The following is a 230686-nucleotide window of genomic DNA, read 5'->3' as shown; positions in this document are numbered from 1 at the left end:
ACCCGTACTGCATCCACAAATAAGCGGCCACGTAGGAATGAGGAGGTGCGACATCCGTCCCGTGTACAATCTGGAAAGCATTATCCCCACCTCCGGCTGCCGGCTGTGGCATAATGACCACGTTCCCGAACTGTATGCGGGATACCCCTAACTTACCATCGGCAGTACTCATGTATTCCCCGGGAAACTCCCCGAAAGCAGCTACCACCTCGGCATATTTTTCCGGCCGTAAAGCCTGTTTCACCCAACTCTCGTACTCCTCTTTTGAAATCAGCAGCGGGTGACTCTCTTTCAGAAAACGATCCATCACCCCGTTCGCGTAAGTACCGAACACGGCTCCTTCCGCCATGATCATCTTCTCCAATTCCTTGGAATTTGCCGGAAGATTCTCGACCCTATATCCCTCTTCCTTCATCTTTTTCAAAAGATTATACAACGAGGGGACCACTTCCATTCCGGCAGCACTCATGGCACTTTGTCCCGGACCTTTATAATAGTAAATAACAACTCGTTTCTCGCTATTCGGCTTTTCCTTCAAAGCCAACGTCTTCTGAATATTTTCCACGTATGTCTTCAACCGTGAAGGAACTGCAAAAGAATGACGCAATCCCTCTTTATCCTCGTACTGGGCAAAGAGTGCCGACGTCCGGATGGCCCCGTCAATTTCAGGGGTAACGATACTCTGTGACATAAATCCCCCGGACATCCCCATCGGATCTTGTTCCCATTCTTCTACCAGACTATTTACGGTCAACGGGGCAAACAACAGGATATTACGTTCCTCCAGATATTTCACGACCTCATCTCCCAGCCTGCCATGAGCCATATTGATAATAGCATCCGGGCTAATTTCACGCACAAAATCAAGCAGACGCCGTAAAGACAAAACCGGGTAAACATTATACCCCACTCGCTCCAATGTATCAATCAATCCCGTAGCATCTGCCATCTGCCCGGTCACCACGATCTTTTTCGCCCCCTCCTTATATAATTGCTTACTCTTCAAATACTTCTCGTACTCTTCCACGGAAATAAAATCAAGCTCGTCTCCCGGCTTATCCATATCGACATGATATAACACATCCGAAGACCTCTCGATCGGGACTCCCGGTTCTTCCACGGAAATCAACTTCTTATCCATATTCTTCCGGATATAGTTCAGCATATTCTTGTAATTCCGTCTTCCACCGCTTCCCAGATAACCCCGCAAAGCGACTTGGTCAACAGAATCAATCGTGCATATATTATTCGCCGGATTCGTCGCCATTGTCGTGTACACGAGTACACCTTTATCTGCCGCTTTCTGTATCTGCTGCCGCTGTTCCTCCACGACACGCAGCCCCATGCCATTCACAAACACCATATCAAAACCGGACAACCGATCCAGTTCCTCCACGGGTACCTCCTGCAATTTAATAAATGAATTGTCATTCGCCTTCGCGATACCTCCCATCGTAATCGTCTGGAAATTCACGAAAGCAATCTTGGTGGTTCCGAACCAGACGTTGTACGCCCAGATCCCCAACAAGACGATAATTAAAAGACACCCCAACGCAAGCCACTTTTTTCTCATCAGTATTCTCTTTTATGGATTATAATTTTAATAAATCTGCTATATTCACCGACAACGTCCCGATAAAACCGATCCCCCTCTGCGGGGTCACCGATTGATCGGCTGTCACATTTTTATCCTTGAAATCAAACAGGTTATCAATACCTGCCGTAAAACGGAAACCTCTTGGGAAACGGGCGCCGAGATTCAAAGAACAGAAAGTCCGGCTCTCATATTCATTTTTCACGTAACCACCCGCACTATTCTTGTACCATGTCTCCACCGAAGACATCCACCGCCCGTTCAAGGCTGCCGACAAAGCAACCTTCCCGAACGTCTTGGAATAATTTGCCGTAAAAGTCAAACTATGCGGACGATCACTCGCCATATTATACCCATCCACTTCGGAATGTACATCAATATAAGCATAAGCACCTTTTAGGGTCAATCCATTTTTAAAACGGAACTGCGCCATCACGTCAACACCCGTTCTTGTTGCATCATCTGCATTATAATATTGCTGATCTTTCCCGTCCGAGGTCAAGCCCAAAGCGATCTCGTCAAAAAATCTCGTATAATAACCGGAGACGGAACCATTAAAAATTCCTTTCGTCACCTCGGCCGAAAACGTTCCTTGATGACTGATCTCAGGCTCCAAATCTTCGTTACCGTATATCATGAAAAATCCCTGCCCGCCCATATCATATTCACTATGCAATTCTTTCAAAGATGGTATACGAAATCCCATCCCGTAGCCACCGCGCAGCGTCAAAACACCATATTTATACATCAACGAAATTTTCGGGCTGGCGTGGAAACCGTATTTTGAATGACAATCCGAACGAACCCCAGCCAACACGCTAAACGAATCACTCACCTCATAATCTTCCTGCAAATACAAAACATACGTCTGGGCATCAAATTTCTTCCCCGAACCGTTATCAAACCAATAATGTTGCAATTTCTGCGTATTCACTTCTATCCCGGCCGTCAAGGTATGTTTTTCATGGATATACCCGGTATAATTCAACCGAACGGTATTGGTTAAATCTCCAAAAACCTTTTTAGAAGGCAATGAAGTGGTATAAACGTAACGCTTTTCGTAATTCTCAAACACATACGAGAAATCCAGTATATGAGAATCATTAATAGCATAATAAACCCGAGGATTTATACTGTAATTGGAAAAGCGATCCTTCTCTTTCTGCTCCACGTACTCCAACACGTCATTATTATAATATGTCCCATTCAATGAGATCCGAAAATTCTCGTTAAACGTGTAACTCAACTTCTGATTTGCTTGCCAAATCTCGAAACCATTTACACTGGACATCCCTTTCTCCGAAGTATCCGCAACCACGGAATCTCTCCCGTATATATCCTTATAATACGAATACTCGATTTGCCCTTCTTCATCTTTTAAAGCATAAGCATCCCGTTTACGGTAGGAAAGAGATGTCAATGCAGAAAAACGTCCTTGTTTAGTCCCCAAAGACAGGGAATATTTACTCTCATCATTATTTCCATAACGCACAGAAACGTTTCCCGTAAAAGGACGATTCGCATCTTTCGTAATAATATTCACCACTCCCCCCATTGCCTGAGAACCGTAAAGAGTAGACATCGGTCCCTTGACAATCTCAATACGTTCCACATTATCCATATCAATCAAACTATAATCAATATTATTACTGGACCCCTCTCCGGCAACACGTTCTCCATCAATCATAAATAACACGTATCCTCCGGCAGATCCTTGGAATTTCAACTCCGGCAATCCGGAACCATGGGCCAGCCCGAACTGCAAACCCGGCATTTCATATTCCAGTAAACTTTGCAAATCCAATGGATTCACCTGTGCTATATCTTCCGATGAAATCACGCGGGTAAGCACCGGAACATCCTTCAACGGTTTCAGCGTACGGGTTCCCGTGATCACTACCTCATTCAACGCGTTATTACTCGACTCCAACACGAAACGATACAAACTGTCAACCCCGGGGGTCACTTCCCGCTCTTGCGGTTCATAGCCCGTGAAACTCACCCGTAACACACACTTATTCTTCGATGACAACTTAAAAGAAAACTCCCCTTTAGCATTTGTCCCGGCCCCGACCACCGTTCCTTTTACCCACACGGATGCTCCCGGCAATCCCTCGCCCTTCTCATCGGTAACAATTCCCTGCACTTTAAAAGAAGGAGCCTCATTGGTACGCTCATCAGCCATCAATGCTGATGACAAAAGAATAAAAAACAATATCAACAAATCACGCCTCATAAAATTCTTTTTTTACGGAAAAAACCGTAAGAGAAAGACTGTTCCTCTTACGGTTGATAAATCATGAACAAAAATTATTTTAGAGGAAACTCGTAATCAAATGTAGCCGCCTCATTCTTACCCGTGGCATCAGACATATCCGTGAAACGCAATTTTGCATATTCGCCGCCGGCAGTCTTCACAACAAACACTTTACCATTAATTTCATAAGAATACGGGGGCATTGATCCGGTAGGAGTTGCCGTTACCCATTTAGCCAGCACTTCGTTAACCTTCGTGGGTTGATACCCAACAAAACCACTCATCATTCCCGACATATCCACCATGACTTCCCCATCCACATCTGAAGTGAAACTTTCTCCGGTAACACTGGCAGAAGTAACACTTTCCAAATCCGTGGTCTGTAACATGACGGCTGCCCCACCATTCGTTTTTATATCATACCGATGGAAAGCAATATCCCAATCGAAAGAAGTTTCATCACCATCCACTCCATAAGTCTTTCCGGTAGATTCCCCTGCAAAGGTTCCTCCCATATTCATCTGCATACCTCCATCTTCCATGGCCTTTACATTCATATACAGAGCAAGACTAAAGTCTGCATCTTTCGTCGTACCGATTGTTCCGTTTATCGACATATAATAATCCGTCGTGGTTTCATCTTCCTTTTCCATCGTAACAACCGACTTCTCACTTGAGATATTCCATACATTCCCCTCTTTCTTTGCAATGGCTTTTAAAGAAAAACTAGCACCCGTTGTTTCTGTTCCACTCATTCCACCAATTTCACAAGCCGGGAAGGAAATAACCACGGTATCACCAACGCCTTCATTAATCACCATCAACAAAGAATCGGTATTCTTTATAAGAGTACTAGAACTCAAATCTCCGTAATACACTCCCGTCACAGCCCCTTCCATACTCTTCACTTTCAACGTTTTCACCGTCTTCCCCTCTTTGAAACTAAAATATGACCAAGCATCATATGGATCACAATCTACGGTAACGGACTCTCCATCCCAAGAACCACCGTTATCATCATCATCCGTACAAGCCGCAAAACACGCACCGAACAACATGATAACCACAAGAAACCAATTCATCTTTTTCATTATATTTAAAAATTTAGTTTAACAACGATTTAATGTCGCAAAAATAAAGTAGCCCACTCCCCCTCACAATCCCTTAAAATGGGTAAAAAACGCCCTTTACATACTTGATTATAGGGATAAGATCAAGACTTGTTTCTTTGGTTCTTACCGACAAAATTTAAAATTAGCATCGTACATTATTCTCCAACATTAATATCGTATGATTTTTATTACCTTTGCGATTCATTACGAGAACTAAAAAAGGATTAACATGGAATACAATTTCAAGGAAGTCGAAAAAAAGTGGCAAAGCTACTGGCAAGAAAACAAAACTTACCGGGTGGAAGTCGATCCTTCTAAGCCCAAATATTACGTGTTGGATATGTTTCCTTACCCATCCGGGGCAGGGTTGCACGTGGGACACCCGCTAGGCTACATCGCTTCCGACATCTATTCCCGTTACAAACATCTGAAAGGATTCAATGTCCTGCATCCCATGGGATATGACGCGTATGGTCTGCCCGCGGAGCAATATGCCATCCAAACCGGACAACATCCGGCCATCACCACGGAGAAAAACATCCGTCGCTACCGGGAACAAATGGATAAAATCGGATTCTCCTTCGACTGGGACCGTGAAATCCGGACCTGCGACCCGGAATACTACAAATGGACCCAATGGACTTTTATCCAGATGTTCAACAGTTTTTATTGCTACGACGAGCAAAAAGCCATGCCAATTACCGAACTGGTAAAAGCATTCGAGGCCGTCGGAACCCAAGGATTAAACGTCGCTTGCGGTGAGGAGATGGACTTTACCGCCGAGGAATGGAAAAACAAGAGTACGAAAGAACAACAAGAAATATTACTGAACTACCGTCTTGCCTACTTGGCTGACACCATGGTAAACTGGTGTCCCCAACTGGGAACTGTGCTGGCAAATGACGAGGTAAAGGAAGGATTATCTCTTCGCGGAGGTTATCCCGTGGTACAAAAGAAAATGCGTCAATGGTCATTGCGGGTTTCCGCGTACGCCCAAAGATTGCTTGACGGGCTTGACAACATTGATTGGTCCGACTCCTTGAAAGACATCCAACGTAACTGGATCGGTCGTTCACAAGGAGCAGATGTGAGGTTCGACGTGAAAGACTCCGATCTGAAATTAGAGATTTTCACCACCCGCCCCGACACCATCTTCGGGGTTAGTTTCATGGTTTTGGCTCCCGAATCAGACTACGTAAAACCGTTAACAACTCCCGAACAGGCTGACGCCGTTGCCGAATATTTGGATTACGTGTCCAAACGCACGGAACGGGAACGCCAGACCGAAGTGAAAAAGGTTACGGGAGTCTTCACCGGATCTTATGCCATCAACCCGTTCACCAACGAGGCTATACCCATCTGGATCAGTGAATACGTCCTTTCCGGCTACGGAACCGGAGCCATCATGGCTGTACCGGGACACGATAGCCGTGACTACGCCTTCGCCAAACACTTCAACCTGCCCATCGTACCCGTTGTCGATGACGGGGAAGGACACGATATGTCGGAAGGCTCCTACGATGCAAAAGCAGGTAAAATGATCAATAGCGGCATTATCAACGGCATGGAAGTCAAAGAGGCCATCGCCTACATTGCCGGAGAAGTAGAAAAAAGAGGCATCGGTAAAAGCAAAATCAACTACCGCCTGCGTGATGCCATCTTCAGCCGCCAACGTTACTGGGGAGAACCGTTCCCCGTGTATTACAAGGACGACCTTCCTTACATGCTGGACGAATCCAAACTTCCGCTGGAACTGCCGGAAGTCGATAAATACCTGCCCACCGAGAGCGGGGAACCACCCCTCGGACGGGCTAAAAACTGGAAAACAGAAGACGGTTATCCATTAGAATTAAACACGATGCCCGGTTTCGCCGGTTCATCCGCTTATTTCTTACGTTACATGGATCCCCACAACAATAAGGCATTAGTTGATCACGAAATATGCAACTATTGGAAAAATGTTGATCTTTACCTCGGTGGTTCCGAACATGCCACAGGTCACTTGATCTACGCCCGTTTCTGGAATATGTTTCTGTATGACCTCGGCGTGGCTTGTGAAGAAGAACCCTTCAAAAAACTGATCAATCAAGGAATGATCCAAGGACGTTCAAACTTCGTGTACAGAATACAAGGCACAAACACCTTTGTTTCCGTCGGACTGAAAGATCAATATAAAACCACGGAAATCCACGTGGATGTCAACATCGTCAAGAACGACGTGCTGGATCAAGACGCCTTCCGGGCTTGGATGCCAGAGTACGCCAATGCCGAGTTCATCTTGGAAAACGGGAAATACATCTGTGGATGGGCTATTGAAAAGATGTCAAAATCCATGTTCAACGTGGTAAATCCCGACACGATCATCGAAGAATACGGGGCCGACACGTTACGCCTGTACGAGATGTTCCTCGGACCGCTGGAATTCAGCAAACCTTGGGACACGCAAGGGATTGACGGGGTGTACAAATTCTTACGCAAATTCTGGCGCCTGTTCCAAGTCGGTGAAGACTTCAGCGTAAGCGACGAAACTCCTTCCAGAGAAGAGTTAAAAGTGCTGCACAAAACCATCAAAAAAGTGGAATACGACATCGAGAACTTCTCTTTCAACACGTCCATTCCGGCATTCATGATTTGCACGAACGAATTGACCGCCTTGAAATGTAACAAACGGGCCGTCCTAGAACCCCTCGTAATCGCTCTCGCACCTTTCGCCCCACACATGGCGGAAGAACTATGGAGCTTGTTGGGACACACTCAAAGTATCACGAAAGAGTCATTCCCCAAATGGGAAGAAAAATTTCTAGTGGAGGACGCTTTTGAATACCCGGTATCTTTCAACGGCAAAGTTCGTTTCAAACTATCCATGCCCTTAACGGCAACCAATGCTGATATTGAGGCCGCAGTCAAAGCCGCACCCGAATCAACGAAATGGTTAGAAGGAAAAGAGATCAAAAAAATGATTATCGTCCCGAAGAAAATCGTGAACATCGTTATCGGATAAATTAAAGTAAAAAGAGGAGAAATCTCCTCTTTTTTACTTTAATTATTTTTAGCATTAGGGACAATGAATAACACGCTACACGTCCCGATCACCCCCAAACCCAAAAGCAACAAACGCACATGCCAGTTCTCGAAAACCACGAAAGCCGAAATAGAAATCATCGTCCACATACACACTATCGACACCGCTTTTGTCTTCCACCCGACACCCTTACGTTCTTGAAAACGCCTTAAGTAAGGCCCCAACCATTTCGAACGGTGTAAAGCATTATGTAATCGTTTCGAACTATTATAGAACAACCACGAACTCAACAACAAAAAGGGTGTAGTCGGTAACCCGGGAACAAAAATGCCAATAATCCCCAAAACCACGGAAATACAACCGATGATGATATATATCGTTCTCTTCATTCGCACTTACTCTTCCTCGTCACCCGGCATAAAAGCCTTTACCACCGCCTCGTTATACTGCGTCAACTTATTGCTCTTGTGAATTTTCTTCAAAACCTTCCGGTCCGTTGAAGGCATGAAATACTCCCAGAACGTTTTCATCTTCATCAACAACTGATGATCCCCCTGCAATCGTTCGGCATACCCCGCAAGTAATTCGGCATGAAATGCCTTGAACTTCCTCAATCGTTCCTCCCCAGCAAGCACCCTTCCCTCCACGTACTCTTGTGCCAAGGCCGGGTTCGCCAACAAACCTCTCCCGATCATCACTCCCTCCAAACGAGGGAAACGCTCCGTCACGGCTTGAATATCCTCCAAGGTCAAAATGTCCCCGTTATAATACAACGGATGTTCACACCCCTCGTAAAACGCCTCGAAAGCCTCCTTATCCGTCTCCCCCTTGTATTCCTGCACGCCAACCCGGGCATGAAGAAATATAGCTGCCAACGGGGCCGCGTTCAACAAGGGCAATAATTTCAAACATTCCCCCGGATCTTCCCACCCTAACCGCATCTTCACGGAACATTGTATCTCCGGAAAATCCTTCACCACCTCCAGCAAGGCCTCCACCCTCTCCGGGTGAGGTAACAATCCGGCACCCTTTCCCCGTCGAGAAATCATCGTGAACGGGCATCCCATGTTAATATCCACCTGCTTGTATCCCCGTCCTTCCAACATCTGCAAGCAAACATCCAACTCCGCAGGCTCTCCTCCCAACACTTGGGGAACTAGCAACTCCACGCTATTCAACTCCGGATCGCAATCCTTCATATCCCTTGAACGAAACGAATCCTCCTTCTCCACCCGGATAAACGGCGTGTAGTAAGCATCCACTCCCCCGAAAAACTTCGCATGTATATTCCGGAACGTCCAATCGGTAAGCCCCTGTACCGGGGCAAAATGTATCTTATACTTTTTCATACTTAATCATTCATTAAAAGAAAACGCCGCACGGGAATTTGCCGGATTCCTTGGAAAGAGGCCCCCTCAAGCGGGTCTAAAGTAACTACAATTTTCGGATAATTATCTCTAATCTCCAGTAAATTTCCATATTCACGCTCCCAAGTCTTTTGTTCCATCACGGAAGCGGCGACTTGAATATACAACTTTTCACCATCACGCTCCGCCACGAAATCGACCTCCCGGTCCCCGTCGCGCCCGACATGAACCGTGTATCCACGAACCATCAAATGATGATGGACAACATTTTCCAACACTTGACCAATATCATCCGGACGGAAAGGTCGAATCACGTGGCGGATACCCAAATCTTCAAAATAATATTTCTCCCCTACCCGAAATTGTTTCTTACCTTGAATATCCACGGGACGCACCCGACGAACAAAAAAAGCATTCTCCAGATACCCTAAATACTCCAAAATCATCTTAGGGGTCAAATCAATCCTTTGAGACTTCAGATATTCACTAATACTACTCGCCGAAAACATATTGCCGATCGTGTCAGCCAAATACACGGTAAGATCCTGTAATTGTCTAACATTACGAATACCATGCCTATCAACAATATCTTTCAGAAGAATCGTGTTATAGATACCTCTTAAATATTCCGACACGATCCCCTCGTCAAAAGGTAAGTTTACCAAATAAGGAAGTCCCCCAAATTTATAATACCGGGAAAATGTTTCATCACTATCCTCCAACTGGTGGAATTGCATAAATTCCGAATAATTCAACCCCCAAATTCTAAATTCCACGTAACGTCCACTCAAAAAAGTGGCTAATTCCCCCGATAGCATCCGGGCATTACTTCCCGTGCAGTAAATATCATACCCCCCATCAGCCAACAATCCCCGCAAGGCCTTTTCAAATGACATTATATCCTGCACCTCATCAATAAAAAGATAGCATTTCCCTGTCTTTCCTTCCCTGTGTTTCTGTATATAATACATTAAATCCGTGTAATCCCGGAGAGAATCAAATTCAAATAATTCCTTATTAATATATAGTATATCAGCGTTCGCATTTTTCCCCCGGATGTAATCCATTAACTGAAAAAGCATAAAACTTTTCCCGACACGCCTTTGCCCCACTAAAACTTTTATAATCTGCGTGTCAATAAATGGTTTTATTCGATCCAGATAGATCATTCTAGCATAATAATGCGGTATTTCCATGTTTCATAATTAATTGTTATCCAAAATTACAAATTTCTTTTCTCATACGAAAAGAAATGGTTTCTTTTGTCTCATTTTTTTCGTACACGAAAAAATGCCAACCTTTTGGAACATATTTATTCCAAACTCACGTACAACTATCAAGAATAATCATTAACTATGCCTCAAAATTTGTGATATGAAATTTTTACTCTGCCCCAAATGCGGAATACGCCGCTTTTACGTGAAAGACGAGAAGGGAAATAATTGTCTCGTACAAGTCACGACCGACTACGTTGTTGTCCCCGTCCACGAGGGAGATTCCCTAGAAGGATTCGACACGGAAACCCTTTATTGTCTCGGATGCTCGTGGAGTGGTAGTCCTAAAAGCTTGAAACGTTATTAATACAAATACATCATCCTATGAAACATCTGACATTTATACTATTACTGGTCATGACCTGTTCGCTAACAAAGGCCCAGCAAGACGACAGGGGGTATATCGTGAAAGTAGGCGAAAAAGCCCCGAACATCGAGTTACTGTTTCCCGACGGAACCAAGAAACAACTAAAAGACTTGACAGGAAAAGTCATCATGATACAATTCACCGCCAGTTGGTGCGGTGTATGCCGTAAGGAAATGCCTTTTATCGAAAAAGACATCTGGCTGAAATACAAGAACAACCCAGAGTTCGCACTCTTCGGCATCGACTTCAAGGAGAGCAAAGAAACCACCGAAAAGTTCGCCAAGGACATCAAGATCACCTATCCTCTACTCCTTGACCCGGAAGGTAAAGCATTCTACACCTACGCCGCACAGGGAGCCGGAGTCACCCGTAACATCATCATCGACAAGAAAGGCAACATCGCCTTCCTCACCCGTCTCTACGACCCGAAAGAATTCGAGGAAATGGTGAAAGTCATTGATAAACTTTTAAAAGAGAAATAAGCCGATTGGCTTATTTCTTTTTCTTTGCCGGTTTGCGTGCCGGTTTCTTTTTCTTCTTCTTACCTCCACGGTGTTTTATCAAGAAATGCACAACAAGAAAGATCACAACTACGGCGACAACCGCTATCACCTGTTGATTTCTTGTCGGACGATACGAACCTCCCGAAGCCTGTCCCCCATCCCGTGACACGTGCGAAAGCGTGTCCGCCTCCAACTCCCGCTCCAAATCATCGGGTAATTGAGAAAAGAAATCAATCCCCGTCATCTTCTCCACCTTATCTACGGAAACGGCAAAACTATTCAAGGGACGCTTGCTCTCCTCGTTAGGCAACACGTAAGCGATCATTTGCTGCTTGGCAGGCGAATAAAACAACTTGTAGTAATATCCCGGAACTGCCACTTTCCCCTTGCCGATCGCACCTTTATTACTCTTGAAAATCGGTCCCGTCACCACGTACAGCTTCTCCTTCCGGGCCCGGTTACGCACGTGTTCCTCCAGCTCTTTCCAGATTCCCCGGTTAAACATCGGCACTTGGGGAGACATATTCGACATGTAGAACGTCTCGCTCATCGCCTTCGCGTTAAACGACATATCGGCCGCGGGACACAAATGCCCCCGGTCGTAACCGCTCCGCTTGTAATCGTCGGGCGTGGCGCTCCAGCGACTGATCTTCGGATCCACCCGGAAATCATTCTTCCGGCTCGCTTTCCCTGTCAAGTTTGCGGAACCCAACTCATAGTACACCCAATTCGCTTGTTTATGCTCCTTGTTGAATCCCAAGCAATAATGCTTGTAATCCACCCGTATCCCGTCATCATAAACCGGAATATAGCGCCCGTCGGCAAAACTACCTAAGGCAAGAAACAGAAACAGGAGGCCAAAAATCAGCCTCCCGTGTAATATACTCTTCATCAATTATTGTTTAATCGCTTCTTGCAACGTGTTATCAATCTGACCAAGAATCGGGTAGAATCCCTCGTCATCTATCGTGTGACGGGCAATATACGCCTCGATCCGAGTACGCAAAACTTGGTAGGACTCCTTGATTCCCTTCTCGTCCCGTTTCAATCCGCGACGGGCAGCATAATTCGCCATCTCGTTCACTAGGTCAAATGATTTCAGGTAATTCTGAATCTGCTTGTAATCCTTCAGATTCGTCATTTCCGGACGATGCCGATCCATGAAATCAAACGTGTACTCGTACAAGAACTGGGTTCTCGTCACGTCGCTCAAATAACGGGAAACCCCGGTCGTGTCCGCCGGCACGAAAACATCCGGCATGATACCGCCACCACCATACACGGTACGCCCGCCCACGGTCTGGTATTTCAAATTCTCGTCAAAAACAATACTGTCTTTCTGTGAGAACTCCCCGTGAACCAAACGATTGTAAAGGTCATTATAATACTTCTCTTTCCCCTCGTTATACGGTTTCTGGATAGAACGTCCCGAAGGCGTGTAATAACGGGCCACCGTCAAACGCAAGGCCGAACCGTCAGGCAACATCCGCTGTTCCTGAACCAATCCCTTACCAAACGAACGACGCCCGATAATCAACCCACGGTCATTATCCTGTATCGCCCCGGCAAAAATCTCGCTGGCTGACGCGCTAAACTCGCTGATCAGCACATCCACGCGCAAATCCTTAAATTGCCCTTTGCCGTTAGACTTATAATCTGCACGAGGTTGCGCCTGTCCCTGCGTGTAAAGAATCAAACGGTCGGCATCCAAGAACTCGTTAATCATTTGTATCGCAATCGGTAACACCCCTCCTTCATTCTCCCGCAAATCGATAATAATTTTCCTCATTCCCTCTGCCTTCAACTTCACCAACGCTTGCATGAACTCGGCATACGTGTGCATACCGAAAGTATTCGTTTTCAAATAACCCGTCGTGTCATTCAGCATATACGCCACGTCCACGCTCTTCACCGGAATACTTCCGCGAACCACCTCTTTCGTGATTAACTTCGGCTCCCCTCTTCTAGCGATCGTCAACTCCACTTTCGTTCCCAGTTCCCCCCTCATCAACTCCTGAATCTTATCCTGCCCCATCTTTACCCCAGCAACCAAAGAATCGTTCACCCGCACAATCCGGTCCCCGTCCTTTATCCCGGCTTTCTCCGAAGGTCCACCCGGAACCACCTTCACGACGGTCACCGTATCTAGGTACTTGTAAAACTGGATTCCAACACCCCCGAAGTTTCCCACGATCCCCTCATTTGCCCGTTGCATATCCTTCGCGGGAATATATACCGTGTGTGGGTCCAGATCCTTCAATAAGACCGGAATTGTATTCTCCACGATCTGCCTCGTGTCCACGGTATCCACGTACGAATTTTGTATCATACTGATAATCAAATCCAGCTTACTTCCCGTCACGGGCAAAAACATTTCCGAGGACGCTGACACCTGTGTACGGTCCGGCAAGAACCGGTTCAACATCATCCCGAACACGATGGCCAAAGCCAGCACGATCGGAGTCAACAAAGCCCTCAAATTACTCTTATTCATTCTCTTCCAATTTAATCTTTATTTTCCTGATTCTCGTTCAACTCGATAAACGCCACGTCAATCCCGGCTTTCTGCAACAACTCGATCCCATCAACACTCCGGTAATTCTCGGAATACACCACCCGCCGGATTCCGGCCTGAATGATTAACTTGGCACACTCGATGCAAGGGGAGGCTGTCACGTACAACGTTGCCCCCAAACTGCTGTTATTTGACTTCGCGACCTTCGTGATCGCGTTCGCCTCGGCATGCAGCACGTAAGGTTTCGTCTTATTATTCTCGTCCTCACAGATATTTTCGAACCCGGAAGGCGTCCCGTTATACCCGTCGGATATAATGGCATCCCCCCGCACAATCAACGCACCAACCTGCCGACGTTCGCAATACGAATTCTCCGCCCATATCCGGGCCATTCTCAAATAACGCTCATCCAGTAACTGTTGCTTCGATTTACTCATTTATCCTTTCATTTTATTTTTTCCGATTCCCGATCGCATCCAGTGTCTCGTAGAAATCAATTTTTCTTTCTCTCGGGACATCAATCTTATCCAAAATATCCCGGCTCATCTTCAAATATTTATCAATCGCCGCGAAAGCAAGTTCTTTAATACCCAAACGATCGTAGATTCGAGTCACCGCCTTGATCTTCTCCTCGTGGTCAAACTCTTTTCGTTCGATCCATCCCCACAACTCTTCTTTCGTCTCCGGATCGGCCAGTTCCAACGCCTTGATCAACATATATGTCTTTTTATTGGCAACAATATCACCTCCGATATTCTTCCCGAATTCCGCCACGTCACCATACACGTCCAAGTAATCATCCTGCAACTGGAATGCCAGCCCTAAGTATCCCCCGAATTCATACAAAGCGTTATACTCATGCTCCGGCGCATCAGCCAACAAAGCTCCATGCCGTAAACTCCCGGCAAGCAACACCGAAGTCTTCAAATAAATCATCTCGATATATTCTTTCTCCGAAACATCATTCCGGGTCTCGAACAACATATCGTATTGCTGACCCCGGCACACGTCCATCGCCACTTGGTTAAAGAAATCAATCGCCCGGCGCAAATACTTGTCCTCGCAATGCTCGATGCACTGGTAGGCCGTGATCGCCGCCGCATCGCCACTCAGGATGGCCACGTTACTATTCCACTTTTTATGAACAGTCAGCCGTCCCCGCCGCAACTCCGCATCATCCATCACGTCATCATGTAAAAGCGTGTAATTATGGAAGATCTCGATTCCGATAGCGGATTTCAGCACCCTATCAATATCCTCCCGATAAAGATTATATGCCATCAACGTTAAAAGAGGCCGCAAGCGTTTTCCCCCGTCTTCCAGAATATACAGAATCGGTTCGAACAAGGAATACGGCTTCTGTATATACTCTTTCTTGTCTAACTCTTCTTTGATAATCGCTCTAAGTTCATCTATGGTATACATATCCGTCACATTTTCAAATTAGTTCGGCTAAAGTATAAAAAAAGCGCCAACAACCCATCATCTATGCAAAGAAATATCTTTTTCCCACACAGATCCCTTTTTTCTCTCAGCGTGAAAAATAAACCGATTTTCAAACCTTCACCCAATCGCAGAAAAACAGGTCTAATTTCAAATTATTGATTCTTAATGCCGTAATCGTCATGATGAACTCCCGGATAACACTCTTAATTGATAAACAATAGCTGAATAGTTCCGGATGACTTTCGTGTAAAGCGCTATTAGAACGCTATTAAATCCCTATTAAAACGCTATATATAATAGCGTTCTATTAATATTTTAATTGCTTATTAAAATAACTTTATCCGTGAGTGATCATGACTTGATCACAAAATAAAGATAAAATATCGGATAACAAAGAGATGACAACGAGCTTTCCTCTTACAGACCTCCCTTAGTCATAAAAATATCCCGGCCTCTATTTCAGAGAACCGGGATACTCAACGATTCGATTTCGAAAGCCTCTTTTAATATTCTCGGCCATTAATGACCTTTACCTTCCAATTGCATCAATTGTTGGGCTACAAACACAATCATCGTCGCATCCATATTCAGAAATGAATGACGTATAAATTTTGCCGCACGTTTTTTCACCGCCTCGTCTGCATTCACGAACAAATTAGCAAAATTATACATGAGAAAAGACTGAAAATCCTCATTCAACTTATCATACTCCTTCTCGCATAGCGTCATAAAAGCGTCTAAATCACCTTTACTATAAGACTCAATAAAACGAAATGCTGTCGTATAACGACCGTCTTTATTCAATCCCAAATCCGTGATTCCCTTCTTCATGATATCGTATTGCTCTTGATCAAAAGGAACTTGCGCGGATAGATAATTCAAAACGTCCATCCTGTACAATTCTCTTATTCGATCAGAAATATCACTCTTAATTGCAGGAACAAATCTATCTCGGTTCGCAATCATATATTGTGCAATAGCATCCGTGGTATTCCCCGTGTAAGTCGTGTAGATAAACAGGTTTTCTTCTGCCAGACGCTCCTTATCTTGTAAACCGTTAAAATAATCTTGCACTATCTTGAAAGCCTCATCCTTTTTGGCCATGTCCGGTTGACGATTTTTATAAACTTCTTCCATTTTCATCCCGGCATAGGCGGAAATCAAGGCGGCAGTACGCTCCCCGCTTTCATAGCGTTGGCGCATACGTTCTGGTGTTTTGTTCGGATCGATCAAACGGTCGATACTACCGATAAAAGCATTTCCGTCCATCGTCCCGCCCACCTTGGTCATTAAAATCTTTTCATCGGGAGTTATCGCGATAAAAGTCGGATAAGCTTTTACCTGATAGCGTTTTGCCAGTTCTGGCCCTTCGCCCTTCTCAGCATCAATTTTTATACAAACGAATTTGGCATTCAAGTAATCTCCCACGTTTTTCATCGGGAAAACGTTGTTCATCATCATCTTGCAGGGACCACACCAAGAGGTGTAGAAATCAATGAATACTAGCTTTTTCTCGGTTTTAGCGGCAGCAAGCGCTTCCTTGTAAGCGAGATTCCGAAAATTCGTCTGGGCCATTAACGAAAAAGTAAACAAGGAAACGGACAAGAATAGAATAATTTTTTTCATCGTATTAAATTTTTAGTAAAGTATCATTTATCAATAAGGGAAACATGGACCATATCCATACATCGGTCCAAGCATGGCGGTCTGATCCACGACTAGCTGGCAAACATAACGGACGCTTTTCAATTTTCCTTCCCCGGAGAATTTATCAACGGGATCTCCATATGGCTGTCCTCCGCGGATGTTATACAAGTACACGGTATAGGTGTTTTCTTTCTGCGTCCCAATCACGATATTGTCAAAGTTCAAGGAGGTGTCCCCAAATGGACCCATATTCCAATACAGATTAAAAATATAGGAAATCGTTTCTCCTGCCGGAAGGCCCGTGACGGGGATCTCGATTTCCGTTTCCGCATCAAAATTATAGGCATACAGTTTATTGTTGTGTACGCTGTAAATAAATGTCCCGGTCATCCCATTCCCGGCTATAATGCCTCCTTGCGCCAAATGCAAAGCCGAACTCAACGGCCGGATTTCCACGATCTTACCACCGGAAAGCAAGTACAGGTAACGGGTACCGGAAACTTTATCCTGACACAGGAAATAGATGGTTTCGACACCACCCACGTAGTTAAGGCCGCTCGATAGGCATTCTAGGTTATCTTGATTGATCTCCGTGTTGTACTCGACTTCAGATGCCGCAATACAACTGTAATCCACGGTCATAACGCGATGTTTCGTGTTATTCCAATACACATGCCCCCCGAATCCCCCGTTTACAAGCTGAACGTGTTTACTTCCCCCGTTATCCAGCGGGAATCCCATTTTTCCACTATTTTCACTGGTTGAAGAAGAGCGGATTCCCTTGTTCGAGAAATAGAATATACTGGCAAGACTACGAACCAGACAATAGGGTTCCTCGTCCGCCTCCATTTCCTCGAAAAGTAGATTCGAATTATCAAACGCTTTCAGCATGTCCACGGTGCGAAGGCAAATAAGTTTATTCTGTTCCGTGGTGATACAGACGGTATTGGCGTTCACCATTTTGTTCTCCTCGGTGTCGATAAAGGCTTGGCTGTAACCCACGGAGAGATCACGAGGAGAACCGGATAAGGCTTCCCCTTGGGTCGAGGCTAAAAGATCGGAGACTAGCCCGTTCTGCGTGTACACGTCCAGTTCCGTGTTCCAGTCTACCGTCTCTTTCAAGATATAGAATCCCTGCGAAAACGTGGTGGAAACGGCAAGTTTCATCTCTGCCGTCGCAGCGTAGCCATTCGCGGTTGCCGTGGCTTCAAAAATAATCGTGTAACTTCCTGCCGGCAAATTTACCTCGTACGACAGGTTCTTGACCGAATCGATTTTATTCGTCCGGAATCCTTTGTCTTGATCTTCCTTGTAAATGTACCACGCGTAGGTTAATTGATCGTCCGGGTAAGTCGTCTCGATTTCCGGCTCACGAATTAATTTATTCCCACTATAAGAAATAATCGACGCGTCTTCCAAGGTTCCGATCGTTATGTCCCCGATGTTCTTGGTTCCCAAGCTACTATCATCATCATAACAGGATACCAATCCGAACAACGTGAATAACACGGATAATATGATATATTTTTTCATATCTTCTTACTTTTAAAATTAACTCCAACTTTTAGGCTCAAAACTAACTGGCGTTCCATCTTCTTCCTTGTAGGGTTCCTCTCCGGCCTCTTCCCGTTTCGCGTTCTCTTCTTCCAACTTCCGGGCAAACCAACCGGCCAAGTAGTTAACATAGGCCGAATCCCCGTCCATCAATTCCTTGATATACTCGTCATCCCACTTTTCTCCAGTCCACTCGATCATCAAGCGATGTTTTTCCGGCCCGTAAAGACCAAACGTATAGTCACAATAGGATTCCTCCCATACCGATGGTTTTGTTAACTTCGAAGAAATAGATAACGTGCGGGTTGTCAACCCGTCATATCCCGGTTTGAAATAACCGTTATCCTTGAAAGTAAACTGCAGAATCACGTCTCCACTGTTCAATGAAGGATCTTTCTTCACAACAATGGGAATTTTAGTTCCCGTTTTACGGGCGGGAATCATGTAATATTTCGCCTTCAGTTCTTCATTGGTAAAAGCGACATAATGCACATCGGCCTTCGCGTCATTTTTCCCGGTCTGAATTTGTTCCAGTTCTAACGGCCGGTCCTCATCCGACACGAATCCCATGGTTGAAATTTCAAACCAAACCGTGTCGATCTCCACTTCGTCCCCGGCATACACGAACGAATAGGAAGCATATCGTATCTCGTCGGTAACTTTTTCCGTCTCCAGTATGGAACCGTCATAATTGTAGTACACGAAATTCAACCAACAATCCGGGGTTTCGTACACTGGCAAATCTTTCTCGCAAGAACTCATTCCGAAAAGGAACAGGCACCCGATCAGTATATTTATTAACTGTTTCATAACCATTTACTTTATTTGAGAGTTAGGATTATATTCTGTTTCCGGGAGAGGAACGATGTACACGTTCTCGTCGACATTCCCGTTCCCCCAAAGTATTGTCGTCGCCCCGGTTCTTTTATACGTGTAGAACATTTGTCCCTCACCGTAAAACTCTCGACGGTACTCGTTAACCATCTCCCCGGGGACCTCGCTCAAGGCGGAGAAACCCGCTTCGTTCAACACAACGGAGTGAGCCAGCATATAATCGTGGTACCATTCGTTTATTTCGTCCAGATCGGAAGAGGTTTCCATCGCGATCAAATAAATCTCGGACATCCGTAACAACGGGATAATCTGGTAATATAACATCTGGTTTTCAGCGTCATCTGCAAAATAATATTTTGTAAGGGCTCCATACAGGTTAGCCGACGCATCTTTCACGTTCCGGTTCCAACAATTCAGATACCTGTTGTGCGAACCCGTGTTTTGTCCCGCGTAGAGGTCACTCAGCATGGAGCTGGAAATCACGAGGTGTCCGGCTCCAGCCTGTTGGTCTACCTTGTTGCCGATCAGGAAAACGGACGAGTATGTTTTCACGTCATATTTACTGAGATAGAGCAAACATTCCGACGGGCAAGCTTTATATCCCTTGGCAATATCAGTTTCGCCGCTCATAGTCATTACCAGTTCCCCGTCAGCACCTTTGGCTTCTATAATTTCTTTGGCCAGCATGTACGCCTTGTCTTTCTTTCCCAAGTAAAGGTACATACGGGCTTGGATGGCTTTCACCGCCCAATAATTCATCCGGGACTGACGATAGTACATGTAGCTATCGCTTAATTCATTCCTGTTCGCTGAATTCAACTCGGAAAAAGTATATTGGAACAAGGGATCATTGTCTTTCAACAAAGATTCCGCTTTCGACAAGTCGCTTTCCAATTTCACGACGTAATCATCAAAACTATAATAAGCGGGCATCTCGTCAATCGAGGTCGTTTCGGAATAAGGTAATTCCACTTGCCGGGAGGCACCTTGCGGCATTTGCCCGAACAAACGCAGCACGTCCAACTGGCAAAAAGCACGAATAGCGTATGCCTCTCCCGTGATAACGGCACGAGCCGCGGGATCCTCGATAACCTCCCCGTTCTTCTCGGCATATTTAATAATCATGTTCGCTTGGGCGATCACGTTGAACAATCCCGCGTAAATGGTCTTCACGGCAGTCTTGGAGTAGTCGCCCGTGTAGTCATGGTTCATGAGGTCGTTGTCCTCGTAACGTGTCGAATTACGGAACTGGTACCAGAGATTGGCTAAAGATTCAATATTCGACATCGTTAATCTTTCACCGTAAATGTCCTGACTAGCTAAACTCATGTAACAACCGGAGAGGGCATCTTGGAATCCTTTGTACGTGGTAAACAAATCTTTGTCTTTCTGTTCCGTGTCCGGCCGGACATCCAGCCAGTCATTACAGGAAACGGACAACAAAGCCACGAGTACCGTTATGATATATAATCTTTTCATAAATACAGTTTTTAGTTACGTGTTAGAATAAAAACTTGATATATCCCTGTATGTTACGAGCATACGGGTAGCTGGTTCCCCGTTCCATTTTAATGGATGATAAATGCAGGATGTCAGACATATTCACACCGAACGTGATCGACGTGGCACGAGTATATTTCTGAATCCAAGGGGTATCCCATCGATATTGCACGCCGATAGACGAGATCTCGAACACGTTGTCATCCATCACGAAACGAGAGGTTGCACGGGTCTGGGTGTTACTCAATTGCTTGAAAAATGTCACGTCACCCGCTTGGAACCAACGGGATTTCAGCACACGGGCATCCACGTTTTGGGAGGATAACGTATTCTTTGTTACCTCTACCTTGTTCAACAAAGTCTCGTTGTACACCTTTCCTCCCCAGTAATAGGAACAGGCCACGTTGACCGTCAGTCCTTTCCACATAAACATGATGCTGCCATTTCCCCTGTATTTCTGATCTTTTGATCCTAAATATACTTTATCGGAGGGTTTCCAAGTATCGGTGATTTTCCCGTTTTTATCCAAGAAGATCTCGTTTCCCGTACTCGGATCAATACCTAAAGAGCGGACGGCATAAATGGCATTCTGCGGACGTCCCTCGTAGAACAGATTGCTCACATCTACATCCTCCTGCAAGTACAATTCATTCTGGGCCTTGATCGCATCGGAAAGTTTGGTGATTTTATTCTTGTTGTAAACCAATTGCCCGCTAAACATCAAGTTCATCCTACGTTCCGAGTTCCGAATGGCATAACCGCTAAAAGAGGCTTCCCAACCTTTATTCTCGACTTCCCCTACGTTCGCGATATAGGAAGAAAATCCCATTGACAGGGGTAGGTCCATGTTGGAAAGAAGGTTTGCCGTCTTTTTCGTGTACACGTTGATTTCTCCTTTTACACGTCCTGTCCACAAACCGAACTCCATCCCGACATTAAATTCGTCCGTCTTTTGCCAAGTCAGTTTGGGGTTTCCCCATCCTTGCAAGATCGTCCCGTTCCAGTTCATGTATTTATTGTCTGTGGAATACTTGTAAGTTGTCGATGCCCCAGTAGAGGAACCCTGTTGTGAACCGGTTTCTCCGTAAGAGGCTTTCAACCGTAAGGTCGTAAGCACGGGATGGCCTTGCAGGAATTGCTCGTTATGCAAGTTCCAACCGATACCGGTACTCCAGAAAGGGGCGTATTTTTTGTCACTCCCAAACGTGGAGCTACCATCAACACGGTAAGCCAAGTCCACGTAGTAACGCCCGTCATAGATGTAGTTCACGTTCCCGGTTAAACCAAAGCGACGGGTGCTTGTCTTCGTCCCGGTGGGAATCCCATCCTTCATGTACTGACGGGCATTTCCTAAAAAATTCATATCCTCGCTCGAAAATCCTTCCAACTCGAAACTATATGAACGGGATTTTGTTTCGGCCAATGACCAGTCAACACCCACGGATAAAAGATGTTTCTCTGCAAAAGTTTTATTATAGGTCACCGTAACATTCCCGCTGTAACTATATTCTTTCCCGGTTCCGTAACGATACAAGCCACGACGGAAGAATCCCTCGTCCGTGGCATATTCCGCTTTTTTATCCCCGGAGGTAAAATAAGAATGTTCTGCCGGCAAGAAATAATCACTGCTGTTGTCCGTGCTGGAGATTCCCAGCTGTCCTCTTAATTTCAATCCTTCGATAATATCCCATTCAATCGAAAAGTTGTTGGTCAACGATTGGTATCCCGATTTATCGAAAGAGTTTAGTGAAGCATCATATAACGGATTCTGCTTATCAGGATTGATATACTGGAAACCGTCGAAATAACGCACGAGATTACCCTTCTCGTCATACGGGGCATCATAAGGTTGTTGCTGCGCATACGTGCTAAATTCCCCATACCGACTTTCACGTCCCCGGTTCATCCCGTAAGAGGTGTAATTCTTGAATGTCAACTTATCCATCATGTACATCAAAACGATGGAACCGTTAAAATTGCGCCGGGAAGAACCTTTCATGGCTCCAACCACGTTTTTGTAAGCCAAAGCACCACTCCAACGAAATTGCTCACTTCCTCCTTCTAAACGCAAATTATAATGGGTACCGACACCCGTGTGCAAAGGTTTACTCAACCAATCCGTGTCCACCCCGGAGAGTACGGCTTTCAAACGTTTATTATATCTTTCGGAATATTTCACGTCATTCCCCGGCAGATCGGAATCATATAGCCCGGCCATCTTTTCCAATTGCAGTTTTTCTGCCGCATTCAGCAAATCATAGGAACTCAAGTCCGGAGCCTCAATATCCATTCCTATTTCGGCATTAACCCTCAACTTGCCCGCTTCCGGTTGTCTCGTGACGACCACGATCACACCATTGGACCCGCGAGAACCGTAAATGGCCGTGGCTGCCGCATCTTTCAATATATTGATGGACTCGATCTCGTCGTCATTGTAGTCCATTAACTTTTCCAACGTGATTTCGAAACCATCCATGATGATCAAAGGAGAGTTCACATCATTTTTGATACTTTCGTTATATTCCTGCACGCTCATGGGTAAAGAAGAATTACCTCGAATGTTTATTTGAGGTACATTATTCGGGTTACTACCCATGGCATTGTTTACCATGAAATTCAAGGATGCGTCAATGTTTTTCAAGGTTTGCAGAACATTCTGCCCCTTGTACATTTTTAATTGTTCGGAAGAGATGCTGGAAACAGCCCCCGTGTAACTTTCCTTGGCCTTTTTGAAAATACCGGTAACCACCACGTCTTCCAACACGGTATTATCTTCTTCCATCACAACACGGACTTCGGCTTTGTCTTTGATGGATACCAGTTGTGTCTTCATCCCGACAAAACCGACTTCAAGTGTCATCACGTCTTCCGGAACACGCAAAGTGAAATTACCGTCAACGTCCGTGGCCGTCCCGATCGTGGCATTCACCACCCGAACAGTGGCCCCGATAACCGTTTCCCCTTTACTATCCACGACTTTTCCCTTGATCTCTTTCGTGGTATCGGATTTTTTCTTGGGTTGATATACAACCGAGATATACTTCCCGCTAGCCACATCCGAGAAAACAAAAGGCTTCCCATCAAGCACTTTTTGCAAGGCCTCGGTGATCGTCGCGTCCTTCAAAGAGGCCGTGACTTTGTAGGACTGCACGTCGTCATAAGTAAAGAGAATCTTGTAGGTAGAAAGTTTTTCCAGTTGTTTTAACACGTTGGATAAGGGTGTATCCTTGAATTCCGCCGTGATTTTCTTCTCTTGCGCCTGTGTCAAACCCGCCGATAACAGGCAACACATCAAGAACACAACTCGGAGTAACCCGGCCAGTCGAAAACTGCCCGAATTGAATTGGAGTTTCTGGTGTTTCATAAATTTGTTCATTTAATTTATTTTTACATGACTCAAATACGTATTCTTTATTCTGATTTCGTTTTGAGATGTAAATCGGGTACCAGAAACGATAAAAATTTTTTATTTTACCGAAATTTTATTGTTTTCGTAAGTCGCTTGTACTTTACCAAGCATGTTCAATAATTGTAGTACTTCTTCTATTTTCTGATCGCGTTCGGCAAGGAAATGCAAGCGGTAATTCATCGCTCGCAGGTTCTCGAATTCGACCCGTATATTATACCACCGCCCTAATTCACGCATGATCTCAACCACGGATTCATTATCAAAATAGAAATATCCTTCCGTCCATAAATAGTAATTGTCCGTGTCAACTTCCCGCACGTCAAAAGTCCCGTCTCCTTGTAAATGAGCGTCTTCCCCGGGTTGTATTACCACTTCCGAGGATGAATCCGTGTTCTTCACTTTCACGCTTCCTTTTAACAAGGTCACGTGTGAATCATCGGGGACGTAAGTCCTGACATTAAACTCGGTTCCCAAAACTTCCGTCGTGATATTGCCGGATTTCACGATAAAAGGTCTCTGGGAATCGGGCGTTACCTTGAAATAACCTTCTCCCTCTAGCTCGACTACCCGCTGTTCCCCGGTAAAACGACTGGGATATTTCAGGCGGCTCTCGGCATTTAACCATACTTGAGTACCATCTGCCAAGCGAAGTTGATAGGCTCCGCATCTAGGGGTTGTCAAGGTATGTATCTCTGTTTCCCGGATCGTTTGCTGGTAATCCAACTCCTCTTCTCCCCGGGTGATTCCCGTCTCTCGCAATAGGCTGTCGGCCTGAGGTGCGGACAGTGATACCATACGCCCGTCACCCGTGGACAATAGGACTTCTTGAGATTGCGAGCTGGCGGTAAAAGCCACGATCGGTTGGTTAACCGGGACAGGGGCTGTCCGATCGAACATCTGCCAACTGAAAAATAAAAGCACAGAGGCTGCCACACCTATCGAGATACCGATCCACAATTGTTTTCCTTTATTTTTACCGGAGATTCTACTCTGCCGGAAGTTATTCCATTCTTTATTCACATCAGGTTTCAAGGACGCATGACAACGTACAAACGCCTGCCTATAATCCCCTAGCAAGCGAGCATCTTCCAGTTCTTTCGGATCATCCAGAATTGCATCAAGCTCCTCCTGACTCAACGAGCCGGGATCATCCAAAGCATCCAGCAAATCCTTTTTATTTTTCATATCCTGATCATCCATGTTTATTAACGACCTAATTTATATTAATACGTTTAGACCTCATTTTCGGGCACCCCCTCCGAGCCATTATTTATATGAAATTCTTCCCGCAATAAACGCAAGGCTTTCATAACGTGCTTTTTTACCGCACTAGGACTGATGTTTAGCATCTCCGCAACCTCTGCATATTTTTTCCGGTTAAAATAACATTCTTCCATGATATGCCTTGTCTGCGGGGTTAAACTATCTAATACTTTATATATCCGTTCAATCTTCTCGTTTTCCTCATCCAGCCCCGCATCCTCTTCCGAAAGCATACGGGAATACAATGCCACGTAATTCTCTTCCACCTTATTGTGACGGAACGTGTCTATACTTTTATTCCGCACGCTCTGGAAAAGAATCGCCACCACATTCATCTTCCGAAAGTTCTCGTAGTTTTTCCACACGTACTCGAACGCATCATTCACCACATCCCGACTGACCTCCGCATCATTCAAAAACTGATAAGCATAGTAGTACAGACGGGAATAGTTTCCCGTGTACAGTTCTTCGAACTCTTTTCCATACCTCAAGCTTTTCAGCATATTCAATCCTGTTTATCCGCCTGCTAAGTTAATAGAAATTCATGGAACACGTACTCTTGATTTGCATATTCTTTAACTTTGTAACTATATAGCAACGATTTATATTTACTTTTATTACATTTGTCCTACTAAATAATATCACCGTGATGGACCTGCAAATCATTCAAGATAAAATTCATGAAATCCGAGGACAAAAGGTCATGCTTGACTTCGATCTGGCTGAAATGTATCAAGTTGAAACCCGGGTATTGAACCAAGCAGTAAAACGTAACGCAGAACGTTTCCCCGAAGATTTCATGTTTCAACTCTCAATTACAGAATGGGAAAACATGTCATCACAATTTGTGATGACATCTCGAAATAAACGCCCAAAGTCAGCTCTACCACTTGCGTTCACCGAGCATGGTGTGGTAATGCTATCCAGAGTACTACGAAGTGGCATCGCTATACAAACAAGTGTTCTAATAACACGTGCTTTCGTGGCGATGCGACAACTATTGCTAAATCATCCTATGGATAGAGTTTCACTCCTCCAGCAGGAAATGAAAGAACTCAAAGAGTACCTTGAAGAAGTTTTTACCGACTATAATGATATTAACGATGATACCCGGATGCAACTCGAATTAATAAACCAAACCCTAGCAGAGTTACAAGCAAAAGACCGGGGCTTTAAGGAAAGAAGAAGAATCGGGTATGAGTTACCGGGATGTGAAAATGAAAAATTATAAAGCTCAAACTCTTTTCTATACCTCAAGCTTTTCAGCATATTTAATCCTGTTTATCCGCCTGCGAAGTTAATAGAATTTCATGGAACACGTACTCCTGATTTGCATATTCTTTAACTTTGTGGCTATATAGTGATGATTTATATCTATTTTTACTACATTTATCCTACTAAATAATATAACCGTGATGGACCTGCAAATCATTCAAGATAAAATTTATGAAATCCGAGGACAAAGGGTCATGCTTGATTTTGATCTGGCTGAATTATATGGAACAGAAACAAAATATTTGAAACGTTCCGTGAAGAATAATTTAAAACGATTCCCGTCGGATTTCATGTTCGAGTTGACAAAAGAAGAGTACGATAGTTTGAGGTGCAGAAATTGCACCTCAAACCAAAGAGGTGGTAATAGATATATGCCTTTTGCTTTCACGGAATTAGGTGTCGCCATGCTAAGTAGCGTCCTTAATTCAGAAATCGCTATCGAGGTAAACATGGGCATCATGCGAGCTTTTGTCGCCGTTCGACAGTTAATAGCCAACTCTCCAACAGATAAAATAGGGGAAATTAAAAACGAATTGAAAGAACTGAAAGAGTATATCAAGGAAATGTTTGCCGACCAAAACGATATAAACGAGGACACCCGAATGCAACTCGAACTAATCAACCAAACACTTGCCGAATTACAAGTAAAAAATCGAGGGACTAACGAACGAAAACGAATCGGTTATCAGCTACCAGAATGTGATAATGAATAAAAGTGCCATACACTCGAGTAAAACTTATCTCCATAAAAAAAAGCTAGAAGTAACCGGAATACCTTAACTTTTAGCTTTTAATTTTTAACTTTTATCTTTCTGTACCCCCGGGCAGAATCGAACTGCCATTTAAAGTTTAGGAAACTTCCGTTCTATCCGTTGAACTACAAGGGCCCTTATTTGGACTGCAAAACTAATCGAAAAAAACGTTTATTCCAAATCAATCTTATCAACTAATCATGAATATCACGCAAATATCTATCCACAATCGATTATTCCTCATCAGAAAGGGCCGCAACCTTCTGTTGGAAATACGCCTGCAACTGCGGGTCTTGTGATTGCAAAGACATCATAAATGCCTGATTGAAACACTCTTTAGCTTTCTGTTTATTCTCCAAAGTCAGATAACAATCCCCCATGGATGCGACAAATACGGCCTTTTCACTTACCTCCATGGGAAAAGAAATCAGTTTATCCAACCAAAGTAAAGCTTGGGTGGCCGACTCACGTGTTAATTTATTTTGCATTTTCACCAATAAGTTCATCGCTGCATTTTGGTAATCCTCTTTCCCGGCCAAGTCCCCCATTTTCTCCAAATAATCACGTTGAAGTTGGATGTATTTCTCCTGATCTTTTTCACGAAACAAGGTGTACAAGGCATCCGCCTTGGCGGTCATCAGATATTCCACCGGTAAACTTTTTGTCTGCACGACATCGAAAATCGGTTTCAAATCCCCCTGCAAACGAGCCAATACTTGTTTGTATGCCAAGTCTCCAGCCATAGCTAAATTATTGACCAAAGTGTTCACGTATGAAGCCAAATAAGAAATCAACATCTGAGCCGGAATAATTTTCGCATACTCTTCGTAGTGTTTGATCACGAATTCCACTGGGTCGTTTTTCTCCTCCCACTTTTGACAATAAAGCACGATGATTCCAAAGTCTTTCTCGTTGATCATCTCTTCTCGAGGTTTCGCGTTCCAATAGGTTTGAAATAACTTTTCCACGCGATCTTGCCACTTTTCCGCATCCGCTCGAGAGGTTAATCCCAAGGAATAAATCGGCATCTCCCGCAATATTTGCCCCATGAGCGCAAGATTGTCTTTATCCTGTCGATATTGCTCCCACAGCATATCAACGGAAGGTTTCTCACCTGTCAGGACTTGCGCCCAATAGATAATGTGCTCGGGGGTTACGCCACCTAACAACCGCTTGATCTCTTTTCCCCGGGAATCAAGGAAAAGCAAGGTTGGTAATCCTTGGATTTGGTATTGTCGAGCAACCTGCTGATCTTTGGAAATATCCACTAACACACTAACAAAACGAGATTCGAAATATTGGGCCAATTCCTGAGATTCACCGATTTGCCGTGCAAATTGAACGCTTGGCGCAAGTCCTTCTGCCACGAAATTGACGAAAACAAGTTTATTTTCGGATTTCGCTTTCTCAACTGCCTTTTTTAGGTTCGTTTCCCACGAGACAGAGGTCTGTCCCCGGGAAACAAAATAGAAACTACACAAAATGATCGCAATCACGCATTTTATTCTGTTCATAAAAACCTCCGTTTCTTTCTATTCCAAAATGAACGTGAACGCTTCTTCCACGACTTGGCTGTATCCAGGATTAGTCAATCTCACGGAAACCACGTACCTACCCGGTCCCGCTTTATGTTCCAATGGATACTCCAAAGCTCCTCCACCTCCACGAATCTGCAGTTCGTCTTTAAATTTTTGCGCTTCAACCTCCCCTGCAGTTGAGGTCACGGATTCCACGCTAAACATGATTTGCTCTGTACCTTGATATCCTTGCATGGCGTATGACACCCACGGGGACTGGTTTTTGATGCGAATGGCATCCTTCACGGGACCCAATTCCCGGGGTACGACTAATGTGTCCGGTTCGTAACTGGCATTCTCCGAGATCAAGTATCCAACTGTTTTTTCATGACAAGCATTCAGGCAACAAACAAATATTACTGCCCCGATAAATATAATTTTCCTCATAAACCTTTCCTTTAATTTATAAATCTCTATTCAACGTAAAATTATACCCCAAGGAGTGTACCACACAATGATTGGGTTCGATGTTACTGGAAGCAATATCAATATCCACATTCGTCCCCTTCACCACGCAATAGATCCGAACGGCTCCGGCTTCCTGCACGGTACCGTAACTTCCACGCATCGTGAAGAGGTAGATCCCTTTTCCTCCTAATGACAGGCATTCCATACCCCCCTCGATAATACCTCCGGCTTTCTTGCCCCTCGGAATGTCATCCCGATAAAGTTTTCTGTCCAACACGTGACGCAGCAACACTTCCTCGCACCAAAGCGGATCCATGTCTGCCACCCGTTCTATGTTATTCTCCAACATGTAACGACGAATCGAATGATTGGTCGGTCCTAAAAAGGTGATCTCCGGGTGATCCGGGTCCTGCCCCTCAAACAAACGTACCATTTTTTCACCCGCATGACGTACCATTAATGCCGTTGAATCCCAGTCATAAGAATGTCCCGGCGCTTCCATGTATTCTAACAGGCTCCCGTCGAAACGCCCATTACTTAAACCGCTCTTGATAAATTGGTCTTTCGTACACCCACCTGCCACAAAAACAAATAGGGCTAACAATCCAAATAAATATCTTGTTTTCATACTCTTTATTTTTGTAAGAATTTATTCCAATACACATTATGACGCATTAAATCGTTATTTGTCATCGCTTTAAGGGCTATATCCATATATAGAGCTCCATCCTTAATATCTTGATCTGTCAGTTTCCCGAAAGCTTCCGGTAGCTCTCTCCGCACGTAGTCAATGCCGTTACGCCGAATATCATAAAAACGGTGATCTTCAAATAACAACTCTTTTTCCCTTTCTCTGAAGATAGCCAATTGTAAATCGCCTTCCGCAGCCGTATACTTGTGTTCATCGTTCCCATACGCCCTTTTCCGAATCTCGTTCAAATCGATTACCGCATCCGGGTTATTCTGACGAGCGCGACACTCTGCCCGAAGCAACATGATATCTGCCAATCGCCAAATGACTTTATTCATATCCATCCCGAGATAACGCTGTGTTCCCCAATACGGATCGGTCTCGATGATACCATAACGGAATTTATTTATGTACGTTTCTTTACGTTCTTTTATTCTAAATTTCCCTACCACGTGATCATTCGTACCATACGATAACACGCATTTCAATATCTTATCGGCAGTCTGTACCGTGAATAAAGAATCCGCTTCAACTCCCCAAAAATAAGCCTCTCGACGTCGGTCTTCCGGATCGAACATTTCCCGTACATGACTTTTGAAAAGCATCAAGTTGTAGTATTGATTGATATTGGTATAATAGGTAGGAATGCCCACGTAAACTTCCGAGGCATACGCGGAAGAATAAGAGTCAATCGCATCATCCTCCAATGTTCTGTGAACTTCCCAGATCGATTCGCGACTGCCACGTTTCATGACTTCTGTGCAAACGGCTTCCGGTGAAGCTGCCAAGGCATAATTCCCCGCTTGATTCTCAATGATCATCGTGCAGTATCTTTCGGCTTCAACCAAATATTCCGGTTGTTCCTCGATCGTGGCCCGCCATGCGTAAAGATGAGCCAACAAGGCCGCAGCCGCTCCTTTACTTCCATATTGTTTGGTTGTCCGGCTCTTCCCCTCATCATCTACCAACTCCTCATAAACAGGCAATTCCAAGGCTTTTAACGCCCATTTAGTCGCTTCTTCTAATACATCATGCACGGAACTTCTCGCAAGTTTACCAAAATAGGTCGTACCTTTCGTGATAGGAACCTCACCCCAACGTTGTGCTAAAAGGAAGTAAGCCACACCTTTAGCAAAACAAGCCTGTAATTCCCAAGGTTTCAACTCCTCTTCGGTCAAGGGGAAACGATGCAGGTTGTCCAAAATCAAATCAGCCGAATTGATCACCCTGTAAAATTTCTCCCATGATTTATTCACGTAATACGTGTAATCCAATGTACGAGGCCCGCTAATGTACCTACTCACGGCTGAATCGATCATCTCTCCTGCAAATAAATGCGGGTTTTGTTCTCCTGTCTCGCACATCATGCTTCGTATATCCAACTGCAGGGAAGTCAACAAAGCCTCCGCATCTTTCGTTGTCTTAAAATAATTGGTAAAGGTTGTATCGTTCTCCGGTTCCACGTTGATCACATCCGCACACCCGAATAACAAAACCATGCTTAATATACAAATATATATGCTCCTCATCACTTAGAAATTTAAAGTTAAACCAACCGTCATCTTACGAGGTAACGGGTACTCGATACCAAAGTCCACTCCCTTGTACACGTCAATCACTTCCGGATTCGCCCCCGAATAATTACTCAAATAGAACAAGTTTTCTACCGTAAAGAACATACGAGCTCCTTTCAGACTGATTTTTTTAGCCCATTTGGCAGGCAAATCACATCCCAAAGTAATCTGCTTCAAACTGATCGCATGCACGTTCTCGATATTACTATCCATCATCACGTCTGTTGCCGTACCCATACGAGCCAATTTTGCATGATCACCCGGCTTTTCCCAATAAGACAAATTGGCAATATCCACGAACTTAGGACCGGTAGATATGGTATACTCCCGGGCATTGATCATCTTACGCCCCAACTCGTAGTTGAACAACATACTCAAATCGAAGTTTTTCCAACGGATCTCGTTAACCCATCCCCCATGCGCTTTCGGTTGCGGTGTTCCGGCATAGTACATATCACTACCATTAATCATGTTGTCACCATTCAAATCTTTAATCTTGTAGGTTCCAACCTTACCACTCATCGGTGAAGCACAAGAGACGCCTCCAAAATATTTCTTATTCCCCCAAATATCATAATAGACCGGCACTTCATCTTCTGAGTTGTAGAATCCTTCAGCATCGTACACGTATATCCCGAATAAAGGACGCCCGATGACCATACCGCCTTCATCTCTTTTGCTGTATGATTTTTCAAAGCGATTCCAGTTTCGTGAAGCATTGAATTTCATTCGCCAGCTTATAGGGCCTTCTCGCAAAATATCTGCTTCTAATTCTAACTCTATTCCCTCGTTCGATACTTCCATTGCATTTTCCGTACGCTTGTTCACCAACAAAATAGTTTCCGGAAGTGGAACGCTGTAAATCAAGGACGAGGTCAATTTATAGTAATAGTCCAACTTGACTTTCAAACGATAATTCAACATATCCAAATCCAACCCGATATTGTATTGCTCCGATTTTTCCCAAGTTAAATCCGGACTAATGGCCGAACCTGCCGTAATTCCACTTTCGCCTTGGAAAGGTCCCTTAACAACACGCATCAAACCATGAGCCATGTAAGGATCGTTAAACACTTGTCCTGAAGTCCCGTAACTGGCACGTAGTTTTCCCCAATCCAAGAAGTTAGCCCATTTCATAAAGCTTTCTTGCGAGAATGCCCAACCTAATCCAAGCGAAGGGAAGTTCGCCCACTTGTTAGCCTCCCCGAAAGTAGACGACCCGTCACGACGGAAGGTGAATTCCATCAAATAGCGTTGTTTCCAGTTGTAACTGAAACGACCGAAATAGCTGACCATCGCCTTTTCCGTGAAAGAAGAACTATACGAACGAGTGGCTCGCCAGTCCTCTACCAACATACCATAATCTCTCACATCCACACTCAAATCCGGATTGTAGTAATACACGTAGTCACTGGCTCCTCCTTTACCCCAACCACCAATCGTGTAAGTTTGGTTTCTTTCCACGTTGAATCCCAACAACAACTCGAAATTGTGTTGTTCATTTAAAGTCAATTTGTAGCGTAACAACTCTTCATTTGACATAGCGATAGAACGCATGATATTGCCTTCTGATTTATTCTCGTGGTTAATCTTATCCAAATCGCTTGGAGTAAACGTGTTCCTATTTCCCTGTGAATAATCGACACTTCCTTTAGCCGAAAAGGTCAATCCTTTGAATAATTTGTATTCCAAGTAAATGCTTCCCATCCCACGCAAGTCATCACTCTTGTCAACAGTCTTGTTCATATCATCCAACCAAGCATCTACTCCCTCTCGCGAGGCTGGATAAAGTGTACTCTGTTTGGTTGGCTGCACGGTCATGTGTTCGAAACGATTGTGATTTAGCGCATGACGGGTATTCCTACTACGATCCACGTACGCACCATACAACTGCATATCCATACGTAGCTTTTCACTCGGTGTCGCAGACAAGTTAGCCATCACGTTGATACGTTGATATGAACTTGAGTTCATAATCCCCGTTTCCGCAAACCAACCGGCACCCATCATGTAGGTAAAACGTTTTGAACCACCACTTGCCTGAAGATTAGCATTGGTAATCTCTCCTTTTCGAAAAGCGTAATCCCACCAATTCGTTTGGTTATTAAAGAAGGGGTTCAAGCTATCCTGCAAATAATCAATCACGTTGACTTTTCCATGTCCGTTACCCCAGAATTTATCATACTCCCCGAATTTTTTATACGCCTCGGAATGTGACATGGGATAAACTAAGCCGGGAATCGTATTATCATTGCCCGGAGCCGAATAGTGACGCATATTTTGAATTTCCCACCACCTCTCTAAGCGCCCTCCTGTTTGCAGGGGAGAAGCCATTAATCGAGAAGCAGTATAAGAGACGTTCGCCGAGAATTTAGTTTCTCCCACACGTCCCTTTTTCGTGGTAATTAAGATTACCCCGTTACCCGCACGGGAACCGTAAATGGATGCGGCAGAGGCATCTTTCAGCACTTCAACCGATTCGATCATCGACGGGTCTATGTCAGCCATCGTGTTCGTTCCCGTCACCGGGGATACAAAAGAATGCATGGGCACACCATCAACCACGTACAAAGGGGAACCGTCACTCGCCCCATCCGTTAACAAGGAGTTGAATCCCCGAATCGCTACAACCGAAGCACTTCCCGGCGCTCCCGACTGGTTAATGATATTTAATCCCGCAACACGCCCTTGCAACATGTTCATCAAGTTAGCTGTTGGAAGTTCCTTCATGTCCTCGGCCTTGATTGAAGATATGGCACTCACGACTTCTTTCCGATTTTGAGTACCATAGGCCCGTACAACGACTTCATCGACACCCACGACTTCCTCTTGCAGGGTAACCCGAATCGTGTCCTTTGCCGTTTTCTCCGTGAATTCAACAATTTGTTTTTTGTAACCCACGAAAGAAAATTCTAATTTTCCTTTCAACATAGGAATTTTCACGGCAAATTTACCATGCGCATCCGTAGCCGTTCCGACAGCCGTTCCTGCCAATTGGATTGTCACACCCGGCATGGGTTGATTTTTCTCATCCTGCACGAACCCTCGCAACGTGATAGATTTTACTTGTACCGAATCTCTCGCAAATACCGGTTTAATGATCACCATACCCTCAAGAAGCTCGAATTGATATTCCCGACCAAGAAGTCGCGACAACACTTCCATTAAATCCGTTTTTTGAACTTGTATGGTCACCTTGCTGTTCATATCCAATTCTCGATTGCTAAAAAAGAAATCCAAATCAGTTTGCCTTTTTAACTCGTCAAAAACATGCCTTAACGTCATATCTTTCACGTCCAAGTTTACAACTTTTACTTGGCCTATTGCAGAAGCATGTACTTCCAACAATCCTATGACTAAAAAGAAAAATGTTAATTTCATAACTAAAAATAATTTTGACCGGGGAGCTAAAAATAGCCCACGATACATCTCTCGATTTTTTTTCATACTTTTGTAATTAGAGATTAAACTTTATTCTAACAAGCTACTGTAATAGCTGGTTAGAAAATTTGATTTTAACTATTCCGGTATTTGCTGTAACAAATACCGGTTTTTCTTTATTTATGATTTACTGTTACACATTTACCTCGAACATTGAACTTCACCCGTGTTGTTTTTTCTATGATTTCGAATATCTGTCCTGCCGTAAAATCACGCCGAATCACTCCCGTGAAGGGGTAAGATTTCAACTCCTCATCGACAAAAAATACTTCTATATCATACCACCGCTGTAACTGTGACATGATATTTTCCAACGTCATATCATTAAAATAAAATTTACCATCAATCCATGACACGAATCTCGTAATATCCACCTCTTGCACGCTACTAATTTTCCCATGCCGAAAATCGACCTGTTGATTCGGGCTCATCACAACTAGACTTTTCCCCGACATATCTTGAATATCGACTTTCCCAGATACCAATGTTGTCAGAATATTACCTCGATCTTTATAGGCATTAATATTAAAAGAAGTTCCTAGCACCTTGACTATCATATCATCCACGACCACTCGAAAAGGTTTTTCCGGATTCTTACTTACCTCAAAATAACCTTCACCTTTCAACCAAACGTCACGCTGACTTCCAGCAAATTTTACAGGATAACGTAGTTCCGAATCCGAGTTTAACCACACAAGCGTCCCATCAGCTAACTCCAACTTATATTCTCCCCCTCTAGGAACAACAATGGTGTTATACACAATTTCTTGCTTTAGTATGCTACCCGAATCACCCGGAATATAAGAAATTTTTCCTGAAGAACCTACTCGAACCTGCATACCTTTCTCCATAATCATCGTGTCATGTTCTGTTGTAGTTAAGTCCATACGCTGTCCACTAGAAAACAAGATATAAGCTTTCGGAGTTCCCGGTGAAAGCATGGAAGTTTCCGATAATTCGACAGAAATAATCTCTTCAGGATTCTCCTTCACCATCCACCATGTCCCCCCGGCTAAAACGAACGCAACAATAATAGCTGCATATTTTAAATATCGTTTCACTCGATAACGAGAATTCTTATTCATCCGAGATTGCACCTGTTTCCACATTTTTGCTTTATCAGCCTCAAGGACTGTCAATCGTCGTACACGCTCGAATTCTTCCCGCAAATCTTCATTATCAGGGGAACGCATCATTTCACAAAAAGCCTCGTAATCGAAATCTTCCTCCCGATCAACAAATGCTTTCAGCCATTGTTCCTGATTATTTTGCTTCTCTTTTTCCATTATTTATCCCTATTACATCTTAAAAGCAGGATGAAATGAAAAAAGGGTGAAACAGAAATTAAAAAAATCACCTTTTTAACATTAAAACCTACTTCATTCAAATTCCACGAGCTTATTGTTGCTACCACTTCATTATTACCTCGTCATAGGCCGCGTATACCTATACAGTCAAACACGTATACCTTTCCAGTTAGCCAATATACAACACGACATACCCGAACTGCAAGTATATGCCTATCAAAAATCAATTTAATCGAAGGTGAATGCAGGATGTATGCATGTTGAATGCTCCGTGGTCTAAATGAACTATCAGGAAACAATCAAGGGAATCACAAGTGAACATAGCCTAACACCAAGAGAAGCCCGGCCTTTTTCTAAAGTAACAACAAGATGATAAATATCGATAATTCTTCCCCGGAAATATTTATATCCTCCCGCAATTTCTTGTATGCCAATTTTATTTGTGTTTTCACCGTATTCTCGGAAATATCCATTCGTGACGCGATCTCCCGGTATTTCAAACCATCAACGCAACTCATCATGAAAATCTGTCGGCATTTTTCCGGCAAACGGTCAATCGCGTCCAATAGTTTCTGTCGCATTTCCTTGACGGATTCCACCTCTTGCCAATCGAATGCCTCTTCTTCGGTATGGAGGATCTCCTGTTCATAACGATGCTCGACCTTCTCATGCTCCCGGTAGTTAATACAAGCATTCCGGACAGACGTTTGCAAATAAGCATACACGGATCCCGTGTACCGAATCCGCTCCCGATTATTCCAAAAATAGACAAATGTATCTTGAATAATATCTTCCGCAGGTTCCCGTTCTTTCACGAAACCCAAGGCATAAGCATACAACAAGTCGGTATACTCCTTGAAAAAATATTCAAAGGAACGTATGTCTCCTTGTTGCAACCGCTTAAAATACTCCTCTTCTTTTTGTCTATCTAAACTCACCACAAATAAGTTTTACCACAAACTTACGCAAAAACTCCGAAATATGAACAGAATGAATTAAAATTTCATTCCTATCCGGTTCATAAAGCGACTTTTAACATTCATCAGACGGTCACACGCTACCCGTGCCGGGCCTCAAACATCAAATTATTACTAAAAAAGCTCGAAAACATACAAAATGAAAGTACCGCAATCGATTTTAATAAAAAACTGATATGAAAAATTTTATTTCAAAAACTTATTATTAACTTCGCAACACAAATACTTAACAGCGTATATTCACTTTAAATAAGAATAAACATGGTTAGCGACTACAAAGAAATTCTATCAGACAGCGCCAAAGGGATGAAGCGCTCTGCTATCAGAGAGTTGTTGAAATTAACTCAAAAGCCGGAAATTATTTCTTTCGCCGGGGGTCTTCCTGCTAAAGAATCTTTCCCGTTAGAACAATTACAAGAAATTTGCGCGGAAGTAATCGCCACGGATGGAGCTGCTGCTTGCCAGTACGGTTCAACCGAGGGAGTTCCTGAATTATTGGAAATCCTTGCTCAACGCTACCGGGATCAAGGCTTGAGCTATGTTACAAAAGAAAATATCACGATCATCACTTCTTCTCAACAAGGTTTGGACACTGTGGGTAAGATTTTCTTGAACCGTGGAGACAAATATATTTGCGAGTTACCTTCTTATCTTGGAGCCCTTGGTGCGTTCAACTCTTACGGTGGTGTAGGTGTTGGTATTCCACAGGACGAACAAGGTATGAGTGCCGTGGAATTGGAAAAGACTTTGGCTGAAATGAAGGCTAAAGGGGAAAAACCGAAATTCATCTATTTAATTCCGGACTTCCAAAACCCCGCAGGTATGACCATGCCGGAAGCCAGAAGAATCGAAATTCTGAATATTGCCAAGAAATACGAGATCATGGTTGTTGAGGATAGCCCTTACCGTGAACTACGTTTCTCCGGAAAGCCGCAACGTATGTTGTACGACTTGGATAATGGAGAAGGTAACGTGATCACGTTAGGAACTTTCTCTAAAATCTTCATGCCGGGATTCCGCATGGGCTGGGTTCTTGCTCATCCGATGGTGATCGACAACTTCGTGAAAGCAAAACAAAGTACAGACCTTTGTACCTCTGCGTTCTTACAGAAAATCACGGTTAAATTCTTCCAGAAAAACTATTTCGATGCCAACGTGAAGAAAATCGTTGATATGTATCGTAGTAAACTGGAAGCCATGTTAGGCGCTTTCGAGAAATACATGCCGGAAGGTGTTACTTGGACTCGCCCGGAAGGTGGTTTGTTCTTGTTCTTGACACTACCGGAAGGATATGATGCAGAGGAATTATTCCAAATCGCTATCGAAAAGAACGTGGCATTCGTACTCGGAACCGTGTTCTTCGTTAACGGTGGAGGTAAAAACACCATGCGTATCAATTTCTCTTACATGAGCGAGGAAATGAACATCGAAGGCGTTAAGAGATTGGCCGACGCAATCAAAGAACTATACGCTAGAAAAAAATAATCTAGAATGTAGATTTAAAATTTAGAGTTTGGAGTGGAGTATATGAATAAAATTCATATATTTCACTCTAAATTTTAAGACTAAGTTCAAAATGAAAGTAGTTATTCAACGAGTTACACGTGCCAGTGTTACCATCGAGCAACAATTGTTTTCTTCAATAAGTAAAGGGATGCTCGTATTAGTAGGAATCCAAGCCGATGACACGGATGAAGACATCAACTGGCTAGCCTCCAAAATTGTTAATCTCCGTATATTCGATGACGAGAATGGAGTTATGAACAAATCAATCTTGGAATCAGGTGGTGAAATTCTCGCTGTCAGTCAATTTACCCTCATGGCTCGAACCAAAAAAGGCAACCGTCCCTCATATATTGATGCCGCCCCTCCCGCCATCTCTATCCCGCTATATGAAAAATTTGTCGCAACCCTAAGCCAAGAACTTCACAAAGAAGTTCAAACCGGACAATTCGGGGCAAATATGCAAGTGGAGTTGCTGAATGATGGGCCAGTTACCATTATAATTGACTCGAAGAATAAATTGTGATGGTTGTAGATAAAAGTTGGTAATCATAGCATTATTTCGTATTTCCAAACCTGACAAACAACAAGTTACAAAACGAATATCCATGATGATTAAAACTATATTATCGATATTTTTGCATTATTGACGAGCTTAGAAATAGTTGTAAAAGCTTTTTATTTTAAGAATTTGCACTTTTGAGTACCCTGAAATTGGGATTAGGAACCTACTTTTGTCACATCAAACGTTAGAGGAAAAACGATATGGTGACAGATCAAGAAACAAACAAGGTGTATTTCTCCACCTGGCTGACCAAATTGAAATGTTGGCAAGATATCCGGATGACATTGGAACAAGCAAGAGTTCCCTATGGATTGTTGGAGGGGACACAAGACTATTGGGTGAGGGATTTTATGCCGATACAAGTAACACGCAACTCTTATGTACAGTACGTTTACAATCCCGACTATCTGCACACTTCTCCTGACTATCGGACAGACGGAGTTGCTTGTCTTGAGAGATTGTGCTTTCCGGACAGCAAAGTCGTCAAGACGGATATTGTCTTGGACGGAGGCAATGTCATCAAATGTGACGATTCAGTTATCATGACGAACAAGGTGTTCCTTGAAAACCGGCAATGGAGCAAAGCAAAGGTAATGGATGAATTGGAGCGGGTTTTCGGAGCAGAAGTAATCATCATTCCATGGGACCACCACGAGCGTTACGGACATGTGGACGGAATGGTGCGTTATCTTGGTGACGGGCGGGTCCTATTGACAAATTATGGTGATTTTGCTCCTGAATTTGCAAAAGAGTTGGTGAAAACATTATCGCACAAATATGATGTGACAGAATTGAGTTATCCTTTGCAAAAGCCTTCCTCGTACAACTGGGCATATATCAATTATTTGCAGGTAGGCAAAGTCGTTCTGATGCCCAAATTGGACGATCCAGAAAATGACATGGCGTATGAGCAGTTACACAACCTTTTCCCAGATGCTTCCATTTGCCGGGTGGGAGGAATAAAACCATTACTCCGCCGGGGAGGAGGCTTGAATTGTGTGTCTTGGAATGTGTGTAACTGATTAAAAATAAAGCTATGGTTATTGATCCTCAAAGAGTAAAACGAGCGGTGTATAACCGCATTGATTTTGAGCTTCCGGAAGAGACCTGGAAAGAAATCAATGATGCTTTCTGTACTTGCTGGAACGAGGTCATCGGTTTTGGTAATGAGGTTGATTCGATTGAGGTGAAAAATTATATTGCCGATTGGTTGCGGAAACGGCAGATTTTACTCTTAGAAAATCGCCTTGTCCACATCTTGGATATTATGTTTGACTATATCAAAATGGTAGGAGGTTTTTTGAATGAATCGAGACCTTTCTTGCCTAAACGAATGACGCACCAAAAAGGAGAAAATAAAAGAGAAAATCAATACTTAAACACGCAAAAAACTATACTCACAGAAAAACAATTAGAGGTGATAAGGAAGATTGAATCACAACCTTGCCAAACATTGTCGCAAAAGAAATTGTCATTGAAAGAAATGAGAAAACAGTTTCAAGAAAACAATCCTAAAGGATTCAGAGGGTTTAATCAGGCTGAACCTGAGAATATAAAAGGACAGGAAACCAAACAGTCCAAGCCCTAATCCTCTTGGAAGGCATGAAATTTTTCTCTTACTTTATTGTATTAAAAATTAAAAGATATGGAAAAAATAAAAGAATTACAAGAATTGCTCCAAATGGAGAATGTGAAAGATGCAAAAGAACGTTTTAAAGAAATTGCAAAAATGCTGTTTCAAGATTTCCATATTGAAAAGGGTGGGGTGTGTTATGATTTTCTGGAGATAGAATTCTATTTTTTCAGTGACAATCATCCGGATACTACAACTTATCCACGAAATACAGAAGCCGGAGAGTGGTTTTTCCACCTAAGCGGGCTTGATATTGCATTTAAGAGCAAGAAGAAACACGAAAAGGGTAAGGATGTCAATGTTTTCGGTGGTGGGATTTTAATTCGCAGCATTTTAAAGCGAGAAGAAGGGAAGGAAGCAGAAGTTATAGCCGGACCGTTGAGATGCTTGTGTGAATTGTGTAAAGGAATAATGAATATAATAGGGCAACCTATTTCCCTACAATTAGTAGCAAATGAAAATCAAGAAAAGGATGTTGATATTAAGGATATTAAATGGACAATAAGACAGGGAATAGCCGTAGATAAAAACGGAGAAATTAAAGAAGAAGCGTGTTATTGTGCTTATGTTAGAAATCGTTACAATTGCGATTCAGAGTGGAAAAATGGGGGGAAAACCTATAGTGCGAAACCATGGGAGAGAGTGTCGAAGGAATGCAAGAAGTAGAGGATATGTTACAACATCCTTTATCGGAAGAAGAATTAAAAAAGGCAATAGAGAAACATCTAGGTTTTGAAATGCCTGATAAAAATTGGGATGAAATCAAGGGTGCTTTTTATAATTGTTCGTTGGAGAGGGTAGTACATAAATATTTTGTTGATTAAGAAAAAATCGTAGATTCTATTATAGCCTCTTTGAAAGATCAAGGCATTATGTTAGATTCTAAAAAGATTTACAGCCTTGCAAATATATCGAGAGGACTATAGATTATCTGAATAGCTTCCGGACACAAGCTCATTGCTAGACCGACTATTTGATGACAGGCACCATTTCTGTTGTATCCCAGATCCCCAAACAGCACACAAGAGCTTTTTAAAATCATTACTTGAGCTAGACGATATAAAACGGATGGAAGGTCTGGTAAATTATGGAGCACTTAGATGTCTCTTTTGAAAATCTCGCAAAAATGCTGTTTCAAGATTTTCATATTGAAAAGGATGGGGTACGTTATGATTTTCTTGAAGTAAAATTTTATTTCTTTAAAATAGATGATATAGAAGAAGCTGGTAAATGTTTTTTCCACATGAATGGGCTTTATATTTCTTTTGGAAGCAAATTTGTATACTGGGGGAAAGGTAAATTCATAGCTTATAGTGGTAGAATCTGGATACGTAGTATATTGAAGAAAGAAAAGGAAAAAGAAGCAAAAGTAATAACCGGATCTCATAAATGTGCAGATGAATTATTAGGAGGTTTTTATGCAGTTAGTGAAGAATACCAACATAACTTTCCCATGTTACATGTTCATGATCATGAGAATATCAAAATTGAATCATGTGTTCATCGCTTGCCTTTTTGTAACAAAAAGTCCGATGCAATAAAGGAGAAACGGGAAATACAAAATCCAGTGGACCTATATGAATATAAGAACAAGATATGGGAAGAATGCATATTACGTAGATATCACTATTACAGACCTAACTATGTAAAACTACCGGGTAACAATCGGTAGCCACACCTCCGTTAACAATTCCTCTTCAGGAGCAACCGCCGGACTATTCAGATAACGTTCAAGAATAAAACCTTCCCCTAATAAATATTCTTGGGGAAGGTTTTTAAGTATGGCATCATAGAATGTGTCCAACAGGGTATAGCTCCCTTTATGACAGAATACAGCATAAAGCTGTCGGGGAAGAATCATGCTCTTTATGCGGCTTTTCAACCGGGATTCAACAGGCGTATTGACAGTCATACAAGCATAAAAACGACATTTATCAGGCTGGGTGATACCGGTGTCATCATAACAAATTCCCCAATACTCTTCCTCTTCCGGCAACAGATTATGGCAATTGGCATATTCATACAAAGCATCCCATGTTGTAGTCTCAAAAGCGGAGGTGTTGGTAAATTTGTAATCTCCGATATGAGAAAGAAATAAAAGCGGTTTTTCATGAATTTCCCTAATAGAATAGGCAAGATTGAACGCATGCATCAAGACAGCAGGTGTTGCACCAAAAGCCAATGTTCCCCTCTTGGCTCGGGCAGGAGTCACTCCGAAATACTTCTTGAAAGCATTATAGAACGCCGTCACGTTAGCAAAACCGATATATCCCGCTATCCGCTCATTAGTATAATAACCGGATTGGAGCATCCCGACCGCACGCTCCAAACGGAGACGATTAATATATTGATGCAAGTGTTCCCCGGTATATGCCTTGAAAACAATATGGAGATTACGCACAGACATGGCAGAGAGCCTGGCAAGTTCATTTACACTGACTTGTCGGTTAAACACATCAGGCGACTCAAAACTCCAGTCTTGTTCCACTATCAAATTAATACGATGCAGGACGGCATCAATTTGCGGACGGTATGGTTCATTCTTGGCAGCCATATTAATGTTTATTTGCCTTTCTTGCAAATTTTGTTAGAGTTTTCTGCTCTACAAAAAGGTTGTACCGTTATAACCTTTTTCAAACTATTACATTTTAATATCATACTGAAACTCTTGCAGCATTTGCAATAATGCGTCATATTCTTTTTTATATCTTTCCACTCTTTTCAAGTCTTTCTCTGTAGGATAGGGAAGACGAGAAATATCCATATTATTGCGTAAATCGTTGAGTTTTACATTAATTGCCAATTGATGTCCTCTAAAACGCTCAATATAGACTTCTCGGCTAGCAGCTGTATGAGAGTTTATCAGATTCAATGCTTCTTCTATTTCATCCCATTCTGCTTTAGTCAACTTGTGATGCTTATCATTAGGAAAAGAGATTATAATATCTGTGAAATCATAAATCCAGTCATCATTATAATCGTTCTTCCAATTGACCATAACTTTTTTAAGCATGCGGATTATTTCCTTGACAGAGTAATCCGTGTCTTCGGCTGCATCATGAAGGAACCCCACCGTTTTTTCTTTCCATGAAAATCCGTGACCTCCTACATAGGAAAGATGTCCTTCAAAATAGTCTTTCCCAGCCTTATCTACTTGACCTTTGTGTAATTCTTTGGCTAAACGAGCAGCGGCATAAGCAATATGTACTTTGTAGTCCAACGAGTCCTCATAATCATCTTTTCTTCTTTGGGCGGCGATAGGGTCAAATGTTTCAAGGTATTTTATAAATTTAAGATAGATGCACTCTCCCTTACCGGATAATCCAAGCATCGTGTCGAACAACCTATCAGCGATGTAATCCAAAGTCTCGATGTCTTGGATATTATTTTTTATGGCATCATCCAATTCCTTTGCGGTCTGCTTGTAAATTCCCTGTTCTAAAGCAGTACAATTGCTGCATAATGTGATTAACTCAGAATTTGTTTTCATTTTGCTATAAAGTGGCTATTAAATTCATGAGGATGGGTTTATAAAGCGATTACAATTACAAAAGTATCACAATTACACGAAAGTACAATATTTTCTAGAATTGTTTTCTCTCTTTGATACACGGCTTTTTCATTCAAAAACTCTGAAAAATATAAGAAAACGCTTGTTTTATAGCGAAAATCCATAATTTTGCGCACAGCGACACCGAAGCATCACCTATGGTGTTTCTTTTTCATAGTTATAGTATTCTTTTAACTTTTAACTTGGTAACAATGGATATCGCAGAATTACAAACCGCAGTAGATGCATGGATCAAGACCCATGGGGTAAGATATTTTAACGAATTGACGAACATGACCATCCTCGTGGAAGAGGTCGGAGAACTAGCCCGGGTGATGGCTCGAAAATATGGCGAACAGTCGTACAAGGAAGGAGAGAAGGATAATTTGGCAGAAGAGTTGAGTGATGTTCTTTGGGTATTAGTATGCTTGGCAAACCAAACAGGAGTTGATTTGAACGAGGCAGTAAACAATAATTTTGCCAAAAAAACGGCAAGAGATGCTAATCGCCATAAAAAAAATCCGAAACTCTTAAAAGATTAAGCACTTTTATCCTACTTTTGCCAACAAATGCGCAAATAAAAAAATATCATGTGGATTAAGATTGCAGGGATTCTTCTTCGTAACCGGGTGGCCTTTATTATTGGGGTCTTGCTTATTACCGTTTTCATGGGATTTCAAATCCCTAAAGTGGAAATGTCATACGAATATTCGAACCTGTTACCAGCCACTGATAGCGCATACCTTGACTACCTCGATTTTCACGAGAAATTCGGGCAGGAAGGAAACGTGATGGTCTTTGCCATACAGGACAAAGACTTTTACCAGCTCGACAAAATGAATGACTGGATCAGCATGTGCGATAGCCTGAAAGCTCTTCATGGCATCGTGGCTCTCGTGGATATTACCCATTCATTCAATCTTCACAAGGACACGCTGAATAAAAAATTTGACATCCAACCCATCTTTCCCAATCATATCAAGGATCAACGGGAACTGGATAGCTTGGTGAACATCATTGAGAATCTTCCATTCTACGACGGAACGCTGTTCAACAAAAAGAAAGACATCTATGGAATGATGGTTTCCGTCTCAGCTGATGTGATGAACTCTCCTGCACGGGTAGGATTAGTAAAAGATATTTTAGAGATTACCGAACATTTCTCGGAAAAACATAACCTCCAGATGCACTATTCGGGACTTCCCTACATCCGGGTGGTCAACGCGGAAAACATCAAGGGAGAGATGTACATGTTCATCATCCTGTCATTATTGATCACGACATTCATCCTCTACCTGTTTTTCCGTTCCTTCCGCATCATCGGTTTTTGTTTGTTGATCGTGCTGATTTGTGTCAGTTGGACAGTCGGTGTTATGGCCATGCTAGGCATTAAAATCACGCTACTCACCGCCATGCTACCACCCCTGTTGATCGTGATATGTATTCCGAACTTGGTATTCATGATCAACAAATTTCACGCGGAATACGATCGTCACGGGAATAAAATCAAGGCCTTGCAACGCATGATTCAAAAGATCGGAAACGCCTCATTCCTAAGCAACTTGACCACGGCTGCCGGTTTTGCAACTTTCATCGTGACCTCTAGTCAAATCCTCGTGGAATTTGGAATAACCGCTTCCATCGGTATCACATTCGTGTACCTTGTGTGTTTGGTCATGATTCCTTGCGGATTCAGTTTCATGCCGGAGCCGGATAGCAAACAAATTAAACACTTGCACAATAAAACGGTGACCGGAACGCTGGAGCGTGTCATTCAACTTATCTTAAATCGTCGGAATGTCGTGTACGGAGTTGCCATTTCCGTCGTCATCCTTGGAATTATCGGACTTACCCTCATGAAATCCACAGGTTACATGGTAGATGACTTGAAAGAAACAGACCCGATTCGACAAGACCTGAGTTTCTTTGAAGAGAACTTTGATGGGTTAATGCCCCTAGAGGTAACCGTTGACTTCGGAAAACCCAAGCAAGTGCTGAACTTACCCAACCTCCAAAAACTGGATAAACTTTCTGAAGAATTATCAAAAGACGAAGATATTTCCAAACCTATTTCCCTTATCGAAGTCATTAAATTTGCCAATCAGGCGTTCTATAACGGGAAACCCTCTTATTACAAGCTCCCGACAAACATGACGAAAAATTTCATCTTGAAATATGCCTCCCAATCCACGGGAGAGATTGGCGGACAAGCAAACTCTTTCGTTGACTCCACCCTCCAACGGGTGCGCCTCAGTTTCCGAGTAAAAGACATCGGGACCAAGAAAATGCAGGAAAAGGAAGACAAGTTATACAATATCGTTGAACAATACTTTCCGAATGACCGCTACACGGTGAAAGTTACCGGTTCAAGTATTATTTTCTTTAAAGGGACTCAATATCTTGTATTTAATCTCTTTACCTCACTCGCATTAGCTATTGTTCTCATCGCTTTCTTTATGGCTTGGATGTTCAAGAGTAAGCGTATGGTACTAGTTGCCTTAATTCCCAATATCATACCACAGATCATCACGGCTGCCATCATGGGATACTTCGGTATCCCGATCAAAGCATCCACGATTCTGGTATTCAGCATCGCCTTCGGTATTTCCGTTGATGGAACGATCCATTATCTCGCTAAATACCGTCAAGAGTTACAGGGAACAAACTGGAGCATACGATCTTCTGCCGTACTGGCCCTACAAGAAACAGGACAAAGTATGATCTACAATGCTATCATCCTGTTCTTCGGATTCGGTATCTTTGCCCTTTCCGATTTCGGTGGTACGGTTGCATTGGGTATTTTGGTCTCCATCACGTTATTGGCAGCCATGCTATCTAACCTAATACTTCTACCGTCATTATTACTAACGCTGGACAAACACACGACAAACAAGACATTCCAGAATCCCAAAATCCTCAGTGAAGAAGAAAATAAAAAGGACTAGAAAATATACTGAAAGAGCGGCAGTTTTAAATCAACTTTCGCTCTTTCAAGTTTAAATAACTATTGATACTATTCACCGTCAGAGATTCCGGCTTGGAAAGAATCACCCGGATACCCAATTGACTTAATTCCCGAACCATCTGTCGTTTCTCCGTGGCAAATCCCGCCGCAATGGTTTCGAAATATGCATCCTTTAGATTGTGTACGGGACGCTCCAAAGCCTTGTTTAATTCGGAGTTCTCGAATAAAATGACCAACACGAGATGCCGTGCCGCCAAGCGCTGTAATGCAGGCAAATGACGTCGTAATCCAGATACAGTATCAAAATTGGTAAACAAAATCAGTAAACTCCGGGTCGGGATTTGTCGATTCACCGACACGTATAATTTCTCGAAATCAGTCTCTTGATAATGTGTTTCCAAACGATACAAAGCCTCACTTATCCGATTTAACTGGCCCACCCGGTTATCGGCCTTCACGCAATTCCGAGAATTATTCGAGAACGTGATCAACCCGGCCCGATCCCCTTTTTTCAATATAATATTCGACAAAGTTAAGACCGTATTTATCGCATGATCCAGCATCGTCATATTATTAAAAGGCGATTGCATCGTGCGTCCCTTATCCACCAGACAATAAATCTGTTGAGACCGCTCTTCTGTGTAGGTATTCACCATCAAATGATTATATTTCGCCGTGGCCTTCCAGTTTACAGTGCGGGGATCATCGCCCGTCACGTAAGGCTTAATCTGTTCGAAGGCCATGTTTCCCCCGAGAGCCCGGGTACGGATGCCTCCATTCTCCGGATGGTAATTCCCGTAAGCCATCAACTCGTAACGGTGCATCATCATAAACGAGGGATAAACAGCCACATCCTGATCCGCACGAAAAGAATAACGCCTTTCGACCAACCCAAAACGCACGGACACGAATACCAGAATCTTCCCGAAATTATAAGAACCTCGTTTTGTAGGACGTAACGTGTAATGGATCTCCCGCTGTTCTCCGGCATTCACCTTCAACCGGAACAAGACATTCCGGTTCTGGAATTCCACCGGAATCTCGTCAATCACGCGAAGACAAGTACTCACCGGATAACGATTTCTTAGTACTAGGCAAACCGGATTTTCTTCCCCGTTAGACAATTTATCCGCCACCACCCGTAAGGCATCAATCCCATCCACTCGCTTGTACAATTCGAATAACTCCACGAATAACAGCAACAGTACAGTCAGCAAAGTCCCCGCAACCCAGATAAAAAGTAACGGGAAAACGTAAGCCATCACGAAAGCGAATATTCCCAACATCAATATCAGGAAAAAACGGCGGGATAAATATGTATCTTTAAGTATTCGCACTATCTTGGAACTTCTATTTTAGACACTATCTGTTGCACTACCTGATCAACAGTCACGCCTTCCAACTCCTTCTCGGAAGAAAGCTGCACCCGGTGTCGCAATACCGGATTTACCAAATACAAAACATCGTCCGGAACGACAAAATCCCGTCCTTGAATAGCCGCGAAAGCCTTAGCCCCGTTCATTAAAGCGATCGACGCACGGGGAGACGCACCCAAGTAAAGCCAACCGCTTTTACGAGTAGCATCCACGATATTCACGATAAAAGATTTTATTTTCGGGTCCACACGTACTTGAGCAACCTGCGCCCTCAACTTCTTCAATGCCTCCACGCTCAACACGGGTTCCAGTTCCTGCCAGTGGGCGATAGCCCCGTGATCATGCAACTCAAGCACCTCGATCTCTTCCGCCACGGAAGGATAAGTCACGTTAATCTTAAATAGGAAACGGTCCAGCTGAGCCTCGGGCAAACGATAAGTACCTTCATGTTCTATCGGGTTCTGCGTCCCCACCACCACGAAAGGATAATCCATCCGGTATTCCACCCCGTCATTCGTGATTTGCCTTTCCTCCATCACTTCAAACAAAGCCGCCTGTGTCTTTGCCGGAGCCCGGTTGATCTCGTCCACCAACACGATATTCGAGAAAATAGGTCCTTTCCGATATTCAAAACGTCCAGCTGCCGGAAGAAAAACAGAGGTCCCCAAAATATCGCTCGGCATCAAGTCCGGCGTAAACTGAATCCGGTTAAAAGTAACATCCAGCATCCGGGCCATAACCTTTGCCATCAACGTCTTGGCAATTCCCGGAACACCCTCAATCAAGATATGCCCGTCAGCCAGCATCGCCGTCAGCAACAAATCGGCCACTTCCCTTTGACCGATAATCACCATACCCATCCGTTCCCGTATCCGGGTGATCTTCTCGTTTAAATCCGTGAAGTCTATTCTGGACTCAAAATTTATCTGATCTTCCATAATCTATTTAGCTTTTAGTTTTAAACAGTTCTATATATCTCACCAGCTCACGTAACTGGTCTTCATCCACATGCTCGGTCTTCCGAATCCGGATAATTAAAAAAATCAAGCCTTCCACGCTACCCCGTGCAACTCCCGATCGTTCCGACAACAAATCTATAAAAGAACTATCCAGTTCCTCCGTACGCAATTTATAATTATAACGTACCTCTTCCAGAAAACTATTGATCCGTTTATTCGCGATAGCAACATGATCCCGCTGCTTGTAGTACAGAGAACTCACAACCGACACGAATTCCAATGTCCGGTTTTCCAAAGGACGAATTTCCGGAATCGGACGCTGTTCCCGTTTCGTCCGGAACAAAACGTATAGTATCGCCCCCAATATCAACAAAATATACGCCCACTTCAATGCGGGATACCTGAATATCACCCGAAAAAGAGTTTGTTGCCCCTCTGCCCCGGATTTTAGGTATTCATCCCACACCACGTTCGCATCCGGGGGAAGAAACGAGAGAGCCTTCTGGTAATAATCCCCATTCACCGAATCCAACAAGAAGAAATTCGTGAATGCCATCGGGTTCGAATGCAGATAGATAACCCCCTCCCCGTAATTCATCCGGATAAAATTGGGATTCTTGATCGTGTCAACATATCCTAAAACCTCCCCGTCAAAAGATTCCTTTAATTCAAAATAACGGTGAGTTGCCCTGAAAGGATAACCTTTATCTTCAAAGCCTCGCAAATAATCCTTCCCGTTCTGAATCCTTTTCATTCCTGAAACACCCACGTAAGAATACAATGTATCGGGAATAAATTCTGCCGACACGAAAAGCGCACCTCCGCCTTCCACCTCTTCCAACACGGCCTCCAGATCTCCCGGAACAATCTTAAAAAAGGGACTCACGAAAAAGTAGGTCTTCAAGAAAGGCGTTCTACCCACACGCAATTGTTCCCGTACAGACATCCGGGCAAAAGACACCTCCCCTTCCGGAAATAGATAAGGCAAAGCATCTTTAATAATATACGTCCCGTAAGGACTCTTCTTGCTGATAGAAAAATTAGGACTCCAATCTATCGGTTGCGGTTTATTGGCCTCATACCCCGTGTAAACAGCCATAATGGCGATCACGAAAAGAACAATCAATACATTTTGGCGCCGTTTCATCCTTCCACCTCCTTCCTGAACTCCGTGAAATATCGTTTGATATTCCGATAAGCGGTTTCATCCACGGGAAACTCGCCATAACAAACACAATCAAATATACGGCTTATCTCCTCAAAATGACGACTCCACATTTCATTCTTTATCTCGTAAATATAATGCTGATTCGTTTTAGAAACATCCCAACGAATCACCTCTTTTTTATCCAACATTTGCAACAAGGCAGAATAACTCACCCGTATTGCCAGCACGTAATCATTCTCCTGCTCCGCTTTCGCCAGTAACCGCACGAAAGAATCCGCTTCCTGTTCCCCGGTGTACTCCACGGAATCCTCCGGGAAAAAATCGGTCTCCCGCCTGCGGAAAAGAAATTTATCCCTATTCCTCACGAGCAGGTAAACGATACCCAAGGCAAAAAGACCTAATACAATTTTTAAAATAATATCCATCGTCTGCATTGACCCCTCCGAAACCTTGATCCGAAACAAACGCTCCAGAATCCAACGTTTTATCCAGTCCCAAATACTAGGCGAATCTTCAATATTCGTCGTATAATCAAAAGCCGCATCTTTCCTGTATTTCTCCAAGAAATCAGCTTTCGGACCCCGCAAAACATAAGAAGAATCCGGAAAGAGCGAAGACTCCCGCTCCCCTTCTTCCGCCCATGTCACGTTCCCGACACAAACAAACACGAATAGAATAATATATTTAATTAGCCTCTTCATCCGCCTTTTTCTCGGGTTGAACCCCCAACTGGTCAATCTGGCTTAATAAAGTCGTGTGTTCCATCTCTTCCGAACGGGAAAAGAAAAGCATCCCGACCCCGACAAACAAAACCGTGTATAACGTGTATTGTCCCAAGTAAGAGAGTAGCAGCGAGAAAGTAATCTCGTAAATATTGGGAATCGCCCCCGTGAAAGCCGACGACATCATCACGAACATATAAGGAATACCAAACAGATAAGCTACAACACCTACCAATAGGTACATCACGAGAATAAACCCGAAAGTCTTCCACCAATTTCCCTTCACCATAGCCATTGATTCCGAGATAATTTTTCCGAGTCCGTTATCCCTTAATATCAGCAAATATGATCCGAAAGTAAACGAAATTCCGATATATATTCCGGGAACAAACAAGAACAAGAAACCGATAAAAACAACCAAACCACAGAAAACAGACCACACAAGATACACCCCGAATTTCTTCAACATAACTCTAAAAACCTCGATAATCGTGATCCGTTCCTCAATCCCCGCCTGATAATGATCCCAGTAAACCCGCAAATAAGAAATAGCAAACAACTGCACCCACAGCATCATCAGCACCCCGAACAGTGACGTGAACAGGGTTCGTAACATCGTATCTCCAAAATTATTCACGTCATAATAAGCCTCCGGGTGTAGAGACATATCAAAAACCCCCATCAACAGATCCTTCATGAAAAAAAGCATTAGCAAAATCATGGGAAACCCGATCACGGCAAAAGCCCGGATAAAAGGAACAAACTCCTGTTTCATGAAATTAATCGTCACGGTAATCAAATCCGAAAAAGAACGCTGCACGCTCAAATTAATCTTTTCCATTAGTCTCTGTTTTATGTAAATAATAAGGATAAACAACAAAATACCCGATAACGCCTCCCAGCGAAAGGATGATTGCCACGGCCCCTACCACCGGGTAAGTATCGGCATAACGCGTGATGAAACTTTCAATCCACCCCGCGATAATAAAAAACGGAATCAGCCCGGTAACAATCTTTATGCCCCGCAAGGCCCCATTCCGAAACGAGTACGAGCGCTTGTACGTCCCCGGAAACAAGAAACTATTTCCCATCACCAGCCCCGCTCCCCCAGCTATAATAATAGACGTTATCTCGAAAGTCCCATGCGCCCACACGGACATCACCGAATGCAACAAAAGCCCGTGCTGGAAAAAGAAGTATTGGAAAGCCCCCAGCATAACCCCGTTCGAGAAAAGAATCCATAACGTTCCCGCGGAAAAAAAGATACCGAAAACAAACGCCACGAAAGCCACTTTAATATTGTTCGCGGTAATCATAAAAAACATATCCACCTCGTTCGAGGACGAATAAATCCCCATAGGTGTCCCGTTTTCAATGTTTTCCAAGGTCTTGTCCACGTAAGCATCCCCCAGAATCAAACGTACGAAAGTATCGTCTTTTGCCGTGGAGAAAATCCCAATCAATGCCGCAAACAGAAGAAAAAGAAAAGCAAACAACAACGTCCGCCTCTCTCGATAGAGCAACAGCGGAAACTCCCGCACCCAAAAGGAAAGAATCCCCTTTTTCTCCGATCTCTCCTGCCCGTAAATATTGATCTGGTAGACAGAAATCAACTGATTCAAATACTTCACCACATCACTGCCCGGGTAAAACGTTTTGGCATAGGAGAGATCATCGGAAAGAATCACGTAATTAGAGGCAATAGTATCTGTATCCAAATGGCTTACATTTTCCATTTTTCCCCATTTTTCCTTGTTCTGACTTACAAATCTAGCCTCTTTCATTCTAAATACCACACTTTTTTCTTGTGATAAAAATAATGCATTTATTCAAAAAAAATGTATGTTTGTGGAAATATTTATACTTATCATGAACATTTCTATCAGTACAGCTCACAACGTTGACATTGATTATATTCCCGCGGGCGTTCTAGACCGCATCTTGGCAACCTTGATTGATGGCGCCTTTCAGTTCGGACTACTCATGTTGGGTCTCATGTTTATCGGCCTTTTCAGCATGGTAGCCTCCCCGACTTGGTTTTTCGTCATTCTTGCGGTGATCATCGCTTCCTATCATCTATTCTGCGAGGCCGTCTTTAATGGCCGTAGCCTTGGCAAATACACCATGCGTATCCAAGTCGTGAAACTAAACGGCAAAAAACTCACCTTCTGGGATTGTATGCTCCGCTGGGTCTTCCGTTTGATAGATATTTCCATCTCAAGCGGTGCCGTCGCCGTCATCTCGATCATCGCCTCCAAACGAATGCAAAGACTCGGCGACATGGCGGCAGGAACCACGGTAATAAAACTCGAAAAAGCAGTCACGTTAAAACAAATCAGTGAATTCGAGGCCCCGGAAGAATATCAAGTCGTCTTTCAGCAAGCCGCTCTTTTGTCCGACAAAGACATCAAGATCATCAAGGATGTGCTACGGGAAGTACACAAAAACAACAATTACGCCCTACTGGCCCCTCTCACGAAAAAGATTAAAGAAGTAACAGGAATTGAGACATCCATGATTCCGTTGGAATTCGTGGAAACCATCTTAAAAGATCACTCACACTTGGCAAATAATTAGCTGAAAGCTTTCACTTTCAGCCATTAATTTTTACCGTTTTCATCTCTTTCAGAACATCTTCCAGTAATTGGGAAGTTCCTATTCTGAAATAAGCAGGCGTAAGCCATTGCTCGCCTAAAATATGTTTCACGATTGTCAAGTAACGAATCGCGTTCTGAATCTTGGTAATACCACCGGCCACCTTAATCCCGACCATCTTCCCGGTCTGTGCATGGAACTGACGCAAGGCCTCACAAATCACGTAAACCGTCTCCGGTGTAGCATTTACCGGAACCTTCCCGGTAGATGTCTTAATAAAATCAGCTCCCGCGTAAGCCCCGATCAATGAAGCATTGAACACGCTCTCGATCGTCTTCAGCTCGCCCGTTTCCAAGATCACCTTCAAAATAACCCCGGCACAAGCCTCACGAATAGCAACCAACTCTTTATACACCTTCTCGTAATTACGCTCCAAGACATCCCCCACGGAAATCACGACGTCCACCTCATCCGCTCCCGCCGCGATAGCAGCCTTGCATTCAGCCAACTTCACGTCCAAAAACGTCTGTGCAGCCGGGAAACAAGCTCCCACGACCGTCGTTTTAATCGGTGTCCCAACCAGATTTTCCTTCACGAGAGAAGTAAACCGGGGAAACACACATACTGATGCCACATCCGGCAACGTGTTTTTCTTCAATTTCTTCAATAATTCAGAAACGAAAGTCATGATTGATTTCTCCGTATCCGTCACTTTCAGCGAAGTATAATCCATACATGAAACACACAATTCAAAATTCTCATTACAATAAGCCGGAGCAATTTCCTTCTCGATCACCCCATCCAGCTCAAATTCGATCCGATCCTCTAAATTTGAATACCCGTAAATTGCCAATGCATCCAATATATTTTCCATATACACTATTTTATTAATCGGCTATCCCCCTACCCGTCTCCATATTCAATACGAAAAAAATACACGACAGGTTATTCTTCTACACTCACTAAATTTCGTCATTCCCCTTTTTAGCCTAGGCAAAATTACACAATGTTTGCGAAGTTTTAAAGCAAATCTCGATCAAAATATTTACTTTTGGGAGGCGAAAACACGTAATTAAAATTTAATAACAGACAATAAATACAACATAATGGCAACAAAGTCAGAAGAACAGACGCCGCTTATGCAACAATATTATTCGGCAAAAGCTAAATATCCCGATGCGATTTTATTATATAGGATGGGTGACTTTTACGAAACCTTCGGCGAAGATGCCATCTTAACTTCCAAGATATTAGGGATCACGCTTACCAAACGCTCCCACGGCTCTCCCGGGGACGTGGAACTTGCCGGCTTCCCCCATCATGCCATCGACACGTATCTGCCCAAACTGGTGCGAGCCGGACAACGAGTTGCCATCTGTGAACAACTGGAAGACCCGAAAAAGACCAAGAAACTGGTAAAAAGAGGGGTTATCGAACTCGTCACCCCCGGTGTTTCCTATAACGAAAACACCATCGACAACAAAAACAACGTCTTTCTGGCTGCCGTGTATTTCACGAAAACCAAAGCCGGGCTATCCCTTTTAGACCTTTCCACGGGAGAATTCCTAACCACAGAAGGAAGTCCCGCCACCATGGATAAAATATTAAATAGTTTTCAACCCAAAGAAGTTCTATACCCTAAAGGCTCGGAAGCCCGGTTTAACGAACTCTTCGGGACAAAATACTACACTTACCCGATTGAAGAATGGTTCTTTGAAACAGAGTCCGCGGCAGATCGCCTCAAAAAGCATTTCGAAGTATCGTCATTAAAAGGATTCGGAATTGATAAAATGGACTGCGGCATTTCCGCCGCGGGAGCCGTTTTGTACTACCTCGACATGACAAAACACGAGCTTGTAGGACACATCACCTCGATCTCCCGTATCGACGAATCGACCTGTGTCCTACTGGATCGCTTCACACTACGTAACCTTGAAATCTTGGATACCCTTCACGAGGGAGGACGCTCCTTGGCAGACATCATCGACCGCACCATCACCCCGATGGGCGCACGCGCTTTGCGTCGCTGGCTGTGTATGCCCTTGAAGAAACCGGCAGACATAAATGAACGCTTGGACATCGTGGAATGTTTCGTGCATCACGAAACGGAACGTTTGGAACTGGAACAAATTCTCCGCACCATTGGAGACCTAGAACGCCTTGCTTCCAAGATCGCCGTCGGCCGTATCTCTCCGAGAGAAATGGTTCAACTAAAAATTGCGTTACAAGCCATCAAACCGTTGAAAGAACAATGTTTATCTACCGGTAACGAAGTTCTTACCAAATGGACGCAACAACTGGATGATTGCGAGACATTAAGCCAAAGAATAGACCACGAGATCAGGGAAGATGCCCCCTCGATGCTTAACAAAGGGAATGTAATCGCCCCCGGAGTTAACACTGAACTGGATGAATTACGGGAAATCTCCTCTCACGGGAAAGAACTTCTACTAAAGATGCAACAACGTGAAATAGAGAATACAGGAATTCCTACATTGAAGATCAGCTTTAACAATGTTTTCGGCTATTACATCGAAGTGACCAAAACTCACGTGAACAAGGTTCCCGACACATGGATTCGTAAACAAACCCTTGTCAACGCAGAACGTTACATCACTCCCGAACTAAAAGAATACGAGGAAAAGATTCTCGGAGCCGAAGACCGGATTCAAGAATTGGAAAGCGATATATACAATACCTTGCTGGCAGCTGCAGCCTCCTATATCAAACCGATACAGTTGGATGCCCGCGTCATCTCCTATATCGACACGTTAATCTCGTTCGCCAACATAGCGATCACCAATGATTACCATCGACCGGAGATCAACGAATCCTTCGTGATCGACATAAAAGGGGGACGTCACCCAGTCATTGAACGCCAATTACCTCCGGGAGAAAACTATATCGACAATGATCTCTACCTCGATAATGATAAGCAACAAATTATCATTATCACAGGACCCAACATGGCAGGTAAATCAGCACTTTTACGCCAAACCGCACTCATCGTGATCATGGCACAGGCCGGATGTTTTGTTCCCGCCATATCGGCAAAGATCGGGTATGTCGACAAGGTTTTCACCCGCGTCGGGGCATCCGACAACATCTCTTTGGGGGAATCCACCTTCATGGTCGAGATGAACGAGGCTGCCAACATTCTGAACAACATCTCCGATCGCAGCCTTGTACTATTCGACGAACTTGGACGAGGTACCTCCACGTATGACGGTATTTCCATCGCTTGGGCCATTGTCGAGTTTTTACACGAGAATCCGAAAAGCAGGGCAAAGACCCTTTTTGCTACCCACTACCACGAACTGAATGAAATGGAACGCTCTTACACGAAAATCAAGAACTTCAACGTATCGGTAAAAGAAGTCAACAACAAGGTCGTATTCCTCCGGAAACTGGTAAAAGGAGGTTCCAACCACTCGTTTGGTATACAGGTCGGTAAAATGGCAGGCTTGCCACAATCCGTCATCAAACGTTCGTCCGAGATACTGAAACAACTCGAAAACGACCGTAATTCAAGCGGTGCGATACAAAAGAACGTCGCTAAAATAGGAAACGAAAGAGAAGGCATTCAACTCAGTTTCTTCCAACTGGAAGACCCCGTGTTATTACAGATTCGAGATGAAATAGCCGGACTGGACATCAACAGCCTGACCCCGCTTGAAGCCTTGAACAAACTGAATGAGATAAAAAAGATAACGGGAATTTAATCTATAAAAAATTCCTTTTATTTAACTACCTCCCCTAACCCCTCCTTACACAGGAGGGGAAACCACTTGGTAATCAACTGGGGTTGTCTCAAAAGTCATTTTTCAAACTCCCTCCCCCCTTCGGGGTACTCCCTCTATAAACAGAGGGAGAGCTGAAATACTCCCTTTCTTCGGGAAGAGTCACCAACTCCTCCTCTGTTTATAGAGGAGGTGGCACGAAGTGACGGAGGAGTTTTTTGAGGATAAAATACCTTTATTTATCTTCTAATTTTTTCAATCACAACATCTTTCACCGGCCTATCGAAAGAATTTGTTTTAACCGCAGCAATCTTATCCAGCACGTCCAACCCTTCAATCACCTCCCCGAACACCGTGTACTGCCCGTCCAAATGGGGCGTCCCGCCAACCGTGGTATAAGCCTGTTTTTGCGCCTCCGTCAGCACGAACTCTTCATTCACGAACAAACTATCACACTCCCGGGTCAATTTCTCCGACAACTCATCCAAAGCCTCCAAATCATTCGCCTCCTGCAAACGAGTGAATTCATCCTTGTACTGATTCTTCAATCGCCCATATAACGCCATCTTACGCCTTTCATTGATACTCTTCACGGTAGCCTCTAACTGTTCCGGAGAATACACCTTTCCTTGAACAATATAAAACTGCGCCCCGCTAGACTTACGTTCCGGATTGGTATCATCCCCTTCTCGCGCAGCCGCAAGCACTCCTTTCTTGTGGAAATACTCCGGCACGAACTCCGCTTCGATCCGGTAATCCACGTCTCCCTCACCCAACATCACGTCCGGCCCCGCATTCTTCGACGTCGGGTCTCCACCCTGTATCATAAAATGATTAATCACCCGGTGAAACAGCAAACCGTCATAAAACTTTTCATCCACCAACTTCAAAAAATTATCCCGATGCTTGGGTGTTTTGTCATACAAACGAATCTTTATATCCCCGAACTCCGTGGTAATTTTCACGATAGATTCTGTTTCATTCTTACACGAAGCGGCAAGAACCAAAATCAACAATAATCCGATAAATTTATTCATAATAACTCTTTTACTGGTTACAATTCGACACTTTCACCACAAAAATAGAAGAAAATACTTTACTAACAATAAATTTGTTTGTATCTTGGCATGATTAACCAAAACGTTGTCAAACATGAAAACGATTCTACTATTTACACTTGTCATCCTAGCGGTTGCAATCTCCGGATGTCAGGACAAAAAGAAGGTAAGAAACACGAATACGCAAAAAGAAGCGGTTAAAGTAGAGACCAAGGCTGTTCTTATAAAAGACACCATCCAAGTAACGGAAACAAAAACGGTAACCGAGACCACCGTGGTAAAAGAAGCCCCGGAATATCTCCTTGTCGGCGGTTGTTTCCGCATCAAAGACAATGCCGACCGCATGTACGAGAAGTTGCACAAAGAAGGCTATGCAAACGCCATGATCATGCCTTATAGCAGAGATCTTTACCTCGTGGCTTACGAAGGGTACAAGACCGAGAAAGAGGCTATCGCTGCCGTGAGAAAAATTCACAAAATCCCCGGTAAAGAAGAGACTTGGATCTATCAAATAAAATAAACACAAGCAACATGAAACTCGTATTGTTCCTGTCATTCGTCCTGATGTTGCCGTTCGCTGGCTGTCAACGGGATAAAATGAATTCCAAGAACCTGACCACTGTCAACGTGAAAAGAAGCCTTCCGGCCTCTCTTTCGGGAAACACCGTCTCCCTTGACACCATCAGGCAAAACCCCTCGCGAGATAACAATAACACAACGATTGCATCAAACGTGAAGATTTCCCCATCCCGGCAGGAAACAGGAAAGCAACAAGGAACGGAACAAAACATCAAGAAAACAAATACAAGAAGTTATCATATCATCGTGGCCAGCCATCCCCGGGAAAATCTAGCAGAAAAAGACGTGACACAACTAAAAGCCAAAGGTTTCCAAAACGCACAGATCATTACCAAAGACCAGCGTTATCGTGTCAGTATTGCGAATTACACGGATAAACAGGAAGCCACGAAACAGAGGGATCTACTCGCCACCCAACTGGGACAAAGCGATATATGGATCATGCTTTATTAATACATGATAGCCACCACGGCCGCGGCGCCATAAATATACCCGACATACACTTGGGCAGGGGTATGCTGTTTTAAATACAAGCGGGCAGAGGCCACAAGGCCAGAAACCAGAATCAGCAAAGGCAACAAGTTAATCACGTCACCCAAATACTTCATTCCCAAAATAAAAACAAAGCCACACAAAGCCCCAATAGCCGTCATATGCATACTGATTTTCCAGCGAATCGTCACGATCATAAAGCCGGAGAGCATGATTACCATAATCAGGTAAAACTGTCTCACGATATTTGAATAAGGCAAATTACGGGAAAAATAAAACACGATAAAAGCCCCCACGATCGTCACCAGCACCGGGAACACCCGATCTTGCTTCTGCACCAGACGATACCCCTCAATCAACCCCAACCACTTCAACAACGGCAAGCAAAGCAATGGTATTAACGTCACCCCTAGCAGGGTCAACAAATAAGACATATTCTGCGTGTATGCCGGAATATAAGTAAAAACGGTTCCCGTATTAAATGTGATAAACAACACGTACAAAGGCAACAACAAAGGATGAAACAGCATGGATACTGCAAAAGCAAGTACTTTCATATTTTAAAATTATGGCTTTTAAACTTCCCTACGAAGTCGGGCCACCGGAATATCCAGCAACTGACGATACTTTGCAATCGTCCGGCGGGCAATCTGGTAACCTTTTTTATTCATTAATTCCACCAACTCATCATCCGTGTAAGGTTTGCGTTTATCCTCGCCGTCCACGATCTCCTTCAACACATTCTTCAACTCACCCGTGCTAACTTCCTCTCCACTACTTGTCGGCATACTTCCCGAAAAGAATTGTTTTAAAGAGTAAATACCGAACCAAGTCTGTATATACTTAGAATTAGAAACCCTCGAAATAGTAGAAACATCCAATCCCGTAATATCAGCAATATCCCGGAGAATCATCGGTTTCAACTTGCTCTCGTCCCCCGTCTGGAAAAATGGTTTCTGGAACTGCACGATAGCTGTCATCGTCAGCATCAGCGTGTTATTCCGCTGTTGCACGGCATCAATAAACGAACGGGCAGAACTCAACTTATATTTTACGAAAGACACCACATCCTTCTTCTCACGGGAATTCGAATTCTTCTGGTAATCCTCCAACATATTGACGTACGATTTGTTCAACCTCAACTCGGGAATATCCCCCGTGTTCAAGCTCAACTGCAACTCCCCGTCAACAATATCCAAGTTAAAGTCAGGAATAATCTTCTCGGCTCCCGGAACTGAAGAATCGGAAATTTGTCCGCCCGGCTTGGGATTCAATTTCAGAATTTCGTCCACCGCCTCTTTCAACTCCTCCTCTGAAATCCTCATCCGCTTGGAAATCTTCTCGTAATGTTTCTTCGAGAACTCCTCGAAATAACACTCCAATATGATCCGGGCATTTATCAAAGCCGGCGTGGAAGTCTCCGCCAAGCGTCGTTTCACCTGCAGCAACAGGCATTCCCTCAAATCTCTCGCTCCCACTCCTGCCGGATCGAAACGCTGCACGACACGCAACAAGGATTCAATCTTCTCATCGTCCACCTCGATCCCCGCCCCAAAAGCGAGATCATCCACGATATTCTCCACGTCCCGACGCAGATAACCATCATCATCTATATTACCAATGATATACTCGCAGATCTTACGATCCATCTCTCCCAAGTGCTGCGTCCCCAACTGTTCCACCAGATTCTCCCGGAAAGAAATCCCCCCGGAAAGCACGAACTCCCGTGCATCATCATCCTTCGAGGCATTCGATGCTGTCAACTTATAGTCCGGAATATCATCCTCATCACTGATATAATCATCTAAAGAAAACTCATCCTCCGAAGACTCGTAATTATCTTCCTCCTGTGAATTTTCATCATAATCCACCTCATCCCCGTCCTCCTTGATATCAACTTCCGGCTCCGGCCTCTCCTCTCCCTCTTCCAAAAGCGGGTTTGACTCCAGTTCCTCCTTAATCCTCTGTTCAAGTTGATAGGTAGGAAGCTCAAGCAGCTTGATCAGCTGTATCTGCAACGGATTGATTTTTAACCCTAATTTCTGTTGTAAATTTTGCTTGAGCATCCTTCTATTTATTTCAAATTATTCTTAAAACTCCGCATTTTTCGGTGTCCGCGGGAACGGGATCACGTCACGGATATTCCCCATTCCGGTCACGAACAACAACAAACGTTCAAACCCAAGTCCGAATCCGCTATGCTCCGCGGAACCGAACCTTCTCGTGTCCAGATACCAAGACATCGAGGAAACCGGAATCCCAACTTCTTGCATACGAGTCACCAGCTTGTTGTAGTCTTCCTCGCGCTGTGATCCCCCGATAATCTCTCCGATTTGCGGGAAAAGCACGTCCATCGCGGCAACCGTCTTTCCGTCCGGGTTCTGTTTCATGTAGAAAGCCTTGATTTCCTTCGGGTAACCCGTCAAAATCACCGGTTTCTTGAAATGTTTCTCTACCAAGTAACGCTCGTGTTCACTCTGTAAATCCACACCCCAACCTGTCACCGGATACTGGAACTTACCGTTCTTATTTTGCTTGCTGTTTTTCAATATATCAATAGCCTCCGTGTAAGTAACCCGTTCGAATTCATGATTCAACACGAATTGTAACTTCTCGATCAACTCCATGGAACGTTCCTCGGCTTTCTTATCCTTCTCCTCTTCCTGCAAGCGCTTGCTCAAGAACAACAAATCGTCCATGCAATGCTCCAAAGCATAACGGATCAGGTATTTCAAAAAGTCCTCCGCCAAATCCATGTTATCTTCCAAATCATTGAAAGCAACTTCCGGCTCGATCATCCAAAACTCTGACAAATGGCGCGTGGTATTTGAATTCTCCGCCCGGAAGGTTGGCCCGAACGTGTAAATCTTACCCAGCGACATGGCACCCAGCTCACCTTCCAACTGACCGCTCACCGTCAAGTTGGTTGATTTTCCGAAAAAATCCTGTCTGAAATCAACACTTCCGTCCTCCAACAAGGGTGGATTCTTCGGATCAAGCGTCGTCACCCGGAACATCTCTCCTGCCCCCTCGCAATCCGAGGCCGTGATCAACGGGGTATGCAAATAATAGAAACCATGATCGTTAAAATATTGATGAATGGCAAAAGCCATCGCGTGACGAATACGGAAAACAGCCCCGAAAATATTCGTGCGGAATCTCAAATGAGCCACCTCACGCAAAAATTCCAAGCTATGCTTCTTCGGTTGAATCGGGAACTTTTCCGGATCAGCCTCTCCCATCACGATCACCTCGTTCGCTTGAATCTCGCGAGCCTGTCCGCTCCCGGCACTCTCCACGAGCAAACCTTTCACGTGAATAGCCGCCCCGGTCGTTACTTTCTTCATCACCTCCTCGGCCACCTTCTCCATATCAACCACCACCTGTATATTATTAATCGTAGAGCCGTCATTCAACGCGATAAAATTCACCTGTTTATTACCGCGTTTGGTTCTTACCCAACCTTTAACCTCAACCTCTTTACCGCAATCTCCTGATTGCAACAGTTCTTTGACTGACATTCTACTCGTTTTCATCTGAAAAACATTTAAATATTAAACTTACAACCGCAAAAATAGTATTTTTTCATGTAAAAAACTAGACCACGAATAAATCACTCAAAATCGCGTCTGAAATTACCCACCCGGTCTCACTGATTTTCCACCTTCCACCTTCCTCCACCAAATCCCCGGAACGCTCGTATTTCCGGACTTGTTCCTGCACCTGTTCCCAAAACATGGCGTAATCTCCCTCCAATTTTTGTTTCTCCATGCCCCACATTGTCCGCAAGCTCGTCATCACGTATTCATTATACAAATCAACAGGTTTTAATTCCTCTTTCTCAAATGAAAGCGCTCCTTCATTTAAATGATCTATATAAGTTTTCAAATTCGCCGTGTTCCATTGTCTGGAATACAGGTCATAAGAATGAGCCGAAGGGCCGAAACCGATGTATGGCTTTTGTTGCCAGTAAGATGTATTGTGCCGGGAGTACTTCCCGTTCCGGGCAAAATTGGAAATTTCATAATGTTCAAAGTCCAACTCTTTCAACCGTTCACACACCCGCTGATAACGCCCGGCCATCACCTCTTCATCCTCCAACCGGAACTCGCCTCTTCTCACCATGTGTTCAAACACCGTATTTGAATCAATACTTAACATGTACACGGACAAATGAGCTATTGGTAAACTACTTGCCTTCTCCACATCTCCCAACAACCCCTCATCCGTCTGCCCCGGCAAACCAATAATCAGATCCATGCTTATATTATCAAATCCCATGCCAGCAGCAAGCGCGATTCCATCCATCGCCTGACGGGCCGAATGCGTCCGATTGATTCGTTTCAATTGTTCATCCGAAAAAGATTGCACCCCGATACTTAACCGGTTAAACCCCAAATCCTTTATTCCCTGCAATTTTCCCGGCACCAGATCTTCGGGATTCAACTCGATGGTTCGCTCCATCCCGGTAGCAAACAAATAATTTTCCTCCAACTTCCGAATAATTCGTTCCAGATCCCCGTGTTCCAAGTAAGAAGGCGTGCCTCCCCCGAAATACAAGGTCTTCATTTCCTGCCGCGGCAAATACCCCCTCCTTAAAACGATTTCCCGTTCGACAGCCTCCAGATATGCCTCCTTCAAGGTCAACGAAGCTACCGAATAAAACCCGCAATAAAAACATTTGCTCCGGCAAAAAGGTACATGCACGTATATTCCCATGATCAAATTTTAATAGATACCCTGCAAAATAACAACAATTATTCACATGAACCATAAGGCATAAAGGGATTTGTTTACTACATTTGTAAAATTTCGAACTCACAACGCGTGTATATGGGTAAATTGGTTGCAATCTTATTTATATTCATCTCCATATCACTTGACGCCCAAACGGTCATCGTGGGGAAAGTTATAGCCCACTCCGGCGAACCGGTCAACGGGGTACACATCTATTGCGTCGAGAGCGAAAAAGGCTCCACGACAGACTCTCTAGGTCTCTTCCGGTTAGAATGTCCCATCCCTTGCACGTTGGAATTTTCACACGTCAACTATAAAAAAGAAACTTACAAACTCAACAAAAGCGACGCACCCTTCGTCATTACCTTGCGTAACAAACAGAACAACCTGAAAGAAGTCGTCGTCACGGCCCTTCCGGCCAGCGGGCGAATCCTCTCCTCCATCAAGGGGATCGAACGGATTCCGGCCATTCTCGGCGAACAGGATGTACTGAAATACCTCGCCACCATGCCCGGCATCGTGACGACAAACGCGCTCAATTCCGGCATCTACGTCCGAGGTGGAAACAGCAACGAAAACGGATTTCTCATCAACAATATGCCCATCGCCTACCCGGACCACCTCACGGGAATCCTGTCCACGTTCGACCCCTACATACTGAACAACTCCACCCTTTTCAAAAGCGGTTTCCCCGCCCGGTACAACAGTTTTTTATCCTCCTACATCAATATGCGCCCCGAACCGGGAAACAAGCACGAACACGAGGGAGAACTGACTCTCGGACTTGTCTCTTCCGCCCTGAAAGCCAAAGGCCCGATTATCAAAAATCATACGTCCTTTGCCGCCTCTGTCCGGACCTCTTATTTACAACATATCTCCCGGTTATACAACCGGTCCATGGACGACAAGACGAATCCTAACTACATGCCGGAGTACTCCTTCAGTGATATTACCGCAACCATTGATTCACGTCTTTCCGACAAATGGAGAATGACCGCCTTCGGACTATTCTCCCTCGACCACATGAAAATGAAGATCAGCGAACACGTGCAATACATTTTCGACTGGCACACCTTTTCCGGCAACGTGAATGTCTCCTACACGCCCAATGCCAACGAGCAATGGGATTTCCAATTCGGCGGGAAAAACACGTACAGCGAGGGTGACGCCTTCGGCAGTGTTCCCATGGGAGGCGGAAATCGCAACTACGCCCTTCTCGGACAAGCAACCTATTCCCGTAGACTCTCGGATAAATTGAACCTGAACAGCGGGGCAAAATTTGAATACTCCCGGTTCGAAACAGCCAACAAAAGCGATGACAGTCAAAACCTTCTGATCAAAAGTTCGGACAAAGACTTCAATCTATATGAATTATACCTGGATATAAACTACCAATTGAATCAAAACTTCTCCTTAAACGTGGGAGGAAATTATCAATTTTACGCGGGAGAGACCCGGGAACACACCTTTTCGCCCCGGGCAAAAATCAGTTACTCGGTCAACAAATTCACCATCTGGGCCGATTACGCCAAGACGGTTCAATATTTAAGCCTCTACCCCTATTTCACGGTTAAAACCCCGATCGACATTTGGTATCCCCTTGCAAAAGGAACCCAGCCCGCCACCTGTCACCAGTATTCCATCGGTATTAATCAAGAGATCGGACAACTATTATCCTTCTACGCGGGCATTTTTTACAAGGACATGCGTAACGTGAAAGATTTTGCCTCGGACATCCAAACCGAATATTCCGCCCTAAGCAATCGCCAAATTCAAGGAAAAGGCCATGCCAAAGGTCTCGAATTCGACCTAACGCTCAACCATCACGCCCTCTACATGCGGGCCAACTACACGCTCTCCGAATCCAAACGCAAATTCGCGGAAATCAATAACGGGAAAGCCTTTAATCCCCCGTATGACGTGAAACACAATGTTGTGATCAACTTTTCCTACCAGATTTCGCCCCGGCTCCTGTTGAACACCCTTTGGACCTTTTCGTCCGGGGTTTACACGACCTTCCCCAAGGGGATGGTTATCGCCCAGAACATCACGGAATTCAACGATGACAGACCCATTCTTATCCCCGTGTACACGGATCGCTATAACTACAAATTACCCAACAATCACCGGCTGGATGCCAGCCTCGACTATAAATTCGGCGGCAAGAACCTCTTGTTCAAACTCAGCGTCGGAGCCTACAACGTCTATAATCAATCGAACCCTTCGTTCGTTTATTTTCAAGCAGAAAGCACGGACAACCTGACCAAGATTATCCCGAAATCCAAGGTCATGCTCCCCTTTATCCCGTATGTTTCACTTCGAATAAACTGGTAATCACATGAAAAATGGAATCTTAACCCTCTTGTTTCTCTCGCTCCTCTCCTGCATGCCGGAAGAGGAACTTCCCATGAAAGACATGGGTGAGATCTCCGGTTATTTCATCGAATGTTACTGCAAACCGGGTGAATTTTACACGTTGAACGCGGCCAAAGTCTCCCCAATCCACGAGATCATCGACCTGAGCGATCCGGTCAATCTGGATGTTTCCATAAAGGCTGACTCCATCATCAAACTTATCCCCACGTTCAGCCCCTCATTCCTCGGAAATTTCAGGCACGACACCAAGTTCAATCAATTCGGGCTAGACTCGCTTTACCTGAGCATCTACACGCCTGAAAAAGAACACATCACGGCCAAAACCGCCATACCGGACCCCATCGCCATCTCTTCCTATTCCGTTTCCAAGGTGACAAACTCCGTCACGATCAGCTTCCCAACCTCATCCAATCCCATGCAGAATTACTATATATATAGCGTGCAGGCAAGAAAAGAAGGAGCCGGGGACGACAACCTGTTGAAAAAAGAAACCAGTTATCTTGACTTATCCCACCATACCGGGGGTGTCACGATTGAACGCACCATCAAATGCCAAGAAATCGCAGAAGCAGAAGCCGTCGTCATTCTTCTTTTACGTATCACCGAAGAGTGTTACAACTATCAAGTTTCTCTCTACGAGGCCAACAGCGCCAACCAAGGCAGCATCACCTCTCCCGTCCCGCTTATCGGGAACATACAGGGTGCGCTAGGGATATTCACCTGTTACACGGAAGATTACAAATTCGTTTCCCGCGAAAATTTTCAATAACATATCCCATCTCACAAGATTCTTTAAACCCGATAAATCCGGATGTGAAGCCGATTTAAGTAATCATTTGATTATCAAACCATGATCACTACAGGACAAAATGCGGAAAAATTATTTAAAGTGTATTTTTAAAATCCTTATAAAACGCTATTCTTAGTATAGCGCTTTAATAGAGCTTTAATAGCGTTCTAATAGCGCTTTACACGAAAGAGATCCGGAATAGATCAGCTAGAATTAATTGATTATCCGACTATTACCTTAGCTCGTCGGCATAAACAGGGTACGTCCCTCCATACGAACGAAAAATACCCCCCGACCATTTACCCCCAAATAAATAATTCCGAAGTCAATCAAAATGCTCTGGAACAAATCTTTTCGCAGAATGTTTTGGAATTCACGTATTAATGTGTAATTTTGCCCCTCATTTTGGAGTGGAGTACTCGCTAAATTGTAAGGGATACCTTAGCCATGCTCTTTACAATGCACCTGTCTCCGTTGAAAATTATATCAGTTTGCCCGATAAACCTCGTTATTTTCAACCGGATAGAATGCCCAGAGTCCCCACAAAGAAATACAAACAGAAGTTTAATTTTTAATTAAAAAAAAAAGTGGATCAGATTAGTTACAAAACAACTTATGTCAACAAAGCCACTGCACAGAAAGAATGGGTTTTGATTGACGCAGAGAATCAAGTTGTGGGACGTCTTGCCGCTAAAGTTGCGAAACTATTGAGAGGCAAGTACAAACCCAGTTACACTCCCCACGTGGATTGTGGAGACAATGTAATCATTATCAACGTAGAAAAAGTTATCTTCACAGGTAACAAATTAACAGACAAACAGTATCGTAGACACACCCAGTACCCCGGTGGTCAACGGATTTCTACCCCGGCAGAAGAAATGAAAAGATTCCCGGAAAGAATTCTGGAACATGCTGTTAGAGGTATGCTTCCTAAAAATCGCCTTGGAAGAGCTGTATTCAAGAACATGCACCTGTTCGTAGGACCGGAGCATAACCACGAATCACAACAGCCTAAAGTAATTGATATAAACGCACTTAAATAACAAGGTATGGAAGTAGTAAATGCAGTAGGTAGAAGAAAAACAGCGGTAGCCCGCGTTTATCTTAACGAAGGAAAAGGCAATATTACGATCAACAAGAAAAGCCTAGAAGAATATTTCACATTGCCTACCCTCCAATATATTGTAAAACAACCGCTTGAACTATTAGGTGTGTTGGGACAATATGACATCAAGGTAAACCTTGTAGGTGGAGGTTTCAACGGACAAGCTGAAGCTTTACGTTTGGGAATTGCCAGAGCATTGGTGAAAGTAAACGCAGAGGATAAATCAAAACTAAGAGCAGCAGGATTCATGACCAGAGATCCGCGTGAAGTGGAACGTAAGAAACCGGGACGTCCTGGCGCTCGTAAGAGATTCCAATTCTCTAAACGTTAATAGGAGTTTAGTATCTAAATTGGCGGGACTTCTGTGGAGAACTACCCGACAATTGATTAAATTTAAGAAAGTAAACTTTAAAGGAGACACAAAATGTCAAATACAAATTTCGACGAATTATTAAATGCAGGTTGTCACTTTGGACACCTTACCCGTAAATGGAATCCTAAAATGGCTCCGTATATTTTCATGGAGCGTAATGATATCCACATTATTGACCTGAACAAAACAGCCATCATGTTGGACAAGGCAAGTGCAGCTTTGAAACAGATCGCTAAATCAGGTAGAAGAATTCTGTTTGTTGCAACAAAGAAACAGGCTAAGGACATTGTTGCTGAAAAAATTTCTAATATCAACATGCCGTTCGTGACTGAAAGATGGCCGGGTGGTATGTTGACCAACTTCCCGACAATTCGTAAAGCCGTGAAGAAAATGACTACCATCGACAAGATGGAAAAAGACGGTACTTTCTCTCACCTTTCAAAACGGGAAAAACTTCAGATCTCTCGTCAAAGAGCAAAATTGGAAAAGAACTTGGGTAGCATCGCTGACCTGACTCGTCTTCCGGCAGCTCTTTTCGTGGTTGACGTGATGAAGGAGTACATCGCTGTAAAAGAAGCTAACACGTTGGGAATTCCAGTATTCGCTATCGTGGACACGAACTCAAACCCGGAAGGAATTGACTTCGTAATCCCAGCTAACGACGACGCATCAACTTCTATTTCTTTAATTATCGACAAGGTAGCCGGAGCCATCAAAGAGGGTCTGACGGAAAGAAAAGCCGAAAGAGAGAAAGAAGGAGACAAGAAAGGTGCCGAAAAAGTTGAGGCTCAGGATGAAGTAGCTGAAGTAAGCGAAACCGCTTCTGAAGAATAGATTAATTTTTGACTTTAGATTTCAGATTTTAGATTGAATGATCTAACTTCTGAAATTGAATTAACATGGAGGTTTAAAGAATATGGAAATAAAAGCAGCAGACGTGATGAAGTTGCGTAAAGCAACAAACGCCGGAATGATGGACTGCAAACATGCATTACAAGAAGCTGAGGGAGATTTCGACAAAGCCGTTGATATCATCCGTAAGAAAGGTCTTGTTGTTGCAAGCAAACGTGCAGACAGAGAAGCAAAAGAAGGATGCGTTTTAGCCAAAACCGATGGAAAGAATGCAGTTATGGTTTCCTTAAACTGCGAAACTGACTTCGTGGCTAAAAACGAGGGATTCATTGCTTTCACGACCAAAATTCTTGACGCCGCTTTAGCTAATATGCCTGCAACTACCGAAGATTTGTTGGCTATCCAACTGGACGGTAGAAGTATCGCTGACCAGATTTCAGAACAAACCGGTGTTATCGGTGAGAAACTGGAATTAAGCTATTACGGCTCTGTAAAAGCAGAAGATTGCGTGATCTACATTCACCCGGGAAACATGTTGGCAACCGTTGTTGGCTTCAACAAAGCAGCTGACCCCCAAGTGAAGAAAAATATCGCCATGCAAGTGGCAGCCATGGCTCCTGTTGCCGTGGATAAAGACGGTATTCCTCAAAACGTTATCGATCACGAATTCGAGATCGGTCGCGAAAAAGCTCGTGAAGAAGGTAAACCGGAAAATATGCTGGATAAAATTGCTCAAGGTCGCTTGAACAAATTCTTCCAAGAGTCTACCTTGTTAAACCAAGTTTTCGAGCAAGACGGTAAAATGTCTGTAAAAGAGTACTTGAAGAGCGTAGATAAAGATTTAACTGTTACCGCTTTCTTACGTTTCACGTTGAACGCCTAATACAGGAAACAAATCTTTGAAATATAGAAACAGGCTTAGCAATAGGCCTGTTTTTTTATCCACTCACACCCACGATATGCAGCAAGAATATACCTACATCCTGTTAGACCTCGACGGTACGGTCACCGATTCCATGGAAGGAATCACCAAATCAATCCGGTACGCCTTGAAACACTTTGGAATAGAAGTGAATGATTTGAACGAACTACGTAAATTCGTGGGTCCCCCGTTGAAAGAATCCTTGATGGAATTCTGCCATTTCAGCGCGGATCAGGCCGAGGAAGGCATCCGGAAGTACCGGGAAAGATTCGCCGACACGGGCATATACGAAAACGCCGTTTATCCCGGCATGGAACGTCTTCTGCAAGAATTAAACGAGGCCGGAAAGCAAGTGATGCTCGCTACCGGAAAACCGGCTTATTACGCCAAAAAGATACTTGATCATTTCCACTTGAGCGATTACTTCAAATTCGTCGGGGGAAGCGGGCTTGACGGCTCGTTGTCTCACAAAGACGAGGTGATCCGTCACGTGCTGGAAAATAATGACATCCGGGACTTGAGCAAGGTGGTCATGGTGGGGGACCGGAAGCACGACATCATCGGGGCCCGGAAGACCGGAATTGACTGTATCGGGGTTTTATACGGTTACGGGGATCGGGAAGAATTAACCCAAGCCGGAGCCAAACGGATCGTCGCGTCGGTAGAGGAATTAAAACAGGCGTTATTACCCAAAAACCACCTACATAATCAGTAAACAGTCTTGTACAGATCGAGTTATTGTACTATATTTGTTTACTCGATTAATAATTTTTATTGATGAATACATTTAAGCCGGAAATACAAGAATTATTAAAAGCCGTTGAAAAGAAGTACTCTCAAAATTTAAGGACAACCACTGATTTTGATGTATTTTCTCTTCACTTAAAGCTTCAACTCGATGTATCCATATCCACTTCGACCCTAAAGCGGTTGTGGGGTTATGTCAAAGACAAGCACAAACCGAGGAATCAGACACTTGATTCTCTCGCACAATACATCGGCTTTTTCAACTTCAACGAGTTCTGCGCTTACCTGAAAGACAACAGTTTGTGCAATTCATCCTTCTTTGTCACGAAACAGATTCAAACCAGAAATCTCTCGGCAGGAGAAGAAATTGAAATCGGATGGTCGCCCAATCGCTACCTTCACCTGCAATACCAAGGGGATTCGTGGTTTGAAGTGGTAGAGGCCCAACACTCCAAGCTCGTACAAGGAGATCGTTTCGAGGCAGTCAGCTTTTTGATGGGACAACCGTTATCCCTCGGCTATGTTTTAAGAGACAACCAGAAAACGCCGCCATTTATCGCAGGGCGTAACGGGGGATTGACTTTAATTAATCGCATCCATGCCAAATAAGGATTCATTGTCATCGGGATTCGTGGGAGAAGATATTCCAAGTCAAGAGAGTATGTTCAGCAATATTTCCGAATTCTATCGTTCGGAATCGGGTTATAGTTGCCTGCATCTGTGTCGACGGTACGGGAAATTACATATCCTCAAAAGCCTACAACCCCTATTTAAACAAGAAGAGTTCTACAAACAGTTATTACATAAGGAATTCAATATCGGCTACCAGTTGGATCACCCGAATATCCGCCACACGATCGACTGGGAACAACAAGAGGACTTGGGGTTATGTATCGTGATGGAATACGTTGACGGGATTTCCCTGAAAGAGTTTATGATACAGGGAAAATTAACGCAACCTCTCGCATATAAGTTTATCCGGGAACTTTGTGAAGCATTGCACTATATCCATAGTAAGCAACTTGTTCATAAAGACTTAAAGCCGGAGAATATCATCATTACCCACAACGGGAATAACGTCAAATTAATCGACTTCGGTCTCTCGGATCGGGATGATTATGACACACTGAAAATTCCTGCCGGAACAAAAAAATATCTCGCCCCGGAGCAATTACTTCCTCACGCATCGCTTGATTGCCGCACGGATATTTACTCGCTGGGAGTTATCATCCAAGACATCACAAGCGTGATAAAGGATCGAAGATTGGTTCGAATCGCGCAGAAATGTACGCAGAAAAATCCTGACAAGAGATTTCATTCCGCCCAAGAGGTACTGGAAGCACTCAACGTTAGAAAACATAGCAAGAGCATTCTTTATATTTCTGCGGTCGCGCTACTCTCGTTCCTGACAACCTTTTACTTGAAGAACTTGTCGTCCCAACCGGATAAAAGTAGCATAAACCGGGTGTACAGCAATTCGGTGATCGCACCGACCTGCCAAAAGTTCCTTTTACAGAAAAAGAATAACTTGAATCGGCACGTGATTGCTTACAAAAAGAACGAACGATCCCTTGTGCAAGATAGTACAAACACGCAAAAGGCGCTCAAGCAAATCATTAAAACAGAATTCGCAGACGCCACGCAGCAAGAGTCCCGTTTGTTCAAACATCAAGTGAATGAATTAGAATCTGAAATCGGACAAATCTTTGAAGCCATCCGAAAAGAGGTCCAATAAAGCCATCACTGTTCATTAATCCGCAGGAAGTTTCCCCATCCTTTCGCCTGCCGGTAAATCGGTTTACGTCCGGAAGGCACGTAAAGAGTACATACATTGAAAATATCCCCTGCCCCGGTAAACGTCGACGAGTAACAAACAGGCGGGTAAGTTGCCATTAGGTAAAGCTCCTGCAAATTACAACCATCAAGACAATAGTCAAACAATGCCGAAATCTCTTTTCCCAGCACCAGCTCTTTCAATTCGGCACACTCTTTAAAAGCTGCCTCCGGAATAGTATAAACTCCATCGGAAATAACGATCTTTTTTAATCTCGAACCCCGGAATACCTGTTCGCCCAGTTCCTCCACCGATACGGGGATAATGATGGAATCCAACAAACAATTCTGGAAAGCCGCCACCCCGATCTTCCGAACGGAAGAGGGGAACGTGAATTCCTCGGCCGTTTTTCCTTCCGGGTAATGGATCAAGATACTCGCATCTTTATTGTATAACACGCCATCAATACTTGAAAAAACTGTATTCAAAGGAGAAACGGACAATTCCTGCAAAGCACTGCAACCACTTGAAGTTTTGTAAACGACTAGACTATCGGGTATTGTCATGGAGATCAAACCGGAACATCCTTTGAATGCATCTTTCTCGATTACTTTCAAGCTGTGCGGCAAGACGATTCGCTGCAATTTACTGCAATGAAGAAACATCCCGTAGTCCAGCGTGTCTCGACGAGTATATCGGGATCCGTAATAGCTACTTCCACCCTCCACGATCTTTGCCTCGGAGAGATCCATTTCCACCAATTGGCCCGGAGTTTCATGTCCCTCAATGTCCCATCCCAGCATTTCACGCAACAAACGAATATCCGTTCCGTTCAAGAAACCGGAAAGGGTTAAGGAGGCAAGGTTGTACTTTTGATTCCCCATGATTTCCGGCAACATACCGGGAACGGAATTGTAAACGGCCTCGCTAGTCGTAAATTCCACGGGCGTAGAGTAAGTTTCCCCGATCGAATTCACGGCGTATGCACTCACGATATAAGTGGTACCCATCTCCAATCCTTGCAGTTTTCCCGTGAAAGCACCCTCATCACCCAATGGTACCTCGACCAATTTCCCGTTTTCCGTACTCTTCTCCCGATACGTAAACGCCAGAGTTGTCAAGGCTTCCCCACCATCATCCACCAAGGTACATTGGAATGCCGCGCTAAAAGGCCCCTTGTATATCATGACCAGATCGCCCAGAACGGGTAACGTGTTGGGTAAGGTCTGAAAATGTCCAATGTCACTTCGCACGATGCTATGACCATTTGATATTTCCAAGCAATAATAATACGATGTCCCAGCTTGTAAACCCGTGAGGCAAGTCTCCACGTTTCCCTCTACCCCTTCAGCCTCCTGTTGAAGCGCTTCCGCCATATCCTCGGATGTCCCGTACAGGAATTTACACGAGGTAACCGTTCCCTCTCCCCGTAATTCAATCTCCGCGGAGATTCTCGCTGTGTTACGAGTAATCTCTGTCACCTCATTTAAAGAGATACGGGGAGCCAGCACAGAAGGTTCCTCTTCCTTTTTACAAGCAAGTAACAGTAAACAGCACGCAATGATCCATTTGTACATATCCCTAAAAATTTATTCCGACTCCAACCGTGGGTTCCCAGTATTCCCCCTTTATCGTGATCACTCCAAGCGAGAGGGCCATTTTGCGAACCTTGACAAGCAAGCCAAGTTCCGCGGCAATTCCCTTGTAGGAATAATCTTTATTTCTCAGTTTCAACCCCTCGATGGTTTCCCACACCACTTGCCGTTTCCCGTAACCCAACCCCTCGTATAGATAGCATAACGACGCGATCGAATGAATTCCCCCGGCCAGAAACGCGTACCGGGAATACTTCTCGGAACCCGTGTAATAAGGTGTGTCCCCGGTAGAAGGTATGCTCCCGTCCTTCCGACATTCCCCATCCACGGACAAAGACTTGAAATCAGCCTGCCCATGCACGTATAACCCATGTTTTTTCATGCACGCCAGCATGACCCCGAAAGCGGGACGTTCGTGATCCCATCCAATCGTGAACAAACTTGTAAAAGCAGGTCTTTGGGATTTCAATTTGCCCGTCGGCATAGCCCGTAAGCTCTCATCCAGCGGGGTATTGGGTAACGGGCGGTGAACTTTCCGTACTCTCGGGTATTCTTCCTCGACCTTCAAAAGCGGTTCTTCTATCACCAACTCGTAGGTTAATCTCGATTCAAGGATAACGGGAAATTTATAGTCCCGCAAAACACCCCATCGAGGATGCTTTATCGTTATTTTCCGGGTTCCATTCGGCACGTACAACCAGATTTCACCCACTTCATTCTTACGCTGCACGATTCCCAAAGGAGTAGAAAAGGCGAAATCACGATTCCCGACCACTTTGATTAACGCACACGCCTCGTCATTCAAGTCTCTCACGGGATTCACCCAAGCTGTTATATCGTTGGGTAACAACCGAAACGAAGCAACCTTAAACTCTTGAGCCCATCCCGGCACAAGTAGCCATAAGAGTATGATCGTGCATAAGATTTTTTTCATCATTCAAAATTAAAACTTCCCAAGTGAATAATATCCCGTTCCGGCAACAACGTCTGATCATCTATTCTCCGGGGCTGCCACGTACGCACGTGAATTTTAGGTGCCGTCTCGTCAGAAAAATCCCATAACAGGAATAAATACCCCTCGTCCGAGTACAAATCCGAAGAGTAAGCCTGACGAACGGAGACGCCATAAATTCCCGGTCGGGTGGGATGTCTCCGGATCAGAAAATCAGAATAACGAACCTCTATTTTCTTATTTGCCTTGAATATCCGACGCAAACGATCCAGATATTGTTGTTTCGTTTTTATATTGTACCGGATCTGATCGGCTGGAAGATAATGTCCTTCCTGTGGCAGTTGTTTCACCACGGTACCAACAATGATTAACGCTTTCTCGCTAAAAAGTTGCTCTAGGAAGTCAATATCTTTCGTCTCGTACGACATCCGGAAATGTTCCATATAGTTTAGGATTACTCTCCGATTTTCCGAATCTGTCTCTGAGAATCCGTTTTTCAGGACCTTTTGTGCCTCTTGATAAAACGGGCTGGTAGTATCTATCGCCTGAATCCTTTCTTTCCGGGGTAAAGAGGGTTTCTTTACTGACAGTATCGTGTTTTCCGATTCCGGCACTTCAACCGTCTCCGGGAGCGGGTAACGGTAAAAGACCTGTACAATGGGAGAAGTTGTTTCCAAAGATTGCCAGTCCAGTTCAAAAGGATATGCCGTGCTGACGGTCTTTCCAGTCTCGTCAATCAAGAGGTCCATGCTGTCTTGATGAACAAAAACACGGTTCGCATGACTCCACGGATATATTTTATCATAGATAAAGGGAGTCACACGGTTCCCTTTAAAATCAAACAGGGCCCATTTCCCTTTACTCTTTAATGCCAGTCGTTCCGAATTTATAAATTCTCCATCATCGTAATCGGCAGGAACGATCATTTTCCCGGCCTTATCAACCACCCCGATTCCATTTCGAGTTAAACAGAAAGCCACGTCGTGACGGAATTCTGTCATTTCCTGTATCTCGGCGGGAAGATACAACACGGTTTTCCCTTTTTTATCCAAACAGGCACAATAGTGTTGCCGCAAATCTTTGTACACGAGTAAACCACAAGAAAATACCCCCTGTAAGCGACAATTCGTTAACATCACGGGAAAAACGTTCTGTCCCTCCCTGTCAATGACCTCGTAGGCGATTCGTCCCTCCCTGTCTGCCATCCCGACCAAAGCCATCCCCTCGGAAAAATCACAAGCAAAATCATACTCAGGGGCAATAACCCATTCCCCACGAGTATTCACGTAGCCATATTTTTGATTTTCAGTATAAGCCAGAGCAAGTCCATCTCTAAAATTATGCATCACCCGAACGGGTACTCCCCGGTAGGAATCTATTACCGCGATGTTTTCACTCGATTTATTGATTAAAATGAAAGGCCCTTCCTTTTCTCCTTGGGCAATGGTTACGTCCTCTATAAAGTTTCCCACTTGGATAAAACGCCGGGAACTTGTTGCCATCGGAACTTTTGAAATATCACACAACCGGAACATTCCATTCCCACAGGGAAGAACGCACACTTGATTTACAACAATGGAAGGTTTACCAGAAAATAAAGAATCTATCAGCACGTTCCCATCGGGCGTAATGATCCCGAAAGAAGAGCCTCCATGAAGAATTTTCACGGGAAAACCATTTATTTCCACCCGCTTTTTCTCACAGGAGACACACACGTATATTAGTGCAAATAGAAAAATAATATTTCTCATAAACACACGTTCCTATTTTTTGAAATATCCTCCCGTTTTACGCGAACCTCTATATTCAATTAATTCTTTCTCTTGCAATGACTTCAAATAGCGGGCTATTGTCGCTCTTCCTTTTTGAAGGAATAACATAATTTCTCTTCCTTTTGCCCCCGGATTCCTTTCTAAAAAAGCAAGGATTAAAGTTTCAGCCTCGTTTATTTCCTCATCAACATTTATCTTATCATTTATCTTATCATTTGCACCCTCGTCAACGTTTATCTTATCATTTATCTTATCATTTACACCCTCATCAACGTTTATCTTATCATTTATCTTATCATTTATTCCCTCATCAACATTTATCTTATCATTTATATGATCATTTGCACCCTCATCAACGTTTATCTTATCATCATAAACACGATTTATAACAGAAGTAAATTGCATTCTTTCGGGATCATTCATAAATTCCAAATCCGGTTCTTCTTTTAACGCTCGAATAATCCCCGAACCAAGTCCGCGATAAGGCATGATTTTAGCACAGAAACTAGCGATGAACGGATTACGCACGACAGCGGTTCCCAATTTAATACTTTCTACCGTCAATCCATCCGGAAGACAACCCGGACTGATTATTTCAACACGATTATCAAATATGAGTAACCGCACCGGAGCGTTTCTGGTATAATCACGATGAACAAGAGCATTCTGAAGTAATTCCTCTAATGCGATCTCCGAGATCTCAAGTTGCCCGATTGAATTAAATCCTTGTCCGGCTTGAACACTATGAAGATTTGCTTTCAAGAAAGACATCCCTTTTTCAAATAGTTCAGGCAAGGTTCCGGTTATATCCTTACTATCTCTATAATTAACCCCCGCGATATTGTTACCAAAGAAAGAAACCGCTTTTATCATAAAAGTCGGACGAAATTGTTGAGGATTTTTACCAAAAAACAATAATCCGGCTAAAGTTATCTTATCTCCTCTCAGAATATTTAGATTCTGCAAAAGCTCCGTATAAGGAACACCAAAAGACTCTTTCTCACGTCCATATTCTTTACGGATAAACTCATCCAATATACTCCCGTTTACATCTTTTTCGGAAGTGAAAGGAATCGGTTGCTCGTCAGCATAAAGCATCCCGGAACATTGAAACAATCGAATGATTTCACTATTCTCCATGACCTTACGCTTATCAGCCCCCTGTTTTGTCCAAATTACCCCATGCAAATCCTTGTAAGGTTTATTATCTCCCTCTGCAATACGAACAACAAGAACGGAATGCCCGTCAATAATGACCGTTTCCGTTTGTATGTAAATAACCGGACGCAACAGATTAGTAGCAATATTTGCCAACATCGAATTAATTTGCTGAATTTCCGGGTAAGGCAAACCCGTGATTTCTCCCGTCTTGTCTTTTATTCCAAATAAAATCATTCCCCCACAAGCATTAGACATGGCCACCATTTCAGCAGCAATACTGTCTTGATTAGAAAAATGTTCCTTAAATTGGACCGTACTCGTTTCCCCACATGCTACTATCTGTTGTAATTCCTTGCTATCCATCTCTTTTGCCAGTTAATTATCTTACAAAAGTAAGAAAAATAGCCAATCTAATCCTCCCAATCCTCGATTTCTCCACCAATTTCGATTTTCACCTGTTCTGGATTCTTCGAGATCGTGACGGATAACGTATGCTGGATGCCGGGTTTAAAGACAAACTTGCTTTCCACCATGTAGGACACTCCTTTCATCACCACTTCAACCAAAGGAACTTGATTGGTTAATCGTTGAGGCACCACGATAGCCGTATATTGTGTCTTGTTGACTTTTTTCGCCTTAATCGTCTGTGCAGTTCCGTGAGTGTTTCGGGTAACAATTCCCACGCTCAAGTCGATCGTGGCAGAAGGTACCGTGTTATGGATGTACACCTCGGCATCTTCCGGAATATCACCATCATAATCTTTACCTTTCATCAGACGCACAACCATTTTACTCATCCGGTGCTTGAATGACAAGGAGACCGGAGAATCGCTTGCCGTGACGTTCTGATCCGTGGCCCAAAGAAAATCACTCGCCTCGTAGCCATCCAAGCCGGAATCAGTTGAAGTAACCGACTGGTCCAATGCCACGGAAAAGGGCAGATCGTCGACTCCCGAAGGAGAAGGGATGTACGGGTAATAAGCGAAAACATCAAAAGAACCCTCATCCCAATATAACTTTCTAGCGGGATTCCACTTTGTCCCGTCAAAGGTCAGTCGTTCATTATTCAGAAAATTTCCGGCAACCTCTAAAGGAATCCCGTGTCCGGTCATGTATACTCCAATCTGATCCTGTTTTTCAAAAGCACTTGTCGTTGCCCTCGCCAACGCCGGATGTTGCATATCAAACGTGATCAACATTTCATCCGATTCTTGCACTTGGTCGGTCTCACTACACCCGCACGGAATCAGTAGAATGTATAAAAGAATTACACAGCAAGTTATTTTTATGTATTTCATATCTTCTCTAATTTAGTCAAACCATCATTTCAAAATTGAAGGACGTCCCTTGTGAATCACGGGTGGATATTGATTTCCACGAGCTTTCGTACCAAAGTCCATGTCCCGGGTGGAACGTGATAAATTATCCGAACCCCGCTTATCATTCTTCACAAACTCATCGAAAGAATACGTTTCTCCGGCGTAAAGCATGATACGTTTCACGATGGCCTCCCGGCTAATGGCACTATGATACTGGATATTGTTATTCATACAACTATTTTGTTCCGACCGAAAAACACCTCGGGTATGCGTAAATCCCCCTTCATAAATATCCACCACGTCACTATAACGATCATCAAATATAAAATGAGCCCAAGGCACTTCATGCATTTTCCCGGTAAGAGAAAGGTTCTCGTACCATCCTAATGCTTTTCCCCACTTAAATGTACCCAAACAAAGACAATCATCAATAAAACTATTGTAATAAATATATTCGTCCCCCAATTTTCCAAAACCATGTCCTCCCGCCTCATGTTGTACGATTCCCCTAGCATCGTAAGGATAATTGTCTCCACTTAAAGGACAAAAAGCAATTGCACTTCCATCTTCCCACATTTGTGTAATACCCCCATAATCTGTTGTATTAGGAGTTATTACAATCAGCGACTGACTCAAATTACTTTCATTCACGGAAGGAATCTTCATCACATAGGCAAAAATTTCATCGTATTCACCTAATAATCCGACATCATTTGTAAAAGTTGTTCCAAATTTTGTATCTCGAATAGTATTTACACCTCCTATCCCATTTTCCGGAGAAACTGCAATAGCCGTATAAACATCGAAATAATCACGATACGTCCGATAAGGCTCGATAGCGAAAAAACGTTCCATTTGTTCATTCATTACCTGCAAATAATCACCTCTTGAGATATCTTCCGCATCGTAACCATCACCCAAAAAGATTAAATTAATCCCTTGTCCCACTTTATGGTTTTGTAAAACAAGCACTTCATCATCAGCATACTCAAAGTCATATTGATAAACACGACAAGATGTTGTGTAATCATAATCCTTTAGCCTAAAAATAATCTCCCCCTCCCGATAATTTGTCCCGGACTCTAACGTAAGGGTCAATTCCGTTTTCTTATTCCCACTCATCGCAGATAAAGTACACCATTCCGGTTTACTTTCTACTTCCCATTCTCCTTCTGCATCCAAAATTAATTTACGCTCAGACTTCCCATTCAAAGCTTTCACCATAGTCGGACGACATGTTAATTCTCTATGTGCAGCTATTCTCTTAAATTCTCGCCACCCGGGCGCAGCACGATATTGTTCAACAACAATTTCTGGAACTTCAAGCGTAAAATTATCCTTCGGAACACCTTCAAATGCTCTAGAATCCACCACATCAGCAGGAATCGTCCCCTTGCAAACAATACGCCCCACGTTGAAACAATTAGCGAAAGCCCCTCCTATATAGGAGTCTATATATCCTATATTTTCTAAATTTTCAGGAAATATAATTTCTTCAAATCCACATCTAGCAAATGCACCTGCGCTAATACTTGTAACACTCGGGGGAAATTCTAGTGTACCACTTAATCTCTCATTGTTTTCAAAAGCTCTCATACCAACACTCCGCAAATTCTGTGGTAATTTTATTTCACCCGAAAAATTACAATTACTAAAAATATCATCCTCAAGTATCAACAATTTTGAAGGAAGATTTAATTCTCCTTTAAATTTGCAGCTCTCAAAAGCCCGCTGTCCAATCATCGTAATTCCATCATGTAGTATCAATACCCCATCAAAGCCACAACTAGAAAAAGCTTGTAATGGAATTTCTGTTATTCCTTGAGGTATTTTTAAACTTCCTGTTATTCCACTACAATGAGCAAACGCTGAAGAACCTAAATACTGAAGATTTTCCGGTAATACTAAATTTCCTGTAAGATTTATACACAAATAAAAAGTTTGACTTCCAATATATTTCAACTTATCTGGTAGTTTCAACTCACCAATAATACCACATTGATTAAAAGCATTATCACCAATATATCCCAAAGTAGAAGGTAAAGACAAAATTCCTCGCATCCCAGAACACCAACTAAATGCCCCATTCCCAATCCTTATAACGCCTTCTGGTATTGTCAATGATCCCATCAATGATTTACATTCATAAAAAGCATCATCATCTATTTCCCATAATTGATCTGGTAAAATAATACTTTGTAATGAATTTTTTCCAAAAAAAGCCATAGAAGGTATTACATCGTCTTTTGTAGGTCTTCCATAACCATCTGCTCCACCCTTCACTATCTTCACCTCCTTCAAATTCAACGCCTGCAACCGATCCATTGAATCCCTCATGAAATAAAAATCCAAAGCATTAATCTCGCCCGTTATTTTCAAGTTCTGCAAATTCCTAAAATCTTTTTTGGCAGCCGTGATACACTCCTTCAATTTACCTGCCTCGGACTCAATCACAATATACTCCCTAGCTGTCGCATCATGTGATGCCAGATCATCTTCCCAAGCCCTAATAGATTCACTGACCAATACAAACTCATATTTCCCCTCATTGGCCTTTTTATCTACCCGAATCGTGAAATTATGCATTTTAGAAGGCACGTAAGTAAACGTTTCATTCTTTGAGAACGAATACGCGACCCCATCAACAGTTATACTAAATAATTTCACCCCGGCAGCCACCTCCTGCGGCACGACGATCGCCCGGAATTCATCCCCATGCTTATAAGGAATCGTCCCTGTTGCCGCCACTTCGCCTGTAACGGTTACAATACCCGTGGCCAAATCGACCCGCGCACCACGTTTCGTGTTCGTGACCAACACTTGTTTTTCCAACTTGGTCCATTCCCCTTCACTAAAACCTGTTCCCTCCTGCAATGTCACCCGGGCATTACTCATTTTATGACGGAACGAGAGCCGCACGGCAACAGGTGAAGGAGCCACGTTCTCCGCCTTCCCCCAAAGAAAATCACTCGCCTCGTATCCTCCCATCTCCCCGTTCTCGGATAACTTGGACTGGTCCTTTCGAACTTCAAAGGCATAGGCATTCACGCTTTCCGGAGTCCCTACCGGATAATACCCATACACGTCAATGGGAGTCTTACTATCCTTCCAGAACACATCGTATGCCGAATTCCATTTATTATTGGCTTCATCAAACGTGAATTGAAGATTTGTTGCCCGGTTCCCTTCATCCAACAAAGTCCCGGGAGAGCCTCCCTCGTAGTCCACGATATAAACTCCCATCACATCATTATGACAAAAACCACCATCATTCACCCGGGATAAAGCCACTTGATCAATCTCCCCGGAAAGTGAAATTAAGCAGGCCTGACCGGCATCAGGACCCGCTATTTCGTTATCGTAACATGCCCAGCACACACACGATAACGCTATTGCAACCAGAAGAATTATTTTTCTCATAAATATTGTTTTAGATTATTCTGCCACCCCGCCATAATCCACCCCGTCATCGTCCCATTGGCCGATATTGACGTTAATACCACTACTCGTTTTATTCACCTTCACGGTAAAAGTGTATCTTTTATTTCTCTCGAAATGATGTCCTTTCTTCAACGTATAATCTTTCCCATTCACATTGATCACCAGTAAATCGGTCTCACTAATATTTTGTGGAACAACAAGCGCCCTGTATAACCCGTCATTCTTCCCCAAAATAACGCTTTGCTCTTCATTTACAGCCTCAACTTCTCCCGTGGCTAGATTGATGGATGCCGCAAGCCGGACATGATTAAACTTTACCTGTATTGCAGCCTCATCCAATGCCGCTTGCGTGAAACCATTTCCCGGCTCCACCTTTACCTGCGCACAACTAAAAACATGATTCAACGTGATATTAACGGCCTGTTCCGTCGGGCTTACCCCCGAGGTCTTTCCCCAAAGGAAATCGCTCGCCTTGTAATTATCCACGGATGCCTGATCCGCTTTCACGTTAAAAACATGGCCAGACACGTTTGCCGATGCAGAATAAGGGTAATAGGCGTAAAAATCCGCTTTCGTTTCATCATCTTTCCAATATATGGTCTGATCCGGTGTCCAAGAAGAATTGTAAACAAACCGCATGTTGTTCACGTGATTCCCTGTATTTTGCAAATTACCCGCTTGTTGCCCGTCATAATTCACAACATACAATCCAATCTTGTCACCAGCCTCGAAAGTGGCATCTGTTGCCCTCGCAATATCCTGTACGCCAAAAAGCATTTTAATTTCTTTCCGTACCGGTTCCGGTGTTGGCTCTGGCATTAGCTCCGGATCCTCACTACCGGATCCTCCAGAACATGCATACAGCAAAGCTATTAGTATAAACCCGATCTTCTTTCTACCTGACATGATGTTCATTTTAATAAAACTTGTAATTTTTATACAAAGGTAGGGGCATATCATTCAAAAATCAAGTTCATAATGGTTCATTTGCAGAAAAACAACTTTCCCTTAACATTCCCATACAAAAGCAGGGGCTGTCCCCAAAAGTCTTATCCAGCATCTACAAGCTACCCCCTCCAACTCCCTTTACACAGGGGGAGTTAGTGGGGTAGTTATTTAAAATGCTCTTTTACTTTATTTCTTTTCCAAGATCGTCACGTAACGAACAAATTTAGGAGAATAGCGTTTTTTATCTGATTTCGGACGATTATTATTGTCGTAGACATCTATCAAACGAAGATTTACTTTCTCCTGTATCCCCACAGGCAGAACTTCCGTTGCCGGCTTACCGGAAACCAACACGACAGGCAAAGAATTTAAAAGTGTTGTATCGCTTTTTATATCCCAAGGCAATATGCGGCGACCAGCCTCATATACCAGCTCGATTCTCAATTCCTCATCCGCCGGATAATAGAAAGGTACGTGTTGTAACTCTTCAATCTGACGGACGGCCTTGATACTCTTGATCTCCGTGTTATTGAACATATTGGCAACACGAGACATCAACAGGGTTTCCACAAGGATCAATAATAGCACGACTCCCGTGAATACTTTCATGGATTTTATCCTCACCCCACCCGCGAAAATTGAATAGGCGGCAACAAGGAACAGGATCGAAACAATAATCAAAAGGGTCAACCCGACTTCTCCTTCCCGGTAAAATAGAAGATAGACGGCAACCGGCATTCCTAAAGCGATCAATGCCGGGATAAAAGCATTCACACGAAATACGACACGATCACTCGTCGTGAGCGTTTTTTCCTTCGCAGCGGTGAATATATAAACGATATAATGTGCCACAACCATCGCGGCCGGAATCAGTAACGGCAACAAGTACCGAGTTTTTTTCTCCGGGAAAAGAGAAAGTAACACCAAGGTAACCACGGTCCACAAAACGGCAAACGTGTACTCCTTACGCATCTTGATTTTCTTTTTTAACCACGGCCAACATAACCCGGTCAAGAGGAACAAAGCCCAAATTCCCGATTCTGCAAAGAACAGCCAGTAGTAGTACCAAGGACGTACATTTCTCTCGATCCAAGCCGTTGATTCTTTCGCCAGCACGAACAAGGCTGTATCCCGATGGAACACATACAGGTAAAGCGGCCACCAAAAGCTAATCACTATAAATAACAGCAACATGACCACGATAGGCCAGCCTTTTCTCTTGAGAGAAGGACGATAGATCCATATATAAGAGATCAAGAAAGGAAATAATAACGCATAGAAAGCCACAGGCCCTTTACCCAAGAAAGACAAGCCCAAGAATATCCCGGCCCAAACAAAATTAGCCCAACTCGTTCGCACGCTCTTTATCCCTTTATAGAAGAAAAATATGGCTCCCAGCATAAAACTATGGCAATAAATATCCCACGTCGCCACCCGTCCTGCCATAATGACATTAAAGCTGGTTGCCAGTACCAACGCGGAAAGCAAACCCAATAACCTGTTGCCACTTAAAGCCGAAGCAAAGAAATAGAGAAAAAAAGCCATCAACGTAGCCATAATCCCGGCGGCTGCACGCTGTAAAGATATATTATCCGGTTGCAAATACTCGATTCCCGCGGCTACCCACGTTGGAAGAGGCGGTTTCTCCAAACGTAGTTCCCCGTTCATGGTAGGCACCAACCAATTGTCATATTCAATCATTTCGTGTGCCGTCACTAAATTACGAGACTCCATAATATCCTCATAAACAGAACCATTATTCACGAAAAAGGCGAACCAACAAACGATAAGAATAAAAAGATAATGAATATAGTTTTTCTGCATAATCTCATGTACACGTTTAGATTAGAGTGCAAATTTATAATAATAAAACTATTTTCAAGGGCATATCCTTCAAATAATGCAGGAAGAATTTTTTTACCCGGGTGTAACAAAAAGGAAATGTTTTTGGTATACTTTTTGGTGGTGTTTTTGCGCGAAAAGGATTTGGCATACTCACAATCATGAAAATAGAACGGTATCTTATATTGCTCATTTTAGTGATTCCCGTGTTGATCCTACGGGATTTCACTCCAAACAACGAACTGAAATACCTCAGCATCGTTGATGAGGCCCTGCGAGACGGGCATTTCTTTACTTTCTTCCATCAAGGAGAACTTTATGCGGATAAACCGCCCCTTTATTTCTGGTTACTCATGTTGAGCAAATGGATTTGGGGTGAATATAATATGTTTGGCCTTTCACTTTTTTCTATCATTCCCGCACTGATTTCCATTTATATCATGAATAAATGGGTGGAAGAAGAAACCACCACATCCTTGAGATGGAACGGTTCGCTGATGCTCTTCACAAGCGCTTTCTTTATCGGTTCAGGCCTTGTCCTGCGCATGGATATGCTGATGTGTATGTTTATTCTTCTTGCCCTGTACACGTTTTATAAACGCTATTCGGGCAAGGGACAGCCGAGAGACCGTTTCTTGCTGCCTTTCTATATTTTCATGGCCATCTTCTCGAAAGGACCTATCGGGTTTATCGTTCCCTTGATAACCATACTCGTCTTTCTACTGGTGAAAAGAGACATCCGTTCCTTCTGCCGGTATTTCGGCTGGCGGGAATGGGGTATTTTATCGGGATTCTGTGCCATATGGTTTCTCGGTATTTATCTCGAAGGTGGATCAACTTACTTGAACAATCTTCTTTTCCATCAAACTATAAACCGGGCGATTGATTCGTTCGACCACAAAAAAGCATTCTGGTATTACGGGGTGACGTTCTGGTACTCCGTGGCTCCATGGTCTATCCTGTACATCACGACAATCGTTATCGCGGTAAAAAAGAAACTACTCACGACAGATAAAGAAAAACTTTTCCTCTCGGCAATTGTCTCGACTTTCGTCATTCTTTCCCTGTTCAGCGGAAAACTGGACATTTATATGCTACCCCTGTTCCCGTTCTTCACGTACTTGACAATCCTGTTGCTCCCAAAAATCAAGGAGAAATGGATCGCATTTTCCGTGTATATTCCCGTGATAGCCCTTACCATTGCTCCCATCGTGGCATTTTTCATCCGCAACAAATTTAATGTTCCCGACTCGCCATTTATTTATGTCGCCATCATAACATTGTTTATCTTCAGTTTAACAGCCTGTTATTTACTATATCGCAAACAAATGTACCGGGCCATCAATTGTGCCGCATTGGGAATCCTAGCCACCCTGTTCACGGGAGCCTTTGCCTTACCCCGGATTAATCCATACATCGGTTTTACCACTATGGCGAAAGAAGCATATCATATATGCGAGGAAGAGAATATCGATCATTATTACTATTACAAATTCCGCAGCGGGGAAAACATGGACGTTTATTTAAAAGAAGAGGCCATAAAGGTCACGAATGAGGATTCTTTATTTAATATCTACCAGAAAGGCGACTGCATGATTTTCGTCAAAGAAAAGAACGTTACGCGTTCCCCGGCACTCGCCAACTGGATTCAACAAACCCATCACGAGAAGATCGGAAACTTTTATCTTATCTACTCGGACACCAATTAGTTTCCGGCTCTTCTAGACAAATAAATATTCCGACTATAAGCAATTAACCCGGTTGACTGCCCTAAAATTAACACGGGATCACGCCGATAGATAGCATATGAAACGATGATCAAAGAACCAAAGAGGCTGATCACCCAAAAGCCTATCGGCAAAAGTGATTCATCTTTTCGCTTGGAGTAGATCCACTGGTAAACAAAACGCAGGGTGAAAATAATCTGTCCCATAGACCCGTAGATCAAAAGCCACAAAGGTATCTTTTCGTTCCGGAAGAACTGATCGACAAAAGCGCTTGCGTCTTTAAGCATGTATAAAATTGCCGCCACCGGGGTCAAAAGCAATAACGTCCGGATGATAAACGGTAATTTCTTCCATTGATGCTTTTTGTCCAAATTCCAGATATAGATATAGTAAGATATGATTTGTCCCAGAATAATCGCAAAGTCATCCCTCAACCACCCATATACAAATAACAGGTAGGAACCCACGATACTCAACTGCCAGAAAATAGCCGGAGAGATCACTTTTTTAGCCCGTTCCGACAAAATCCATTGTAAAAGAATCCGGGCAGAAAAAAACACCTGAGCAAGAAATCCTATAACATAAATCATTTTGTAAACTAAAAGTTTAAAGATAAAAACTAAAAGCTCGGAACTATATCTCAAGAATTCAAATTATTTTCGGCGACTTGATAGTTGATATACCTTTTTCTCATCCAGCGGTAAGCAAAACAATCCTTAAAGGGCCCAATCAAGCGATTGACCAGATTATACTTAGACTTCCCGGCAATACGGGGAAAATGACGAACCGGAACCTGTTTCACTTGTCCTTCCTGCAATTGAATCAAAGCCGGTAGGAAACGGTGCATCCCCGTAAAGAAAGGAATTCTTTTGGCGTAATCCGTCCTTAAAACCTTCAGTGGACAACCTGTATCTTCAACCCCGTCATGCGTCATCATCCGGCGGAATCCATTCGCAATACGAGAAGACATATTCTTGACAAAACTATCTTTCCGTCCGGTACGGATGCCCATGACCATCTCGTATTGGTCTACGAACTCCAACAATTTATTAAAATCCTGTGGAGTAGTCTGGAGGTCTGCATCAATGTAGCCTACCCATTTTGAAAAACTATTATCAATTCCGGCTTTCATGGCAGCACTCAGTCCCCCGTTTCGAGCCAGATTTAAAAAGAAAAATGCCTCATTACGCTCACAAACTTCCCGAATCAAACGTTCGCTATCATCTTTCGAACCGTCATTCACGAATAACACGCAAGAAGACACCTTCGCATCCTTTAAAAACTCTCCCAATTCTTTCTCTAACCTTAAGATATTCCCTTCCTCGTTATACACTGGAACAATGATAGTTAATTGATAGTTCGCGGTCTTATTCATCTGCCGAAAAATTTATATTATGAATTTAAATTATAGTTATAACAAAAATCACTAGCTTTGTTGTTACGTTTTTACGTGCAGGAACAACGTTTTTTTTTCTGGTTTTTGTTATAAAATTTAAACGAACAAAGATATGCAATATAACCGAATTTTGTTAAAACTCAGTGGAGAATCTTTAATGGGCGAGCAAAAATATGGTATTGACACTCGGTGTCTGGAAAGCTATGCCCGTCAAATTCATGAAATCGCAGAGATGGGAATCCAGATCGGAATCGTCATCGGAGGTGGAAATATTTTTAGAGGACTGAGTGGCACAAATAAAGGTTTTGACCGGGTAAAAGGGGACAGCATGGGTATGTTGGCAACCGTGATCAATAGTTTGGCTTTAAGCTCCGCCTTGGACAACGAAGGCTGTAAGAACAAAGTACTAACTGCCATTCGCATGGAACCTATCGGGGAATTTTACTCGAAAGCCAAAGCCATGGAATATTTAAAATCCGGACACGTAACGATTATCAGCGGGGGTACCGGAAATCCTTACTTCACGACAGACACTGCCAGTAGCTTACGGGCAATCGAAATCGAGGCAGACGCCATGTTTAAAGGTACCCGCGTGGACGGAATCTACACGGCAGACCCGGAAAAGGACCCGACGGCAACGAAATTTGATAAAATCACGTATGATGAAATATACAACCGGGGACTTAAAGTCATGGACTTGACGGCAACAACCATGTGTAAAGAAAATCATTTACCGATTATCGTGTTCAACATGGATCAGCCGGGTAACCTTAAAAAGGTCATTCTGGGAGAAAACATCGGAACAATCGTGTACTAATTGAAAATGGAGAATTAAGAAAACAAATTCCCCAATTGTTTTCAATAACTAATCATGAGTGAGGAAAAAAGAAATATACTAAACACTATAAATTCTCCCGATGATTTGAAAAAGGTCCCGGAAGACGACCTGATTCAATTATGCAAGGAGCTGCGTGAGAAAATCATTGACGAGTGTTCGGAACACCCGGGGCATTTTGGTGCCGGACTGGGAGTTGTCGAATTGACGGTGGCATTACACTACGTGTTTGATGCTCCTTACGATAATATTGTATGGGACGTCGGACACCAAGCCTACCCTCATAAGATTCTGACCGGGAGACGGGATAATTTCTCTACCAACCGGCAATATAAAGGTCTCAGTGGTTTCCCGAAAAGAAGTGAAAGTAAATACGACGCTTTCGGAACGGGACATTCCTCGACCTCTATTTCTGCCGCTTTAGGTATGGCTGTTGCAGCCAAAATGAACGGAGAGGAAGACCGCCAGTCGGTTGCCATCATCGGAGACGGTGCCATGACCGGGGGATTGGCTTTTGAAGGCTTGAATAATGCCGGAATAAACAACTCCAACTTGCTGGTTATTCTAAATGACAACAACATGGCTATCGACCCGAATGTAGGCGGGATGAACGAGTATTTGCTGGACATCACGACTTCAAAGACCTACAACAAGCTCAAGGATGACATCTGGCACATTCTCGGCCGGATTAACAAGATCAGTCCGGGCGCCCGGAACTTTATCCAGAAAATAGATAATAGCATCAAATCACTCGTATTACGTCAAAGTAACCTGTTCGAAGCTCTCGGTTTCCGGTACTTCGGTCCCGTGGACGGCCACGACGTGAACCACCTTATCAAGGTGCTGAGAGATTTGAAAGATATAAAAGGTCCTAAACTTTTGCATTGTATCACGGTAAAAGGAAAAGGATTCAAACAAGCGGAAATAGACCAGACAACTTGGCACGCCCCCGGAAAGTTCAACAAGGAAACCGGAGAACTGATCAAAGAGAATAAACCTAACACGCCTCCTAAATTTCAGGACGTGTTCGGAAATACCATTTTGGAACTGGCACACACCAATTCCAAGATCGTGGGAATCACCCCCGCCATGCCCAGTGGATGCTCCTTGAATATCATGATGAAAGAGATGCCTGACCGCTGTTTTGACGTGGGTATCGCAGAACAACACGCCGTGACGTTCTCCGCCGGACTTGCGGCACAGGGGTACGTCCCGTTCTGTAACATCTACTCTTCATTCATGCAGCGAGCCTATGATCAAGTGATTCATGACGTGGCCCTTCAGAAACTGAACGTGGTTTTCTGCCTTGACCGGGGCGGACTGGTAGGAGCCGACGGATCAACACATCACGGGGCTTTCGACCTAGCAAGTTTCCGTTGCATCCCGAACATGACAATCGCCTCTCCTTTAAACGAAGAGGAATTACGTGACATGATGTACACGGCTCAATTGCCGGATCAAGGACCATTCTCTATTCGCTACCCGCGGGGTAACGGGACCATGGTTGACTGGCACACCCCGTTCAAAGAATTAACCATCGGTAAAGGCCGTTGCCTGATTGAGGGAAACGATATTGCCATTCTTTCCATCGGAGCCATCGGGAATGAGGCGTTGAAAGCCATACAAAAAACGACAGATCGTTCCGTAGCCTTCTACGATATGAGATTCCTCAAACCACTGGATGAAGAATTACTTCACGGGGTATTCCATAAATTCAAAAAAATCATTACCTTGGAAGACGGAACAATTGTTGGTGGGTTAGGTAGTGCGGTGATTGAATTTATGGCGGACCACGGCTATTCAGCAAAAATTGTGCGACTGGGTATTCCCGATCATTTCGTGGAACACGGAACACAACAACAACTTTACCATGAATGTGGATATGATTGTGAATCCATTTATCAAACAATCTGTTCCATATAAACAACAGCGACTTGACTATGAAAGAAGAGGCTTTATTACCAGACGTAAGCGAATGTATCAGTAAATTCAAGCTGACATTTAAAAACGTGACGGACTCGGAAATCGAGGCCCTGTTCGTGGATAATGCCATCAAATTCTATAAAAAAGGAGAATATATTTACAACGAAGGAGCCCGTATTAAAGGATGCTATTTCCTTTTCTCGGGTATCGTGAAAATTTTCCAGACCGGAGTAGCCGGAAAAGATCAGATCATCCGTTTCGGAAAAGAAGGTGACATTTTCGGATTCCGCTCGGTCATTCGTAACGAGGCCGCCTGTACTTCCGTGGAAACGATGTCCGATTGCATCCTGTGTTACATTCCCAATGCATCTTTGATGCACATGATCACCCACAGTCCCAGCTTTGCCTACGAGATGATGCAGATTGCCTGTAAAGAACTGGGTGACGCGAATCGATATATCCGGGAAATCGCACAAAAATCGGTGAAAGCCCGGTTGGCAGAAATCCTGTTATTGATCGCGTCCGATTTCGGGGTAGAAGAAGACGGGACTTTAAAACTTAACGTTACCCGGGAAGATTTAAGTAACTTCGTGGGAACCGCAACAGAGACGCTAATTCGCCTACTTTCTGATTTAAAGAACGAAGGACTGGTTGAAGTGAAGGGGAGGAAAATTAAATTATTAAATCGAGACAAATTAAAAAAAATGGCAGATTGAATTAAAATCACTCAATATGTCTATATTTGTACAGGATAAATTTAAACTCAAATAACTTATGCCACAGATCTCAGAAAAAGGAATGGCGATGCCTTCTTCGCCCATCCGCAAACTCGTTCCGTTCGCGGACAAAGCTAAAGAAAGAGGTATCAAAGTATACCACTTGAACATCGGACAACCGGACATCCAGACTCCCGATGTTGCATTGCAGGCATTAAAAACCTGTAACGAAAAAGTGATTGAATACACTCACTCTGCAGGAAATATCTCTTACAGAAAAAAACTAGCCAAATATTACCAGAACATCGGTATCAATATCGATGAAAATAACATCATGATCACGACCGGAGGCTCTGAGGCCATCACGATCGCTTTCATGTCTACATTAAACCCGGGTGACGAAATTATTATCCCCGAACCATTCTACGCGAACTACACGGCTTTCGCCTTGATGTGCGGTGTAAAGGTAAAAACCGTTACTTCTTCTATCGAGAATAACTTTGCCCTGCCCCCGATCAGCGAAATCGAGAAAGTGATCACTCCCCACACGAAAGGAATCGTGATCGTGAACCCGAATAACCCGACAGGCTATTTATATTCCAAGGAAGAACTGGAGCAACTAGCTGTAATCGTGAAGAAACACGATTTGTATCTGTACGCAGACGAGGTATATCGTGAATTCTGTTATGACGGTTACAAACATTTCTCTACCATGCAATTGGCAGGTATCGAGCAAAACGTGATTTTGTTGGATTCCGTGTCAAAGAGATATAGCGAATGTGGATTGCGCGTCGGTGCTTTGGTTACCCGCAACAAAGAGGTTATGGCGGCTGCCTTGAAATTCGGAATGGCCCGTCTGTGCGCCCCGGCAATCGGACAGATTGTTGCCGAAGCATCACTGGACACCCCGGCCGAATATTTCGAAAGCGTGTACAACGAATATATCGAAAGACGTGATTTCATGGTAGAGGCCCTGAACAAAATGCCGGGAGTTGTTTGCCCGAAACCCAGAGGAGCTTTCTACGCCGTAGTAAAACTTCCCGTGGATGATGCCGATACTTTCGCAAAATGGTTACTGGAAGAGTTTGAATACAACAAACAAACCGTGATGGTCGCTCCGGCCAGCGGATTCTATTCAACCCCGGGACTTGGGAAAGATGAAGTTCGTATCGCTTACGTACTCAAAATCGAGGAATTGAAAGGTGCCATGGAAACATTAGCCAAAGCACTCGAAGTATATCCCGGAAGAGTATAACACAGCTGCAAGCTAAAAAATCCTGTGATTTAGTCATTGACCTTGATATCAAGAATGACTAAATCACAATTTTTTTATCCATATCCCAATGGATAATCCATATAAACTAGGGCTTTCTCCCCTCATTTTCAATTGTCAATTTTCAATTGTCAAATTTCTTATCTATCTTTGCTTCGTGATTTCTAATAACTAAAATTACGACATGACTTCGGATTCCCAATTTAACGCAATCAGACCCTATATCGGAGAAGAAATTCCGGCCGCCGTAGAGCGCCTGAGCCAAGCAGAAGAATTTCTGACACTTTTCTCCCAAATGACAAGGGTTGATAAAAGCAAAATACAAGAACAATTACAAGGCATCACGAGCAGAGAGCAATTTCAAGCTCAATTCTTTGGCCCGACGATTCAACGGTTGATCGCCGGAACGACCAAAGGAGTTACTGCCACCGGATTGGAATATATCGAGAAAGACAAGAGTTACCTTTTCGTATCCAACCACCGGGACATCATTTTGGATTCGGCCATACTTAACGTGCTACTGTGTGAACGAGGATGCCACTACTGCGAGGCAGCTATCGGGAGTAATTTATTAATCAATAAATGGGTTACCGACCTGGTTAAATTGGATGCTTGTTTCATCATTGAACGCGGATTACCGGTAAGAGACATGATTACCAGTGCCAACCTACGTTCTCATTATTTACGGGATGTCATTTATGAAAATAAAGATTCTGTCTGGATCGCGCAAAAAGAAGGACGTACCAAAAATGGGGACGACCGGACACAACATAGTCTGTTGAAAATGTTCCGTATGAGCGGTCCCAAAGATTTCGTGGAAAACTTTAAAGAACTCCGGGTTGTTCCGGTTTCAATTTCCTACGAATGGGAACCTTGTGACGATCTGAAAACAGACGAATTGTACCAAAAGACCGTGGGCGAATACGTAAAAACCCCGGCAGCCGATATGCGAAGTATGCAACAAGGCTTATCCGGATTCAAAGGGCGGGTACATTTTGCCATCACCCCTCCCATCGATCATGAACTAATCGAGATCGACGAGCAAGCCAACAACGGAGACCGGATTGCGGAACTAGCCGCATTCATGGATGCTCGCATCCAAGGGAACTTCAAATTGTGGCCGAATAACTATATCGCCTACGATTTACTTCACAGCACGAATAAATTCGCGTCCAAATACAATGACGAGGAAAAAGAAAACTTTATCCGTGTCATGGCTGAAAAATTGGAAAAATTAGAAGGTAATCGTTCTATCTTGAATAATATCTTCCTTGAAATTTATGCCAACCCGGTTAAAAACTCAATTGAACACAATTATTCATCACCAGTATGCGAATAGCCAGATACTTATTAATTTTAGCCGCGTTCTTGATCATGATTTCCAGCGTACTCAGCATGTATCATGGTGGAGACCGCACGGCGGTATATGTAAACGTGGGAGCCATGGCTTCTCTAGCCGTAGCCGTTGGTATTCTGAATTTCAAAAACCCGCCTAAAAATAGAAGGTAATGTATAAGTTCAAGCGCAACATATACTTGGAAGATCGCACGATTGAAATGTGGTTTGGACTGACTAGTAAAAGTCGGGATCGGCATAGTAATTTTACCCTGTACCTTCTTACCGAAGGGCCGGACAGCCCGTTCAGTTACGCGGAACAAATCAAGAGTGGCATAAACTCCAAAAGTGAGGCGGAACGTTATGCCATTAAATATGCCAAAGACCTGTTGCATCAATTACTGGAACAGGAAAAAACAGCGAAAGACACGGAACCTTCTGCAGACGAGGATTCCGATTTCGACGAAAATCAGAAAACAAACGAACAGGCATAATATTCAAAATCAATAAACAATGGATAGAAAAGTACGAGTAAGATTTGCTCCCAGTCCTACCGGAGCCCTCCATCTAGGAGGTGTGAGAACAGCTCTTTTCAATTATTTATTTGCCCGTCATCACGGGGGAGATTTTTTATTACGAATTGAAGACACGGATCAAACCCGCTACGTGCCGGGTGCCGAAGAATATATTATCGAATCATTAAAATGGTGCGGCCTCACCGTCGATGAAGGTGTCGGCGTGGGAGGTGAATACGGCCCCTATCGTCAAAGCGAGCGGAAACCGCTTTACAAACAATACGCCCTACAGCTCGTGGAATCAGGGAATGCTTACTATTCTTTTGACACCGCGGAAGAACTTAACGCACAACGGGCAGCCTGCGAGTCAAAAGGCGAAACATTCATGTACAACGCCATCAGCCGGAAGAACATGAAGAACTCGCTAACCATGAGTACCGAAGAAGTGAAGACATTGTTGGATAGCGGGGCAAACTACGTGATTCGTTTCAAAATGCCTGAAAACGAGGATCTCTATTTACAAGACATTATCCGGGGTGAAGTACATTTCAACACCTCGTTACTTGATGATAAAGTTTTATTCAAGGCCGACGGGATGCCTACCTATCATCTGGCAAACATCGTTGACGACCACTTGATGAAAATATCCCACGTGATCCGCGGAGAAGAATGGTTACCCTCTCTCCCGCTACACGTGTTATTATACCGCGCTTTCGGTTGGGAAGATACCATGCCGGAGTTCGCTCACTTGCCGCTAATTCTGAAACCCGTGGGTAACGGAAAGTTAAGCAAACGTGACGGAAATAAAATGGGATTCCCGGTATTCCCGATGGAATTTACCGATCCCGAAACAGGAGAAAAATGGCACGGGTATAAAGAAGACGGTTACCTGCCGGAAGCCTTTATCAACATGCTGGCTCTACTGGGATGGAATCCCGGAACAGAGCAAGAAATCTTCACGTTACAGGAATTGTGCGATCAATTCTCGCTGGAACGCGTGAATAAATCCGGGGCTCGCTTTAATCCGGACAAGGCTAAATGGTTTAATCACAAATATCTCGTACAAAAAAGTGACGCGGAACTGGCCGTTCAGTTAAACGAATTCCTAGTAAAGGACGGGATTTCCTATGACATGGCGAAATTGGAAAAGATTTGCCGTCTTTTGAAAGAAAGAGCCAATTTTGTCGCGGACATCTACAACTCATCCCAGTACTTCTACCATGCCCCTCAGGCTTACGATGAGAAAGGCGTGAAGAAAAGCTGGAAAGAAGAAACTCCGGTACTTATGCAGGAGTTGATTGAGGTACTGGAAAAAGTGGCCGATTTCACCTCTCCAAACACGGAAGAGGCCGTGAAAGAGTGGGTTTCCGGAAAAGAAATCGGATTCGGAAAAATCATGAATCCTTTCCGGTTGGCTATTATCGGTTCTGCCGACGGCCCGCATATGTTTGATATTATCGAAATTCTAGGAAAAGAAGAAACTTTAACACGTCTTCACCGTATTATATCAACACTGAAATAACTCTGAAGACAATAACACAGAAAGTCAGAAAAGATCCACAGACCCTTTCTGGCTTTTTTGTCTACACGAAATAAACGATGGAACTATCTTGGGATAACGTATTACTTGCTTTTGCCCTCACCTTATTCGCCGGATTATCAACCGGTATCGGGAGTGCTATTGCCTTCCTCACCAAAAAAACTAACAAGAAATTCCTGTCCCTCTCCCTCGGATTCAGCGCAGGAGTGATGATTTATGTCTCATTCGTGGAAATATTCCCCACGGCCCAAGAGGCTTTGCGAGAAAACTACTCCGAGAAAATAGCCGATGTTATCGTGGCCATTTCATTCTTTTCAGGGATGGGTCTGATTGCTATCATTGATAAACTCATTCCCTCGTATGAGAATCCGCACGAGGTGAAATCCGTGGAAAGCATGGAAGCCAAGCAACCGCATGACAAGAAGTTAATGCGTATGGGAATATTCTCGGCTCTCGCTATCGGGATTCACAATTTCCCGGAAGGATTAGCGACATTCATTGCCGGGCTATCGAACCCCGAAATTGCCTACCCGATTGCCTTTGCCATCGCCATACACAATATCCCGGAAGGAATTGCCGTATCTGTTCCTATTTTCTTTGCTACCGGAAGTCGTAAGAAAGCATTCAAGCTATCCTTCCTCTCCGGCTTATCGGAACCCTTAGGAGCAATTATCGGGTTCTTCCTCATCTACACTTTTATCGGAATCAATTCTGTTATCCTAGGCGTCCTATTCGCACTCGTGGCAGGCATCATGGTTTTTATCTCACTGGATGAACTTTTGCCCACCGCCAAAGAATACGGGGCGCATCATCTATCCATTTACGGACTGGTGGCAGGTATGGCGCTGATGGCTTTCAGCTTGTTACTTTTCTAAGATATTAGCTAGCCCTTGTCTACCGATAGACCGGGACAAGAAGACAACAACTTCATAGCATGAACATAGCAAGAACACTGGAGATTGTACTTGCTATGTTCATGCCATGTAAATGCTTGGTACTTGTCTTAGCCCATCCCTAGCTTACCCCCGGGGCAGACATAGACAAGCGGGTGGATATAACCTCTCCCAATTAGTATTTATTCCGATGCACCCGTTGCAGGTCAAACTTATCTTTCGCTTTCTGTGGGCCATCCGGGTAACCTATCGGAATCACGCAAAGAGGCACGATATTTTCCGGTAATCCCGTATTCTGGCGTACAACATCAATCCGATCCTCGTAAGGATAAGCTGCCGTCCACACGGCACCAAGTCCCAATGCCTCCGCGGCCAACAATACATTCTGTGTTGCCGCAGAGCAATCCAGATACCAGTAAGAAGAACGTGTCGTATCCCCACAGACAACAATAGCCAACGGGGCATTTGTCAACATTTTAGCATAAGGCAATTTCGCTGCCATCGAATCAAGAGCCTCCCGATCCGTCACGACCACAAACTCCCACGGACGTCTGTCCATGCCGGAAGGAGCCGCCATACCGGCTTTCACCATGGCATCGATCTTATCTTCCTCCACACTCTTATTCAAATACTTCCGAACACTTTTCCGTTCAGCTATATTTTCCAAAACAGCCTTTGACTTCAAAGTCGTTTCATCTTGTTTCTGATCTCCCATACACGATGTTTTTAAAATTACAATTGCTAATACTACGACAAGCAACAGGTAAAAGGTATTCCATTTCTTCATTTTCTTTCAATATTAATATAAAATTCATTCCCCCGAAGATACGAAAAAATGCTCTCCCCCTTATTTTTGAATTTATATAAAAAACATTTTTATTTGTAAACCGTATACTGGATTAAGGTTTGAATGAATTATTTTGGCTAACTTTTTGTTGACAAAAAGAGTGAAGAGAGGGCTAGAAACAAACCATTTGACGCGTGACAATATAAACGAACACAAGTTATACACTATAATAACTATCAAATGAAAGCAGAAAAATATGTACTCGCACTAGACCAAGGAACAACCTCTTCCCGGGCCGTGCTATTCAATCATGATGGCAATATTATTGCCATGGCTCAAAAACCGATCGAACAACATTATCCTCATCCCGCTTGGGTGGAACATGATCCGAATGAGATCTGGTACTCGCAATCATCCGTTGCGGCTGAGGCTGTTGCCAAAGCAAACCTTACAGGACTTGACATTGCTTGTATCGGGATCACGAATCAACGTGAAACCACCATCGTGTGGGATCGGGAGACGTCCCTTCCCGTTTATCGTGCCATCGTGTGGCAAGACCGACGTACAGCCGATATTTGCCGGGAATTACAAGAAAACGGATATACCGATATGATCCGGGAGAAAACGGGTTTGATCATTGACGCCTATTTCTCCGCCACCAAAATCAAATGGATTCTCGACAATATCGAAGGAGTACGGGAAAGAGCCGAAAAAGGAAAACTATGTTTCGGAACCGTTGATAGCTGGCTAGTCTGGAAATTCACTCACGGACGAGTACACGTTACCGATGTCAGCAACGCATCGCGTACCATGCTTTTCAACATACATACCCAGAAATGGGATAAAGAACTTCTTGATCTGTTCAACATCCCGGAATCCATGTTACCGGAAGTAAAGAGTAGTAGTGAAATTTACTCAGAAACCGCAACAACCTTATTCTCAACGAAGATTCCAATTTCAGGAATCGCGGGAGACCAACAAGCGGCTCTATTCGGTCAACTCTGTATTGAACCGGGTATGACAAAAACTACCTATGGGACAGGATGTTTCATGGTGATGAACACCGGAAACGAGGTGGTCACTTCCGAGAACAACTTGCTGAGTACGATTGCTTGGAAGATCGGGAACTCCGTTACTTATGCCCTCGAAGGAAGCGTTTTCGTGGGAGGTGCCGCCATACAATGGCTACGTGATGGAATCAATTTGATCCAAAGTGCAAGCCAAAGTGAAACGCTGGCGACGTCTGTACCGGATAACGGCGGAGTCTACTTCGTCCCTGCCCTCACGGGTATGGGAGCCCCTTACTGGGACCAATACGCCCGTGGAGCCATGCTGGGCCTCACGAGAGGAACAACTCCCGCGCACATTACCCGGGCCACCCTTGAAGGCATTGCTTTCCAAGTCTACGACATTCTGAAAGCTATGGAACATGACACGAAACGAACCTCTCCGGAGATGCGAGTAGATGGTGGAGCAGTGGCCAATAACTTCCTAATGCAATTCCAAAGTGACATTTGCCGAGAAACCGTGATCCGTCCGAAGATTCTTGAAACAACAGCTCTGGGAGCCGCATATCTGGCCGGACTGGCCACCGGCTACTGGCGGGACACGGACGAATTACGCCAACAATGGAGTATCGATCGGGAATTTACCCCTATTGATACAGAGGAACACGTGAACGCCATGCTCCACAAGTGGCATAAGGCCGTCGAACGTGCAAGAGCATGGGAAGAACTGGGTGAAGAATAATACTTTTAGTTTTTAACTTTAAACTTTTAGCTCATCATGTCACCTTTTATCGCAGAGCTACTTGGAACAATGGTCATGATCCTTTTGGGAGATGGCGTAGTAGCCAACGTCGTGCTTAAGAAAACCAAAGGATTCCAAGCCGGATGGATCACCATCACCACGGCTTGGGCGCTCGCCGTATTTACAGGAGTTGTGATCGCCGGCCCTTACAGCGGCGCACATCTGAATCCTGCCATCACGATAGGTTTTGCCATCGCCGAGAAATTCCCGTGGGCCAGCGTGGGGCCTTACATCATCGCCCAAATGCTAGGTGCTGCACTGGGGGCTTTTCTGGTATGGATCATCTATTACGATCATTTTAAAGCCACGGAAGATACCGGAGCCAAACTGGGAGTATTCTGCACCGCTCCTGAAATTCGCCATAATATCGTGAATTTCGGATGCGAGCTGATTGCCACCTTCGTGCTTATGTTCTCAGTCTTCTACATTACCGGGGCTGAACTCATGTCAGACGTGGACTCAACCACCCCGATCGGGCTCGGTTCTATCGGGGCCATTCCCGTATCGTTCATTGTTTGGGTCATCGGTCTTTCCCTAGGGGGAGTCACCGGCTACGCCATCAATCCCGCCCGGGACCTCGGACCGAGAATCATGCATGCCATCCTACCCATTCCGGGCAAAGGCAATAGTGGCTGGGATTACGCGTGGATTCCCATCGTCGGACCATTAGCGGGATCGCTTGTTGCAGCACTTCTGTATATCAGTTTATAAAGTTACAAGGTTCATAAAGTTTATAACGTACAAAATACTAAAACTTTATGGACCTTATTCTATTGGGGGACTGTCTGACAAGTCTATTTGAAACAACTACCCCCTCTAACTATTCAGATCCTCCTCCACTAGATCTTCGGGATCCATCGAACCATAGCGTTCTGCAATCTGATCAAACACCCCCCACAACTCTTCAATAGTAGGAGCTTGTAACATTTGAATCCGCAAGTCCCGGAAATGAGGCAAGCCTTTAAACATACAGGCCATGTGTCGCCGCATGTGAAACAAACCTCTCACCTCATCCAACCATTCCATGGACAACAGAATCTGTTCCTTGATGATCTCTATCTGGGCCGGAACCGACAATTCCGGTAATATCTCTCCCGTGGCCAAATAATGCTTGATTTGCTCGAAAATCCAAGGTTTCCCGATCGTGGCACGCCCGATCATCACCCCGTCAACACCATAACGTTCAAAAGCCTCTTTCACCTTCTGTGGTGAATCTATATCCCCGTTCCCGATAATCGGGATCTTAATACGAGGATTTTGTTTTACCCGGGCAATCGGTTCCCAATCCGCTTCTCCTTTATACATTTGCGAACGGGTCCGCCCGTGAATAGCCAACGCACTGATCCCGACATCCTGCAAGCGTTCCGCCACGTCATCAATGATAATATTCTCGCAATCCCATCCCAAACGGGTCTTTGCCGTCACCGGAATCTTCACCGCCTGCACGATCTGTTTAGCCATCTCCACCATTAAAGGAACATCCCGGAGCATTCCTGCCCCTGCCCCTTTCGCGGCCACCCGTTTCACCGGACAACCAAAATTTATATCTATAAAATCGGGCTGAACCTCTTCAACTATTTTTGCCGCCTCGACCATGGAATCAATAAACCGCCCGTAAATTTGTATCGTCACCGGACGTTCATTCTCTTCTATCGTCAACTTCTTAACCGTCTTGTTAATAGAACGCACCAACGCATCCGCCGACACAAACTCCGAATAGAGCCAGTCGGCCCCGTAGCGTTTACAGAATTTCCGGAAAGGGGGATTGGTAACCTCTTCCATCGGGGCCAGAATCAACGGCCGATCTCCTACATCTTTTCCTCCGACAATCATCTTCAATTAAATAAGTTTTGCCACAAAAATAATAATTTCTATCTTTAACTCACGAAATAAAGAGAATGGATATGTCGATACTTAAAATTATACTTATCGGGATCCTCTGTCTGGCTCCGGAAAAAGACGGTTGGGTGAGAATAAACGGGGATAACTACATCTCGTTCTCGTTCCCCAGTCGCGGAGAACGCTTTAAGAAAGAGGTAAATAACATGCGGTCATGGATATTCCAGACCAAAAATATTACCTGCGTGTTCGGAGCCGTTTGTACCCAGCTCACCAAAGAGAAAGGCGTGCTGGACGAGTACACGATCAACCAGCTATACATATCCATGAAAAAAGAATCTGTCTCCATGCCCACGGCAAAACTCACCGGGGAGAAAAGGATTCCCGACGTGGACATGGACATCCGGGAAATATCATACACCATCATGAAAGACGAGGAAGAAATGACGTATTTCAAACGATTTATCTTCCGGGACAATTGCATGTACCAACTCACGATAGGCGGGAAAACTGAAGACTTGGAAGAACTCGAAAGCCAGAGAGACAAGTTTTTCAACTCGGTCAAATTTGATCAAAACACGCGTAAATAAACAGCTTACAATATAATATCATGAAAAGTATTATTATCACCTTGACCTTATTATGCAGCTTTTCCTTTTTTTCTCAGGCAGAAAAAACGAATCAAGCCGATACCATAAAGAACGTACATCTTCAGGAAAAACGAGAAAAAGGAGAAGTTTGGAAAACGCAAGTGTTAAGTAACCCTCTCCATAGTAGGGTATATCAACGCAGCCAAAATCCGCGTTTCCGGGGACACTGGAGCGGTTTCAACCTAGGCTTTGCCGATTTCTCTGTCAGTAACGAACAACTGGATGGAGCCGGAGACTATTTAGATTTGGAACGTAAAAATTCGCTCGTCATGCAATTTAACATGTTCCAGTATAGCATGCGCCTCAACAAGCTAAACAACATCGGTTTAGTTACCGGTTTGGGATTAGAGTATCAACGTTTCCGCTTTGCTAACAAAAATAGTATTAAACGTGGTGACGGCGGGCAAATCTACCCGATGGAAGTAGAAAATGTCAAAAAGAGTTCTTTCAAGAACCTTTACCTGACCGTACCTCTTATCTTCGAATGGCAATTCCCAGCCAAGAAATACCAACGTGCCTACGTGGCAGCCGGAGTGATGGGCGGTTTAAGATTACATACCAAAACAAAAGTCGTTTACAAGAATGAAAACGGTGATACCCGTCGCATGAAAAATTCCGGTAATTATAGCATGAACCCGGTAAAAGCGGATGCCGTGGTTCGTGTCGGGTATTACAAACTGGCATTATGGGGAAGTTACACCATCACAAACATGATGGAAAAGAACAAAGCCCCCGAAATCCACCCGTACACGATCGGGTTTGGGGTTAATTTCTAAAACATACATAACAGGAGACCTGATTTAATGACACCATCCATAAAATTGTGTAAATAATAACTCGAATATGATATACCCGAGTTATCATTTACACAAAATTTTGGATACTACCCTGTAGTTCTTCGAGTGCTTACTCCGAAATTCACTTTTCTACGGTGTTTGGAGGAATTTTTATTTCCTTTAGCTAAGATACAAAAACATTATCACACTATTAATCAATTGATTGCAATATATAAAGCCATTTCGCAACTATCCCTATTTAATAGATATCCCTTTCTAACCTAAAAACTTATTCAGGAAATCCTCATCTTTATGAACGGAAACTTGAACCTAAGACCTATTGGACAACTTTCTACTTACTTTTCTTCAAGAATTCACCTATTTTTCTCTGTAAATCTTTACCGAATAGATTTTTTGCTATAATTTGATTTTCTGCATCTAACAAAATTATAGTCGGTAATTTTTTCACATGATAAAGATCTGCCACCCGATGATTTTCATCAAATCCATGTATCCAAATCATTCCGTCTTCAATCAATGTCTTCATCCATTTTTGTTTATCATTTCCGACAAAAACACCAATCACTTCCAAACCTTTCAAATGATACCTTTGGTAAAGGTCAAGAAGTTCTACATTTTCTTGACTACAAGCAATATCTTCACAAGACCAAAAATGTATTAATTTCAATTTACCTTTTAATGGATACAAAGAAAGTGAATCTCCAGTTGATGAAAAAAGTGTAAAATCAGGAGCGACATTCCCTTCTGTAAGACATTCCCATTCCTCAATATAAGTTTTAATAATGCGCCCAGGAACAGTCTCCTGTGCCGCTTTCGTCAAAAGCATATATTTATCAATCAAGAATTTCTCCTCCAACTGTTTCATTTCATGGAAAATCACATAAGCAGCTGCATAAGAACTTGAATATTTCTGTAATAACATTTTTTCTTGCTGAAGAGCATTCTCCAAAACATTCTCTAATTGTTTCTGTAAAATTTGCATCTTTTTTTTATCACCTTTCTGCTGGGCCTGCTTAAACTCCTCTTGTATTCTATTCTGCCCTTCCAACAAATCAATATTTATTTTACTAAATTGATTCAAAATATCCTGTTGTTCTCCCCCCTTTATCAACACACCTGTTTTTCCTATATTCAACATAAAATTGACATTCTCAAGAATTAACGGAATATAATTTTTACTATTAGGAACCATAATATAAGCAGATAATGGTCTCTCTACTTTTCCCGTAAAAACAAAAGCACCATTCATAATAGAAGTTGTATCCAATACTTCTAATTTACCTTTTTCATCACTCATTAAAAAGAGAGTCCCTTCTAATATTCCATCTATTTTACCACTTATTTGAAACCCCCGCTCTTGGGCTTTACCAATAAAAATATTACATCCTAAAATAATAAATATTACTATTGCTATTTTTTTCATAATTCTTCAATTAACTCTATTGTGTTTTTATCAATAACAAAACTTTTTGGAAGTTACAACATTATTAACCGGTTCATAGAATAATAGACAATCGAATAAGGCAGATAGAGGAACTATGAGTTCCCTATCTGCAATGTCACTAACTCATACCCATTCCCTATTTATAAGGAATAAGACCTGACAATGTCATGTTAAAATTAAGAGAACTATTATGCATTCTATCACTCAGCGTTGCTTTTATATATTTAACTGCATGAGGTTCAGCCATAGGAATCAACGTACTCTCTCCCGAACCTATTCCTAACATATTTTCTCTCATGTAACACATTGGCGTCCAACTTACATTATCAGAAGATACTTCAATTGTAATTTTGTCAGAAACATAATATTTCTGAGAAGATGATGTTGGGCGGTATAATCTTTGAACTACCTTTATACCTTTTATAACTTGTACCTCCTTTAAGGTTATTAATATTTCATGTGTTCTAGGAGAAGTTGCAACACTAGGTTCCCACCACGTATCCGGATTATTGTCCAATAAATTAACCAATTCTTGTGCATCCTCAGAATCTCCCTTTACACTTAAATCTTTAATAGAAACGATATCGTCTCCCTGGATATAATTCAAATTTGGTAAAGTCGGATTCCCTTTTTTATTGATATAAGGCCGAGAAATATTAAAATAATGCTCATTATATTGATCAACTTGCAAACCTCGCACTTTATTTAACAAATCCAAACACTCCAAACTTCTTGTTTCATTATCTAGTGTACTAATATCTACAGAATTAGGATTCAAACCACTAAGATAACGATTTTTCCCACATACAATCTTTTTAAGATTCGAGCAATAGAATAAATCTTCAAATGAAACAAGATCATAATCAAACTCTAATACGGTAACAGTATCAACAAAACGATCAAAAAGCAGTTTCTGTTCTTCATTTTCATTTTTTAGTCCATAACGTTGTTGCAATACAACTTTAAAATCCGAAGAGTATATCCTTTCATTTGTTAATGAATAATCAGCAAATGTGATAAGATCCGTACATCCCTCCAATTTCCCTTTACGAGTGACAATTATCGGTTCTTTTGTATTTACACCTTCCAAATGAATCAGCCCCTGTTGAGCCTCCTCTTTCACCAACAAATGTTCTTTCTTTTTATTATAGATATCTGTATAACAAAGTTTTGCCTCAACGATACTATCATTCCAGTTATCTATAAAGAATACTAAATTATTATCTATAAAATAATGTTTTGAAATTATTCTCGAAAAAGAACGTACCGCCTCATGCTCATACGAATAAGGTCTAGCATAATCCGTAATAGGCAAAGATTCATTTCCATTCTTATCTATTGCACAAACATCTATACGATAAGTATTATCAGCAAGATTTCTAATATCACATGAAGTCATATCACTAGTTAATAACGTATCATGTTTCATTCCATCTGCTTCCCATGAAACTTTAATTTTATCAACCATAATATCCATGCTATTTACCCAATCTACCTTCAAACGGCGCCAACCGGGCTTTACCAACATTTCGGAACATTTACCTACATAACGAATTTTCCCATCTCCAGCATAATCACTATACGTATCTTCTAAAGTTTCATTGCAACCCGCCAATAAAGCAAGTAAAATTCCCAAATACATTATATACTTTACTCTTTTCATTGCTAATCTCTTTTTACATAAATTTCCAATTCCTGAATTGCTACATAATTTTCTGTATTTATAACAGTTATGACCGGAGTAGAACCACTAAAAAACACATATTTAAACAACTCTTTGATTTCCAATTTCATATAACGATATTTCACCATGTTATCATCACAAGGTAATTGAATTTCCAAATAAGCAGGGGTTGCACCGACCAACTCTTCTTCAGTTAAATAACCGACAAAATTCTGATTTTTTTGACTAGTACAACGTTCAGACCATCGATTTTTAGTAAGTGTTTCCGAATCTTGAGAAAAAGATCCCAATTCAACCCAATTATCCCCATTTTTATCATTACTACCATATAAAATTACATTACAAGGTAATTTATCATCATACACTCCCCGAAATATTTCATATACTGAAGATGTATATTGAGTACTAAACAATGGCCAACCAAGACTCTTTAAAGTTCCATAAATCCTTATAAAAGCTGGAGTCCGTTCTTGTTCCAAATCAAATATTAAACTTTTATTTTGAATCATAGGACCTCCTAAGAACGAGTAAAGTTCAGGAATCTTTCCAGCTTTCAATCGTTGTTCTCCCTTTGTATCACCATCAAACAAATATTTAGCTCCAATCTTTTCTTTCTCATTCTCTACTGAACAACCATCTTTATCGATAAAATTCATTTCAGTAAGTTGTAACTCTTCTACAGAATAAATATCAACATCCTTCCAAATCTTCTGTTTGACACGATAGCCACGATAATCTTCCGTGCGGAGAACTACTGTAGCCTTATCCAATTTCTGTTGCAATACAAACTCTAACGTATCTCCACTTAAGGTGATTGGAAAACTTTTCAATAAGATTGTATCACTTTTTTGTGTAATAGGATTAGTGCCCAAGTACATAACATGAACCATTCCCGATGTCTGACGAGAAGCTCCATATTTTACTTGAAAACCATTCCAATAAGGTAAAACTTCTGCACCATTAAAGAAAGAACAAGCAGCAGATTCTTCGGTATCAAACACCACATCTATAGCTTTCGATTCATTATTATTTCTATCAACAAGAGAAACACGAGCAGGCACATTCTTTTCTGACTCATTAAACCCATCAATAACTAATGAATCCCCTACATAACTACCCACTTTCAACACTTCCTCTCCCCTAGCGTCACGATAACGAAGTTGAATTCCAAAAACATCCTCCCCAACAGGTAAAGTATAAAACATCACCGCACCTCCAGGTATTGGTTCAAAACGAATATTTTCTTTCTTCATCATGACATCAAAAAATTTATTATCATCATGACATCCCCCTAAAAACAATAGTATAATAAAATATAGAGTATATTTCATAATTAAAGATTTAATATGATTTTTATTAACAAACATACTACCACCCAGGATTTTGGACAAGACTAGACATTAATACTTCTTCAGCCTTTATCGGAAATAAATAATCACGTGGCGCTGTAAATTTACATTTACTCCACACAATCACGGGACCATTATAATCATTATAAAACGCTTGTGCATTTTCTCCCAAGACATTCCAACCATATTGTTTCTCGTTCAATTCTATATGAGCAGTTTTCCAACGACGCAAATTCCAAAAACGGTGTCCTTCAAGAGCAAATTCAAGATTAATCTCACGCTGAATAATATCGCGCATCCCATCTCTATTATCCACTTTCTCCGGATTATTCGAATACGACTTCCACGCTGTAACAACATCAGGAATTCCAGCTCTTTCCCGAACTTTGTTAAGCGGAGAGTAAACTCTAGCATCTGGTTTTTCTAAATACTCGTTCCAAGCTTCTGCCTGCATCAAGTAAAGTTCTGCTAACCGAATAATAGGCAATGTTCTATTAGCACTAACCACATATTCTTTTGTTGTTAATTCTGACTCTAAGAATTTTTTCCACCAATATCCGTTTATATTTTGAGCAACAGTACTAGAAACGATGTCATACTGAGAACCAAAACTCTCTCCCTTATAAGCCTCAACCGTTAAATTGTAATTAATTTCTTGGCCTTTAGGCCCTCTTTGCCATTTCGTGCGATCTGCCGCAATACAAGCATAAAAACGAGGTTCACGCCGCAAATGCAATTGCAAAACATCAGCATTCGTCAATACAATATCAGTATAATCGGGATCACTTTCCATTCCCATATAATACCGAGAAGAATAATTCCATGTTTTATCCATATCTATCGGTAACCCTTTATCTGTATAATACATTTCAACCATTTTCAATGAGGGAGATAAACTCCCAAGAACGGCTGAGTTAAAATGTTCTGTATCTTCAGGCCTTAGACGAGGAAGTAGTAATTCCGAGAAACCCGCAACACTTTTCCATTCTAAAATAAATTCTTGATTATCAAAATCTGAAATAACACTTTTTTCGATATCCTCCATATGATTCAGAACCTCAGAATGATTACTAATAGTACCGGAACACAATGCATGTCCTGCTTCCACTGCCACTCTTACAGCCTCATCAGCAGCCAATGCCGCCAAATGCCACTTCTCATGATCATAGCTCGTGCTAAAAAGCGGCTTACCTTCTTTATCCAAAAAATCAGAATAAAATTCATTTCCATTAAAAAGCGGAGATGCCGCATAAAGTAAAGCTCTCGCTTTTAATGCCAATGTCGCCTCTTTACTAAAAAACGGTTTACGGTCAAACGGTTTTTGATTTCCTAATAATAAATCTTTAGCAGCTTCATCACACAAACGCACGAGCGCATTAAAGCAAGTATCAACATGAACACGTTGCTGGCGTAATTCAGACATATCAATATCTACGGAAAGATTCTTGGGAACAAGTACAATGGGGCCATAATGACGCACTAAATCAAAATACACATAAGCTTTTAAAGCTTTTGCTTCTGCCTTCCATTGCCGTTTTTCCACATCTGTCATATTATATACCGCATCTATATTTTCAATAAATATATTAATATTACGCAGAATCTGGTAATACAACAATCCAGAAGAACTACCCACGTTATCCCAAACATTTCCATATGGTTCTTGAGACATCTGTAATCCTTCACTTATCTTAAATCCCCCATATCCTCTATTCCGAATATACTCACCCGTAGTAACCTCATCCGTTCCAAAATAAGCAACATTTTTTGCTACATTAGTAGCTAAATCTTTAGTTGCAGTATATGTACCAAGCAACCACTTCTCAGCATCCTTTCGCTGTTCAAAAACTGTTTCAACAGTTTTTATATCATCTTCTGGCACCATATCCAAATAATCACAACCCGTGATAAGAAAAGACACTGATAAAAAAAATAAATATATACGTTTCATCATTCTGTCATTATAAAATTAAAAACTTAGATTTAACCCCAAAGAAAACGTCCGTTGAATTGGATAATTAAACCCACTATTACCTAATTCAACATCCCATATTTTAAAATTTGAAATTATAAATGGATTATTAACGCGAGCGTAAAATTTCAAATTCTGCATCTTAATTTTTTGCATCAATCGTTGAGGCATATTGTATGCCAATTCAATTGATGTACAACGCAAGAAACTACATTCACGCATAAAATAGGTACTTTTTCGAACTTCCTTTGATGCCGCCCAATTTTCCTGAGGATTATGAACATTTATGGACTGAGTAGAAAGACGAGGCCAGAAAGGGTGTTCTTTCATGTTATCTTCACTCCAGTGGTCATTATAAATCTCTTTCAACATTGCCCTATCTCCCACAAAAGGATTGATTTGCATCGGATCCATAAAAAATCCTCGTTTACCCGATCCTTGAAAAGCAAAATTAAATTCGAAATTTTTATAATTAATAAAACCACTAAATCCATAAATCACTCGTGGTGTTTCAGGAAACCCTATATACGTTGCATCTCGAACGTCTATCACACCATCCTCATTTAAATCTCTATAACGAATATCTCCTGGCATTATATCTCCACCTTGAACCGGTGAATTATCAATTTCCGCTTGATCTTGAAATAATCCCTCCGCAATATAACCTATTGATTGTGATATTTCCTTTCCCTTTTTACGTTGCCAAGATGGTTTATCTATAGCTTCTTCTATTTCCAGATAAACTGCTTTACTATACGTAAAAGTTCCGTTTAATATTATCCAAAAATCATTACTAAAAGCGTGTTGAATTTTACCTGATAAATCTATTCCCCTCGAACGAGCTTTCCCTACATTTGCTAATTGATATTTTTCCAATCCAACTGTCGCTGGCATTGTTATTCTATAGTCAATAATATTATGACGTATTTCCTGGTAAATATCAGCATTTACCTCAAACAACCCATTAAATAATTTTGTTTCAATACCTAAATTCACTTGTTCTGCAATTTCCCACTTGATCTTACTATTAGGATAAGACACTAACCTATCTCTATCAAAATTACCCCTATTGGGACGGGGATCTGTTACAGTTTCAAGAGAAAGCGTTGGTAAATGTGTAAAACGAGGAGAAGAGATAATTCCATCGTTCCCCACTTCCCCCCAAGAAAGTCTAAACTTCAAAAAGGATAACCATTTAGAAGCCCCTGCTAAAAAATTTTCTTTTGATGCAATCCATGCCATTCCTACAGCTGGAAAAAATCCCCATTGATGCCCTTTGTCAAAACGTTCTGATCCATTATATCCAAAACTAGCTTCTAAAAAATAACGATCACGAAAACCATAAGTCCCTCGCATAGCCAATCCCATATTTCGGTGAGGAATTGCCTCTAAAACACCTGCCACAGGAGAACCCGTTGATTCTTGCATATTAAAAACACCTGTCAAACTTGTCTGATGCTCTCCCCATGCCGCTGTATGTAATCCTCGAATCTCGTATGTAGTTTGCGTTGCTTGAGTATCATCTCCTCTCACGGCACTTAATGTTCTCTCTGCAGTCACTGCATTTAATGGATAAAGTTTATGCTTCCCTGTTTCAAAATCATACGAATCTAAACGATAAAGAAAAGGTTTCGTTTGGAAAGGTGTTGTATAATATCCCGTCCTATTTAAAGAAACACTAGCACGAACTTCTAAACCTTTAAGCAACTGTGACAAATTTTGAATATATTCTGCACGAACTGTAGCTGAATACCGACTACGATCCATATATCCTTTATGAAGATTCATGTAAGGATTATTTCCTCCCGCTGCTGACATACCAAAACGAATATGCGGCCAATTATAAGTTTCATCAGCAGGATAAATTACGGCAAAATTAACAGGACTTGCCGTAAAAGCTTGATAATAAATATCCTGAACATTTTGCAATGGACCATGATATTTATCAAGAGAAGCAGAAGAAGAAAGCAATAACCTAATTCCCGCACTTAAATCAATATTTAAGTTTGCCCTGAATGTCATTGTATTATTCTTCACATTACAATCAAATTGATTTAATTTTTCTGTTTTCAACATCCCTTCGTCACGAATATAATTAAGGGAAGCATAATACTGAATAACCCTCGAACCACCACGAATATTCAAACCCATATGATGATTTATAGAATAATCTTTAAAAAGAATCTTATACCAATCATTGGCAGGATAAACAAATGATGGATAGTTAGGATTATTCGTTCTCTCTATACGCTCTACACTATATTCTGGAGTTGCATTAGGATTACGAGTCATAATTGCCTGATTATACATTTTCATATAAGTAACAGGATCTACCACCTCTATTTCACGTGTTGGCATAGATGCAATAGCCTCATAACGTAATGAAGTATACACTGATCCCTCTTCACCTTTTTTCGTTGTAACCAAAATCACACCATTAGCTCCACGAGCCCCATACATCGCTGTAGCAGAAGCATCTTTCATGACACTAAAAGATTCTATATCTTCAGGTGCGATACGAGCTAAATCCAATTTAGAAGATTCTACTCCATCAATCAAAATTAGAGGATCTATATTTGCCCTTGACTGAAAAGATGTTATACCACGAATGTAAAACTTCGTATTCATTTCTTCTTCTGTCAAAGCTCCTGGAAGACCACCTGTCTGCCATGCAATCATACCGGGAATTTTACCAGCAAATTGAGTTGTAAGATCGCTACTCGATGATCTCAACGCCTCTGGGTTCACTGTTGTAATAGCTGCAACCACACTCTCTTTTTTCTGTTCCCCAAAGGCAACGACTGTCACTTCCTCAATATTTTCAGCAGTCGGATTTAACCGTATATTTATCTTTGTTTTCCCTTTAATTTCAACCACTTCCGTCTTATAACCAATAAAAGAAACCCTCAATGCATCATCAGGACGAACATTAATCGTATATGCACCCTCAACATCTGTTGCCACTCCTTGTGTTGTTCCTTGAATTAAAACGGTTGCTCCAGGAATCGGATTCCCTTTTTCATCAACAACACGACCAGTTATCGTTATTAACTTCACTTGAGGTTTTTCCGTCGCTTTTCTTTCTTTCAGTGTTACTACCCCTTTGTTATACTCAAACGTAAGAGGAGTTCCTGTTAACACTTCTGTCAAAACATCCTTCACCTTCTTGTTTTTCACATCAACGCTTACCTTAGGAACTTCTTTCATCTGTTCCGCATTATAAAGAAAACGTAACCCCGTCTGTTTTCGAATTGCATCAAACAATTCGTACAGATTCACATCCGTCAATTTTAACGTAACGGTTTGATCTTGTGCCATGGTTGGTAAAGAGGTCAAACCTACGAGAAAAATGATCAAAACCATTCGTAATTTCATCATTTGCCAAACTTTTTCTCGTGCTTTCCCAAAGAAATAGCACGATCCTTTCTTTTTTTTCATAACTTTGTTTACAAATTTTATGTTAAACATGGTAACGACCTTTTGCAAGAAGGCGGTTACTGGTTATTACAATCTCCGGAGAGTCGCCACAACTCTCCGTTTTTTATTTATTGCTAACAATAATCGTTCGATCTTTCACGCTGAAATGCACATCCGATGTCTTCTCCAAGAAGAACAACAAATCCCGAATATCAGCATAGCGCTGCACGTTCCCGTAGAACCTGACATCTTTCAATGAATCATTCTGGAAAAAGACGCTCACATCATACCAGCGTTCAATTTTTTCCATGATGGATTCCAGCCTTTCGTTCACGAACACCACATCCTGATTCTTCCAAGCAATATAGGAATATACATCCACATCTTTAATTTCAACCTCCCCCGTGATCTCGTTGGCCTCTCCCAGTTGATTCGGTTTCAGCCTCCGCTCCGGGGTCGAAGCATTTGCCCGGAAGCCAACAGCCCCGTTTACCAGCACCACTTGAATCCGTTCTTTATGGTAGGTATTCATATTGAACTCGGTACCATATACCCGTAAACGATAGGCCCCGGAAGTGACAAAGAAAGGTTTTGTAGTATCCTTCTTTACACTAAAATAAGCCTCTCCTTTTAATTTCACATGACGCTCTCCCGAAGTGAACTTTACCGGATATTCCAATTCTGACTCCGCGTTCAACCACACCCCTGTCCCGTCAGAAAGCGTCAGGAAGAACTCCCCCCCACGAGGAACGATAACCTTGTTATATATCGGTTTCTCGGTTTCCACGTTTCCCGATTGATTATACACGAGTGCCTTATTCGTGTCGATCGCCACCACGGAACCATCCTTTTCCACGATATTATCTGTATTTTTCGTCAGATCAATAACTTCTCCGGTAGAAAGGACCAATCGAGCCTGTGGATAATTCGCTCGTATGATCGGTGTATTTTCCGCCAGCATATTCTCTTTAGCCGGAGTTGACATAAACAGATACACGCCACCCAATGCCACCAGAACAGCCACGGAGGCCGCCACCCGAAACCCGATTTTCCGAATCTTTGCCCGGCGAATCTGTCGAAATAGCATTGCTTCTCTATCCTCCACGTGAACTTTCTGTTCCCGATTCGCCCAACGAATAAATAAGGCATCTTTTTCCAGTTGATGATAGACCTTCTTATTTTCCGGACTATCGTTCAACCATTGCTCCACGGCAAAACGCCCTTCCTCATCCAACTCCCCGTTGAAATAAGCCAGCAAGCGCTCTTCCGTTTCTTGATCTAATAAACCATTTCGCATAAATCATACTATTTTTCATCAATAGTACCGGAAACATTAAAAAAGGTCTAATAGATTTTTGAAAAATTTTTAAATTTTATTTTCGAGTACAGAAAAATAACAGGAATCCTGCGAATAACTCCTCATTCAATCGCTCTCTCAATTTCTTAACCGAGAGACCCAGCAATGTTTTTACCGTGGAAACTGAGATCCCGTAACGCTCGGCCACTTCCCGGTATTTCAATCCCTCGACAAACACCCCGTTCACGACATCCCGACTTCTTTCGGGTAATAACGCAATCTCGTCCAACACCTTCGACACGATGGCGTCATGATTCTCATTATACTCTTCGAAAGCTAAATCCACGTGGTCCAAGTCCACAGCATGATGAAAAACATCTTGCTTATCCATCCGGTTCAGACAACGGTTACGCACAGACACGTAAAGCAAAGAGGCCAAAGTAGAAGGGAAGAAATTCAAGTAAACTTTATTATTCCAAATGGAAAAGAAAAAATCCTGCACGACATCTTCTGCCATGTTCACGTCCCGTAAAAACGTATCAGCCCACACGACCAAGGGTTTATAATAGGCATCAAATAACAACTCCATCCCCTTTTGATTTCCGGAACGAAGTAAATTACATATTTCTTGATTCCTATTTTTCTCAGAATCGTTCACCTTATACATCCTAAAAATTAATGATCACGACTACCAATCACAAAGGTAACGGAATTTTTTATAAATTCGTCCCTCAAATACTCAAACACAAATTTTATAAAAATGAGAAAACTATTCCTACTTCTATCTTTAGGTGTTTTCTTGTTCTCTTGTAAAGAGGCCAAGAAAGAAACGAAGCCAAGCCCCTACCAAGCGCTTGCAGATCAGTATGCTGAATTCCCGTTAACAACGGATTTGAGCCAATTGACCGACAACGAGAAGAAAATGATTCCCATACTTATCGAAGTCGCCGATATAATGGAAAACATTTTCTGGCAAAACGCTTATGGAGATAAGAGTGCATTGATGGCACAATTCGCTCAGGATTCTGCCGCTCTGAAATATCTTTCCATAAACTATGGTCCTTGGGATAGATTAAACGACAACAAACCTTTCATCGACGGCGTGGGAGCAAAACCTCTTGGAGCAAACTTCTACCCGGCTGACATGACGAAAGAAGAATTCGACGCGCTGGATGATCCTCGCAAAACGGACTGGTATAGCGTTATCCGTCGGGATGCAGTCGGAAAGCTTATCGTGCTTTCATTCCACGAAGCTTACCCGGAAGAAGTGGCAAAAGCATCCAAATTACTGGAAGAAGCTGCCGCACTAGCTGAAGACCCGGGATTGAAAAACTACTTGGCATTAAGAGCAAAAGCCCTTCTGGATGATGATTACCTAGCCAGTGATTTAGCATGGATGGACATGCAGAACAACACGTTGGATTTCGTGGTTGGTCCCATCGAGACTTACGAAGATCAACTCTACGGGTATAAAGCTTCTCACTCCGGACAAATCCTCGTGAAAGATAAAGAGTGGAGTAAACGCTTGTCTGAATACGCTCAATACTTGCCCAAATTACAGGAAAATTTACCGGTTCCTGCCAAATACAAAAAGGAAAAAGCAAATGCTAACCCAGACATGAACGCTTACGACGTGATTTATTACGCCGGAGATTGCAATGCCGGAAGTAAAAATATCGCTATCAACCTGCCGAACGACCCGAGAGTACACGCGGCGAAAGGAAGTCGTAAACTACAATTGAAAAACTCCATGCAGGCCAAATTCGAGAAAATGGTTGTGCCGATTTCCAAATTGTTAATTACGCCCGATCAACAAAAACATATTAGTTTTGATGCTTTCTTCGAAAACGTGATGTTCCACGAAGTCGCTCACGGGCTAGGAATTAAATACACGCTGAATGGCAAACAAGACGTTCGTTCCGCCCTGCAAAACTACTACACCTCTATCGAGGAAGGTAAAGCGGACATCCTTGGGTTATTCTGCGTGACCAAACTTGCAGAATGGGGTGTATTGGAAAACAAAGACCTCATGGATAATTACGTGACTTTTATCGCCGGAATCTTCCGTTCCGTTCGTTTCGGTGCTGCCAGCGCCCACGGAAAAGCTAACATGATGCAATTCGCCCATTTCATGGAAAGCGGAGCTATCAGCAAAGATGAAACCACGGGATACTACACCGTAGATTTCGAAAAGATGAAAAAAGACATCGAAGTGATTGCCGGAGAATATATCACGATCGAAGGAGACGGAGACATCCAAAAAGCGACTAAATTGGTTGCAGAAAAGGGTATCGTTCCCCCGACCTTACAGAAAGACTTAGATCGTATCGCGGGAGCTAACATCCCGAAGGATATTTTCTTCAAACAAGGAACCAAAGTTCTAGGGTTATAATCCGGAATGATATTATACAAAATACCCAAGTTCAAAATCAACATGAACTTGGGTATTTTTATTATTTCAAATATTCACGAAAGAAAGATTCTATCTTGTCAAAAGGAATAACATTTGCCTGATTATCGTACAAATCCACGTGGCTTGCACCGGGAATAATCAAAAGTTCCTTGTTGTCACCTTTCAATTTTTTGAATGCATCTTCACTAAAATAGCGAGAATGAGCCTTTTCACCATGAATCATAAGCACGGCATTCCGTATTTCATCGCTGTAAGCCAACAAGGGCATATTAATAAATGAAAGTGACGATGTCTTATTCCAGCCATTATTGGAATTAAGTGAACGTTTGTGGTAACCACGCGGCGTTTTGTAGTAAGCGTAATAATCCTTCACGAACTGCGGGGCATCATCCGGTAATGGATCGACCACTCCCCCGGCTAGTTCATACGTGCCATTCTTGGCATCAAGTGTACGCTGGGCATTGAGTTGCCGACGAAGCTCATACCGTTGGTCGGCATCCATCGCGTCAAAATACCCGTTGGCATTCACGCGACTCATGTCATACATCGTGGAAGTAACCGTAGCTTTAATACGCGTATCCATCGCGGCAGCGTTAAGAGCCATACCACCCCACCCGCAAATACCTAAAATTCCAATACGTTCAGGATCAACATCATCGCGAGTCGAAAGAAAATCAACGGCAGCACTGAAGTCTTCCGTGTTAATGTCCGGCGAGGCCACGTACCGGGGTTGGCCTCCACTTTCACCCGTGTAAGAAGGATCGAAAGCGATCGTCAGAAAACCACGTTCCGCCAGCGTTTGCGCGTAAAGCCCGGACGATTGTTCCTTGACAGCCCCGAAAGGACCGCTCACCGCAATGGCTGCCAATTTCCCCTCCACATTTTGGGGGATATACATATCCGCGGCAAGCGTGATACCGTACCGATTACGGAATGTCACTTTCTCGTGAACTACCTTGCTGCTCTGTGGAAATACCTTATCCCATTCTTTCACTAATTCTAACTTTTCCATATTCTTCTCTTTTACTTGATTTGTACTTGTTTGGCCGCTTACGATTGTTCCGGCAAGGAGCAACATTCCTGTTACTACAATTGTCTTTATACTCATACTATTTCAATTTTAAATGTCATACCCATTACTTCTAATTTTATGATGTAAAGGTATGAGATTCAAGCCGTACAAGTTGTATACAAATTACCGTAAAGATTACCACTTTTACGGTTTCTATTCAGGAACGATTACCCTCAAACATATTAATAGTTAGAAATCACCTTCCGCCAAGAAACGCGGCATATCACGAATTCCATCAAGAAAACGAGAAACGACATCACCACGATAGCTCCCCAGATTCCAAACCACGACAACCGCATAGCCAGCGTATGCGCTCCCCCGACAAGAACCAGCATAAACATCAGTACAATAACCCGCAACATATTCCGCCCGGAATCCATGGAACTTTTCTCTTTCGAGAATGGAAAAAGCATCCCAGAAAACCATAGATAAATGTAACTCACCAACGTACTCACGACCAGAATAAACAACAAGTCCGGAAGAATCACCCAGTCCAGCATCGTAACAAAAATCCCGCAGAGCAACACGTAAACCGGAAGATAATATTTCACGAACAAAGCCTTGAAACACCCGAGGATCAAGGCCCCCGGACGCTCCAACGGCTTGGAACGATAAAGCCAAAGTAAATCCCCCTTATCCGTAATTGACATATTCATCTGGATTCCGATACTAATCATCGCCATCATGTAAAGAGGCATATAATAAGCAATGCCGCCAGCTTCCTCCTGTCGTCCCTGATATAAAAAGAAAACGGCCAAGAACATCGTGTAAATCATCATGGGCAAAACGCCTTGTCTGAACTTCAAATTATCACGGGTCATACGCCATCCCAAGACAAACCCGGTCACCTGCATCGGGTTCCGACCAAACACCCGTGCTAAACCGTAAAGCCATCCCTCCTTTCCCCCCTTACGTTTCTTGCTCACGGGTGAGTACGAATTCAACACCCCCGCTTTTGCCGCAAAATAAGGAGCAAGATAAGCCACCGTGATATAACCAAGCACGACAACAAGCCCTACCCCGATCAACGCCAGCAACAAGGCGGGTCCCGTCGGTTGCTTTACCATCACCGTCAAGGACATAAAATAACAAGGTGGCGTAAAATACATCCAAGTCCCCGGCCGAAACATATCCAATTGAATATTATGAATTAACTGCCCGACCAACTGGTAGCTCAAAGCCACCCCGGCAATCAATACTACCTGAACATAACTCATCACCCGCTGAAACCTCTCCACGGAAATAAAGCGCATCACCCCAAGATAAATAACATTAGCAAAAAGCAACGTGAAAATCGTGTTCAGAAACACGGAAATAATGAAAAAAGCCCCGGACATCACCCCTTTCCAAAAACAGACAATCACCAGTGGGATCACCGACATACAACCGGAAAGAAAAAACATGTACACCAGCATCGACACGAGACGAGCAACCAGTATCGTTTTAGAATTCACGGGCAAACGCTGCAATATATGATTATCGTTCCCGTCAAAAAGAATTCGGGAATATTCCATCATAAAACTCATCATCAACATCAGAAACAGGTACGACTGGAATAACAAAAGCGACACCCCGAAAGCTCCCGACGCTATTCCCGTCAAGAAAAAGATCGGCCCACAGATTCCGAGTAAAATCCCCTGCCTCATCAACGCATTCGATGCGTTTTTCTTGTTCCGTCCACTCCGGTCAATCCGGTTATCCACCGTCAGTTTCACCGTCACGATGGCCAGCATCCGGTCGAAATCAACGCCCATACGGGTAAACACCCCTTGAAAGAGCCGCAGAATTTGTGCCACCACCTTAATCATGACTCCCTGTTTTCAAAAGCGTTTACAATCTGTTCCGCTTTCTCCGACTGCCCCGTGGCTCCTATTAACTTCGTGAACAATCCCTCCAAAGAACTCGTTTCGGCCTCCTCCATCAACTCCCGAACCGAACCGTTAGCGATAATCGTACCTTCATTAATCAAAATCACCCGACTGGCTATTTTCTCCACCACATCCATCAAATGTGAGCAATAAAAGATCGTTTTCCCCTCTTTCGCCAAGCGAGCAATGACCTCCTTCACGATAATCACCGCATTAGCATCCAACCCGTTCAAAGGTTCATCCATGAAAATCACTTCCGGGTTATGCAGCAATCCCGAAATAATATGCACCTTCTGTTTCATCCCCTTCGAGAAATTCACCATTCTCTCGTCCCGGTTCTCCCTCATCTCGAACAACGAGAGCAACTCGTCAGCCTTCCGGTTCACCTCCTTCTGGTCCAGCCCGTACATGGCTCCAATAAACTCCAAATACTCCATCGGGGTCAAATGCTCGTACATCACGGCATTCTCCGGGATATACCCGATCCGTTTCTTTACCTCTATATCATTTTCCCGAACATCATACCCCAACACGTCCACCTTCCCTTCAAAATCCTCCAGTAACCCGCACATAATCTTCACAGTCGTGGACTTCCCCGCCCCGTTACTCCCAAGGTAACCGATCACCTCTCCCGGCCGGATCTCCATATTGATACCCTTCAACACGTGTAAAACCTCTTTCCCCTTGGGAAAACTCTTTTTCAGACCGGTCACCCGGATCACGCAATCATCTGCCATATACTGACGTTATTAATTATTCTCTGAACACATCATGACAAAGATAAAGGATAATTTAAGAAATGAGCATACAAGGACTCAGAAAGAATTAGAAGAGGTAATCGTGGGGAAATAATCTGGTATTAAGTCCGATTTAATACACAAGATGAGAATTAATTCATGATTACATCCGTATCACTACCGTGTAAAACGCTATTAAAACCCTATTAAAACGCTATATATAATAGCGTTTTATAAGTGTTTTAAAAGCTTACTAAAAATTTTATACCCGGAAATGATCCGCTAGTGATACTGATTTATAACTCTATCGTTTTAGTAAAAGTTCGAGAAAACCCGAGATTTAACTATACACGTTGAACACCTTTATCGCTATATTATTAATATTCAAAAGAATAAATTATTTTTATATCAAACTCTCGTTAATTACCTAACATTTGAAGGGATTAAAATGATACCTCTTATGACTTAAACTACTCCTTGATCCTAATATCACAAATAATTCAATCAAAAAAGGGAATGAAGACAAACAAACTGAAAATCAAAATATTGCACTTTAGAAAATCACAAATCGAGTAGGAGGAAAACGAAGTAGCTTTCTTCCTACTTTCGTTTTCCGACCTCTCACACGTCAACCTATACTTGGCTGACTGCCTGTTGGACAAAGCGGTCAACGACTGTAGGAATGCCCAGTGGGCGAGTCTTGCCGTTGTCTTTGGGGATTTCCGCCCGAAAGACGGGCAGCGGAGGGTATTTACCGTCAATTAGCTGTTTCAGCAATTCGTCTTTGTGGAGTTTCAGGTATGGCAACAGTTCGCTCATAACTATCTTATCGACACCCCCAACACCATTGTTGCGAACAACCTGACGATAAACACGGTTCAGATTGTCCAGACGAAGGATGTATTCCAATAAATTGCTGCTGTCTACATACACTTCCACAAGTTTCCCGTCAACTATCCCCATAAAAGTATGCACTCCACCATAGCCTTCGGATTCCGTCTTGGACTTTGGGCGACAGCCCCCAGATTCTCCCGAAGTTTTCTGCACTGATTCTTCCATTTGGTAATTATTACGTTACTACTTGCTTAAATAAAGTTCTGCCCTTCACCAACTGCCGATTTTTTACCCTGCTGGCTACTATGGCGTCTGCTGACTTCTCACTGTTCGTTGTTACTGCCAGGCTCATCGCCAAGCCCGTAAGACCTCCCCAGTTATGGACGTATTCTTTCTATCTTATACCCGCTTGATTTACTTTGAAAGTTCCGAATAGCTATCAAGCTTTGTCTTGTTTTGCAGACTGACTTACTTCCTCAAGCCTTCATATCAAGTTTCTGTGCGTCAGGCCAGATGTTTGCCGCTGACTTCCTTCAGATTCTGACTTACGACGGACACCCTTGTCTTGAGCTGTATGCTTCCCGCTATTAGGGCGCATTAGGGACTTACACCCGTTAGAATACGTTCGTGCTGGGCGAACAAAAAGAGGGAACAAGTCTTTGTTCCTTGTCCCCTCTTAAACCTGCCGAAGTAAAACTCTTCAAGCAAAATAGTCACACAACTTTAAACTAGCTAAATCATTTTTTTACTTACCATCTCCATATCCTTCCCAGCCATACGGATCCGCATTACAACTCAAGATAGACACACATTTATGAATTACGTTTTTGTACACAGTTTGTTTTTTTGTTTGCATATCAATAAAAATAACCGATCCTTTTAATTCTTCACTACTTTTTTCATTGTATGTAGCAACAACCAATAGAGATTGCATGGCCGAACTATTCATACTTACAATTTTACCGCAATCCTCTGGAATTGTCACAAAATCTGCCAAAGTCGGTAATAAAACGGGAGAAGTATAAATCTTGTTTCCCACGGCAAAATACCAATCCTTACCTACTAATAAAGCCTTAGAATCACTATCCACACCAGCTAAGGGCAATACAACGGGAGATCCACATTTGCTCTCACCGGTGGAATATGCATAAGATATTTTTATCAAACTAATCCCATTCGAACTAGCCGTCACGATTGTCGCATCATCCCAAGGAGCCGCATACTCTGCCATCGTACCGATAATCGTATGCCCCTCAAAACTGGGACAATCTGTAATGGCTACAACTTTATCATAAGCATAAGAATCCCCCACGATACCCTCTTCCGGCACATTGGGTTGAGATTGAATTGTATAGTACTTCTGAGAAAGTTTATCAAAAACAAACATATGTGGATAACCAGCCTGACTCCAAACCGGATCACTCCAATAATAGTCTTTGCCATGTTTCGCAGGACGATAGAGCAAACCTTTATTATAACTGATAAACTTCCCCTGGCTTATAAAAAATTGATTCCCTTGCCTATTCAAAGGGGCAAATTCCGGAGCAAAAACATAACCAGACTCCTGATCAACAAAACAACTCGTGTTGACAATATTATTGGGAATAAAAGTCGCATTTTCAGTTATAATAACCGGATTCTCACCTCCTGATGTCACGGAAGTTATCGTCCAGAAATAATCCTTTAAAGCAGAAATATGTCCGAATTTTCCTGCTAACGAGCGAGGCATATCACCCAACTCAACACCACTTATTGAGGTTGTTTGGATAAATTTATCATTTCCATCCATAACAGAAAAATAGGAAATCACAGATGAATGATCCTCTCGTTCTGTTAACAAGTAATACCCCCAATTAAAAGGAGAAACGATATTTACTGCAAAATTTTTATAATATTTCATCCCGTTATCTTTATCAATCACAGTGTAACGACATGTTTTATTTCCGAAACTCATGTCTGAAGGGGTAAGAATACCCAAATCACGTGTATCCGCTATTTTCTTCCCATCCATCTCCCAAAGATATTCGTAATTTTCATTCTCTCCCTGAACGGTATGCTCAAATGTAACGGGTATTTTCAGACTATCGCCCACTATCTTGGTATAAGTGCCATCGATTCCCGTAATTGTCAGCTCATCTACAGGCGTATAATCATAATTTCCTTTATCTTCAGCACAACGACAGAATAAAACCCCTAGCATAATGCATAATAAATATATACTTTTCATAACGATCTTTTATTTATGGAAGTAAAACTCTAGGTTTAGAAGTATCCCCGTCCGGATAAACTTCATTATCAATAAAATATTGTTTCATAATCCGAACAAACATAAACGTTGACGGATACCAGGAAGACATGGCATAGTAAGGCATATTATCCCAGTACAGAGGCTTACCAAGACCCGGGCCGCCTATTGTCTCCACGTTCGGATCGGCTCCCAGATAATAGATTTCCTGCCATTTTACAAATTTCTCCCGACAGAAATCTCCAAAAACTCCTTGCCATTTATTCCACCAATCCGGGGGAGTCAAAATATCGGAAAAAGATATCTTGGCTGTTAATAACTTTTCGTCTCCCAATTGGAAATTCTCGTTCGGGAGAAGCCGGAAGACAATATGACACCATTGTGAACGAATCTTCTCGGAACGAAACACTTTCACATATAAAGTGTCACGTAAACTATCACGTTTAACCGTCAAATTCTCAATACAGCTCTTGTCCCAATCCGCATCCGTAACGTTACTACTGTCAGCTACGACTTCCACCCGGTAAGTCCTTTCTTGCGAATGAGCAAGCCCCACAGTATTGATCGGAATTTTAAACACGTACGAGGTAACAGAAATATCATCCAGCGCAAAAGAGTAAGATAAACTATCCTGTCTCACGGATGTCTCTTTCCCGTATTGATTTAATACGAACGGCATATTAAAATAAATATAATTGTCCGCATTGTCGAAACGATCGATATCTTGATTACACGAGTAAAACATTACGATCACGAAAATACTCGTGCATAGTTTCATTATTTTATTCATATTCTGATTTTTAAATAGTTAGTCATTCGCTTACTTCTCGTTAGGCGAGTACTCGTACTCGGCATCTGGTATCGGAAATACAAAATTTGCATCCAGCGGGGCAATAACAACCCCTTGTTTCACGTAAATCGACGCAAATAATCGTTTATAGAACAAAAACATACATCCTTCCCCGATAAACTCTTTACGCTCGTCCCGCATTAAATATTCACGCAATTCTTCTGCACTTAACGATCCTTCCAGTTTCACCAGATTACGGGTTTCACGCACCGCATTCAAATAGGAAAGAGCTAAATCATTATCCTTCCCGATCTGTGCCTCACAAGCAATATAATAGATTTCAGGCAAACGCATAATAGGTACTTCTGGATCATAGGCTGCCGACAATCCTTGCGCCTCAGGAGCTTTTTTCAATTTTAATATCTCGTAATATTCCCCACCTTCTCGAAGTTTAAACCAATAACGCAAGCGATTGTCCGTACCTGCCCCATCGGGTGTACGTCCATATATCTCATTCAAAAATGTGGTGTACAAATTTGTGGTAATCCCGAATGAAGTTCTTGAGTCTCCACTCTCTCCATCCATATAGAACACAGCATTGGTCATTTCATATAAATTGTTCGTGTAAAGAGAGAATAACATCTCGCAAGAATAATTCAAATCTTTCCAAGAATCTACGGTCGATTCTATGTTCGTTTTGTCAATAAGGGTAATTGCTTTTGTCTCTTCAACCTCATCTATCACCCGTTTTGCATAGATATAAGCCTGATCCTGATTTAATCTTAATTGTTCCAATCGAGCTAATAACCCGAGAACACCATAATAATTCATCCGAGATCCCCGTCTATTAACCACCTCATTATAATCTAACCGGGACGTATTTAAATCCCCTTTTCTACCAATCGTTTTAATCGGATCATCTTTCATCAACTCCAAAGCTTTTGTCAAATCGGTATTTACTTTCGCCAAAATCTCCCTACCCGATTCAAATTTTTGCGCCTCCGTATTTAATTCTGTACGATAAGCGATTGCAGGTTTATCAAGATCTGCCTCGCTTTTTATCACCGGGCCGAACATCCTGAATAATTCCATGTGTGCAAATGCCCGAAGTCCATAAGCTTCACCCTCTATCAATTCCGAGTATTTAATACTACTACGGTTTTTCTCAATAGATGAAATAATCAGATTACATTGAGATATAGCAGAATAAAATCCTTTCCAAATAGCATTGAATTTCGATATCGCATTCGCATCCTTATAATCATACTGAGATAATTTGTAATAAGAGTGTGATGTATTATTAGAGATATCCCAATATTGTGCCAGTAAATCCATCATCCCATAAGACAACTCTTTACCATACATGGATGAACTTGACAATGTATAATACACTCCCCCGAGTGCCGAGTTATATCCTTTTTCAGACGAAAGCATGTCAGTTGCTTCCATTTGCCCCTGTGGAGTCACATCAAGCCAACTGTTACACGAAGTCAGCGAAAGCAAAATGGACAGAATAATATAATATATTTTTGACTTCATAATATAATCATTTATCAATATTAAAATCCGACATTCAAACCGAACACGAAACTACGTTGGAACGGGTAAGACAACCCTCTCTCCTCTTTAATTGTCGATAAGCGGAAAAGATCATTAGCAAAAAAGCTCAAACGTAGCGTGTTCACGCGATATTTTTTCAACCATTCCCTCGGGAAATCATAGGAAAGGGAAAGGCTACTCAATTGAACCGTATTTTCTTTCTGTACAAAACGTGTGGAAATAAACGTAGTGGTGTACTCCTTGATATTTTTATAGAGAGCATGACTTCCTGGGGTCGTCCATCGATCATTTAACACCCGTCGGTCAGCGTTTTCCGCAGGGTTAGCTCCTTCCACGCGCGAGGCAAGGGTTTGGTTATAATAATCTGCCCCAAAACTATACTTGAATACCATATTCAGATTCCAGCCTTTCCAGAATAAATTAGTACCAATATTTCCAAACCACTTCGGCTCCGAATCCCCGCACAGAATCTTGTCATTCGCATCCCATGTATAAGAAAGAGTCCCGTCTCTCTTTACAAAAATCTCCTGACCGGTTACCGGGTCAATTCCCAACGATTTCACAGCCTTGATCGCACTCATGGATTGCCCTTCCTCGTAAACGGCTCCCGGCGTTGTTTTATTCGCATTATTTTGGTCATTAATACCTTTCAATTGATTTGATATTTTTACCAATGTATTCTCGTTATTCGCTCCCTGAAAAAATACCGCCCATTCAAGATCTTTCGAACGATCACGGATAAACACCATATTCAAGTTTAACTCGTAACCAACATTCTTAATTTCACCAAGATTAGCCGTGAAACTATCTGACGAAAATCCCAAGGAAGGAGCAACCGTAATGGACGTCAACATTCCCTTCGTTCGTTTCCGATAATAGTTAAACGTCATCCTAAACCGATCCTGCATCATCCCGAAATCAAGACCGATATTGGACTGACGTTGTGTTTGCCATTTCAAATCCGGATTACCATATCCCATCAATGTCGCAGGAATCAACGTACCATACAAACGATCTACTTGAAACTTGTACATTGTCTTTGCCTGATAAGCCGAAAATTCCTGATTACCCGTGATTCCATAAGAATACCTTACTTTCAACATGTTTATCAGAGAAGTTTTCGACCAAAAGCTCTCGTTATGAATATTCCATCCCCCTCCAAGAGACCAGAAAGAGGCATATTTATTATCCGCACCAAATTGAGAAGAACCATCATACCGTAAAGAACCATCAACGAAAAAGCGATTGTCATAAATGTAGTTCAGATTTCCGAAGAACCCGATCGCACGCGTCACACTCTCGCTACTCGAAGCCCTCGTATCTTCTTTGTATTGAATCGCAAATGAGGGATCTGAATAACGATCATCAGGAAATCCGGTCAACCTATAACCATTAGAACGATTATTAGACGTATTAACTTCCATTCCCAAGCCTAAATAAAAAAGATGCTTTTCTGCAACCAGTTTATTGTAATTAAGCGTCACGTTAGAAGCGACTGAAATGACATTCCCGGTAGACAAACTTAATTCTCCCCGTTTTTCGATCGGAACATATTCCTGAGTCCCTGTTTCTGGATTACGTTGCTCCAATACGTACTGAGATGCAAAAGGTGAAGTATATTTCTCTGTTTCACTATTTGACTTACTGACAGATAATTGTCCTCGCAAGCGAAAACCGTCACCCATGATCCAATCCACACTTAATTGTTCATTAAACTCTTGAGTTTTCGTAAAATCACGACCCGGCAATTCTGCATCATATAATGGATTTGAGTCCCCATTCAACAAAAGAGGAATAAGTTCTCCTTTATCATCACGCACACGCTCGTAAGGATTTAAACGTCCATAAATAGAAAAATCACCATAAGGAGAATTATAAGCTTTCGTGTAAGCGTAAGAAACATAATTTTTTATTGTCACTTTATCTTTTATCCGGTATATCAACGAAAAACCTAAGCCCATTCGATCTCGTCCAGATTCCTTCATAACACCTTTTTGTTGATTATATGAAGCATCAATACCATAACGTACATTTTCTACACCACCTTCCACATACAATGAATGTGCATGAGAGAAAGAATTCTCAACGGGCTGAGAAAGCCAGTAAGTATCCACACCTTCAAGAATATTTTTATATCGACTGTAATAATCCACATCCTTTTCATAATTTTCATTCAAATCTCCAGTATGATCGTATAAACCAGCCAAGCGCTCATACTCCAATTTCTCTTTTGCATCCATCAAATCATATCCCGTTAAGTCAGCAAATGCAATTGTCGGTTTAAAATCGTAAGTCACCCGTAACTGTCCGGCTTTAGGAGCTACAGTTTCGATAACCACTACCCCGTTAGCAGCCCGGGAACCATACAAAATTGTGGCGGAAGCATCTTTCAATAAGGTTATCGTCTCGATCCGGTTCACGTCCATATCGAATATTTTCTCGGCAGAAACTTCAAACCCATCCAGAATAAACAAGGGAGAAGTCGAACCATTCTGAAAGCTTCCCTTTCCTCGAATCGTGAAATCCGGTAATTTGTTTGGATTCGAACCATTGACATTGTCTTCATTGATTTTAAACCCGGCATCAATCGTGCTGATTGTGGTAAAAATGTTACCTGTAGAAAGTTTTTGCAAATCTTCTTTTTTTATTGTCGTTACAGTACCCGCATATCCCTCTTTTTTCCGTTCGAAGAAACCCGTAACCACCACATCTTCCATAGCCACCACATCCTCCTCAAGAACAACCGTAACCGAATCTGCAACCCCAAGTTGCACTTCCTTTGATTTATACCCTACAAAGGAAACAAGCAATGTTTTCATGTCTTCCGGAACTTTTAGCGTAAATTTACCATCCGTATTTGTAACGGTTCCGATAGTAGTTCCTTTAATGATCACTGTCGCCCCTGGTAAGGGATCTTGTTTCTGATCCATCACAGTTCCTCGTATGTTACGAATCACTTTTTGCTGTGGTAAAACATCTTTTTGCCCGACTCGTTTACTGATAACAATCGTGTTTTCATTTATTTGATAAGAAAAACCCGTATTTCTTAAACAAAAGGAAAGCACTTCGTCCACAGTAGCGTCCTTAAAACTTACCGATTTCAATTTAATCTTGTTTAATTGATCAGAACGATATAAAACGGCATATTCCGTTTGAGTGTCAATATATTTTAATACATCAACCAATAATATATCATTCAGTACGATATCCAATCTTTTTTGCCCATAAATACTTGCACAAAGTATTGTGTGAGTACATACCAGACAACATGTTAATAGAAAAACAACCACTCTTTTCCGAGCGCTCGTCCTAAGTCGTTCGTAATTTTTTTCCATAAATTCAATATTAGATTAACTCATTAATAGAACGTTTATTATTTAGTTTTTACATATGAGCATAAATCACTATAAAAAAGTACATAATTGATTTTTCATTTTTACATCTTCATATTTTTCTTATTTAAACATTTGAAAATAAGAAGTTTCATACTGTAATATCCATTTTTATTGTTTTATTCAAGTTAGATTTATCGGCTCATTTTAAAAACGAAATAATAAACGTTCGTTTATTGATTTTTACAATCACTTGATTCCTAGTCATTCACCTTATATATCATGATACTACGATCAGCTTGAAGCGAATAAGTTATTTCATTAGTTAATTTCAACATATCCAATACTTTAAGCACATTTTCGTATTTTCGTATTTCTCCAGAGAAACGATAATCATACAAATCAGGGGTATTACAAACGATTGTAATATCATACCAACGAGATAATTTAGCAATGATAGACCTGAAAGATTCTTGTTCGAAAAAAAATATCCCGTCTTTCCAAGCTATCGAAACTCGAAGATCAACCTCACACGTTTTATATTCCTGAGTTTTCAAATCTATACAGAATTGAATTCGGGGAGTCAATTGACTTATCAAGAATTCGTTTTTCTCAATATTCACGCCTCCTTCCACCAAAGTAACTTTACACTCCGGTTCGTTACCATAAGCCATGACATTGAAAGCCGTTCCCGTCGCCCGGATATCAATACCACATGCCTTCACGTAAAAAGGCCTAGTCGTATCATGGGCCACTTCGAAATACGCCTCCCCTTCTAAAATAACCTCCCGCTTGTTACCGGGAAATCGAACCGGAAATATCAATTTCGAATCAGAATTCATCCATACTTTTGTCCCATCAGCCAACGTGATTTGGTATTCCCCACCCCGGGGAATAAACAATGTATTATATCGAATCACAGAATCCAAAGGTATACTCCCCTCATCTTGATAAGAAACCTCCCCTATTTGAGTGTTCCGGATCACGATTCCATCCTCTTCTTTCAATAAAAGTTGTTTATCCAAAAATATCTCATTCCCATTATCTAGCTTCAAAAAAGCTTTTTTTCCTCCCGCTTCTATCCCGGATTGTACAACAACCGGGAATTCTACAGGCTTATCAACTAAAAACCAAATTACCGGAACACTCGCCATAACGATCAACACTACCGCAGCATAACGTAACAATTGTAATCTCCTGTTTCTATCACGCTGTCGCCGCCAAACAATGAAATCTTCCCACGTGTGTCGTTTATTGATTTCTTCTTTTAAAACAGCTTTTTGGGCAAAGAAATGAGGATCATTTAGATCTTTCATTACTTTCTCGCTCGACTTATATGTTTCTCGCCAAATCTTAATCTCCGAATCCGTATCTATATCGGATGGCTCTAGTATATGTTTGCCAAGTCTTCGTGCGATTCTTATCCATGATTGAATATCCAATTTCATATCAAATATTTTAATCCTTTTAAGTATAAAACACTTCAGAAAGAAAACAGAATGACAGTCGCACGTATTTTAAAAAAAAATATTTTATTACTTAAAAAACTATTTAAATTTCATCCAAATTTAGGGTTTTCATGAATAGCCTTTGAAATAAATTCTACTTCGGCTATCTTTACTCAATCGTTACTCTAAGACACCGTGGGAATACAGACACAACACGAACGGAACATGTACCCTCATCGCCGTTTATGTTCCGTTCGTGTTGTGTACCTGTTACGTTCTTGGTCAAGGGAAAGAATAGTGTATTGTCCTGAAAAAAGTTTACAGTAAACTTAGTAAACCAATGTCAGAATTAAATTTTCCCCCTGTTCGTCGTCGTTATTACGCCGTGAAGACGAAATTATCAGCGGTACGAGATCGAATAATCAATGAAATGGGTTACGCGGAAGTTCTAGCCAAGTACGAGGTCAAACCCTCGACTTTTCACGTTTGGCTACACAAGTATAAATCTCGCGTTTTATCGGAAGAACAACACAAACGTTTATCTTCGCGTAATTACAAAATGTTATACCCGATGACCGATCAAGAACGCGCCGAGCTGGAGTCTTTACGTCAGGAAGTAGAGAAACAGAAAATACTAGTGGAAGCTTACGAGTTAATGCTAGAGTTAGCCAGGGAACGCCTGCATGTTGATGTAAAAAAAAACTACGAGGAGATGCTATTAGCGGGATTGTCGAGAGACAAAAAGAGCGGGGAGGTAAAGCCGTGACGGAACACCTTTGCAATTCCCTTGGCTACAGCAAGCAGGCTTATTACAAGAGCCTCCGTGCCGATCGTGGAGGCGAGGAACGCGAGCGTTACGTTCTTTCCATCGTCCAGGATATTCGCCGTGACATGCCTAACCTCGGGGTTAATAAATTGTGGAACATGCTGGGGTCTAACGGGCTTCCCGTCGGTCGGGATTGGCTTTATCGTTTACTTCACCTTCACGATTTAATGATAAAACAGAAGAAGTACCGGGTCATCACGACGGATTCCCGGGCGTGGCATCGCCAGTACCCGAACCTGGTGAAAGGGCTTCGAGTTACCCGCCCCAACCAGGTATGGGTCAGTGATATCACGTACCTGTCAACGAGTGCCGGTTTCGTGTATCTCTCGCTGGTAACCGACGCTTATTCCCGGCGGATCACGGGGTGGGAAGTTCACCCCACCCTGGACTCGTCCGGTCCCGTGAAGGCGTTGTGCCGGGCGTTGGCAACGCTACCTCCCAACTTTAGCGATAAGCTTGTTCATCACTCGGATCGGGGTGGGCAATACTGCTCCTCGCTGTACACCGGGATATTGAAAGAACACGGTATTCAAGTCAGCGTGACACAAGATGGCTCCCCTTACGATAACGGTATCGCCGAGAGAGTGAACGGGATTTTGAAACGGGAATGGTTAAACGATATGGTCTTGAGAGATATTGACCAGGCGAGAATGCAAGTGGAGAGAATCATCGGGATATACAACACCAGAAGACCACACATGGCTATCGGGTTGAAAGTTCCGGACCAGGCACACCGCGATAAAAAAGAGTTATTCGCCAGGGTCATGTATTGACGCCAAGTGTTATTGGCATCCCGGGAATTCCCGGGATGCCAATAAAAAAGTAAAACTATTACAGGAATTACAGTTTTTTGAAGTAAACTTGTAACAGAAAATAGAATTGAAAATGCTTTATACAATTTATTGAATGTCAAATCTAGTAAACCAATTTTAGGAAACTACATAGCCCACCTTCAGACTAGGGACAGCTTACTCTAGACGATATCAATTTCATATTGCAATATAATTAACCGGGAATCAAAATAATAAGAAAAATACCAAAGACCGCAAATGTCCCAAATTCTGGCGAAGTACAATATAACTTCTGGCCTTGTGGGTTTTAACCGTGTTCACAGAAACGCCTAATTCTTCTGCAATTTCCTCGTTTGAATAGCCATCTAAAGAGCGTAACAAGATTTTCCGACTTGTTTCAGAGAGTTTATTGATCTCCTTAAGCACGATATCAGCCACTTCTTCCTTGATCACGTTCTCCATAAAATAATCCTCGGACTCCCAATCTTCCGGTAAAGATTCGTAATATTTCCTCCGGATATCTCTATGTCGCAACTGATTCAGACAACCATTACGAATACTTTTGTACAGGTAAGCCTTTGAAGATACTTCATCTTTAAAATTATTTTCCTGTTTCCAATACTTAATAAATGCCTCTTGAACTATATCCTTACATACCTCCTCATCTGCTATATACTTTAAAGCAAATTGCAGATACAACGGAAAATTTTCTGTGAAGAAATCTTTCTGTTTTCTCTCCGTAGAGAACTTTCTTGTATAAATCGCCTTTTCGCTCACCCGGCAAAAATAACAACTATTAATTAACCTACAAAAATATTCAGAAACTAACAATCCCTCATAGTTGAAAACTACAAGGGATTTCTGCTTTTTGTTGCCCCACTAGGAGAATTATTTTCTTATATCATGCTAATATTCAATAAGTTACAATAATAAAAAAATGGAATGATACCACTAATGATACCTAGTAAATCCTATGTAATATATTAATAATCAATATATTACACAGACAAACAATCTGCTTTTTCTTCATCATTTCACAGATTCTTAATAGAATACACCCTGTTTGTTGCACTTAGTTGTTAATATATATACAATCTATCTGCAACACAATTCAGATTAAAAATTCACAAGGATGATCTTCAAGATGAATTAAAATACCCTTTTTTTATCTTCATATTCTTGTTTATTTTTTTTCAAACTATTCTTTATCATTCATACTACCAAAATGGCTGTAATGACTTAAAAAAGGCCTTATTCCCCATATCATAACAGACAAACCTAATATCAATTTCAAATCATTACTTTATAATTTGAAAGGAAACACCAGCCAAAGCTGATGCCTCCTCTCTACTAAAGGATATGGAGTAACTTAAATATTTTTTGACTTCCTGATTCCTAGGAGAATACAATAATCTTGATTCAAAAAATACCTATTAACACCAAGTTTCAATATGTGATGTTTGTTTTATATTGTTGATAGGGGGGATGAAAGGTATCCTATGAATAGGAGGGGGAGTGTTTATGTTATACTCCCCTCTTATAAAGAAATTTATTAATGTTTTACCTTTTCATTATTAGTGGCTCTGTGGTATAACAAATAAAACTTGTTAATGCTAGCATCTTTCACTACTTCAATTTTTGCTTGTTTATCTCCACACCATTCAGAGTAAACCTTTCTAGTGGCATCTTTATAATTCATGTTTTTGACTTCATCCATGTAGAATTCATTTTTAACAAGATGCCCAGCTTTTTGATCTCCTACATAGTACTTGATATGATTTGAAAAAATTAAAGGAGATTCATTGAAAGAGAACTTTTGTGTACTTACTTTTTGCTTTGCTCTTATACTCCTTTGGCTATTGTAATCTGGGTATAGTAGTAAATCACAATTCCTATAAAGGGAAGGATTAATCACAAATCCCCTGACTGCTTTTGTTGAATGAGGTGGGATACTAATTACTTTTTGTTCTGCAACCTCAACTCCCACACTTTTACTTGCTGAAAAGGAATAGCTTGTTCCTTGACTACTGCTTGATTGTGATGATCTGCCCTTATGACTTGTCTTGTATGGCTGCCCTATGAATCCTATTGGATAAGTAGTAGAAGAAGAGTATTCACCTCTTGACTGGCTATTCATGAACATTGAAGTTATAGAAGAACCAAAGCTTTGTTGTTCTATAAATGTCCTGTCTTGATAATAGTCATTAGCATACCCATTTTTGATAAAAAAACATTCTGACAAATCAATTTTAATCATCTGATCTGTTTTGTTATGAAATTCAAAACCAGAATATCCCCCTTCACACCAAAAGTTGTAGCTAATCTTACAATTGGCATCTTCATAAACCAATCTATCATCTTTGATAGATATATCCTCTTTGCCTTGAATTTGTACTAATTGTAGGTAGTTGTTGCATGAACAAAGAAGAACCATTAAAATAATTGGAATAATTGTTTTCATTATGATAAAATTTAAATATGATATTATTGCTTTACTTTGTATTCTGCCCCATAATAAGGAATACTCCACTCAACATCAATGGATCTAAACCCTTCCCATACCCAAATTGTTTGTATTGGATTATCTAAACAAATGAAAGAATATAATTTTGTATTATCACTAAGATCTAATTCTGTCAATTTATTGAATTTGCAATTCAATTCTTTTAATTCATAGCAATCTTCTACATTTAATGTAGTTAGTTGATTATTGGAGCAATTAATATCTTTTAGTTTGTCCAAGCCTTTGAAGGTTATGTTACTGAATTGATTCCAAGAACAATCAACTTCTTTGAGTTTATCATTATTTTTTAAATCTATATTTTTGAGTTGATTATAAGAACAATTTAAAGATTCCAATAAAGGAAAATTTTTCAAATTTAACTCTTCTAATGGTCCCATTGAACAATCTAGTTTTGTGAGTGCTGGACAATCTAGATTAAGAGACTGAAGTTGATGTACACTGCAATCCAATGTTTCAAGTTTGGGACAATTTTCAATTTCAAGATTTGTTACTTTTTGTAGCTCAAGTAGTATAGTAGTTAATTTGGGGCAATTTTCAAATTTTACAACTTTGGGAACAGTAAGTGAATTGTCAGTTGTACCATCTAGAGTGATATTGTTATGTATTAAATCTGGACAATCTTTAAAATGAATTGAACTGTAATTATAGTGAATATTGAAAACTTTCATGTTTCTTGCTTTTACAACAATATTGTACCTCCCTGCTGTTGTATATGTGTGCTCATATATATTTTCTGAGCTACTGCCATCTCCCCATTGGGTATGGATATAAAGATCTGCTGTTGAATTTGATAATTTAATTGTCATGGGAGGTTTAGTAACATCAAAAGCTATCTCAACAGTACTCCATGTTCCATCTTCATAATCATTATCATCTTTTGAACATGAGATGAATAACATTGTGGCAATAGCCATAAATAGAATTGAATACTTCTTCATAATTTTACTTGCAATTATTGATTACATAATTTAATTTCCTTTTGCAACATTCCCATATAGGAGTATTTGCATCTGATTCTTCCAATTTTTGCCTGTAATTTTCTAGCACCTTTTTCATTTGTTTTCCAAATTTTGTAGCATTAATAGTTTTAGTTGAACTGTCAAATAAAGGTGCTGTTTCACTTCTTGTGACCTTCCAACCATGTAAAGTTTCTCCTTGATGTAATATACCACACCTCACATTTTTATAAAATTTATTTCCAAGATTCTTTAGTTCAGAAAAATACTTATCTTCTTCTTCAAAAAAATCTCCAAATAATTTATTCCCTTTGCCATTGCTGTTTTTTAAACCTTCTTTGAATGATTGAATTGCCTCTATTAAAAGGCAGTAATTGGCAAGCATGGAAAAACCATTTTTAAAGTAATTTTTATATTCACAGCAATCAAATTGGAATGGTTTCAAATACCTAGAGTATAATCTATAATAAATGAATTTAGATAGATGCTCTTTATTGACATTGATGTTTTGTAACCACCCCTCAATTTCACTAATACTAGTTTTGATTTTTTGATTGGAATCATCATAATAAATTGCTAGATATGTTTCATCTTCCATTTAATTTGAATATATGTACCTCCAATTCCCCAAAGGTCATTATACAAAGAAAGCATGGGAATTGAGATTATCCACTTTAGAAGGTTCTGGTAAACCCAAGGTACAGATAATAACATCCCATGCTTGACCTTATATATATTGATTATATATATGGCAAGTTGAGCATTTGTCACTATCCCTGCACCTTTCTAAAATTTACCAGATTCTCTAAAGTCAGGATAAGCTAATGCTTTCTACATTTCAATATGTTTGCTAGACATGATCTCTCACTCCAGCAATACAAAAGTAAATATATTCAGCATTATAAACAAATGCCCTCATGGGATGTTGTATTACAAAAATAAATCTAATTCACATTAAAGAGTAAAATATCTTCTCTTTTTCTTAAGATGGTGTACAGGTCTAATTCTATATAAAGGTAAAAATTAGAACTGTACCATCATAGGGTGGAGAAGATTTGAATGCTTGTTGCACTTAGTTTAGTATATTATATACATCTATGTGCAACATTGTCCCACTTGTTTTCATTTTTATATATAATAATCATTTAAAAATATCTGGGACAATTCCTCCACTTCTTCCAAAATTACATGATTAAAATAAGGCTAATTAGGCTTTATATTGCCATTTTTATGAATGATGAAGAGAGTCCTATGAAAAGGAGGAGAAAGTGGCTTAAATCAAGGATTTGAGGCCTTATTTGCCATGTTTTAACACTCTTTAATGAATTGGCAAGACAATCTCATCCAGATTCAAAAATGGTGAAGAATAATCATCCCTGCTAGGATTCATCACATCTATCCTGTCTTCAATTCCATAGCTATAATAACTTTCTTCTGAAATGATCAGGTGATCAGTTAATTCTATTCCTAGGATGGATGCAACTTGATAAACTCTTTTGGTGATCTTGTCATCCTGCAGGCTTGGTTTAAGATTGCCAGAGGGATGATTGTGAACTAGAATTATCCTGCTTGCATTAGCAAGAATTGCAGCTTGAAATATGATCCTAAGATCAACCACAGTGTTACTAATCCCACCTTTACTTACTAGAGCCACACCCAATACCTTTAGTGCTTGATCTAGTAACACCATATACATCTCTTCATGGTGTTCTATCCTATCTTCTAGGAGACTTCTGGCTAGTGAATACACATCTTTCTCATCTGAAATCTTTATCCTGTCTGCTGGTTTTATGTGGCACTTGTAAGACAGTTCAACTTCTGCCACATTTAGTAATTTTTCTAGTGTTTCCATGTTTCAGCTATATTTAAATTTTGTAACCAAAACATGGAAAATGATGTTTGTTTTTTATTGAGATTATATAGTTTATATAAATATATACTTTAATTATTATATTCAAATTTATTCTATATCAAAATATCTATATGTTTCATTTGTACTTATTCTTTTAATAGGATTAGGATATTTATCATTACCTACATTAAGTACTTTATATCCTCTACCTTTTTTAGTTGTAAAGAATGATTTAAATAATTTAGTTAATACATTTTCATTATCCACTTTTCTATGCAAGCATTCTTCAACCTTCTCACCTACAAATGCTTTTATATCATTAGTTGAATAATAAGTTTCAGATACAGGAAATCTTGTTAATAATGCAGCTTTAAAAAGATTAGTATCTTCCAATGCCTTAAATATAACCCCATTTTTATAATTTCTATATTCTCTTGACTCTGGATCTTTACCAAGGAAAGATAACAACTCATTTATTTCCACATATTCATAAAGATCTATCACCCAATCATAATATCTTTCAATATCCTTTTGTCCCTTCTCTCTCTTCAACTGCTCAATTTCTTCCTTTGTCAATCTATCTTCATTGCTAAGTATCAATATTTTTTCCTTAGCAACTTCCATTAATTCATGTTTTCTCTCCTTTTTATCACCCTGTACTATTCTTCTGCATCTCTCCTGCTCTTCTGTAAATTCAAGGTATATTGTATCACCAATTCCTACTCCACACTCTTCCTCTAACTTACCCTTTTTATAATACAAATTATTCAGCAAATCAAACATCTCCACAAGTGCATCTATATTAAAATAGGATATTTTATAGTTTTTATCTATATCTATTCTAGTCAAACTTACTTCTAAACTTCCCATTGTTTCTGTTGCATAGCTTTGGATTGCAGGTTTAACCTTATCAAACAAACTCTTAAATTCATCCTTCATTTCCCCTTCTTCCTCAATAAAACCATTCATTGTACTATAAAGTTGCATGATCTTGTCTGCCTTCTTTAATAGCCTACTCCTGTATTCATCCATTTTAAGATTTCCAAACTTGTATTTGCTGGAATCTTTAGTGGAATAGTAAATAGTTTCAGTTATCACCCCTTCTTTATGTCTGCATCTACCTCTTATCTGGGTTAACCTATCAAGGGATAATAAAGTATAAGGAACATCAGCATTTACAACTGAAACTAGCTGAAATCCCTCATTTATGTCAACTCCAACAAAGTAAACACAAGTCATGAAAGTAATATCCTTTTCCAACTTCTTATCTACTAGTTCCACATAATAATCTTTCACTTTACCTTTACTCTCTTCACTACATAATACACCACATCTACTCCTTAATTCTTCTGGCAATAAGAGTATGATTTCATTTATATCTGTTATTGAATTATAGGCAATTACTATTTTTTCTCCATCACCATGTCTTTCTTGAATATACCCTGCCACTATCAAATTAGGATTATTAGTATGAATTACTTGATAGGGGGTTTGTCTCTCTTCTTTATCATTATACTTGGCAACCAACATTGGTTCTTCTTGCACCTGATCATGAGTAAAATCTTTGATTGTTGCAGAAACTAAAGCCCTATTAGATGGAGGAAATTTAAAATAATAATCAATAACATCTTCTAATTTTGGCCTGTATGTGGCATCAGATTGAATCATGTCCACTTCATCCACTAAAAGAAAATAAGATTCAAGAGATTTCTTTTTTGTTGCAATTACTTCATATACTTTATGCAAACTATCTGCAACAACTAAAAATTTCTTGTACACATCCTCTCCATCTGATATTTTCTGATTAATCTCATCAATATAATCCTCAATATCTTTTGGGGAAGTACTAGAAGTAATATCACCAATAGGACTACCAACATATTGTAATAAACCATCTGGTCTTGACTTTGATTTTGAATATGCTAGTGACTTATTAGGGCAAACAATTATGGAATTTCTTTTAGCCTCAATTTCTAGAGTTGTAGCTCCTACTCCTGTTCTATTCTTGTTTAAGATACCAAAAGGAATACTATCCAACACATCTCCCAGATACTTCTTCCCCTCCATGTTAAACTCTATAACTTTAATTTTATTTTCATCATCTTCTAACCTCTTCACTCTAGTAACTAGCTCAAAATCTTTTTTAATTTTAGCTCCATTAAATTTCAAAATCTTATATTCCTCTTTATTTGCTGGATTAACCTCCTGTATAACATGGTAAGGAGATTCATCTATATTGCTAATCCATTCTGGTTTAGTTACTCACCCTAGGTAAAACATAAGAATCATCACTATCCAATTCACCATATTTTTTAATAATTTCTATGGCCTTGGGTAACAATGGCACTTCAAAATCTTTACCTGTTTTTCCCCTCTTCATACTTATCCAAAGTTCCTTATCAAATCCTTTGATAATATGCTTTTTTTTCAATGAAAATGCCTCATGGTATGCCAATCCTGTATAAACACTAAACAAATATAGATCTCTCACCCTAGCCAATCTATCTTGTGCAAATTGATAATTTTCCAACAAATCAAGTTCTTCCTCTGTCAAGAAAACTAGTTCTTTCTCTGTTTTCAATGGCTTATACTCAACAAATGGATCAACTTTCATGTAATCACATTTAATTCCATATTGGATGATCTGTTTTACCCTCTGCAAGACCTTATTCACTGTAATAGGAGCCAATCCTTTCTCTAACAATAAATACTCTTCAAACCCCAAAACAAAAGAAGAATCTATTTTGAGTAATGGAATATCTTCCTGTTTGTACTTCCATTTGATATATTCTTGGGTCTGTTCCATTATGTGCCTAAATTTCCAAAGAGTATATTTTGCAAATTTTATTCCCTCCATTTTAGATGCAACTTCATATCTTTTCTGGAATAATTGAATGAAAAAATGAGTTGAAGTGTCCTTGCCTGTATAAAGATTATAAACCATCTCAACAATATCATCAACTTCTTCCAATATCAATTTATCCTCTATATCAGTCAATTTCTTAACAATCATGTTTAAATGATTATTTATTCTCTCTGATCCAAAATATCTTGGCTTGGCTCTTTGCTTTACATTATCCCAATCCCTCTCTAAAATGCTCATCCCTGTTGTAAATTGTTTTATAACAACATCTGATTTTAGCCTACAATAAATAGGTGCTTGACCTTTAGAATTTCCTCTGGATTTCCACCTAAAAAATGATATATTTATTCTTTTTATCATAATGATATTTTATAAAATACTGATAATTAGAATACTAATATGATACTGAAAATTATTGTCCAAAACAACAAATGATACCTAAAATGATACTAGAACTACATCAAATTATCCCTTAATCCTAATATCACAGATCATTCAGACAAAATAGAAAAGAGAAGTAACAGCACTGATAATCAACAAATTTCATTAAAAAAACAAACCCTCACAGTTTTCCAACTATAAGGGTTTTCTTCATGTTGTTGCCCCACTAGGATTCGAACCCAGACAGACAGAACCAGAATCTGTAGTGCTACCATTACACAATAGGGCAATTGTTTTATTGCGGTGCAAAGATAGTAGTTTTTTGGGATTTCAAAAAACTACTATCTATTTTTTCATGCTACTTCAATATTTTTTGATACTCTTCATTGTTCGACAAAACCTCCAGCGCCTTAGCTATATCCTTGTCATTACGGATATGATACTCTATCACACCCTCTTGCATGTAATAACGTTCCATCAACTGGTCGGACAATATATCGGAAATCTCTTTCTTGAAAACATCCAAATCCCGATCAATAGAGTGTCCGAGACTATTCTTCAATTGCTCTACCTGACTGGACACCTGATCATAGTATTTCTCGTCTTGAGTTGCCTTTACCAATCTTTCCAGAACAAGCTGGGAGGCTGTCTCGTATTCAAATTCACGCTTTTTCAAGTATTCCTTGAACTCGTTGAACAATTCATCCGACAAAACAAATTCAGAAGGAGCTGCAATCGTGGGATGAGTTGCCGCATATTCATTAACAAAATCAAAGATCATATCCTGCAACACCAGTTCTTGGGTTACTTTAGCGTATTTCTCCGGTTCAATCTTCACGTCCGGCGTGATACCACCACCGTCATACACCGTTCTCCCAGCTTTCGTTTTAAAGGGTTTCATTAAAGAATCGGGAATCGTACCCACGCTACCATCCGGATTACGGTGGGAATAATCTACCGCTTGAATACAGCGTCCGCTAGGAATATAATATTTCGCCGTGGTTACCTTTAATTTCGTGTTATAGACCAGATCACGGGTAGTCTGCACCAATCCCTTGCCGAATGAACGTTCACCAATTACAACCGCCCGATCGTAATCCTGCAATGAACCGGAAAGAATCTCCGAGGCTGAGGCAGATGCCCGATCGATCAGCACGGCCAGTTTCATATCCGGCAACAAGGGATTTCTCGTCGTGCGATATTCCTTATCCCATTGTTTCATCTTTCCTTTCGTGCTTACAATCAAGAAACCTTTAGGCAGGAAGAAATTGGCAATCTCCACTGCCTGATCCAGCAATCCACCCCCGTTACCCCGAAGATCGAGAACAAGGGACTGCGCTCCCCGGTTTTTCAAATCCATGATCGCACTTCTCACGTCGTCGGCAGCCTTATCCGTGAAACCGGTAAAATAGATGTACCCAATCTCGTTATTCAGCATCCCGTAGTAAGGAACACTGGGAACCTGTACGACTTCCCGAAGAACCCGCTTCTCCAAAGGCTTTTCTTCCCCGACACGTTGCAATTTAAGCACCACCTCTTTACCGGGTTGTCCTTTCAGACGGGAACTCACGTACTCGACATTCTTTCCCTTCATATTTTCCCCGTCAACAGCCAGAATCAAATCACCCGGAAGTAACCCGGCCTTGTAAGAAGGAGACCCCTTGTAGGGTTCGCGGATCACCACGTAATCATCCTTCATACCGATCACGGAACCGATCCCGGCGTATTCGCCCGTCGTCATCATCTTGAACTCGTCCAACTTAGTTTCCGGGTAATAAACCGTGTAGGGGTCCAGTTTCTTCAACATGGCGTCAATCCCGTCCTGCACCATTTTCTCCGGCTGCACGTCATCCACGTAAAAAAGATTCACGTCCCGGAAAAGCGTGGCAAAAATATCCAATCCCTTACTAATCTGGAATCTTTTATCGTCTTCCTTCAAGCCAAGCATCCCGAAAGCCAGTAACAAGACTCCCGAAATGAAGATAATTACACGTGTATTTTTTCTCATAATCTTATTTTAATAACAATCTAGCGAAAATAGTATATATCCAACAAAATAACAAATTTCACGGCACCGGATCGTAGCCCGAACCTCCCCATGGATGGCAAGAACATATCCGTTTTATCGCAAGGAATAATCCTTTTACCGGACCGTGTTTCCGTAACGCCTCCACCGCATATTGTGAACAGGTCGGGGTATAGCGGCAACTCGGGGGTGTCCAAGGGGAAATGCATAACTGATAAAATTTAATGGGTATCAGCAATATCCCCACCACTATCTTTTTCAATATAGCTCCTAATTTTTTTAATAGCACCGGTTATCGCTTTTTCGATTTTACCATATTCAAAAATTTCGTCATGCAAATATATGAACAATATATCCATCGTTTTATCCTCCGGGATAGAAGAGTACAATGTATTTTTATTCAGACGGTAGGTCTCCCGAATCAAACGTTTTACCCGGTTACGTTTCACGGCTCGCTTGAAACGCCTTTTAGAAACGCTCACGGCTATCCGGGCCGGGAAATCTTTCTCTTCCCTCGGGTATAACCGGATTACCACTCGTAACGGATAAGACACGAAACTATAGCCCGAGGACAGAAGTTCCTCGAATCCCCCCTTCCGGCATAGCCGTTCTTCCTTGCAAAACGTGTATTTTATCGTTTCATCCATATACGAGTGCAAACATACAAAAAATGGACATCGTTTGATGTCCATTTTCCTATTTTGATTTATTTTCTTTGTTGTAAGCCTTAATGAACTGTTCCAGCGCCATGGTCATCGAAGGGGCTTTTTCCGTGGGAGCTTTTATATCAAGCCTCAACCCGGCCTCCTCAACCGCCTCGGCTGTCGCCTCCCCGAAGGCCGCGATAATTGTCGAACCCTGCTCAAAATTCGGGTAGTTGTGGAACAATGACTTGATACCGGCCGGAGTGTAGAACGCCAAGATATCATACTCTTTCAAATCCGGAATTTCAGAGGCTACATCACTGGACACGGTTTTATAGAATACGGATTTCGTGTACTTCAGGTGTAGTTCATCCATCAAAGCGGGGATATTTTCTTTATGCACGTCGGAAACCGGAACTAGGAAGTTTTCGGTCTTGTGCTTTAACAGAATTTTCGTCATATCCTCGACTTTCTTGTCCCCGTAGAAAATTTTTCTCTTACGGTACACGATATATTTCTGAAGATAGAAAGCAATAGCCTCTGATATACAGAAATACTTCATCGTGTCGGGAACGGTTACCCTCATTTCGGTACAGATCCGGAAGAAATGGTCGATAGCCGTACGACTGGTGAAAACGATCCCGGTAAAATCAAGAATATTTATCCTTTCTTGACGAAATTCTTTTGCCGTGACACCTTCTACCTTTATAAATGATTTGAATTCTAATTTCAATCCAAATTCTTCTGCCAAATCAAAATACGGAGATTTCTCGGTTGTCGGCTTTGGCTGCGAAACTAGTATCTTCTTTATTTTCAACTTCTTCTGTTTTAAAATTACACTAACTTCTCTAACTTATTCCAATAGCTTGTACAAGACAAGAATCGGCAATATTTCAAGCCCACAAAGGTACAAAATCATATACAAAATTGAAACTCTATATCCATATAATATTTTAATCAATCTTATAAATCTGAAAACCAGAATAATGATACCAATTCCTGAAATGACATATAATAACATATTTATTGCCGAAGTTTGCACGTAAAACAAGGCCAGCACGAACGGGGATATGGATAATCCCAACACGATCGCGCTTGTGCGCAAATTCAAGATGATCTCCGATGCACAATGCCTTCTATTAAATGCCCACCCGAAAAGCCGCACAAGTCCCAAGACTAAAAAATAGTAACCGAAGATGATCAGAAAATAGATTAAGGCATTAAAGAATACAAAGGGAGGATCGATCAAAAAAGCCATCAACATGGACAAGATCGAGAAGGAAAGGCAAACCGACAAGAAAACGAAGAAATAGTTTGGCATCCCGCCTTCCGATTGCAAGCTAGCTCCTCTTTTCCGGTTGAAAAAATAGGTGTACACCGTTGGGAGAAAACCTCTTCCTCGCAGGCGCAACAAAGCGATAAAAACGAGATACACGACCGTGTAAATCAGAATACTGGAAATAAATTCAATATTCATTTTCTCCCCGCTCAAAGGAATTCCGTCTACTAATTCCACCTGATTCGTCAGCGTGTCAAACGGTAAGAAAGGTTTCCAAGAGACCGTTTCTCTTAACAAAGAGGCCGGAAACACCACAGAATCCGACACCGGCACGATACTATCCGTTATAACTGAATCTATTTGCTTGTCCAACATTCCCAACAACATCTTTATATTCTAACATTAATGTGCCTCGTACCAGCTTTTCCCGTAGCCCGTACCCACGGTTAAAGGCACCGCTAATCTCACAACGTGTTCCATGCAATCCACCACAAGATTCTTCAATTCCTCGATTTCCTCGTGATGACATTTGAAGTTCAACTCGTCATGCACCTGCAAAATCATCTTGGAACGTAATCCCCGTTCTTTTAATTTCTGATGAATACATATCATCGCTTTCTTAATAATATCGGCTGCCGATCCCTGTATAGGAGCGTTCACCGCGTTCCGCTCGGCAACACCCCGTACAACCGCATTCCGGGAATTTATATCTCTCAGATAACGACGGCGGCCCATGATCGTCTCCACGTACCCTTTTTTCCGGGCTTTCTCCACGGATTCTTCCATGTAACGTTTCACTCCGGGATAAAGGGCAAAATAGCCTTCAATCAGTTCCTTACCCTCTTTCCGGGAAATTTTCAGCCGTTCCGCCAATCCCCAAGCCGAAATGCCGTAAATAATCCCGAAATTAGCCGTTTTCGCCCGTCGTCTCATCTCCGGGGTCACCTCGTCCAAAGGCACATGATAAATTTTAGATGCCGTTGCAGCATGGACGTCTTCCCCTTTCAAGAAAGCATTGATCAGCTCCGGCGTACCACTTAAATGTGCCATCAATCTTAACTCTACCTGTGAATAGTCGGCCGAGAAGAACCCATAATCCGGATCTCCCGTGATAAAAGCTTTCCGAATGTTCCGACCTTCGGCTGTCCGGATAGGTATATTTTGCAAGTTCGGATTCAAGCTACTCAATCTTCCGGTTGCCGCCTCCGCTTGGTTAAAATGCGTGTGAATCTTTCCGGTTGCCGGATCAATATACGTGGGTAAAGCCTCCGCATACGTGGTCAACAATTTCTTTAATCCCCGGTAATTAAGTATATGTCCTACAATCGGGTGAGCATCTTCTAATTTTGACAACACCTGTTCGGAAGTACTGTATTGGCCTGTTTTGGTTTTCTTGTTGCCGGGATCAATATTCATCTGGTCGAATAATATCTCGCCCAACTGCTTGGGAGAGCTAATATTGAATTCTTTACCGGCCATTTCATATATAATTTTCTCTGTCTCCGCGATTCTTATTTTCAAATCCTCGGATAGCTCATCCAGTGCCACCTTATCAATGGACACACCCTCGTATTCCATATCAGCCAAAACAGATACCAAGGGCATTTCAATTTCTTCGTACAACTTATAAAGCCCGACTTCCTGTAAAGCCTCTTCCAACTTTTCTTTCAAACGGAATAATATATCCGTACGTTCGGCGAAATCCTTGTCTTTCTTAGCTCCTTCATCGGGAAATAAGGATAATTGAGGATTCTCTGTATTATCTCCTTTTATCAAGCGATAATTCAGCATTTCCAAAGCAACACGTTCCAGTTCGTGGGAACTATCCGGTTGTAGAACGTAATGTGCAATCTTGACATCAAATATTTTATTTAGAATCTCTACTCCGGCTCTTCTTAACCAAATAATATCGTCCTTCACGTCATTCGAGATCAAAACTTTGTTTTGATCTTCAAGAATAGGTTTAAATAAACGAATCACGTCCTCGGCCTTATCCTTTGCTGAAGGTAACCGCAGATAACAGGCAGTATTAACGGCTGTTGAAAAACAGAGATAGTCCGGATAAGAGTTGTAAATCGTGCCATCTCCAAAGATCACGTTCAGCACGTATTCCGGGGCCTCCTTCAACTTTTGAAGTAATTCATCCCGTTCCGCCACAGTAGTGATTTCCCGGTAATCAACTTCTTCCGGGTGAATGGTCTCTACCAAATTTTCCTCGTGTTCTATCATGAACACTCGCTTTGCCAGAGAGAAAAGCTCCAATTCGTTGAAGATCGGCTTTAACACATCGTCTTGAATCTCACCCAATGCCAAATCTTCAGCATTCACTTCTGTGGGTACTTCCGTGTTGATAGTCACCAGTTCCTTTGATAAAAAGACAGTATCCTGACAACACAACAAGCGCTCTTTTTGTTTGCCTTTCAGCTCATCTATATGTTGATATACCCCTTCTATACTTCCATATTTATAAATCAATGTGGCAGCACTTTTCGGTCCGACACCATCACATCCCGGCACGTTATCCGCCGTGTCACCCATCAAACCAAGAATATCGATCACCTGTTCCACCCGCTCGATCCCGAAATGATCCAATACTTCCGGAATACCCCACACTTCAGACTTATTTCCGGCACGCCCCGGTTTATACATGAACACTCGTTCGCTGACCAACTGGGCGTAATCTTTATCCGGCGTGATCATATATACCTGAAACCCTTCTTTCTCTCCCCGCTTAGCCAGCGTTCCGATTACGTCGTCCGCCTCAAACCCGCTGACAACAATTGATTTAATGCCTAATCCTTCAATAATACTTTTAATATAAGGAACCGACTTTCTCAGGTCCTCCGGCATCGGGGGACGCTGGGCCTTGTAGGGCGGGTACATTTCATGACGGAAAGTAGGACCTTCCGGGTCAAAAACTACTGCCAGATGAGTCGGTTTTTCCAATTCAAGCAATTCCAGTAAAAAATTAAAAAAACCGAAAGTGGCCGATGTATTTATTCCCGTCGTCGTGATCCGGGGATTATTGATAAACGCGTAATATGAACGGTAAATCAACGCATAAGCATCCAGCAAGTACAATTTTTTCTCCTCGTTAGTCATCATCTTTCCTTTTCAAATTAATCCACACAAAGTTAGACTTTTTCTCCTAACTTTTCCGCTTACTTATTTGTTTTATATTTCAGAATACCTATATTTGTCCCGAACAATGAAAAGAAAATGAACACGATGTACACCTCATATTACTATTTCTATTATTACTTTCCGGAAAAGTAAAGGGGAATATTGTGATCATATAAAATATACAGGCCCCGAATTTCGGGGTCTTTTTTTATTTAAAACCATAGACATGAATACTATTTTTTCACATACAGGTCGTTATTATTACTACTATTATTATTACCTCAACAACAGCTGGGATGACCTTGTATTACCTGTAAAAATGTAAGTAACACGTATTATATTCATTCAACCCGGCTGATCCCAGCCGGGTTTTTTAGTCTTACTTAAAATCTAAAAATCATGAAAACACAGAAATCAAATCTTCAGAAAGGAAACAAGAACACGCAAAGTCATGTATCAGTTTCAAAACAAGCACGTAAAAAGACTTCCACTAAAAAAGTATCCAAATTCAATTTCAAACACGGAACGTTTTGTTGAAATACATCATCCGCCGGGAGCTATCCAAAAAGTAAAGGGATAGCTCCATTTTTAGAAAAGAAAAGAATATCTTTGAATTCTAATTTTGTAGTTAAAATGACCAAGCCATTAGAAATACAATCCTATTCCGAATGGAATCTGTTCACCCGCCAAGAACGTCCGTTAATGATAGCGGGTCCTTGCAGTGCTGAGAGTGAAGAGCAACTTTTTAACACGGCAACTCAACTGAAAAACAATGGAATAGAAGTTTTACGAGCCGGAATATGGAAACCTAGGACCCGTCCGAATTGTTTTGAAGGAGTCGGAGTAAAAGGATTGCCTTGGTTACAAAATATCCAAAAGGAATTGGGAATGAAAATTTCCACGGAAGTCGCCAATGCCCATCACGTGGAGGCTGCACTGAAATACGGGATGAATATGGTATGGATTGGCGCCCGTTCTACGGCAAACCCGTTTGCTGTTCAGGAAATTGCGGAATCTTTAAAAGGAGTTGATATTCCGGTTCTCGTCAAGAATCCGGTAAACCCGGACATAGAACTATGGATCGGTGCTTTTGAACGTCTCTATTTATGCGGTATTACAAAATTAGGAGCTATTCATCGCGGATTCTCGTCCTATAATAGCACTCGCTATCGTAATATGCCTCAATGGCAAATACCGATTGAATTAAAGCGACGCATCAAGAATCTACCGCTTTTCTGTGATCCCAGCCACATCAGTGGTCATAGAGAGTATATCCAAGAAATATCCCAGAAAGCAATGGACCTAGGATTCGACGGGCTAATCATCGAGTCTCACGTGAATCCGGATTGTGCATTAAGTGATGCTTTACAACAAATTACTCCCGATCAATTAAATCAAATTCTCGCCCATCTGATCATCCGGGAAGAACATCCTAACAACTCAAATAATACCTTAATCATCGAAGAACTCCGGGAAAAAATAGATACTCTGGATAACACGATCATGGAAGTCCTTACCAACCGGATGAAAATTATTGAAGAGATCGGAACGTATAAAAAACAAAATAATATTACTATTCTCCAACCGGATCGCTGGGAAAAAATCCTTACCCGTGTCCTTGAAGAGGCCCGCAAGAATAATTTGAGTGAAGAACTCGTGGAGCGCGTGTTCAAAGCCATTCACCAAGCCTCTATCGATCGTCAAACGGATATTATGAACGAATAATTATTTATCATCTACATCATTTAAATGAAAATAATCATACACGACATTTCCTTTAGCCGGGCCTATGGCTTTTGCTAACTCTTCACGAGATGCCTCTTTTATAGCATTTACAGATTTAAAATATTGTAATAAAGATACTTCTGTTTTCTCACCTATACCTTTAATTTCACTTAATACACTGATTGTCTGTTTTTTCTCTCGCAATTTACGATGAAAAGTGATACCAAAACGGTGAGCCTCGTCCCGGATGTGCATTAATGTCTTTAAAGCCACGGAAGTTTTCGCCAACAAATAAGGATCTTTATCTCCGGGATAATATATTTCTTCCATTTGCTTGGCCAAACCGATAATAGGCACTCTTTCCAATAAATCTAATTTACGCAATGTGGCCACGGCTGAACTTAATTGTCCTTTTCCACCATCCACCACAATCAAATCAGGCAACTCCCCACCCTCTTCAAGTACCCGGTGATAGCGACGGTACAATATCTCTTCCATCGAGGCAAAATCATTTGCCCCAATAACAGTTTTCACGTGGAAACGTCTGTATTCTCGCTTTGCCGGTTTACCGTCTATAAAAACAACACAAGAGGCTACAGGATTGGTTCCCTGTATATTAGAGTTATCAAAACATTCCATCCGGTGAGGTAATCGAGGCAATTTCAAATCATTTTTTATCGTATTTAGTAAATCTAATTTACTATCCTGCCGACGTAATCCCCGTTGACGTTCCCGATCCATTTTAAAGAATTTCACGTTCCGTTCGGATAACTCCAATAGCTGTTTTTTCTCCCCTCTTTGCGGGATAGCATAGTTCATTCCTTCCATCAATACATCCGGGTAGAAAGGTACTAGAACCTCCCTAGAGCGACTATTTACCAACTGGCGGATCTCAAAAATGGCAAAAGAAAACAAAGACTCCTTCGATTCATCCAATTTTTTCTCTAATTCAATAGTATGCACTTGATTCACAGCTCCATGAACAATTCTCAAGTAATTCACATAGGCATATTTTTCATCTTCCAAGTAAGAAAATACATCTATATCGTTTATCGAAGTACTTACTATCGTGGATTTTGTTTGATGAGTTTTCAATGCTTCTATGGCCTCCTTCATTTCCTGTGCCTTTTCGAATTGAAGGGAAATAGTATATTCCTTCATTTTTCGAGTCATAAAATCAATCACGGAAGAAATATTTCCTTTCAAAATATTCCGGATCTGTGCAATATATTCCATGTATTCCTCTTCCTGCACGTATCCGACACAAGGCCCCATACAATTTCCGATATGATATTCCAGACATACTTTATACTTTCCACTATAAATAGCTGATTTATTGAGAGATAAATTACAAGTTCTCAATTTATACAGCGATTTTATCAAGGAAATCAAGGTGTTAGCATATTTAGCCGAAGTATAAGGCCCAAAATATTCTGATCCGTTCCGGATAAATTTCCGAGTAGTAAAAACTCGTGGAAAAGCCTCTTTTGTAATACAAATCCAAGGGTACGTTTTATCATCTTTCAACAGAATATTATACCGGGGTTTGTATTTTTTGATCAAATTATTCTCTAGTAATAGCGCATCTTCCTCTGTATTAACTACAATGTACTTCAAATCCCGTATTTTACGGACCAAGACCATTGTTTTAGATGTCTGATTTGTCTTTACAAAATAAGATGAAACTCTGTTTTTCAGATTCTTAGCCTTACCTATATATATAATTACTCCATTTGCATCAAAAAATTGATACACGCCGGGAGTCGTAGGTAATTTACTGACTTTCTCTTTCAATCCAAATTCATCTTCTGCCATATACTATTTCACAAAATCAAACTTCTCAAAATCAAATATACCTTTTTCTCCTATTTTTAAAGTAGGTATAACAATTAATGCCATAAATGAAAGTGTCATAAAAGGAGACTTTAGCGGTGTTCCCATTTTTAAAAGCATTTCATTTAATTTCATGTAGCGATCTGCCACTTCTCTCCCACTTTTATCACTTATAATACCACCGATAGGAAGGGGTAAAGAGTGTAATTTGCCCTCTTCATTCACGGTTAAGCCACCTTTTTCCTTTATCAATTCATTTATAGCAAGCATTAAATCTTGATCGGTACAACCCACCGCAATAATATTATGCGAGTCATGTGATATAGAAGAAGCAAAAGCTCCCCGCTTTAAACCGATACCCGAAATAAAACCGACCTGCGGTTTAGAATTAAAGTAACGATTTAAATAAACTATTTTCAAAACATCTTTATCTAAATCCGATTGAAAATTTTCTATCTTTTCATCGAAATGAAGGGTTTTACGGTCTGTCAAAAGACTATCAGGTTTTACTTGAATACAGGTAACATCTCCAAAAACATTAGTATGGAGATCAGATAAACTTATTTCATCATGATGAAACTTATTTAATAAAGGTACATCACAAACCGGATTATTTTTAGAACAGTTTTCACCATAGACTACCTCCCCACGAATATAAGTAGAACGTATATTCAAAGATTCTATATCATCCAGAATAATGAAATCCGCACTATCCCCAACATGCAAAGTTCCTATATTTAGATTATAAAAACGTACCGGATTAAGACATGCAATCTGCAAAATATCAAAAATACCAAAGCCATCAGCCAATGCTTTTTTGACAATTTTATTAATATGACCTTCATTTAATAAGTCGTCAGCATGTGAATCATCCGTGCAAAACATGACGCTATCCGTACGTGTAGCAATCAATGATTTTAACGCATCATAGTTTTTAGCAGCACTTCCCTCCCTGATCATAATGTGCATTCCTTTCGAAATTTTCTCTTCTGCCTCTTCTATGGTCGAAGATTCATGATCGGTTTCTATACCATGAGTAATATATGAACTCAATAGATCACCCACGAGTTCCGGTGCATGACCATCTATTTTTAATCGGTATTTTTTGGCTATTTCTATTTTTCCAATGACATCCGGGTCATTATTTATAACCCCAAGTACATTCATGACTTCAGAAAGCATCGTAAACTTTCCGGTTTTTGCTAATTTATTCGTATCTTCTATAGATAAAATGGACCCCGGTTTATCGAATGAAGTTGCGGGAACACATGAAGGAATACCCCAAAAGAATTTTAAAGGTGCCTTTTCTCCATTATTCACCATCAATTCGACCCCTTCTACCCCTAAAACATTGGCAATTTCATGCGGATCGGCAACCACTCCCACTGTTCCATTCGGAATTACTAATTTGGAAAACTCGACAGGCATTAACATGGAACTTTCCACATGGACATGCGCATCTATAAATCCCGGCGAAATATATTGATCATACGAATTAGAATTCCTTTCTATATTTATGATCTTTCCTTCAGATATAGATATAGCGCAAGGATAAAATTCCCTGTTTTCTACATCAATTAAATTCCCTTCAATAATTTCCATTTTATACCTCGGTTTTTGTTTGTAATTTTTATCCTACAAATATACCTTTTTACCCGAATTTATTCAATAGTACCCTTCGCACTATTTTCAATGTTCCACGTGAAACATTTCTTTTATCTTCCCAATAAAATCAATAAAACATTGATGTCAGAAGGTGATACTCCTGTAATACGTGATGCCTGTCCAATAGTTTTCGGATTAATCTTTGTCAATTTTTGACGAGCTTCATAAGAGAGAGAAGTTATCTCCATATAATTAAATTTATTCGCAATAACTAAATTTTCTAACCGATTCAATTTATCAGCTATTAATTTTTCTCTCTCGATATATCCCGAATATTTAATTAAAACTTCGGCAGCTTCTATGATTTCTTCCCGCAAATTATTATCAAAAATAAATTCTTTCAAAGAAGGAATTGAATCTACAATTTTAGGAATGGTTACCTGCGGTCTCGAAATAATATCAATCAATTTTATTTTTTGGCGGATAGGCGAAGATTTTAAACTTTCTAAAGTCGGATTAATTTCTTCGGGTGAAATACTAAAATTAGTAACAAAATCCATCAACCGATCACGTTTCAAAATTTTATCTTCAAACACGGCAAAACGATCTTCTTTCACAAGACCTAAAGAATATCCTAAAGGAGTCAACCGGGCATCCGCATCATCCTGCCTCAATAAAATTCTATATTCCGCACGAGAAGTAAACATACGGTAAGGTTCATCTACCCCTTTTGTAACTAAATCATCAATCAGTACCCCAATGTAAGCCTGATCTCGATTCAGTACGAAATCTCTATTTTCATGAAGTGAAAGATGGGCATTTATTCCGGCCATCAATCCTTGAGCCGCTGCCTCCTCATATCCGGTAGTCCCGTTTATTTGTCCGGCAAAATAAAGTCCCTTGATTAATTTTGTTTCTAAAGTCGGATACAATTGAGTAGGTTGGAAAAAATCATACTCGATAGCATAACCCGGTCTGAAAATTTTTACATTCTCAAAACCCTCCACATTTCTCAATGCCCGCAATTGAATATCCCAAGGTAAAGAAGAAGAAAATCCATTCAAATAATATTCGGTTGTCTTCTCCCCTTCCGGCTCCAAAAACAAATGATGACTATCTCGATCTGAAAAAGTATCTAATTTAGTTTCTATACTCGGACAATAACGAGGACCTATACTTTTTATCGTACCATTAAATAAAGGACTATCATCAAATCCTTCCCGTAAAATATCATGTACGACTTTATTCGTATAGGCAATATAGCAAGGTCTCTTCTCAAGTGAATTCGTATACGCGAAACTCAGAAAAGAGAATTTATGGAAATCATTATCTCCATCTTGACGGGTTAATTTAGAAAAATCAATACTTCGACCATCTATACGAACCGGAGTACCCGTTTTCATCCGCCCGACTGCAAAACCATATTCTTTCAACTGATCGGATAAACCATAAGTAGCCGGTTCTGAAATTCGACCACCGGGAAAGCTAACCCGTCCGATATGCATCAGACCGTTTAAAAAGGTACCATTAGTCAAAATCACTCGACGGGAACTAAAAGAAATCCCTAATCTAGTTTTGACCCCGGTAACCTGCCCTTTATCCAAAAGAAGTTCGATCACGTCATCCTGCCACAAATCCAGATTATCAGTATGCTCTACCCTATCTCTCCATTCGGCAGAAAAAATCATTCGATCACACTGAGCCCTTGGACTCCACATAGCAGGTCCCTTAGACAGGTTCAGCATACGAAATTGGATTGTACTTTTATCTGTTACAATGCCAGATCCACCACCTAAAGCGTCTATCTCTCTAACAATCTGACCTTTAGCAATACCACCCATAGCCGGATTACAAGACATTTGCGCTATCTTATTCATATCCAACGTAATAAGTAGTGTCTTTGATCCTAAATTAGCTGCAGCACAAGCTGCCTCACAACCAGCGTGTCCGGCCCCTACTACAATAACATCATATACGGGCAGTAATTGTGACATAATTATATCATTTTAAGCAATTCTAAGCAATGATTTTCATTTTGACGCATCTCTTTCGCGTCAGCATCTGATTTATCTTTAAAACCTATTAAATGAAGTACAGAGTGTACGACAACCCTATGTAATTCATCTTCATAAGTTGTATTGAATTCTAAAGCATTGGATTGAACTGTATCAAGACTGATAAAAACATCACCTGACAATATTTTTCTCTCGGAGTAGTCAAAAGTAATAACGTCGGTGTAATAATCATGATTCAAATATTTCCTGTTTACATCTAGGATATAATCATCATTACAAAAAATAAAAGAGATCGTTCCTAATTGAAACGAATAATCATCAGCAACAGCTTGTAGCCATTGTTTCACTCTCTCTTCATTAAAAAAAGAAGGAATATCACATTCCTCATTAAAAAAAAGAAGTTCGCTCATCTATATATTATAAATTGAAAACCATGGTCACCTTTGATCCACCATCTTCAAAAATCAAATCATCAGAAAGCGTTTTCATCAGGTAAAGACCACGTCCTGCATCTTTTTCTATATTATCCGGTAAAGTAGGGTCCGGGATATAAGAATAATCAAAACCTTCTCCCTCGTCTTTCACGGCCACGAATAAACGCTTTTCTTCTTCATAAACCAAAAACTTAACATACTTTGAAGAATCCAGTTTATTTCCGTAAAGAATTGCATTATTAACAGCTTCAATAACACACAAACTTATCTTGCCGAACACATCCGGTTCGACATTATAAACATCCGAGAAATAATCGATAAAGTTCTCAACTTTAACGATATTACCAATTTCAGAGGCAATCGAAAACTCTAATTTGTCCATCGCAATTTCAAATAATTAATAACGATCATCGCAATCATAACCAAGCCTTTTTTACTCACCATTTTACTCATATTCCGCAGCTATAAAAAGCAGTATTCTCACTATCTACCGTCTAGCGAATGTAAGTAAAATATTTTTAAATACCAACCACCAATAAAGTATATTATTAATCTTTCAAACATACTCCTACTCTACCAAGGCGTTAACCATAATTGTGGATCTAAATTGTCTTTATCTCTCCAAACTTGAAAATTTAACGTACTGTTATTACCACTACTCACAGCCAGCTTGCCAATTTTTTGTTTCACATTGACGGTGTCCCCCTTCTTAATAAATATCTCCACCAAGTTCGAATACACCGTCAGATAATTTCCATGCCGCACAATCACAACGTTATTATCCCCCGGGATAAACATTATTTCCGTCACCACACCCTTAAATACCGCTCTAACATCAGCATTCCGGGATGTCGTAATAGTAATTCCTGCATTATTTAACTTCACCTGTTTAAAAACAGGGTGTACATTCACCCCGAATTTCTCCGACACAAATCCCTGTTCAACAGGCCAAGGTAACTTTCCTCTATTTTTAGCGAAATCGTCGGAAATAAGTTTCTCTTCTGGTGTTAATTTATATGTAGAATTTTTACTTCCCGACTTTTTAGCCTGAACAGCAATGAGTTTCTCCAATTCTTTTTTAAAACGTTCTCTGTTCTTAATCTCAATATTCAACTTTCGAAGGAGTTCTTTTTCCTTTTTCTTCAAATCCGCTATATACGTGTTCGCCTCATTTTGTTCCCGGATCAATTGATTATTTTGAGAGGTAATTTTAAACTGTGTTTCACTTTTCAGAGTCATCAATTTACTCAATTCTTTATTAATAGCGGTCAATGAGTCGTTTGTCTGTTCAATTAACTGAATCTGCCGCTTGGAATAATCCTGAACCTGTTCAAAATATTTATACCGGGCATAAGCCTGGGCAAAACTCGAAGAAGAAAATATATAAATTAATTTATCCGATTCATTCCTCTTCTTCCAAGTCTCGTACACCATCTTAGAATAGAATTCCAGCATCCGTTGTTTATCGGATTCCAAACCAGATTTAACAGACTCATTCTTTTTAATCTGACCATCAAGGTAATTCACCTCGTTCGTGAGAGATTGAATCATCTCTTTTCCCTTACTGATTTTTTGGTTGATGATCGATACTTTCTGTATAGTGGAAGATTTATCTTTACGGGCATTTTCCAGTAACTTATTCAAATACGCAATTTCCTTCTCCGTCTTTTCATTTTTCTTTTTAATCGCGTCAATCGACTGCGAGTAAGAAAAAGTGAAAGAAAACAAGAAAATCACGATTAATATGTTACGACAAATATCCATGCTAATACATTCTTTTATACTTACTAGGTATTTTAAAATTAGGTGACACTTCCACGTCAAATTCCAACCGGTCAAAATTCAATATAACTTCCCAATTATCATTATCCGAAAATACATTAAAAGTTATTTTTCCGGGAAACAATTTCCCACCAAAATCCTTTATATACTTGTATTTCACGCTCATTCCGACACCCTCTTCCAAATCCTCGATAGAAACAGCATTAGGTCTGAAACAATCCGGATCAATATGTATTTTCTGTAACACTAAAGAAAATTCTTTATTCTTTCTCCTCTTCTTGTATAATTTCTTCAATTTTCTCCCCAATGCTTTCTCTTCCAAACTATACAATACATAATCGTTACCCGACTTATCAAATTTATAACGCTTTCCCCGTACAGCCTCCGTGGTACAAGATTCAAAATCAAAGAATTGATTTGTCAGTATCCGTTGAAAACAATCAAATGTCAAACCCACGTCAAAACGTTCTGCGAAATAACTATAATCAGAAACAAAATATTTTTTCTCTCTAGGGCTGATAAATTTCACGCTGTCCGGGGTTAATAGTAGTCTAGCCACATCAACTCCTAAAGAGGCACTAACTGAAACCCATATAAAACTATCTCTTTGTATTCTTAAAATAGCTTTAAGACTATGGGAATTCTTGTTATCTTTCAAAGATAAATCAACCTTTTTCGCATATATCGTATTATAATCTAACTCGTTAGAAATAATATTTTTAAACAATTTTCCTTCGGTAATATTCGGTAAATCTCTACGACTTTCCGTAATCTCCTTCACGGATCTACACGACACGAAACACAACAAAATCAATAATAAAACACAACTACTTCTCATGATCTACCGGTAAACCATTCTCTATCTTATATTTTAAATCACCACATTCTTCATCTCTAAATTCCAATGCTTTCTGCCACATTTTCACAGCCTCCTCCTTTTCTCCGTTCATGAATAAAATATCTCCATAGTGTTCGTATAAAACTCCACTTGGGTTCTTCTCGTTCTCAATAGCTGAACGCATATAAAATTTAGCCAAAGAATAATTTTTACTTTTAAACAAAACCCATGCATAAGTATCCAAAAAAGTCGAATTATTCGGATCAGCACTCAATGCCGTTGAAATCATTTTTTCAGCTTTATCCAAATGCTCATTTCGTAATGAAAGATAATAGCTGTAATTATTTAATGTCATTATATCACCCGGATTTATCAACAAAGTACTGTCAAACATGGCAAAAGCCTGTTCAACACGATCCTGTTTATAATATACCTCACCAAGATAGGCAAAAAACTGAGCCTTAATAGGAGAATTATCCGGAGACAAGGCAAGTCCTTGTTCCAAATATCCCTTTGCTCGCTCTAAATCTTTCCGAATCAGTAAAGGCAAACTGATCATCACGTAGGGTAACGGCTCATTCGGGAAATATTTCAAACATTCCAACCCTCCACGATACATGGCAGCCGTGTCTTCCAATTGATTATATAACATCAACAACTCTTCCCAAACCAAATAATTATTCTTTTCCTTAGAAATAAGAAATTCCAGTTCACCCTTACATTCCTCCAGTTTATTATACCGTTTCAGAAAATCAGCATTCAAAGTCCTAACGGCTATATCTTCAGGATATTTCTCTAACAATAATTGCACGTAGGAATAGATATGATCCAAAGAAATATTCGCATCGTTTTGGTTAACTAATAACTTCAGCAAATATTGAACCTTCAATCCATTTTCAACCTTATCATTCAATAAGGCCGAACGAATATATTTTTCCGTGTTTAAAGTATCATTCTTTGTACGATAATAATCAGCTAGATAAAGCCGCACAAAACCATTATCCGGATCATTTTTTACGATTTTATTCAATAACTGAAGACCTTTCTTCTCTTGATCATGTGACAAATACAGTTCGGCTAATAAACCCAAATAATCTGTTTTTTCAGGATATTTTTTCACCAACTTCATGATTTCCGCCGAAGCATTCTTTACATCATCCATCTTGGAATATAATTTAGCCTTTTCAATAATAGCCGGCTCACTTATTCCAAACTGTTTCTCGTAACGGTCCAACACGTTTATAGCCTTATCCCACTTCTCAACAGAAGAATACAAATCAGTCTCCACGATGTAAAAATCCTCTCTCTCGGGATGTAATAATATCAATTTATCATATACCTTACACGCCTCTTCAATCATTGATTTTCTCTGCAAAATATTAGCCAACAACAAATTATACCAAATATTTGTCGGCTCCAATTCCACGGCCTCCCGCATCAGTTGTAAAGGCAACGTATAATCCTCTCCTAATACCAATATACTGGATAATTCATAACGTACCGCAGCACTTTTGTTATAAATTTTCATACACTGATCGAAATAGGCAATAGCAGATTTCAAGTCACCTAAAACCTTACAACGTACCCCTTCCATGAAAGCATAATCGAACTGTACTTTAGCCTCACCTTCTAAAGTAGGTTCTACCACTTTCTTTTTATCAGCAAAAAGCTGAGTAGTACACAAAAGCAATAAAAAAACAAATAATAATCGACCTAGTTTAGTCATTATAAATGATTTATTGTTTACCCGTGTGACCGAAACCTCCTCTCCCTCTCTCCGTCTCGCCCAATTCCTCCACTTCAATTAATTCAGCCTGTTCAACCTTATTAATCACCATCTGGCAAATTCTGTCCCCGTCATTAATCTGTGTTACTTCATGAGACAAATTCACTAAAATAACTCCGATTTCCCCTCTATAATCAGCGTCAATCGTTCCCGGGGTATTCAGTAAAGTGATTCCTTCGTTTAAAGCCAATCCACTCCTTGGACGCATCTGAGCCTCGTAGCCATCAGGTAATTCGATAAACAAACCCGTCGGAACAAGTTTCCTTTCCAACGATTTCAACATGATAGGTTCATCAATATTAGCCCGTATATCTAAACCGGCAGATGATTTTGTCTTGTATTCCGGAAGCGGATGCTTCGATTTATTCACTATTTTAATCTTCATTCTCTCTGTAACTTTGAATGTTAATCACATTTTTAACTACTCCCATAAATTGCGCTAAGATAGCTATTTTTTATGAATTAACTTGTACATAAAATCTTTTGTCAGCAAAAAACTCATCTCTTTTTTTATAAAAATATATACGAAGAGTACGAATAACGGTAAACGAGCCAAACAAGTTACCAAGTTATTGTCAAATTTTATATATCCACCGACAAAATAGAACAATAAACAAATCGCAAAATAGAAAATAATCTTAGGTATATCATAATTGATCTTGTAAAAATGTCTTCCTAGGATAAATGATAAAATCGTCATAACCAAAAAACACGTGAAAACGGAATAGGCAGAAGCCATAAAACCTATTTTCGGCAAGAAAATCACGTTTCCTCCTATCGTGATCACGCAACCGATAATCGCCATGTAAGCCCCGTATATCGTTTTATCCGTCAATTTATACCACAATGACAACGAATAGTAAATTCCTTGGAACAAATTAGCCATCAATACCCAAGGTAATATCGTCAACCCGCTGAAATATTCTGATCCCAAGAAATATTTTAATACATCCAAAAAGTACATAACCCCTAAAAAGATCATTAAACCGAATCCGGTAAAATAGAGCAATACATCCTGATATATTTTCTTGGAATCGTTATGCTTGGCGTAATTGAAAAAGAAAGGTTCGAAAGCGAAACGGAAACCTTGCGTGAAAATATACATCACTAAAGCCAATTTATAACTTGCCCCGTATATCCCGGTTATAGCCAAAGCCTCTTCCCCATCTCCTAAAATTTTAGGCATCAAAATCTTATCTCCCTGTAAATTAATCATCCCGGCAACACTCACGATCAAGATCGGGTATGAATATTTCAAAATATCTTTCAGCAAAGAGAACGAGAAAACAAATTTGAACCGGAAAATATAAGGAAACAACATTACCAGCGTGCAAACAGAAGAAACCAAATAGGAAATGAAAATATAAACTACCCCACCATCAGCTTGATAGAAAGGAACAGAAATCCCTTTCTTCTCCAAAAACGGACAGAGCAAATAGAAAAACAAGTTCAACCCCACGTTAATGAGTATATTCACGAATTTAATAACCCCGAAACGAAGGGCTTTCCCTTCCATTCTCAATAGAGCGAAAGGCAAAGTACTCACCACATCAATTGCGATCGTTACAATCAATAAAACGAAGTAAATCGGATGATTCCCCACCTCAAGAAAACTAACAATTTGCGGGAGAAACGAAAAACAGAGTAATAAAAACAAAGTCGAAGTAAAGAGTAAAGAGGTCAACAAAGTCGAAAACACCCGGTCTTTATTGTCTTTAGTTGCAAAGCGGAAGAACCCTGTTTCTGTGCCATAAGTCAACAATACAACTAACAAAGCAACATACCCCATCAAATTCGTGAATATACCATTATCAACCGGAGAAAGTACCCTAGTATATAGTGGAACCAGCAACCAATTTATAAACCGTCCGAGTATTGTCGAGAAACCATAAATCACAGTTTCCCCCATTAGTTTCTTTAAAGGATTCATAATAACTTTGTCTTTATCAAATATGATTCAACAGACAAAAGTAACAAGTTCCCAACAACAATATCATATATATATATTATCTTTTATTTTTTTTAAAAAGAAATATGAGTATTATGATAGGCTGTGAGTTTTTGGTATAAAAAATAAGCGATTCTTTTGTTTTAATCGTTATTATTTATGGAGTGAAGAGTTATTCACAGGTTATAATTTTATTAATCATTGATAATGAGATTTATTTTTGAGTTATCCACAATTGTTAGTAAAACAGGCTTTGGAAAAGTATTCGATGAAATTCCCGTGAATTGATGTTAGTATTTTGTAGAAAGGAATTGGAATAATTTGAATAACTATTCTTGCATTTTTTAATTCTATTATTACTTGAATTCGAAATCGAGAAATCAAAATAAAGTTATTCTTTTTAGTTCTTTTTTATTCCACCATCAATACACGAGATACTAACAGTTACTAACAGGTAGAATATAAAAAAAATTGGAAATAGAAATTCATTATATTCTATTTCCAATTTTTTATGACAGAACGTGTTACTTCCTATAAGAGAAATACACGATTATTTGTTCATCTTTTCGATTGTAGCGGTAGTTGAATATCCTTCGATAAAATCAATAGTAATCACTTCTCCCCCTTTGGCCTTTACTATATCGTAACCTACAATCTCTTCAGGTTTATAGTCTCCTCCTTTTACTAACACGTCCGGTTGAACGAAATCAATTAGATCACGGGGTGTATCTGTATCGAAAAATATCACTTTATCAACGAATGTGAGGGAAGCTAATAATAATGCCCGGGCATTCTCGTCGTTTACGGGTCTGGAATCACCTTTTAACCGTTTTACAGAATCATCCGTGTTCAATCCAATCACTAATTTAGTTCCCAGAGAGGCCGCTTTGGCTAGATATTCTATATGTCCTTTATGGAGAATATCAAAACAACCGTTTGTGAAAACGATCTTGTCATCTTTGAATCTCCACAGACTCAATATATTTTCAGCCTCTTTCGCCGTGTGTGCGATTTTTTTCTCGATAAGTGGTAAATAATCCATGATCATGTCAAATAAGTTTATTTGTTGCGGTGTCCGGGAAAACCAATGTAGGTTTGTGTGATTTAGCCTCTTCAAAATCCATTGAAGCGTATGAGATTATAATGATCACGTCACCCACGGCACATTTACGTGCTGCCGGGCCATTTAGGCAAATAATACCCGAATCGCGTTCTCCTTTGATGATATAGGTATCGAATCTTTCACCATTGTTAATATTCACGATCTGAACTTTTTCATTTTCGATCATGTTAGCTGCCTCTAACAGAGCTTCATCAATAGTGATACTGCCCACGTACTGAAGGTTAGCATCAGTAACGGTAACCTTATGAAGTTTAGATTTTACTACTTCTATAAACATCTTCGTGTTAGTTTAAAATACAATATTATCAATTAATCGGATTTTACCGGCATAAACCGCTATACATCCAACTTTTACATTGTTTTCTTTCCAGTCCTGAATAGGTTTTAGTTCCGTGTCGTCCACTATTTCAAAATATTCAGTTTTAAGATAAGGGTTTTTATTAATTTCGTCCACTACCCATTTTTTTAATTCTTCCACGTTCATTTGAGAAGTTAAATGAGTGGCCTCTTCGAGTACTTTGTGAATATGCGGGGCATTTTTCCTGTATTCCGGTTCCAATAAAGTATTTCTGGAACTCATGGCCAGCCCGTCTGTTTCCCGGATGATAGGGCATGGAACAATTTCCAAATCATAATGTAATTGTTTCACCATGTTTTTGATCACCGCAATTTGTTGGAAATCCTTCATCCCGAAATATGCCCGGTGTGGTCGCACGATGTCAAATAACTTGCTTACAATTTGTCCCACGCCGTTAAAATGTCCCGGACGTCTTGCTCCTTCCATGACGCTTTCCACGTATCCGAAGTTAAATACACGGGTATCTTCTTCCGGGTACATCTCTTCCACGCTGGGAGCGAACACGTAATCACATCCGTTCTTTTCCAATAAAGTGACATCTTTGTCCAAAGTACGGGGATAACGTTTCAGATCTTCTTTATCATTAAACTGCGTCGGGTTCACGAACACGCTGACCACGGCAATATCATTTCCTTTTTTACATGCTTTCACGAGGGATATGTGACCTTCATGAAGTGCACCCATCGTTGGTACTAAACCCACCGTTTTCCCTTCACTTTTCAACTTCTCGATAACGGTGCTTAATTCCGTTTTCTTAGTTATAATATTCATGCTTATATTCTTGAAAATACGGGGTGCAAGTTTACAAACTATTTTCGATATAATGCAAAATTGAAAGTTGAAAATTCAAAATGATTATTTAAATAGTGAATGAATATTAGCGTGTATAGACGAGAGAGCATCCAGCAACTCGTTATGGGTAACGCCTTCCCGCATGACAATAAGAACTGTATCGTCACCACCGATAGTTCCCAGTACCTCAAAATAATTTTCATTATCAATCAGAACGGTCACGGCTTTCGCATATCCGGGAAGAGTTTTCATCACGGCAATATTTCCTGAAAAATCAATGCTTGAAATAGAATCCGTCACGATGGCGGAGGCTTTTTCATCGGCTTGTTCATTCTGAATACTGTCCGGGATAATATATATGTAACCTTTATCTTTATGAGGTATTTTAGCTACTCTCATGAATTTAAGATCGCGTGATAATGTACTTTGCGTTGCCTCTACGTTTAGCTCTTTCAGTCTGAACAATAATTCTTCCTGCGAGCAGATCTGTTCGTTCTCAATAAGCTTTCGAATGGCCAACAGGCGTTTCGTTTTATTTCTCATAGGTGTTTATATTACGCCTCACAAAGTTAGGGAAATTTGTTTTATATTCAATACGGGGATATAAAATAAAGAGAGGGTATTTGCACTTATCTGGGGAGTATAATGGTTTGATAAGTTTTAGAATACGGTGTGTTGATGTCCCTATAATCTTAAAAATATTTATTTTCATAAATATGCTTTGTAAATTCATATATTCACCATATTTTTGCATAAAATTTAATTTATAGTTGATTGATTGAATAAATATGCATGAATTAAAGAAAGCCCGTCTCGTTTTAGAAGACGGGACAGTTTATGAGGGAACTTCCTTTGGTTACGAGAAATCGGTGTCCGGGGAAGTTGTTTTTTATACGGCAATGACCGGGTATCCGGAGAGCTTAACAGACCCTTCTTATAAGGGGCAAATTCTGGTTCCGACTTATCCCATGATCGGAAATTACGGGGTTCCGGTCGATGACGAGCGAGACGGAATATCCAAGTTCTTCGAGTCGGACAAAATCCATTGTAAGGCACTGGTCATTTCGGATTACTCTTCCCGGTATAGTCATTGGAATTCACAAAAAAGTCTCGGAGATTGGTTAAAAGAACAACAGATTCCGGGGCTTTTTGGTATAGATACCCGGGCATTGACTCAAAAGTTAAGGGATCATGGAGCAATGTTGGGTAAAATACTGTTTGACAATGAAGACATACCCTATTATGATCCGAATAAAGATAACATCGTTGCCGAGGTTTCCACGAAAAAGATCATGGAATACGGAAACGGGAAATATAAAGTGGTTCTGGTGGATTGCGGGGTAAAAAACAATATATTGCGATGCTTGTTAAAACGGGATGTTACGGTGAAACGAGTTCCGTGGAATTATGATTTCACGAAGGAAAAATTCGATGGTATCTTTCTTTCTAACGGGCCGGGAGACCCCTCTCGTTGCGAGGAAACGATAGAGCATATACGGAAAGCATTGAAAGGAAATACCCCTATCATGGGTATTTGTCTGGGAAATCAACTCATGGCAAGGGCTGCCGGGGCCTCTACCTATAAATTAAAATATGGACATAGAAGTCACAATCAACCGGTCATGAACCCCGGTGGAACCCGTTGTTATATTACTTCCCAGAATCATGGGTTCGCGATAGATGAGACAACACTTCCCGCTGACTGGGAACCGTTGTTCGTGAACGTAAATGACGGTACAAACGAGGGAATTCAGCACAAGAAAAAACCTTTTTTCTCGGCTCAATTCCATCCGGAGGCATCAAGTGGCCCCGTGGACACGGAGTTTCTTTTTGACAATTTCATTGCTGCAATGAAAACATCGAAGAAATAATTGAAAGGAATGTTAATGATAACACTAAAATAAGAATGGGTATAGCAAAGGTATTGCTTCTGGGATCGGGAGCGTTGAAAATAGGAGAGGCCGGAGAGTTTGATTATTCCGGATCACAGGCTTTGAAAGCACTTCGGGAAGAAGGTATTTACAGCGTGTTGATAAATCCGAATATAGCCACGGTACAGACATCGGAAGGTGTGGCCGACAAAATATACTATTTACCCGTGACACCGGAATTCGTGGAACAGGTGATCGAGAAGGAACGTCCGGATGGTATTCTTCTCTCTTTCGGGGGACAAACTGCATTGAATTGCGGAGTGGCTCTTTATAAATCGGGTGTTTTAGAAAAGTATAACGTGCAAGTACTCGGAACGCCTGTACAAGCCATCATAGATACCGAAGACCGGGAAATCTTTGCCGGAAAATTGGCAGAAATTAACGTGAAAACACCGAAAAGTATTGCTGCCAGTAATATGGAAGAGGCGTTTGCCGCGGTGGATAAATTAGGTTTTCCGGTGATTATCCGGGCAGCTTACACGCTGGGGGGATTGGGTTCCGGTTTTTGTTCGAATAAAGAAGAGTTGGAACGTTTGGCTGCCAGTGCTTTTTCTTATTCTCCTCAGGTTTTAGTGGAAGAATCTTTGAAGGGATGGAAAGAAGTAGAATACGAAGTGGTACGTGATAAATATGATAATTGTATCACGGTCTGTAACATGGAAAACTTCGATCCGCTGGGAATTCATACCGGAGAGAGTATAGTAGTTGCTCCATCACAGACTTTAAGTAATAGCGAATATCACAAATTGAGATCGATAGCTATAAAAATAATCCGGCATATAGGCATCGTGGGTGAATGTAACGTGCAGTATGCCCTTGATCCGAACTCGGAAGATTATCGGGTAATCGAGGTAAACGCTCGTCTTTCACGGTCCAGTGCATTGGCATCCAAGGCAACCGGGTACCCTTTGGCTTTTGTTGCCGCGAAATTGGGTATGGGATACGGGTTACACGAGATCAAAAACTCGATAACCAAAGTCACCACGGCATGTTTCGAGCCGGCATTGGATTACGTGGTTTGTAAAATACCTCGCTGGGACTTGAATAAATTCGAGGGAGTTTCCAAAGTGATCGGTTCTTCCATGAAAAGCGTGGGAGAAATCATGGCTATTGGACGATCTTTCGAAGAGGCAATTCAAAAAGGAATCCGGATGATCGGGCAGGGAATGCATGGTTTTGTCGGTAACGTGTTGAAAGCGAAAGATATTGATGAAGAGTTAGTGAACCCGACAGATTCTCGGATATTTGCCATTGCCGGGGCTTTCGACAAGGGATATAGCGTAGAGAAAATTCATGAATTGACGAAAATCGATCACTGGTTTTTACAACGTTTGGAAAACATTCACTTGCTAAAAGAAAAGTTAAGCAAACTTGATAAGGAAACGGATATTCGTGAAGGTCTGTTGCGAAAGGCAAAACAATACGGTTTCTCTGATTTCCAGATCGGGCGATTGACCGTGAAGAATACCTCGTTATCTCACCACGAGAAAATGTTGAAGGTTCGGGATTACCGGAAGAAATTGGGAGTATTACCCTGTGTGAAACAGATTGACACGCTGGCGGGTGAATATCCGGCAATGACAAATTACTTGTATGTCACCTACAACGGGTCCGAAAATGACGTGAAATACGAGCATGACGGGCGTTCCGTGATCGTGTTGGGATCGGGAGCTTATCGTATCGGTAGTAGCGTGGAATTCGATTGGTGTGGTGTGAGTGCTTTGAATACAATACGGAAAGCCGGCTATCGTTCGGTGATGATTAATTATAACCCGGAGACAGTCAGCACGGATTACGATACCTGTGATCGTCTCTATTTCGACGAGTTGTCATTCGAACGGGTGATGGATATTATCGAATTGGAAGAACCGAAAGGCGTGATTGTTTCCACGGGTGGCCAGATTCCGAATAACTTGGCTATGCGATTGCATGGTCAACACGTGAAGATTTTGGGAACTTCTCCCGAATCTATCGACCGGGCAGAAGATCGTCAGAAATTCTCTACCATGTGTGACGAGTTGGGTATTGACCAGCCCCGGTGGAGCGAATTAACGAGTATAGAGGACATTTATCATTTCGTGGATAAAGTGGGTTTCCCCGTGTTGATTCGTCCTTCTTACGTGCTATCCGGGGCCGCTATGAACGTGGTGTCGAATAAAGATGAGTTATTACATTTCTTGGAGTTAGCAGCAGAGGTATCGAAAGACCATCCTGTCGTGGTATCTGAGTTTATCGAACAGGCGAAAGAAGTCGAGATTGACGCCGTGGCGCAGGAAGGAGAGGTAAAGGCTTACGCTATCAGTGAACATGTTGAATTTGCCGGAGTACATTCCGGTGATGCGACTATCGTTTTCCCGGCACAGAAACTTTACGTGGAGACAATCCGTCGAATCAAAAAGATTGCCCGTTCCATTGCTAAAGAACTGAACATATCCGGTCCGTTTAACATGCAGTTTTTGGCAAAGGATAATGATATAAAGGTCATCGAGTGTAATTTGCGGGCATCGAGAAGTTTCCCCTTCGTGTCGAAAGTATTGAAATATAACTTTATCGATATGGCCACCCGGATCATGTTGGGAGAGAAGGTTGAATCCTTGAATAAATCGGTATTCGATCTGGATTACGTGGGAGTGAAAGCCTCACAATTCTCTTTTGCCCGGCTTTTAAAGGCCGATCCCGTGTTGGGAGTGGATATGGCATCCACGGGAGAGGTGGGGTGTATCGGTGAGAATTACTACGAGGCAATATTGAAAAGTATGCTTTCTGTTGGGCATCGTATTCCGAAGAAAAATATACTGATCTCTTCCGGTCCGACTCGTTCCAAGGTGGAGTTACTGAATTCTACCCGGATGTTGATCGAAAAAGGGTATAATATTTACAGTACGGCAGGAACGGCTAAATTCTTTAAGGAGAATGGAATTGATACTCAAATTCTTTATTGGCCGGATGAAGATAAGGAGCCGAATATTATGGAGTACTTGCATGATCGAAGGATAGACTTGGTAATCAATATCCCGAAAAATCACACGAAACGAGAGCTGGATAATGGCTATAAAATCCGACGTGCAGCCGTGGATTACAACATTCCGTTGATCACGAATGCCCGTTTGGCCAGTGCCTTCATCTATGCTATTTGTAAGGTAGATCCTTCCGAGATCGCGATTAAGAGTTGGGACGAATACTAGAAAGGTAAAAGATAAAAACTAAAAGATAAAAGTTGAAAGGGGCTGTTCATTTTTTTGGACAGCCCCTTTTTTATATTTTGCAGGATGTAACCAGCAATAATTTAATAAAACTGCAAGATACATCTTGCAGTTTTACGGGATGATAATAATTTTTTGGGTATTTGACCTTAAATTGCTAGCTTTGTAATAATCATTATAACAAAAATAGGTACTTATGACGAGTAAGAAATTGAAAAGAATTCTATATGTTTTTGCGGTTTTAATCATGTTGATACTGGGAATCGTCGTGTGGATGCAATCATCTGGTGGAGTTGTTGAGGAACAGACGTTTACTATTAATAATAAGCAATTGGCCACTTTTGTCTATAACACTGAAACAGAAACTCCCCAAAGGTTACATATCACGGTGAAAGGTACCTTGGATTGTGATGCTATTTTGACCATAAGAGAGGACGGAGAGACTAGTGGAATTCGTTCCCGTCGCTCGTTTCCTTTAAAAGCAGGAGAACTGAAAGATCGGGATTTCCAGACGATGTGGACTCATACCGGGATGATCATAGAATTCAAGACGGATGGATGTACCGTTAATGATGTAAAAGTGAAAATAGAGGTGATAGAATAAGCATGATAGCCTCACTTTTTTCAACATAATGTCTGATCTTATCGTAAGCTTTTTTGATGTTTTTATGGATTTGGGAGTGGGTTACGCCTAGTTCTTCCGACATTTCCGAGTAATCTTTCCCGGCTAATTTCATTTGCACGATTTGTTTTTGCAGGTCGGAAAGTTTGTCCATGGCAATATTTAATTTTAAAAATAAATCATCATACGTGGTGTCGTACTCTGAGGTGGCACTGAATAACAGGGTTTCAAAGTATTTGAGGTTATTCCGGTCAATGACATTCTTGTGGCGTAGGAAACTAATACATCGATTTTTGGCGATAGATAAAAGGTATTGTTTCGAATTGATCCTTTCCGGCAGTGATTTATATTTTTCAAAAAAACAAATAAAAACATCCTGTGCTAGATCTTCTGCATCATCTCCATCCATGATATAGTGATAGATAAAATTATATATATCACTATAATAGCATTTGAAAATATGTTCAAATTCTTTCTCTTGCATAGTAAGGATTAAAGATATATCTCACAAATATATAAGATAAAATTTTTATTACAAGTATTAAAACTCGTTTTATTTTTTGATTTGATCCCGCCTTTCCCTATCTTTTCTCTATCCTTTTTCTATGTATTGTCCTGAAAAAAGTTTACCGTAAACTTAGTAAACCAATTTTAGGAAACTACAGGTTGGATCAATGAAATTTTTTTCAAAAAAAATATTGGAAATGGGGGTCCCATTTTTTTCATTGTGCGTTTATTGTATAAAAGATTGAAAATTTATGCAGATTGATTGGGGTAAAATATTTTCATATATCAATGGACAGACTGATAAAAAAACGGTCGAAGAGGTAGAATTTTGGCGGAAAGAAGATCCCCGGAATGAAGAATTTTATCAACGGGCATCTGATTACTATGCAAATCAGCCGACTCGTAACGAATCTTTTTCTGAAGAAAAGCTGGATCAGTTCTATTCAAAATTGCAAAAGACGAGAAGACGGAAACATCAACGGGTATTGTGGCAACGAATGACCGTGGCGGCATCTGTTATTTTATTGCTCTCGCTGGGAACTTGGTGGTATTATGACATGAATCAGGATAAGATGGACGGGATGCAGATTGCCATGAAAAGCGAGAATGCGGGAGAATCGGTTTTTATAATCACGGAAACCGGGGATAAACTGACTGCCGAGGAATTAAATTCGAAAATGGATCAGCAAACTAATAATAACCAGTTGAATTACACCAAATCCGATAGTATTTATCGAGTGGATACGGTGAAAGAAAAAGAAATTATCCCGACGCATACCGTTGTTGTTCCAAGAGGAAAAACCTTTGAACTTGTATTATCGGATGGAACTTTCGTGTTGCTTAACCCGCAGAGTGAATTAACTTACCCGGTGAAATTTGATTCAACTTCTACCCGAGAAGTGACTCTTCGTGGGGAAGGATATTTTGAGGTGACAAAATCTTCGAATCGTTTCGTGGTAAACACGGATAATATGAAATTGCAGGTGTATGGGACAACGTTTAATGTTATTTCACGGGACAATTTGCCGGATGAGGCCGTGTTGGTAGAGGGTGTTGTCAGTATTACCCCGAAAAATTCATCAGATGGAAAGGAAACTGTACTTCATCCCGGTGACAAATCATTCGTGGATAAATTAGGACAGTTGACAGTTACACAAACAAATCTGGCAGAATACACCGCTAAACGGAATGGTTATATTCTCTTTAACGGGAAAACGATAAAACAGATAATTCCCAGTCTTGAATTGTTCTACGATGTTCATTTCTCGGTTAAAAACGAGGTTGCTTTGGAAAAGGAAGAATACGTATTTTCTATAAAACAACACGCATCACTCCGAGAAGCTTTGGACGTGATAGAATTTGTTTCGGATGTTAAATTCTTAATCGAAGGGAAGGAGGTGAAGATTGTAGAATAAGATGTCCTGAAAAAATTAACAGGATGCCCTTTTGCCTAGAACATCCTGTGTAATAAATTAATGATTCCTCGGTGAGAAATGGGAACCGATTAATTATCGATAAATATTAAAAACAAAGTTATGAAAAAAAGTTTATTATTTCGCAATGGAGGCGGCTCTTTTTGCAAAATATACCTTTTGGTATGTTTACTGGCGATGGGATTTACGAATCTTAACGCACAGAATGCTGTAAGTAAGAAGGTCTCTCTTGATTTTAAAAATGTACCCTTAATTGATGTATTATTAGAAATTCAAAAACAAACTGGAGTTAATTTCGCTTATGAAAAGATACAAGTGGAACAGTTAAAACCGGTGACTATTAATGTGAAAAATGCGACGGTAGAGGATGTTTTAAAAACAATTCTTAAAGATACTGGTTTCACGTATAAAATCACAGGTGATAATATTGCTATTATCCGTCAAGAAAAAAAGCTTGAAGTAAATCTTTTAAAAGTAAGCGGTCGTATTGTTGATGAGAAGGGAAATCCTATTCCTGGAGCCACGATCGTGATCGTGGGAACAACACAAGGGGTTGCTTCCGATGTGGAAGGACGTTACACAATTGCTGCTAAGCCTGACGATGTGTTGCGAGTTTCTTTTATCGGGTATAAGACAGAGACTGTTGATATTAAAGGAAAAGAAAGACTAAATATTCGTTTGAATCCAACTGCGGAAAATATTGAAGAGGTAACTGTAGTAGCGTTCGGAGAACAGAAAAAAGAAAGTGTGGTTTCGGCTATTACTACCGTTCGCCCAATGGATTTGAAATCTTCTAGTAGTGATTTAACTTCTAGTTTTGCAGGAAAAATTGCAGGTATTATAGGTTGGCAGACAGGAGGTATTCCCGGGGCATTGACAGAGGAAGAAATGAACACGAAGTTCTATATTCGGGGTATTAGTTCTTCTCAAGGTTCTTCCGAGCCGTTGGTGTTAATCGATGGAGTTGAATCTTCCCGATTGGATTTAGCTCGTATGGCGCCTGAGGATATAGAAAGTTTTAGTGTATTAAAAGATGCTTCTGCCACGGCAATGTATGGTGCACGGGGAGCTAACGGGGTTATATTGGTGACAACGAAGAAAGGAGAAGAGGGAAGCGTTTATACTTCAGTACGTTACGAGGCAGTGGCCTCTATGCCAACCCGCGAGATAGAAGTGGTTGACCCGAAAACTTATATGAGGATGTATAATCAGGCTTTGTTGGCTCGTAATTCCTCTGCAACTCCGGCATATTCAATTGAACGGATTGAACGTACGGGAAGTTCGAACTATCCTTCTTGGGTATATCCTGCCAATGATTGGTATGATATTATGTTCAAAGATTATTCTGTCAATCATCGTTTAGGCGTGAATGTACGTGGCGGATTTCGTGTAATACAGTATTATGCCTCCGTGAATTACGTGAGAGATCAAGGTATGTTAAAAACAGATCGTTTAAATCAGTTTGATGTCAATATTACAAACTCTACTGTTTCTTCTCGTGTAAACTTAAACGTGGATTTGAGTGCCGGTATTCGTTTGTTAGTAAATACTTCATTTTCTATTGATAAATATCATGGGCCACAGCAGAATGTTACTGCAGCTTATTCTTTGGCTTTTAATGCTTCACCGGTAGATTTTGCTCCAACCTATCCGGGAGATAAGAAATATAGTTGGCCTCATTTGCGTTTTGGAAATCGATTGGATGGAGAAGCGGCAAATCCTTACGCACAGCTTCATGTGGGATATATGGAACGGGGGCGTTATTCTGTAACTAGTCGTGCCGAGTATATTCATAATCTTTCATCTTTATTAAAAGGTTTGGAACTTCGTGCTAGTGTTTCGCTTTCAAAACAAGGATATGAGCAGAGTACTTACAGTACTTCACCATTTTACTATTATTTAAATGCAGAGAGTGGAGGGTATGATTTTGAAACAGGTGAACATACCTTAACTTTAGTACGGAATGGACGTCGTACTTTGGAATTAAATAGAATGAATAATATGTTGACATCGTCCACCCAGTGGGTATATGAAGGGCGTTTGCTGCATACGGCGGCTTGGGGTAATCATCAAACTTCGCTGACGGCTGTATTTCAAGCCCAACAAGCTAATTCTAATCCGAATCAGAGTTTATTCGAGAGTATAGAGCATCGTAATCTGAGTTTTTCCATGCGTGGTACTTATGGATATATGGATCGTTATTTTTTGGAGGCTAGTTTCGGTTATAACGGTTCGGAGCGTTTTGCTAAAAAAAATCGGATGGGATTTTTTCCATCTGTTGGAGGAGCTTGGATTGTTTCAAAAGAAAATTTCATGCGGAGAGTAGCCAATTGGATGCCTTTTTGCAAGGTTAGAGCATCTTACGGAAAAGTTGGTAATGACGGTATAATTGAAACTCCTCGTTTCGTGTATATGCCGCAGGTTGAACCGACGGATATAGGAGCATATCATCCAGAACCGGGAAAAGATGACAGGTTATCTCGTTATCAAATACAGAATTATGGTGATCCCGATATAGAGTGGGAAATTTCAGAACAAGTGAATCTTGGGTTAGAAACTCGCTTTTTCAAGGGTATTTTGGAATTGAATGCTGATATTTATCAGGAAATTCGTCACAATATTATCGGGAATCGTACGGTAATTCCTGCTAATATGGGTGTGGAAATTCCTCCTTTGGATAATATCGGTAAGGTGCGTTCCCGGGGTATCGATTTGGCGGGAAAAATTCAGCATGCTTTTTCTCCGGATTTTTGGATTATTTTGAACGGGACTTTCACATACAATAAGGCTGTTTATAAAGAATTGGAAGAGGCAACTGATAAACCTAATTGGCAACGAAAAGTAGGACATGAGATATCACAACAAGTAGGTTATATTGCCGAAGGATTGTTCCGTGATCAGGCGGAAATTGACAATGCGCCCGATCAACCCTCAGCTATGCCCGGAGATATCCGTTATCGTGATGTGAATAGGGATGGGATTATTGATACTGAGGACGCCGTACATATAGGATTTCCGGAAACTCCACGAATTATATATGGTTTTAGTGGTTTTATCAATTACAAGAATTGGGAATTCAATTTTTCTTTCCAAGGGTCGGGTAATCGTGGTTTTTTTCTTAATCCGAAGGCACTTTCTCCATTCGTGGGTGATCACGCAATGTTGAAAGCGATTTACGAAGACCATTGGAGTGAGGATAATGTTGTTGACCGTCCGTTCTGGCCTCGTCTTTCTACACAAAGTATGACAGTTTATAATCCTCAGGAAGATTGGTATTCGGTAGATGCTACAGAAACTCGTAAAAGTACTTATTTTATGCGGGAATGTCGTTTCTTGCGTTGTACTTCCTTGGAATTGGCTTATAATTTGCCAGCAAATTTGAAAAAGAAAATTCGGATGCAAAATGTAAAGTTTTTTGCTCGGGCAAATAATCCTTTTATGATTACGAATTTCAAGTTATGGGATGTGGAATTAGGTGAGAATGGGTTTAATTACCCGATACAAAAGACCTATGCGGTAGGTATTAATATTAGTTTTTAATTTAACAGACAGAGAATATGAAACGTTTATTACTAGTTTTATTGATTCCTTTGTTTTTATTGTTAGGATGTGATAGCTTTCTTGATATCGTACCGGAAGAGGACATGACAACATTAAATTCGGTTTTTGAAACAAGGGATGATGCTTTGCTTTGGCTCCAAAGTTGTTATACATTTTTGCAAAATTCAACTCCTTGTCTTTCCGGGAATGAGGCTTTCTTGGGTGCGGATGAAGTGGTTACGGGTGATTATCAACGGAATCGTGGTTGGATAGGATTGAATATCGGAGCAGGTTTACAAAATGCATTGGATCCGTATGGTGATATTTGGTCAAAAAGATACGGTTCTTATGGTAAAAGAGATTATTATGCGGGAATAAATTTGTGTAATGTGTTTATTGACAAAATCGATCAAGTATACAACATGGAGGCTTATGAGAAGCGGGAATGGAAGGCTGAAATAAAGGCATTGAAAGCTTATATGTATTTTGAATTGGTACGTCATTATGGACCGATCATTTTAGTTCCAGAAAACCTTGATCCGAATTTAGATATTCATGATATGCAAGTTCCTCGTAGCCATGTGGATACTTGTTTTAATGCCATCGTTCGTCTTTGCGATGAAGCTGCAGCTGATTTAACTTCGCTTGATTTGAAAGAATCCTCTCGAAGAGCTTATTTTAGTAAAGAAAGTGCTTTAGCTCTAAAAGCAATAGCTTTGCTTTATCAAGCTTCTGATCTTTTTAATGGGAATCTAGATTATATTAATTTTGTAAATAAGAATGGAGAGCCACTTTTTAGTTCTACGAAGGATAAAGAAAAGTGGAAACGTGCTGCAGAAGCTGCAGAAGAGGCTATTCAAGTGTGTTTGGAAAACGGGAAACATCTGGTGAATGACCAATATGCTTCTACAACATTACAAACGTATATGCTTAATATTGAGAGATCTATTCAGACATGGGGCTTCTTAAGTGATGAGGCTTTATTGATGATCAAGGGAAAGGGAACTGAGGGAGGAGATGATTTTTTCTTCTATACGCTTCCTGATATCACAATTGACCCTAATCATTATTTAACTGGTACGAGCATGAGTCCGAGTTTAAAAATGGTTGAGATGTTCTACACAGTAAATGGACTTCCTATAGATCAAGATCCAAGTTTTGGAGGAGGGAATATCTATGCTATGACTCAAGAAACAGATCCTTATTATACTGATGTGGTTGTTATGCGAGAGGATATTCCTGTATTGCATACTCGTCGTGAACCTCGTTTTTATGCTACTATTGCTGCTGATCGCTGTTATTGGAGGCTAGGAAAGAATATAGATAATCTTTATAAAGTAGAAGCTTATCGTGGAGAAACTTTTGGATTAAAAGAAAAACGAATTAATTCTACTGCTCCTCAGAATTTAAGTGGTTATTGGATTAAAAAATGGACGAGTTCGGATATACCTCTTTTTAATTACGTGAATAACGTAAAAGGAATGGGAGATTATCCTTATCCCGTAATTCGGATAGCTGAATTGTATTTAATTGCTGCGGAAGCTTGGAATGAATATTTGACAACACCGGATAATAGGGTATACGATAATTTGAACGAGATACGTAAACGTGCCGGAATTCCTACAGTGCAAGAATCTTGGGCAATGGCGCGAGATAAAAATAAGGTAAATAGTCAAGTTGGTATGCGTGAAATTATTCGTCAGGAGTGGAATATAGAGTTTGCTTTCGAAGGTCGTCGTTATTGGAACTTACGTCGATGGAAAACGGCACATTTAGAGATGAATGAGAATCAATACGGGTGGAACGTGTTGGGAGATACACGAGAAAAATTTTATAATAACAGTAGGCCAGTGATTGTTAATTCGAAGAATAAATTTGTAGCTCCTCGAGATTATTTATATCCTATACGTAGCGAAGAGATTCTGATATCCGGTTGCGTGCAAAATCCGGGTTGGTAAGTATATGGTTATGACTTTAAAATTTAGAATGATGAAAAATGCAATATTATTGTTTTTGATATTCGGTTTATTTGCTTGTAATAGTGATGAGAATATCGGATTCGATGTACCTGTCGAATTTCGGAAAGACCTTAGCTTCCGACCAGTTCCGGGAGGTGCTGTCATGAATTATTATTTACCTCGTAATCCTGAAGTAGCTGGAATACGAGTACGGTATAATGATGTTCGAGGGATGGAGATGGTTTTATCGGGGACTTATTTGAGCGACTCACTCTTGTTACTTGGTTTTAATGAAAAACGGGAGAATGTACCGGCATTGGTTACTTTTTTTAACGATAGAGGTGAAGAGTCTAGTCCAATGGAGTTTACGTTCGACACGGAGGATTCGGCCCCAGTATCTTTTTTTGATAATTTAAAGGTGAATTCATTTTGGGGTGGTTTTTCGATGATGTATTCCTCTCCAGAGGTGGTAAGTGGTTTGGTACATGTGTTTTATCTTGGAACGAATCCCTTAACCCAACGACCCGATACGATTTTGGTGATGACTAGTCCTATTGTAGAGGGAGGTGATACGCTCAATTTTGTTTTGAAACAAACTTCTGAAAATAATACGGTTGTCGTTCGGACGGAGGATTACCGGGGGTATCGTGTCAAACAACAAATTTTTGAAGGACTACCCGCTTTGTATATGGATACTTTAAAATATGGCGATTTCGATTTCAAATTTACAGGAAAAATAATAGAACGAGAAGAATATGCACTGGGAGAGAAGTATTTGTTTGATGGGGATCGGAAAGGAGAGGTATTTTATCGTAATAAGAATACTAATGCAAAATATAAATATGCAACTTTTGCGGCTGGACCAGGTGCATTTGGGGAACGTTTCATTATAGATTTACGTAAGGAAAAAGTTCCGGCTGCGGTACGGCTGTATGCTTACTTGAATTATTATACTGTTTGGCCAACAACATCTGGAAGTGCTCCTGCATTATTGAAGGAACTTTGGAATGGTGCTTATCGTACAAGACTTCCTTGTAAAGTTGCTCTTTACGGCACTAATGAAAATCCGGAAACGGTAAATTTGAGTTCTTGTGTGCGGCTCTTTCGGCTTGACTATAATCCTAACTCTTGGGAATCTTCTTGGGCAAAATTTACGGATGACATGAATTATGGTTTTGTGGATGGGGGTAAAATTATTTCAACTATTGAGGATATTGCTGCTACAGATCCAGTGTGTTTGGATATGCGTTGCAATTACACAGGAGATAGTTATCGATACTTGATTTTTGTGATCGAGGACACATTCAATTATCCTCGGTGGGGTGTTTTAAGGGAAGAAAATCCTTTGGAATACGTGACCTTTAATGAATTGGAAGTAAGTGTGAAGGCTGAATAGTGTAAATGAACAATCATTCAAATTATGAAGAAAAAATTATATTATATTGTATGGCTATTTGCGGTACTTTTTATCGTGGGATGTGAGGATCTTGAGGATACTTACGATGAATATGCCGGTAATGGTAGAATTCATTATGTGGGAAAATGTTCGAATCTAGAAGTTCTACCGGGTTGGAAACGGCTAAAAGTGAAATGGAAAGGAAATCTGGATGCAAATATAGATCATGTCAAAGTAACTTGGAAGGCAGAATCAGATTCAGAATCGCATGTACTCTTTTTACGACCGAAGGATGTTGTCGAAAATAATAATTTAGTAGATTCTTGTTATCTGGAGAATCTCGCAAATGCAGTTTATACTGTGACTGTGAGTAATATTTCTGTTGATAGTACGGAATCTATTGTGGAATCTGCTTATGCTCGTCCATACACTGAAAGTCATGAGGATTTACAAACTTTTACTCGCGGGATTATTAATTTCTATCCGTTGAATGGTAGATTAGCCGTGATATTAGATGATGTAAATGAGAATATAAGTGAGATGAATCTTGTGTACTGGGGTAGTGATGGAGAACAGCATACTTGGAATATCAAAGAGCATATGGGATTACGGTTGTCTTTGTTTGGGGAAATTGATTTTGGGCGAGATTATTATTTCTTAATCCCGGGGGAAGGAGAGCCAGGAATTGATTTCTCGAAAGAGATAAAAATACAACGGAAAGGGAAATTACCGAATTGTATCGATGAGATTAATTTCGAAGATGCAACCTTGTTAAAAGATGAACAGGTATGGTCAGCAGGATTTTCACAGTTGTTGTTAAAACAATATGGTGGAGTGACGGATGAAATTATTAATTCAGTGGAAACAATTGAATTAGATTATGATATGGCTTCATTCCAAGATTTGTTATATTTCCCAAATTTGAAAAAAGTAATTCTTGGAAAAAATCGTTATATGATAGATGGATACACGAGCATGAATGTGAGTACTACAGACGTTTATAAAGGATTATTAACATTGCAATTTTTGAAAGATTCTCGTGAGGGTTTTACCGTGGAACGTTATAATAATCATTATTTTGGTAATGATTTTGAATCAGTTTCCATTACTACGATGGAATTTATGGGTAAGATCAAGCCAGGGTTATTGAGTGAGATGAAAAATACAAATACTTTACCGAAGGTTGTACCATTAGATACGACGGGTTGGGAGGTCACTTGTACTGATACGGTTTATAATGGTTACAAAACAAATGGGGCTGCAAATTTGCTGATTGATGACCCGAAATTTTATTTCGAACCGGGACTGACATCGAGTGTGAAAGTTTTTGAGGTGAAATTTGATATGAAAAAACCTATGGTAGTGAAAGGATTTAAAATTGTGCAGCCTACTCAAGGGACTCAAACTGATATCAAATATCTGTTACCTTCTTTGAAAATAGAGGTATCTAAGGATGGTTACGAATGGGAGAATGCTACATACGAAAATGGAGGGATAAATATTGGAAATACTCCCGGGGAAACTACATTTATATATGTGCCGGAAGTTTTGCAAAAATCTGTACAGTATGTCCGATTGACTATTGTTAATCAATATGTTAATGCGACATCAGATGGATCTCCGTTGTTTAGTTTACGTTTGGGAGCTTTTATCCCTTTCTAAAATAGCGTGTTTCAGTGAATATTACGGGCCGGGTTTTTATCCCCGGCTTGTATTTTCATGTAAATTTAATGATAGATTATTATGTGAGAGGATTTTTGTAGAAGGAAAATATATTCATCTGGAAACTGATATTTTAGTATAAATAAGGATGACTGTAATAGAAAATTTGTTGTTGTTAATTTTTTTAAGGATGAAAATAATTGTATTGCTGATTAATGTAGTGATAATCTTCTCGGTCACTTGTAAAGCTCAAGAAGGCTATCAAATTAGTGGTAAAATCAGTGGTGTACCGGATGGTAAGGTATTGTTGATAAATGGTGAAAAGGGTAAATCGGATACATTAGGAATAACTCAAATTAAGAATGGAGTATTTGTTTTTACGGGAAAAGTAAACGGTCCCGTGGCGGTTTATATTACACTGTCTGATGGGAATGGGATGATTCCCTTGATTCTTGAAAACACGAATTTTATGATTAACGTAAATGATAATGGGGCGTTGATCCAAGGTGGGCGACAGCAAGAATTGTTGACTCATTACACTCGAATTAGCCAATCTTTTGTCTCAGAACAGGCTAAGATTGTGGCAGAAGCTCAACAACCAGGAGCAAACATTCAAGCTTTGCAAAATCAGGTGAATAAAGCCTACGAAATGTCGGTGAATGCCACGCTGAATTTGATCAAGGCGAATCCTGACGAATATGCCACTGTATATGTGATTGCTTTGGGTATCCTCAAGGAAACAGAAGAGGAATTACGTTTAAAGTATGAACTTTTGGGAGAAGGAGCTCGCGCTACGATTCCAGGTAAACAGATCGCTGCAGCCTTAGATCAGTATGCAAAATTGGTTGAGGGAAAAGTTGCCCCGAATTTCACGGTAGAAAAGCCTGATGGTAGTTTGTTCTCGTTGTATGATATCCCCGCCAAGTTGAAATTAGTGTACTTCTGGCTTTCAACAGATCCTTCTTGCCGGCAAGATAATATTGAGTTAGTGAAACTTTATTCGCAATATCGTCCACAAGGTTTAGAGATTATCAGTATTTCACTTGACGATGACCGGGTTAAATGGAAGAATACTATAGGTTTGGATGGTATGGTATGGATAAACGGTTTAGATTTAAGAGGTTTTGATTCTCTTGTTGCCCGTCTCTATATGGTGAATGATCTTCCTACAATTTTTCTAATTGATGCGGAGAACCGTATTGTTGCCAAAGGACTTCGGGGTAATGATCTCCGTAAGAAGATAGCGGAATTATTAAAAAAAAATAAGAAAAAATAAAGTATTTCTGTTTTTATGGTTTGCTTTTATTGGATAAAGAAAGTTCTATATATGTTATTACTAAATGAGGGAATATTTTATGGAATAAATTGTCTGATTTTTTTAAGGAAAAATGATTTTTATTTGATTTATAATACTATATTCAGAAGTGGTTCAGTCATGTTTTGAAATATCTTAAGTTCGAAGCAAGATGGAACGTGATTTCAAAGAAAAATAGCTTCCAGTATAAATGAAAAATAGTTTCCAGTATGAATGGAAACTATTTTGTTTTTCTATTGAAAATTCCTATATTTGTTAGATAAATATAAGGAAGAAGATGAGCGACAGATTATACCCTATCGGTATTCAAAATTTTGAGAGCTTTCGGAAAGACGGGTATCTCTACGTGGACAAAACAAGGTTAATTTATCGGCTTGTGAAAACAGGGCGGTACTATTTCTTGAGTCGTCCGCGTCGTTTCGGGAAAAGTTTGCTCATTTCAACACTTGAAGCTTATTTTCGGGGGAAACGGGAATTATTTCAAGGTCTCGCGATGGAGGAGTTGGAGAAGGAATGAGTACGACATCCGATCTTGCATCTTGACTTGAACATAGAGAAATACGACTCGGTTGAAAGTTTGGGAAATATTCTTAATAATGTTCTAATCCGTTGGGAAAAGGAGTATGGATCAGAACCCTCGGAAGTGTCTTTCTCGCTACGATTCGCTGGGATTATTCGCTGGACCCACGAGTTAACCGGGCAACGGGCGGTCATTCTTGTTGATGAGTACGATAAACCCATGTTACAGGCCATTGGTAATGAGGAATTACAACGAGAATTTCGTAATACCTTGAAACCGTTTTACGGGGTCCTTAAAACGATGGATGGGGATATTAAGTTCGCTTTGCTCACGGGTGTTACCAAGTTCGGGAAAGTCAGCGTGTTCAGTGATCTTAACAACTTGAACGATATTTCCATGGACGAACGGTACGTCGCTTTATGCGGGATGACCGAAGAAGAAATTCATCATTATTTCAAGGATGACATTCATCGGTTAGCCTCTGCCCAAGGATTAACGTACGAGGAAACGTGTGATCGACTAAAAGAGTCATACGATGGTTACCATTTTGCTGAAAACTCTGAAGGTATTTATAACCCGTTTAGCGTGTTGAACACGTTTGACAAGATGAAATTCGGTAGTTACTGGTTCGAGACGGGAACCCCGACTTACCTTGTCGAGTTGCTGAAACAGAACCATTATAACCGGAGAAGGGTAGTATCTTGGACAACAGATGCCAATGGATTAAATGATATGGACGATAATTTGATCTCGGCTCTTTACTAAAACGGATACCTCACCATCAAGGATTACGATTTAGAATTTGGTATTTACACATTGGGAACTCCAAACCGAGAGGTGAAAGAATGGTTTGATAAATTTCTTATCTCATATTTATAATGAACGAGAATAAAACGGCTTTCTCCGTTCGAGACTGATTCCCGTCAATTGTTCAAGATCGGTATTAACTTCGACAACAAGACACGAAATATTGAGAAGTGGATTGTGGAATAAAACTCTTAAGATTTCAAGAAGTTTTGATCGTTTTTATGAAAGAGCAGGGAGAGATTCTTCTTGATCGGTAGAGATATAAATTTAATTTTCTAACTTTGTATGCTAAAATAAAAACGAGAAGTGATGTTTAAAAGATATTGGAAAGACTTTGCCATTTTCTGGGGGCTATTTATTGTTTTTGTTGCGGGTGTGTTTTTCTTTTTCTACCTAGTTTCGGCGGGTAAATTAGGTTTTATGCCCACGTTCGAGGAGTTGGAGAACCCCAAGAATAAATTTGCCACGGAGATTTATTCCGAGGACGGGAAGATTTTAGGGAAGTATTTCGAGGGGAGTGAGAACCGTCGGTACATGGATTATAAGGATATTCCTCAGAGTGTTATTGATGCTTTGATTGCCACGGAGGATGTGCGTTTCTATGATCATAGTGGTATTGATGTGCGGGGATTGTTCCGGGTAGCACAGGGGATGTTGACCGGGAATTCTTCTGCCGGAGGTGGTAGTACGATCACGCAACAGTTGGCAAAGATGTTGTTTCCTCGGGAGGCGAATCAGAATTTCATGGAGTTAGCCGTGCGTAAATTCCGGGAGTGGGTGATTGCGGTGAAATTGGAGAAGAGCTATACGAAGGAAGAGATTATCACGATGTATCTCAATAAGTTTGACTTTTTGAACTTGGCCGTTGGTATTAACTCTGCCGCAAACATATATTTTTCGACAACACCCGATTCTTTGAAGGTGGAACAAGCCGCCATGTTGGTGGGAATGGCTAAAAATCCTTCACTTTTTAACCCGGTACGCAGAGAAGAGAAGACGTTGGGACGCCGGAATGTGGTGTTGGGACAGATGTTGAAATATGACAAGATTTCACGGGCTGAATTTGATTCTTTGAAGGTTCTGCCTTTGGGGTTGGACTTTCACAAGGAGGATCATAAAGAGGGTATTGCGACGTATTTCCGGGAATATTTGCGGTTATACATGACAGCATCCAAACCGGATAAAAGAAATTACAGCAAGTGGAGTAAAGACCAGTATGCGGTAGATTCTTTGGCTTGGGAGACGAATCCGCTTTACGGGTGGTGCAACAAGAATTTGAAATCAGACGGTTCGCATTATAATATTTACACGGACGGGCTAAAGATTTATACAACATTGGATTCCCGGATGCAGAAATATGCGGAGGAGGCCGTGACGGAACATCTGGGAGGAACGTTGCAGCCGGCATTTATGGCCGAGAGAAGTAGAAAAGCTCATCCGCCTTTTTCGAATGATTTGACGGTTTCCGAGATCAATGATATTTTGAATACTTCTATCCGTCGTACCGAGCGCTATCGGTCAATGAATAAGGCGGGTAAGAGTTTCCAAGAGATAAAGAAATCCTTTGATAAAGCGATTCCGATGTCTGTTTTCACGTGGAAAGGTGTACGGGATACCGTGATGAGTCCGTTGGATTCATTGAAACATTACAAGTCATTCTTCCGGGCCGGATTCATGGCGATGGAACCTTCTTCGGGCCGAATCAAGGCGTACGTGGGAGGACCGGATTATCGTTATTTCCAGTATGATATGGTAAGTACCGGAAAAAGACAGATCGGTTCAACGATCAAGCCGATTCTTTACACGTTGGCGATGCAGGAGGGGTTGGGACCTTGTGATCAAGTGTTGAACGTGCAACAGACGTTTGTCTTGCCGGACGGGACGACTTGGACGCCTCGTAATTCCACGGATAAGCGGGAAGGTGAGATGGTGACTTTGAAATGGGGATTGGCAAATTCGGTGAATAATATTTCCGGTTGGGTATTGAAACAATTTACCCCGGAGGCCGTCGTGCAAATGGCTCACCGGATGGGAATCACGAGTTTTATAGACCCGGTTCCCGCAATTTTCTTGGGCTCTTCCGAGGTTTCCGTGAAAGAGATGGTCGGGGCATTCTCGATATATGCGAATAAAGGGGTATATAATGCACCGATGATGGTGACTAAAATTGAGGATAAGTATGGTAACGTGCTGGCGAATTTCTACCCGGAATCCAGAGAGGTGATTACTGAAAATACGGCATTCCTGATGGCGAATTTGTTGCAGGGGGTTGTGGATGAAGGAACGGGTCGTCGTTTGCGTTTTCGGTATGGTTTTAAGAACCAGATCGGGGGAAAGACTGGAACGACGCAGAATCACTCTGATGGTTGGTTTATCGGAATTACACCTGATCTTGCCGGAGGGGTTTGGGTAGGTGCGGAAGATCGTTCTATCCATTTCCAGAATTTGGCGAATGGACAGGGAGCCAGTATGGCACTTCCGATTTGGGCTTTGTTTATGCAGAAAGTATATGCGGATAAATCTCTTGCCGTACCGCAAAGTGATTTCCAGAAACCGAACGGGGTAAATCATGTGCTTGATTGTGGGGATGCGGATCGAGAGGGAATGACGGATTACGATTCTTCAGATGAAATCTTTGATTAATTGAAAATTCATTTTGTTGATAATCTGATTTATAGAAAATATAGTAAGAATAACGATATTGAAAAAGTTTTATTTGAGAACTACCCCCACCGACTCCCCCTTACACAGGGGGAGAGTTGATTACCAAGTGGTTTCCCCTATTAGGTGAGGAGAGGTTATTATTTAGATGGCTTATTTCAATTTCCAATTTTCAATTGTATGGCTAAAACAAAAACCGTGTACGTTTGTCAGAATTGTGGGGCAAAGGAATCCAAGTGGGTTGGGAAATGCTCTACTTGCGGGGAGTGGAATAGTTTTGTGGAAGAGGTGGAAGTTTCTACCAAAGGAAACCGGGTGGCTTCTATCGTGGGGGCGAGTTCTTCACGGCCTTTGAAGTTGTCGGAGGTGAAGGCGAATGCGGATGAGCGTATGGATACCGGAGATGGAGAACTGAACCGGGTGTTGGGAGGTGGAATCGTACCGGGTTCTATGATTCTACTGGGAGGAGAACCGGGTATCGGTAAATCGACGTTGGTACTGCAATTTGCCTTACATAATCGATGTGGGAAAGTTCTGTATGTCTCCGGGGAGGAGAGCGTGTCGCAGATCAAGATGCGGGCGCAACGATTGGGGGCGGAGAATGACGATTGCCTGTTCCTTTCGGGGAACTCGTTGGAAACGGTATTGGAACATTCCCGTGCGCTTGAACCGAAATTATTGATTATTGACTCTATACAAACGCTGGCAACAGAGAGTGTGGATGCCATTCCGGGGAGTTTATCGCAAATCCGGGAATGTACTAACGTGTTGCTGCGTTACTCGAAAGAAAATACGATTACGACTATTTTGATCGGGCATATCACGAAAGACGGTCAGTTGGCCGGTCCGAAGATTCTGGAACATATGGTGGATACTGTCCTGCAATTTGAGGGTGATCAGCAACATATGTACCGTATTTTGCGCTCTATGAAGAACCGTTTTGGTTCGACTTCCGAAATCGGAATCTACGAGATGTTACAATCCGGTTTGCGACAGGTGGCCAATCCTTCCGAGCTGTTGCTATCCAATCATGACCAAGATTTGAGTGGAGTCGCTGTTTCTGCCACCATGGAAGGCGTTAGAACGATTTTATTGGAAGTGCAGGCTTTGGTTAGCACGGCAGCTTACGGGACGCCCCAGCGGTCTGCAACGGGCTTTGATACGCGACGATTGAATATGTTGCTTGCCGTGTTGGAAAAACGGGTGGGTTTCCGGTTGGCAGCGAAGGATGTGTTCTTGAATATTGCCGGAGGAATACGGGTGAGTGACCCGGCTTTGGATTTAGGGGTCGTGATGGCGGTTCTTTCTTCAAATATAGATGCTCCGATACCCACGAATACCGTATTTGCCGGAGAAGTTGGCTTGTCGGGAGAGATTCGTGCCGTGAGTCGTATAGAACAACGAATACTGGAGGCTGAAAAACTCGGATTCCAACAAATATTTGTTCCGGCGGGAAATAAGAAAGCGCTGACAAAAGTTCCCGCACATATAAAAGTGAGATTTGTTTCCCGGGTGAGAGATATTTGTCGGGAGTTATTTAGCTAAATCGTTTATCCATATTATATTTTATGAACTGACTATTTTGTAACTTACAAAATAATCAGTTATATTTGTTCTAGAATAAAACGAATAAATATGGAAACGCCTTTTGTTTTTGGGAAAATAGCTACGGATCAGAATTTCACGGATCGGCGAGTGGAAACAGAACGTTTGTTGCAGAATTTCAGAAGTCTGACAAATACGATTATTATTTCTCCTCGTCGTTGGGGAAAATCATCGCTAGTAACGCATGCTGCCAAACAACTCCTAGCGTCTGAAGGAGATGTGAAATTATGCATGATTGACCTTTTTAACGTGAGGGAAGAAGAGGAGTTTTATACGTTATTGGCGAAAAAAGTTTTAACATCTGTATCTTCCAAGTGGGAAGAAATAGCGATGAATGCCAAAAACTTCCTTGCCCGCTTGATCCCCCGGATTTCTTTTACGGCTGATGTGGAAAGTGAGCTGTCTTTTGGAATTGGGTTGGAGGAATTGAAACGTAATCCGGATGATATTCTGGACTTGGCAGAGGTTTTGGCTGTATCTAAAAATATTCGTTTAATTATTTGTATTGATGAATTTCAGAACGTGGCTAATTTCGGGGATTCTTTGGCGTTTCAAAAGAAGTTGAGGGCCCATTGGCAGCGACACGCACACGTTGCTTATTGCTTGTTTGGTAGCAAGCGACACATGTTGATGGATGTTTTTGCGAATGTTTCAATGCCTTTTTATAAGTTTGGAGACTTAATGTTTCTTCAAAAAATAGAAACGGAAGAGTGGGTCCCGTTTATCCGACAAAAATTCCAAACGACTAATAAGGTTATCGAACGGGATGAAATTCAGTTATTGGTGGGATTGGTCGATAAGCACCCGTATTATGTGCAGCAATTGGCTCAACAGGTGTGGCTTAGGACAGAGAAGTTAGTCGTGCCATCTGTTGTTAAGGAAGCGTATAATGGGTTGATTGACCAGTTGAGCCTACTTTTTCTGAATAGCATGGAAACGTTTAGTAATGCCCAGCTCGGTTTTTTGAAGGCATTAATAGCGGGAGAAAAGCAATTAAGTTCAAAACAAACATTACAGGCTTATCGGATTGGTACTTCCGGAAATGTGGTTAGAATAAAGCAAGCTCTTATGGAACGGGAAGTAATTGATGTGAGAGGAAATGAAATCACATTTCAAGATCCTCTGTTCGAGGCGTGGTTGAAACGGGATTGGTTTAAGTGAAAATGATAGAACTGATTATTTTGTAACTTACAAAATAATCAGTTCGCTGGATTTTGTTTCTTAGTTGGAATATTTTATATTTGTCAAGAATCCAATTAGGGAGTGAATGGATATTTCAGAAGATAAATTTATTCAGCAAATTAATGCCAAGGAAGTAGGAGCGTTTCGGATTTTGTTCGAACACTTCTATAATTATCTTGTGCTGTATGCCATGAAACGTGTCCGTCAGCGGGAAGTAGCTGAGGATGTGGTGCAAGAAGTTTTCGTGGCGATCTGGGAAAGTTCGAAGGAATATAATTCTTTTCATGGATTCAGGGCATTTCTGTATGATGCGGTTCAGAATAGGTGTCTGGATTATTTAAAGCACAAAGCGGTAGAAAATCGGTATCTTGCTTACCAGCTTGCCAATCATGATGATGAGAGGGAACGGGAATATAATTTGATGCGAGAGGAGATTTACCGGGAGTTGTATTTGGCTGTTCGTGAATTGCCTGATCGTTGTCGGGAAGTATTTGAATTGCATCTAAAAGGTAAAAAAAATGAGGAGATTGCCGAATTATTGTCCCTTTCCATAGAAACGGTTAAAACCCATAAAAAGAATGCTGTTCGTTTCTTGAAAGAGCGGATGGGGAATTTATTTGTCCTATTAGTTATGTTCCGGGTGCTTTGATTCTAGCCTACTTTTCGTTCGGACTATAAATTTTTCTTGAAAAAAGTCTTTTTCCACTTACCCCTTTTTGGGATACTCGTCGTATGTGGTGCAAAATTAGAGAATGGATATGGAAATCTTTAATGAGAAAATAGTTCGAATGATTCGACTTTATTTGTCCGGTGTTATTTCTGAGGAGGAACGACAAGAGTTGGAACGTTGGGTAGAGGAGAGCGAGGGAAACCGTCGTTTTTTTGAAGAGATGAAGGAAGAAGGACGGTTTGCGGAGGAGTTTCCTGAGTTTTGCCGGATTGATATGGAAAAGGGATGGCGACGTTTTGAACAACAGGTTCAGCCGAAACGACGGTCTTTATGGAGGCGAGCATTGAGATATGCGGCGGTGATAGCCGTACCGGTAGCGGTGGGACTTTCCGTCTGGTTGTTGAACCGAGAAGAGAAAGCGGAGAACACCTTGATTAGTAAGGTGATTGAACCGGGACAGGTTAAAGCTATGCTGGTACTTCCGGGAGGAGCAACGCTGGCCCTACAAGACATGAAACAAGGGGAAATTGAAGTTGACAAGGGATTGAAGGCCAGACAGACAAATAAAGGGTTAGTGTACGACAATGATGTTGTTTCGAGAGAAGAGAAATTGAAATATAATACACTGAAGACTCCCCGGGGAGGAGAGTTCCGTTTAACGTTGTCCGATGGGACATCCGTGATATTGAATTCTGCCACGAACTTGAGATATCCCGTGACGTTCGGGAAACAGGAGCGAAAAGTTTATTTGGACGGAGAGGCTTATTTCGAAGTTCAAAAAGATAGTACACGACCTTTTTACGTGGAAATGGATGGAATGCAGATCAAGGTTTACGGGACTTCTTTTAATGTGAATACGCATAAAGAAGGGGGGATTCAGACTGTTTTAGTGGAAGGGAGAGTCGGGATTAAATTACCGAATTATGAACATATATTATCTCCGGGTAGTTGGGCTCGTTTTAATCGAGAGCGTGGAGAGATTGAAGTTAGGAGCGTGGATGTCCAGCAATATGTGGCGTGGACGAAGGGTATATTTGCTTTTGAGGAGGAGAGTTTAGAACAAATTATGAACACACTTTCGCTGTGGTATGATGTGGATGTGTTCTATGAGACAGACAGTGTGAAACAACTTCATTTCTCCGGACACTTGGGACGCTATAAAGAGATTCGAGATATTCTGGATGCAATCACGGAGGCTACGGGAGTGAAATTTTCGATAAAAGAACGAATTATTATTGTTACCAAATAAAAAACGGAAGGCGTTGGAAGCACCTTCCGCTAGTTTAATCTCCGATAAACCTTATTGTGTGGGGTCTATTGGTAAATAATCTAACTATCAATTACAAAAGTATGGAAAAAAATCGGATTTGCCTTCGATCCCTTTCGGGATGTTGGCGTAAATTGTGGAAAATTATGAGAATGTGTCTCGTTTTATTGTCTTGTTTCACCTTTTCTCTTTCGGCAAGTTCATTTGCCCAGCAAGAGCGGGTTAGTTTAAAGATGAAAGAGGTGACGGTGAAGATGTTACTGGATGAGATTCAGCGACAAACAAATTTGCATTTTATTTTTAATACTGAACAGACAAATAGTTTGGGTAAGGTGTCTGTTGAGGTAAAAGATGAAACTGTGGAAACGGTGTTGGTACGTTTATTCGAGGGTACGGATCTGACCTATAGTTTTAAAGGGAATATTATCGTGGTAAAACGTCGGGCAGATGAGATTCAGGGACAACAGCAACAGTCTATGTTAAGAGTTGCGGGAAAGGTGACTGATGAGAAGAAACAGGTACTACCCGGGGTGACGGTACGATTGGAAGGTACTACCGTGGGAACGGCAACTAATAGCATGGGTGTATTCACGTTGATGTTACCCGTGCGAGAGGGTTTTTTGGAATTTTCTTTTGTGGGTTTTAAAAACAAGCGGGTCCGTTTCACGGAAACATCCGATAGTCTTAACGTAGTGTTGGAAGAGGATTTGAAGGAGATTGGGGAGGTTGTGGTGACAGGTTACCAACAGATCGACAAACGACACTTGACGAGTGCCGTGAATACCGTGAAGATGGATGACATTGATGTGCCGGGGAGTAACCGGATTGATATGATGTTGGAAGGGCGTATTCCGGGATTGACATTTATGCAGAATACGGGCCAAGTAGGTGCAGCTCCCAAGTTACGAATCCGGGGAACATCAACTATTCTGGGAAGTCAAGAACCGGTTTGGGTAGTGGATGGAATCATACAACAGGATCCGGTGAACGTGGACCCGGCTCAACTGAATGATTTGGACTTTGTGAATCTGTTGGGAAATGCGATTTCCGGTTTGAACCCGAATGATATAGAGCGAATTGACGTGTTGAAAGATGCATCGGCTACGGCGCTCTACGGGGCTCGTGCAGCCAATGGAGTTATTGTGATTACCACGAAAATGGGAAAAATAGGAGCTCCGACAGTTTCTTATTCGATGAGTGGTACATTTACGCAACGTCCCCGATACACGGATCGAGGTTTTTATATGATGAATTCTAAGGAGAGGGTTGATGTATCACGGGAATTGATGGAAATGGGAGTTCGCTATAATGGTGTGTATGACGGTATTTCGGATTGGATTGGGTACGAGAAAGCGTATTTGGATTATTTCATGGATAGTTCAATCAGTTATGATGAATTCAAGCGACAGTCTCAATGGTATGAAACTATGAATACGGATTGGTTGAAGATTTTGACAAAAGATGTGTTCTCTCACAATCATTCATTGAGTATAAGCGGGGGATCACAGGATGTTCGTTATTATGCTTCAATCGGGTATGCTGATGAACAAGGAAACGTGAAAGGAGAAGAGAATAAACGATATTCTTCGGCTTTGAAATTGACAGCGACCTATGACAAGTTTTCTGCCCAGTTTGGTATCAACGGGAGTGTGACGAATAAAAAGTATAATCCGGATGAGTTGAATGTGATGAGTTATGCCCATAGTATGAACCGTGCCATTCCTCTTTATGGTGAAGATGGGGAGTATTGGCGGTACAAGAAAGATGGGAGTATGTATTCCCAATTTAATATTGTGGATGAAATGAAGAATTCCAGCCGGTATATAGATCAATACTCTGTTTCTATCACGGGGCAGTTACAATACAAGTTTACGGAGGATTTTAAATTGATCGGAACAGGGTCTTATCAGTTTAATTACACGAATGAGGAGGAGTGGTTTGGTGAGGATTCGAATCACACGGCTCTTTTGCGAGCGAATCAGTCAAAATATGCTTCGACTTGTCCTTTTGGGGGAACGTTGAAAACGATCACGACGAAAAATAATAGTTACACGTTACGTTTGCAGGCAGATTATAGTAAATACTTGGGGATGGAACGGCAACATTTCACGAATGTCATGTTGGGATATGAGTTGTCTTCGACGGAGTATAACGGGGTTGCGGAAGAGGTGAGAGGATATTATAAGGATCGGGGAAAAACGTTCCCGACTTACACCATCAATCAACCGGCTGATTTCGAAGCTTATTATGCTTATCATCGGTGGAACGCGAATAATAATCCGGTGTACACGGATCAGTTGACGAATTTGATGTCCGGGTTCTTGACGCTTACTTACGGTTATGATGACCGTTATATTTTGAATTTCAATGCCCGTGCGGATTGGTCGAATGCTTTCGGTAGTCGGAGTAACGAAAAATTATTTCCCGTGTGGTCTATATCCGGGAGGTGGAATATTTCAAATGATGTTTTGAAGGATATAGATTGGATTGAAAATTTGGCACTTCGCTTGTCGTATGGTTTACAAGGAAATATGATGAATAATCAACCTACTCGGCTAATTATCAAGAAGGGGGATTATAATGAAACGTTAGGAGGGTTTGCATCGACGATTGGAGCTTATCCGAATCCGAATTTGAAATGGGAAAAAACACATTCTTATAACGTGGGACTTGATTTTAGTTTCCTGCATGGCAAGATTAACGGGTCATTTGCTTTCTTCTACAAGAAGACAAAAGATGCTTTCCTGTCTAAAAAGGTGGCCAGTCAGAATGGTATCACGAATTACGTGGTGAACGCGGGAGATGTTGAGAATAAAGGGGTTGAATTAGCATTGTATTTCACCGCGATTGACAATGCCCTTTCAGGTAAAGGCGGCAAACGGGGTTTTGTATGGAGAATTGATCCGCAGATCGGGCAAACTTTGAATAAATTAGTAAATACGGCTATTAATAAGAATAACAAGACGTTACAGGATGAGATTACGGTAAAGGATTTGTTGGACGGAAACGCTTATATTGCCGGTACTCCGTTGAATACGTTCTATTCTTATCGGTTCAATGGTTTGGATAAAATGGGTATTCCGACATTCAAAGGTTTAGAAGACGAGCTTAAAGATGAGTTAATCGAGAAATATAACGAGATGGCTTTGTCGGATAAGAAAGATGTTTGGATGGAAGTGTTGGGAGAGTCCGGGACGAGGGTGCCGACTTTGCAGGGAGGTTTAAATAATTATATTGCCTATCGTAATTTCAGTCTTTCTTTTAATCTGGCTTATAGTATCGGGAATAAGATTCGGATGTTTAAACTTTGTTCCGGGGATTATAGTGCGGTGAATCCGAAGCCTCATAACAATTTGAGAAAAGAGTTCGTGAATCGTTGGAGAGGTCCCGGAGATGAGAAGAACACCAATATTCCGGGAATCCGTACCAGCCTGACGGCTCAAGGTAATTCTGCGGATGTGGCATTGGACTACGGATGGTGGCGCGGTTATTCGGCTTGGACACCAATTACGAGTACGAACGCATCCAAATATGAATTGTATGATTATTCTGATCTACGGGTAGTACGAGGTGACTATTTACGTTTGCAATCTTTGAGTTTCCGTTACGTGTTTGACAAGGAATTGATTCAGAAAGTGGGAATGACGAGTGCTTATATCTCTTTGTCAGCAACAAATTTATTCACGATTTGTGACAAGAAACTGAAAGGGCAGAACCCGGAACAATCGGGTACGAGTAGCATGGTAAATATCTCGGTACGTCCGACTTATTCTGTTAGTTTGAATGTTAATTTCTAATTTTAGAGATGATGAAAAATATATTATATCTGTTGGTGGTTTTGTTTTTCTTTTGCTCTTCTTGCGGTGATTTCCTAGAAGAGTATTCGCAAAACTCGACTTACGTGGAGTCAGTGGACGATTTGGACGAATTATTACTGGGCGGTGGCTATCTCACTCGAAATGTCGGGAGCATTTCTGCCACGGGAGCGATGGCTTACTTGCATATCATGGCTGACGAATCGAAAGAGATGCCGGTTCCTAACAGTTCTGTTAGCAAGAGTGATCAAGTGTGGGAGAAGATGGCCGGGTTTTATATCTGGGCCGAGAATCCTTTTACTTCTTATACCGGTGTTGCACGGAGTGATGGAGAATGGGCCAGTTTCTATACTCGTATCTCTGTTCTTAATTCTATCCTTGAAGAGGCTCCTAATTGTAAGATTAAGAAAGACGCGGAAAGAGAACAATTATCTAGGGTGCTGGGAGAATGTTATTATTTGAGGGCTTGGAATTATTTCATGTTGGCAAATATTTACGGGGCAGCTTATGACAAAAGTAATTTGAATGACGGGGCAAGCGTGACCTTAAAGCTTGATCCTGCCATTGAAGATAAAAAGTTTGCAAGGGCGAGTACCGGAGAGGTTTATCAACAGATCGTGCGTGATTTGACTCAAGCGGCAACGTTGTTGGAGCAAGGGTCTGTATTGGAATCAAAGGTTCATGTAACGGCAGCTGCGGCTTATGCCTTGTTGAGTCGGGTATATCTTTATATGGAAGAGTACGATTTGGCGGTAAAAGCGGCTAATAAGGTGGAAGGATATACTCTGTATAATTTAGCTAGTCGCTATACTCCCGGAAGTGGGGAAGCATTTTTGACGGCTTCTTTACCGGAGGTGATTTATACTCAAGGAAGGGAAGTTATGAGTTATGTGCATGGGGGTACCGGATACGTGAGTAAAACCTATTCTTCTTGGATTGATGAAAACGGGAATCTTCAGTATGGTTACATTGACGTGGCTTACGTGATGGGGGATTCGTATGTCGTTTCGGATGAGTTATTACAGTTGTTTGATGCAAATGATGTGAGATATAGTGCTTTTTTTGCTCGTTCCTATCAGAAGAATTATTTGGTTTCCCGTAAATATCGGGCGGCTATTAATGAGGCGATTGTAGAAACAGATCCGATCACGGGGACTCCGGTCATGCCTGTTGTGGAAGGGATGGATTTTAATGAAGTTGCCTCTATCCGTTATGCTGAGGTGGTTTTGAATAAGGCAGAGGCTCAGGCTTGTGCGGGAGATGCAGGAGCGGTGGAAACGATGCGTCAGTTTTTGGAAACACGGTACACGGTTGTACCGGCCATACCTGCCAGCGGGAGTGGTTTGATTGAATTTATTCGTCGGGAACGGCAGAAGGAGTTATGTTTTGAGGGACATCGGTGGTTCGATTTACGTCGGTATGCCGTGAATTCTGTTCATAAACAGACGATTCAAGTGAAACATGAATGGCATACTCGTACTACGAGTGAGGCGGTTTTGGAAGGAAGTTATACATTGAAGGCTTATGATAATACATTGAAGGGGGATTGGATGATTCCTGTACCTGAGGATGTAATTAATTATTGTTTTCCAGTGCTGTATAACTTTGAGCGAGGAAACGGTGTCGTTAAAAACTAAAAATCAAGAAGATGAGAAAGTTATTATTATATAGTTTAGGCTTGTTGTTTTTTACCAGTTGTTCGGATGAGGCGGAGTTGAGACCGACGGAGGTAAAGAACTGGTTTGAGATCGTAGCAAAGGAGAACATAGATGTTGTGGATCAGAAAATATATGACATCTGGAAAGGTTATGAAATTGGGGTGTTTTATAATGATACACTAGGACGGGAGGACCGGGGACGCCGGGATTCTGTCGGGAATATTGTTTATCATTATGAAGTGTTGGATCTGAGTTACAATATGACCACGTCTTCCTACACGAATCGGGTGACTTGGACCCCAGTGGATGTAAGTACGGGGACAGGAAAGGCGAGATTATTGCCGTTGTTAGATTTTTTAGATGCCTCGTTATTGCCTTTTGTAAAGAGTGCGGAAGTGCATATTCCGGCGATTATGATTACGGAGACTTTCTATGTGAGTAATAGTGCTAAAAAGGTATATCGCGGGTTTAATTTCTTAGGGATTTCCCTGGCCGATTTTGCAAATAATGCAGAATCGAAAAAATTGTACCGGGCGGAATTTGTTAACCAGACTTGTGCAAAAAAGATCGAGAATTTAGTTGACCCGTTCTATGAAGTGGCAGAGGTGGCCTTAGCCGCTTATTCCAGTAGTCCGTGGGGAAGTTCCTATTATGGGAATTCCAGTGCCATGTTCCCCTTTTATTCGGAGGTGCTGACTAATATAGAGTATATCGAAAATTATCAACAGGATATGGATTCTTTGAGAATCTTGAAGGCAGAATTGGATATTCGTGTTGGTAATGGAGAATTGACGGAGGACGATCCGGAATATGTTCGATGTATTAATGAGATAGCTGTTCGGGAGGCTGCCAAAACGAATGAAACAACATGGCGTAACGAATATGCGAGATGTCGTCCAGAGGCGTATGGGATTCTGGTGTTGAATTCTTATTGGATGCCGAGCAAAGAGGCTGATCTTGACTCGTATATGGCGGCTGTTTTCACGTATTCCCTAGAAGAGTTTAAAGGGCTATATACGGGATTTCCTTTCGTAATCGAACGATTTAGATTGTTGAAGAATATATTGGAAGAGGCTGGGTTTGATGTGGATGCCGTGAGAGAATCTATGTAATGAATAAAATGAGTTCATAAAGTCTATAAGGTTCATAAAGTTCATAAGGTCACGGGAGTTCTTCGGACAAGGTTTACTGTAGTCCTTTGGGACTTTATGAACTTTCAGAACCGAAGGTTTGACTTTATAGACTTTATAAACTAGAGGTGTGTCCCGTTTTTTCGGGACACATACTCTCGTATTGTATGTATGAATGTAAAAAACAAAGAGATGTCAGAAGCAATTGTAAAAGTGGAAAACCTGTACCATCGTTACACCACGCAGTGGGCTGTACAGGATTTGAGTTTTGAAATCAGGAATCGGGGAGTTTTGGGATTGTTGGGAGCGAATGGTGCAGGAAAGTCGACCACGATGAATATTATGTGTGGTGTATTGAATCAGACTTCGGGGAACATTTATATTAATGGGATAAATTTGAGGGAACACCCGATAGAGGCAAAGAAATATATCGGTTTTCTACCCCAGAAACCACCTTTGAATCCGGATATGACGGTGGATGAATATCTCCATTTTTGCGCCCATTTGAGGCGAATGGATGGGAAGGAGGTACATCAGGCCGTGGAGGCAGCGAAAGAACGTTGTGGTATTGCGCATTTTAGAAAGCGTTTGTTGAAGAATTTGTCCGGGGGATACCAGCAACGGGTTGGAATTGCTCAGGCAATTATTCATAATCCTAAGGTGGTGGTGTTTGATGAGCCGACGAATGGTTTGGATCCTATTCAGATCGTGGAAATCAGAAATCTGATCAAGGAGATTGCCGTGGACCGGGCAGTAATTATTTCAACGCATATTTTGCCGGAAGTACAATTAAGTTGTGAGAATATCATTATGATCACGCAAGGAAAGTGCGTGTTTTCCGGGACGATAGAAGAGTTTGACAATTATATAGAACCGAATTCTTTGGTGATCACGCTGGATGCGGCTCCTGACGTGAATGTATTGGCTTCGTTGCCATCCATAAAACGGGTTGATAAGCTGACAGAGAAGAGATACCGTCTTTTCTTTTCAGATGCAACGGATATAGCGGATCGGGTTGTTTGTGCCTCAGTTGAAGGTGGATGGAAATTAACGGAGATTAATCTGGAACGGGGATCTTTGGATGAGGTATTTGCCCAGTTGTCTGGGAAAAGTCGAATCGGGAAAAAAGAGTTGGTATGAAATTAATTTGGAAAATAACCAAAGCGGAATTACAAACGCTTTTCTTCTCACCGTTGGCTTGGTTAATGCTGGTAGTACTGGGAATCTGGGTGTTTAATGTCTTTTACGATAAGTTTGACTTGTTGGTCCGAACTCAGGAACTAGGTGATTCGATAGGGCATGTTACCCGTAGGTTGTATATTGATCAGTATGGGATTTATGCGGCTATTTTGGACACGTTATATTGTTTTTTCCCTTTGTTGACGATGGGATTGATTAGTCGGGAATTGAGTAGTGGTAGTATAAAATTGTTGGATTCTTCGCCTGTTAGTACTTGGCAGGTGGTGTTGGGGAAGTACTTTTCGATGTGTATTTTCTCGTTGTTACTGATTGTTGTTTTATTTATTCCTGTAATACTGGGTATATTTACCGTGGAGAATCTGGAAATGAAGGCTATTTTCACGGGGTTGTTGGGAATGTATTTACTCATGTGTACATACTCGGCAATCGGTCTTTTCATGTCGTCACTTTCCATTTATCCGATCGTGGCAGCCGTGGGAACTTTCGGGGTTTTGGCGGCATTGAATATGGTTGGGAGTATATGGCAGGAGTACGCTTTTATGCGTGATATTACTCACTGGCTTTCTATTAGTTCCCGTATTATTAGCTTTTTACAGGGGGTGATTGCGAGTGCTGACGTGTTTTATTACCTTTTGATCATTGGTTTGTGTGTGACCTTGACGTGGTTAAAGTTGCGGTTTGCAAAGTTATCGTGGTCCTTCTGGAAGAAATGTAGTGTTTATGTCGGGGTTGTGATCGTCGTGTTGTTTTTGGGATACGTGTCTTCTCGTCCGATGTTTAAATTTTATGCTGATGGAACGGAGGATAAGAGGAACACGCTTACAGTTGCCAGCCAAGAGATTATGGAGAGAGTGAAGGGACATGTAAAGATCACTACGTTTGTTAATATATTGCATAAAAACAGCGGGTTCAGTATGCCTCGGAGTGTAAATACAGAGTATGCCCGTTTTGAGCAATATACTCGGTTTCACCCGGATATGGAGTTGGAATATGTTTATTATTATGGGGGAACCCGTTTTTTTAGTCAGGCGGCAAATATATATATACCGAGTATAGGCTTGGATTCTGCGGCTAAAAGAATTGCTTCTATTGAGGGCCTTGATCCCTCAAAGGTGATATCGGCAGCGGAGGCTCAGAAACTGTGTCCCGTGAATTTGGGGCAAGAGGAAAATCCGGTGATTAAGATTATCGAGATTGAAGGAAAGGAACCACGTCCTTTACGATTGTTCGAGGATAATCAAGTACTTCCTTCAGAGGCCGAGATTTCTGCCGCATTTAAAGGGATGACACAGGATTTACCGTTGATTGTTTACCTGACTGGGCGTGGGGCTCCCGACATTACCTCTAAGTTGAGGGACGGGTATGATGCGATGTTTAATACGCCGTATATTCGGGCTTCTTTTATAAACCAAGGGTATAAAGTTCAGTCGGTGTCTGTTAGCGAGGGTGAATTGCCCGAAAATACAGCGGTATTGGTTATTGCCAACCCGTTGGAGGAATATGATAAAGAGGAATTAAAGATGGTCTATGAGTATGTAGAACAAGGGGGAAACTTGTTGTTGATGGGGGATGCCGGGAATGAAAAAGTAATGAATGAGATTGCCAATCCTTTAGGACTTCGTTTTGCCGAGGGGTATCTGGTTGAACCGCATTTGAATGATGAACCGTTGCCGCATATCGCTATTTGTTCTGTTTTACCATCGGCTTTTGAGATACTTCCGGGGTTAAAGAGTTGGATAAGGGCAGGCTATTCTTTGCCCTTGAAGATGACAACAACGCTTCTCGTTGACTCTTCAAGATGTCGTTTTGAGGTGTTTCCCTTATTCGCATCATCTCCCGACAGTTGGTTGAAGCGTGAGAAGGTGAATTTGCTTGAAGGAGAATTAAAACCGGATGTTTCCCTTGGAGAGATTGCCAGACCTTACGTGACGGCTACAGGATTAAGGCGTCAGGTTGAGGGGAAGGAACAACGGGTAGTGGTGACGGCTGATGCCGAATGGATGAGTAATATCGGACTCTCTACTAATTATCAAGGACTATACCCGAATCCCGGAGGGTTTGCCTCGACAGCGATGAGCTGGTTGGTGTATAGTAAGGCTCCGGTAAACACGTCGAGAGGATGGGTGGACGATGGCAACCTGAATTTCAGGGACAAGGATTTGGAATGGATATATTATTTGTACGAATGGTTTATTCCGGCTTTCATGGCATTCCTTGGGTTTATGTTGTATTATCGTCGAAATAAACAATAAGAGTAGTATGAAACAGGTATATTATATAATGAAAGCCGAGTTACAATCGTTGTTTTATTCTCCGATTGCTTGGCTGATTTTAGTGGTTTTCACCATACAGTGTTCTGTCGCTTTTTGTGATACTTTGGATAGTGTGGCTAAAGCCGTGGCAGAGGGGCAGCAAATGCCGGGGCTTACCTATTGGTTTTTTAGCCGGGATTATCATGGATGGGGTGTTTTTCATGCAGGGATGCGTTATCTCTATATTTATTTTCCATTGCTGACCATGGGGTTATTCAGTCGGGAATTGGCGAGTGGATCTATAAAGTTACTGGATTCTTCCCCGGTGAGTACCATTCAGGTAGTTATTGGTAAGTTTTTTTCGATGTTGGTGTATGCGTTGGTGCTACTTGGGGTATGGATGATCTTTGTGATTTACGGGGGAATTAGCATAGAGAATTTTGCCTATGCTCGCATTTGGGTCGCTTTTCTGGGAATGTTTTTGACGATGGCAACCTATTCCGCTATCGGCTTGTTTATGTCGTCCTTGACTCGCTATCCCGTGGTGGCAGCGATTGGTTCTTTCGTGGTTTTTATCGTTTTGGAACGAATCGGGAGTTACGGGCAAAATTGGGATGGTATCCGGGAGATTACAACTTGGTTGTCTCTTTCCGGGCGGATAAAAGTGTTTTTGGATGGATTATTGACCAGTCAGAATGTAGTATATTTTGTGGCGATAACGCTGTTATTCCTCTGTTTTACAATTTTGAAATTGTGGTTGGGGCGTTATCATTATCCGGTGTGGCGTAAGGTACTTTATTACGTAGGTATCCTGAGTGTTATTGTTTTATGCGGGTGGATTTCTAATTGTCCGGTTTTACGCTGTTATTTTGATTCCACGGAAAATAACGTGAACACGATCACGAAAGAATGTCGTGATATTATTCTGGCGTTGAAAGATCAAGGGAAATTAACGATCACGACGTATGTGAATTTAATGGATCCTTATCGGTCTCTAGCTTTACCTGCCAATATTTCAAAGGATAGGGCTAGTTTTGATAAGTATGTCCGGTTTAAACCGGACATTGACCTTAAATATGTCTATTATTATGCCCCGACGGATAAGCCTCACCAAATACAGAGGATGAAGGCTAATCTGACATTTGATGAAACGGCACGGGAGATTGCCCGGTTGAGTCGGGTGGATTTTTCTATCTTCAAAACGAAAGAAGAGATGGATCAAATCGTGGATCTTGCACCGGAGCATTACCGGCTGGTCCGCTTTTTCGAGTTGAACGGGCAGCGCAGTGTATTGCGTATCTTTGATGATATTCCTCCTCTACCTACTCCTCAGGAGTTTATGGTGGCTTTTAAACGGTTGTTGGGTGGTATGCCTAAAATAGGGGTGGTCACGGGACATGGAGAACGTTCTATTCATGATAGTAGCAACCGTGGTTATGAACGGGTAGCAACGAGTATTTTTAATCGGTATTCTTGGTTAAATCAAGGAATTGACGGGATGGAAATCGGACTTGACCAACCTGTACCTGAATCACTCTCGATATTACTGATTGCTGATCCGAAACAGGTTTATACGTCTCAAGAGTTGGCTCATCTGGATGCTTATATTGCTCGTGGGGGAAACTTGATCTTGCTAGTAGAGCCAGAAACTCAGGCTACAGTTCAGCCGTTATTGGATCGTTTTGGCGTGAGCATGATGACAGGATGTTTGGCTGAGAAACCCGTCATCGAGTTGGCAAACGTGGTATGCAGTAGATTTACTCCCGAGGGAAGAGCTCTTTTTCACGGACGGCACTATCCTTTTGGCCTACAAGCGTTGGCCATGAATGGAGTTACGGCATTAAAGGTTACGGGAACAAGCGATTTTCGTGTGGTCCCGATGATGGAAAGTGCTCTGGATTCGTGGAATAAAGTGGGAAAGGTTGACTGGATTATGGGACCTATTGAGCCTGATGCAGCAAAAGGAGAGTTTGTCGGGTCAAATACTACCGTGCTGGGATTAACTCGTCAGGTTGAGGACCGTGAACAACGTATTTTTATTGCGGGTGATGCCGATTGGATGAGTAATCGGGAGCTGGTACAGGGGCGACAGGGTTTCCGGGGGCATAGTCCTTCTGCGATGAATTGGGTGCTTAGTGATTGGATGACACATGGACAGGCCCCATTGTATTTTAACTATCCTAAGGTGACGGATACTAAAATTTCTACTACTCAAGAAGGAGCTTTTTGGGTAAGGATGTTTTTAGTTTGGGGAATTGCGATCGTGTTAGCCGTTTCCGGGGCGGTGATATGTATTCGTAGGAATCGATATTGATTTAAATGAAATGATGCGACTGACTACTTTGTAACTTATAAAGTAGTCAGTCGTTAAATATTACTCCAATTACTATTCTTGTTTTCTCTTTGTAGAGGTAATATAAAAAATCAAAGATTTTTATGTAAGTTTACACGGTAAAACTTGACAAGTGAATTGGAATGCACAGATATTAATTGATTTCCAGCGAGGAAAGTTGGATTTGTTGTATCGGAATGTTTACCCGGGATTAATCTTGTATGCCATCAAGTATTTGGGGGAGGAAAGCGAGTTTTTGGCAGAGGATTGCGTGCAAAATGCCATTTTCAGTGCTTGGGAAAGAAGAAATAAATTCGATTCCGTGTACACGTTCAAGGCTTTTCTTTACATGGCGATCAAAAATGACATCATTAGTATTCACCGGAAAAATTCAGCTAGGGAGCGGTATGTCCGGGAGTTGGAGGATGCATCTTGTTTTGCCAATTCGGTGATTGATCAAGAGGCTCAGACATTGTTGTATAGCGCTATCGAGGAGTTGCCGGAGAAGGCAAGAATCGTTTTTGAAATGAGCTTTATGGAGGGGTTAAAGAACGTGGAGATTGCAGAAAAATTAGGTTTATCCGATAGCTCCGTGAAAAAATACAAGGCGACGGCCTTGGATTTCTTGCGTAAAAAACTAGAACCTTCTTTGTTTCTATTCTTATTTTCAGGCTTATAGAAATTATTTTGAAAAAACTTCAATTTTCTATTGCCCCTTTTGAGGGGTGTTGCGTTATAGGGGGGATTAAAAAAATGATTGCATGATTACGCGTGAGAACGAAAAATGGTTTCGAATAGCCGGATTACTTGCCCGACAGCGAGTAGGACAGCTTTCTGAAGAAGAACTTCGGGAGCTGGAGGAATGGAGAGAAGTTTCTCCGGAAAATAAGCTGTTGTACGATCGCTGGCAAGATGGAGCATTCCTAGAAGTTGGTTTTAAAAACTACCAAAGAATCGGTCGTCGGAAGGCATTACTGGATATGGAGAAGCGAGTGCAGCTCCAACGTAAGAAAGAGGTAAGATTACGGGTTTTACGTTGGGGAGCAGTGGCGGCAGTATTTGTAGTGGCCGTGTTCAGTAGCTTATATTTGTTCGAGAGGGAAACAGAAGAACCTGTAAAGGAACAGGTGGCAATCGCTTTGATGAAACCACAACGTCCCGTGTTAAGGTTAGATGACGGGACTACAATGTTGTTGGATAGTTTGAAGGGGGATTTTGAAGAGGCTGGAATTTTGGTAAAGAAGACCGGAGAATCAACATTGTCTTACTCGGCAGAGAATTTGCCACAGCAAGCGCAATTGGCCTATAATACGATTGAAGTTCCCAAGGGGGCCGAGTTTGACTTGATTTTGTCCGATGGAACCCGAGTTTGGCTGAATGCCGATTCTAAATTGAAATATCCGGTTACTTTTGGAAATGATAAACGAGAGGTGGAATTAGAGGGAGAGGGGTATTTTAAAGTGACGAAGGATGAGAGAAAGCCTTTCCGTGTTGTCGTGAAAAAACAGACTGTGGAAGTGTTAGGAACTGAGTTTAACGTGGATGCCTATCCGGGAGAGAAGAACACTTATACCACTTTGGTCAGTGGGAAAGTGAAGGTGGATGCCGACGGTCAGACCGTGATTCTTGATCCGGGAATGCAATCCGTGGTGAATGATGAAAAGATGTACACCCGGAAGGTAAACGTGGCGGAGGTCATAAGCTGGCGAAACGGGATGTTCGTGTTGGAGAATCATACCTTGGAGGAGATTATGTCGAAACTAGCTCGTTGGTACGATTTTACGGTTTTCTATCAGAACGCGTCTTTAAAGGAGGCTACGTTTAAGGGTAAAATTCCTCGTTATGCTTCTTTCGAGTCGGTTTTGGATATATTGGAGAAAACGGGTGAAGTGAAGTTTAACGTGAAAAATCAATCTGTTACTGTTTATCAATAAATAAAAAAGGGGAATTTGGTCGATTCCCCCTTTACCAAACATCTGTTGGTCGCAGATGAATGTTTAATGTAATACTTTACAAATGTATGAAAAAAAAGAGTATGACGTGTAGTCTTCTTGGGAGAAGATTGCGAAAAATTCTGTTAGTTATGACATTGAAAGTTCTTATTTTGCTTGTTGCGTTTGGTTCTGTTAGTGCCATGGGTTACTCGCAAGAACAAAAAATGGATGTGGTATTCCATGACGAGATGCTTGAAAACGTGCTGGAATATTTAAAGGCGAACACGGATTACGAGTTCGTGTATCGTAGAGAAAGTTTGGAAAATCTCAAAGTGAAGAGTGTTGAATTGAAAGATGCGACATTGAAACAGGTTTTGGATCAAGTGTTACGTCAGAATGGTTTTGATTACGAGATTGTCGATAAAATCGTGATTGTCCGTAAGCTTGCCTTGAATCAACAAAAAAAGGAAATCAAGATTACCGGTCGGGTGACGGATGAGAAAGGGGAAGCTTTACCGGGGGTAACCGTGATTGTGAAAGGAACTCAACTGGGAACGGCTACCGGCATGGATGGAAAATATTCATTGACATTACCCGAGGGAAAAGAAAATCATATTTTGGTTTTCACCATGGTCGGCATGGAGACGAAAGAGGTGGTGGTGGGCAAACAGACTGGAATTAACGTTGTGATGAAGGATGTCGTGAGTGAGTTGGATGACGTGATTGTAACGGGATATTATACTCAGGCAAAAAATAGTTTTACCGGGGCTGCCCGTACGATCACGGCGGAGGAATTGCAACAGGGTGGAAATCAGAATATCCTGAGTGCTTTGCAAAATATTGATCCATCGTTTGTGAAGTTAGCGAATAACCAGATGGGTTCGAATCCGAATGCCATTCCGGATTTCCAGATCCGGGGAGCCGGGAGTATTAGCGGGGTTCGGGACGAGTATTCCGGGAATCCCAATATGCCGGTATTTATTGTTGACGGGTTTGAAACTACTGCGGAGAAAGTGTTTGATATGGATCCTTATCGGGTGGCCACGATCACGTTATTGAAAGATGCCGCGGCCACGGCTATCTACGGTTCTCGGGCCTCGAACGGGGTGGTGGTTATCACGACGGTGGCTCCTGCCGGTGGGAAGATGTCGGTAAGTTATAATGGGGATATGACTTTTTATGCGGCTGATCTGACGGACTATAATTTGTGTAATGCCGAAGAGAAACTGAACTTGGAAGTATTGTCAGGAATGTATGATATTTCCAAACGACTTCATTATACTCAGGATAAATTCTCCGATAAGGTGTACATGGATGAGGCTTATAATTATCGTTTAGCTAATGTCCGGGAAGGTGTAAATACCTATTGGTTGGACAAACCGTTGAATAACGTGACGCTTGCTCATAAACACTCTTTGCGATTGGATGGGGGAAACGATTATATCCGTTACGCGATGGAGGTGAATTATAATAATACTCCCGGTGTGATGAAGGAGTCCGGGCGTGAACGTATCGGGTTGGGGATGGAATTACAATATATCTATAAAGGATTGACTTTTAGGAATCAGTTGAATTATTCCCGGGTAAAGGCAAAGAACTCTCCTTATGGAAGTTTCAGTGAATACACGAAAATGAATCCTTACGTGAAATACAAGGATGAAGAGGGTAATTTGATTTACACGGTGGATCAGGATGATCGTTGGCATCCGACAGTTCGAAGTTTGTTTATTTATAACCCTTTGTATAACGCGACTTTAAACGTGACGGACGAGTCCGGGTATAATGATTTGACGAATTTGTTCGGGATCGATTGGTATATTTTGGAAGGATTACGTTTGAAGGGCAGTTTCTCTTTTACGCTTCAAAATACATTCGAGGATGTGTTTAAACCTGCCAAGCATACTGATTTTGCGGAATATACCGGGGATGATTTTGATCGTCGGGGATCCTACACGGCTTCGAGGGGAGATAATTTCAGTTATGATGCCAGTGTCGTTTTGAGCTATTTCTGGCGGCATCAGAAACATGTGATTAATTCAAATCTGGGATGGAATGTGCAGCAAAACCAGACAAAATCATTTACCGTGAGGACGGAAGGTTTTCCGAATGAGAATTTGGACTACATCAGTTTTGCCACTCAATACGAGAAATCGGGTTCTCCGGAGGGGGATGAATATACCTCTCGTTTGGTCGGTTTTCTCGGGAATTTGAATTATAGTTATGACGAGCGTTTCTTGGTGGATCTTTCTTTCCGTGAGGATGCCTCTTCCCAGTTTGGTTCGGATAACCGTTGGGCTCCTTTTTGGTCAGCAGGTTTGGGATGGAATTTGCATCATGAGAAATTTCTGAAGAATGTGAATTGGCTGCAACAATTAAAGATCAGGGGTTCCTACGGGTTGACCGGAAGTCAGAATTATGACCCGTATCAGGCGATAACAACTTACGGGTACCTGACTGGGGAACGTTATCACTACGCCGTGGGGGCGATCGTGATGGCGATGGGAAACCGGGATCTTTCATGGCAACGTACGTTACAACAGAATTATGGTGTGGATTTGACCCTGTGGGGCGATCGGATTGATTTGTCCGCAGATTATTATATCAAGACTTCCAAAGATGTGTTAACGGCCGTAACCTTGCCACCGTCTTTAGGCTTTTCTTCTTACATGGATAATCTGGGAGAAGTGGAAAACCGGGGATGGGAGTTAAACCTGAAGGTGGCTATTTTGAAAAATCAGAAAAACTCTCTTTATTGGAGCGTGAATGGGTCTGCGATTCATAATAAGAATAAATTGTTGAAGATTTCAAATGCCTTGCGGGCTTACAACGAGACACAGGATGAGTTGACAGCAACGGGAGAACAGAAGGATGGCGTGAATCGCCCGAGGGTTCGTTACATGGAAGGAGCTTCCATGAATTCTATCTGGGTGAACCAATCGTTGGGAATCGATCCGGCTACCGGTAATGAAATATTTAAAGCCCGGAATGGCGACATCGTGTCGGAATGGTCAACAGCCAATTATGCCATTGGCGGGTGTACGGATTCGGATGTGGAAGGGACTTTCGGTACAAATTTTACGTGGAAAGGCCTGTCGTTGAACATGACTTTCCGGTATCGAATTGGGGGGCAAATGTATAATCAAACGTTAGTGGATAAGGTGCAGGACGTGGATTTGCGTTATAACGTGGATCGCCGGGCTTTCGAAGAACGTTGGCAAAAACCGGGTGATAAGGTACGTTTCGCGGCATTCTCGGAGACTTATGACGGGATGAATGTCGGCTATGTCACTCGTCCGACATCCCGTTTCGTTGAGGATTATAATTATTTGGAACTGGCGACTTTGAATGTGGCATACGAATTTGGCGTGGCCCGTTTGAAACGATTGGGAATTAAACGCTTGAAAGCGATGTTTTATATGAATGACGTGTTCCATGCTTCCTCTGTAAAACAGGAAAGGGGAATAGACTATCCTTTTGCCCGTAATTTTAGTATCGGTTTGCAAGTCAGGTTTTAACGAAATGAAAAAATGGATGTTATGAAGAAGATATTTAGATATGCTGCATTACTAGTATTGTTATTTTGCATGGGATGTAGCGATTGGCTGGATGTACGTCCTAAATCTCAAGTGAAGGAAGATGATCTTTTCACGTCGGAGTCGGGATTCCGGGATGCGTTGATTGGTATATATGCCTTGATGGGACGTACGGATACTTATGGAGGGAACTCCACGATGGGATTCTTGGACATATTGTCACAGACCTATTCATCGGTCGTGTACGATTATAATAAAGCGCTGGTATATGATTATCAAGATGAAACTATAAAAAAAGTGGTGGACACACTTTGGAGTTCTAATTACTACGCGATTGCGAATTGTAATTATCTATTACAAAACATCTCTAAACACGGTGGTGTTTTGAGTGAAAAGGTCCGTCCCTTGGTTGAGGGAGAGGCTTTGGCATTACGGGCTTTCTTGCATTTTGACCTTTTGCGGGGATTCGCACCTTCTTATAAGATGGGAGCGAACGATCCGGGGATTCCTTACGTGAAAGAGGCGACTAATCAGGTCGTGACGCGATCAACCGTTGCTGCGACGTTGGATTTGATTCTAGGAGATTTAAAGAAAGCGCAAGAGTTATTGCGTCCGGTGGATCCGATCGGCCCGTCGTTTGGAGAGTACGAAGAGGAGGACGAGTACTCGGCGGATGATTATGTCACGGATGACGGGTTCTGGTTGTATCGTAAATCCCGTTTCAACTATTATGGGGTGACGTCCTTGATGGCCCGGGTGTACTTGTACAAGGAGGACATGACGAACGCTTTGGCGTGTGCCGAAGAGGTGATCCATTCGGGACGTTTTGCCTGTGTCACGGATAAGATTTTACAGGACGAACCCTCTAAATATACTTTTGTTGAGAGTGTAGGACGGCATGAGTATATCACCTCCCTTTACGTTTACGATTTGAAAAAAGGGCGTTCAGACTTGTATTTTAAAGATTTGGCAACTTATGCCTGTGTTGTCGGGGAAGAACGAAAATTGGGAATCTTTGGAGGAACAGGATTGGATCTTGATGTACGGAGTAAGCGATTGTTCGATATTCCTTCGGGTTCCAAAACAGAGTACGTGATCAAGTATATCACGGGTAACCGGATTCCTTTGTTGAAATTGTCGGAAATGTACTTGATCGCGGCAGAGGCTTCCGGGGATATACGTTTTCTTGAAACATTACGCGGTTTCCGGGGATATGCGGGAAATCCTTTACCGGCTGATGCCAATTTATTGGAAGAACTCCGGAAAGAATACCAAAAAGAATTTATCGCCGAGGGGCAGCTCTTTTATTTCTATAAACGGCAAAACATGACAACAATTCCTTTCACGGCACAAACGATGAACCGGGCAACGTATGTATTCCCGATGCCGGATAATGAATTGGAATTTGGTAATATTCAATAAAATGGATACTATGAAAAAGCTATATTATATAATTCTAGGATTATTGGTCGGGTTGGTTGCTTGTCAAGAGAATGATAAAACAGATTTCGATAGTAACGGGGCTGTTTATTTTCAGGTAAATCCGAGTTCATGGAGTGATACGAGGGATAGTATCGTGTACTCTTTTGCGGGGAAAGACGGAGATTCGCAGACTTTGAACGTACAGGTCAACCTGATGGGGGAGGCCGTGAATTACGAACGTCATGTTCGGGTGGTTGTTAATTCGGGAAAGACGACGGCTCAAGAAGGGATACATTATGCGGCGTTGGAGGAAGAGTATATTCTTCCGGCGGAGGCTTTTAGTATGAATATACCCGTCGTCTTGTATAATAAAGATCCTCGTTTGGAGGAAGAGGCTTTTCAGTTAGTTCTGGACTTGGAACCTTCGGATGATTTGGAACTGGGGCTTACAGCCCGTACAACTGTGCGGGTAATTATTTCCAATGTCCTGACACGTCCTTATTACTGGGAAGATATGTACATGGATGGCATTTTCGGACCTTATTCTAGGGTAAAACATGAATATTGCATTCGGAAGTTAGGGAGGGATTTCCCACAAGATTCAGATGAGTATAGAACAAATTATGGTATTTGGAAAGCGTATGGGAAATATATGGATAATTTCTTCTATGAAAATTATCCGATTTTAGATGAAAATGGCCTTGCTATCGAACCTTGGTTGTAAAATTAACATGGAAAATGATGAAAAAGATTCAATTAATTATATGGAGTATTCTGGTACTTTGCGTGGGAGCCTGTACGGAAGATAAAGGGGATTATGATTATACCCCGTTGAATGATTTAGTTGTTCAGGGGATAGAGAAAGACTATACTGTGGAACAATTCTCATCCTTGAAAATCCCGGTGACAATAACCGCAAAAGATGGATTTTCGGAGGATCATTACGAGTATTTGTGGTATATCTGGCGAGTAAATAATGCCGCAGACCCGGATACGCTTTCTTTCAAAAAGGATTTGGATATTGAAGTCGAATCTGTTACCGGGGAGTATACGATGAGATATATTGTAACAGACAAGGAAACCGGAGTTTCCTATTCTGTAGAAACAGACCTGACGATTGTCAATTCCTATTCCAAGGGATTAATGGTATTGAGTGAGGTAGAAGGTAATGCTAACGTGACATTTATCAATGTTGTGAATACGGTCACGGAGGATGCGTATGAGAAGGTGAACGGGGAAGTAGCCGGAAGGTCTCCCCGGGGAATTTTTTACACGGGCGAGGGCGAGTTTACCAAAGGATTGGTTGTCATATCAACAGGTGATGGATCAAAGGTGATAGAGCCTACGGATTTTTCTTACATGATGGATTTCTCCGAGATGTTTTATTTTGCCCCGGATCCTTGCGTGATGGAGTGTCTGTGTAAAAATATGTATGGGTATAACGAATATGTCATCATGAGTGGGAGAGTATATACTCGTAATCTTTCTTTTGTTGAGGATATGTTTGTCAAGTATGATCCGCAGGTGAAAGGAGATTATGAGGCTGCACCATTTTCCATGTACGAATCGAACGATCCTTTTTTCTATGACCAGAAAGGTAAGCGGTTTATATACGATGATTACGGGAAAATGATTTCCGTGGAATCGGCCTCAGGTGCTTTCAATCCGGCGGCAATGGAGGCCACGATGGTTTATGGGGTAGCTTTCGAGGATAACGTGCGGGCGGTGATGGAGGATGCTGATGGGCATCATTTCGTGATTGCGGCACAGAAAAGAGTGGAATACGATGATGATTTTTATAATTCTTATATTCGGGTTATCCCGATTCGGAAGGTCGATTTGAACCAGACCGATATTGGGGAGGCTACCTGTTTTGCCGTTTCCTCTAAAGATATTGATTTCCTTTATTATGGCTATCAGAACAAAATTGTTTGCATGAGTACAGTGACGGGAAACGTGTTGGCAACGTATGACGGTTTTGAGGAAGGAAACAAAATAGATTATATTGAATTTGACCGTTCCGAGAACCCTAATCGTTTGTACGTGGGAGTAAGTAATGGCTCCGGGAAAGCAAAATCCGGTTCGATTTATTATCTACGGATGAGTAGTAATGGGAGTCTGGAGGAGGAAAATCATTTTAATAATATATGTGGTAGAGTCGTTGATTTTGAATATAATAAATAAGATGAATCGGTTGTGTATTTTAGCATTTTTAATCGTTTGTATGGCTTGTCAATCAAGCCATCAGACGATTCTGAAAGGAGTGGTTAATGATAATGGAGCTTTGATACGGATTGCCGTGCAAGGTAGTTTAAAACGAGACACTCTGAAAGTGAATGAGAGAGGGGAATTTGAGTACATTCCTATGGAAACACAGAATGGAGTGATTTATGAATTGTCCGTGAAAGGTTATAATCCTTGGATACCGGTATTTTTAGCAAAAGGAAGTCGTGTGAATATAGAATTGACATTACTACCTCAACAATCGATGGAGATTAGTTTTTCTGGAGATTGTGAAAAAGAGAATAAATATCTGTTTGCTTTACGATCTATTGAAAATTCACAGGAATGGTATTCTCCCGAGATATCTGCTCTTAAATTCAAAGATTTCAAGTTGAAAGTCGATGAAAAAGAAAAAGAATTAAGAATTTTAGGAAATCAGATTACGAATAAAAAAAATCGTGAGCAATTGGCAAAAAAAGCCTATCTAAATCTTCAAAATCAGCGGTTTTCATGGTACCTGTCTCATGTAGGAGATAGTGTAAAAGATGTGGATTTTTTGGATTTTGTAAAATCCATAAATTGGAACGATTCGTTGAGTTGTAACGAAGAACTTTTGGAATATATGATTGGGTGGAGTATGAGTCAAGTGACAGACTTGGATTGGAATGATTTTCCGAAAAAAAGTTTAGAAATTATCGGATCGCTGGTGACTGACCAAGAGATGAAAAATCGATATGTTACTTCCAGATTTCTAAGCTATTTGAACAGGCCCGGCGTGTTAAGTTTACAGGATGCCTACGAGTACTATAATTCCATATGCACGGATGAAATATTAAAGGAAACAGCACGTGGAGAGTATAACGAATATATCCGAGTGAATGGGAATTTGATGAGAGGAAAAGTAGCCCCAGATTTTGAGTTAACCGGGGAAGACGGGAAAAAATATAAATTATCGGATTTTAGGGGAAAATTTTTGTTGTTAGATGTTTGGGCAACTTGGTGCGCTCCTTGCCGTGATGAGCTACCTTATATGGCGAAATTGAAAGAGCATTTTAAAAAAGATGATCAAGTGGAAATTATTAGTATAGCAATTGATAATAACGTGAATGTATGGAAAAAATTTTTAGAAAAGGAGAAACCGACTTGGAAACAGTATATTGTGGACAAAAAAACGAATGATTTTTTAGGAAAAGAGTATCGAATTGAAGGTATACCTCATTTCATGTTGCTAGACCGGGAGGGGCGTTTTATTGCGTATTCATTTGTTCGTCCTTCTGAACCGGAGTGTATTACATTATTGGAAAAATATTTAAATCAAATACAGTGATGAAAAACTTGAAATTATTTGTGATATTAGTTGTCTCTTTATTAGTGGGAATTGATTGTATGGCAAAAAATCAAGATTCTGGTTATATTCGAGGGAGAATCTATGATTTTGTTGGTGGGAACGTGACAGTGATTTATTATGTGGGAGGAGGGGTAAAAATGATCGATACTCTTCAAGTTAGTGATGTTGGAGAATTTGTTTATAACGTGGATGTGGAAAAGCCGATTCGAGCTTTTTTATCGTTTGAGAAGTATGCTTGTTTTGTGGCTCTTTTCCTTGAAAATGGGATGAAGGCTGATCTGACAATTTCATTTCATAAAGAAAAGAATGAAGAGGATGATGCGTATGTCCCGGAAGTAAATTATGTTGGGGATAATGCAGATTGTTTTTGTTTTATGAAAGAATTCGACCGTTGGCAATACGATGCTTGGCCTTTTGAGATGCTGGATACGATGAGTTTTGCCGAATACAGAGAGGCTTATCTGGAAGATGTTGATAGAGTAAAGTCTAATTTGGTAAAGATAAAAAGCTTGGCTTTTAAAAGAATGATGATGGATGTGATTGATCAATTTATTCCGGTATATTTATTCCGTCATGCTTGGTCAAAACCCCGGGAAGACGCTGATTTTGTTCGTTGGGTAGAGGCATTCGACCGGAATGATCCGGATAATATGGAGATGGCCGAGAGATATGTTCGCTGGTATCTTCAACGTCATCCGGCAGGAAAAGAACAAAATAGAGTTGTGTATCATTTGAATGCCTTGACTCAAATATTCACGAATCAGGAAATCATTAATGACATGGCCAATAGTCTTGTTGATTATTATTTAAAACAAGCTCCAAAAGATATGACCGAGGTGTTCGAGGTTTATAAACGGGTTTCCACTGACACGGTAGATCACTCCGAGATGCAGAAAGTGTATGATCACTATATAAACATGATGCCCGGTGCGCCGGCTATTGATTTTGAGATGACAGATGTTAATGGGAAAAAATGTCATTTGTCCGATTTTAAGGGGAAAGCTGTTTATATTGACGTGTGGGCTACTTGGTGCGGACCATGTTGCATGGAAATTCCTTATATGGAGAAATTGGTGAAACATTATGCCAAGAATAAGAAGATTGAATTTCTGAGTATCTCGTTGGACGAGAATCAAAAGAAATGGAAAAAGAAACTGGCAGCAGATAAACCGGAATGGAAACAATTTATTTGCCCGGATAATTTCCAATCGACCCTATGTCAAGAGTATGATATTGATGGAATTCCCCGTTTCTTATTCTTCGATAAGAAAGGAAGAATTATTTCCTTGGATGCTCCAAGACCCTCTTCTTCCAAGATTATAGAGTATATTAATCAGCATATTAAATAATAGGTGATGTATCCCTTATCCCCGGCTTTTGCCGGGGATATAGTGGCCCGAAATATTATTCTTGAGCATGAATAGGCTCGTTATTGGTCCGGTTGACGGGATATTCGAGTATGTTATTTTTGTTTTCTATCTGTTAAAATGGTGGCGATAATCGGGCGAGCATTTAGATCCCAGTCGGGATTCGCCTTCGGCGAGTTACAGGTTAGCAAGTGACAGGTTTCATCAACTTTTATCTTTTAGTTTTCCTAAGGATGGAAGAGGGTACTTCCGGGATACTCTTGGATCACTTCCGGTTCATTCTCGGTCTTTGGTTGCTTGTGAGCGAGAGTGTAACGAAGGTGTACCGAGAGTGAACCGAAGGTGATCCCTATCTTCTACGGTTCTTCCCCGGTATTTCCCTAGGAATTGCATTTTGACAGATCTCGTTATTCGTGTCTGAAACATCAAGATTTCCAAGCTAAATGTACGTATTTGGACGGGGGAGGAGGCGCTACATTGAAACATTGGAGCGTGTTCTCACGGCGGTTTTCTCTCTCGTGTAATGCTATACTCGTATTATTCAGGGATATAAATCTGTTCTTATATCGAACTCACGTTAATATAAATTGATATTCAAGTAAAATATTCATACTTTTGCTTGTAGAAGTTTAAACACGAGAATAATCATGAGTACGAGAGCAAGTATTGTATTAAAGTTGAAAGACGAAGATATTGGTAAAAAGATGAAATTTGAACCTTCACGTCTACCACTTGGAATTACTTGTGATATGGCTGGGGTGGATAAAGTAGAGTGGGTTGAATTGTCTAAAAGGTACATTATGATCTATCATAATTACGATAGTTATCCATCGGGAATGGGCGTGTATTTGTATTATATCTATAATGATTACGATAAGATTATAAATCTATTATTAGGTGGTAATGTATCTTCTATTCTTGGAACGATGCTGATGCAATATATTTGTTATCCGGATGGCGTTTGGACTGATGAAAAACCAATAGTGTATGATGAAATGCCAGAAAAGGAGGAAGATTACATTTACTTGTTTGAAAATGGAATTTGGTATCTTAAAAGTAACAGGTACCCAGAATGGGTAGATTTGGAAATGGTTTTGAGAGCGGAAAGAGATAAATTGTTGAACGAGTGATTCTTTTTTCAGACTCATTTGAAAATACTTTTGAGTCAATTGATGCCTTGATTGGTTATGCAGGTCGTGTAGAAAACAAAAGAAATTGTGCTGGAAATATGTGCGGAGGTCTCTTTGTGGGTAGAGAACTTAAGGCCTTGCGCAGGAATAAATCCTGTTTAATTTTTTCAACTTGTTCCTGTTTTAGGGCTAACTTTACATTCTTTATCAGTCTATAAACTTTATCCACTATATAGGGTTTTGTTTGTTGGAAAGAATGTTTTATATTTGTCCGTGATCATTTGGACGAAAGGGTTTTAATTTGGTACGGGAAGATATTTATCAAGAGTTGTATTTAGCTATTACGGAATTACCTGAAGATTGCAGGGAGATATTTTGGTTATACTTTCAAGGTAGGAATAACAAGGAAATTGCAGAAATTCTTTCTCTTCCGGAAAAAGACGTGCGAGCTTGTAAAAGGGAGGCTATTTATAGATTAAAGAGTCGCCTAGGTGGTTTATTTTTCTGGTTGCAGATCATGAGAATCGTGTGAGATGAATGAAGTCGTACCGATGAAAGTACGACTTCATTTATTTTCTAAGGTAAGTACTGATAACTTAGTTTCTCGCTGATTTCCATATTATTTTTGATCGGTAGAATGGTGAAACTCCAGTGGTAATCTTTGTTTGTCGGGAGCTTGTATTTGGGGTAAGGTTGAGAACCCCAGCTATCGTCCCCGGCAACACCCATCATACGGTGATCCAAGCATACTTCCACGAAATTGCGGGGGAAAATGTCATTGACGTGCGTTTGTTTGGGTTTCCGGTTTTTCGCCATGAGCGGGTCATGGGATTCTCCTTGCGTGAAGTTTTGCCATTGGTACGGGCGATTGGATTCTTCCCCGTCGAAATCTTCAATCCGGTTGCGGGAAACGTTAAACTCCATGAAGTTCGAGTCGGCAATAAACAGGAGGCCCTTCCCGGTTTTATCCGTGAGTGCCAGCCAGCGGGTTTCTGTCTTGTGGCCGTTTTCTTGTGGCCGTACGTATGGAACGTATTGTTGCTCGGCCGTACTTTTGTAATGGCCGATAAGCGTTCCGTTATTCCGGTCACAATAGTTTTCCTCGGGACCCCGTCCGAGATATTCCAGTTGATTTATGTCCGTGGGGATTCTGAAACGTACTCCGATTCGGGGAAGTTCGGGGGCATCCGGTTGTGTTTCTAGATGGCAGGCCACGTGGATCATGCCTGACGGGTATAGCGTGTAAGACACGTGGTATTTGCTATTGGTTTCTTGAAGTCTGTACGTGATGGTTAGGTTCGTGTTTGTCGCGGAAGTAGAGGTTCTGATCCCGGCAATCTTAAAATTCTTGCTTGCTTGTTTCCAGCCTTGCTGACGACTCGGCATCCCGTTGCCATAATCGTTGTCCGTGGGTCCCCGCCAGAAGTTGGGTTGGAACCCGAAATCTTCGGCAATGTATTGAATGCCATTGGTCCGGTAGGAAGTCACGTATCCTTTCTGTTTGTTAAACACGAAGTCGATATTCGTGCCGGATATATGGATTTCCGGTCCGTTCTCTTCCATGGCTAGTGTTTTTTCAGGGGTAGGGCGGAACACGGGCGCCGGGGTATAATCCGGTAACCTGAATTGTTCCGAGGCCACGATGTAGCTGGCAGGAATAGAGAGATTCGCTTGTTTGGACTTCACGTAGAGGTTCAGGAAATACTCCGTTCCGGGTTTATTCTTCACGTTCCTGAGTGGAATCGTGAGCTGTTTGTTTGCCCCGGGGGCGAGATGTTGCGTGGGCAGGGTTCCGGACTGTACGGTTTCCGTGTTTGCCTGTATCGTGTACTCGATCGTGTATTGATTCAAGTTCGTGAAATCGTATCGATTTTCTACCCGGATGATTCCTTTTCTCAGATCAACGGGTTGAAACCACACGTACTGGTAGACCTTTTTCACTTCGGTTAAACCGGGGTGCGGTTCTCGATCAGGGCCAACCACTCCGTTACACAAAAAGTTCCCGTCAGACGGGGAGTTTTCTCCGAAATCTCCACCGTATGCCCAGAACGGGGTTCCTTCTTCATCTTTCACGAGGATTCCTTGGTCAATCCAATCCCAGATGAACCCGCCTTGCAAATTGGGGTAACGATAGATCACATTCCAGAGGTCCATGAGGTTCCCGGTACTGTTTCCCATGGCATGGGCATATTCCGACATGATATAAGGGCGATCCGTTTGCGTGTTGCCCCATTTCTCCAGCGTGGTTGCGCCCGGGTATTGCGGGCAGTAGATGTCCGTGTTCCATTCGAGAAGGGCTCTCTCGTACTGTACGGGACGTGTCGTGTCCTTGGATTTTAGCCAATTGTAAGTCATGTAGAAGTTATACCCGTTCCCGGCTTCATTCCCCAGAGACCAGAACGTGACGCAGGGATAATTCTTCCCGGTTTCGTACATGTTCATGGTCCGATCTATATGGGCGTTCAGCCAGTTCGGGTTATTTCCTAATGTTCTTCCCTTGCGAAGGTTGTAGCCCATGCCGTGGGATTCTATATTCGCCTCGTTGCAAACGTAGAATCCGTATTCATCACAAAGTTCGTAAAAGCGCCTTTGTTGGGGGTAATGGCAGCATCGTATGGCGTTAATATTATGACGTTTCATGTTCTCGAAATCCTTGCGCATATCCGCCTCGCTGAGAACGTGACCCGTGTGCTCGTTGTGTTCATGATAATTCACGCCTTTAATCAGTACGGCACGACCGTTTACTAGGAATTGGTTCCCCCGGATTTCCAGCTTTCGGAAACCGACCCGGAAAGGAATGATTTCCGGGTTTTTCCCCGGTTGTTCGATCCGGATAAACAGCTGGTGCAGGTTTGGGGTTTCGGCTGTCCACGGGGCGACTTGAGCAATCTTCGCATCGAAATGGACTGTTGCAATGGAATCTATTTTAATGGTTTGTGTCCCTTCTGCCACTCGTGTTCCCGAGGTGCTTTCCAGTTGGTAGGACACTGTGGCTTGAGCCGTTTGCCGGGGATTGGCGTTTACCAAGAATAAATCCAGCCCGAAAAGTCCGTTCTTGTACGTGCTGTCCAGATCCTGACGGATGGAGAAATCCCGAAGATGCACGGGGGATTGTGCGAACAAGTAAACGTCCCGTTCGATCCCACTGATTCTCCAAAAGTCCTGACATTCCAGATAACTTCCCGTTGACCACCTATATACTTCAAGAGCGATAAGGTTACGCCCCGGTTTTAGGTAGCGGGTAATGTTATATTCCACGGCTGTCTTGGAATCCTCACTATACCCGACTTTTGTGCCGTTCACGTACAGGTAGCAACCCGATTTTACTGCACCGATGTGCAAGAATATCTCTTTCCCGTTCCATTGTTCGGGTATCTCGATGTATTTCCGGTAAGATCCCACTGGATTTTCCTCCGGTAGAAGAGGTGGTTGCGGGTTACGGGGACAGAATTCGTAAGGGTGATTCGTGTAAAGTGCGTTTCCGTAACCGTTTACTTCCCAGTTTGCCGGGACGTCAATCTCTCCCCATGCAGAATCGTCGAAATCTGTTTTATAGAAGTTCATTGGGCGTTTTTTGTAGGAAGGAACCCAGTTGAATTTCCATTTCCCGTTGAGCGATTTGTAATCAGGGGATGTGTTGAAATCATTACTCCGAGCTTTATCCACATTACTGTAGGTCATGAATGCCGTCCGGGGATATTCTTTCCCGACAAAGGGTATGGTCTCGTCTTGCCATTCCGGTTTCACTTGCATGAAAGCCGTGGAACAGATTAAACAACAGATAATCGTGGAGAATAGTTTTTTCATCTTGTATGTAGTTTGAGATTTTAGAGTCTAAAGATAGTGTTTTTTTGTTAAAAGTGGTAATCTGTTTCTTCAAACCTTCAATATAGCGTGTGTCAAGAAAATAATTTGAACAGAATGATCATTCATGATGACAAACAAAACTATATCTTTGTTGCCAATTTAATGTAATCATTTACAGTTATGAATGTAAAAGCTAAAGGATACGTGTTAGGGGTCATTGCGGCAGCAACTTACGGGATGAATCCCTTGTTTGCCCTTCCCCTGTACGAGGCGGGGATGAACCCGGATTCAGTTCTTTTTTTCAGGTACTTGTTTGCTATCCCGGTGTTGGGTGCGATGATTAAGTTGCGGGGAAGAGATTTCAAATTGAAGCGAAAAGAAATACTTCCGTTAATTATCATGGGATTGCTGGTGGCACTCTCGTCACTTACCTTGTTTCAGAGTTATAATTACATGGCAGCCGGTATTGCATCGACCTTGTTGTTCGTTTACCCGATCATGGTAGCCTTAATCATGGCCTTTCTCTTTAAAGAGAAACTGACGTTACAAACAATTTTGTGTATCATGCTGGCGTTGGGTGGTATTGCCTTGCTTTACAAGGGGGAGGATGGTTCGGTGTTGAGTCTGACGGGAGTGATTCTCGTTATCGCCTCGGCCTTGTCATATGCCATTTACATTGTCGCTGTGAATAGACCCTTGTTGCGAGAGATTGCGACACTGAAGCTGACGTTCTATGTTTTAGTTTTCGGGTTGTCTCTGTTTTTGGTTCGTGTTGATTTTGGGGCCAGTCTGCGTGTGGTAGACACGTGGTATCTGTGGGGTAATTTGGTTGCCTTGGCCGTGTTCCCGACTGCTATATCATTTCTTTGTACCACTCAGGCCATCCAGTATATCGGTTCGACCCCAACCGCTATTTTAGGGGCTTTGGAGCCTTTGACAGCGGTATTTTTCGGGGTGACGGTTTTCGGGGAACCTTTAACCGTGAGAGTGGGATGTGGTATTATGATGATTGTTTTTGCCGTGACCATTATCGTTGCGGGAAGTAATGTTACGACTTATTTAGTACGTTTTAGGAAACTTTTCCCGAAACTCCCGATAAAGAGAAAGCCGACTTGTTAATTTGTTAAACGTATTTCACTAGTGTCTAAATTGTATATTTAGGAGAAATCGTTTGTTATTGACGATATGTCGATTGTTTTGATTCATAATGTTTTATTGTATTGTCTTTGGCTGTGTTCATTTTGGACAATTTTTTTTTATATGTTTTTTTTCGCATCTTTGTTTCATCCATGATTAGAAATGGAGTGTTTGATGGATAAGGAGATGCGATATAGAAAGTTTAAGCATAATGTGGACTACCTTGTAAGGCGATTACAGGATGGTGATGAGTATGCTTTTGCTTTTTTCTTGGATACATATGGGAAATCTCTTTATTTTTATTGTAATTCAATTCTTAAGAATAGTACTTTCTCTGAAGATATTGTGCAGGAAAGTTTCGTAACCCTGTGGGAGAGACGTCAAGATTTTATGTCCTTACTTCCGATTCGGGTTTTTCTTTACCAGACGGCTCGTAATAAATGTTTGGATTTATTAAAGCATGAGCAGGTCGTTCATAAACATGAAGCGGCGTTGATACAAGAGTTAAGTGAGGATTCTTTGGATGAGAAAATGATTGAAGAAGAGGTGCTCGGGGAAATTTATCGGGCAATTGACGAATTACCTCCAGAATGTAGACGTGTATTCCGATTAGGATTGGAAGGATTAAGTAATCAGGAAATAGCAGATTCGTTATCTATATCGATCAATACGGTTCGGACTCAGAAACAGAGAGCTATGGCTGTATTAAAAAAACGCTTTAGCATGGGTATTCTTTTGGTACTTTTGGGAATGGTGGATTTATTTAATTGAATTTTTTTTTGAAAAAAAATCTGCTTCTTGTCATCTTTTTGAGAAGTGTGGTCGTTCTTTGTGTGAAATGTAAAAATGACAGGGTATGCATGATGATAATAATTTGAAAATAGCCTCATGGGTTGTAGCTCGGTTGAATGGTACTATTCAGCAAGAGGAGGAAAAGATGTTGGAGGAATGGATCCATGAGAGTGACGAGCACCGACTATTTTATGAACGGCTGGTAGAGCGGAATTATTTGATGGGGCGGTTGCAAGAATATGAAAATTATTCATTAGAAGCATTGAAAGAACGAGTAATGTTTTCAGTAGGTAAACAGGGAAAGCGTATTCGTCTTATTCGGCGGGTAAAACAAATTGCTGCAATTTTATTAATACCACTTATTGCCGGAAGTGTATTTTTATTCATGATGGAGAAAGAAGAAATATCTCCGTTAGCTACAGATATTATTCCTGGTAAAGAATGTGCCGTGCTAGAGATGGCTGACGGGCGGAAACTGGAACTAGGTCTAGGGAAAAATCTAGGGCAATTACAATTGGAAGGAACTGTAGTAACGAATGATTCCAATCGTCTTGCCTATAAACAAGGCCACTCGGGTAATCCATCCGCTCTGGAATATAACACCATTATTATTCCCCGGGGAGGCGAATATCAACTGATCTTATCCGATGGTTCTCGGGTATGGCTAAATTCTGATACCCGTTTACGATATCCGGTTAGTTTTATCGGGGAAAAACGAGAGGTGTATCTTGAGGGAGAGGCTTATTTTGAAGTTTCTCCTTCTGACAAGCCTTTTGAAGTACATGGGGGAGGACAGAGTGTATGTGTTTTAGGAACTTCATTTAATGTGATGGCTTATGGGGATGAAGCTAAAGTGCAGACAACTTTGGTCTCGGGTAGTGTACGGGTAGTGTTGGATCAATCTGATAAAACTGTTTTGTTGACACCGGGGCATCAGGCGGAAATGGATAAGAATATTGGAAAGATATCTATGCGGGAAGTAAATGTTGAGAATTATATCGGATGGAAAGATAAACTTTTCATTTTTGACGAGGAAGATTTGGTTACTATAATGAAGAAATTGGCCCGTTGGTATGATGTGGATATTATTATTGAAACACCGGAATTGAAAGAAAAAATATTTTATGGGGTAATTCGAAAATACGAGAATATTTCTAAGATATTGGGTATGTTGAAAAAAACTCAAAATATTGATTATTTGATAGAAGGTAAAAAGATTGTAATAAAAGAAGTCCGCTAAGTTTTTAAGGACTTACCGGACTATTGTAATTTTAAAACTCGCCTCGGATTGGCATTTGATGCGAGCATTAAGTAAAAATTAAACAAATGTATGAAAAAAGATGAATTAATTCTCCATCCATGGCGATGGCGTGGAAAAAAAATGCTAGTGATGAAACTTGTTATGCTTATGGTGTTGTTGCCGGTGTTTGCGTTTGCAATACCGACGTATAGTCAGAAACAAATTAAGATGGAGGTTCAAGATGTAAGCTTGGAACAGGTGTTAAAAGAGTTACATGCACAATCTGGGTATTATATTTTGTATAATAAACAGGATGTACAAGGGGTGAAAAATGTGAGTTTGAAAGTAAGTGAAGCCTCGGTAGAAGATGTGTTGAAGTTGTGTTTACGAAATACATCTTTACAATATGAGATTGAAGATCAGACAATCCTGATCTCTGTCAAGAAGGTTAATAATGAACCGGAGAAGAAGGAAAGCGTGGTTCTTAAAGGAGTGGTGAAAGATTCAAAAGGTGGCGTTTTACCTGGGGTGACAGTTATGATTAAAGGGACGAGTGTAGGGACTGCGACCGATATGGATGGAAATTATTCCATGAATATTCTAAAACAGGATACTGTTACTCTGATATTTTCGTTTGTGGGAATGAAAACGAAGGAGGTGAAATGGGCTGGTCAATCAGAACTTAACATCACGCTGGAAGATGAGGTAAGTGAGATGGATGAGGTGGTCGTGACTGGTATTTTTCAGCGTAAAAAAGAGAGTTTTACGGGTTCCACTGCTACATTCAAGAAAGAAGAGTTGAAGATGGTTGGAACACAAAATTTGATTCAGAGTTTGAAGACACTAGATCCTTCTTTCGTGATTATGGAGAATAATGATTATGGTTCTGACCCTAATCGCTTACCGGATATCGAAATTCGTGGTAAAAGTAGTGTTGTAGGATTGAAAGAACAATATGATACTGATCCGAATCAGCCATTGTTTATCCTTGATGGTTTCGAGACTGATTTGCAAACGGTGGTAAATTTGAATATGGACCGTGTGCAATCTGTAACAATATTGAAAGATGCTGCGTCCACGGCTTTGTATGGTTCGAAAGCTGCAAATGGCGTTGTTGTGATTGAGACTAAACAGCCTGAACCAGGAACATTTCGAGTGTCATACAATGGTAATTTTTCTTTGTCTATTCCCGATTTGTCGGATTATAATTTGATGAATGCACGTGAGAAATTGGAATTTGAACAGAAAGCTGGTTTTTACAAATCGGATTATACATATGATGCCCAAGAACAATTATTTCTGGATAGTTTGTATAATCTTCATCGTGCGAATGTAGCAAGAGGAGTTAATACTTATTGGTTAAGTGAACCGTTACGAGTGGCATTGGTGCATAAACACAATATTTATGCAGAAGGAGGTGACAATGCAGTACGTTATGGTTTGGGTGTTACCTATAATGGAACAGACGGAGTGATGAAAAATTCGGGAAATGACGTTATCGGTATGAATTTTGAGTTGAATTATCGAAAAGGAAAATTCCGTTTTTTCAACAAGATGTCATTTGATTATACGAAAAAAGAAAATCCGACGGTAAATTTTTCAGAGTATGCAAAAGCAAATCCTTATTTTGAAAAATATGACGAAAATGGCAATGTTACCCGTTATTTAGAAGAATATTATACTGTTAATCGACAGCACTATACGGTTGAGAATCCATTGTACAATGCAAGTCTGAACAGTTATGATCGTCAAAAAGGTATGAGCTTTATCAATAAATTTAATGCAGAATACCGTCCAGTGGAAGAAGTGATGGTACGAGGGCGTATCAGTTTGGAGAAAAAATCGGAAAAGGCTGAGTATTTTCTATCCCCTGAGCATACTTCTTTTGATGGTGTGGCTCAAACCCAACGGGGGAGTTATAAATCGACGGATTACGATACTTGGATCTATGATGGGGAGTTAACTGTGACTTATGGTAAATTGTTCAATGACGTACATCAATTAAATGCTGTATTGGGGGCGAACTTCCGTTCGTCTGAGTTGAAGACAGAGGCTTTCGAGGCGGTGGGCTTTCCTGTAGGTGATTTTACCCGTCCGTCTTTTGCCACCAGTTTCCCGAATGGCGGTAAACCGGACTACACGGAAACGGTTACCCGCTCCAACAGTTGGTATTTGAATATGGGGTATGCTTTCGACAACCGCTATTTGTTTGATGCAAATATTCGTTTAGATGGAGCTTCGGTTTTTGGGAGTAATAAACGTTATACCGAAACGTGGTCGGTAGGGGTGGCATGGAATATTCACAACGAAAGCTTCTTGCAAAATGCTGAATGGATGACCTTATTGAAAGTGAGGGCATCAATCGGTAATCCTGGTAATCAAAATTTTGATGCTTATCAATCGTATACCACGTATTCTTTTAATAATTGGAGTTCTAATAACTTTGGAACAAGTTTATTGGTAGATGCATTTGGTAATCCCGACTTGAAATGGCAAAAAACATTAGACATGAATGTGGGTGCTGATATTGCTTTGTTGAGGAATCGTTTCAATATAAACTTCGACTATTATCAGAAAAGAACCGACCCATTGTTGGCTGTAATCGGTTTGCCTTCTTCGGTTGGTACAAAAACGATAGCTACAAATATCGGAGAGCAATGGAACACGGGGTACAGTGCTACGGTTAAATATTCGCCGATTTACCGCCCGGAGGAAGGTATCAACTGGAATCTGAGTTTGAATTTCCGTCACCAAAAGTCTGAATACCGGAATATTGGCAATAGCTTGAGTCAGTTTAATGCGCAAAATGAAAATACAAGCTTAGTGCGTTATTACGATGGCGGTAGTCCTACTGCATTGTGGGCAGTACGCTCTTTGGGAATAGACCCAGCGAGTGGTAAAGAAGTATTTTTGAAAAAAGATGGTACATATACTTATACGTATGAGACAAAAGATGAGGTCCAAGTAGGAGATACAGAACCTGATTTGGAAGGAGTTATTGGTACTACGCTGTATTATAAAGGATTTTCCTTCTCTGCACATCTACGCTATAGTTTGGGAGGTGATGTCTTCAACGAGGCATTGTATACTAAAGTGGAAAATATTTCCGAAGAAAACTTGAAATACAACCAAGATAAGCGTGCATTGTATAACCGTTGGGAAAAGCCCGGACAACACGCCCGGTTCAAGGGAATCTCTCTAACCGAGACAACACAAATGTCTTCGCGTTTTGTGCAGCGTTCTAATTTCCTGAAAGGGGAGTCTTTTTCAGCCGGTTATGATTTCCCAAAAGAATGGATTGAAAAAGCCGGTTTTTCAGCCTTGCGTTTGCAGGTGAATATGAATGATGTGTTCCGGATATCAAGTGTGAAAGAGGAACGAGGTATCGAATATCCTTTTGCGCGTATGGTATCGGCATCTGTATCTGTAACTTTTTAAAATCGGATGATTATGAAGTTTGATAAATATATTAAAATCGGTGTTTTGGGTATCGCTTTGTGGTCGCTTACTGGATGTACGGATTGGTTGGATGTACAACCGGTGGATCAGGTGGCGGAGGAACAAATGTTTACTTCAGAAGAAGGATTTCGTCAAGGGTTGAATGGCGTGTATGTCGAATTGTGTAGTTCCAATCTGTATGGAGGAGACCTGCAGGTAGGTACTGTGGAAGTATTGGCGCAGCGTTATAAATTTGCCAATTATGGTACCATGCAGAATTTGAATAGTTTGGGACAATTTGATTACACGACCGATTACTCGAAATCTAATTTCGCCGGTATTTGGGAAAAAGGATATGCTCTGATTGCCAACGTGAATACATTATTAAAAAATGCCGATGAGAAAAAGAATTTGTTCACGGGTGATCAATATAATTGGATTACAGGTGAGGCTTATGCGTTGCGTGCCATGTTGCATTTCGATTTATTCCGCTTGTTTGGTCCTGTTTACAAAACTAACAAAGAGGGACGTGCCATTCCTTATAACAAAGAATTTGTATTGTCCGGTACGGATTTGTTGCCAGCTTCGGAAGTGTTGGAATATGTTATTGATGATTTAAAGGAAGCTGAAAGGCGTCTAGCTAATGATCCCATTATTGAACAAGGGCCGCTATTGGAGGAAGGTGCAACGGAGGGAGAGAATTTCTGGCATTATCGGACATTTCGTTTGAACTATTATGCGGTGAAAGCTCTTCAGGCACGAGTGTATTTGTATGCAGAGATGTTTAGTGAAGCATTGGCAGCAGCTCGTGAAGTTGTAGCAGTGCAGGAACAATATTTCCCCTTTACCACAAAATCTCAAGTGACCGATGGCCAGAAACCTGATAGGATATTTTCATCGGAATTGGTATTTGCTTTACAATATCCGAACCGTGATAAAATCTTTACCGATTATTTCACTCCGGATTTGAAAGATGACCAAATGTGGCTTACTCCTTCTACCTATTTGGAAAAAATTTTCGGTACGCTAGCGTTGAATGATTGGCGTTATGAGTCTAATTGGAAAGTAGCATCAGGACACACCAATAGATGTTTCTATAAATATTCTGATTTGGAAACCGATGCTTATTACGCCGATTTACTACCGATGATTCGTATGTCAGAGATGTATTATATCATTGCTGAGACAGCCGAAAATGAAACTGATGCATTGGAAAGTATCAATCTTGTACTGGATAATCGTGGAGTTGAATTGTTGACCTCCGCTTCCCAGCTGGAGAGTACATTGCTGAACGAATATCAAAAGGAGTTTTGGGGAGAAGGACAGCTGTTTTTTTATTACAAACGGATGAATAGGTCAAGTATCCTTTCAGCGTTCTCCGGTGGTAATGTGGAAATGAATGATACTAAATATGTTTTGCCTTTGCCGCAAAGTGAAACGGATTTTAGATGACTTAAAACGTAATGTATTATGAATAAGACTATATTATTATGTTTGGCCTTGACTTGCTTGTTAAGCTTGGTAGGTTGTGAACAAAAGATCGACACTTGGTCTGGACAAAATGTCGCGTACATAAATATGGAGGTAGATTCTACGGTAGTTTCCTTTGCCTATTTGGATGAGGATGTGGATACTGTATCGGTAGAGATTACCGTGATGGGTGATGTGGAAGAAGGTGTGAGCCGTTATGTGGAAGTGAAGTTAGTAGAAAAGAATGCCACGGCGGGAGAAGATTACGAAACTTTGGCTGAACGCTATGAAGTACCGAGTGGAGAAACTTCTTGCGTGATACCTGTTGTGGTGAAACGCCCGAATGATGAATCGGACAAGGAAGTGATTTTAGAATTAGTAGAAAATAATGATTTCCATTTGTACTATGAGGATGATGTGCTTACTAGCGGTTCGGCTGTTGTCTATTCGAAGACTACGCACCGTATTCTGTTCAATAACGTGATGAAAGAAGCCCCCAATACTTGGAACGTGTATTATTTCGGCACCTTTTCTCCCCTCAAATTCGAGACTATTTGTACAGTCATGGAAATCCCGCGTACTTCTTTCCTCTCCGCTTCTTACATGGGATCCGGACGTATAAGTTACATTGCTAATTACATGAAGGCCTATTTGGATGAGCACCCGATAATGGACGGTGACAAGGAGATGAGAATGGGAGACTTTTTGTATCAATAAATAAACAGGAATATGATGGAAAAATTGAAATATGTTCTCTTGTTCGTGCTTGGTGTACTATCATTCACCAGCTGCTACAAGGATTTGGGGAATTATGATTACTCGGAAATTAATCAAGTGACCTTTTCCGGTTTTCCAGAAGAAATGCAATATGCCTATCGTTTGGTGGATACCGTGCGGGTAA

The 230686-nt window shown here is 41.4% G+C and carries 177 protein-coding genes, 2 tRNA genes and 1 pseudogene (2 of these 180 only partly in view); 83 read left to right on the top strand and 97 right to left on the bottom strand.

Translation table 11 applies throughout. The annotated features are described in order from the left end of the window. From R8806_RS14860 to R8806_RS14850, 3 genes are all read right to left on the bottom strand, one after another. Positions 1 to 1576, bottom strand: the start of a protein-coding gene (locus R8806_RS14860) for a cobaltochelatase subunit CobN (RefSeq protein ID WP_373289729.1). Its footprint begins 2804 nt before the window's first position; only the first 1576 of its 4380 coding nucleotides appear in the window; it begins with the start codon at positions 1574 to 1576; its stop codon lies off the left edge, out of view. A 16-nt stretch (positions 1577 to 1592) separates the two neighbouring features. Next, positions 1593 to 3830, bottom strand: a complete 2238-nt coding sequence (locus R8806_RS14855; RefSeq protein WP_124315896.1) for a TonB-dependent receptor — start codon at positions 3828 to 3830, stop codon at positions 1593 to 1595. Positions 3831 to 3904: 74 nt separating this feature from the next. Beyond that, the gene (locus R8806_RS14850; RefSeq protein WP_124315895.1) at positions 3905 to 4942 is read right to left on the bottom strand and encodes an HmuY family protein; all 1038 of its coding nucleotides are present in this window, start codon (positions 4940 to 4942) and stop codon (positions 3905 to 3907) included. Between the two features lie 250 nt (positions 4943 to 5192). On the opposite strand from R8806_RS14850, the gene leuS reads away from it, so the two are divergent. Next, the gene (gene leuS / locus R8806_RS14845; protein WP_124315894.1) at positions 5193 to 7964 is read left to right on the top strand and encodes a leucine--tRNA ligase; all 2772 of its coding nucleotides are present in this window, start codon (positions 5193 to 5195) and stop codon (positions 7962 to 7964) included. Between the two features lie 38 nt (positions 7965 to 8002). Here leuS and R8806_RS14840 read toward each other — a convergent pair whose 3' ends face one another. Genes R8806_RS14840 through R8806_RS14830 form a run of 3 tightly spaced genes read right to left on the bottom strand, consistent with a single transcriptional unit; the run spans position 8003 to position 10548 of the window. Further along, complete coding sequence (locus tag R8806_RS14840) at positions 8003 to 8374, bottom strand: YbaN family protein (RefSeq protein ID WP_124315893.1); 372 nt, start codon at positions 8372 to 8374, stop codon at positions 8003 to 8005. A gap of 6 nt (positions 8375 to 8380) precedes the next feature. Continuing rightward, positions 8381 to 9334: a tRNA-dihydrouridine synthase family protein gene (locus tag R8806_RS14835; RefSeq protein ID WP_124315892.1), complete on the bottom strand. Its 954-nt coding sequence runs from the start codon at positions 9332 to 9334 to the stop codon at positions 8381 to 8383. Positions 9335 to 9336: 2 nt separating this feature from the next. Further along, entirely contained in the window at positions 9337 to 10548 is a 1212-nt protein-coding gene (locus R8806_RS14830) for an ATP-binding protein (RefSeq protein WP_124315891.1), read from the bottom strand. A 178-nt stretch (positions 10549 to 10726) separates the two neighbouring features. Between R8806_RS14830 and R8806_RS14825 the strand changes: the two genes are divergently transcribed. Both R8806_RS14825 and R8806_RS14820 read left to right on the top strand, forming a co-directional pair. After that, positions 10727 to 10933: a hypothetical protein gene (locus R8806_RS14825; protein ID WP_027200712.1), complete on the top strand. Its 207-nt coding sequence runs from the start codon at positions 10727 to 10729 to the stop codon at positions 10931 to 10933. Positions 10934 to 10950: 17 nt separating this feature from the next. Continuing rightward, a complete protein-coding gene (locus R8806_RS14820) occupies positions 10951 to 11475 on the top strand; it encodes a TlpA family protein disulfide reductase (protein ID WP_124316776.1) in 525 nt (174 codons plus the stop codon). A gap of 10 nt (positions 11476 to 11485) precedes the next feature. Here the strand turns inward: R8806_RS14820 and R8806_RS14815 are convergent, their stop codons facing one another. The 11 genes from R8806_RS14815 to R8806_RS14765 form a co-directional block, all read right to left on the bottom strand. Next, positions 11486 to 12388: a DNA/RNA non-specific endonuclease gene (locus R8806_RS14815; protein WP_124316777.1), complete on the bottom strand. Its 903-nt coding sequence runs from the start codon at positions 12386 to 12388 to the stop codon at positions 11486 to 11488. Positions 12389 to 12391: 3 nt separating this feature from the next. Beyond that, positions 12392 to 13990 (bottom strand): S41 family peptidase, encoded by a 1599-nt coding sequence (locus R8806_RS14810; RefSeq protein WP_124316778.1) that lies wholly within the window; start codon positions 13988 to 13990, stop codon positions 12392 to 12394. Between the two features lie 11 nt (positions 13991 to 14001). Beyond that, positions 14002 to 14448, bottom strand: coding sequence for a dCMP deaminase family protein (locus tag R8806_RS14805; RefSeq protein ID WP_087419151.1), 447 nt, complete (start codon positions 14446 to 14448; stop codon positions 14002 to 14004). A gap of 13 nt (positions 14449 to 14461) precedes the next feature. Next, on the bottom strand, positions 14462 to 15436 hold the full coding sequence (locus R8806_RS14800; protein ID WP_124316779.1) for a polyprenyl synthetase family protein: 975 nt from the start codon (positions 15434 to 15436) through the stop codon (positions 14462 to 14464). 540 nt (positions 15437 to 15976) lie between these two features. Then, positions 15977 to 17083 carry a thioredoxin family protein gene (locus R8806_RS14795; RefSeq protein ID WP_124316780.1) on the bottom strand — a complete coding sequence of 369 codons (1107 nt, stop codon included), beginning with the start codon at positions 17081 to 17083 and terminating at the stop codon, positions 15977 to 15979. A gap of 30 nt (positions 17084 to 17113) precedes the next feature. Continuing rightward, entirely contained in the window at positions 17114 to 18637 is a 1524-nt protein-coding gene (locus R8806_RS14790) for a PKD-like family lipoprotein (protein ID WP_124316781.1), read from the bottom strand. Positions 18638 to 18655: 18 nt separating this feature from the next. After that, a complete protein-coding gene (locus R8806_RS14785) occupies positions 18656 to 19468 on the bottom strand; it encodes a DUF4843 domain-containing protein (RefSeq protein ID WP_164719630.1) in 813 nt (270 codons plus the stop codon). Positions 19469 to 19474: 6 nt separating this feature from the next. Beyond that, a complete protein-coding gene (locus R8806_RS14780) occupies positions 19475 to 20971 on the bottom strand; it encodes a RagB/SusD family nutrient uptake outer membrane protein (protein WP_124316783.1) in 1497 nt (498 codons plus the stop codon). A 22-nt stretch (positions 20972 to 20993) separates the two neighbouring features. Continuing rightward, entirely contained in the window at positions 20994 to 24368 is a 3375-nt protein-coding gene (locus R8806_RS14775) for a SusC/RagA family TonB-linked outer membrane protein (protein ID WP_151412102.1), read from the bottom strand. Positions 24369 to 24458: 90 nt separating this feature from the next. After that, positions 24459 to 25586 carry a FecR family protein gene (locus R8806_RS14770; protein WP_164719526.1) on the bottom strand — a complete coding sequence of 376 codons (1128 nt, stop codon included), beginning with the start codon at positions 25584 to 25586 and terminating at the stop codon, positions 24459 to 24461. Positions 25587 to 25633: 47 nt separating this feature from the next. Beyond that, positions 25634 to 26167 carry an RNA polymerase sigma factor gene (locus R8806_RS14765; RefSeq protein WP_124315533.1) on the bottom strand — a complete coding sequence of 178 codons (534 nt, stop codon included), beginning with the start codon at positions 26165 to 26167 and terminating at the stop codon, positions 25634 to 25636. Between the two features lie 146 nt (positions 26168 to 26313). Between R8806_RS14765 and R8806_RS14760 the strand changes: the two genes are divergently transcribed. Both R8806_RS14760 and R8806_RS14755 read left to right on the top strand, forming a co-directional pair. Continuing rightward, the gene (locus tag R8806_RS14760) at positions 26314 to 26895 is read left to right on the top strand and encodes an ORF6N domain-containing protein (RefSeq protein WP_221230323.1); all 582 of its coding nucleotides are present in this window, start codon (positions 26314 to 26316) and stop codon (positions 26893 to 26895) included. Positions 26896 to 27079: 184 nt separating this feature from the next. Continuing rightward, the gene (locus R8806_RS14755) at positions 27080 to 27652 is read left to right on the top strand and encodes an ORF6N domain-containing protein (protein WP_124315575.1); all 573 of its coding nucleotides are present in this window, start codon (positions 27080 to 27082) and stop codon (positions 27650 to 27652) included. Between the two features lie 102 nt (positions 27653 to 27754). Here the strand turns inward: R8806_RS14755 and R8806_RS14750 are convergent. The 8 genes from R8806_RS14750 to R8806_RS14715 all read right to left on the bottom strand — a co-directional run bounded on the left by R8806_RS14750 (position 27755) and on the right by R8806_RS14715 (position 37627). Beyond that, positions 27755 to 27826 (bottom strand) — tRNA-Arg (locus tag R8806_RS14750). A 98-nt stretch (positions 27827 to 27924) separates the two neighbouring features. After that, the gene (locus R8806_RS14745) at positions 27925 to 29205 is read right to left on the bottom strand and encodes a thioredoxin family protein (RefSeq protein ID WP_124315535.1); all 1281 of its coding nucleotides are present in this window, start codon (positions 29203 to 29205) and stop codon (positions 27925 to 27927) included. Between the two features lie 18 nt (positions 29206 to 29223). Beyond that, positions 29224 to 29655, bottom strand: a complete 432-nt coding sequence (locus tag R8806_RS14740; protein ID WP_124315536.1) for a hypothetical protein — start codon at positions 29653 to 29655, stop codon at positions 29224 to 29226. A 16-nt stretch (positions 29656 to 29671) separates the two neighbouring features. Beyond that, on the bottom strand, positions 29672 to 30304 hold the full coding sequence (locus R8806_RS14735; RefSeq protein ID WP_124315537.1) for a hypothetical protein: 633 nt from the start codon (positions 30302 to 30304) through the stop codon (positions 29672 to 29674). 5 nt (positions 30305 to 30309) lie between these two features. Further along, positions 30310 to 31896 carry a RagB/SusD family nutrient uptake outer membrane protein gene (locus tag R8806_RS14730; RefSeq protein ID WP_124315538.1) on the bottom strand — a complete coding sequence of 529 codons (1587 nt, stop codon included), beginning with the start codon at positions 31894 to 31896 and terminating at the stop codon, positions 30310 to 30312. A gap of 3 nt (positions 31897 to 31899) precedes the next feature. Further along, complete coding sequence (locus R8806_RS14725; protein WP_229782937.1) at positions 31900 to 35322, bottom strand: SusC/RagA family TonB-linked outer membrane protein; 3423 nt, start codon at positions 35320 to 35322, stop codon at positions 31900 to 31902. 176 nt (positions 35323 to 35498) lie between these two features. Further along, positions 35499 to 36668, bottom strand: a complete 1170-nt coding sequence (locus tag R8806_RS14720) for a FecR family protein (RefSeq protein ID WP_124315539.1) — start codon at positions 36666 to 36668, stop codon at positions 35499 to 35501. 374 nt (positions 36669 to 37042) lie between these two features. Beyond that, positions 37043 to 37627 carry an RNA polymerase sigma-70 factor gene (locus tag R8806_RS14715; RefSeq protein ID WP_164719527.1) on the bottom strand — a complete coding sequence of 195 codons (585 nt, stop codon included), beginning with the start codon at positions 37625 to 37627 and terminating at the stop codon, positions 37043 to 37045. A gap of 300 nt (positions 37628 to 37927) precedes the next feature. Between R8806_RS14715 and R8806_RS14710 the strand changes: the two genes are divergently transcribed. The 7 genes from R8806_RS14710 to R8806_RS14680 all read left to right on the top strand — a co-directional run bounded on the left by R8806_RS14710 (position 37928) and on the right by R8806_RS14680 (position 43039). Further along, complete coding sequence (locus R8806_RS14710) at positions 37928 to 39151, top strand: aminotransferase-like domain-containing protein (protein ID WP_124315541.1); 1224 nt, start codon at positions 37928 to 37930, stop codon at positions 39149 to 39151. A 91-nt stretch (positions 39152 to 39242) separates the two neighbouring features. Beyond that, positions 39243 to 39695 carry a D-aminoacyl-tRNA deacylase gene (dtd, locus tag R8806_RS14705; RefSeq protein WP_124315542.1) on the top strand — a complete coding sequence of 151 codons (453 nt, stop codon included), beginning with the start codon at positions 39243 to 39245 and terminating at the stop codon, positions 39693 to 39695. Positions 39696 to 39934: 239 nt separating this feature from the next. Further along, on the top strand, positions 39935 to 40756 hold the full coding sequence (locus R8806_RS14700) for an agmatine deiminase family protein (protein WP_124315543.1): 822 nt from the start codon (positions 39935 to 39937) through the stop codon (positions 40754 to 40756). A 14-nt stretch (positions 40757 to 40770) separates the two neighbouring features. Continuing rightward, positions 40771 to 41322, top strand: a complete 552-nt coding sequence (locus R8806_RS14695; protein ID WP_124315544.1) for a hypothetical protein — start codon at positions 40771 to 40773, stop codon at positions 41320 to 41322. A 57-nt stretch (positions 41323 to 41379) separates the two neighbouring features. Beyond that, on the top strand, positions 41380 to 42033 hold the full coding sequence (locus R8806_RS14690) for a hypothetical protein (RefSeq protein WP_124315545.1): 654 nt from the start codon (positions 41380 to 41382) through the stop codon (positions 42031 to 42033). Beyond that, the gene (locus R8806_RS14685; protein WP_164719528.1) at positions 42021 to 42191 is read left to right on the top strand and encodes a hypothetical protein; all 171 of its coding nucleotides are present in this window, start codon (positions 42021 to 42023) and stop codon (positions 42189 to 42191) included. The genes R8806_RS14690 and R8806_RS14685 overlap by 13 nt, the downstream gene beginning before the upstream one ends. Positions 42192 to 42454: 263 nt before the next feature. Continuing rightward, a complete protein-coding gene (locus tag R8806_RS14680) occupies positions 42455 to 43039 on the top strand; it encodes a hypothetical protein (RefSeq protein WP_124315546.1) in 585 nt (194 codons plus the stop codon). On the opposite strand, the gene R8806_RS14675 is transcribed toward R8806_RS14680, so the two are convergent. Both R8806_RS14675 and R8806_RS14670 read right to left on the bottom strand, forming a co-directional pair. Continuing rightward, positions 43019 to 43921: an AraC family transcriptional regulator gene (locus R8806_RS14675; protein WP_124315547.1), complete on the bottom strand. Its 903-nt coding sequence runs from the start codon at positions 43919 to 43921 to the stop codon at positions 43019 to 43021. The genes R8806_RS14680 and R8806_RS14675 overlap by 21 nt on opposite strands. 87 nt (positions 43922 to 44008) lie before the next feature. After that, a complete protein-coding gene (locus R8806_RS14670) occupies positions 44009 to 44857 on the bottom strand; it encodes a hypothetical protein (protein WP_124315548.1) in 849 nt (282 codons plus the stop codon). Between the two features lie 272 nt (positions 44858 to 45129). Here R8806_RS14670 and R8806_RS14665 point away from each other — a divergent pair, with 272 nt between their 5' ends. Beyond that, positions 45130 to 45459, top strand: a complete 330-nt coding sequence (locus R8806_RS14665) for a nucleotide pyrophosphohydrolase (protein ID WP_087419165.1) — start codon at positions 45130 to 45132, stop codon at positions 45457 to 45459. 48 nt (positions 45460 to 45507) lie between these two features. Continuing rightward, entirely contained in the window at positions 45508 to 47862 is a 2355-nt protein-coding gene (locus tag R8806_RS14660; protein ID WP_124315549.1) for an efflux RND transporter permease subunit, read from the top strand. 25 nt (positions 47863 to 47887) lie between these two features. Here R8806_RS14660 and R8806_RS14655 read toward each other — a convergent pair whose 3' ends face one another. Genes R8806_RS14655 through R8806_RS14630 form a run of 6 tightly spaced genes read right to left on the bottom strand, consistent with a single transcriptional unit; the run spans position 47888 to position 53891 of the window. Then, positions 47888 to 49219: a DUF58 domain-containing protein gene (locus tag R8806_RS14655; RefSeq protein ID WP_124315550.1), complete on the bottom strand. Its 1332-nt coding sequence runs from the start codon at positions 49217 to 49219 to the stop codon at positions 47888 to 47890. Beyond that, complete coding sequence (locus tag R8806_RS14650) at positions 49219 to 50196, bottom strand: AAA family ATPase (protein ID WP_124315551.1); 978 nt, start codon at positions 50194 to 50196, stop codon at positions 49219 to 49221. The genes R8806_RS14655 and R8806_RS14650 overlap by 1 nt, the downstream gene beginning before the upstream one ends. A gap of 7 nt (positions 50197 to 50203) precedes the next feature. Then, entirely contained in the window at positions 50204 to 51364 is a 1161-nt protein-coding gene (locus tag R8806_RS14645) for a DUF4350 domain-containing protein (protein WP_124315552.1), read from the bottom strand. Next, positions 51361 to 52086: a DUF4129 domain-containing protein gene (locus R8806_RS14640; RefSeq protein WP_124315553.1), complete on the bottom strand. Its 726-nt coding sequence runs from the start codon at positions 52084 to 52086 to the stop codon at positions 51361 to 51363. Before R8806_RS14640 ends, R8806_RS14645 begins: the two co-directional genes overlap by 4 nt. After that, positions 52070 to 52948, bottom strand: a complete 879-nt coding sequence (locus tag R8806_RS14635) for a hypothetical protein (protein WP_124315554.1) — start codon at positions 52946 to 52948, stop codon at positions 52070 to 52072. The genes R8806_RS14640 and R8806_RS14635 overlap by 17 nt, the downstream gene beginning before the upstream one ends. Beyond that, positions 52935 to 53891 carry a stage II sporulation protein M gene (locus tag R8806_RS14630; RefSeq protein ID WP_124315555.1) on the bottom strand — a complete coding sequence of 319 codons (957 nt, stop codon included), beginning with the start codon at positions 53889 to 53891 and terminating at the stop codon, positions 52935 to 52937. Before R8806_RS14630 ends, R8806_RS14635 begins: the two co-directional genes overlap by 14 nt. A gap of 64 nt (positions 53892 to 53955) precedes the next feature. Between R8806_RS14630 and R8806_RS14625 the strand changes: the two genes are divergently transcribed. Next, the gene (locus R8806_RS14625) at positions 53956 to 54684 is read left to right on the top strand and encodes an RDD family protein (RefSeq protein ID WP_229782936.1); all 729 of its coding nucleotides are present in this window, start codon (positions 53956 to 53958) and stop codon (positions 54682 to 54684) included. 16 nt (positions 54685 to 54700) lie between these two features. Here the strand turns inward: R8806_RS14625 and deoC are convergent, their stop codons facing one another. Continuing rightward, a complete protein-coding gene (deoC, locus tag R8806_RS14620; RefSeq protein WP_124315556.1) occupies positions 54701 to 55576 on the bottom strand; it encodes a deoxyribose-phosphate aldolase in 876 nt (291 codons plus the stop codon). A gap of 232 nt (positions 55577 to 55808) precedes the next feature. Here deoC and mutS point away from each other — a divergent pair, with 232 nt between their 5' ends. Beyond that, positions 55809 to 58424, top strand: coding sequence for a DNA mismatch repair protein MutS (gene mutS, locus R8806_RS14615; protein ID WP_124315557.1), 2616 nt, complete (start codon positions 55809 to 55811; stop codon positions 58422 to 58424). 257 nt (positions 58425 to 58681) lie between these two features. Here the strand turns inward: mutS and R8806_RS14610 are convergent, their stop codons facing one another. Beyond that, on the bottom strand, positions 58682 to 59479 hold the full coding sequence (locus R8806_RS14610; RefSeq protein ID WP_124315558.1) for a peptidylprolyl isomerase: 798 nt from the start codon (positions 59477 to 59479) through the stop codon (positions 58682 to 58684). Between the two features lie 115 nt (positions 59480 to 59594). Here R8806_RS14610 and R8806_RS14605 point away from each other — a divergent pair, with 115 nt between their 5' ends. Continuing rightward, complete coding sequence (locus R8806_RS14605) at positions 59595 to 60020, top strand: SPOR domain-containing protein (RefSeq protein ID WP_124315559.1); 426 nt, start codon at positions 59595 to 59597, stop codon at positions 60018 to 60020. A gap of 11 nt (positions 60021 to 60031) precedes the next feature. Then, positions 60032 to 60532 carry an SPOR domain-containing protein gene (locus R8806_RS14600; protein ID WP_124315560.1) on the top strand — a complete coding sequence of 167 codons (501 nt, stop codon included), beginning with the start codon at positions 60032 to 60034 and terminating at the stop codon, positions 60530 to 60532. Here the strand turns inward: R8806_RS14600 and R8806_RS14595 are convergent. From R8806_RS14595 to hemW, 4 genes are all read right to left on the bottom strand, one after another. Then, the gene (locus R8806_RS14595) at positions 60529 to 61128 is read right to left on the bottom strand and encodes a PAP2 family protein (protein WP_124315561.1); all 600 of its coding nucleotides are present in this window, start codon (positions 61126 to 61128) and stop codon (positions 60529 to 60531) included. The genes R8806_RS14600 and R8806_RS14595 overlap by 4 nt on opposite strands. A gap of 18 nt (positions 61129 to 61146) precedes the next feature. Next, entirely contained in the window at positions 61147 to 62637 is a 1491-nt protein-coding gene (rpoN, locus tag R8806_RS14590) for an RNA polymerase factor sigma-54 (protein ID WP_124315562.1), read from the bottom strand. A 24-nt stretch (positions 62638 to 62661) separates the two neighbouring features. Next, positions 62662 to 64107: an asparagine--tRNA ligase gene (asnS, locus tag R8806_RS14585; RefSeq protein WP_164719529.1), complete on the bottom strand. Its 1446-nt coding sequence runs from the start codon at positions 64105 to 64107 to the stop codon at positions 62662 to 62664. 61 nt (positions 64108 to 64168) lie between these two features. After that, positions 64169 to 65290 (bottom strand): radical SAM family heme chaperone HemW, encoded by a 1122-nt coding sequence (hemW, locus tag R8806_RS14580; protein WP_124315563.1) that lies wholly within the window; start codon positions 65288 to 65290, stop codon positions 64169 to 64171. A gap of 114 nt (positions 65291 to 65404) precedes the next feature. Here hemW and R8806_RS14575 point away from each other — a divergent pair, with 114 nt between their 5' ends. From R8806_RS14575 to R8806_RS14535, 9 genes are all read left to right on the top strand, one after another. Next, positions 65405 to 67642 (top strand): TonB-dependent receptor, encoded by a 2238-nt coding sequence (locus tag R8806_RS14575; RefSeq protein WP_124315564.1) that lies wholly within the window; start codon positions 65405 to 65407, stop codon positions 67640 to 67642. A gap of 4 nt (positions 67643 to 67646) precedes the next feature. Then, entirely contained in the window at positions 67647 to 68453 is an 807-nt protein-coding gene (locus R8806_RS14570) for a DUF4249 family protein (protein WP_124315565.1), read from the top strand. 608 nt (positions 68454 to 69061) lie between these two features. Further along, the gene (gene rplM, locus R8806_RS14565; protein ID WP_027200744.1) at positions 69062 to 69517 is read left to right on the top strand and encodes a 50S ribosomal protein L13; all 456 of its coding nucleotides are present in this window, start codon (positions 69062 to 69064) and stop codon (positions 69515 to 69517) included. A 6-nt stretch (positions 69518 to 69523) separates the two neighbouring features. Further along, positions 69524 to 69910, top strand: a complete 387-nt coding sequence (gene rpsI / locus R8806_RS14560) for a 30S ribosomal protein S9 (RefSeq protein ID WP_027200745.1) — start codon at positions 69524 to 69526, stop codon at positions 69908 to 69910. A 93-nt stretch (positions 69911 to 70003) separates the two neighbouring features. Next, complete coding sequence (rpsB, locus tag R8806_RS14555) at positions 70004 to 70786, top strand: 30S ribosomal protein S2 (protein ID WP_087419186.1); 783 nt, start codon at positions 70004 to 70006, stop codon at positions 70784 to 70786. Positions 70787 to 70868: 82 nt separating this feature from the next. Continuing rightward, on the top strand, positions 70869 to 71687 hold the full coding sequence (tsf, locus tag R8806_RS14550; protein WP_124315566.1) for a translation elongation factor Ts: 819 nt from the start codon (positions 70869 to 70871) through the stop codon (positions 71685 to 71687). A 76-nt stretch (positions 71688 to 71763) separates the two neighbouring features. Continuing rightward, entirely contained in the window at positions 71764 to 72441 is a 678-nt protein-coding gene (locus tag R8806_RS14545; protein WP_124315567.1) for an HAD family hydrolase, read from the top strand. A gap of 62 nt (positions 72442 to 72503) precedes the next feature. Further along, positions 72504 to 73082 carry a hypothetical protein gene (locus tag R8806_RS14540; RefSeq protein WP_087419189.1) on the top strand — a complete coding sequence of 193 codons (579 nt, stop codon included), beginning with the start codon at positions 72504 to 72506 and terminating at the stop codon, positions 73080 to 73082. After that, a complete protein-coding gene (locus R8806_RS14535; RefSeq protein ID WP_124315568.1) occupies positions 73072 to 74208 on the top strand; it encodes a serine/threonine protein kinase in 1137 nt (378 codons plus the stop codon). Before R8806_RS14540 ends, R8806_RS14535 begins: the two co-directional genes overlap by 11 nt. A gap of 5 nt (positions 74209 to 74213) precedes the next feature. Here the strand turns inward: R8806_RS14535 and R8806_RS14530 are convergent, their stop codons facing one another. From R8806_RS14530 to R8806_RS14495, 8 genes are all read right to left on the bottom strand, one after another. Next, the gene (locus tag R8806_RS14530) at positions 74214 to 75824 is read right to left on the bottom strand and encodes a leucine-rich repeat protein (protein WP_124315569.1); all 1611 of its coding nucleotides are present in this window, start codon (positions 75822 to 75824) and stop codon (positions 74214 to 74216) included. 4 nt (positions 75825 to 75828) lie between these two features. After that, positions 75829 to 76779, bottom strand: coding sequence for a hypothetical protein (locus R8806_RS14525; RefSeq protein WP_124315570.1), 951 nt, complete (start codon positions 76777 to 76779; stop codon positions 75829 to 75831). After that, positions 76776 to 78545, bottom strand: a complete 1770-nt coding sequence (locus R8806_RS14520) for a WG repeat-containing protein (protein WP_124315571.1) — start codon at positions 78543 to 78545, stop codon at positions 76776 to 76778. The genes R8806_RS14525 and R8806_RS14520 overlap by 4 nt, the downstream gene beginning before the upstream one ends. Before the next feature lie 12 nt (positions 78546 to 78557). Next, positions 78558 to 80090: an RNA-binding domain-containing protein gene (locus R8806_RS14515; protein WP_124315572.1), complete on the bottom strand. Its 1533-nt coding sequence runs from the start codon at positions 80088 to 80090 to the stop codon at positions 78558 to 78560. 47 nt (positions 80091 to 80137) lie between these two features. Next, positions 80138 to 81025, bottom strand: a complete 888-nt coding sequence (locus R8806_RS14510) for a fimbrillin family protein (protein ID WP_124315573.1) — start codon at positions 81023 to 81025, stop codon at positions 80138 to 80140. 24 nt (positions 81026 to 81049) lie between these two features. Continuing rightward, positions 81050 to 84466: a leucine-rich repeat protein gene (locus R8806_RS14505; RefSeq protein ID WP_151412104.1), complete on the bottom strand. Its 3417-nt coding sequence runs from the start codon at positions 84464 to 84466 to the stop codon at positions 81050 to 81052. A gap of 15 nt (positions 84467 to 84481) precedes the next feature. Beyond that, the gene (locus R8806_RS14500) at positions 84482 to 85393 is read right to left on the bottom strand and encodes a fimbrillin family protein (protein ID WP_164719560.1); all 912 of its coding nucleotides are present in this window, start codon (positions 85391 to 85393) and stop codon (positions 84482 to 84484) included. 228 nt (positions 85394 to 85621) lie between these two features. Next, a complete protein-coding gene (locus R8806_RS14495; RefSeq protein WP_124315888.1) occupies positions 85622 to 87259 on the bottom strand; it encodes an ArnT family glycosyltransferase in 1638 nt (545 codons plus the stop codon). 179 nt (positions 87260 to 87438) lie between these two features. Here R8806_RS14495 and R8806_RS14490 point away from each other — a divergent pair, with 179 nt between their 5' ends. Further along, a complete protein-coding gene (locus R8806_RS14490; RefSeq protein ID WP_124315887.1) occupies positions 87439 to 88986 on the top strand; it encodes an ArnT family glycosyltransferase in 1548 nt (515 codons plus the stop codon). On the opposite strand, the gene R8806_RS14485 is transcribed toward R8806_RS14490, so the two are convergent. Together R8806_RS14485 and R8806_RS14480 are read right to left on the bottom strand one after the other, a co-directional pair. Next, the gene (locus R8806_RS14485; protein ID WP_124315886.1) at positions 88983 to 89594 is read right to left on the bottom strand and encodes a lipid-A-disaccharide synthase N-terminal domain-containing protein; all 612 of its coding nucleotides are present in this window, start codon (positions 89592 to 89594) and stop codon (positions 88983 to 88985) included. The two genes, R8806_RS14490 and R8806_RS14485, sit on opposite strands and share 4 nt — an antisense overlap. 50 nt (positions 89595 to 89644) lie before the next feature. After that, positions 89645 to 90379 (bottom strand): glycosyltransferase, encoded by a 735-nt coding sequence (locus R8806_RS14480; protein ID WP_124315885.1) that lies wholly within the window; start codon positions 90377 to 90379, stop codon positions 89645 to 89647. A gap of 133 nt (positions 90380 to 90512) precedes the next feature. Between R8806_RS14480 and pyrH the strand changes: the two genes are divergently transcribed. The 9 genes from pyrH to zupT all read left to right on the top strand — a co-directional run bounded on the left by pyrH (position 90513) and on the right by zupT (position 99412). Further along, on the top strand, positions 90513 to 91217 hold the full coding sequence (gene pyrH, locus R8806_RS14475) for a UMP kinase (RefSeq protein WP_087419207.1): 705 nt from the start codon (positions 90513 to 90515) through the stop codon (positions 91215 to 91217). 54 nt (positions 91218 to 91271) lie between these two features. Next, positions 91272 to 93158: a 1-deoxy-D-xylulose-5-phosphate synthase gene (dxs, locus tag R8806_RS14470; protein ID WP_124315884.1), complete on the top strand. Its 1887-nt coding sequence runs from the start codon at positions 91272 to 91274 to the stop codon at positions 93156 to 93158. A 17-nt stretch (positions 93159 to 93175) separates the two neighbouring features. Continuing rightward, on the top strand, positions 93176 to 93874 hold the full coding sequence (locus R8806_RS14465; RefSeq protein ID WP_087419209.1) for a Crp/Fnr family transcriptional regulator: 699 nt from the start codon (positions 93176 to 93178) through the stop codon (positions 93872 to 93874). Between the two features lie 58 nt (positions 93875 to 93932). Next, the gene (locus tag R8806_RS14460) at positions 93933 to 95129 is read left to right on the top strand and encodes a pyridoxal phosphate-dependent aminotransferase (RefSeq protein WP_124315883.1); all 1197 of its coding nucleotides are present in this window, start codon (positions 93933 to 93935) and stop codon (positions 95127 to 95129) included. 202 nt (positions 95130 to 95331) lie between these two features. Next, entirely contained in the window at positions 95332 to 96486 is a 1155-nt protein-coding gene (locus R8806_RS14455) for a 1-acyl-sn-glycerol-3-phosphate acyltransferase (protein ID WP_124315882.1), read from the top strand. Further along, positions 96477 to 96656 carry a hypothetical protein gene (locus R8806_RS14450; protein WP_027200763.1) on the top strand — a complete coding sequence of 60 codons (180 nt, stop codon included), beginning with the start codon at positions 96477 to 96479 and terminating at the stop codon, positions 96654 to 96656. The genes R8806_RS14455 and R8806_RS14450 overlap by 10 nt, the downstream gene beginning before the upstream one ends. Continuing rightward, positions 96656 to 96976, top strand: coding sequence for a hypothetical protein (locus R8806_RS14445; protein WP_124315881.1), 321 nt, complete (start codon positions 96656 to 96658; stop codon positions 96974 to 96976). Before R8806_RS14450 ends, R8806_RS14445 begins: the two co-directional genes overlap by 1 nt. A gap of 19 nt (positions 96977 to 96995) precedes the next feature. Continuing rightward, positions 96996 to 98519: a glutamate--tRNA ligase gene (gene gltX / locus R8806_RS14440; protein ID WP_124315880.1), complete on the top strand. Its 1524-nt coding sequence runs from the start codon at positions 96996 to 96998 to the stop codon at positions 98517 to 98519. A gap of 77 nt (positions 98520 to 98596) precedes the next feature. Then, positions 98597 to 99412 (top strand): zinc transporter ZupT, encoded by an 816-nt coding sequence (gene zupT / locus R8806_RS14435; protein WP_124315879.1) that lies wholly within the window; start codon positions 98597 to 98599, stop codon positions 99410 to 99412. 193 nt (positions 99413 to 99605) lie between these two features. Here zupT and R8806_RS14430 read toward each other — a convergent pair whose 3' ends face one another. Continuing rightward, the gene (locus R8806_RS14430) at positions 99606 to 100217 is read right to left on the bottom strand and encodes a nitroreductase family protein (protein WP_124315878.1); all 612 of its coding nucleotides are present in this window, start codon (positions 100215 to 100217) and stop codon (positions 99606 to 99608) included. Positions 100218 to 100457: 240 nt separating this feature from the next. Between R8806_RS14430 and glpK the strand changes: the two genes are divergently transcribed. Continuing rightward, entirely contained in the window at positions 100458 to 101966 is a 1509-nt protein-coding gene (gene glpK, locus R8806_RS14425; protein ID WP_124315877.1) for a glycerol kinase GlpK, read from the top strand. 36 nt (positions 101967 to 102002) lie between these two features. Continuing rightward, positions 102003 to 102737, top strand: a complete 735-nt coding sequence (locus tag R8806_RS14420) for an MIP/aquaporin family protein (protein ID WP_087419217.1) — start codon at positions 102003 to 102005, stop codon at positions 102735 to 102737. A gap of 105 nt (positions 102738 to 102842) precedes the next feature. On the opposite strand, the gene dusB is transcribed toward R8806_RS14420, so the two are convergent. Continuing rightward, entirely contained in the window at positions 102843 to 103859 is a 1017-nt protein-coding gene (gene dusB / locus R8806_RS14415) for a tRNA dihydrouridine synthase DusB (protein WP_124315890.1), read from the bottom strand. A gap of 71 nt (positions 103860 to 103930) precedes the next feature. Here dusB and R8806_RS14410 point away from each other — a divergent pair, with 71 nt between their 5' ends. Beyond that, positions 103931 to 104455: a hypothetical protein gene (locus tag R8806_RS14410; protein ID WP_124315876.1), complete on the top strand. Its 525-nt coding sequence runs from the start codon at positions 103931 to 103933 to the stop codon at positions 104453 to 104455. Between the two features lie 20 nt (positions 104456 to 104475). Beyond that, positions 104476 to 105291 (top strand): outer membrane beta-barrel protein, encoded by an 816-nt coding sequence (locus tag R8806_RS14405; RefSeq protein ID WP_124315875.1) that lies wholly within the window; start codon positions 104476 to 104478, stop codon positions 105289 to 105291. Between the two features lie 352 nt (positions 105292 to 105643). Here the strand turns inward: R8806_RS14405 and R8806_RS14400 are convergent, their stop codons facing one another. From R8806_RS14400 to R8806_RS14370, 7 genes are all read right to left on the bottom strand, one after another. Continuing rightward, positions 105644 to 106735 carry a TlpA disulfide reductase family protein gene (locus R8806_RS14400; protein ID WP_124315874.1) on the bottom strand — a complete coding sequence of 364 codons (1092 nt, stop codon included), beginning with the start codon at positions 106733 to 106735 and terminating at the stop codon, positions 105644 to 105646. Positions 106736 to 106892: 157 nt separating this feature from the next. After that, complete coding sequence (locus tag R8806_RS14395) at positions 106893 to 108419, bottom strand: DUF4998 domain-containing protein (RefSeq protein WP_151412105.1); 1527 nt, start codon at positions 108417 to 108419, stop codon at positions 106893 to 106895. Between the two features lie 2 nt (positions 108420 to 108421). After that, complete coding sequence (locus R8806_RS14390) at positions 108422 to 109696, bottom strand: DUF4959 domain-containing protein (RefSeq protein ID WP_183312867.1); 1275 nt, start codon at positions 109694 to 109696, stop codon at positions 108422 to 108424. 112 nt (positions 109697 to 109808) lie between these two features. Continuing rightward, positions 109809 to 111743: a RagB/SusD family nutrient uptake outer membrane protein gene (locus R8806_RS14385; RefSeq protein WP_229782935.1), complete on the bottom strand. Its 1935-nt coding sequence runs from the start codon at positions 111741 to 111743 to the stop codon at positions 109809 to 109811. Between the two features lie 15 nt (positions 111744 to 111758). Continuing rightward, a complete protein-coding gene (locus R8806_RS14380) occupies positions 111759 to 115199 on the bottom strand; it encodes a TonB-dependent receptor (protein WP_151412107.1) in 3441 nt (1146 codons plus the stop codon). Positions 115200 to 115302: 103 nt separating this feature from the next. Beyond that, complete coding sequence (locus R8806_RS14375) at positions 115303 to 116475, bottom strand: FecR family protein (RefSeq protein WP_124317014.1); 1173 nt, start codon at positions 116473 to 116475, stop codon at positions 115303 to 115305. Between the two features lie 76 nt (positions 116476 to 116551). Further along, positions 116552 to 117064 (bottom strand): sigma-70 family RNA polymerase sigma factor, encoded by a 513-nt coding sequence (locus tag R8806_RS14370; protein WP_229782934.1) that lies wholly within the window; start codon positions 117062 to 117064, stop codon positions 116552 to 116554. 171 nt (positions 117065 to 117235) lie between these two features. On the opposite strand from R8806_RS14370, the gene R8806_RS14365 reads away from it, so the two are divergent. Next, the gene (locus R8806_RS14365) at positions 117236 to 118867 is read left to right on the top strand and encodes a dipeptidyl-peptidase 3 family protein (protein WP_124317013.1); all 1632 of its coding nucleotides are present in this window, start codon (positions 117236 to 117238) and stop codon (positions 118865 to 118867) included. A gap of 61 nt (positions 118868 to 118928) precedes the next feature. Here R8806_RS14365 and R8806_RS14360 read toward each other — a convergent pair whose 3' ends face one another. The 9 genes from R8806_RS14360 to R8806_RS14320 form a co-directional block, all read right to left on the bottom strand. Beyond that, a complete protein-coding gene (locus tag R8806_RS14360; protein WP_124317012.1) occupies positions 118929 to 119996 on the bottom strand; it encodes an alpha/beta hydrolase in 1068 nt (355 codons plus the stop codon). Positions 119997 to 120142: 146 nt separating this feature from the next. Continuing rightward, positions 120143 to 121768 carry a hypothetical protein gene (locus R8806_RS14355; RefSeq protein ID WP_124318261.1) on the bottom strand — a complete coding sequence of 542 codons (1626 nt, stop codon included), beginning with the start codon at positions 121766 to 121768 and terminating at the stop codon, positions 120143 to 120145. Further along, complete coding sequence (locus R8806_RS14350) at positions 121765 to 122565, bottom strand: ABC transporter ATP-binding protein (RefSeq protein ID WP_124318260.1); 801 nt, start codon at positions 122563 to 122565, stop codon at positions 121765 to 121767. The genes R8806_RS14355 and R8806_RS14350 overlap by 4 nt, the downstream gene beginning before the upstream one ends. Before the next feature lie 633 nt (positions 122566 to 123198). Next, positions 123199 to 123624, bottom strand: a complete 426-nt coding sequence (locus tag R8806_RS14345) for a reverse transcriptase family protein (protein WP_124317431.1) — start codon at positions 123622 to 123624, stop codon at positions 123199 to 123201. Between the two features lie 520 nt (positions 123625 to 124144). Further along, positions 124145 to 125626: a PKD-like family lipoprotein gene (locus R8806_RS14340; protein WP_117721164.1), complete on the bottom strand. Its 1482-nt coding sequence runs from the start codon at positions 125624 to 125626 to the stop codon at positions 124145 to 124147. 13 nt (positions 125627 to 125639) lie between these two features. Further along, positions 125640 to 126434 (bottom strand): DUF4843 domain-containing protein, encoded by a 795-nt coding sequence (locus tag R8806_RS14335; RefSeq protein ID WP_117721165.1) that lies wholly within the window; start codon positions 126432 to 126434, stop codon positions 125640 to 125642. Between the two features lie 30 nt (positions 126435 to 126464). Next, on the bottom strand, positions 126465 to 127973 hold the full coding sequence (locus tag R8806_RS14330; protein WP_124317432.1) for a RagB/SusD family nutrient uptake outer membrane protein: 1509 nt from the start codon (positions 127971 to 127973) through the stop codon (positions 126465 to 126467). 20 nt (positions 127974 to 127993) lie between these two features. Then, on the bottom strand, positions 127994 to 131329 hold the full coding sequence (locus R8806_RS14325; protein WP_124317433.1) for a SusC/RagA family TonB-linked outer membrane protein: 3336 nt from the start codon (positions 131327 to 131329) through the stop codon (positions 127994 to 127996). Between the two features lie 257 nt (positions 131330 to 131586). Further along, on the bottom strand, positions 131587 to 132774 hold the full coding sequence (locus tag R8806_RS14320) for a FecR family protein (protein ID WP_151412108.1): 1188 nt from the start codon (positions 132772 to 132774) through the stop codon (positions 131587 to 131589). Between the two features lie 340 nt (positions 132775 to 133114). On the opposite strand from R8806_RS14320, the gene R8806_RS14315 reads away from it, so the two are divergent. Continuing rightward, a complete protein-coding gene (locus R8806_RS14315) occupies positions 133115 to 133540 on the top strand; it encodes a hypothetical protein (RefSeq protein ID WP_124318325.1) in 426 nt (141 codons plus the stop codon). Continuing rightward, positions 133537 to 134373: an IS3 family transposase gene (locus tag R8806_RS14310; RefSeq protein WP_164720063.1), complete on the top strand. Its 837-nt coding sequence runs from the start codon at positions 133537 to 133539 to the stop codon at positions 134371 to 134373. The genes R8806_RS14315 and R8806_RS14310 overlap by 4 nt, the downstream gene beginning before the upstream one ends. A 243-nt stretch (positions 134374 to 134616) precedes the next feature. On the opposite strand, the gene R8806_RS14305 is transcribed toward R8806_RS14310, so the two are convergent. From R8806_RS14305 to polA, 14 genes are all read right to left on the bottom strand, one after another. Continuing rightward, positions 134617 to 135168 (bottom strand): RNA polymerase sigma-70 factor, encoded by a 552-nt coding sequence (locus tag R8806_RS14305; RefSeq protein WP_167513917.1) that lies wholly within the window; start codon positions 135166 to 135168, stop codon positions 134617 to 134619. A gap of 775 nt (positions 135169 to 135943) precedes the next feature. Then, a complete protein-coding gene (locus R8806_RS14300) occupies positions 135944 to 136852 on the bottom strand; it encodes a hypothetical protein (RefSeq protein ID WP_124318378.1) in 909 nt (302 codons plus the stop codon). A 23-nt stretch (positions 136853 to 136875) separates the two neighbouring features. Next, complete coding sequence (locus tag R8806_RS14295) at positions 136876 to 137853, bottom strand: leucine-rich repeat domain-containing protein (RefSeq protein ID WP_151411739.1); 978 nt, start codon at positions 137851 to 137853, stop codon at positions 136876 to 136878. A gap of 4 nt (positions 137854 to 137857) precedes the next feature. Continuing rightward, complete coding sequence (locus tag R8806_RS14290; protein ID WP_124318294.1) at positions 137858 to 138469, bottom strand: hypothetical protein; 612 nt, start codon at positions 138467 to 138469, stop codon at positions 137858 to 137860. A gap of 720 nt (positions 138470 to 139189) precedes the next feature. Further along, positions 139190 to 139723 carry a JAB domain-containing protein gene (locus R8806_RS14285; RefSeq protein WP_124318293.1) on the bottom strand — a complete coding sequence of 178 codons (534 nt, stop codon included), beginning with the start codon at positions 139721 to 139723 and terminating at the stop codon, positions 139190 to 139192. A gap of 108 nt (positions 139724 to 139831) precedes the next feature. Further along, positions 139832 to 141892, bottom strand: coding sequence for a hypothetical protein (locus R8806_RS14280; protein WP_151411736.1), 2061 nt, complete (start codon positions 141890 to 141892; stop codon positions 139832 to 139834). 85 nt (positions 141893 to 141977) lie between these two features. Then, positions 141978 to 142946 (bottom strand): phage integrase SAM-like domain-containing protein, encoded by a 969-nt coding sequence (locus tag R8806_RS14275; protein ID WP_124316745.1) that lies wholly within the window; start codon positions 142944 to 142946, stop codon positions 141978 to 141980. Between the two features lie 239 nt (positions 142947 to 143185). Beyond that, positions 143186 to 143256: transfer RNA gene (locus R8806_RS14270), tRNA-Gln, on the bottom strand. 69 nt (positions 143257 to 143325) lie between these two features. Continuing rightward, on the bottom strand, positions 143326 to 144975 hold the full coding sequence (locus R8806_RS14265; protein ID WP_124316744.1) for a S41 family peptidase: 1650 nt from the start codon (positions 144973 to 144975) through the stop codon (positions 143326 to 143328). A gap of 58 nt (positions 144976 to 145033) precedes the next feature. After that, a complete protein-coding gene (gene yidD, locus R8806_RS14260) occupies positions 145034 to 145255 on the bottom strand; it encodes a membrane protein insertion efficiency factor YidD (RefSeq protein ID WP_124316743.1) in 222 nt (73 codons plus the stop codon). Continuing rightward, positions 145215 to 145685, bottom strand: a complete 471-nt coding sequence (gene rnpA / locus R8806_RS14255; protein ID WP_124316742.1) for a ribonuclease P protein component — start codon at positions 145683 to 145685, stop codon at positions 145215 to 145217. Before rnpA ends, yidD begins: the two co-directional genes overlap by 41 nt. A gap of 4 nt (positions 145686 to 145689) precedes the next feature. Beyond that, positions 145690 to 146454 carry a uroporphyrinogen-III synthase gene (locus tag R8806_RS14250; RefSeq protein ID WP_027202147.1) on the bottom strand — a complete coding sequence of 255 codons (765 nt, stop codon included), beginning with the start codon at positions 146452 to 146454 and terminating at the stop codon, positions 145690 to 145692. Positions 146455 to 146490: 36 nt separating this feature from the next. Continuing rightward, positions 146491 to 147291, bottom strand: coding sequence for a DUF4271 domain-containing protein (locus R8806_RS14245; protein WP_167513916.1), 801 nt, complete (start codon positions 147289 to 147291; stop codon positions 146491 to 146493). Between the two features lie 27 nt (positions 147292 to 147318). Then, on the bottom strand, positions 147319 to 150018 hold the full coding sequence (polA, locus tag R8806_RS14240; protein ID WP_124316746.1) for a DNA polymerase I: 2700 nt from the start codon (positions 150016 to 150018) through the stop codon (positions 147319 to 147321). A gap of 654 nt (positions 150019 to 150672) precedes the next feature. Here polA and R8806_RS14235 point away from each other — a divergent pair. Further along, positions 150673 to 151764 (top strand): bifunctional 3-deoxy-7-phosphoheptulonate synthase/chorismate mutase type II, encoded by a 1092-nt coding sequence (locus R8806_RS14235; protein WP_124316740.1) that lies wholly within the window; start codon positions 150673 to 150675, stop codon positions 151762 to 151764. Here R8806_RS14235 and uvrC read toward each other — a convergent pair whose 3' ends face one another. From uvrC to R8806_RS14165, 14 genes are all read right to left on the bottom strand, one after another. Continuing rightward, on the bottom strand, positions 151765 to 153579 hold the full coding sequence (gene uvrC, locus R8806_RS14230) for an excinuclease ABC subunit UvrC (RefSeq protein ID WP_124316739.1): 1815 nt from the start codon (positions 153577 to 153579) through the stop codon (positions 151765 to 151767). Between the two features lie 3 nt (positions 153580 to 153582). Continuing rightward, complete coding sequence (gene ade / locus R8806_RS14225; RefSeq protein ID WP_151411734.1) at positions 153583 to 155199, bottom strand: adenine deaminase; 1617 nt, start codon at positions 155197 to 155199, stop codon at positions 153583 to 153585. A 113-nt stretch (positions 155200 to 155312) separates the two neighbouring features. After that, on the bottom strand, positions 155313 to 157196 hold the full coding sequence (gene mnmG / locus R8806_RS14220) for a tRNA uridine-5-carboxymethylaminomethyl(34) synthesis enzyme MnmG (protein WP_124318315.1): 1884 nt from the start codon (positions 157194 to 157196) through the stop codon (positions 155313 to 155315). A gap of 2 nt (positions 157197 to 157198) precedes the next feature. Next, positions 157199 to 157627, bottom strand: a complete 429-nt coding sequence (gene ybeY, locus R8806_RS14215; protein WP_124318316.1) for an rRNA maturation RNase YbeY — start codon at positions 157625 to 157627, stop codon at positions 157199 to 157201. A 7-nt stretch (positions 157628 to 157634) separates the two neighbouring features. Continuing rightward, complete coding sequence (locus R8806_RS14210; protein ID WP_124317996.1) at positions 157635 to 158033, bottom strand: ATP-binding protein; 399 nt, start codon at positions 158031 to 158033, stop codon at positions 157635 to 157637. Positions 158034 to 158224: 191 nt separating this feature from the next. Beyond that, complete coding sequence (locus R8806_RS14205; RefSeq protein ID WP_124317995.1) at positions 158225 to 159415, bottom strand: murein hydrolase activator EnvC family protein; 1191 nt, start codon at positions 159413 to 159415, stop codon at positions 158225 to 158227. Between the two features lies 1 nt (position 159416). Then, positions 159417 to 160271 carry a DUF4292 domain-containing protein gene (locus tag R8806_RS14200; RefSeq protein ID WP_124317994.1) on the bottom strand — a complete coding sequence of 285 codons (855 nt, stop codon included), beginning with the start codon at positions 160269 to 160271 and terminating at the stop codon, positions 159417 to 159419. Further along, on the bottom strand, positions 160261 to 161997 hold the full coding sequence (locus R8806_RS14195) for a tetratricopeptide repeat protein (RefSeq protein WP_124317993.1): 1737 nt from the start codon (positions 161995 to 161997) through the stop codon (positions 160261 to 160263). The genes R8806_RS14200 and R8806_RS14195 overlap by 11 nt, the downstream gene beginning before the upstream one ends. Positions 161998 to 162007: 10 nt before the next feature. Continuing rightward, complete coding sequence (dut, locus tag R8806_RS14190; protein WP_087419267.1) at positions 162008 to 162442, bottom strand: dUTP diphosphatase; 435 nt, start codon at positions 162440 to 162442, stop codon at positions 162008 to 162010. Positions 162443 to 162505: 63 nt separating this feature from the next. After that, on the bottom strand, positions 162506 to 163987 hold the full coding sequence (locus R8806_RS14185) for a lipopolysaccharide biosynthesis protein (protein WP_087419268.1): 1482 nt from the start codon (positions 163985 to 163987) through the stop codon (positions 162506 to 162508). Between the two features lie 568 nt (positions 163988 to 164555). Beyond that, a complete protein-coding gene (gene rfaE2 / locus R8806_RS14180; RefSeq protein ID WP_229782964.1) occupies positions 164556 to 165053 on the bottom strand; it encodes a D-glycero-beta-D-manno-heptose 1-phosphate adenylyltransferase in 498 nt (165 codons plus the stop codon). Position 165054: 1 nt separating this feature from the next. Continuing rightward, positions 165055 to 165405, bottom strand: a complete 351-nt coding sequence (gene panD, locus R8806_RS14175; RefSeq protein ID WP_117721181.1) for an aspartate 1-decarboxylase — start codon at positions 165403 to 165405, stop codon at positions 165055 to 165057. A 12-nt stretch (positions 165406 to 165417) separates the two neighbouring features. After that, complete coding sequence (panC, locus tag R8806_RS14170; protein ID WP_151411731.1) at positions 165418 to 166257, bottom strand: pantoate--beta-alanine ligase; 840 nt, start codon at positions 166255 to 166257, stop codon at positions 165418 to 165420. A gap of 84 nt (positions 166258 to 166341) precedes the next feature. Continuing rightward, the gene (locus tag R8806_RS14165) at positions 166342 to 166821 is read right to left on the bottom strand and encodes an arginine repressor (RefSeq protein ID WP_124318395.1); all 480 of its coding nucleotides are present in this window, start codon (positions 166819 to 166821) and stop codon (positions 166342 to 166344) included. A gap of 245 nt (positions 166822 to 167066) precedes the next feature. Here R8806_RS14165 and carA point away from each other — a divergent pair, with 245 nt between their 5' ends. The 3 genes from carA (at position 167067) to R8806_RS14150 (ending at position 172016) form a co-directional block, all read left to right on the top strand. Then, positions 167067 to 168149 (top strand): glutamine-hydrolyzing carbamoyl-phosphate synthase small subunit, encoded by a 1083-nt coding sequence (carA, locus tag R8806_RS14160; protein ID WP_118305207.1) that lies wholly within the window; start codon positions 167067 to 167069, stop codon positions 168147 to 168149. Positions 168150 to 168178: 29 nt separating this feature from the next. Continuing rightward, positions 168179 to 171394 (top strand): carbamoyl-phosphate synthase (glutamine-hydrolyzing) large subunit, encoded by a 3216-nt coding sequence (carB, locus tag R8806_RS14155; RefSeq protein ID WP_124316035.1) that lies wholly within the window; start codon positions 168179 to 168181, stop codon positions 171392 to 171394. Between the two features lie 214 nt (positions 171395 to 171608). Continuing rightward, a complete protein-coding gene (locus tag R8806_RS14150) occupies positions 171609 to 172016 on the top strand; it encodes a hypothetical protein (protein WP_124316036.1) in 408 nt (135 codons plus the stop codon). On the opposite strand, the gene R8806_RS14145 is transcribed toward R8806_RS14150, so the two are convergent. Beyond that, complete coding sequence (locus R8806_RS14145) at positions 171979 to 172518, bottom strand: RNA polymerase sigma factor (protein WP_124316037.1); 540 nt, start codon at positions 172516 to 172518, stop codon at positions 171979 to 171981. The genes R8806_RS14150 and R8806_RS14145 overlap by 38 nt on opposite strands. Positions 172519 to 172792: 274 nt before the next feature. Here R8806_RS14145 and R8806_RS14140 point away from each other — a divergent pair, with 274 nt between their 5' ends. The 28 genes and pseudogenes from R8806_RS14140 (at position 172793) to R8806_RS14005 (ending at position 218433) form a co-directional block, all read left to right on the top strand. Continuing rightward, complete coding sequence (locus tag R8806_RS14140) at positions 172793 to 173956, top strand: FecR family protein (RefSeq protein WP_124316038.1); 1164 nt, start codon at positions 172793 to 172795, stop codon at positions 173954 to 173956. Positions 173957 to 174076: 120 nt separating this feature from the next. Continuing rightward, on the top strand, positions 174077 to 177514 hold the full coding sequence (locus R8806_RS14135) for a TonB-dependent receptor (RefSeq protein WP_317715697.1): 3438 nt from the start codon (positions 174077 to 174079) through the stop codon (positions 177512 to 177514). A gap of 17 nt (positions 177515 to 177531) precedes the next feature. Continuing rightward, positions 177532 to 179472 (top strand): RagB/SusD family nutrient uptake outer membrane protein, encoded by a 1941-nt coding sequence (locus R8806_RS14130; protein WP_124316040.1) that lies wholly within the window; start codon positions 177532 to 177534, stop codon positions 179470 to 179472. A gap of 28 nt (positions 179473 to 179500) precedes the next feature. Then, on the top strand, positions 179501 to 180868 hold the full coding sequence (locus R8806_RS14125) for a DUF4959 domain-containing protein (protein WP_229782965.1): 1368 nt from the start codon (positions 179501 to 179503) through the stop codon (positions 180866 to 180868). A gap of 24 nt (positions 180869 to 180892) precedes the next feature. Beyond that, the gene (locus tag R8806_RS14120) at positions 180893 to 182530 is read left to right on the top strand and encodes a DUF4998 domain-containing protein (protein ID WP_124316041.1); all 1638 of its coding nucleotides are present in this window, start codon (positions 180893 to 180895) and stop codon (positions 182528 to 182530) included. A 190-nt stretch (positions 182531 to 182720) separates the two neighbouring features. After that, positions 182721 to 183806, top strand: coding sequence for a TlpA disulfide reductase family protein (locus R8806_RS14115; protein WP_124316042.1), 1086 nt, complete (start codon positions 182721 to 182723; stop codon positions 183804 to 183806). A 316-nt stretch (positions 183807 to 184122) separates the two neighbouring features. After that, positions 184123 to 185238, top strand: a pseudogene (locus R8806_RS14110) (ATP-binding protein); the annotation flags it as partial. A 243-nt stretch (positions 185239 to 185481) separates the two neighbouring features. Next, positions 185482 to 187815, top strand: a complete 2334-nt coding sequence (locus R8806_RS14105) for a transglycosylase domain-containing protein (RefSeq protein WP_124316043.1) — start codon at positions 185482 to 185484, stop codon at positions 187813 to 187815. 198 nt (positions 187816 to 188013) lie between these two features. Then, positions 188014 to 189378, top strand: coding sequence for a DNA repair protein RadA (radA, locus tag R8806_RS14100; RefSeq protein ID WP_124316044.1), 1365 nt, complete (start codon positions 188014 to 188016; stop codon positions 189376 to 189378). A 90-nt stretch (positions 189379 to 189468) separates the two neighbouring features. Beyond that, positions 189469 to 190599: an AAA family ATPase gene (locus tag R8806_RS14095; RefSeq protein WP_124316319.1), complete on the top strand. Its 1131-nt coding sequence runs from the start codon at positions 189469 to 189471 to the stop codon at positions 190597 to 190599. 106 nt (positions 190600 to 190705) lie between these two features. After that, positions 190706 to 191269 carry an RNA polymerase sigma-70 factor gene (locus R8806_RS14090; RefSeq protein ID WP_124316318.1) on the top strand — a complete coding sequence of 188 codons (564 nt, stop codon included), beginning with the start codon at positions 190706 to 190708 and terminating at the stop codon, positions 191267 to 191269. A gap of 109 nt (positions 191270 to 191378) precedes the next feature. Then, the gene (locus R8806_RS14085; RefSeq protein WP_167513915.1) at positions 191379 to 192539 is read left to right on the top strand and encodes a FecR family protein; all 1161 of its coding nucleotides are present in this window, start codon (positions 191379 to 191381) and stop codon (positions 192537 to 192539) included. Positions 192540 to 192703: 164 nt separating this feature from the next. Next, a complete protein-coding gene (locus R8806_RS14080) occupies positions 192704 to 196354 on the top strand; it encodes a SusC/RagA family TonB-linked outer membrane protein (protein ID WP_229782966.1) in 3651 nt (1216 codons plus the stop codon). Between the two features lie 8 nt (positions 196355 to 196362). Continuing rightward, positions 196363 to 198009: a RagB/SusD family nutrient uptake outer membrane protein gene (locus R8806_RS14075; RefSeq protein ID WP_124316316.1), complete on the top strand. Its 1647-nt coding sequence runs from the start codon at positions 196363 to 196365 to the stop codon at positions 198007 to 198009. 11 nt (positions 198010 to 198020) lie between these two features. Further along, the gene (locus R8806_RS14070; protein WP_124316315.1) at positions 198021 to 199142 is read left to right on the top strand and encodes a hypothetical protein; all 1122 of its coding nucleotides are present in this window, start codon (positions 198021 to 198023) and stop codon (positions 199140 to 199142) included. Positions 199143 to 199352: 210 nt separating this feature from the next. After that, positions 199353 to 200300: an ABC transporter ATP-binding protein gene (locus R8806_RS14065; protein WP_124316314.1), complete on the top strand. Its 948-nt coding sequence runs from the start codon at positions 199353 to 199355 to the stop codon at positions 200298 to 200300. After that, positions 200297 to 202612 (top strand): Gldg family protein, encoded by a 2316-nt coding sequence (locus R8806_RS14060; protein ID WP_124316313.1) that lies wholly within the window; start codon positions 200297 to 200299, stop codon positions 202610 to 202612. The genes R8806_RS14065 and R8806_RS14060 overlap by 4 nt, the downstream gene beginning before the upstream one ends. Before the next feature lie 7 nt (positions 202613 to 202619). Beyond that, positions 202620 to 204926 (top strand): Gldg family protein, encoded by a 2307-nt coding sequence (locus R8806_RS14055; protein ID WP_124316312.1) that lies wholly within the window; start codon positions 202620 to 202622, stop codon positions 204924 to 204926. A 151-nt stretch (positions 204927 to 205077) separates the two neighbouring features. After that, on the top strand, positions 205078 to 205623 hold the full coding sequence (locus R8806_RS14050; RefSeq protein ID WP_124316311.1) for a sigma-70 family RNA polymerase sigma factor: 546 nt from the start codon (positions 205078 to 205080) through the stop codon (positions 205621 to 205623). Positions 205624 to 205705: 82 nt separating this feature from the next. Continuing rightward, on the top strand, positions 205706 to 206878 hold the full coding sequence (locus R8806_RS14045; RefSeq protein WP_124316310.1) for a FecR family protein: 1173 nt from the start codon (positions 205706 to 205708) through the stop codon (positions 206876 to 206878). A 149-nt stretch (positions 206879 to 207027) separates the two neighbouring features. Beyond that, complete coding sequence (locus R8806_RS14040) at positions 207028 to 210393, top strand: SusC/RagA family TonB-linked outer membrane protein (RefSeq protein WP_229782967.1); 3366 nt, start codon at positions 207028 to 207030, stop codon at positions 210391 to 210393. Between the two features lie 21 nt (positions 210394 to 210414). After that, entirely contained in the window at positions 210415 to 211833 is a 1419-nt protein-coding gene (locus tag R8806_RS14035; RefSeq protein ID WP_124317503.1) for a RagB/SusD family nutrient uptake outer membrane protein, read from the top strand. Positions 211834 to 211843: 10 nt separating this feature from the next. After that, entirely contained in the window at positions 211844 to 212557 is a 714-nt protein-coding gene (locus R8806_RS14030; protein ID WP_164719753.1) for a DUF4843 domain-containing protein, read from the top strand. A 14-nt stretch (positions 212558 to 212571) separates the two neighbouring features. Next, positions 212572 to 214017: a PKD-like family lipoprotein gene (locus tag R8806_RS14025; RefSeq protein ID WP_124317505.1), complete on the top strand. Its 1446-nt coding sequence runs from the start codon at positions 212572 to 212574 to the stop codon at positions 214015 to 214017. 40 nt (positions 214018 to 214057) lie between these two features. Beyond that, complete coding sequence (locus tag R8806_RS14020; RefSeq protein ID WP_167513914.1) at positions 214058 to 215383, top strand: TlpA family protein disulfide reductase; 1326 nt, start codon at positions 214058 to 214060, stop codon at positions 215381 to 215383. After that, a complete protein-coding gene (locus R8806_RS14015) occupies positions 215383 to 216753 on the top strand; it encodes a TlpA disulfide reductase family protein (protein WP_124318329.1) in 1371 nt (456 codons plus the stop codon). The genes R8806_RS14020 and R8806_RS14015 overlap by 1 nt, the downstream gene beginning before the upstream one ends. Positions 216754 to 217418: 665 nt before the next feature. Further along, positions 217419 to 217901, top strand: coding sequence for a hypothetical protein (locus tag R8806_RS14010; RefSeq protein ID WP_151411727.1), 483 nt, complete (start codon positions 217419 to 217421; stop codon positions 217899 to 217901). Between the two features lie 301 nt (positions 217902 to 218202). Then, a complete protein-coding gene (locus R8806_RS14005) occupies positions 218203 to 218433 on the top strand; it encodes an RNA polymerase sigma factor (protein WP_124316683.1) in 231 nt (76 codons plus the stop codon). A gap of 44 nt (positions 218434 to 218477) precedes the next feature. Here R8806_RS14005 and R8806_RS14000 read toward each other — a convergent pair whose 3' ends face one another. After that, complete coding sequence (locus R8806_RS14000; protein WP_124316682.1) at positions 218478 to 221708, bottom strand: glycoside hydrolase family 2 TIM barrel-domain containing protein; 3231 nt, start codon at positions 221706 to 221708, stop codon at positions 218478 to 218480. A gap of 180 nt (positions 221709 to 221888) precedes the next feature. On the opposite strand from R8806_RS14000, the gene R8806_RS13995 reads away from it, so the two are divergent. The 7 genes from R8806_RS13995 to R8806_RS13965 form a co-directional block, all read left to right on the top strand. Then, positions 221889 to 222827, top strand: a complete 939-nt coding sequence (locus tag R8806_RS13995; protein ID WP_118302897.1) for a DMT family transporter — start codon at positions 221889 to 221891, stop codon at positions 222825 to 222827. Positions 222828 to 223019: 192 nt separating this feature from the next. Continuing rightward, positions 223020 to 223616 carry an RNA polymerase sigma-70 factor gene (locus tag R8806_RS13990; protein ID WP_164719623.1) on the top strand — a complete coding sequence of 199 codons (597 nt, stop codon included), beginning with the start codon at positions 223020 to 223022 and terminating at the stop codon, positions 223614 to 223616. A gap of 85 nt (positions 223617 to 223701) precedes the next feature. Next, the gene (locus R8806_RS13985; protein ID WP_124316680.1) at positions 223702 to 224877 is read left to right on the top strand and encodes a FecR family protein; all 1176 of its coding nucleotides are present in this window, start codon (positions 223702 to 223704) and stop codon (positions 224875 to 224877) included. A 90-nt stretch (positions 224878 to 224967) separates the two neighbouring features. After that, on the top strand, positions 224968 to 228315 hold the full coding sequence (locus tag R8806_RS13980) for a SusC/RagA family TonB-linked outer membrane protein (protein WP_124316679.1): 3348 nt from the start codon (positions 224968 to 224970) through the stop codon (positions 228313 to 228315). A gap of 12 nt (positions 228316 to 228327) precedes the next feature. Beyond that, positions 228328 to 229767 carry a RagB/SusD family nutrient uptake outer membrane protein gene (locus R8806_RS13975; RefSeq protein ID WP_167513913.1) on the top strand — a complete coding sequence of 480 codons (1440 nt, stop codon included), beginning with the start codon at positions 228328 to 228330 and terminating at the stop codon, positions 229765 to 229767. An 18-nt stretch (positions 229768 to 229785) separates the two neighbouring features. Further along, positions 229786 to 230502, top strand: coding sequence for a DUF4843 domain-containing protein (locus R8806_RS13970; RefSeq protein ID WP_124316676.1), 717 nt, complete (start codon positions 229786 to 229788; stop codon positions 230500 to 230502). 12 nt (positions 230503 to 230514) lie between these two features. After that, positions 230515 to 230686, top strand: partial view of a PKD-like family lipoprotein gene (locus tag R8806_RS13965; protein ID WP_124316675.1) — the 5' portion only. The gene runs 1397 nt beyond the window's last position; 172 of the gene's 1569 nt are visible here — the first part of the coding sequence; it begins with the start codon at positions 230515 to 230517; its stop codon lies off the right edge, out of view.

This window comes from Butyricimonas faecihominis (genome assembly GCF_033096445.1).
GTDB classification, from domain to species: domain Bacteria; phylum Bacteroidota; class Bacteroidia; order Bacteroidales; family Marinifilaceae; genus Butyricimonas; species Butyricimonas faecihominis.
Note: the sequence above shows the minus strand (reverse complement) of the source record. Positions and strands in the feature narration are given on the sequence as shown.

Coding starts and splice junctions, on each gene's coding strand:
- R8806_RS14855 (WP_124315896.1), bottom strand. CDS start 3,830: ATGAGGCGTGATTTGTTGATATTGTTTTTTATTCTTTTGTCATCAGCA.
- R8806_RS14850 (WP_124315895.1), bottom strand. CDS start 4,942: ATGAAAAAGATGAATTGGTTTCTTGTGGTTATCATGTTGTTCGGTGCG.
- leuS (WP_124315894.1), top strand. CDS start 5,193: ATGGAATACAATTTCAAGGAAGTCGAAAAAAAGTGGCAAAGCTACTGG.
- R8806_RS14840 (WP_124315893.1), bottom strand. CDS start 8,374: ATGAAGAGAACGATATATATCATCATCGGTTGTATTTCCGTGGTTTTG.
- R8806_RS14835 (WP_124315892.1), bottom strand. CDS start 9,334: ATGAAAAAGTATAAGATACATTTTGCCCCGGTACAGGGGCTTACCGAT.
- R8806_RS14830 (WP_124315891.1), bottom strand. CDS start 10,548: ATGGAAATACCGCATTATTATGCTAGAATGATCTATCTGGATCGAATA.
- R8806_RS14825 (WP_027200712.1), top strand. CDS start 10,727: ATGAAATTTTTACTCTGCCCCAAATGCGGAATACGCCGCTTTTACGTG.
- R8806_RS14820 (WP_124316776.1), top strand. CDS start 10,951: ATGAAACATCTGACATTTATACTATTACTGGTCATGACCTGTTCGCTA.
- R8806_RS14815 (WP_124316777.1), bottom strand. CDS start 12,388: ATGAAGAGTATATTACACGGGAGGCTGATTTTTGGCCTCCTGTTTCTG.
- R8806_RS14810 (WP_124316778.1), bottom strand. CDS start 13,990: ATGAATAAGAGTAATTTGAGGGCTTTGTTGACTCCGATCGTGCTGGCT.
- R8806_RS14805 (WP_087419151.1), bottom strand. CDS start 14,448: ATGAGTAAATCGAAGCAACAGTTACTGGATGAGCGTTATTTGAGAATG.
- R8806_RS14800 (WP_124316779.1), bottom strand. CDS start 15,436: ATGTATACCATAGATGAACTTAGAGCGATTATCAAAGAAGAGTTAGAC.
- R8806_RS14795 (WP_124316780.1), bottom strand. CDS start 17,083: ATGAAAAAAATTATTCTATTCTTGTCCGTTTCCTTGTTTACTTTTTCG.
- R8806_RS14790 (WP_124316781.1), bottom strand. CDS start 18,637: ATGAAAAAATATATCATATTATCCGTGTTATTCACGTTGTTCGGATTG.
- R8806_RS14785 (WP_164719630.1), bottom strand. CDS start 19,468: ATGAAACAGTTAATAAATATACTGATCGGGTGCCTGTTCCTTTTCGGA.
- R8806_RS14780 (WP_124316783.1), bottom strand. CDS start 20,971: ATGAAAAGATTATATATCATAACGGTACTCGTGGCTTTGTTGTCCGTT.
- R8806_RS14775 (WP_151412102.1), bottom strand. CDS start 24,368: ATGAACAAATTTATGAAACACCAGAAACTCCAATTCAATTCGGGCAGT.
- R8806_RS14770 (WP_164719526.1), bottom strand. CDS start 25,586: ATGAAAAATAAAAAGGATTTGCTGGATGCTTTGGATGATCCCGGCTCG.
- R8806_RS14765 (WP_124315533.1), bottom strand. CDS start 26,167: ATGCTGAAAAGCTTGAGGTATGGAAAAGAGTTCGAAGAACTGTACACG.
- R8806_RS14760 (WP_221230323.1), top strand. CDS start 26,314: ATGGACCTGCAAATCATTCAAGATAAAATTCATGAAATCCGAGGACAA.
- R8806_RS14755 (WP_124315575.1), top strand. CDS start 27,080: ATGGACCTGCAAATCATTCAAGATAAAATTTATGAAATCCGAGGACAA.
- R8806_RS14745 (WP_124315535.1), bottom strand. CDS start 29,205: ATGAACAGAATAAAATGCGTGATTGCGATCATTTTGTGTAGTTTCTAT.
- R8806_RS14740 (WP_124315536.1), bottom strand. CDS start 29,655: ATGAGGAAAATTATATTTATCGGGGCAGTAATATTTGTTTGTTGCCTG.
- R8806_RS14735 (WP_124315537.1), bottom strand. CDS start 30,304: ATGAAAACAAGATATTTATTTGGATTGTTAGCCCTATTTGTTTTTGTG.
- R8806_RS14730 (WP_124315538.1), bottom strand. CDS start 31,896: ATGAGGAGCATATATATTTGTATATTAAGCATGGTTTTGTTATTCGGG.
- R8806_RS14725 (WP_229782937.1), bottom strand. CDS start 35,322: ATGAAATTAACATTTTTCTTTTTAGTCATAGGATTGTTGGAAGTACAT.
- R8806_RS14720 (WP_124315539.1), bottom strand. CDS start 36,668: ATGGAAAAAGAGAAGCAAAATAATCAGGAACAATGGCTGAAAGCATTT.
- R8806_RS14710 (WP_124315541.1), top strand. CDS start 37,928: ATGGTTAGCGACTACAAAGAAATTCTATCAGACAGCGCCAAAGGGATG.
- dtd (WP_124315542.1), top strand. CDS start 39,243: ATGAAAGTAGTTATTCAACGAGTTACACGTGCCAGTGTTACCATCGAG.
- R8806_RS14700 (WP_124315543.1), top strand. CDS start 39,935: ATGGTGACAGATCAAGAAACAAACAAGGTGTATTTCTCCACCTGGCTG.
- R8806_RS14695 (WP_124315544.1), top strand. CDS start 40,771: ATGGTTATTGATCCTCAAAGAGTAAAACGAGCGGTGTATAACCGCATT.
- R8806_RS14690 (WP_124315545.1), top strand. CDS start 41,380: ATGGAAAAAATAAAAGAATTACAAGAATTGCTCCAAATGGAGAATGTG.
- R8806_RS14685 (WP_164719528.1), top strand. CDS start 42,021: ATGCAAGAAGTAGAGGATATGTTACAACATCCTTTATCGGAAGAAGAA.
- R8806_RS14680 (WP_124315546.1), top strand. CDS start 42,455: ATGGAGCACTTAGATGTCTCTTTTGAAAATCTCGCAAAAATGCTGTTT.
- R8806_RS14675 (WP_124315547.1), bottom strand. CDS start 43,921: ATGGCTGCCAAGAATGAACCATACCGTCCGCAAATTGATGCCGTCCTG.
- R8806_RS14670 (WP_124315548.1), bottom strand. CDS start 44,857: ATGAAAACAAATTCTGAGTTAATCACATTATGCAGCAATTGTACTGCT.
- R8806_RS14665 (WP_087419165.1), top strand. CDS start 45,130: ATGGATATCGCAGAATTACAAACCGCAGTAGATGCATGGATCAAGACC.
- R8806_RS14660 (WP_124315549.1), top strand. CDS start 45,508: ATGTGGATTAAGATTGCAGGGATTCTTCTTCGTAACCGGGTGGCCTTT.
- R8806_RS14650 (WP_124315551.1), bottom strand. CDS start 50,196: ATGGAAGATCAGATAAATTTTGAGTCCAGAATAGACTTCACGGATTTA.
- R8806_RS14645 (WP_124315552.1), bottom strand. CDS start 51,364: ATGAAACGGCGCCAAAATGTATTGATTGTTCTTTTCGTGATCGCCATT.
- R8806_RS14640 (WP_124315553.1), bottom strand. CDS start 52,086: ATGAAGAGGCTAATTAAATATATTATTCTATTCGTGTTTGTTTGTGTC.
- R8806_RS14635 (WP_124315554.1), bottom strand. CDS start 52,948: ATGGAAAAGATTAATTTGAGCGTGCAGCGTTCTTTTTCGGATTTGATT.
- R8806_RS14630 (WP_124315555.1), bottom strand. CDS start 53,891: ATGAAAGAGGCTAGATTTGTAAGTCAGAACAAGGAAAAATGGGGAAAA.
- deoC (WP_124315556.1), bottom strand. CDS start 55,576: ATGGAAAATATATTGGATGCATTGGCAATTTACGGGTATTCAAATTTA.
- mutS (WP_124315557.1), top strand. CDS start 55,809: ATGGCAACAAAGTCAGAAGAACAGACGCCGCTTATGCAACAATATTAT.
- R8806_RS14610 (WP_124315558.1), bottom strand. CDS start 59,479: ATGAATAAATTTATCGGATTATTGTTGATTTTGGTTCTTGCCGCTTCG.
- R8806_RS14605 (WP_124315559.1), top strand. CDS start 59,595: ATGAAAACGATTCTACTATTTACACTTGTCATCCTAGCGGTTGCAATC.
- R8806_RS14600 (WP_124315560.1), top strand. CDS start 60,032: ATGAAACTCGTATTGTTCCTGTCATTCGTCCTGATGTTGCCGTTCGCT.
- R8806_RS14595 (WP_124315561.1), bottom strand. CDS start 61,128: ATGAAAGTACTTGCTTTTGCAGTATCCATGCTGTTTCATCCTTTGTTG.
- rpoN (WP_124315562.1), bottom strand. CDS start 62,637: ATGCTCAAGCAAAATTTACAACAGAAATTAGGGTTAAAAATCAATCCG.
- asnS (WP_164719529.1), bottom strand. CDS start 64,107: ATGAAAACGAGTAGAATGTCAGTCAAAGAACTGTTGCAATCAGGAGAT.
- hemW (WP_124315563.1), bottom strand. CDS start 65,290: ATGGGAATATACGTGCATGTACCTTTTTGCCGGAGCAAATGTTTTTAT.
- R8806_RS14575 (WP_124315564.1), top strand. CDS start 65,405: ATGGGTAAATTGGTTGCAATCTTATTTATATTCATCTCCATATCACTT.
- R8806_RS14570 (WP_124315565.1), top strand. CDS start 67,647: ATGAAAAATGGAATCTTAACCCTCTTGTTTCTCTCGCTCCTCTCCTGC.
- rpsI (WP_027200745.1), top strand. CDS start 69,524: ATGGAAGTAGTAAATGCAGTAGGTAGAAGAAAAACAGCGGTAGCCCGC.
- rpsB (WP_087419186.1), top strand. CDS start 70,004: ATGTCAAATACAAATTTCGACGAATTATTAAATGCAGGTTGTCACTTT.
- tsf (WP_124315566.1), top strand. CDS start 70,869: ATGGAAATAAAAGCAGCAGACGTGATGAAGTTGCGTAAAGCAACAAAC.
- R8806_RS14545 (WP_124315567.1), top strand. CDS start 71,764: ATGCAGCAAGAATATACCTACATCCTGTTAGACCTCGACGGTACGGTC.
- R8806_RS14540 (WP_087419189.1), top strand. CDS start 72,504: ATGAATACATTTAAGCCGGAAATACAAGAATTATTAAAAGCCGTTGAA.
- R8806_RS14535 (WP_124315568.1), top strand. CDS start 73,072: ATGCCAAATAAGGATTCATTGTCATCGGGATTCGTGGGAGAAGATATT.
- R8806_RS14530 (WP_124315569.1), bottom strand. CDS start 75,824: ATGTACAAATGGATCATTGCGTGCTGTTTACTGTTACTTGCTTGTAAA.
- R8806_RS14525 (WP_124315570.1), bottom strand. CDS start 76,779: ATGATGAAAAAAATCTTATGCACGATCATACTCTTATGGCTACTTGTG.
- R8806_RS14520 (WP_124315571.1), bottom strand. CDS start 78,545: ATGAGAAATATTATTTTTCTATTTGCACTAATATACGTGTGTGTCTCC.
- R8806_RS14515 (WP_124315572.1), bottom strand. CDS start 80,090: ATGGATAGCAAGGAATTACAACAGATAGTAGCATGTGGGGAAACGAGT.
- R8806_RS14510 (WP_124315573.1), bottom strand. CDS start 81,025: ATGAAATACATAAAAATAACTTGCTGTGTAATTCTTTTATACATTCTA.
- R8806_RS14505 (WP_151412104.1), bottom strand. CDS start 84,466: ATGAGAAAAATAATTCTTCTGGTTGCAATAGCGTTATCGTGTGTGTGC.
- R8806_RS14500 (WP_164719560.1), bottom strand. CDS start 85,393: ATGTCAGGTAGAAAGAAGATCGGGTTTATACTAATAGCTTTGCTGTAT.
- R8806_RS14495 (WP_124315888.1), bottom strand. CDS start 87,259: ATGCAGAAAAACTATATTCATTATCTTTTTATTCTTATCGTTTGTTGG.
- R8806_RS14490 (WP_124315887.1), top strand. CDS start 87,439: ATGAAAATAGAACGGTATCTTATATTGCTCATTTTAGTGATTCCCGTG.
- R8806_RS14485 (WP_124315886.1), bottom strand. CDS start 89,594: ATGATTTATGTTATAGGATTTCTTGCTCAGGTGTTTTTTTCTGCCCGG.
- R8806_RS14480 (WP_124315885.1), bottom strand. CDS start 90,379: ATGAATAAGACCGCGAACTATCAATTAACTATCATTGTTCCAGTGTAT.
- pyrH (WP_087419207.1), top strand. CDS start 90,513: ATGCAATATAACCGAATTTTGTTAAAACTCAGTGGAGAATCTTTAATG.
- dxs (WP_124315884.1), top strand. CDS start 91,272: ATGAGTGAGGAAAAAAGAAATATACTAAACACTATAAATTCTCCCGAT.
- R8806_RS14465 (WP_087419209.1), top strand. CDS start 93,176: ATGAAAGAAGAGGCTTTATTACCAGACGTAAGCGAATGTATCAGTAAA.
- R8806_RS14460 (WP_124315883.1), top strand. CDS start 93,933: ATGCCACAGATCTCAGAAAAAGGAATGGCGATGCCTTCTTCGCCCATC.
- R8806_RS14455 (WP_124315882.1), top strand. CDS start 95,332: ATGACTTCGGATTCCCAATTTAACGCAATCAGACCCTATATCGGAGAA.
- R8806_RS14450 (WP_027200763.1), top strand. CDS start 96,477: ATGCGAATAGCCAGATACTTATTAATTTTAGCCGCGTTCTTGATCATG.
- R8806_RS14445 (WP_124315881.1), top strand. CDS start 96,656: ATGTATAAGTTCAAGCGCAACATATACTTGGAAGATCGCACGATTGAA.
- gltX (WP_124315880.1), top strand. CDS start 96,996: ATGGATAGAAAAGTACGAGTAAGATTTGCTCCCAGTCCTACCGGAGCC.
- zupT (WP_124315879.1), top strand. CDS start 98,597: ATGGAACTATCTTGGGATAACGTATTACTTGCTTTTGCCCTCACCTTA.
- R8806_RS14430 (WP_124315878.1), bottom strand. CDS start 100,217: ATGAAGAAATGGAATACCTTTTACCTGTTGCTTGTCGTAGTATTAGCA.
- glpK (WP_124315877.1), top strand. CDS start 100,458: ATGAAAGCAGAAAAATATGTACTCGCACTAGACCAAGGAACAACCTCT.
- R8806_RS14420 (WP_087419217.1), top strand. CDS start 102,003: ATGTCACCTTTTATCGCAGAGCTACTTGGAACAATGGTCATGATCCTT.
- dusB (WP_124315890.1), bottom strand. CDS start 103,859: ATGATTGTCGGAGGAAAAGATGTAGGAGATCGGCCGTTGATTCTGGCC.
- R8806_RS14410 (WP_124315876.1), top strand. CDS start 103,931: ATGTCGATACTTAAAATTATACTTATCGGGATCCTCTGTCTGGCTCCG.
- R8806_RS14405 (WP_124315875.1), top strand. CDS start 104,476: ATGAAAAGTATTATTATCACCTTGACCTTATTATGCAGCTTTTCCTTT.
- R8806_RS14400 (WP_124315874.1), bottom strand. CDS start 106,735: ATGAAAAAAATAGCAATAGTAATATTTATTATTTTAGGATGTAATATT.
- R8806_RS14395 (WP_151412105.1), bottom strand. CDS start 108,419: ATGAAAAGAGTAAAGTATATAATGTATTTGGGAATTTTACTTGCTTTA.
- R8806_RS14390 (WP_183312867.1), bottom strand. CDS start 109,696: ATGATGAAGAAAGAAAATATTCGTTTTGAACCAATACCTGGAGGTGCG.
- R8806_RS14385 (WP_229782935.1), bottom strand. CDS start 111,743: ATGATGAAACGTATATATTTATTTTTTTTATCAGTGTCTTTTCTTATC.
- R8806_RS14380 (WP_151412107.1), bottom strand. CDS start 115,199: ATGAAAAAAAAGAAAGGATCGTGCTATTTCTTTGGGAAAGCACGAGAA.
- R8806_RS14375 (WP_124317014.1), bottom strand. CDS start 116,475: ATGCGAAATGGTTTATTAGATCAAGAAACGGAAGAGCGCTTGCTGGCT.
- R8806_RS14370 (WP_229782934.1), bottom strand. CDS start 117,064: ATGGAGTTGTTATTTGATGCCTATTATAAACCCTTGGTCGTGTGGGCT.
- R8806_RS14365 (WP_124317013.1), top strand. CDS start 117,236: ATGAGAAAACTATTCCTACTTCTATCTTTAGGTGTTTTCTTGTTCTCT.
- R8806_RS14360 (WP_124317012.1), bottom strand. CDS start 119,996: ATGAGTATAAAGACAATTGTAGTAACAGGAATGTTGCTCCTTGCCGGA.
- R8806_RS14355 (WP_124318261.1), bottom strand. CDS start 121,768: ATGATTAAGGTGGTGGCACAAATTCTGCGGCTCTTTCAAGGGGTGTTT.
- R8806_RS14350 (WP_124318260.1), bottom strand. CDS start 122,565: ATGGCAGATGATTGCGTGATCCGGGTGACCGGTCTGAAAAAGAGTTTT.
- R8806_RS14345 (WP_124317431.1), bottom strand. CDS start 123,624: ATGGAAGAATCAGTGCAGAAAACTTCGGGAGAATCTGGGGGCTGTCGC.
- R8806_RS14340 (WP_117721164.1), bottom strand. CDS start 125,626: ATGAAAAGTATATATTTATTATGCATTATGCTAGGGGTTTTATTCTGT.
- R8806_RS14335 (WP_117721165.1), bottom strand. CDS start 126,434: ATGAATAAAATAATGAAACTATGCACGAGTATTTTCGTGATCGTAATG.
- R8806_RS14330 (WP_124317432.1), bottom strand. CDS start 127,973: ATGAAGTCAAAAATATATTATATTATTCTGTCCATTTTGCTTTCGCTG.
- R8806_RS14325 (WP_124317433.1), bottom strand. CDS start 131,329: ATGGAAAAAAATTACGAACGACTTAGGACGAGCGCTCGGAAAAGAGTG.
- R8806_RS14320 (WP_151412108.1), bottom strand. CDS start 132,774: ATGAAATTGGATATTCAATCATGGATAAGAATCGCACGAAGACTTGGC.
- R8806_RS14315 (WP_124318325.1), top strand. CDS start 133,115: ATGTCAGAATTAAATTTTCCCCCTGTTCGTCGTCGTTATTACGCCGTG.
- R8806_RS14300 (WP_124318378.1), bottom strand. CDS start 136,852: ATGAAAACAATTATTCCAATTATTTTAATGGTTCTTCTTTGTTCATGC.
- R8806_RS14295 (WP_151411739.1), bottom strand. CDS start 137,853: ATGAAGAAGTATTCAATTCTATTTATGGCTATTGCCACAATGTTATTC.
- R8806_RS14290 (WP_124318294.1), bottom strand. CDS start 138,469: ATGGAAGATGAAACATATCTAGCAATTTATTATGATGATTCCAATCAA.
- R8806_RS14285 (WP_124318293.1), bottom strand. CDS start 139,723: ATGGAAACACTAGAAAAATTACTAAATGTGGCAGAAGTTGAACTGTCT.
- R8806_RS14275 (WP_124316745.1), bottom strand. CDS start 142,946: ATGATAAAAAGAATAAATATATCATTTTTTAGGTGGAAATCCAGAGGA.
- R8806_RS14265 (WP_124316744.1), bottom strand. CDS start 144,975: ATGAGAAAAAATACACGTGTAATTATCTTCATTTCGGGAGTCTTGTTA.
- rnpA (WP_124316742.1), bottom strand. CDS start 145,685: ATGGACATCAAACGATGTCCATTTTTTGTATGTTTGCACTCGTATATG.
- R8806_RS14245 (WP_167513916.1), bottom strand. CDS start 147,291: ATGTTGGACAAGCAAATAGATTCAGTTATAACGGATAGTATCGTGCCG.
- polA (WP_124316746.1), bottom strand. CDS start 150,018: ATGACTAACGAGGAGAAAAAATTGTACTTGCTGGATGCTTATGCGTTG.
- R8806_RS14235 (WP_124316740.1), top strand. CDS start 150,673: ATGACCAAGCCATTAGAAATACAATCCTATTCCGAATGGAATCTGTTC.
- uvrC (WP_124316739.1), bottom strand. CDS start 153,579: ATGGCAGAAGATGAATTTGGATTGAAAGAGAAAGTCAGTAAATTACCT.
- ade (WP_151411734.1), bottom strand. CDS start 155,199: ATGGAAATTATTGAAGGGAATTTAATTGATGTAGAAAACAGGGAATTT.
- mnmG (WP_124318315.1), bottom strand. CDS start 157,196: ATGTCACAATTACTGCCCGTATATGATGTTATTGTAGTAGGGGCCGGA.
- ybeY (WP_124318316.1), bottom strand. CDS start 157,627: ATGAGCGAACTTCTTTTTTTTAATGAGGAATGTGATATTCCTTCTTTT.
- R8806_RS14210 (WP_124317996.1), bottom strand. CDS start 158,033: ATGGACAAATTAGAGTTTTCGATTGCCTCTGAAATTGGTAATATCGTT.
- R8806_RS14205 (WP_124317995.1), bottom strand. CDS start 159,415: ATGGATATTTGTCGTAACATATTAATCGTGATTTTCTTGTTTTCTTTC.
- R8806_RS14200 (WP_124317994.1), bottom strand. CDS start 160,271: ATGAGAAGTAGTTGTGTTTTATTATTGATTTTGTTGTGTTTCGTGTCG.
- R8806_RS14195 (WP_124317993.1), bottom strand. CDS start 161,997: ATGACTAAACTAGGTCGATTATTATTTGTTTTTTTATTGCTTTTGTGT.
- dut (WP_087419267.1), bottom strand. CDS start 162,442: ATGAAGATTAAAATAGTGAATAAATCGAAGCATCCGCTTCCGGAATAC.
- R8806_RS14185 (WP_087419268.1), bottom strand. CDS start 163,987: ATGAATCCTTTAAAGAAACTAATGGGGGAAACTGTGATTTATGGTTTC.
- rfaE2 (WP_229782964.1), bottom strand. CDS start 165,053: ATGATCATGGATTATTTACCACTTATCGAGAAAAAAATCGCACACACG.
- panD (WP_117721181.1), bottom strand. CDS start 165,405: ATGTTTATAGAAGTAGTAAAATCTAAACTTCATAAGGTTACCGTTACT.
- panC (WP_151411731.1), bottom strand. CDS start 166,257: ATGAATATTATAACTAAGAAAACGGAATTAAGCACCGTTATCGAGAAG.
- R8806_RS14165 (WP_124318395.1), bottom strand. CDS start 166,821: ATGAGAAATAAAACGAAACGCCTGTTGGCCATTCGAAAGCTTATTGAG.
- carA (WP_118305207.1), top strand. CDS start 167,067: ATGCATGAATTAAAGAAAGCCCGTCTCGTTTTAGAAGACGGGACAGTT.
- R8806_RS14150 (WP_124316036.1), top strand. CDS start 171,609: ATGACGAGTAAGAAATTGAAAAGAATTCTATATGTTTTTGCGGTTTTA.
- R8806_RS14145 (WP_124316037.1), bottom strand. CDS start 172,518: ATGCAAGAGAAAGAATTTGAACATATTTTCAAATGCTATTATAGTGAT.
- R8806_RS14140 (WP_124316038.1), top strand. CDS start 172,793: ATGCAGATTGATTGGGGTAAAATATTTTCATATATCAATGGACAGACT.
- R8806_RS14135 (WP_317715697.1), top strand. CDS start 174,077: ATGAAAAAAAGTTTATTATTTCGCAATGGAGGCGGCTCTTTTTGCAAA.
- R8806_RS14130 (WP_124316040.1), top strand. CDS start 177,532: ATGAAACGTTTATTACTAGTTTTATTGATTCCTTTGTTTTTATTGTTA.
- R8806_RS14125 (WP_229782965.1), top strand. CDS start 179,501: ATGATGAAAAATGCAATATTATTGTTTTTGATATTCGGTTTATTTGCT.
- R8806_RS14120 (WP_124316041.1), top strand. CDS start 180,893: ATGAAGAAAAAATTATATTATATTGTATGGCTATTTGCGGTACTTTTT.
- R8806_RS14115 (WP_124316042.1), top strand. CDS start 182,721: ATGAAAATAATTGTATTGCTGATTAATGTAGTGATAATCTTCTCGGTC.
- R8806_RS14105 (WP_124316043.1), top strand. CDS start 185,482: ATGTTTAAAAGATATTGGAAAGACTTTGCCATTTTCTGGGGGCTATTT.
- radA (WP_124316044.1), top strand. CDS start 188,014: ATGGCTAAAACAAAAACCGTGTACGTTTGTCAGAATTGTGGGGCAAAG.
- R8806_RS14095 (WP_124316319.1), top strand. CDS start 189,469: ATGGAAACGCCTTTTGTTTTTGGGAAAATAGCTACGGATCAGAATTTC.
- R8806_RS14090 (WP_124316318.1), top strand. CDS start 190,706: ATGGATATTTCAGAAGATAAATTTATTCAGCAAATTAATGCCAAGGAA.
- R8806_RS14085 (WP_167513915.1), top strand. CDS start 191,379: ATGGAAATCTTTAATGAGAAAATAGTTCGAATGATTCGACTTTATTTG.
- R8806_RS14080 (WP_229782966.1), top strand. CDS start 192,704: ATGAGAATGTGTCTCGTTTTATTGTCTTGTTTCACCTTTTCTCTTTCG.
- R8806_RS14075 (WP_124316316.1), top strand. CDS start 196,363: ATGATGAAAAATATATTATATCTGTTGGTGGTTTTGTTTTTCTTTTGC.
- R8806_RS14070 (WP_124316315.1), top strand. CDS start 198,021: ATGAGAAAGTTATTATTATATAGTTTAGGCTTGTTGTTTTTTACCAGT.
- R8806_RS14065 (WP_124316314.1), top strand. CDS start 199,353: ATGTCAGAAGCAATTGTAAAAGTGGAAAACCTGTACCATCGTTACACC.
- R8806_RS14060 (WP_124316313.1), top strand. CDS start 200,297: ATGAAATTAATTTGGAAAATAACCAAAGCGGAATTACAAACGCTTTTC.
- R8806_RS14055 (WP_124316312.1), top strand. CDS start 202,620: ATGAAACAGGTATATTATATAATGAAAGCCGAGTTACAATCGTTGTTT.
- R8806_RS14045 (WP_124316310.1), top strand. CDS start 205,706: ATGATTACGCGTGAGAACGAAAAATGGTTTCGAATAGCCGGATTACTT.
- R8806_RS14040 (WP_229782967.1), top strand. CDS start 207,028: ATGACATTGAAAGTTCTTATTTTGCTTGTTGCGTTTGGTTCTGTTAGT.
- R8806_RS14035 (WP_124317503.1), top strand. CDS start 210,415: ATGAAGAAGATATTTAGATATGCTGCATTACTAGTATTGTTATTTTGC.
- R8806_RS14030 (WP_164719753.1), top strand. CDS start 211,844: ATGAAAAAGCTATATTATATAATTCTAGGATTATTGGTCGGGTTGGTT.
- R8806_RS14025 (WP_124317505.1), top strand. CDS start 212,572: ATGATGAAAAAGATTCAATTAATTATATGGAGTATTCTGGTACTTTGC.
- R8806_RS14020 (WP_167513914.1), top strand. CDS start 214,058: ATGGCTTGTCAATCAAGCCATCAGACGATTCTGAAAGGAGTGGTTAAT.
- R8806_RS14015 (WP_124318329.1), top strand. CDS start 215,383: ATGAAAAACTTGAAATTATTTGTGATATTAGTTGTCTCTTTATTAGTG.
- R8806_RS14010 (WP_151411727.1), top strand. CDS start 217,419: ATGAGTACGAGAGCAAGTATTGTATTAAAGTTGAAAGACGAAGATATT.
- R8806_RS14000 (WP_124316682.1), bottom strand. CDS start 221,708: ATGAAAAAACTATTCTCCACGATTATCTGTTGTTTAATCTGTTCCACG.
- R8806_RS13995 (WP_118302897.1), top strand. CDS start 221,889: ATGAATGTAAAAGCTAAAGGATACGTGTTAGGGGTCATTGCGGCAGCA.
- R8806_RS13990 (WP_164719623.1), top strand. CDS start 223,020: ATGGATAAGGAGATGCGATATAGAAAGTTTAAGCATAATGTGGACTAC.
- R8806_RS13985 (WP_124316680.1), top strand. CDS start 223,702: ATGCATGATGATAATAATTTGAAAATAGCCTCATGGGTTGTAGCTCGG.
- R8806_RS13980 (WP_124316679.1), top strand. CDS start 224,968: ATGAAAAAAGATGAATTAATTCTCCATCCATGGCGATGGCGTGGAAAA.
- R8806_RS13975 (WP_167513913.1), top strand. CDS start 228,328: ATGAAGTTTGATAAATATATTAAAATCGGTGTTTTGGGTATCGCTTTG.
- R8806_RS13970 (WP_124316676.1), top strand. CDS start 229,786: ATGAATAAGACTATATTATTATGTTTGGCCTTGACTTGCTTGTTAAGC.